This is a genomic window from Streptomyces sp. RLA123 (genome assembly GCF_056270165.1).
On sequence record NZ_JBWDOR010000003.1, the window covers coordinates 5,207,246 to 5,437,931 of the forward strand.

General features: G+C 72.1%; 195 protein-coding genes, 7 tRNA genes and 4 pseudogenes (2 of these 206 cut by a window edge). 123 read left to right on the forward strand and 83 right to left on the reverse strand.

Annotated features, from left to right (window positions below; all coding sequences use genetic code 11):
* The 13 genes from RV983_RS23770 to RV983_RS23830 all read right to left on the reverse strand — a co-directional run.
* Positions 1-406, reverse strand: partial view of a VWA domain-containing protein gene (locus RV983_RS23770; RefSeq protein WP_475987753.1) — the 5' portion only. 944 nt of this gene lie to the left of the window's left edge; 406 of the gene's 1,350 nt are visible here — the first part of the coding sequence; it begins with the start codon at positions 404-406; the stop codon falls past the left edge of the window.
* A gap of 67 nt (positions 407-473) precedes the next feature.
* Complete coding sequence (locus RV983_RS23775; protein WP_475987754.1) at positions 474-1,628, reverse strand: PP2C family protein-serine/threonine phosphatase; 1,155 nt, start codon at positions 1,626-1,628, stop codon at positions 474-476.
* A 4-nt stretch (positions 1,629-1,632) separates the two neighbouring features.
* Positions 1,633-4,278: a serine/threonine-protein kinase gene (locus RV983_RS23780; protein WP_475987755.1), complete on the reverse strand. Its 2,646-nt coding sequence runs from the start codon at positions 4,276-4,278 to the stop codon at positions 1,633-1,635.
* Positions 4,275-5,561, reverse strand: coding sequence for a hypothetical protein (locus RV983_RS23785; protein ID WP_475987756.1), 1,287 nt, complete (start codon positions 5,559-5,561; stop codon positions 4,275-4,277). Before RV983_RS23785 ends, RV983_RS23780 begins: the two co-directional genes overlap by 4 nt.
* A gap of 96 nt (positions 5,562-5,657) precedes the next feature.
* A complete protein-coding gene (locus tag RV983_RS23790) occupies positions 5,658-6,680 on the reverse strand; it encodes a glutamate ABC transporter substrate-binding protein (RefSeq protein ID WP_475987757.1) in 1,023 nt (340 codons plus the stop codon).
* Between the two features lie 20 nt (positions 6,681-6,700).
* Positions 6,701-8,122, reverse strand: a complete 1,422-nt coding sequence (locus RV983_RS23795; protein WP_475987758.1) for a hypothetical protein — start codon at positions 8,120-8,122, stop codon at positions 6,701-6,703.
* A gap of 239 nt (positions 8,123-8,361) precedes the next feature.
* The gene (locus RV983_RS23800; RefSeq protein ID WP_475987759.1) at positions 8,362-9,378 is read right to left on the reverse strand and encodes an N-acetylglucosamine kinase; all 1,017 of its coding nucleotides are present in this window, start codon (positions 9,376-9,378) and stop codon (positions 8,362-8,364) included.
* Complete coding sequence (locus tag RV983_RS23805; protein ID WP_475987760.1) at positions 9,369-10,631, reverse strand: 6-phospho-beta-glucosidase; 1,263 nt, start codon at positions 10,629-10,631, stop codon at positions 9,369-9,371. The genes RV983_RS23800 and RV983_RS23805 overlap by 10 nt, the downstream gene beginning before the upstream one ends.
* Positions 10,628-11,530 carry a carbohydrate ABC transporter permease gene (locus tag RV983_RS23810; RefSeq protein WP_475987761.1) on the reverse strand — a complete coding sequence of 301 codons (903 nt, stop codon included), beginning with the start codon at positions 11,528-11,530 and terminating at the stop codon, positions 10,628-10,630. Before RV983_RS23810 ends, RV983_RS23805 begins: the two co-directional genes overlap by 4 nt.
* Before the next feature lie 5 nt (positions 11,531-11,535).
* On the reverse strand, positions 11,536-12,486 hold the full coding sequence (locus tag RV983_RS23815; protein ID WP_475987762.1) for a carbohydrate ABC transporter permease: 951 nt from the start codon (positions 12,484-12,486) through the stop codon (positions 11,536-11,538).
* Positions 12,486-13,823, reverse strand: coding sequence for an ABC transporter substrate-binding protein (locus tag RV983_RS23820; RefSeq protein ID WP_475987763.1), 1,338 nt, complete (start codon positions 13,821-13,823; stop codon positions 12,486-12,488). Before RV983_RS23820 ends, RV983_RS23815 begins: the two co-directional genes overlap by 1 nt.
* Before the next feature lie 126 nt (positions 13,824-13,949).
* Complete coding sequence (locus tag RV983_RS23825; protein WP_475987764.1) at positions 13,950-15,149, reverse strand: ROK family transcriptional regulator; 1,200 nt, start codon at positions 15,147-15,149, stop codon at positions 13,950-13,952.
* A 331-nt stretch (positions 15,150-15,480) separates the two neighbouring features.
* Entirely contained in the window at positions 15,481-16,518 is a 1,038-nt protein-coding gene (locus RV983_RS23830) for a mechanosensitive ion channel family protein (RefSeq protein ID WP_475987765.1), read from the reverse strand.
* A 231-nt stretch (positions 16,519-16,749) separates the two neighbouring features.
* Between RV983_RS23830 and RV983_RS23835 the strand changes: the two genes are divergently transcribed.
* Complete coding sequence (locus RV983_RS23835) at positions 16,750-17,286, forward strand: HNH endonuclease (RefSeq protein WP_475987766.1); 537 nt, start codon at positions 16,750-16,752, stop codon at positions 17,284-17,286.
* Positions 17,287-17,380: 94 nt separating this feature from the next.
* Here the strand turns inward: RV983_RS23835 and RV983_RS23840 are convergent, their stop codons facing one another.
* From RV983_RS23840 to RV983_RS23855, 4 genes are all read right to left on the reverse strand, one after another.
* Positions 17,381-18,832, reverse strand: coding sequence for an FtsX-like permease family protein (locus RV983_RS23840; protein ID WP_475987767.1), 1,452 nt, complete (start codon positions 18,830-18,832; stop codon positions 17,381-17,383).
* Positions 18,829-19,515: an ABC transporter ATP-binding protein gene (locus RV983_RS23845; RefSeq protein ID WP_475987768.1), complete on the reverse strand. Its 687-nt coding sequence runs from the start codon at positions 19,513-19,515 to the stop codon at positions 18,829-18,831. The genes RV983_RS23840 and RV983_RS23845 overlap by 4 nt, the downstream gene beginning before the upstream one ends.
* A complete protein-coding gene (locus RV983_RS23850) occupies positions 19,512-20,051 on the reverse strand; it encodes a PadR family transcriptional regulator (RefSeq protein ID WP_475987769.1) in 540 nt (179 codons plus the stop codon). Before RV983_RS23850 ends, RV983_RS23845 begins: the two co-directional genes overlap by 4 nt.
* Positions 20,052-20,168: 117 nt before the next feature.
* Entirely contained in the window at positions 20,169-23,585 is a 3,417-nt protein-coding gene (locus RV983_RS23855; protein ID WP_475987770.1) for a beta-N-acetylglucosaminidase domain-containing protein, read from the reverse strand.
* Positions 23,586-23,792: 207 nt separating this feature from the next.
* Here RV983_RS23855 and pepN (RV983_RS23860) point away from each other — a divergent pair, with 207 nt between their 5' ends.
* The gene (gene pepN / locus RV983_RS23860; RefSeq protein WP_475987771.1) at positions 23,793-26,363 is read left to right on the forward strand and encodes an aminopeptidase N; all 2,571 of its coding nucleotides are present in this window, start codon (positions 23,793-23,795) and stop codon (positions 26,361-26,363) included.
* 165 nt (positions 26,364-26,528) lie between these two features.
* Here the strand turns inward: pepN (RV983_RS23860) and RV983_RS23865 are convergent, their stop codons facing one another.
* The 6 genes from RV983_RS23865 to pepN (RV983_RS23890) form a co-directional block, all read right to left on the reverse strand.
* Positions 26,529-26,765 carry a hypothetical protein gene (locus RV983_RS23865; RefSeq protein WP_475990589.1) on the reverse strand — a complete coding sequence of 79 codons (237 nt, stop codon included), beginning with the start codon at positions 26,763-26,765 and terminating at the stop codon, positions 26,529-26,531.
* A gap of 58 nt (positions 26,766-26,823) precedes the next feature.
* A complete protein-coding gene (gene malQ / locus RV983_RS23870) occupies positions 26,824-28,914 on the reverse strand; it encodes a 4-alpha-glucanotransferase (protein WP_475987772.1) in 2,091 nt (696 codons plus the stop codon).
* Between the two features lie 650 nt (positions 28,915-29,564).
* The gene (locus RV983_RS23875) at positions 29,565-31,010 is read right to left on the reverse strand and encodes an amidase (RefSeq protein WP_475987773.1); all 1,446 of its coding nucleotides are present in this window, start codon (positions 31,008-31,010) and stop codon (positions 29,565-29,567) included.
* Positions 31,011-31,088: 78 nt separating this feature from the next.
* Positions 31,089-34,382 carry a S8 family serine peptidase gene (locus RV983_RS23880; protein ID WP_475987774.1) on the reverse strand — a complete coding sequence of 1,098 codons (3,294 nt, stop codon included), beginning with the start codon at positions 34,380-34,382 and terminating at the stop codon, positions 31,089-31,091.
* 736 nt (positions 34,383-35,118) lie between these two features.
* Positions 35,119-36,093: a hypothetical protein gene (locus RV983_RS23885; protein WP_475987775.1), complete on the reverse strand. Its 975-nt coding sequence runs from the start codon at positions 36,091-36,093 to the stop codon at positions 35,119-35,121.
* Between the two features lie 309 nt (positions 36,094-36,402).
* Positions 36,403-38,985, reverse strand: coding sequence for an aminopeptidase N (gene pepN, locus RV983_RS23890; protein ID WP_475987776.1), 2,583 nt, complete (start codon positions 38,983-38,985; stop codon positions 36,403-36,405).
* Positions 38,986-39,145: 160 nt separating this feature from the next.
* On the opposite strand from pepN (RV983_RS23890), the gene RV983_RS23895 reads away from it, so the two are divergent.
* A complete protein-coding gene (locus RV983_RS23895) occupies positions 39,146-39,790 on the forward strand; it encodes a mycothiol-dependent nitroreductase Rv2466c family protein (protein ID WP_475987777.1) in 645 nt (214 codons plus the stop codon).
* 26 nt (positions 39,791-39,816) lie between these two features.
* Here the strand turns inward: RV983_RS23895 and RV983_RS23900 are convergent, their stop codons facing one another.
* Both RV983_RS23900 and RV983_RS23905 read right to left on the reverse strand, forming a co-directional pair.
* The gene (locus RV983_RS23900; protein ID WP_475987778.1) at positions 39,817-40,518 is read right to left on the reverse strand and encodes an HAD family hydrolase; all 702 of its coding nucleotides are present in this window, start codon (positions 40,516-40,518) and stop codon (positions 39,817-39,819) included.
* A gap of 40 nt (positions 40,519-40,558) precedes the next feature.
* Complete coding sequence (locus RV983_RS23905; RefSeq protein ID WP_475987779.1) at positions 40,559-41,500, reverse strand: carbohydrate kinase family protein; 942 nt, start codon at positions 41,498-41,500, stop codon at positions 40,559-40,561.
* A 327-nt stretch (positions 41,501-41,827) separates the two neighbouring features.
* On the opposite strand from RV983_RS23905, the gene RV983_RS23910 reads away from it, so the two are divergent.
* Positions 41,828-42,421 (forward strand): biotin transporter BioY, encoded by a 594-nt coding sequence (locus tag RV983_RS23910; protein ID WP_475987780.1) that lies wholly within the window; start codon positions 41,828-41,830, stop codon positions 42,419-42,421.
* 80 nt (positions 42,422-42,501) lie between these two features.
* Here RV983_RS23910 and RV983_RS23915 read toward each other — a convergent pair whose 3' ends face one another.
* Entirely contained in the window at positions 42,502-43,245 is a 744-nt protein-coding gene (locus RV983_RS23915; RefSeq protein WP_475987781.1) for an LPXTG cell wall anchor domain-containing protein, read from the reverse strand.
* A gap of 180 nt (positions 43,246-43,425) precedes the next feature.
* Between RV983_RS23915 and RV983_RS23920 the strand changes: the two genes are divergently transcribed.
* Positions 43,426-45,180, forward strand: coding sequence for a serine/threonine-protein kinase (locus tag RV983_RS23920; RefSeq protein ID WP_475987782.1), 1,755 nt, complete (start codon positions 43,426-43,428; stop codon positions 45,178-45,180).
* Positions 45,181-45,311: 131 nt separating this feature from the next.
* Here RV983_RS23920 and RV983_RS23925 read toward each other — a convergent pair.
* Positions 45,312-45,587, reverse strand: a pseudogene (locus tag RV983_RS23925) (hypothetical protein); the annotation flags it as partial.
* Between RV983_RS23925 and RV983_RS23930 the strand changes: the two are divergent.
* Together RV983_RS23930 and RV983_RS23935 are read left to right on the forward strand one after the other, a co-directional pair.
* Positions 45,561-46,046, forward strand: coding sequence for a ribose-5-phosphate isomerase (locus RV983_RS23930; protein ID WP_475987783.1), 486 nt, complete (start codon positions 45,561-45,563; stop codon positions 46,044-46,046). The pseudogene RV983_RS23925 and the gene RV983_RS23930 sit on opposite strands and share 27 nt — an antisense overlap.
* A 7-nt stretch (positions 46,047-46,053) precedes the next feature.
* A complete protein-coding gene (locus RV983_RS23935) occupies positions 46,054-46,872 on the forward strand; it encodes an Fpg/Nei family DNA glycosylase (protein ID WP_475987784.1) in 819 nt (272 codons plus the stop codon).
* Positions 46,873-46,960: 88 nt separating this feature from the next.
* On the opposite strand, the gene RV983_RS23940 is transcribed toward RV983_RS23935, so the two are convergent.
* Positions 46,961-48,190 (reverse strand): GNAT family N-acetyltransferase, encoded by a 1,230-nt coding sequence (locus RV983_RS23940; protein ID WP_475987785.1) that lies wholly within the window; start codon positions 48,188-48,190, stop codon positions 46,961-46,963.
* Between the two features lie 128 nt (positions 48,191-48,318).
* Here RV983_RS23940 and RV983_RS23945 point away from each other — a divergent pair, with 128 nt between their 5' ends.
* A complete protein-coding gene (locus RV983_RS23945) occupies positions 48,319-49,461 on the forward strand; it encodes a PP2C family protein-serine/threonine phosphatase (protein WP_475987786.1) in 1,143 nt (380 codons plus the stop codon).
* Here RV983_RS23945 and RV983_RS23950 read toward each other — a convergent pair.
* The gene (locus tag RV983_RS23950) at positions 49,442-50,623 is read right to left on the reverse strand and encodes an acyltransferase family protein (RefSeq protein WP_475987787.1); all 1,182 of its coding nucleotides are present in this window, start codon (positions 50,621-50,623) and stop codon (positions 49,442-49,444) included. The two genes, RV983_RS23945 and RV983_RS23950, sit on opposite strands and share 20 nt — an antisense overlap.
* A 460-nt stretch (positions 50,624-51,083) precedes the next feature.
* Here RV983_RS23950 and RV983_RS23955 point away from each other — a divergent pair, with 460 nt between their 5' ends.
* Positions 51,084-51,278 carry a hypothetical protein gene (locus tag RV983_RS23955; RefSeq protein WP_475987788.1) on the forward strand — a complete coding sequence of 65 codons (195 nt, stop codon included), beginning with the start codon at positions 51,084-51,086 and terminating at the stop codon, positions 51,276-51,278.
* A gap of 54 nt (positions 51,279-51,332) precedes the next feature.
* Here the strand turns inward: RV983_RS23955 and RV983_RS23960 are convergent, their stop codons facing one another.
* Positions 51,333-52,337, reverse strand: a complete 1,005-nt coding sequence (locus tag RV983_RS23960) for an asparaginase (protein ID WP_475987789.1) — start codon at positions 52,335-52,337, stop codon at positions 51,333-51,335.
* A 116-nt stretch (positions 52,338-52,453) separates the two neighbouring features.
* Between RV983_RS23960 and RV983_RS23965 the strand changes: the two genes are divergently transcribed.
* Positions 52,454-52,906 (forward strand): Lrp/AsnC family transcriptional regulator, encoded by a 453-nt coding sequence (locus RV983_RS23965; RefSeq protein WP_475987790.1) that lies wholly within the window; start codon positions 52,454-52,456, stop codon positions 52,904-52,906.
* 60 nt (positions 52,907-52,966) lie between these two features.
* On the opposite strand, the gene RV983_RS23970 is transcribed toward RV983_RS23965, so the two are convergent.
* On the reverse strand, positions 52,967-53,428 hold the full coding sequence (locus tag RV983_RS23970; protein ID WP_475987791.1) for an SseB family protein: 462 nt from the start codon (positions 53,426-53,428) through the stop codon (positions 52,967-52,969).
* A 729-nt stretch (positions 53,429-54,157) separates the two neighbouring features.
* Between RV983_RS23970 and RV983_RS23975 the strand changes: the two genes are divergently transcribed.
* Both RV983_RS23975 and RV983_RS23980 read left to right on the forward strand, forming a co-directional pair.
* Positions 54,158-55,027 carry an alpha/beta fold hydrolase gene (locus RV983_RS23975; RefSeq protein ID WP_475987792.1) on the forward strand — a complete coding sequence of 290 codons (870 nt, stop codon included), beginning with the start codon at positions 54,158-54,160 and terminating at the stop codon, positions 55,025-55,027.
* 198 nt (positions 55,028-55,225) lie between these two features.
* Entirely contained in the window at positions 55,226-55,609 is a 384-nt protein-coding gene (locus RV983_RS23980; protein ID WP_475987793.1) for a tyrosine-type recombinase/integrase, read from the forward strand.
* Positions 55,610-55,876: 267 nt separating this feature from the next.
* On the opposite strand, the gene RV983_RS23985 is transcribed toward RV983_RS23980, so the two are convergent.
* Complete coding sequence (locus RV983_RS23985) at positions 55,877-56,065, reverse strand: hypothetical protein (RefSeq protein ID WP_475987794.1); 189 nt, start codon at positions 56,063-56,065, stop codon at positions 55,877-55,879.
* A 297-nt stretch (positions 56,066-56,362) separates the two neighbouring features.
* Between RV983_RS23985 and RV983_RS23990 the strand changes: the two genes are divergently transcribed.
* Positions 56,363-56,881 carry an SMI1/KNR4 family protein gene (locus tag RV983_RS23990; protein ID WP_475987795.1) on the forward strand — a complete coding sequence of 173 codons (519 nt, stop codon included), beginning with the start codon at positions 56,363-56,365 and terminating at the stop codon, positions 56,879-56,881.
* Positions 56,882-57,355: 474 nt separating this feature from the next.
* Here RV983_RS23990 and RV983_RS23995 read toward each other — a convergent pair whose 3' ends face one another.
* Both RV983_RS23995 and RV983_RS24000 read right to left on the reverse strand, forming a co-directional pair.
* Positions 57,356-58,588, reverse strand: a complete 1,233-nt coding sequence (locus tag RV983_RS23995) for a helix-turn-helix domain-containing protein (RefSeq protein ID WP_475987796.1) — start codon at positions 58,586-58,588, stop codon at positions 57,356-57,358.
* A gap of 154 nt (positions 58,589-58,742) precedes the next feature.
* Entirely contained in the window at positions 58,743-59,105 is a 363-nt protein-coding gene (locus RV983_RS24000; RefSeq protein ID WP_475987797.1) for a winged helix-turn-helix domain-containing protein, read from the reverse strand.
* Positions 59,106-59,277: 172 nt separating this feature from the next.
* Here RV983_RS24000 and RV983_RS24005 point away from each other — a divergent pair, with 172 nt between their 5' ends.
* From RV983_RS24005 to RV983_RS24020, 4 genes and pseudogenes are all read left to right on the forward strand, one after another.
* Positions 59,278-59,826 carry a hypothetical protein gene (locus tag RV983_RS24005; RefSeq protein ID WP_475987798.1) on the forward strand — a complete coding sequence of 183 codons (549 nt, stop codon included), beginning with the start codon at positions 59,278-59,280 and terminating at the stop codon, positions 59,824-59,826.
* A 26-nt stretch (positions 59,827-59,852) separates the two neighbouring features.
* Positions 59,853-61,244, forward strand: a pseudogene (gene repSA / locus RV983_RS24010) (replication initiator protein RepSA).
* Entirely contained in the window at positions 61,238-61,447 is a 210-nt protein-coding gene (locus tag RV983_RS24015; RefSeq protein ID WP_475987799.1) for a helix-turn-helix domain-containing protein, read from the forward strand. The pseudogene repSA and the gene RV983_RS24015 overlap by 7 nt, the downstream one beginning before the upstream one ends.
* Entirely contained in the window at positions 61,447-62,589 is a 1,143-nt protein-coding gene (locus RV983_RS24020) for a tyrosine-type recombinase/integrase (RefSeq protein ID WP_475987800.1), read from the forward strand. Before RV983_RS24015 ends, RV983_RS24020 begins: the two co-directional genes overlap by 1 nt.
* A 69-nt stretch (positions 62,590-62,658) precedes the next feature.
* Here RV983_RS24020 and RV983_RS24025 read toward each other — a convergent pair.
* A tRNA-Gly gene (locus RV983_RS24025) sits at positions 62,659-62,729 on the reverse strand.
* Positions 62,730-62,841: 112 nt separating this feature from the next.
* Here RV983_RS24025 and RV983_RS24030 point away from each other — a divergent pair.
* From RV983_RS24030 to clpX, 5 genes are all read left to right on the forward strand, one after another.
* Positions 62,842-62,918, forward strand: a tRNA-Pro gene (locus RV983_RS24030).
* 152 nt (positions 62,919-63,070) lie between these two features.
* On the forward strand, positions 63,071-64,471 hold the full coding sequence (gene tig, locus RV983_RS24035) for a trigger factor (RefSeq protein ID WP_475987801.1): 1,401 nt from the start codon (positions 63,071-63,073) through the stop codon (positions 64,469-64,471).
* A gap of 244 nt (positions 64,472-64,715) precedes the next feature.
* A complete protein-coding gene (locus RV983_RS24040; RefSeq protein ID WP_475990438.1) occupies positions 64,716-65,318 on the forward strand; it encodes an ATP-dependent Clp protease proteolytic subunit in 603 nt (200 codons plus the stop codon).
* 97 nt (positions 65,319-65,415) lie between these two features.
* Positions 65,416-66,051 (forward strand): ATP-dependent Clp protease proteolytic subunit, encoded by a 636-nt coding sequence (locus tag RV983_RS24045; RefSeq protein WP_475990439.1) that lies wholly within the window; start codon positions 65,416-65,418, stop codon positions 66,049-66,051.
* A gap of 185 nt (positions 66,052-66,236) precedes the next feature.
* Positions 66,237-67,520, forward strand: a complete 1,284-nt coding sequence (gene clpX, locus RV983_RS24050; RefSeq protein ID WP_475987802.1) for an ATP-dependent Clp protease ATP-binding subunit ClpX — start codon at positions 66,237-66,239, stop codon at positions 67,518-67,520.
* A gap of 69 nt (positions 67,521-67,589) precedes the next feature.
* Here the strand turns inward: clpX and RV983_RS24055 are convergent, their stop codons facing one another.
* Complete coding sequence (locus RV983_RS24055; RefSeq protein ID WP_475987803.1) at positions 67,590-68,444, reverse strand: hypothetical protein; 855 nt, start codon at positions 68,442-68,444, stop codon at positions 67,590-67,592.
* Positions 68,445-68,784: 340 nt separating this feature from the next.
* On the opposite strand from RV983_RS24055, the gene RV983_RS24060 reads away from it, so the two are divergent.
* The 11 genes from RV983_RS24060 to RV983_RS24110 all read left to right on the forward strand — a co-directional run bounded on the left by RV983_RS24060 (position 68,785) and on the right by RV983_RS24110 (position 84,033).
* Positions 68,785-71,421 (forward strand): valine--tRNA ligase, encoded by a 2,637-nt coding sequence (locus RV983_RS24060; protein WP_475987804.1) that lies wholly within the window; start codon positions 68,785-68,787, stop codon positions 71,419-71,421.
* 71 nt (positions 71,422-71,492) lie between these two features.
* Complete coding sequence (gene folC / locus RV983_RS24065) at positions 71,493-73,082, forward strand: bifunctional tetrahydrofolate synthase/dihydrofolate synthase (RefSeq protein ID WP_475987805.1); 1,590 nt, start codon at positions 71,493-71,495, stop codon at positions 73,080-73,082.
* A gap of 24 nt (positions 73,083-73,106) precedes the next feature.
* Positions 73,107-73,442, forward strand: coding sequence for a DUF4233 domain-containing protein (locus tag RV983_RS24070; RefSeq protein ID WP_475987806.1), 336 nt, complete (start codon positions 73,107-73,109; stop codon positions 73,440-73,442).
* 84 nt (positions 73,443-73,526) lie between these two features.
* The gene (ndk, locus tag RV983_RS24075) at positions 73,527-73,940 is read left to right on the forward strand and encodes a nucleoside-diphosphate kinase (protein WP_319661334.1); all 414 of its coding nucleotides are present in this window, start codon (positions 73,527-73,529) and stop codon (positions 73,938-73,940) included.
* A 309-nt stretch (positions 73,941-74,249) separates the two neighbouring features.
* Positions 74,250-75,269, forward strand: a complete 1,020-nt coding sequence (locus RV983_RS24080; protein WP_319661577.1) for a rod shape-determining protein — start codon at positions 74,250-74,252, stop codon at positions 75,267-75,269.
* A gap of 121 nt (positions 75,270-75,390) precedes the next feature.
* Entirely contained in the window at positions 75,391-76,347 is a 957-nt protein-coding gene (gene mreC / locus RV983_RS24085) for a rod shape-determining protein MreC (protein ID WP_475987807.1), read from the forward strand.
* A complete protein-coding gene (gene mreD / locus RV983_RS24090) occupies positions 76,344-76,952 on the forward strand; it encodes a rod shape-determining protein MreD (RefSeq protein WP_475987808.1) in 609 nt (202 codons plus the stop codon). Before mreC ends, mreD begins: the two co-directional genes overlap by 4 nt.
* Complete coding sequence (mrdA, locus tag RV983_RS24095) at positions 76,949-79,156, forward strand: penicillin-binding protein 2 (protein WP_475987809.1); 2,208 nt, start codon at positions 76,949-76,951, stop codon at positions 79,154-79,156. Before mreD ends, mrdA begins: the two co-directional genes overlap by 4 nt.
* Positions 79,153-80,349, forward strand: a complete 1,197-nt coding sequence (gene rodA, locus RV983_RS24100) for a rod shape-determining protein RodA (RefSeq protein WP_475987810.1) — start codon at positions 79,153-79,155, stop codon at positions 80,347-80,349. The genes mrdA and rodA overlap by 4 nt, the downstream gene beginning before the upstream one ends.
* Positions 80,350-80,409: 60 nt before the next feature.
* Positions 80,410-81,951, forward strand: a complete 1,542-nt coding sequence (locus RV983_RS24105) for a CYTH and CHAD domain-containing protein (RefSeq protein WP_475987811.1) — start codon at positions 80,410-80,412, stop codon at positions 81,949-81,951.
* A 120-nt stretch (positions 81,952-82,071) separates the two neighbouring features.
* Entirely contained in the window at positions 82,072-84,033 is a 1,962-nt protein-coding gene (locus RV983_RS24110; protein ID WP_475987812.1) for a TIGR03960 family B12-binding radical SAM protein, read from the forward strand.
* Between the two features lie 15 nt (positions 84,034-84,048).
* Here RV983_RS24110 and RV983_RS24115 read toward each other — a convergent pair whose 3' ends face one another.
* From RV983_RS24115 to RV983_RS24125, 3 genes are read right to left on the reverse strand one after another with little or no spacing between them, the layout of a single operon-like run.
* Positions 84,049-85,251 (reverse strand): cytochrome P450, encoded by a 1,203-nt coding sequence (locus RV983_RS24115; RefSeq protein ID WP_475987813.1) that lies wholly within the window; start codon positions 85,249-85,251, stop codon positions 84,049-84,051.
* A gap of 39 nt (positions 85,252-85,290) precedes the next feature.
* Positions 85,291-86,685, reverse strand: a complete 1,395-nt coding sequence (locus RV983_RS24120; protein WP_475987814.1) for an NAD(P)/FAD-dependent oxidoreductase — start codon at positions 86,683-86,685, stop codon at positions 85,291-85,293.
* Positions 86,675-86,902, reverse strand: coding sequence for a ferredoxin (locus tag RV983_RS24125; protein ID WP_475987815.1), 228 nt, complete (start codon positions 86,900-86,902; stop codon positions 86,675-86,677). The genes RV983_RS24120 and RV983_RS24125 overlap by 11 nt, the downstream gene beginning before the upstream one ends.
* 431 nt (positions 86,903-87,333) lie before the next feature.
* Between RV983_RS24125 and RV983_RS24130 the strand changes: the two genes are divergently transcribed.
* From RV983_RS24130 to obgE, 6 genes are all read left to right on the forward strand, one after another.
* Positions 87,334-87,849 carry a GNAT family N-acetyltransferase gene (locus RV983_RS24130; RefSeq protein WP_475987816.1) on the forward strand — a complete coding sequence of 172 codons (516 nt, stop codon included), beginning with the start codon at positions 87,334-87,336 and terminating at the stop codon, positions 87,847-87,849.
* Positions 87,850-88,041: 192 nt separating this feature from the next.
* Positions 88,042-88,815, forward strand: coding sequence for a TIGR03936 family radical SAM-associated protein (locus RV983_RS24135; protein ID WP_475987817.1), 774 nt, complete (start codon positions 88,042-88,044; stop codon positions 88,813-88,815).
* Positions 88,816-89,032: 217 nt separating this feature from the next.
* Positions 89,033-93,244, forward strand: coding sequence for an Rne/Rng family ribonuclease (locus tag RV983_RS24140; protein ID WP_475987818.1), 4,212 nt, complete (start codon positions 89,033-89,035; stop codon positions 93,242-93,244).
* A gap of 233 nt (positions 93,245-93,477) precedes the next feature.
* The gene (gene rplU / locus RV983_RS24145; protein ID WP_360906893.1) at positions 93,478-93,798 is read left to right on the forward strand and encodes a 50S ribosomal protein L21; all 321 of its coding nucleotides are present in this window, start codon (positions 93,478-93,480) and stop codon (positions 93,796-93,798) included.
* Between the two features lie 14 nt (positions 93,799-93,812).
* Entirely contained in the window at positions 93,813-94,067 is a 255-nt protein-coding gene (rpmA, locus tag RV983_RS24150; protein WP_319664657.1) for a 50S ribosomal protein L27, read from the forward strand.
* 124 nt (positions 94,068-94,191) lie between these two features.
* Positions 94,192-95,631 (forward strand): GTPase ObgE, encoded by a 1,440-nt coding sequence (gene obgE / locus RV983_RS24155; protein WP_475987819.1) that lies wholly within the window; start codon positions 94,192-94,194, stop codon positions 95,629-95,631.
* A gap of 101 nt (positions 95,632-95,732) precedes the next feature.
* Here the strand turns inward: obgE and RV983_RS24160 are convergent, their stop codons facing one another.
* Positions 95,733-96,770 (reverse strand): CDP-alcohol phosphatidyltransferase family protein, encoded by a 1,038-nt coding sequence (locus tag RV983_RS24160; RefSeq protein ID WP_475987820.1) that lies wholly within the window; start codon positions 96,768-96,770, stop codon positions 95,733-95,735.
* Positions 96,771-97,249: 479 nt separating this feature from the next.
* On the opposite strand from RV983_RS24160, the gene RV983_RS24165 reads away from it, so the two are divergent.
* The 7 genes from RV983_RS24165 to RV983_RS24195 all read left to right on the forward strand — a co-directional run bounded on the left by RV983_RS24165 (position 97,250) and on the right by RV983_RS24195 (position 107,783).
* Positions 97,250-101,656 carry a bifunctional glycosyltransferase/CDP-glycerol:glycerophosphate glycerophosphotransferase gene (locus RV983_RS24165; RefSeq protein WP_475987821.1) on the forward strand — a complete coding sequence of 1,469 codons (4,407 nt, stop codon included), beginning with the start codon at positions 97,250-97,252 and terminating at the stop codon, positions 101,654-101,656.
* A gap of 42 nt (positions 101,657-101,698) precedes the next feature.
* The gene (gene galE / locus RV983_RS24170; protein WP_475987822.1) at positions 101,699-102,682 is read left to right on the forward strand and encodes a UDP-glucose 4-epimerase GalE; all 984 of its coding nucleotides are present in this window, start codon (positions 101,699-101,701) and stop codon (positions 102,680-102,682) included.
* 163 nt (positions 102,683-102,845) lie between these two features.
* The gene (proB, locus tag RV983_RS24175; protein ID WP_475987823.1) at positions 102,846-103,970 is read left to right on the forward strand and encodes a glutamate 5-kinase; all 1,125 of its coding nucleotides are present in this window, start codon (positions 102,846-102,848) and stop codon (positions 103,968-103,970) included.
* A gap of 147 nt (positions 103,971-104,117) precedes the next feature.
* Entirely contained in the window at positions 104,118-104,603 is a 486-nt protein-coding gene (locus RV983_RS24180; protein ID WP_475987824.1) for a hypothetical protein, read from the forward strand.
* Between the two features lie 67 nt (positions 104,604-104,670).
* Complete coding sequence (locus tag RV983_RS24185) at positions 104,671-105,996, forward strand: glutamate-5-semialdehyde dehydrogenase (RefSeq protein ID WP_475987825.1); 1,326 nt, start codon at positions 104,671-104,673, stop codon at positions 105,994-105,996.
* 87 nt (positions 105,997-106,083) lie between these two features.
* Positions 106,084-106,572, forward strand: a complete 489-nt coding sequence (locus RV983_RS24190) for an SCO2584 family spore wall biosynthesis protein (RefSeq protein WP_475987826.1) — start codon at positions 106,084-106,086, stop codon at positions 106,570-106,572.
* Positions 106,573-106,637: 65 nt separating this feature from the next.
* Complete coding sequence (locus RV983_RS24195) at positions 106,638-107,783, forward strand: SCO2583 family membrane protein (protein ID WP_475987827.1); 1,146 nt, start codon at positions 106,638-106,640, stop codon at positions 107,781-107,783.
* Here RV983_RS24195 and RV983_RS24200 read toward each other — a convergent pair.
* Complete coding sequence (locus tag RV983_RS24200) at positions 107,701-108,828, reverse strand: M48 family metallopeptidase (RefSeq protein WP_475987828.1); 1,128 nt, start codon at positions 108,826-108,828, stop codon at positions 107,701-107,703. The genes RV983_RS24195 and RV983_RS24200 overlap by 83 nt on opposite strands.
* Before the next feature lie 143 nt (positions 108,829-108,971).
* Between RV983_RS24200 and RV983_RS24205 the strand changes: the two genes are divergently transcribed.
* The 6 genes from RV983_RS24205 to RV983_RS24230 all read left to right on the forward strand — a co-directional run bounded on the left by RV983_RS24205 (position 108,972) and on the right by RV983_RS24230 (position 112,891).
* Positions 108,972-109,130, forward strand: a complete 159-nt coding sequence (locus RV983_RS24205; RefSeq protein ID WP_475987829.1) for a hypothetical protein — start codon at positions 108,972-108,974, stop codon at positions 109,128-109,130.
* A 35-nt stretch (positions 109,131-109,165) separates the two neighbouring features.
* Positions 109,166-109,747, forward strand: coding sequence for a nicotinate-nucleotide adenylyltransferase (gene nadD, locus RV983_RS24210; RefSeq protein ID WP_389242697.1), 582 nt, complete (start codon positions 109,166-109,168; stop codon positions 109,745-109,747).
* 37 nt (positions 109,748-109,784) lie between these two features.
* The gene (locus RV983_RS24215; RefSeq protein ID WP_475987830.1) at positions 109,785-111,542 is read left to right on the forward strand and encodes an LCP family protein; all 1,758 of its coding nucleotides are present in this window, start codon (positions 109,785-109,787) and stop codon (positions 111,540-111,542) included.
* 94 nt (positions 111,543-111,636) lie between these two features.
* Entirely contained in the window at positions 111,637-112,074 is a 438-nt protein-coding gene (gene rsfS / locus RV983_RS24220) for a ribosome silencing factor (protein WP_475987831.1), read from the forward strand.
* On the forward strand, positions 112,071-112,724 hold the full coding sequence (locus RV983_RS24225) for a histidine phosphatase family protein (protein ID WP_475990440.1): 654 nt from the start codon (positions 112,071-112,073) through the stop codon (positions 112,722-112,724). The genes rsfS and RV983_RS24225 overlap by 4 nt, the downstream gene beginning before the upstream one ends.
* A 94-nt stretch (positions 112,725-112,818) precedes the next feature.
* A tRNA-Ala gene (locus RV983_RS24230) sits at positions 112,819-112,891 on the forward strand.
* A gap of 523 nt (positions 112,892-113,414) precedes the next feature.
* On the opposite strand, the gene RV983_RS24235 is transcribed toward RV983_RS24230, so the two are convergent.
* Positions 113,415-114,641 carry a glycosyltransferase 87 family protein gene (locus RV983_RS24235; protein WP_475987832.1) on the reverse strand — a complete coding sequence of 409 codons (1,227 nt, stop codon included), beginning with the start codon at positions 114,639-114,641 and terminating at the stop codon, positions 113,415-113,417.
* 124 nt (positions 114,642-114,765) lie between these two features.
* Between RV983_RS24235 and RV983_RS24240 the strand changes: the two genes are divergently transcribed.
* A tRNA-Ala gene (locus RV983_RS24240) sits at positions 114,766-114,838 on the forward strand.
* 23 nt (positions 114,839-114,861) lie between these two features.
* Here the strand turns inward: RV983_RS24240 and RV983_RS24245 are convergent.
* Both RV983_RS24245 and RV983_RS24250 read right to left on the reverse strand, forming a co-directional pair.
* Positions 114,862-116,518: pseudogene (locus RV983_RS24245) on the reverse strand (NADH-ubiquinone oxidoreductase-F iron-sulfur binding region domain-containing protein).
* Positions 116,515-117,660, reverse strand: a complete 1,146-nt coding sequence (locus tag RV983_RS24250; RefSeq protein WP_475987833.1) for a cytochrome b/b6 domain-containing protein — start codon at positions 117,658-117,660, stop codon at positions 116,515-116,517. The pseudogene RV983_RS24245 and the gene RV983_RS24250 overlap by 4 nt, the downstream one beginning before the upstream one ends.
* A gap of 369 nt (positions 117,661-118,029) precedes the next feature.
* Here RV983_RS24250 and RV983_RS24255 point away from each other — a divergent pair, with 369 nt between their 5' ends.
* The 6 genes from RV983_RS24255 to RV983_RS24280 all read left to right on the forward strand — a co-directional run bounded on the left by RV983_RS24255 (position 118,030) and on the right by RV983_RS24280 (position 128,498).
* Complete coding sequence (locus RV983_RS24255) at positions 118,030-120,003, forward strand: S53 family peptidase (protein WP_475987834.1); 1,974 nt, start codon at positions 118,030-118,032, stop codon at positions 120,001-120,003.
* Between the two features lie 240 nt (positions 120,004-120,243).
* The gene (gene leuS / locus RV983_RS24260; RefSeq protein WP_475987835.1) at positions 120,244-123,102 is read left to right on the forward strand and encodes a leucine--tRNA ligase; all 2,859 of its coding nucleotides are present in this window, start codon (positions 120,244-120,246) and stop codon (positions 123,100-123,102) included.
* Positions 123,103-123,309: 207 nt separating this feature from the next.
* Positions 123,310-123,918, forward strand: coding sequence for a hypothetical protein (locus RV983_RS24265; RefSeq protein WP_475987836.1), 609 nt, complete (start codon positions 123,310-123,312; stop codon positions 123,916-123,918).
* Positions 123,919-124,032: 114 nt separating this feature from the next.
* Complete coding sequence (locus RV983_RS24270) at positions 124,033-124,878, forward strand: DegV family protein (protein ID WP_475987837.1); 846 nt, start codon at positions 124,033-124,035, stop codon at positions 124,876-124,878.
* A 522-nt stretch (positions 124,879-125,400) separates the two neighbouring features.
* Positions 125,401-126,018: a ComEA family DNA-binding protein gene (locus RV983_RS24275; RefSeq protein ID WP_475987838.1), complete on the forward strand. Its 618-nt coding sequence runs from the start codon at positions 125,401-125,403 to the stop codon at positions 126,016-126,018.
* Complete coding sequence (locus tag RV983_RS24280) at positions 126,015-128,498, forward strand: ComEC/Rec2 family competence protein (protein WP_475987839.1); 2,484 nt, start codon at positions 126,015-126,017, stop codon at positions 128,496-128,498. The genes RV983_RS24275 and RV983_RS24280 overlap by 4 nt, the downstream gene beginning before the upstream one ends.
* A 62-nt stretch (positions 128,499-128,560) precedes the next feature.
* On the opposite strand, the gene RV983_RS24285 is transcribed toward RV983_RS24280, so the two are convergent.
* Positions 128,561-128,758, reverse strand: a complete 198-nt coding sequence (locus RV983_RS24285; protein WP_475987840.1) for a hypothetical protein — start codon at positions 128,756-128,758, stop codon at positions 128,561-128,563.
* 158 nt (positions 128,759-128,916) lie between these two features.
* Here RV983_RS24285 and RV983_RS24290 point away from each other — a divergent pair, with 158 nt between their 5' ends.
* Positions 128,917-129,729: an arylamine N-acetyltransferase family protein gene (locus RV983_RS24290; protein ID WP_475987841.1), complete on the forward strand. Its 813-nt coding sequence runs from the start codon at positions 128,917-128,919 to the stop codon at positions 129,727-129,729.
* Here the strand turns inward: RV983_RS24290 and RV983_RS24295 are convergent.
* Both RV983_RS24295 and RV983_RS24300 read right to left on the reverse strand, forming a co-directional pair.
* A complete protein-coding gene (locus tag RV983_RS24295; protein ID WP_475987842.1) occupies positions 129,704-130,102 on the reverse strand; it encodes a RidA family protein in 399 nt (132 codons plus the stop codon). The genes RV983_RS24290 and RV983_RS24295 overlap by 26 nt on opposite strands.
* A 31-nt stretch (positions 130,103-130,133) precedes the next feature.
* Positions 130,134-130,382 (reverse strand): DUF2293 domain-containing protein, encoded by a 249-nt coding sequence (locus RV983_RS24300; protein ID WP_475987843.1) that lies wholly within the window; start codon positions 130,380-130,382, stop codon positions 130,134-130,136.
* A 576-nt stretch (positions 130,383-130,958) separates the two neighbouring features.
* Here RV983_RS24300 and RV983_RS24305 point away from each other — a divergent pair.
* Complete coding sequence (locus RV983_RS24305; protein ID WP_475987844.1) at positions 130,959-131,234, forward strand: GlsB/YeaQ/YmgE family stress response membrane protein; 276 nt, start codon at positions 130,959-130,961, stop codon at positions 131,232-131,234.
* A gap of 28 nt (positions 131,235-131,262) precedes the next feature.
* Here RV983_RS24305 and RV983_RS24310 read toward each other — a convergent pair whose 3' ends face one another.
* Positions 131,263-131,511 (reverse strand): hypothetical protein, encoded by a 249-nt coding sequence (locus RV983_RS24310; protein ID WP_475987845.1) that lies wholly within the window; start codon positions 131,509-131,511, stop codon positions 131,263-131,265.
* 40 nt (positions 131,512-131,551) lie between these two features.
* On the opposite strand from RV983_RS24310, the gene holA reads away from it, so the two are divergent.
* Positions 131,552-132,535: a DNA polymerase III subunit delta gene (gene holA / locus RV983_RS24315; RefSeq protein WP_475987846.1), complete on the forward strand. Its 984-nt coding sequence runs from the start codon at positions 131,552-131,554 to the stop codon at positions 132,533-132,535.
* A 216-nt stretch (positions 132,536-132,751) separates the two neighbouring features.
* Here the strand turns inward: holA and rpsT are convergent, their stop codons facing one another.
* Positions 132,752-133,018, reverse strand: a complete 267-nt coding sequence (rpsT, locus tag RV983_RS24320; protein WP_475987847.1) for a 30S ribosomal protein S20 — start codon at positions 133,016-133,018, stop codon at positions 132,752-132,754.
* 247 nt (positions 133,019-133,265) lie between these two features.
* Here rpsT and lepA point away from each other — a divergent pair, with 247 nt between their 5' ends.
* The 3 genes from lepA (at position 133,266) to RV983_RS24335 (ending at position 137,776) form a co-directional block, all read left to right on the forward strand.
* On the forward strand, positions 133,266-135,131 hold the full coding sequence (gene lepA / locus RV983_RS24325) for a translation elongation factor 4 (RefSeq protein WP_475987848.1): 1,866 nt from the start codon (positions 133,266-133,268) through the stop codon (positions 135,129-135,131).
* Between the two features lie 212 nt (positions 135,132-135,343).
* Positions 135,344-135,604: a hypothetical protein gene (locus RV983_RS24330; RefSeq protein WP_384290736.1), complete on the forward strand. Its 261-nt coding sequence runs from the start codon at positions 135,344-135,346 to the stop codon at positions 135,602-135,604.
* Between the two features lie 282 nt (positions 135,605-135,886).
* Positions 135,887-137,776, forward strand: a complete 1,890-nt coding sequence (locus tag RV983_RS24335; protein WP_475987849.1) for an AMP-dependent synthetase/ligase — start codon at positions 135,887-135,889, stop codon at positions 137,774-137,776.
* 22 nt (positions 137,777-137,798) lie between these two features.
* Here the strand turns inward: RV983_RS24335 and RV983_RS24340 are convergent, their stop codons facing one another.
* Entirely contained in the window at positions 137,799-139,289 is a 1,491-nt protein-coding gene (locus RV983_RS24340) for a response regulator (RefSeq protein ID WP_475987850.1), read from the reverse strand.
* 239 nt (positions 139,290-139,528) lie between these two features.
* Here RV983_RS24340 and RV983_RS24345 point away from each other — a divergent pair, with 239 nt between their 5' ends.
* Both RV983_RS24345 and hemW read left to right on the forward strand, forming a co-directional pair.
* Positions 139,529-141,307 carry a SpoIIE family protein phosphatase gene (locus RV983_RS24345; protein WP_475987851.1) on the forward strand — a complete coding sequence of 593 codons (1,779 nt, stop codon included), beginning with the start codon at positions 139,529-139,531 and terminating at the stop codon, positions 141,305-141,307.
* 482 nt (positions 141,308-141,789) lie between these two features.
* Positions 141,790-143,022: a radical SAM family heme chaperone HemW gene (gene hemW / locus RV983_RS24350; RefSeq protein ID WP_475987852.1), complete on the forward strand. Its 1,233-nt coding sequence runs from the start codon at positions 141,790-141,792 to the stop codon at positions 143,020-143,022.
* Here the strand turns inward: hemW and RV983_RS24355 are convergent, their stop codons facing one another.
* On the reverse strand, positions 143,023-143,853 hold the full coding sequence (locus tag RV983_RS24355) for a DUF3097 domain-containing protein (RefSeq protein WP_475987853.1): 831 nt from the start codon (positions 143,851-143,853) through the stop codon (positions 143,023-143,025). It lies immediately after the preceding gene.
* 30 nt (positions 143,854-143,883) lie between these two features.
* Positions 143,884-144,618, reverse strand: a complete 735-nt coding sequence (locus RV983_RS24360) for an MBL fold metallo-hydrolase (RefSeq protein WP_475987854.1) — start codon at positions 144,616-144,618, stop codon at positions 143,884-143,886.
* A gap of 202 nt (positions 144,619-144,820) precedes the next feature.
* On the opposite strand from RV983_RS24360, the gene hrcA reads away from it, so the two are divergent.
* The 9 genes from hrcA (at position 144,821) to RV983_RS24405 (ending at position 155,598) form a co-directional block, all read left to right on the forward strand.
* Positions 144,821-145,837, forward strand: a complete 1,017-nt coding sequence (gene hrcA / locus RV983_RS24365) for a heat-inducible transcriptional repressor HrcA (RefSeq protein WP_389242641.1) — start codon at positions 144,821-144,823, stop codon at positions 145,835-145,837.
* On the forward strand, positions 145,837-146,970 hold the full coding sequence (dnaJ, locus tag RV983_RS24370; RefSeq protein ID WP_475987855.1) for a molecular chaperone DnaJ: 1,134 nt from the start codon (positions 145,837-145,839) through the stop codon (positions 146,968-146,970). The genes hrcA and dnaJ overlap by 1 nt, the downstream gene beginning before the upstream one ends.
* Before the next feature lie 100 nt (positions 146,971-147,070).
* A complete protein-coding gene (locus RV983_RS24375) occupies positions 147,071-148,144 on the forward strand; it encodes a nitronate monooxygenase (protein WP_475987856.1) in 1,074 nt (357 codons plus the stop codon).
* Positions 148,141-148,878, forward strand: coding sequence for a 16S rRNA (uracil(1498)-N(3))-methyltransferase (locus tag RV983_RS24380; RefSeq protein WP_475987857.1), 738 nt, complete (start codon positions 148,141-148,143; stop codon positions 148,876-148,878). Before RV983_RS24375 ends, RV983_RS24380 begins: the two co-directional genes overlap by 4 nt.
* 441 nt (positions 148,879-149,319) lie before the next feature.
* Positions 149,320-152,595 (forward strand): S41 family peptidase, encoded by a 3,276-nt coding sequence (locus RV983_RS24385; RefSeq protein ID WP_475987858.1) that lies wholly within the window; start codon positions 149,320-149,322, stop codon positions 152,593-152,595.
* 111 nt (positions 152,596-152,706) lie between these two features.
* Positions 152,707-153,066 (forward strand): histidine triad nucleotide-binding protein, encoded by a 360-nt coding sequence (locus RV983_RS24390; RefSeq protein ID WP_475987859.1) that lies wholly within the window; start codon positions 152,707-152,709, stop codon positions 153,064-153,066.
* 6 nt (positions 153,067-153,072) lie between these two features.
* Positions 153,073-153,978 carry a ribonuclease Z gene (locus RV983_RS24395; protein WP_475987860.1) on the forward strand — a complete coding sequence of 302 codons (906 nt, stop codon included), beginning with the start codon at positions 153,073-153,075 and terminating at the stop codon, positions 153,976-153,978.
* 35 nt (positions 153,979-154,013) lie between these two features.
* Positions 154,014-155,003 carry an adenosine deaminase gene (locus RV983_RS24400; protein ID WP_475987861.1) on the forward strand — a complete coding sequence of 330 codons (990 nt, stop codon included), beginning with the start codon at positions 154,014-154,016 and terminating at the stop codon, positions 155,001-155,003.
* 79 nt (positions 155,004-155,082) lie between these two features.
* Positions 155,083-155,598, forward strand: coding sequence for a hypothetical protein (locus RV983_RS24405; RefSeq protein ID WP_475987862.1), 516 nt, complete (start codon positions 155,083-155,085; stop codon positions 155,596-155,598).
* 32 nt (positions 155,599-155,630) lie between these two features.
* On the opposite strand, the gene RV983_RS24410 is transcribed toward RV983_RS24405, so the two are convergent.
* The gene (locus tag RV983_RS24410) at positions 155,631-156,545 is read right to left on the reverse strand and encodes an FHA domain-containing protein (RefSeq protein ID WP_475987863.1); all 915 of its coding nucleotides are present in this window, start codon (positions 156,543-156,545) and stop codon (positions 155,631-155,633) included.
* A gap of 128 nt (positions 156,546-156,673) precedes the next feature.
* Here RV983_RS24410 and RV983_RS24415 point away from each other — a divergent pair, with 128 nt between their 5' ends.
* A complete protein-coding gene (locus RV983_RS24415) occupies positions 156,674-157,765 on the forward strand; it encodes a carbohydrate kinase family protein (RefSeq protein ID WP_475987864.1) in 1,092 nt (363 codons plus the stop codon).
* Between the two features lie 505 nt (positions 157,766-158,270).
* Here RV983_RS24415 and RV983_RS24420 read toward each other — a convergent pair.
* Positions 158,271-158,786 (reverse strand): GNAT family N-acetyltransferase, encoded by a 516-nt coding sequence (locus RV983_RS24420; RefSeq protein WP_475987865.1) that lies wholly within the window; start codon positions 158,784-158,786, stop codon positions 158,271-158,273.
* A 136-nt stretch (positions 158,787-158,922) separates the two neighbouring features.
* On the opposite strand from RV983_RS24420, the gene RV983_RS24425 reads away from it, so the two are divergent.
* The 5 genes from RV983_RS24425 to era all read left to right on the forward strand — a co-directional run bounded on the left by RV983_RS24425 (position 158,923) and on the right by era (position 163,220).
* Entirely contained in the window at positions 158,923-159,948 is a 1,026-nt protein-coding gene (locus RV983_RS24425; protein ID WP_475987866.1) for a PhoH family protein, read from the forward strand.
* Between the two features lie 13 nt (positions 159,949-159,961).
* The gene (gene ybeY / locus RV983_RS24430; RefSeq protein ID WP_475987867.1) at positions 159,962-160,459 is read left to right on the forward strand and encodes an rRNA maturation RNase YbeY; all 498 of its coding nucleotides are present in this window, start codon (positions 159,962-159,964) and stop codon (positions 160,457-160,459) included.
* A gap of 5 nt (positions 160,460-160,464) precedes the next feature.
* Positions 160,465-161,796, forward strand: a complete 1,332-nt coding sequence (locus RV983_RS24435; protein WP_475987868.1) for a hemolysin family protein — start codon at positions 160,465-160,467, stop codon at positions 161,794-161,796.
* 52 nt (positions 161,797-161,848) lie between these two features.
* Positions 161,849-162,205, forward strand: a complete 357-nt coding sequence (locus RV983_RS24440) for a cytidine deaminase (RefSeq protein ID WP_475987869.1) — start codon at positions 161,849-161,851, stop codon at positions 162,203-162,205.
* 64 nt (positions 162,206-162,269) lie between these two features.
* Positions 162,270-163,220 carry a GTPase Era gene (era, locus tag RV983_RS24445; protein WP_475987870.1) on the forward strand — a complete coding sequence of 317 codons (951 nt, stop codon included), beginning with the start codon at positions 162,270-162,272 and terminating at the stop codon, positions 163,218-163,220.
* Between the two features lie 25 nt (positions 163,221-163,245).
* On the opposite strand, the gene RV983_RS24450 is transcribed toward era, so the two are convergent.
* Together RV983_RS24450 and RV983_RS24455 are read right to left on the reverse strand one after the other, a co-directional pair.
* The gene (locus RV983_RS24450; RefSeq protein ID WP_475987871.1) at positions 163,246-163,512 is read right to left on the reverse strand and encodes a protealysin inhibitor emfourin; all 267 of its coding nucleotides are present in this window, start codon (positions 163,510-163,512) and stop codon (positions 163,246-163,248) included.
* Between the two features lie 9 nt (positions 163,513-163,521).
* The gene (locus tag RV983_RS24455) at positions 163,522-164,640 is read right to left on the reverse strand and encodes a M4 family metallopeptidase (RefSeq protein WP_475987872.1); all 1,119 of its coding nucleotides are present in this window, start codon (positions 164,638-164,640) and stop codon (positions 163,522-163,524) included.
* A 311-nt stretch (positions 164,641-164,951) separates the two neighbouring features.
* Here RV983_RS24455 and leuA point away from each other — a divergent pair, with 311 nt between their 5' ends.
* The 5 genes from leuA to RV983_RS24480 all read left to right on the forward strand — a co-directional run bounded on the left by leuA (position 164,952) and on the right by RV983_RS24480 (position 171,909).
* Positions 164,952-166,721, forward strand: a complete 1,770-nt coding sequence (gene leuA, locus RV983_RS24460) for a 2-isopropylmalate synthase (RefSeq protein WP_475987873.1) — start codon at positions 164,952-164,954, stop codon at positions 166,719-166,721.
* Positions 166,722-166,927: 206 nt separating this feature from the next.
* A complete protein-coding gene (locus RV983_RS24465) occupies positions 166,928-167,644 on the forward strand; it encodes a TerB family tellurite resistance protein (protein ID WP_475987874.1) in 717 nt (238 codons plus the stop codon).
* Positions 167,645-167,784: 140 nt separating this feature from the next.
* Positions 167,785-169,884, forward strand: a complete 2,100-nt coding sequence (locus tag RV983_RS24470; RefSeq protein WP_475987875.1) for an MMPL family transporter — start codon at positions 167,785-167,787, stop codon at positions 169,882-169,884.
* A 55-nt stretch (positions 169,885-169,939) separates the two neighbouring features.
* Positions 169,940-171,223, forward strand: a complete 1,284-nt coding sequence (locus RV983_RS24475; protein WP_475987876.1) for a sensor histidine kinase — start codon at positions 169,940-169,942, stop codon at positions 171,221-171,223.
* Positions 171,220-171,909 carry a response regulator transcription factor gene (locus RV983_RS24480; protein ID WP_475987877.1) on the forward strand — a complete coding sequence of 230 codons (690 nt, stop codon included), beginning with the start codon at positions 171,220-171,222 and terminating at the stop codon, positions 171,907-171,909. Before RV983_RS24475 ends, RV983_RS24480 begins: the two co-directional genes overlap by 4 nt.
* A 40-nt stretch (positions 171,910-171,949) precedes the next feature.
* Here the strand turns inward: RV983_RS24480 and RV983_RS24485 are convergent, their stop codons facing one another.
* The gene (locus RV983_RS24485; RefSeq protein WP_475987878.1) at positions 171,950-172,312 is read right to left on the reverse strand and encodes a DUF1304 domain-containing protein; all 363 of its coding nucleotides are present in this window, start codon (positions 172,310-172,312) and stop codon (positions 171,950-171,952) included.
* 57 nt (positions 172,313-172,369) lie between these two features.
* On the opposite strand from RV983_RS24485, the gene recO reads away from it, so the two are divergent.
* Together recO and RV983_RS24495 are read left to right on the forward strand one after the other, a co-directional pair.
* On the forward strand, positions 172,370-173,116 hold the full coding sequence (gene recO, locus RV983_RS24490) for a DNA repair protein RecO (RefSeq protein ID WP_475987879.1): 747 nt from the start codon (positions 172,370-172,372) through the stop codon (positions 173,114-173,116).
* Positions 173,117-173,143: 27 nt separating this feature from the next.
* The gene (locus RV983_RS24495; protein ID WP_475987880.1) at positions 173,144-173,986 is read left to right on the forward strand and encodes an isoprenyl transferase; all 843 of its coding nucleotides are present in this window, start codon (positions 173,144-173,146) and stop codon (positions 173,984-173,986) included.
* A gap of 417 nt (positions 173,987-174,403) precedes the next feature.
* Here RV983_RS24495 and RV983_RS24500 read toward each other — a convergent pair whose 3' ends face one another.
* The 4 genes from RV983_RS24500 to RV983_RS24515 are packed head-to-tail and all read right to left on the reverse strand — an operon-like array spanning position 174,404 to position 177,541.
* Positions 174,404-174,829: a Fur family transcriptional regulator gene (locus tag RV983_RS24500; RefSeq protein WP_475987881.1), complete on the reverse strand. Its 426-nt coding sequence runs from the start codon at positions 174,827-174,829 to the stop codon at positions 174,404-174,406.
* A 56-nt stretch (positions 174,830-174,885) separates the two neighbouring features.
* Entirely contained in the window at positions 174,886-175,779 is an 894-nt protein-coding gene (locus tag RV983_RS24505; protein WP_475987882.1) for a metal ABC transporter permease, read from the reverse strand.
* Positions 175,779-176,540, reverse strand: coding sequence for a metal ABC transporter ATP-binding protein (locus RV983_RS24510; RefSeq protein ID WP_475987883.1), 762 nt, complete (start codon positions 176,538-176,540; stop codon positions 175,779-175,781). Before RV983_RS24510 ends, RV983_RS24505 begins: the two co-directional genes overlap by 1 nt.
* Before the next feature lie 20 nt (positions 176,541-176,560).
* The gene (locus tag RV983_RS24515; protein ID WP_475987884.1) at positions 176,561-177,541 is read right to left on the reverse strand and encodes a metal ABC transporter substrate-binding protein; all 981 of its coding nucleotides are present in this window, start codon (positions 177,539-177,541) and stop codon (positions 176,561-176,563) included.
* A 185-nt stretch (positions 177,542-177,726) separates the two neighbouring features.
* Here RV983_RS24515 and RV983_RS24520 point away from each other — a divergent pair, with 185 nt between their 5' ends.
* Positions 177,727-179,109: a glycine--tRNA ligase gene (locus RV983_RS24520; RefSeq protein ID WP_475987885.1), complete on the forward strand. Its 1,383-nt coding sequence runs from the start codon at positions 177,727-177,729 to the stop codon at positions 179,107-179,109.
* Between the two features lie 86 nt (positions 179,110-179,195).
* Here RV983_RS24520 and RV983_RS24525 read toward each other — a convergent pair whose 3' ends face one another.
* The 3 genes from RV983_RS24525 to RV983_RS24535 form a co-directional block, all read right to left on the reverse strand.
* A complete protein-coding gene (locus RV983_RS24525; RefSeq protein ID WP_475987886.1) occupies positions 179,196-179,780 on the reverse strand; it encodes a TetR/AcrR family transcriptional regulator in 585 nt (194 codons plus the stop codon).
* A 34-nt stretch (positions 179,781-179,814) separates the two neighbouring features.
* On the reverse strand, positions 179,815-180,822 hold the full coding sequence (locus RV983_RS24530) for an aldo/keto reductase (protein WP_475987887.1): 1,008 nt from the start codon (positions 180,820-180,822) through the stop codon (positions 179,815-179,817).
* Between the two features lie 160 nt (positions 180,823-180,982).
* Complete coding sequence (locus RV983_RS24535) at positions 180,983-182,338, reverse strand: MFS transporter (protein WP_475990441.1); 1,356 nt, start codon at positions 182,336-182,338, stop codon at positions 180,983-180,985.
* 297 nt (positions 182,339-182,635) lie between these two features.
* Here RV983_RS24535 and RV983_RS24540 point away from each other — a divergent pair, with 297 nt between their 5' ends.
* The gene (locus RV983_RS24540; RefSeq protein ID WP_475987888.1) at positions 182,636-183,529 is read left to right on the forward strand and encodes a helix-turn-helix transcriptional regulator; all 894 of its coding nucleotides are present in this window, start codon (positions 182,636-182,638) and stop codon (positions 183,527-183,529) included.
* 1 nt (position 183,530) lies between these two features.
* On the opposite strand, the gene RV983_RS24545 is transcribed toward RV983_RS24540, so the two are convergent.
* The 3 genes from RV983_RS24545 to RV983_RS24555 are packed head-to-tail and all read right to left on the reverse strand — an operon-like array spanning position 183,531 to position 185,970.
* Positions 183,531-184,106 carry an NADAR family protein gene (locus tag RV983_RS24545; protein ID WP_475987889.1) on the reverse strand — a complete coding sequence of 192 codons (576 nt, stop codon included), beginning with the start codon at positions 184,104-184,106 and terminating at the stop codon, positions 183,531-183,533.
* Positions 184,107-184,147: 41 nt separating this feature from the next.
* Positions 184,148-184,561, reverse strand: coding sequence for a MarR family winged helix-turn-helix transcriptional regulator (locus RV983_RS24550; RefSeq protein WP_475987890.1), 414 nt, complete (start codon positions 184,559-184,561; stop codon positions 184,148-184,150).
* Entirely contained in the window at positions 184,558-185,970 is a 1,413-nt protein-coding gene (locus tag RV983_RS24555) for an MFS transporter (RefSeq protein WP_475987891.1), read from the reverse strand. The genes RV983_RS24550 and RV983_RS24555 overlap by 4 nt, the downstream gene beginning before the upstream one ends.
* Positions 185,971-186,088: 118 nt before the next feature.
* Between RV983_RS24555 and dusB the strand changes: the two genes are divergently transcribed.
* The 4 genes from dusB (at position 186,089) to RV983_RS24575 (ending at position 191,202) form a co-directional block, all read left to right on the forward strand.
* Positions 186,089-187,246, forward strand: a complete 1,158-nt coding sequence (gene dusB / locus RV983_RS24560) for a tRNA dihydrouridine synthase DusB (protein ID WP_475987892.1) — start codon at positions 186,089-186,091, stop codon at positions 187,244-187,246.
* Positions 187,247-187,663: 417 nt separating this feature from the next.
* On the forward strand, positions 187,664-190,360 hold the full coding sequence (gene ppdK / locus RV983_RS24565) for a pyruvate, phosphate dikinase (protein WP_475990442.1): 2,697 nt from the start codon (positions 187,664-187,666) through the stop codon (positions 190,358-190,360).
* A gap of 59 nt (positions 190,361-190,419) precedes the next feature.
* Positions 190,420-190,635, forward strand: a complete 216-nt coding sequence (locus RV983_RS24570; RefSeq protein WP_475987893.1) for a hypothetical protein — start codon at positions 190,420-190,422, stop codon at positions 190,633-190,635.
* A gap of 12 nt (positions 190,636-190,647) precedes the next feature.
* Positions 190,648-191,202 (forward strand): hypothetical protein, encoded by a 555-nt coding sequence (locus RV983_RS24575; protein ID WP_475987894.1) that lies wholly within the window; start codon positions 190,648-190,650, stop codon positions 191,200-191,202.
* A gap of 335 nt (positions 191,203-191,537) precedes the next feature.
* Here RV983_RS24575 and RV983_RS24580 read toward each other — a convergent pair whose 3' ends face one another.
* Positions 191,538-191,735, reverse strand: coding sequence for an antitoxin (locus RV983_RS24580; protein ID WP_389242559.1), 198 nt, complete (start codon positions 191,733-191,735; stop codon positions 191,538-191,540).
* 119 nt (positions 191,736-191,854) lie between these two features.
* Positions 191,855-192,523 (reverse strand): SanA/YdcF family protein, encoded by a 669-nt coding sequence (locus RV983_RS24585; protein ID WP_475987895.1) that lies wholly within the window; start codon positions 192,521-192,523, stop codon positions 191,855-191,857.
* Between the two features lie 71 nt (positions 192,524-192,594).
* On the opposite strand from RV983_RS24585, the gene RV983_RS24590 reads away from it, so the two are divergent.
* From RV983_RS24590 to RV983_RS24620, 7 genes are all read left to right on the forward strand, one after another.
* A complete protein-coding gene (locus RV983_RS24590) occupies positions 192,595-193,023 on the forward strand; it encodes a gamma-glutamylcyclotransferase family protein (protein ID WP_475990443.1) in 429 nt (142 codons plus the stop codon).
* A gap of 113 nt (positions 193,024-193,136) precedes the next feature.
* Entirely contained in the window at positions 193,137-194,027 is an 891-nt protein-coding gene (locus RV983_RS24595; protein ID WP_475987896.1) for a sirohydrochlorin chelatase, read from the forward strand.
* Positions 194,028-194,063: 36 nt separating this feature from the next.
* A complete protein-coding gene (locus RV983_RS24600; protein WP_475987897.1) occupies positions 194,064-195,371 on the forward strand; it encodes a deoxyguanosinetriphosphate triphosphohydrolase in 1,308 nt (435 codons plus the stop codon).
* 162 nt (positions 195,372-195,533) lie between these two features.
* Entirely contained in the window at positions 195,534-196,796 is a 1,263-nt protein-coding gene (locus RV983_RS24605) for an NAD(P)/FAD-dependent oxidoreductase (RefSeq protein ID WP_475987898.1), read from the forward strand.
* 30 nt (positions 196,797-196,826) lie between these two features.
* The gene (locus tag RV983_RS24610; protein WP_475987899.1) at positions 196,827-197,279 is read left to right on the forward strand and encodes a GNAT family N-acetyltransferase; all 453 of its coding nucleotides are present in this window, start codon (positions 196,827-196,829) and stop codon (positions 197,277-197,279) included.
* A 31-nt stretch (positions 197,280-197,310) separates the two neighbouring features.
* Complete coding sequence (gene dnaG / locus RV983_RS24615) at positions 197,311-199,224, forward strand: DNA primase (protein WP_475987900.1); 1,914 nt, start codon at positions 197,311-197,313, stop codon at positions 199,222-199,224.
* Between the two features lie 399 nt (positions 199,225-199,623).
* Positions 199,624-200,952 carry an RNA polymerase sigma factor gene (locus tag RV983_RS24620; protein WP_475987901.1) on the forward strand — a complete coding sequence of 443 codons (1,329 nt, stop codon included), beginning with the start codon at positions 199,624-199,626 and terminating at the stop codon, positions 200,950-200,952.
* A gap of 80 nt (positions 200,953-201,032) precedes the next feature.
* Here the strand turns inward: RV983_RS24620 and RV983_RS24625 are convergent, their stop codons facing one another.
* The 4 genes from RV983_RS24625 to RV983_RS24640 all read right to left on the reverse strand — a co-directional run bounded on the left by RV983_RS24625 (position 201,033) and on the right by RV983_RS24640 (position 206,647).
* Positions 201,033-202,958 carry an ABC transporter ATP-binding protein gene (locus RV983_RS24625; protein WP_475990444.1) on the reverse strand — a complete coding sequence of 642 codons (1,926 nt, stop codon included), beginning with the start codon at positions 202,956-202,958 and terminating at the stop codon, positions 201,033-201,035.
* 26 nt (positions 202,959-202,984) lie between these two features.
* Positions 202,985-204,727 carry an ABC transporter ATP-binding protein gene (locus tag RV983_RS24630; RefSeq protein ID WP_475987902.1) on the reverse strand — a complete coding sequence of 581 codons (1,743 nt, stop codon included), beginning with the start codon at positions 204,725-204,727 and terminating at the stop codon, positions 202,985-202,987.
* Positions 204,728-204,829: 102 nt separating this feature from the next.
* Positions 204,830-206,284 carry an FGGY family carbohydrate kinase gene (locus tag RV983_RS24635; protein ID WP_475987903.1) on the reverse strand — a complete coding sequence of 485 codons (1,455 nt, stop codon included), beginning with the start codon at positions 206,282-206,284 and terminating at the stop codon, positions 204,830-204,832.
* Positions 206,285-206,347: 63 nt separating this feature from the next.
* Positions 206,348-206,647: a YtxH domain-containing protein gene (locus RV983_RS24640; protein ID WP_475987904.1), complete on the reverse strand. Its 300-nt coding sequence runs from the start codon at positions 206,645-206,647 to the stop codon at positions 206,348-206,350.
* Positions 206,648-206,827: 180 nt separating this feature from the next.
* Here RV983_RS24640 and RV983_RS24645 point away from each other — a divergent pair.
* The 3 genes from RV983_RS24645 to RV983_RS24655 all read left to right on the forward strand — a co-directional run bounded on the left by RV983_RS24645 (position 206,828) and on the right by RV983_RS24655 (position 207,226).
* Positions 206,828-206,900 (forward strand) — tRNA-Asn (locus RV983_RS24645).
* 14 nt (positions 206,901-206,914) lie between these two features.
* Positions 206,915-206,987, forward strand: a tRNA-Asn gene (locus tag RV983_RS24650).
* A 165-nt stretch (positions 206,988-207,152) separates the two neighbouring features.
* Positions 207,153-207,226 (forward strand) — tRNA-Ile (locus tag RV983_RS24655).
* Between the two features lie 74 nt (positions 207,227-207,300).
* Here the strand turns inward: RV983_RS24655 and RV983_RS24660 are convergent.
* Positions 207,301-207,645, reverse strand: a pseudogene (locus RV983_RS24660) (site-specific integrase); the annotation flags it as partial.
* A 674-nt stretch (positions 207,646-208,319) separates the two neighbouring features.
* Between RV983_RS24660 and RV983_RS24665 the strand changes: the two are divergent.
* The 4 genes from RV983_RS24665 to RV983_RS24680 all read left to right on the forward strand — a co-directional run bounded on the left by RV983_RS24665 (position 208,320) and on the right by RV983_RS24680 (position 209,629).
* Positions 208,320-208,523, forward strand: a complete 204-nt coding sequence (locus tag RV983_RS24665; RefSeq protein ID WP_475987905.1) for a hypothetical protein — start codon at positions 208,320-208,322, stop codon at positions 208,521-208,523.
* Positions 208,524-208,644: 121 nt separating this feature from the next.
* The gene (locus RV983_RS24670) at positions 208,645-208,863 is read left to right on the forward strand and encodes a PLDc N-terminal domain-containing protein (RefSeq protein ID WP_475987906.1); all 219 of its coding nucleotides are present in this window, start codon (positions 208,645-208,647) and stop codon (positions 208,861-208,863) included.
* Positions 208,864-209,180: 317 nt separating this feature from the next.
* Positions 209,181-209,309: a hypothetical protein gene (locus RV983_RS24675; RefSeq protein WP_475987907.1), complete on the forward strand. Its 129-nt coding sequence runs from the start codon at positions 209,181-209,183 to the stop codon at positions 209,307-209,309.
* Positions 209,310-209,383: 74 nt separating this feature from the next.
* Positions 209,384-209,629 (forward strand): hypothetical protein, encoded by a 246-nt coding sequence (locus RV983_RS24680; protein ID WP_475987908.1) that lies wholly within the window; start codon positions 209,384-209,386, stop codon positions 209,627-209,629.
* Between the two features lie 91 nt (positions 209,630-209,720).
* On the opposite strand, the gene RV983_RS24685 is transcribed toward RV983_RS24680, so the two are convergent.
* Together RV983_RS24685 and RV983_RS24690 are read right to left on the reverse strand one after the other, a co-directional pair.
* On the reverse strand, positions 209,721-210,146 hold the full coding sequence (locus RV983_RS24685) for a hypothetical protein (RefSeq protein ID WP_475987909.1): 426 nt from the start codon (positions 210,144-210,146) through the stop codon (positions 209,721-209,723).
* A gap of 366 nt (positions 210,147-210,512) precedes the next feature.
* The gene (locus RV983_RS24690; protein ID WP_475987910.1) at positions 210,513-210,671 is read right to left on the reverse strand and encodes a hypothetical protein; all 159 of its coding nucleotides are present in this window, start codon (positions 210,669-210,671) and stop codon (positions 210,513-210,515) included.
* A gap of 208 nt (positions 210,672-210,879) precedes the next feature.
* Here RV983_RS24690 and RV983_RS24695 point away from each other — a divergent pair, with 208 nt between their 5' ends.
* Complete coding sequence (locus RV983_RS24695) at positions 210,880-211,794, forward strand: NmrA family NAD(P)-binding protein (RefSeq protein ID WP_475987911.1); 915 nt, start codon at positions 210,880-210,882, stop codon at positions 211,792-211,794.
* A gap of 43 nt (positions 211,795-211,837) precedes the next feature.
* On the opposite strand, the gene RV983_RS24700 is transcribed toward RV983_RS24695, so the two are convergent.
* The 3 genes from RV983_RS24700 to RV983_RS24710 all read right to left on the reverse strand — a co-directional run bounded on the left by RV983_RS24700 (position 211,838) and on the right by RV983_RS24710 (position 215,122).
* Positions 211,838-212,461 (reverse strand): hypothetical protein, encoded by a 624-nt coding sequence (locus RV983_RS24700; RefSeq protein ID WP_475987912.1) that lies wholly within the window; start codon positions 212,459-212,461, stop codon positions 211,838-211,840.
* On the reverse strand, positions 212,458-214,173 hold the full coding sequence (locus tag RV983_RS24705) for a PHP domain-containing protein (RefSeq protein ID WP_475987913.1): 1,716 nt from the start codon (positions 214,171-214,173) through the stop codon (positions 212,458-212,460). The genes RV983_RS24700 and RV983_RS24705 overlap by 4 nt, the downstream gene beginning before the upstream one ends.
* 292 nt (positions 214,174-214,465) lie before the next feature.
* A complete protein-coding gene (locus RV983_RS24710) occupies positions 214,466-215,122 on the reverse strand; it encodes a YoaK family protein (RefSeq protein ID WP_475987914.1) in 657 nt (218 codons plus the stop codon).
* A 144-nt stretch (positions 215,123-215,266) separates the two neighbouring features.
* Between RV983_RS24710 and RV983_RS24715 the strand changes: the two genes are divergently transcribed.
* The 7 genes from RV983_RS24715 (at position 215,267) to RV983_RS24745 (ending at position 221,512) form a co-directional block, all read left to right on the forward strand.
* Positions 215,267-216,298: a Dyp-type peroxidase gene (locus RV983_RS24715; RefSeq protein ID WP_475987915.1), complete on the forward strand. Its 1,032-nt coding sequence runs from the start codon at positions 215,267-215,269 to the stop codon at positions 216,296-216,298.
* Positions 216,295-217,101 (forward strand): family 1 encapsulin nanocompartment shell protein, encoded by an 807-nt coding sequence (locus RV983_RS24720; protein WP_475987916.1) that lies wholly within the window; start codon positions 216,295-216,297, stop codon positions 217,099-217,101. The genes RV983_RS24715 and RV983_RS24720 overlap by 4 nt, the downstream gene beginning before the upstream one ends.
* 28 nt (positions 217,102-217,129) lie before the next feature.
* Positions 217,130-217,312 carry a hypothetical protein gene (locus RV983_RS24725; RefSeq protein ID WP_475987917.1) on the forward strand — a complete coding sequence of 61 codons (183 nt, stop codon included), beginning with the start codon at positions 217,130-217,132 and terminating at the stop codon, positions 217,310-217,312.
* A 61-nt stretch (positions 217,313-217,373) separates the two neighbouring features.
* The gene (locus RV983_RS24730) at positions 217,374-217,832 is read left to right on the forward strand and encodes an SRPBCC family protein (RefSeq protein WP_475987918.1); all 459 of its coding nucleotides are present in this window, start codon (positions 217,374-217,376) and stop codon (positions 217,830-217,832) included.
* A 100-nt stretch (positions 217,833-217,932) separates the two neighbouring features.
* Positions 217,933-218,829 carry a cupin domain-containing protein gene (locus RV983_RS24735; protein WP_475987919.1) on the forward strand — a complete coding sequence of 299 codons (897 nt, stop codon included), beginning with the start codon at positions 217,933-217,935 and terminating at the stop codon, positions 218,827-218,829.
* On the forward strand, positions 218,826-220,277 hold the full coding sequence (locus tag RV983_RS24740; RefSeq protein ID WP_475987920.1) for a beta-ketoacyl-[acyl-carrier-protein] synthase family protein: 1,452 nt from the start codon (positions 218,826-218,828) through the stop codon (positions 220,275-220,277). Before RV983_RS24735 ends, RV983_RS24740 begins: the two co-directional genes overlap by 4 nt.
* A complete protein-coding gene (locus tag RV983_RS24745) occupies positions 220,274-221,512 on the forward strand; it encodes a beta-ketoacyl synthase N-terminal-like domain-containing protein (protein ID WP_475987921.1) in 1,239 nt (412 codons plus the stop codon). Before RV983_RS24740 ends, RV983_RS24745 begins: the two co-directional genes overlap by 4 nt.
* Positions 221,513-221,762: 250 nt before the next feature.
* Here the strand turns inward: RV983_RS24745 and RV983_RS24750 are convergent, their stop codons facing one another.
* The gene (locus RV983_RS24750) at positions 221,763-222,074 is read right to left on the reverse strand and encodes a chaplin (RefSeq protein WP_475987922.1); all 312 of its coding nucleotides are present in this window, start codon (positions 222,072-222,074) and stop codon (positions 221,763-221,765) included.
* A 170-nt stretch (positions 222,075-222,244) separates the two neighbouring features.
* Between RV983_RS24750 and RV983_RS24755 the strand changes: the two genes are divergently transcribed.
* Positions 222,245-223,627 carry a S8 family peptidase gene (locus tag RV983_RS24755; protein ID WP_475987923.1) on the forward strand — a complete coding sequence of 461 codons (1,383 nt, stop codon included), beginning with the start codon at positions 222,245-222,247 and terminating at the stop codon, positions 223,625-223,627.
* Between the two features lie 78 nt (positions 223,628-223,705).
* Here the strand turns inward: RV983_RS24755 and RV983_RS24760 are convergent, their stop codons facing one another.
* Entirely contained in the window at positions 223,706-224,077 is a 372-nt protein-coding gene (locus RV983_RS24760; RefSeq protein WP_475987924.1) for a chaplin, read from the reverse strand.
* 304 nt (positions 224,078-224,381) lie between these two features.
* Here RV983_RS24760 and RV983_RS24765 point away from each other — a divergent pair, with 304 nt between their 5' ends.
* The 3 genes from RV983_RS24765 to RV983_RS24775 all read left to right on the forward strand — a co-directional run bounded on the left by RV983_RS24765 (position 224,382) and on the right by RV983_RS24775 (position 226,886).
* Positions 224,382-225,158, forward strand: a complete 777-nt coding sequence (locus tag RV983_RS24765) for an IclR family transcriptional regulator (protein ID WP_475987925.1) — start codon at positions 224,382-224,384, stop codon at positions 225,156-225,158.
* Positions 225,155-226,018, forward strand: coding sequence for an SMP-30/gluconolactonase/LRE family protein (locus RV983_RS24770; protein ID WP_475987926.1), 864 nt, complete (start codon positions 225,155-225,157; stop codon positions 226,016-226,018). The genes RV983_RS24765 and RV983_RS24770 overlap by 4 nt, the downstream gene beginning before the upstream one ends.
* A gap of 127 nt (positions 226,019-226,145) precedes the next feature.
* Entirely contained in the window at positions 226,146-226,886 is a 741-nt protein-coding gene (locus tag RV983_RS24775) for an SCO2400 family protein (RefSeq protein ID WP_475987927.1), read from the forward strand.
* 41 nt (positions 226,887-226,927) lie between these two features.
* On the opposite strand, the gene RV983_RS24780 is transcribed toward RV983_RS24775, so the two are convergent.
* A complete protein-coding gene (locus tag RV983_RS24780; protein ID WP_475987928.1) occupies positions 226,928-227,353 on the reverse strand; it encodes a MarR family winged helix-turn-helix transcriptional regulator in 426 nt (141 codons plus the stop codon).
* A gap of 86 nt (positions 227,354-227,439) precedes the next feature.
* Between RV983_RS24780 and RV983_RS24785 the strand changes: the two genes are divergently transcribed.
* On the forward strand, positions 227,440-228,447 hold the full coding sequence (locus tag RV983_RS24785; protein ID WP_475987929.1) for an NADP-dependent oxidoreductase: 1,008 nt from the start codon (positions 227,440-227,442) through the stop codon (positions 228,445-228,447).
* Between the two features lie 399 nt (positions 228,448-228,846).
* Here RV983_RS24785 and RV983_RS24790 read toward each other — a convergent pair whose 3' ends face one another.
* Positions 228,847-229,473, reverse strand: coding sequence for a TetR/AcrR family transcriptional regulator (locus RV983_RS24790; protein WP_475987930.1), 627 nt, complete (start codon positions 229,471-229,473; stop codon positions 228,847-228,849).
* Between the two features lie 207 nt (positions 229,474-229,680).
* On the opposite strand from RV983_RS24790, the gene RV983_RS24795 reads away from it, so the two are divergent.
* A protein-coding gene (locus tag RV983_RS24795; protein WP_475987931.1) for a glycoside hydrolase family 3 protein crosses the window boundary here: on the forward strand, positions 229,681-230,686 show its 5' portion. It continues 1,484 nt past the right edge of the window; only the first 1,006 of its 2,490 coding nucleotides appear in the window; its start codon is at positions 229,681-229,683; the stop codon falls past the right edge of the window.

Sequence of the window (230,686 nt, forward strand, 5' to 3'; positions counted from 1 at the left end):
GCGCCTGCTTGGCCTGGTGGCGGGTGGTGGGATCGGCCGCCGCCAGGCCACCGTCGGCCGGGTAGACCTCCTTGGCCTGGTGGGTGCCGGCCACCACCGCGAAGGCGACCCCGTCGCGGATGGTGTCGATGGCCGCAGCCGTCGCGTCGCGGGCACTGCGCATCTTGGTCGGCGGGTAGTCCATGGAGCCCGAGCAGTCCACCATGATCACCACCGCGGCCGCGGGGCGGGCACCGGGCACATCGGCGGGGGACTGGCTGGCCAGCGGCAGCCCACCCGAGGTGCCACCGCCCGTCGAGGTCACGGTGACGATCCCGTTGACCTCGCGGCCGCCCTCCGGGAGGAACTCGTTCTGGTAGATGTCGACGGAGAACTGCGGCACGTTGGACTTGGAGAAGTTGGCCATCGGGTGCGCTCCTTGCGCTTGTCAACCAAGAAGAAGGATCAACGAGTTGAGGAGTGGAGGAGAGAGGTCAGGCCACCGGGAAGGGCAGTACGGCCACGGTGATGTTGTCGTGTCCTCCGCCGTCGATGGCGACGCCGACGAGAGTGCGGGCGCAGTGCAGCGGCCGGATGCGGGCGTCCGCGGGCATCACCGAGGCGAGTTCCGCTGCCGACTCCGCGTAGTTCCACAGTCCGTCGGTGCACACGACCACTACACCCGGTCCGTCCGGTTCGAAGGAAGCGGTGTGCGGGTCCAGTTCGACCGCGTCCGCCCCGAGCCACCCGGTGATGGCGTGGGCCCGTTCGTCCGCGTACGCCTCGGCCTGCGTCATCAGACCGAGCGAGACCATGCGCTCGGCCCAGGAGTCGTCCTCGGTCAGCCGGGCGGCGGGGACCGAGCGGTCGTCGGGGATCCAGTACGCGCGGCTGTCGCCGATCCAGCCGACCGTGAAGGTCTTGCCGGAGGTGACCGCGCTGACGCAGGTGCAGGCGGGCGCGTTCTGGTGCCGCCGGCTCTCCTCCTCCGGGGTCTCGGCGGCGAGGTCGGCGACGGCCTGCGCGGCCACCAGCAGGGCCTCGCGCATCGCCTCCTCGGGCCGCACGCCGCGCGACAGGGAGGGCACCAGGGCCTTCACCGCCGCATCCGCGGCGGTCTCCGAGGCGTCGTCGGGCCGGTAAGCGGACGAGACGCCGTCGCACACCACGGCGACGACCGACCCAGTGCCGTCCGGCAGCGTGGTCGTCGACAGCGCGAAGGCGTCCTCGTTGCGGTGATGCCGCAGGCCCCGGTCGGTGACCGCGGCCACTCCGCCGAGCTCCACCTCCTGGTGGTCACGCGGGCGCGGCTGGGCGTGGCCGCAGTGCTCGCAGTAGCCGTCGGCGTCGATGGTGCCGACCTCGCAGGCCACGCAGTACGGCCGGGGGGCCGGCGCGGCGCCGGGCTGCTCGACGCGCGGGTCGGCGATGCGGGCCTGGGTGAGCCCCGATGTGCCGAGGCCGAAGGCGAGGGTGTCGGACTCCCCGGCGGGCGGGGCGAGTTCGTACGCCTCCGGCTCCGCGGGCGGCGCGAGCGCATAGCCGTCCGGCCGCCGGGGGGCGGTCAGATCGGCGCCGCAGGCGTCGCAGAACTTGTCGGCGGGCTCCAGAGGCTCGGCGCACTCCGGGCATACGGTCGTCTGGGGCATGGCGTTACACCCACGTCCGGGGGCGGAAGCGGTTGGCCCGCTCCACCAGTTCGATCCTTGTCCTGCCCTGGTCGGCGAGGCGGGCCAGCACCCGGTAGGACTGCTCCAGGCCGAAGCGCAGGCCGCGTTCGTCGAGGTCCCGGCCCAGCAACGCCGGCGAGCCGGCTCCGCCGGGCACGCCGCCCTGCTGCCCGGCGAGCACCCAGTCCAAGGCCGTGCCCAGGACCTCCGTGGACAACTGCTCGCGCAGCCGCGTGTCGAGGCCCAGCTGTTGCAGATCCTCGACCTGCTGCGCGGCGGCCCGCAGGTCGCCGTGCAGCGCCTCCTGCGGCGGGCGGTCGCGCAACCGCGCCCGTACCGCCGCGACCCGCGCCGCGGTGTAGTGGATGGACGCCTCGGGCACCGACTCCAGCGCCGCGACGGCCCCCGCGCGGTCGCCCGCGGCCAGCTGGACCCGGGCGAGGCCGAAGGCGGCGCTGACGTAGCTGTGGTCCGTGGCCCACACCAGGCGGTAGTACTCGGCGGCGTTGTCCAGCTGACCCAGTACCTCGGCGCAGATGCCGAGCGCCAGCTTCGGTGCCGGCTCGCCGGGGAAGGCGTCGTAGACCGCGTCGAAGGCGAGGGCGGCGGTCTCGTAGTCGCCGGTGGCGAGCGCGGCCAGGCCGCGGTGCCACACCACCCGCCAGTCGTCGCCGTGCTCCTCCTGGAGCGCGGCCAGCGCCTCGGTGGCCGCACGCGCGTCCGCGGTGTCGAGCCGGGCGCGCACCAGGCGCAGCCTCAGCTCCGTGGACTCCGCGGGGGCCGCCTGCAGGGCCGCCACCAGCTCCGCGGGCGCGGCGGCCGCCATGCCCGCGAGGAAACCGGCGTTGGGATCGGCCGAGTCGACGTGCGGCACCGGCAGCGCCAGCGCGGCGGCCCGTACGTCGAGCCGGGTGACCGCCGGACCGGCGGGACCGGCCCCGGGCGCCGGAGTGGATCCGGTCCGCTGCGCCGGGACGGTGTACGGGGCGCCCGCCACCGTCTGGCCGTAGGTGCCGTTCGCAGGCGACACGGCGGGCAGGGCGGGTACGGGGGGCGCCGCGGCCAAAGCGGGGGCGGGCGCCGTGGCAATGTCGTTCGCCGTGCCGCCGGACCTGCCCTTCGTCCGGCCGCCGCCGAGCGAGGAGGCGTCGCCGTCCGCGGGCGCCAGCAACTCGGTGTCCACCACGCGCAGCTCGGGCCCGAACAGCGTCGACAGCGCGGGACGCGGCGTGCCGGTGCCCATGGCGACGACCTCGCGCAGCACGCCCAGCAGTTGGTCGCCCATCTCCTCCGCCGAGGCGAAGCGGCGGCCCGGGTCGGGGTCGGTGGCCCGCACCAGCAGCCGGTAGAAGGACTCGTAGCGCGAGAAGACCTCGATGTGGCCGGGGTCCGGGAGGCTGTCCACGAAGACGTTCGTGTAGCCCTGGAAGTCGAAGGTGAGCACCGCCAGGGTGCGCGCGACCGTGTAGAGGTCGGAGGCGACGGAGGGGCCGACCTCCGGCACCTCGGGGGCCTGGTAGCCGACGGTGCCGTAGATCGCGCTGTCGCTGTCGTCCATACGGCGGACCGCGCCCATGTCGATGAGTTCGAGCCGGTCCTCGGTCTGGATGGCGTTGTCGACCTTGAAGTCGCAGTAGAGCAGATTGCGGCTGTGCAGGTGGCCGAGCGCGTCCAGCGCCTCTATGGCGTAGGCGATCGCCTGGTCGACGGGCAGCGGCTCGCGCCTGCCGTCGGCGGAGCGGCGCTCGTTGGCGATCTCCTTGAGCGACTTGCCGCCCACGTACTCCATCACGATGTAGCCGTCGAGGCTGCCGCTGCGCGGGTCGAGGTGCTCGACGAAGTTGTAGATCCGCACGATGTTGGGGTGCTCGATCTCGGCGAGGAAGCGCCGTTCGGAGACCGCGGCCGCCAGCGCGTCCTCGTCACCGGTGTCCAGCAGGCCCTTGAGCACGACCCAGCGGTCGCTGACCGCCCGGTCCACCGCCAGGTAGATCCAGCCGAGCCCGCCGTGGGCGAGGCAGCCCACCACCTCGTACTGGCCGTGCACCACGTCGCCCGCCTGGAGCTTGGGCGTGAACGAGTACGGGTGGCCGCACTTGGTGCAGAAGCCGTCCGTGCGCCCCGGGCGGTCGCCGCGGCTGCGGCCGACCGGCGCGCCGCAGTCGCCCTTGCTGCAGAACCGCTTCCGCTCCGGCACTTGCGGGTCCTGCAGCACCGAAGCGGCCGGGTCGGGTCGCGGGATCGGCGGAACAGCCACCAGTCCCGCGCCGAGCTTGCTGCGGGTCGGGCCGCTGGAGCCGGAGCGCGAACTGCGCACCGACACCGGGTTTCCGCCGACCGTGCTGCCGCTCAGCGAGCGCGACAGCCGCCCGGACACCGAGCGCCGGGAGGAACGAGAGGTGCCCGACGAGCGGGAGGACCGCGAGGAAGGGGCGGACCCCGACGAGCCGTCCTGTGCGGCTCCCGTACTCGTGCTCGAGCCGGAACCCGATCCGGTACTCGCTCCCGGTGCGCCCTTGCCGGCCCCGCCCCCCGCCGTCAACGGCGCGAGGCCGCAGGTGTCACAGAACAGCTCTCCGCCGCCGACGTCTTCGATCGTCCCGTCGCAGCCCGGACGCTGGCACTTCATCGCCCATCCCCCTTGTGATCGGCAGGTCCCGCCTGCCCCGGTACCAGCATGTCGGACACCGCCCGCTGATAGCGCAGCACCGCGCTCTCGGCGGCGCGCAGATCGCACGGCGCACTCCACAAAAGACGCCGTGCGTGGTCGTACCGCTCCATCAGCAGCGGATCCTCCGCCAAACCGTGACGTGCCACCTTCGCCCGGTAGGCGTCCAGCCGCCCGCGCAGCTCCGCGCGGACCGCCAGCGGCGCGGTGACCGCCGTCAGCGACTCGCGGGCGCGCAGCAACTCGTCGTCGGCGCGCTGCTCCAGGCCGTCCAGCAGCGGGGACAGCCGGTGCCACTGCCCGGTCCTGCGGAACTCCACGGCGGCGGCCAATTGGTCGTGCAGCGCGACCGGCGCACCGCTCACAGCGGGGACCTCCGACGCGGCGATCTTGGAGAGCACCTCGACGCGGGCGCTGCGCGCCTCGGTGAGGGTCCGGTCGGCGCGCGACAGCACGTCCCGCAGCCGCATCATCCGGTGATCGGCGTCGTCCCGTACGTGCAGGACGGCCTCGACCTCGCGGCGTATGTCCTCCAGGGCGCGGCCCGCCCGGTCGTAGCGCCCGGTGTCGGCCCGCCCGGCGGTCCAGAACAGCAGCGGGTCGGAGACGACCTGGCCGCGCAGCACCCCCAGTGACGTCAGCAGTTCCTCCAGATCGTCACCGGAGGGGTGAGTGCCCGGGCGTACCCCGACCGACCCGGCGAGCGAACGGACCCGCTGGGCCTCGGCGGCGAGCAGGTCGATGCGGGCCGGCAGCGCCGACCACACCGCGTCGGCGGCCGAGACGACGTCCAGCACCTGCGCGTACCAGTCGTTCATCCGCGCCAGCAGCTGTTCCAGGCTGAGCCGTTCGCTCAGCCGGGCGGGGCCGGTGAGCCCGCGGGCGGCCTCCGGGACCACGCCGCCGGAGACCGTGACGCCGGAGCCGCGCAGCAGTTCCGTCAGCTCCCGCAGCTCGCTCTGCGTGGGCCAGCGGCGGCGCGAGCGCAGCGCACGGGCGCTGGTGAGCGCGTCGGTGTACGCGTCGAAGTGCGCCCACAGCAAGGAGATGGCCTGCTCGGTGGCGGCCCAGCGCTCCTTGGTGGCGCCGGTGAGCGCCGCCCCCTCCAGCAGCCTGCGGCCGGAGTGGTCCTGGAGCGCGAGCAGGGACGCCTCGATCGCCTCCCGCTCGTCACCGAGCCGCGCCAGGGCACGGTCGACGTCCTCGCGGCTCATCGCCGGTCCGGATGGTCCCGCGAGCGCCATCGCACCTACTTCCTTCTCCGCCGGTCCCCGTGTCTGCGTCAGATGTCGGCCAGTTCCCCGTCGGTCGTGGGACGCCCTCGCGGGCGCCGGTCCGCCTCAGTCCCGGTACAGCGGCTCCGGCGGGCCCTCGATGCCGGGGAGATCCGCCTCCAGCCAGGTACGGTACGCCTGCATCCACCGGCTGTCCGGGCCGCCACTGCGGTAGTCCTCCAGCGCTTTGTTGACCCGTCGCACCAGGTCGGTGTCCTTCTCGTTCATGGCCACGCCGTAGTACTCCGTCGTGACGGGCTTCCCGACCAGGCGCACCGCCGGGTCCTGGGCGGCCTGCCCCGCGGCGAGCGCGTTGTCGGTGAACACGGCGTCGACTTCGCCCAGTTGGAGCTCGACCAGACAGTCCAGCTGGTTGGGGACGAGGACGATCCGCGGCCGCAGCCGGTCGTTCTCCTCCTCCAGCCTCGCCTCGCCGGTGCTCCCCTGGGCGGTGCAGATCCGCTTGCCGGTGATGGAGCCGTCGAAGCCCTTGATTCCGGAACCCTGCCGGGGGGCGAGCAGTTGCTGCCCCGCCTCGAAGTAGGCCGTGGAGAAGGCGATGTGCTTCTCCTTGATCCGCTTGCAGGTGATGCTGACCGTACGCACCAGCACGTCCACGTCACCGTTGTTGACGGCCTCGAAACGCTTGGCGGTCGGCACCGTCTTGTACACGATCGCGTTCTCGTCGCCGAGGATGTCCCCGGCGAGCGCCTTGGCCAGGTCGATGTCGAAGCCGACGATCTTGCGGCTGACCGGGTCGCGGTAACTCCACCGGTAGCCGTTCTGGTCGACGCCGACGACGAGCTTGCCGCGTTCCTTGATCCGTTCGACCGCGGGCCCGCTCTCCCGGGACGGCCGCAGACTCGCCTCCGGGTGGCCGCCGCAGTCGTCGTCGGCGGCCTGCTGCACGAACTGCTCCGCGTCGGCCGGTTCCGCCGTGTGCGTGACCGCCGCCTCGCGCTGCGCCTCCGCCCGGTCGGCCGCCCTGAGGTGCGGCGGCAACGCCGTGCCGGCGACCGCCAGCACGCACAGCCCGGCCATCGCGGCCACGCCTCCCCAGCCCCGCATGCCCTGCCCCCCGCGTGTCATCCGCGGCCTCCTTCCGCCGCTCATCGGTACTCCGACAACCGGCGCCCGATGCCGAGCACCGCACCCGCCGCGCCGAGCACCGCAAGGAGCGCGGCGCCTGCGCCCAGTCCGTTCAGCGCGCCGCGTCCGTCCTCGGCGGCCTGCTCGAACTCGTCCTGCTCATGGGCGACGGCCTTGGCCAGACTGCTGTCGACCCCGTCGAAGCAGACGCCCGTGTACTCCTTGGCCTGCTCGCCGTTCTCGTAACTCCCGCCGATCGTCTGGGCCACCGCGTCCAGATAACTGCCCGCGTCGTCCTTCGCGCGGGCCTGGAGGTTCAGGCTCCACCAGGCCCTGGCGTCCTTCATCGCGATGGTGATGCTCTCGCGGCTCTCCGCGTCGTCCGCGAGGCGCAGCGCCCGGGCGAGCAGACCGGACTTCCCGTCGGCCCTGGTGCCGGCCATGTCCTGGATCTGCCGGAGATACGCGGTGTTGTACGCGTCACCGCTGCCGCGGGCCACCAGCGTCAGGTTCTCGTTGCTGCGGGCCTGGAGGGACTCGATGCGCGCCTCGTTGAGGACCTGCAGGGACCGCGCCCCGTGCGCGTACGAGTCGTCCAGCCGGGCGCGCGCCACGCCGTGCCCGGCGACCAGCCACAGCAGCACGGCGACGGTGGCGGCGGTCCCCGCCAGCAGGCCGATGTTGAAGACCCGGTGGGTGCGCCGGTACGAGCGCCGCTGCGCCCAGAGCAGGGCGACGAGCGCGACGGCGCCGAGCGCCCAGGCCCCCCACGGCAGTGCCTGGGCGTCGTCGTAGTCCCGGCCGAGCCGGGCCGTCTCGATCGTCCACAAATCCTTGGCGTCCGGCAGGATCTGCTCGTTCATCAGGTCGTTGGCGCGCCGCAGGTACGCCCCGCCGACCGGGAAGCCCTGCCGGTTGTTGGAGCGCGCGCGCTCGATGAGGCCGGTGTACTCGGAGAGCCGCTGGTTGAGCCGCTCCAGCCGGTCGCGCGAACCGGGCGAGCCCTCCGAACTCGCCGCCGCCTCCGTGATGCTCCGCGAGGCGACGTCGATGTCCTTGTCGTAGCGGTCGCTGACGCCCTTGGGCTCCACGCCCCCGGCGAGGAAGCCGCCGGAGGCGGTGGCCCCGGCGTCGGCGAGCGACCGGTAGATGTCCGCCGCGCGCGCACTGAGCGGCTCGCTGTGGTGGATCACGTCGTCGGCCGCGGCCGCGCGGTCGGTGATCTGCCAGGCAGTCACCCCGCCGAACGCCACGACCAGCACCACGAGCAGGGCCCCGATCACGCGCAGCCGGCCCGGCTCGGTGGTCGCGACCGTGCGCCACGCGCGCAGTTGGTCGACCCAGGCCCACGACCGCGCGTGCCCGGGCACGCCGGAGTCGCGCCCCGGTCCGTCGCCGGGCATCCGCACGGTCGGCGGTTCCGTGTTCGTCGGCGTCCGCATCCGCCAGCCCTCCCCCCGACTCGATCCCCGCGCACGCGCGCCGAGCCCATGACCAGCAGTATGGCCGCCGGCGCCGACATTCACCCGTGAATTGGGTGGATCTTGTCGCCGGTTCCGCCCGCCCCGCCCCGGTCGATGCCCCCCGGCCGGCCCGTTTCGCGCGTAACCTCTCGCAGCTCACCACGCACGCGGGTGCGTGTTCGGTTCCCGGCGTACGGGTGCGCGCGCGTGCGTGAGGGCTACGCCACGGGCGCCACCGGCTCGTAGTGCGCGCGGAGCCGGGCCTGCGCCGCCGGCCCGGCTCCGGAGCGGTCCAGACCGAGCAGGGCCGCACCGAGGACGGGCGGGGCGGTGACGACCCGCGGCACGGCCCGGGGCGCGCGGACGGCCAGCAGGGCGGTCACCGGGTCCATCAGCAACGGGTGGCGGGCGGCCAGGACACCGCCGCCGAGCACGACGTCGGCCTCCTCGTCCAGCAGACCGAGCCGGTCCAGCGCGACCGTGGCCATGACCACGATCTCCTCCGCCTGACGTTCCACGATGTCCCGTGCAACCGAATCGCCCGATTCTGCGGTTTTGAAGAGTACAGGGGTCAATTCGTGTTTCCGGGAGAAATCAATGTGTCCCAAGTGCAGTGCTGCGATCAGTGCGTACATCGAGGTCAGCCCGAAGTGCGCGGGCAGTGAGGCGGCCAGCGCGGTGGGGCCGCCGCGCCCGTCCTCGGCGCGCGCCGCCCACCACAACGCCTCGTCGGCCAGGCCCGATCCGCCGCCCCAGTCACCGGAGAGATGGCCGATGGCGGGGAAGCGGGCGGTGCGGCCGTCGGGCAGCATGCCGGCGCAGTTGATGCCGGCGCCACAGACGACGGCGACGCCACGCGGTTCGTCCACGCCGGCGCGCAGCAGTGCGAAGGTGTCGTTGGCGACGCGGGTGGTGACACCCCACCCCCGTGCGTGCACGGCGAGTTCGAGCTGCTGCTCCTCCACGGGCAGGTCGGCGTTGGCCAGACAGGCCGACACATGTCCTACCAGCGCCTCGCCGGGGCGCACGGCGGCACCGGCAGCGTCGGCCGCCCGCGCGACGATACGGGCGACCACCTCGACCGCCGCCTCCACACCGACGATCTGCGGCTGGAAGCCGCCGCCGCGGGCGGTGCCGAGCACCGACCCGTCGGCGGCCACGAGGGCGACGTCGGTCTTGCTGTTGCCCGCGTCGATCGCGAGGACCCCGCCGTCGAGGGCATGGTTCAGATCCACGCGAGGTGCTCCCGGTTGTGCGCGATCAGACGGTCGGTCAGGGCTTCCGCGTACTCGTGCTGGCCGATCAGGGGGTGGGAGAGCAGCGCCTTGAAGACGCGGTCCCGGCCACCGTGCACAGCGGCCGTCAAGGCCAGGTCCTCGTAGGCGGTGACGTTCGCGATCAGGCCGCCGTAGAGCGGATCCAGCGGCTCGACGGGCAGCGGGTGCGTGCCGCTCGCGTCGACGGTGGCGGGCACCTCGATGACGGCGTCGTCGGGGAGGAAGGGCAGGGTGCCGTTGTTGAGGGTGTTGACGACCTGGATGTCGCCGGTGTCCCGCAGCAGCGAGGAAGCGAGGGCCACGGCGGCCTCGGAGTAGTACGCGCCGCCGCGGTGGGACAGCAGCTCAGGCTTCTCGTCGAGGCTCTCGTTCCCGTACATCTCCAGCAGTTCCGCCTCGATCGCGGCCACCTCGGCGGCCCGGGACGGCTTCGACCGCAGTTCCCGCACAACCTCGTCGTGCGCGTAGAAGTAGCGCAGGTAGTAGGAGGGCACGACGCCGAGCCGGTCCAGCAGGGTCCTGGGCAGGTGCAGATCGTCGGCGATGGCGTCGCCGTGCGCGGCGAGCAGCTTGGGCAGCACGTCCTCGCCCGAGGGGCCGCCGATCCGGACCCCCCGCTCCCAGGTGAGGTGGTTCAGGCCCACATGGTCCAGGTGGATCTGCTCGGGGGTCACCCCCAGGAAGGAGGCGAACTTCCGCTGGAAGCCGATCGCCACGTTGCAGAGGCCGACAGCCTTGTGTCCGGCCTGGAGCAAGGCCCGGGTGACGATCCCGACGGGGTTGGTGAAGTCGATGATCCAGGCATCGGGTGCGGCCCTGCGGACCCGCTCGGCGATGTCCAGCACCACCGGAACGGTGCGCAGGGCCTTGGCCAGCCCGCCGGCGCCGGTGGTCTCCTGGCCGACACAACCGCACTCCAGCGGCCAGGTCTCGTCCTGCGCGCGGGCGGCCTGTCCGCCGATCCGCAGTTGCAGAAGCACGGCGTCGGCACCCGCCACGCCGGCGTCCAGATCGGAGGTGGTGGTGATGACGCCGGGGTGGCCCTGCTTGGCGAAGATCCGCCGGGCGAGGCCGCCGACCAGCCGCAGCCGGTCCTCGGCCGGATCGACGAGCACCAGCTCCTCGATCGGCAGGGTCTCGCGCAACCGCGCGAACCCGTCGATGAGTTCGGGGGTGTACGTGGACCCGCCGCCCACGACAGCCAGCTTCATCCCTTGACTCCCGTCAATGTCACGCCTTCGATGAAGGCCTTTTGTGCGAAGAAGAAGACGACGATCACCGGTGCCATGACCAGCACCGTTGCGGCCATCGTCAGGTTCCAGTTCGTGTGATGGGCGCCCTTGAAGGATTCCAGGCCGTAACTCAGCGTCCAGGCCGCCGGGTTCTCGCTCGCGTAGATCTGCGGTCCGAAGTAGTCGTTCCAGCAGTAGAAGAACTGGAACAGCGCCACGGCGGCGATGGCGGGCTTCGCCATGGGCAGCACGACGCGCAGCATCGTGCGCAGCTCGCCGCAGCCGTCGACCCTCGCCGCGTCCGTGTACTCCTTGGGGATGGTGAGCAGGAATTGCCGCAGCAGGAAGATGGTGAACGCGTCACCGAAGGCCATCGGGATGATCAGCGGCCACAGGGTGCCCGACAGGTGCAGCTGCTTGGCCCAGAAGAGATACATGGGGACGATGACGACCTGCGGGGGCAGCATCATCGTGGAGATCACGAGCATCATCGACAGATTCCGCCCGCGGAACCGGAACTTGGCCAGCGCGTAGGCGACGGGCGTGCTCGAGACGACCGTCAGCACGGTGCCGAGGCCGGCGTACAGCAGGGTGTTGCGCCACCAGGTGAGGAAGCCGGGGGTGTCCCAGACGGTGCCGAAGTTGCCCCATTCCCAGGTTCTGGGCCACAGGTCGCGGGTCAGGGCCTGGTTGTCGCTCATCACCGCGGTGAGGAAGACGAAGACGAACGGGAGGACGAAGAAGAGGGCGGCGGCTATGCCGAGGGCGTGGACCGCGATCCAGTGCAGCGCCGCCCGGCGGGTGGCGGCCCGCCGGGACCGGTCCGACAGGCTGGTCGCCGGGGTGGCGGTGGGCGGGGCGAGTGTCGCGTGGGTCATCGGTATCAGTCCTCCGCCGACAGGAAGCCGCTGCGGCGGCGCATCAGGAGTGCGGTGAAGGCCATGGCGAGCGCGAACAGCACCAGGGCGATCACGCAGGCCGCGCCGGTGTCGAAGCGCTGGAAGCCGAGGTTGTAGACCAGCTGCGGCAGCGTCAGCGTGGACTTCTCCGGATAGCCGGGCTCGAACTGCTGGCCGGAGCCGCCGATGATGCCGCTGGCGACCTTTCCGGCGACCAGGGGCTGTGTGTAGTACTGCATGGTCTGGATGACCCCGGTCACCACGGCGAACATCACGATGGGCGAGATGTTCGGCAAGGTGACGTAGCGGAACCGTGCCCAGGCGCCGGCGCCGTCCAGCTCGGCGGCCTCGTACTGCTCCTTGGGAACGTCCAGCAGCGCGGCCATGAAGATCACCATCAGGTCGCCGATGCCCCACAGCGCCAGCAGCGTCAGGGCCGGTTTGGACCAGGACGGGTCGTTGAACCAGCCGGGCTGCGGGAGGCCGATGCTGCCCAGCAGGTGGTTCACCGGGCCGGTTCCGGGGTTGAGCAGGAAGGCGAAGGCCATCGTCGCGGCGACCGGCGGGGCCAGGTACGGCAGGTAGAAGGCGGTCCGGAAGAGCCCCGCGCCCGTCTTGATCTTGGTGATCAGCAAGCCGATGCCCAGACCGAAGACGACCCGCAGGCTGACCATGACCACGACCAGCCACAGGGTGTTGCGCAGCGCGGGCCAGAAGAAGGGGTAGTCGTTGAAGACATACGACCAGTTCTTGACGCCGTTCCAGGTCGGCGGGGCGAAGCCGTCGTACTTCATGAAGGAGAAGTAGACGGTCGAGAGCAGCGGATAGGCGAAGAAGACGATGAAGCCGATCAGCCACGGGGAGAGGAAGGCGAGGGTGCGAAGCGCCTCGCGGCGGCGCTTCGCCCTCAGCAGGGGGTGGACGCTCGCACTCATCACTGGGCCTGCGCGATGTCCTTGTCGACCTGCGTGTCGACACCCTTGAGGCCGGCGGTCAGGTCGGACTGCTTGCCGGACTCGTAGGCGTAGCCGAAGTCCTGCAGCGTCAGCTGGTAGGTGCCGCCGTTGATGCTGGCGGGGGTGGTGGTGCTGTTGGGGTTCTGCGCGATGTCCACGAAGGTGCGGAAGAGGGGATCGGCGTCCAGCTTCGGAGACTTCAGCGCGGCGAGCGTGGAGGGCACGTTGTGGATGGCGTTGGAGAAGCTGACGACCGCGTCGGTGTCGGTGGCCATGAACTTCACCAGTTCCCAGGCGGCGTTCTTCTTGGCGCTGGTGTTGGCGACGCCGATGATCGTGCCGGACAGGTAGCCCTTGCCATAGGTGTCGGCCTGGTCGTCCGGCACCGGGAAGGGGGCGACGCCGATGTCGAACTTCGCGCCCGCTTCCTTGGCCATGCCGGCCCGCCACTCGCCGTCCATCGCCATGGCCACCTGGCCGGTGTGGAAGGGGTTCTTGGCGCCCCACTCGTCACCGAAGGTGGACCGGTACTTCTCCAGCTTCTGGAAGCCGCCGAGCGCCTTGACCATGTCCTGCTGCCAGGTGAACATGGCCGCGAAACCGGGGTCCTTGGCGACGTCGGACTTGCCGTCGGTGCCGAAGTACTTCGCGCCCCACTGGGCGGCCAGGTGCGTGGTGGTCGACTCGTAGCCGTGGAAGTTCGGCATGAAGCCCAGCTGGGAGTAGGAGTCGCCCTTGGCCTTGGTGAGCTTGACCGCGTCGGCCTTGAACTCCGACAGCGTCTTGGGCGGGGCGGAGATCCCGGCGGCCTTGAAGGCGTCCTTGTTGTAGTAGAGGCCGTAGGCGTCGCCGAGCAGCGGCAGCGTGCACCGCTTCCCGTCGAACTGGGTGTACTCCAGCATCGGCTTGGGGAAGGTCGTGGCCGTGTTGATGCCGGACTTCTTCAGGAAGGGGTCCAGATCGGCGAAGGCGTTGGACGAGCAGAACTTGCCGACGTTGTCGGTGGTGAAGGAGGAGACGACGTCCGGGGCGTTCGGGCCGCCGGCCCGCAGCGCCTGGTTGATCTTGTCGTCGGTGATGTTGCCCTGCACCTTGACATGGATGTTGGGGTGCGCCTTCTCGAAGGCCGAGACATTGGCGCTGATCGCCTTCACCTCGCTCGGCGCGGACCAGCCGTGCCAGAAGGTGATGGTGACGTCCTTGTTGGGGTCGTCGCTCGCCGTGTTGTTGCTGGAGCCCGTACACGCGCTCGTCAGCAGGGATATCGCGGCGGCGGCGGCGATGGCGGCCGCGGCCGTCTTGGTGGAACCGGACACTTCGCTTCCTCCGGGGGACTTCGGGGGCGGTTCGAGGGTGTGCGATGCCTGCGGAGGGGCCCGCCGGGTGGTGCCGGTGACGGGTGTCCCCCGCTGCGAGTGCGGGTGGTGGGTGGGTGGTTCGGTTCAGCGGGAGGTGTCGAACACCTCGTCGCGGGTGGTGGCGAGGGCGCTTTGCAGTGCCCCGCACAGGACGGGGTGCTCCGGCACCCCGCCGAGCACCAGCCGGGGCCGGGGCACGGCCAGTTCGGCCAGTTCCGCCTGGACGAGTGCGCGCAGGGGTTCCCCGCCGGCGGCGATCACTCCGCCGGCCAGGACGATCAGTTCGGGGTCGAGCACGGTCACCAGTGAGGCGAGTCCGATGGCGAGTCCGGTGGCGAAGCGCCGCAGCAGTTCCGCCTGCGGTCCGCCGTCGTCGGCGCCCGCGCCGATCCCGCCGTCGCTTCCGGTGACCGAGGCCGCCGAGGACAGCAGGGCCGAGGCCGCTCCGGCCTGGGTGCCCCGGGGCACGGTCAGCCCCAGCGCGCGGGCGATCCGCAACACGGCGTTGCAGCCCGCCAGTTCCTGGAAGCCACCGGCGTTGGCCTTGGCCACGTGCCGGACCAGGGGCGTGCCCGGCACCGGCATGAAGCCGACCTCGCCCGCGCCACCGGTCCGGCCGCGGTGCAGCCGGCCGCCGATGACGATCGCGGCGCCGATGCCCTCCTCGTTCCACAGCAGGACGAAGTCGTCGTGGCCGTGGGCCGCGCCGAGCCGCTGCTCGGCGACGGCGGCGAGGTTCACGTCGTTGTCGTACTCCAGGGGCACGGGCAGGGCCGCGGCCAGTTCCTCCAGCAGGGTGGGGGAGTGCCAGCCGGGCAGGTGGCTGGCGTAGCGCAGCCGCCCGGTGCTCGGGTCGAAGGCGCCCGGGGTGCCGACGACGATCCGGTGCAGGTCGGTCAGGTGCAGACCGGCGGCCTTCACCGCGCCGTCGACCGCCTGGGCCACCTGCTCGACGGCGCCGTGGGAGCGGCGGCTGCGGCCCGGGGTCGGCAGTTCGAACTCACCGGTGACCGTGCCGGTGATGTCGGCGACCGCGGCGCGGATCTGCTCGGCGGTCACGTCGAGCCCGGCGACGTGCGCGGCGGCGGGGTTGACCGAGTACAGCTGGGCATTGGGGCCCGGCCGGCCGGCGGTGGTGCCGGTGGCGACCACGAGCCCGGCGGACTCCAGCCGGGCCAGCAGTTGTGAGGCGGTCGGCTTCGACAGGCCGGTGAGCTTGCCGATCCGGGTGCGGGACAGGGTCCCGTGCTCGAGGAGCAGGTCGAGCGCGGCGCGGTCGTTCATGGCGCGCAGGACGCGCGGCGTGCCCGGTGTACCAGGGGCTCCGGGGGTACCGGCCACAGTCTCGTCCTTCCTCGTGTCGACGGTTACCGCCGCACGCTACGGCACGGGCGGACGGGCTGAATGGGGTTAGTGCGCGGGATGGGGCGCGTTGGTAGTTAGGAAACTTTCCTGTTGGTGAAAGGCAAGGTAGGCGCCCGGCGGCGGGAGCGTCAAGGGTGGATCAGAGACGGCGTCAAAGTGTTATCAGGGGCGCCAAGGCATGAAAAGGGGGCGCCGGGCAAGTGCCCGGCGCCCCCTTGCGATCCCGGGCGCGTGCGCCCGTCGCGTCAGCTCACTTCGTGGTGCCGGTCGGCAGCGGCTGCGCCGCGAGTGCCTGCGGTGACACGGGGTTGGCCAGTGCCGACGGCGCGGCGATGCCGGCCGACGGGTCCACCGCCCCCTCCTCGTCCACCGCCGCCGGCATGCCGCCGACGATCGCGATCCCCTCCTCGTCGAAGGTCCGCTTGATGCGCCAGCGCAGTTCGCGCGCGGCCGACAGCGCCTTGCCGGGCATCGTCCTGGCCTGCGCCTGCAGGACCATCGAGTAAGCGGTCACCGATTCCAGTCCCAGCACCTCGACCGGCTCCCAGAGCACCTCGTCCCACGGCTGGGTCTTGGCCATCTCCTCGGCCGCCTGCAGGATCAGGGCCCGCGCCCGGTCCAGATCCTCGTGGTAGCCGATCCGCACGTCCACCGTCGCCGTCGCCCAGCCCTGGCTGAGGTTGCCGATGCGCTTGACCTCGCCGTTGCGGATGTACCAGATCTCGCCGTTGTCGCCGCGCAGCTTCGTCACCCGCAGACCGACCTCGATCACCGTGCCGCCGGCCACGCCCGCGTCGATGACGTCGCCCACGCCGTACTGGTCCTCCAGGATCATGAAGACCCCGGAGAGGAAGTCGGTCACCAGGTTGCGCGCGCCGAAACCGATGGCCACACCGGCCACGCCGGCACTGGCCAGCAGCGGCGCCAGATTGATCTGGAGCACCGACAGCACGGTCAGCGCGGCCGTGCCCATGATCACGAACGAGGCCACGCTGCGCAGCACCGAGCCGATCGCCTCGCTGCGCTGCCGCCGCCGCTCGGCGTTGACCAGCAGCCCGCTCAACGCGCCGGACGTGGCGGCCTCGGCGCCGCGGTTCATGCGCTCGATCACCTTGGTCAGCATCCGGCGCACGATCACGCGCAGCACCAGCGCGATGACCAGGATCAGCACGATCCGCAGACCCGCGCCGAGCCAGTCCGCCCAGTTCTGGCCGATGTAGTCGGCCGCGCCGTTGGCGGACTTCTGGGCGTCGTCGATGGTCGAGGCGGCTGCGGACGGTGTGGACACAGGCGGAAACCTCCGGTTGGGCAGGCTTCCCACACTAACGGGGTAAACGATGTGTCTCGTTGCCCCGTTCGAGAGCGACGTGCGCTGATTCAGGGCATGTAAAGGGGTGTGGTCGAAAACACCCTCGGTCCGTTACCCGGTCATGGTGGCGCCGCGGCCAGGCTTCCGGAGAGACTGTGGGCAGATCGTCCCGGCGCGAGCCACGCGCCGCCGGCGTAAAAGGAGGCACCCGTGCCGCATGTCCTGGTCCTCAATGCGTCGTACGAGCCGCTCGGCGTCGTACCGCTTCGCCGCGCACTGATCCTCGTGCTGAACAAGAAGGCCGTGTGCCTCGAGGAATCCGGCGCTTATCTGCACAGCGCGACCTGTTCTGTCCCCGCACCCAGTGTTGTCAAGCTCACCAAATTCGTCCGAGTCCCCTTTCGCGGCCCTGTGCCCCTGACCCGGCGCGCGCTCTTCGCCCGGGACGGCGGCCGGTGCGCGTACTGCGGAGCCGTCGCAACCAGCGTCGACCACGTGATCCCGCGCAGCCGCGGAGGCCAGCACACGTGGGAGAACGTGGTCGCTGCCTGCCGCCGGTGCAACCATCTCAAGGCCGACCGGCATGTCGCCGAGCTCGGCTGGCGCATGCGCCATCAGCCCGCCCCGCCGTCCGGCCTCGCCTGGCGGATCATCGGGACGGGGCATAGGGACCCGCGCTGGCTGCCATACCTGCAGCCATTCGGCGCGGACGACGCCATGGCCCGGATCGACGGCATATCCGCCTGAGACCGGGCCTTTGTGTTGCCCGGCACGGCCCCACGGGCCCCGGGCCGCCCCCCGTGGCGGTCCGGGGCCCGTGGGGCCGCGTCGGCGTGTCGTCCTACTCGAACCGCAACTGCGCCGGGTGCACGGTGCGTCGCAGCAGCGGGAGCGAGGCGGCGGTGGCCAGGAGGGCGGCGGCCGGCAGGGCGACGGCGGCGAGCAGCGGTTCCAGCAGCGGGAACGCGTACGAGCTGTCGAGTCCCACCGCCTTCCACCAACTTCCGACGGCCAGCAGACCGCACCCCGTCGCCAGCACGACCGCCGGCACCAGTGGCAGGACGGTCTCCAGTAGTGCCGCCCGGTTCAGGACGCCCCGGGGCACCCCGCCGGCGGCCAGGGCGGCCAGTGTCCGGCGGCGGGTGACCACCGATTCGACCGCCCCGACCACCAGACCGCCGACGGCCACCGCGAAGGCGATCACGATGCCGGCGCCGACCAGACGCAGCCCGTCGAAGTAGTAGGCCAGGTCCTCCGCGCTGTACGGAAGCCGGTACGGCGCGGTCAGGTCCTCGATCATCAGGCGCCGTACACCCATGAAACCGACCCCCGCCAGCACGGCCAGCAGCACCGCTCCGTGCGAGCGGGTACCCGCCCAGGCATCGGCCTGAAGGCGTTCTCCCGCGATCAGCAGTGCCGGGCGTCCGGAGCGGGCCGCGAGGCGCCCCGTGAGGAGGGCGAGCCCGGCGCTGCCGTACAGCACGCCGACCAGGGACAGCACGACGGCGGCCAGACCGACCGGCGCGGAGACGCCGTAGACCGAGGACCGGCCGTCGAGCACGAACATGTTGGCCACCTGGAGGCCGGTCGCCGCGACGAGCGCCAGCGGAGCGAGGGCCCACAGCGCCAGCCGTCCGCGCCCCGGCCGGGGGTACGCCCGCCGCCCCCCCGAGGCGACCCCCAGCGGATCGGTCGCCGCGCGACGCAGCGTGAACCGGGCCTCCAGCGTCGCGAGGAGCGGCATCCCGAGCACCACGGCCGCGGCCGCGATCCAGGGGACGGGCACGTCCGCGGGCCAGGCCGTCAACCGCAATGCCCCGCCGTCGGCCACGGTGACGGGCTGCAGCGCGCCGAGCGCCGCCCGCAGCGCCAGGAAGGCCGCCAGTCCGGCGAGCGCGCCGATCCCGCAGGCCGTACCGGTCTCCAGCGCCTGGATGCGGCGCACCTGGCGCTGGGTCGCGCCGGCCAGCCTCAGCGCGGCGAGCCGCTGCCGCAACTGCACGGTGCCGATCCGGGTGCACTGGCCCAGGAACGCCAGCAGCGGAACGATCAGCAGCAGCAGTCCGATCACCAGCCCGGACCGGGCGGTACGGTCGTTGAACAGTTGATGGCTGTACCAGTGCGCCCCGCCGCCGAACCGGGTGCCGATCACCGCGACGACCACGGCCGCCAGCGCGAAGACCGTGCCCAGCGCCGTGCTCGCCGCCGTCAGGCCGAGCCGCCACCACTCGCCGTTCGGGGAGCCGCGCAGCAGGGACCAGGCCAGCCGGGCGTCGGCCCGCAGCGCGGTCACCGGAGCACCTGCGCGGGTGCGCCGTCCACGGCGCCGTCGCGGACGGTGATCTCGCGGTCGGCGTACGCGGCGACCTGGGCTTCGTGAGTGACGAGGAGCACGGCGGTGCCCGCCTCGCGGGCGGCCTGCACGAGGGCGGTCATGACCTGCTCGCCGGCGAGGGAGTCCAGGGCGCCGGTCGGCTCGTCGGCGAAGACGGCCTTGGGCCCGGTGACCATGGCGCGGGCCAGGGCGACGCGCTGGGCCTGGCCGCCGGACAGCTCGCCGGGACGAAGGGCGGCCCGGTCGGCGACGCCGAAGCGCTCCAGCCAGTCCCGGGCGCCGGCGTGGGCGGACGCCCGGGAGGTGCCGGCCAGCAGCAGCGGCAGCGCCACGTTGTCGAGCGCGGTCAGCTCGCCGACCAGCTGCCCGAACTGGAAGACGATGCCGAAGTCGGTGCGCCGCAGCGTCGTGCGTCGGGCCTCGCCCGCCTGGTCCAGGCGCTCGTCGCCGTACAGCACCTTGCCCTCGTCCGGCCGGACGATGCCCGACAGGCAGTGCAGCAGCGTGGACTTGCCGCTGCCGCTCGGACCGCTGACGGCCAGGATCTCGCCGGGGTACAGGCACAGCGACGCACCGCGCAGGGCGTCCGTCGTGCCGTAGCGCTTGACCAGGCCGTGGGCCTCGATCAGGGGTGGGGTCATGCGGAGGTGACCTCCTCGGCCAGGGCGCCGAGACGCTGCGCGGCGTTGTCCATCCAGCGCAGGTCGGCGTCGAGATGGGTGAGGGCGTAGTCGGCGGAGAGCACGGCCGACAGAGGGGCGCCGGGTGCCGTCTTCTCAGCGGTGAGTTCGCGCATCCGGGCGAGGTGGGCGGCGCGCTGGGCGCGCAGGAAGTCCGCCGGGTCGCCGTGGCCGGAGGCGATGATCGCCGTGACCTTGGCGAAGATCTCGTTCGCCGCGGTGACCGGCGCGGGTGGCACGGGCTCGGCGAGCCAGCGCAGCAACGCGCCGGTGCCCTGCTCGGTGAGCCGGTACGTGGTCCGCTCGGGGCCTCCTTCGCTCGACGTGGCGTCGACCTCCGCGAGGCCGTCGCGGACCAGGCGCTGCAGGGTCGTGTAGACCTGGCCGTAGGCGAGCGGACGTGCCTGCGGGAAGCGTTCGTCGTGCCGCCGCTTCAGGTCGTACCCGTGGCCGGGCCCCGCGGCGAGCAGTCCCAGCAGCGTATCGCCGGTACTCACCCGGTCCTCACCCCCTTGTCCGATGCTCTATTCGCTGAATACATGTATTGAGTGAATAGTGGCATGCGGTTGATCACCCTGGCAAGTGGTTCATGGGGATGCCGTTGGGGCGGGGGCTCAGCCCGTGACGGCGTAGGCCTGGAGCGAGTACAGCGAGTAGCCGTACTTCGTGCCGCGCTCCACGCCCTGCACGCGGATGAAGCGCGTGTCGGCGGGTGCGTCCAGGCGCACCGACTCGGTGCCGCCGCGGCCGTCGTCGACGACCGCCGCGGTGTGCCAGTTCTGTCCGTCGGCCGAGGTCAGGATCGTGTAGCGGGAGGCGTAGGCGTCCTGCCAGCGCAGCGTCACCCGGCCGATCCAGGCCGCCCGCGGCAGCTCCGCCTGCACCCACGCGTCATCCTGGGCGGGGGAGGACCAGCGGGTGACGGGGTCGCCGTCGGTGACCGCGGAGGCGGGGAAGTCCGCGGTCTCGTCCCCGGAGGAGGTGGCGGTGGCGCCCTGCGCGACGTCCGGGCCGCCGGTGCGCGCATAGGCGTGCACGGTCACGGTCTGCCGGACCGTGCGGCCCTCGGCGCGGAACTCCAGGGGCACCTCGTAGACGCCCGGCGCGCCGTCCTCGGGGAGCGACAGCTTCACCGGCACCACGACCCGCCCGCCGCGCGGCAGTTCTATGTCACCGGGGGCCGTCGCCCGCACGCCCGGCGGGGCTTTGGCCGTGAGGGTCACCCGGGCGGCCCCCGGGGAGGCGTCGGTGAGTTCGGCGGTGACCGTCGCCGGCGCGCCACCTGCCTCGACGTCGGCCTCGGTACGGTCCAAGGTCATCCGGGCGGCCGGCCGGTCCGCGTACCAGGGCACGATCTCGTGGACGACCGGAGCCTGCGTCCCGGGCGCCGGGGTGACCCGCACCGCGTCCACCCGCATCCCGTTCGCGGGGAGTTCGGTCCAGCCGCTGCCCAGCGCGCCGAGCCGGCGCCAGCCCTGCCCGGGCACGCGCGCCTCCACGGAGCCGCCCGCGCCGCCCTCGGGCCCGGTCAGCACGGTCAGTGCCTCCAGGGGCCGGGCCGTGCCGTACTCCAGGGTCAGCCCGTCCGCCGGCACGCGGTACGCCGTGGTCGCGTCGCCGTCGGCGGCGGCGCCGGCCGCCGGGTCGCCCGTGGAGACGGCGGGTTCGTGCCCGTCCCCGGTGGTCACGGTGAACTCCCGCACGGTGACGGCGTTCTCCTGCGCGGCGGTGGCGCGCAGCCGTACGTAGCGGGCCCGGGTGCCCTCCGGCAGGGTCGCGGTGACGGTGCGCTCGCCGGCGACGTCGGTGACGGGCCGCCAGCCGGCGGCGTCGCCCGCCGAGTACTCCAGCACCGCCCGGCGCAGGTAGTCGTCCTGCTCCGGGCCGGGCTGCGCGGAGCCCATGGCGATCCGCACCTCGCGGATCTCGTGGGCGCTGCCCAGGTCCACCCCGAAGGTGTCGCCCTGCTGCGGCGGGGCGTCGCTGGCCCAGGCGGTGGAGTCCTTGCCGTCGGTCATGAGGGACGGTTCCGTGGCACGCGCCGAGCCCAGGGTCGCGGTGGCGGTGCCGTCCTCGCCGCGCATCCCGGTCCAGGCGTCCGCCGTGGCCAGGGCCTTGGCCAGGAACGGGTCGAGCACCCCGTCGCCCACGGTCGCATCGCTGTGCGCGATCCGCTCCCGCTCCCGCTCCAGCGCCAGCCGGTCCTTCCACGCGCCGGTGCCGTCGCCCTCGCGCAGCCGCAGCAGCATGTCCACCGCGTGCTCCGCGGCAGAGCCGTAGCGCGCCAACTGGTCGAGCCAGGGTTGTACTTCGTCGGCGAAGGAACCGCCGGCCAGGCCGCCGAGCCGTCCCGGGGCGCCGCTCATCGTGGTGAAGGCCGCGCGCAGCCGGCCCGCCGCCGTCTCCAGCCGCGGGGCGCTCCCGTTCCCGTACGCGTCCAGGAACTCCTTGAGCAGCGGACGCAGATAGGCCGACTCGCTGTCGTCCAGCGCCGAGGACGCCTCGTTGCCCGCCAGCGCGCGCAGCGCGTCGCGCGCGGCCGGGTCGCTGCCCGCGAGGTCGTCGACGGCGGCCCGCCAGGAGGAGGCGCGATCGTAGCCGTGCGGGTTCCAGGCGTAGTCCGCGGCCGTGAACAGCGCGATCCGGGACGCCGTCGGCTGCCGCATCGCGGTCGCCAGCAGCCCGGCCGTCGCGGCCGCGACAGCCGGCTCGCGTCCGGTGCAGGGGCCGAGGAAGATGCGGTCGTCCGCCCAGTCGTTGACCGGGTAGTTGTCCATCGTCAGCAGCGGGTGGCGGAACACGTCCTGCGCGTCGGCGACCTGCGCGCCGGTGATCGTCTCCGGTACGACGCCGACGCCGGTCCAGGCCACCTGCACGGAGCTGTCCAGCGTCCGTGCCAGCTCATCGCGGAAGTCGGTGGCGCCGTCCTGGTAGTACTCCGTGGGCAGCAGCGAGAGCGGGACGCCGCCCTCGCCCCGCCGGCCCTCCAGGTGGCGGGCGACGGCGCTCGCGAGCTCCGCCTGGGCGCGGGCGGCCGCCCGCGGGCCGTCCCCGTAGCGGCCGGCGTCCGCCCTGCAGTGCCACTCGCTGTAGCTGACGTCCTGGAACTGGAGCTGGAAGCCGCGCACGCCCAGCGCCCACATCGCGTCGATCTTGCGCAGCAGCGCCTTGCGGTCCTCCTGCGAGGAGAAGCACAGCGCCTGGCCGGGAGCCATGGCCCAGATCAGGGTGACGTGGTTGGCCCGGGCGCGCTCCGCCAGGGCGCGGAAGTCCGCCCGGCGCGTGGCCGGATAGGGCTCCCGCCACAGCTCCTGGCGGTAGGGGTCGTCGCCGGGTGCGTAGAGGTAGCGGTTCTGCTTGGTGCGGCCCAGGAAGTCGATCTGCGACAGGCGCTGCTCACGCGTCCACGGCTCGCCGTAGAAGCTCTCGGCGATGCCGCGGGTCCCGGCCACCGGCCAGTCGCGCACGACGACGCCGGGCAGGCCCCGCGGCGTCACGAGCTGACGCAGCGTCTGCGCCGCGTGGAACAGCCCGTCCTCGCCCGTGCCGGCGAGTGCCACGGTGCCGTGGCCGAGTACGTGGCCCACGGCCAGCCGGTAGCCCCCGGAGGGCAGGTCGCCCACGGGCGCGGCGCCCAGCGCGCGGAGCGCGGTGTCCGCGCCGGCGCCGTCGGCGTACAGCGTCAGGCCGCCCCGCGGGACGTCCGTGCTGTCGCGTAGGTCCGTCACACCGGCGTCCCGCAGGATCCCGCGGAGCACGTCCAGCGCGTAGGGGTCGGCCCCCGGGCCGGCGACCAGCGTCACCGTGTGCGGGACGGCGGTGAAGCCGCCCCGTTCGCGCGTCACCTGGGGCGTGGGGTGGACCGCACGCAAGGCGCCTGCGGTGGGCGCCGCGTCCGGCAGGGTGACGGGAGTGCCGGGTGCGACGGGCGGCGCGGCCAGGGCGCCGGGCGACACGCCCAGCATGCCGCCGACCACGGCGGCGACGATCGCGGCCGTTCGCGCTGCGGCGGTTCTCCTGCCCCGGGTCATGTCCGCGCCAGCCCATCACCCGCCCGGAGGGCGTGTCAACGCACACGGGACCCCCTTCTTTCCCTCCCGTCCCGGTGACGTGCCGCCCGTACCGCGGGTAGCCGCCGCTCATAGGGGGAACGGTCCGCCCGTCGAGGGAAAACCCCTGGCCGCCCGGACACCCTCGCGTGCGAGGATGGCCGAAAAACCGACGAAGGAGACGGAAACGTGCCTGGCACGAACCTCACACGTGAGGAGGCGCGCCGGCGTGCGCGCCTGCTGACGGTGGACGCATACGAAATCGAGCTCGACCTGAGCGGGGCCCAGGAGGGCGGCACCTTCAGGTCGGTGACCACGGTGCGCTTCGAGTCCGCCGAGGCGGGTGCCTCGACCTTCATCGACCTGGTCGCGCCGGCCGTCCGCGAGGTGGTACTCAACGGCACGGCGCTCGACCCGGCCGAGGTCTTCGCGGACAGCCGCATCGCGCTGCCCTCGCTGGAGGCCGGCCCCAACGAACTGCGGGTCGTGGCCGACGCGGCGTACACCAACACCGGCGAGGGCCTGCACCGCTTCGTCGACCCGGTCGACAAGCAGGCCTACCTCTACACCCAGTTCGAGGTGCCCGACGCGCGCCGCGTCTTCGCCTGCTTCGAGCAGCCCGACCTCAAGGCGACCTTCGCCCTCACCGTGCGGGCCCCGGCGGGCTGGACGGTCGTCTCCAACTCGCCGACCCCCGAGCCGGCCGGCAACGTCTGGAACTTCGCGCCGACCCCGCGCATCTCCACGTACATCACCGCGCTGATCGTCGGCCCGTACCACGCCGTGCACAGCACCTGGGAGGGCGAGGGCGGCCGCACCGTGCCGCTCGGCCTGTACTGCCGTCCGTCGCTGGCCGAGTTCCTCGACGCGGACGCGATCTTCGCGGTCACCCGGCAGGGCTTCGACTGGTTCGAGGAGAAGTTCGACTTCGCGTACCCCTTCGCGAAGTACGACCAGCTCTTCGTGCCGGAGTTCAACGCGGGCGCCATGGAGAACGCGGGCGCGGTCACCATCCGCGACCAGTACGTCTTCCGCTCCAAGGTGACGGACGCGGCCTACGAGGTGCGCGCCGAGACCATCCTCCACGAGCTCGCCCACATGTGGTTCGGCGACCTGGTCACCATGGAGTGGTGGAACGACCTGTGGCTGAACGAGTCGTTCGCCACCTACACCTCCATCGCCTGCCAGGCCTACGCGCCCGGCAGCAAGTGGCCGCACTCCTGGACCACCTTCGCCAACTCCATGAAGACCTGGGCGTACCGGCAGGACCAGCTGCCGTCCACCCACCCGATCATGGCGGAGATCAACGACCTGCAGGACGTCCAGGTCAACTTCGACGGCATCACCTACGCCAAGGGCGCCTCCGTCCTGAAGCAGCTGGTGGCCTACGTCGGCACGGACGAGTTCTTCACCGGCGTCCAGGCGTACTTCAAGCGCCACGCCTGGAAGAACACCCGCCTGACCGACCTGCTGTCCGCCCTGGAGGAGACCTCCGGCCGCGACCTGAAGACCTGGTCGAAGAAGTGGCTGGAGACCGCCGGCATCAACATCCTCCGCCCGGAGATCGAGACCGACGCCGACGGCACCATCACCGCCTTCGCTGTGCGCCAGGAGGCCCCGGCGCTGCCGGCCGGCGCCAAGGGCGAGTCCATCCTGCGGCCGCACCGCATCGCCGTGGGCGCGTACGACCTGCGCGACGGCAAGCTGGTGCGCGTCCAGCGCGTGGAACTGGACATCGACGGCCCGCTGACGGCGGTGCCCGATCTGGTGGGCGCCCGGCGCCCGGCGGTCGTGCTGCTCAACGACGACGACCTGTCGTACGCCAAGGTGCGCCTCGACGAGGTCTCGCTGGCCACCGTGCGCGACCACCTCGGCGACTTCACCGAGTCGCTGCCGCGCGCGCTGGTGTGGGCCTCGGCCTGGGACATGACCCGCGACGGCGAACTGGCCACCCGGGACTACCTGGAGCTGGTGCTCTCCGGCATCGGCAAGGAGTCCGACATCGGCGTCGTGCAGTCGCTGCACCGGCAGGTGAAGACGGCACTGGAGCTGTACGCGGCCCCCGAGTGGCGCGAGACCGGGCTGGCCCGCTGGACGGAGGCCACGGTGGAGCACCTGCGCGCTGCCGCCCCGGGCAGCGACCACCAGCTGGCCTGGGCCCGTGCCTTCGCGGGCACCGCGCGGACCAAGGACCAGCTGGACCTGCTGGGCGCGCTGCTCGACGGCTCGGAGGTCATCGGGGGTCTGGTGGTCGACACCGAGCTGCGCTGGAGCCTGCTGCAGCGGCTGGCCGCCACCGGCCGTGCCGACGAGGCCGCCATCGCCGCGGAGCTGGAGCGGGACGCCACCGCCGCCGGCGAGCGCCACGCGGCGACCGCGCGCGCCGCCCGGCCGACCGCCGAGGCCAAGGCCGAGGCCTGGGCCGCGGTCGTCGAGGCCGAGACGCTGACCAACGCCGTTCAGGAAGCGGTCATCGGCGGCTTCTCCGAGCCGGACCAGCGCGAGCTGCTGGAGCCGTACACGGAGCGGTACTTCGCGGCGATCGCGGGCATCTTCGAGTCCCGCTCGCACGAGATGGGCCAGCAGATCATCGTCGGCCTGTACCCGGCGTTCCAGGTCTCGCAGGCCACGCTGGACGCCACCGACGCGTGGTTCGCGGCGGCCGACCCGGCGCCCGCGCTGCGCCGCATGGTCACCGAGTGCCGTGCGGGCGTGGATCGCGCCCTGAAGGCACAGGCCGCGGACGCCGCGGCGGCGTGACCGCGCCGGGGCCCGGGGAGGTCGCACCCCGGGCCCCGGCGACGCCCGCCGTCACGCTGCGCCGTACGGGGGGCCCTGTGCGCCCGAGCCGGTGTCCGGGAACGCCGGAACGGGCCGCGGCGGTGCCGCGGCCCGGACCGTGCGGTCGGTCGGGGAAGGAGCCCGTCAGGCCTGCGGCTTGCGCGACTTGTCGGTCACGCTCACCAGGCCCGCGATGACGAGGAAGGCCAGGACCGGGATGCCGAGGAACAGCCCCAGCGTCTCGATCACGCTCAGGCCCGGCCCCGGGTCGGAGCCGTCGTCCACGCTGTTGGCGAACGCGGGGGACGACACGAGCAGCATCAGCGCCGTGGTGGCCGAGACGGCACCGGCGCGCAGGGCGTTCTTGTTGGGCTTGTCCACGCTCTCAAAGTAGCGAACGCTCCCGTACCCCGCGCGCCCGGGGTGGCCTTCGCGGGGGCTACGGGACATCCGTCGCCTCCATCGCCGTGCGCACCTCGTGGGCGAGGGCGTGCAACCGCTGCGAGGCGGCCAGCTGTTCCAGGGTGAGGGGGCGGCCCTCCGCGTCGGCGATCGGCAGCCGCCAGTTGGGGTACTCGTCCCAGGTGCCGGGCAGATTCTGCGGACGGCGGTCGCCGACACCGTCGGGGAGCCACACCCCGACCATCCGCGCCGGTGTCGCGGCCAGGAAGCGGTGCACGGCCTTGACCACGGACTCCTCGTCCCGCGTGCCCTCCGGCAGCAGCCCGAGCCGCCCGAGCAGCGCCAGCCACTCCGCGACGTCGACCGCGTCGGCGGCCTGTTCCTCCTCCAGCGACCGCGTCAGCAGCCCCAGCCGGTGCCGCAGTCCGACGTGCTCGCCGGTCAGCCGCGCGGCCGTGGTCGGCAGGTCGTGCGTGGTCACGGTGGCCAGCACGTCCGCCCGCCACTCCCGCGGGGGCAGCGGCCGGGCATGCCCGTGCCCGTCGGCGGCGGCCCCCTCGTAGTCCCGCTCGAACCAGAGCACCGAGGTGCCGAGGATGCCGCGGTCCGCGAGCTCCTCCCGTACGCCGGGCTCCACCGTGCCGAGGTCCTCCCCTATGACGACCGCGCCCGCGCGGTGCGCCTCCAGGGCGAGGATGCCGAGCATGGCCCCGGCGTCGTAGCGCACGTACGCCCCCTCGGTCGGGGGCCTGCCCTCCGGAACCCACCACAGCCGGAACAGCCCCATCACATGGTCGATGCGCAGCCCGCCCGCATGCCGCAGCACACCGCGCAGCAGGTCGCGGTAGGGCGCGTACCCCGTGGCCGCGAGCGCGTCCGGGCGCCACGGCGGCAGCCCCCAGTCCTGCCCGCGGGCATTGAAGGCGTCCGGTGGGGCGCCCACCGACATGCCGCGGGCGAGGGCGTCCTGCAGTGCCCAGGCGTCGGAGCCCGAGGGGTGCACGCCCACCGCGAGGTCGTGCACGACGCCCACGGCCATTCCGGCGTCGCGCGCGGCCCGCTGGGCGGCCCCCAGCTGACCGTCGGTCAGCCAGGCCAGCCAGCAGTGGAAGTCCACCTGGTCCAGCCGCTGCCCGCGCTGCCTCGCCACCTGTCCCGACCGCGGGTCGCGCAGCCCTGCCGGCCAGGACCGCCAGTCGGGACCGTGCAGTTCGGCCAGCATCGACCACGTGGCGTGGTCGTCCAGCGCCTGCCCCTGCTCGGCCAGGAAGTCCCCGTACGCGGCCCGGCGGCCCGGCGACAGCGGCACCTTGCGGACCAGCGCCAGCGCCTCGCGCTTGAGCTCCCACACCGCGTCACGGTCGATGAGGGCGTCCTTGAACAGCACCGAGTCGCGCAGAACCGCCGCCCTGCGCAGCAGGTCCGCGGCGCGCTCGCGGTCTCCCGCGTCGAGATGGGCGTACTCCGGGATCTCCTCCACCCGCAGGTACACCGGGTCCGGGAAACGCCGCGAGGACGGCCGGTACGGTGACGGATCGGTCGGCCGCCCCGGCACCGCCACGTGCAACGGGTTGATCTGGAGGAAACCCGCGTGCAGCGCCCGCCCCGTCCACGCCGCGAGGTCGGCCAGGTCGCCGAGGTCCCCCATGCCCCACGAACGCGCCGACAGCACGGAGTACAGCTGCGCCATGAAGCCGAACACCCGCTCGGGCGGTCCCGGCAGCCGGTCCGGCGCCACGACCAGCATCGCGGACGCGGTTCGCCCGTCCGGGGTCCGTGCGCGCAGCGCGTGCCGGCCGACCGGCAGCGCCGCCTGACCGTCCCAAGCGCGCTCGACGCCGTCCTCCGTCTCCACCCGAAGGGCCGTGCCCTCCGGCAGCACCAGCCCCGCCGAGCGCCCGGCCCGCAGAACGACGTTCCGGGGCAGCAGCCGCTGCCCCGCCCGCTGCTCGTGCTCCGCCAGCGCGTCCCGCACGGCCGCCGGCGTCGAGGCGTCCACCCCGAGCGCGGCCAGCACCTCGATCACCGTCTGGTCCGGAACCCGCACCTCACGGTCGGCCGAGGGGCGGTACGTCGGGGCCACGCCGTGCAGCACGGCAAGTCTGTCCCGCTCGGCAGGATCGGTCATCGGGGTGCCCTCCCGGGCGTTGTCGAAACAGGGCGACGCCCTCAGCCATACCCACTGCGTGGCCGCGCAGTCGCCCTCCGTGTGGGTGTGCTTCGCTGCGCTCCGCCGTACCGGTGCTTTTCCCCGCCCGCCCTCCCTCCCCCAACCTTCGGCCGGAGGTGCCCCCACCACCCCCGCCCCCTCGGTGGTGTTTCGCGCCTGGTCCCCAGTGGGGGGTGCGGAGCCGGTCCGGGGTGGTTGCGCTCGCCTGGATGCCGCCCCGCAGCCGGCCGCGAGCCCCCGGGGTCGCCCAACGCCCCCTCCCACTGTGCGCGCGAGCCCGGCGCCCGACATCCCGTGGGGGGTGAGGGTGGTCGCGGCTCGCGTCATCGTGGCCCGGCGCAGGTGGCGGCCCCGCTGTACGGACTGCGGTCGGTGACCCCGGACTGGACGCCGTCCGATCTCTCGAGGGGCCCGGGGCGTTGGCGCTGCGTCAACGGGTGGGCCCGGGCTCGGTGCCGTCTCCAACCTCCCACCGGGGATCAGGCGCAGGACGAAACTTGAGGGGCGGGGGTGTTGGGGGCACAACCCGGAGTACGCAGCACAAGGCGCCCGAGGCACCTCTATGTGCTGTCCAGAATGGCCGGCCCCGGAGGCCCCGAATCAGGCCCTCAGACAACTTGCGCGGGGTCACCGACTTCACAGGGCACACGGGCGGGCGGGGAATGGTCGCGCCAGGGGGCCGCGGCCTCGAGCTGCGCCGCGAGGGCGAGGAGCGGCCCCTCCGCGCCGTGGGGCGCCGCGAGCATCATCCCGATCGGCAGGCCCGCCTCACTCCACTCCAGCGGGAGCGACACCGCCGGCAGTCCGGCGATGTTCCAGGGCGCGGTGAACGGGGTGAAGGCCAGTTGCGCGGCGAAGTCGGCCTCGGGGTCGGCGTCGTCGCGCAGGGCGCCGACGGGTGCGGGGAGCCGGGCCAGCGTCGGGGTGAGGACGGCGTCGTAGGGCTGCACGGCGCGGGCCAGTTTCCGGCCCACGGACTGCATCGCGCCGAGGGCGCGGGCGTAGTCGAGACCGCCGGCGTCCTGCCCCTGCGCGCGCAACCACCGGGTGAGCGGGAGTAGTTCGGCCTCGCGCTCCGCGGGGACGGGCGTGAGCGCCGCCAGTACCGCCCACACCGGGGTGAACGCGTCCCGGTCGCCCGGCGCCAGCGGCTGGGGCACGTCGACGACCTCGTGGCCCAGGTCCTCCAGCAGCGTCGAGGTCCGCTCGTACGCGGCCAGCACCTCCGGGTCGACGGTGACCCCGGCGACGTCCGGCCGGGCCCAGCGGGCGATGCGCAGCCGGCGCGGTTCGTGGTCGCACCACCGCAGGAACGTCCGCTCGGGCAGCGGCAGGGGGAAGGGATCGCCGGGGGCCGGTACGGACAGCACGTCCAGGAGCGCGGCGGCGTCGCGCACCGTGCGCGCGATCGGGCCGCTCACGGCCAGTCCGCTGACGTCGCCCCGGGGCGCGGGGCTCACGCGGCCGCGGCTGGGCTTGAGGCCGACGACGCCGCAGCAGCTCGCGGGGATGCGGATGGAGCCGCCGCCGTCGCTGCCGTGCGCGGCCGCCGCGAGGCCCGCGGCCACCGCGGCCGCGGCGCCGCCGCTGCTGCCGCCCGCGCCGCGCGCGAGGTCGTACGGGGTGCGGGCGGGCGGTCCCGCGCGGCCCTCGGTGTAGGCGGGCAGTCCGAACTCGGGGGTGTTGGTCTTGCCGGTCATCACCGTGCCCGCCTCCCGGAGGAGCGTCACGAGGTGGGCGTCCTGCCCGGCGACCCGGTCGGCGAAGACCGCGGAGCCGGAGGTGAAGCGGATCCCCGCCACGGGGGTGAGGTCCTTCACCGGGACCGGGACCCCGAGCAGGGGCGGTGGTTCCCCGCCGGCGAGCAGCAGCCGCTCGGCGCGCCGCGCGTCCTCCAGTGCCCGTTCCGGGGTGACCGTCAGATACGCCCCGAGCGCGGGGCCGATCCGCTCGATCCGCTCCAGGTGGTGGGTGGTCAGCTCGACCGGTGAGATCTCCCCGCGGCGTACCGCGGCGGCCTGCTCCAGCATCGTCAGCTCGTGAGGTGCGGTCACCCGGCCCAGCCTAGGCAAAAGGCCGGGGCGGGTGCTTGTTCCAGCACCCGCCCCGGATCGTGCGCAAGGTCGCGCGGACTAGCCCGCGTTCACCTTGCCGATGATGACGCTGCCGGTGCCCGCGGCGGTGCCGTTGGCGTTGAGCAGCTGGACCTCGCCGAAGAACTGGCGTCCCGCGGGAGCGGGGGCGGCCACCAGCACGTTCGCGGTGACGTCGGCCGAGGCGCCGTTGGCCAGCGGCACGTTCGCCGCCTCGTCGACGACGACCGAGCCGAGCGACGCCGAGTAGAAGACGTCACGGTAGTCGTACGCGGTGGTGCCGGACGGGACGGAGAAGCCGTCCACCTCGACGGTGTAGGTGCCGGCCGCCGGGTTGGCGATGCTGACGGCCTCCTCGGAGTCGCCGTCCGCGGAGCGGGCGACCTCGACGCCGTTGCGGTAGACGTACAGGTCCAGGTCGGCACCGGTGTCCGCGGTGCTGCCGATCGCCACGTCGAGACGGGTGGCGCCCGCCGGCACGGTGACCTGCGTTGTGGTGGTCTGGCCCTGGCTGATCGACGGACGGGACGCCTCGGCCGAGCCGAGCGCGCCGCCCTTCAGCTTGCCCTGCACGGCGGCGAAGCCGTTGGTGACCTTCCACGAGACCGGGGCGGGGGTGCCGACGGTGGCCTCGTCGATGGTCTGCACCTCGGGGTCGAAGGAGGCGCCGAGCGCGGTCGCTGTGAGGGTGTAGGGGTTGTCCAGCAGCGGCGAGGTGCGTCGCGCCTCGACCTCGAACTCCCAGACGCCCGGCAGCGGCTCCGCGTAGGAACGCAGGTCGGGGCGGCAGGTGTTGGCCGGGTTGTTGTAGTTGGGGTAGCAGGAGGGCGTGGAGGTGTCGTCCACCGGGACGCCCCACGGGTTGATGGCGATGAAGCGGGTCTGGCTGCCCGCCGCGAGACCGCTCATCTTGACCTCGAGCGACTTGGCGCCCTCGGGCACGGTCACGAAGTACGAGGTGGTGCTGTTGCGCTGGACCGTGTCGGACGCGGTGAACGCGTAGCCCGGCTTGGCCTGCGGGGTGGAGACCACGACCGTGTTGAGGATCTGCTGGTCGACACCGCGCGTCGACGGGTCGTCGACCTCGAGGATCGCGCTGTGCGCGCCGGCGGTGTGCGGCTTGGCGGTGATCTGCACGGTGACCGGCTTGTTCAGCGGCAGGTCGACGGTGTCGTCACCGGGGAACCGCCAGGTGCTGTCGTCGTTCAGCCAGTGCAGGTCGTGGCGGATCGTGCGGTCCGGACCGGAGGTGCGGGTGAGCGTGACGTCGTACGTCTTGCTCTGGTTCGCCTTCAGGCCGGTCTCACGGTCGTAGACGCCGGTGCCGTAGCCCGGGGTCGCCAGGAACTGCGACAGGCTGGTGGAGACCGGGGCCTTGACGGTGTAGGTGTTGGCGTCGGCACCGGTCTTGATCAGGTGCCAGGCGCGGTCCACGTCCAGCAGGCCGGAGCCCTGGGCGAAGGCCTGGACGTCCTTGATCTTCTTCGCGGTGCTGATCAGCGCCGTGCGCAGCTTCACCGGGGTGAGGTCGATGTGCGCGTGCTTGGCGGCGGACAGCAGCAGCGCGGAGGCGCCGGCGGCCTGCGGGGAGGCCATCGAGGTGCCCTGGAGCATTCCGTAGCCGGGCGGCAGGCTGTAGCCCGCATCGGCGACGGGGGCGCCGGGCTCCCAGGTCGGGATGGTGTTGATGGAGGCACCCGGGGCCGAGATCACCGGCGCGATGCCGCCGTCCTCACGCGGGCCGCGCGAGGAGAACGGCATCATGTCGTAGTCCTTGGTGACCTGCGAGCCGTAGTTGGCCGCCCAGGTCTCCTTGGAGATCGTCGCGCCGACGCTGATGACCTTGTCGGCCAGGCCGGGGTCCCCGATGGTGTTGAGCCCGGGACCGCTGTTGCCGGCCGAGATGACCAGCTGGACGCCGTAGTCGTCGATCAGGCGGGTGTACAGCTGGGCGCGGACGTTGTTGCCGTCGTTCAGCGCGGGCAGACCGCCGATGGACATGTTGACGATGTCCACACCGCGGTTGACCACCAGGTCGATCATGCCCTCGGTCAGCGCGATGTTGGTGCAGCCGCCGTCCCAGGAGCAGGCGCGCGAGGAGACGATCTTCGCACCCGGTGCCGCGCCGATCATCTTGCCGCCGAACAGGCCGTTGGCGGAGGTGATGCCGGCGACGTGCGTGCCGTGCTCGGACTGGATGACGCCGATGTTGACGAAGTCGGCCTTCCGTCCGATCCAGTCGCCGCCGTACGGGTCCGTCGGGACGTCCTTGCGGATCTCCACCACGAAGGGGATGCGCTCGGAGATGGCCGTGGCGGGGTTGTCGGTGCCGAAGTACCCGACCTGGAAGCCGTCCTTGTACGGCTTCATCGGGGTGTCGTCACCGAAGTTGCCGTTGTCGTTGAGGTCCACCCGGACGGTGCCGGCCGCCGGGTCGTAGAGCACGCCCCACAGGTCGGTGGTGTCGCCGTCCCGGTTGAGGTCGCCGGCCATGTCGCCGCCCACGGTGGCCGACTCGCGGAACACCGTGACCTGCTGCGAGGGATTGGGGGCCGTCCACGTCCTGGTGCCCACGGTGACGGTCGGCCCGTTGGTCATCCGGCGCCACGTGGCGTCGGCGTCCAGGATCGGGTCGGTCGCGGTGACCCAGTCGACGATCTTGCGCTCGCCGGTGGTGGTCTTCTGAAGGGCCGGGTGGCCGAGGTCGACACCCGAGTCGAGGATGCCGATGGTGACGCCGCGGCCGTCCGACTCGGGGTTCTTGCGGACGAAGTCGACCGCGCCGGTCTCCCAGGCGGGCTGGTACGGGTTGACCGCCGGGGTGTTGGCGTCCGGGCCCGGGTAGGTGGCAGCCGTGGACTTCTTCGCAGCGCTCTTGGCGGCGTCGCCCGACGGTGTCGGGTCGTCGAGCTTGATCTCCTGCTTCAGGTCGACGGCCTGTACGGAGGAGAGCTGCTGCGCCGCCGCGATCGCGGCGTCGGCCTTGCCGGTCGGGACCGTGGCGCGGACGTAGCCGAGCTTGTCGTACGTCCGGTCCACCGAGGCGCCCTTGAGGCCGTCGATCTCGTCCGAGATCTGTTCGGTGGAACCCGCCTTGGTGGCGATCATCATGGTGACGTTCTTGTCGCCTGCGGCCTTGGCCTTGGCGAGGAGTTCCGCGTCGGCGGATCCGAGCTTGTCGCCGGCGGTCTTCACCGCCGCGTCGGCGGGGTCGCCCCCCTGGTCGGCGAAAGCGGTGGAGGCGGATATTCCGGTCGCGGTCAACGCGGCGACGAGGCCCGCAGCGAGCGCGATGCGGACGCGTCTCTTCCCGCGTATGTGTTCAAGAGACATGGGCATCCTTGTTCAAGATTTGGGCGCCAGTTGACGGACACAGTGGTCCATGTGCCGGGTTGTTGGGGAGTGCCGGAGATGGCGCAGGTCGGCCATGACGCGAATGCGTCAAGCGTCGGACGCCCGTGAATGCCGCACAACGACCCAACCCTGCCCATGTCGCCGACCGCGCGCTCACGGGCCGGCCCGTGAGCGTGGCTGTCGTGCAAGGGGGTTGGTGAACAGCTGATGAGCGGTTCGCCGCGGTCTCTCCGGCCCCGGGTGACCAGCGCGAAGACAGCCGGTCGATGTCACGGGACCGGCATCGGCCGTTCCGCTTGTGTGGGACCGCCGGTCACTCCGGCCGTCCGTACCCCCGGGGCAGACGCCCCTGCCCTTCCCCTCGCGCACCCCCGGGAACCGGCCATGTCCGGCCCCGTGTCCTCCGGCCCCGTGCTGTCGCTCCGCTGACGCCCGCCAGCACGGCAATCATCGGCGGACCGCCCCGGTGGCTGGAACGGATGCCCACCGCCCACATCGGTGAGACCGTCCCGGTCTTCCGCCACGACCCCCGCCGGGCCATGACGGCACGGTCCGCGACCCCGCCCGGCCGGTCCAGAAGCGGCACACGGGCGAGGAACTCGTCGTACGTCCCCCAGGGTTCCTTCAGGGAGGTCCCCGATGCCTCCCACGTCGGATCCCCGCAGCCCCGCCCGGATCCCCGGCTCGTCGGGCCTGTGGGGCCTGTCGGGCCGGCTCAGCGGGGGAGCACCACCACGTACGAGGCCGGGTCGCGGTCCACCGAGGCCATCAACGCGGTGCGGACGACGGCCGCCTGCTGCTCCAGCGCCTCGCGCAGCTTCTTCGGCGTGATGTGCACCACCGTGATGCCGAGCCGCTCCAGGTGCTCGCGCTTGCGGGCGTACTCCGACCAGAGGGCGTCCTCGTCCTGGCGCGGCGCGCGTGCGTCGATCTCGACGGCGACCGCGAGCTCCGGCCAGTACGCGTCCACGCCGCCCAGGTGCGGGCCGCCCGGCAGGCGCAGGTCCACGTTCCACACCGGGTCGGGCAGGCCGAAGCAGCGCACCATGTCGTACAGCCGGCTCTCGGCGATCGCCCTGCCCTCGGCCAGCAGCGCGTCCACGGCCTCGACGACGTGCGGCCGCGACAGCAGCCGCGCGCGGCTCAGTTCCCGGACGATGGACGTGGCCTCGCAGTGCCCGCCGCGCACCGCCTCGGTCATGACCAGGCGCACCGTCTCCGCGTCTTCGAGTTCCGCCACCGCGTCGGCCAGCGCCCGCTGCACCGGGGCGCACGGGATGCCGCCCACCAGGTGCGGGCGCGGCGGGGTCTGCGTCCGTACGAAGCTCACGTCCCCCGCGGCGCGCACCTTGCGCTGACGGGCCACCAGCAGGTCGATCCGCGCCAGGCCGAGCAGCGGCGGCACGGAGGAGAAGCGGTGCAGGGCGAGCGCGGCCAGGCCGGTCACCATGGCGTCGCCGTCCGCGTAGAGCAGTGCCGCCTGCAGCCGCTCCTCGCTCGTGGGCGGTCCCGGGTGCAGCACATAGACCTTGGGCAGCACCTCCTGCCACGGGCCGTCCGGGCCGCAGCGCTCCGAGAGCGTGCCGGGGGTGACGCCGTGCTCGCGCAGCTGACGTGCGGTCAGTACCGCGGGGCGCTTGCGGGAGGGGTGGTCGAGGGGGCGGGGGCTGAGGGGGGTGTTGTGGTTCATGCCGGGTCAATTCCCGCTCACCAGGGGCGGGCTAACCGCTGTTACCGTTTCGTCGACAAATGCGGACATCCCCGCACTAAAGTTCAGACGTTCGGTTGCCGAAGGGTGGATTTCACCTATCCGGGTGTACCGATCCCGGCTGCCTGCGGATTCGTCACCGCGGTACCCGGGGCGCCAGGGGGCGCCCGGAGGGCGGACGGTACGCCGTTGGGGTGACCGGACGTCTGTTCGCGGGGGCGCGGGGGTGTACGGGCACGCGTGCGGGGGTGCGCCGCCCGCCGGGCGGCGCACCCCCGCACGCGCCGGGTATCAGGCGTCCGCGCCGGCCGCCGCGTCGCGTGCCTGGGCGCGCAGCGCCCGCGCGAGGTCGTCACGGCACTCGGCGACCAGTCGCCGCAGGGCGGGGGCGGCAGCGGAGTGCTCGTCCAGCCAGGCGGCCGCGGCGTCGACCGTCTCCGCGCGGTCCTGGAGATGCGGGAAGAGCCCCCGGACCACGGCCATGGCGATCTCGATCGACCGCTCCGCCCAGATCCGCTCGATGACGGCGAAGTACTTCCCGGCGTACGGCGCCAGCAGTTCGCGCTGCCCCGCCTGCTCGAACCCCGCGATGGTCGCCTCGACCAGGGCGTTGGACAGCGTGTCGGACTCCACGACCGCCGCCCAGGCCTGCGCCTTGACCGCCTCCGACGGACGTGCCGCCAGGCAGCGCACCTGGTGCCGGCGGCCGGAGGCGGTGTCGTCGCGGGAGAGCTCGGCGGCGAGGACGGACTCGTCCGCGGCGCCGCCGGCGGCCAGCGACTCCAGGAACGTCCAGCGCAGTTCCTGGTCCACCTCCAGCCCGTCGACCTTCTCCGTGCCGTCCAGGAGCGAGCGCAAGAACGCCGTCCCGGCCTCGCCCGAGGCGACCGAGGCGTGGAAGCGGGCCCAGGCCAACTGGTGCCCGCTGCCGGGCTCGGCCGCGCGCAGTTCGCGCAGGGCGCCCTGCTCCAGGGCGCGCAGCCCCTCCTCGCGCCACTGCGGCGCCGCGTAGTCGTGCAGGGCTGTACGGGCCTGCATGTGCAGGCCCTGGAGGACGCCGATGTCGGTCTCGGCGCCCGCGAAGCGCAGAACCAGGCCCAGGTAGTCACGGGCCGGCATGAGCCCGTCGCGCGTCATGTTCCACACCGCGGACCAGGCCAGCGCCCGCGCCATGGGGTCGGCCAGCTCGCCCAGGTGCTCCCGGACGGTGACCAGGGAGTCCTGGTCGAAGCGGATCTTGCAGTACGTCAGGTCCTCGTCGTTGACCAGGACGAGGTCCGGGCGCTCGGCCCCGGCCAGTTCCGCCACCACGCTGCGCGGTCCTGCGACGTCGGTCTCGGCGCGCGCGTACCGCTCCAGGGCGCCGCCGGGCGCGCGGCGGTAGAGCCCGACCGCGACGCGGTGCGGCCGCAGTTGCGGGTGCGAGGCCGCGGCCTCCTGCACCACGGCGAGCTCCGCGACGCGTCCATGGCCGTCGTACGTCACCTGCGGCGTCAGCGAGTTGACGCCCGCGGTCTGCAGCCAGGCCCGCGACCACTCGGCCATGTCGCGCCCGGAGGTCTCCGCCAGCACCGACAGCAGGTCGCCGAGCCCGGTGTTGCCGTACGCGTGCCGTTTGAAGTAGCGCCGCGCGCCCTCGAGGAACGCGTCCCGGCCCACGTAGGCGACCAGTTGCTTGAGCACCGAGGCGCCCTTGGCGTACGTGATGCCGTCGAAGTTGAGTTTGGCGTCCTCCAGGTCGCGGATGTCGGCCGTGACCGGGTGCGTGGACGGCAGCTGGTCGGCGCGGTAGGCCCACGCCTTGCGCCGGTTGGCGAAGGTGATCCAGCCGTCCTTGTAGCGGGTCGCCTCCACGAGCGAGAACGCGCCCATGAAGTCGGCGAACGACTCCTTGAGCCACAGGTCGTCCCACCACTTCATGGTGACCAGGTCGCCGAACCACATGTGCGCCATCTCGTGCAGGATGACGTTCGCCCGTGCCTCGTACGACGCCCGGGTGACCTTGCCGCGGAAGACGTACTCCTCGCGGAAGGTGACCAGACCCGGGTTCTCCATCGCGCCGATGTTGTACTCCGGCACGAAGGCCTGGTCGTACTTCCCGAAGGGGTACGGGTAGTCGAAGTGGTCGTGGAAGAAGTCCAGGCCCTGCCGGGTGACGGTGAAGATCTCCTCGGCCTCGAAGTGCCGGGCGAGGCCCTTGCGGCACAGCGCGCCCAGCGGGATCTCCAGCTCCGTGCCGTCCGCCAGGGTGCGCCGGTAGGTGTCGTGCACCATGTGGTACGGCCCGGCGACCACGGCCGTGATGTACGTCGAGATCGGCCGGGTCGCCGCGAAGTGCCGGGTCTCGCCGCCGTCCGAGACACCGGCGACCCGCTCGTTGCTCAGCACCACCCATGACTCCGGGGCGGTCACCGAGAAGGTGAAGGGCGCCTTCAGGTCGGGCTGCTCGAAGTTCGCGAAGACCCGGCGGGCGTCGGCCGGCTCGTACTGCGTGTAGAGGTAGACCTCGCCGTCCTCGGGGTCGGCGAAGCGGTGCAGGCCCTCGCCGGTACGGCTGTACGCGCACTGCGCGTCGACGACCAGCACGTTGTCGGCGGCCAGGTCGGGCAGCGCGATCCGTGCCCCGTCGAAGACCTCCGCAGGGTCCAGCTCCCGGCCGTTGAGCACCACCGACGTGACCGAGGGCGCCACCAGGTCGGCGAAGCTCGCCGTGCCCGGCTCGGCGCAGCGGAAGCGGATCGTGGTCACCGAACGGTAGGTCCGCTCCTCCGCCCGGACCGCCGACCGGAGGTCGAGCGCGACCTCGTAGCCGTCCACGGCGAGCAGCCGGGCCCGCTCATGGGCCTCGTCACGCGTGAGGTTCTCACCGGGCACGGGGTCTCCATCCTTCGCACGTCGTCGTGGCGTCCGTCTTGTGGACGCCAGGCATTTTCGCACGTGGCACCCGCGGGCACCGCACGGGAATGGCAGGGGGACCGGGGGCGTTCCCTGTTGCGCACGACGTGTCGATGTGTCATGCCCCGAGGAGACGACCGTGACCGAGACCACAACCGCCGCCACCCCCACCCCGGTGGACTTCTGGTTCGACCCCGCCTGCCCCTGGGCGTGGATGACCTCCCGCTGGATGCTGGAGGTGGAGAAGGTGCGCCCCGTCCAGGTGCGGTGGCACGTGATGAGCCTCGCGGTGCTCAATGACGGCCGCGAGCTTCCCGAGCAGTACCGCGAGTTCCTCACCACCGCCTGGGGCCCGGTCCGCGTGTGCATCGCTGCCGAGCAGAAGCACGGCAGCGAGGTGCTCGGAGCCCTCTACACCGCCCTGGGCAAGCGCATCCACAACCAGGGACTGGGCCACAAGGACAAGGACGTCATCGTCGCCGCCCTGGAGGAGGCGGGCCTGCCCGCGGACCTCGCCGACTTCGCCGGCAGTGACGTCTACGACGCCGAGCTGCGCGCCTCCCACCAGGAGGGCATCTCGAAGGTCGGCCAGGACGTCGGCACCCCGGTCATCGCGGTCCCCGGCGCCGACGGTGAGCAGATCGCCTTCTTCGGCCCGGTCGTCACCCCCGCCCCCAAGGGTGAGGCCGCGGCCCGTCTGTGGGACGGCACGCTGCTCGTCGCGTCCACCCCCGGCTTCTACGAGATCAAGCGGACCCGCGACCAGGGCCCGATCTTCGACTGATCTCCCGCTCGGGCACTTGGGGACGCCTAGAAGTGGCGGAGCAGTTCGGGGAAGGCCGTCAGCCGCAGCACGCGCCCGTCGGCCGGGTCGATCTCGGACTGCTCCAGCACCCAGGTGTTGTCGTTCGGGATGAAGACGGCGCTCATCCCCGCCTCTCGGGCGGGGATGATGTCGGACCTGGGGGAGTTGCCGATCATCCACGTCGCCTCCGGCGCGAAGCCGTAGTGCGCGATCAGCCCCCGGTAGGTGTCCACGGCCTTCTCCGGGACGATGTGCACGCCGCGGAACCGGTCGGCCAGCCCGGACGCCTCGACCTTGCGGGACTGCTCCTCGGCGTCGCCCTTGGTGAGCAGCAGCAGCTCGTGGCGGCCGCCCAGCTCGTCGAGGGTCCGTGCGACCCCGGGCATCAGCTCCACGCGGTGCTCGGTGAAGGCCCGCGCAAGATCGTCGATGCGCAGGGCCTCCTCCGCCGTCCTCGGCCGCTCCCGAAGTCGTTCCAGGCACTCGCCGAGGCTGCGCAGGAACACCTTGCTGCCGTATCCGTGGGCGACCGCGTTCGCCGCCTCGATCTCGTCGAGCAGCGCTCTGATCCGGTCCCGGTCCAGCACCGGGTGGTCGACCCAGTCGAGGAAGTCCTCTATCACCCGTTCGAAGACGGCGTTGTTCTCCCAGAGCGTGTCGTCGGCGTCGAAGATCAGTACCTGCCCGGTCAGCCTCGCGTCACCCATGGCGGGAGCCTAACCAGCGCACGGGCGCCAGGGCCCGCGATTATCCGGCGGGGCAGGCGGCGTCGAGTTCGGCCCGCGTCGGGGGATCGGCGCCCACCCGGGTGCAGTTGAGCGCGGCGGCGGTGACACAGCGGGTCAGCACCTCGGACAGGCGCTCCGGGGCGGTGGGCACGCCCGACGCGGCGACGCCGTCCAGCAGCGCGGCCTGGAAGGCGTCGCCGGCCCCGATGGTGTCCACCACCGTCACCCGTGGCGCCGCCACCCGCACGACCGCGTCCCGGGTGACCGCCGTCGCGCCCCCGGCACCCCGGGTGACGACGGCCAGCCGTGGCCCCTCGGCGAGCAGGACCCGGGCCGCCTCGGTGGGATCGAGGCGCGGGAAGAGCCAGGCCAGGTCGGCGTCACTGGCCTTGACCACGTCGGTGACCCCGGCCAGCCGCAGGCACGCCTTGCGGTAGGCGAGCCGGTCCGGCTGCACCGCCGGGCGCACGTTGAGATCGGCGACCACGGTGCGCCCGGGGAGCGCGTGCAGGTCCCGGCACAGTTCCAGCACCCGGCTCGCCCCCGGCTCGATGACGGTGGCCAGCGAACCGGTGTGCAGTACCGCGGTGTCGGGCGGTAGGGCCAGGTCCTCGGGGTCCCAGGAGGCCAGGAAGTCGTACGAGGCGGAGCCCTCCCGGTCCACGTACGCCATCGCCAGCGTCGTCCGCCCGGCCGGGCTCGCCGCGCGGAGGACGTCGATCCCGGCCGCCGCCAGATGGTCCTGGACGAGCTCGCCGGGCGGGTCCTCGCCCCAGGTCGTGACCAGCGTGGTGGGCCGGCCGAGCCGCCGCAGGCCGACCGCGACGTTGGCCGGGCTGCCGCCGGGCAGCGGGGTGACCCCGCGCTCCCCGGAGCGCCACAGCAGGTCGACGAGGACCTCGCCGACCACGGTGACCCGGGACGGGGAGGACGGGGACGGCGACGGCGACGGAGCACTCATCGGGTCGGGTACGCCTCCAGTTCGGTGCGATCGGGCGGCATCCGGAACGGGGCGCCGTCGCAGAAGGATAAGAGCGGTGTGCCGGGGCCGCCCCTGCGGGGCCGGGCACGCCGCCGTGGCGACCCGATCCCCTCGGCGTGAACGGTTGGAGGGATCCCACAGCGGCCGTTCCGGGTTCCCGTGACGAAGCTCACGTGTCGCATGGTTCCTTGTAGGGATGTCACCATCACGGTGATCAGGGCTTTGTGCTCGGCCGACGACGATCGGGACGAGGGAGCCGGGTTAACGTCGCGGTGACCGAACAGACCCTCACTCCGCGGAGTACCGATGGCCACCGCAGTTCCCGCCGTTTCCGCCGTACGCACCCACCCGGTCCTCGCCGACCTGATCCCCGCGTCGCGGCTGCGGGACGCCACCCTCGTGCTGGGCGGCGCCGTACTCACCGGCCTGGCCGCGCAGTTGTCGGTGCCGGTGCCCGGCTCGCCGGTGCCGGTGACGGGGCAGACCTTCGCGGCGCTGCTGGTCGGCACCGCTCTCGGCGCCCGCCGCGGCCTGCTGGCGCTCGCGCTGTACGCGGTGGCCGGCGTCGCCGGGATGCCGTGGTTCGCGGACGGCTCGTCCGGCGCGGGCGCGCCCAGCTTCGGCTACATCCTGGGCATGGCGCTGGCCGCCGCCGTCGTGGGCGCCTTGGCCCGCCGTGGCGCGGACCGCAATGTGTGGCGTACGGCCGGCACGATGGTGCTCGGCAGCGCCGTCGTCTACGCCGTCGGGGTGCCCTACCTCGCGCTGGCCGCGCACCTGTCCGTGGGCCAGGCGGTCTCCCTGGGCCTCACGCCCTACCTGATCGGCGACGCTCTCAAGGCCGCCCTGGCCATGGGCGCGCTGCCCGCCGCCTGGAAGCTCGTCGGCCGCCGCGGCTGACCGTCCGACCCGTACGGACCCGTACGCACGACCGAGGGGGCGGCCGCCGGCCGCCCCCTCGGTCGTGTCGTCCCGGCCGGTCAGTGCCGGGCCGACCGCGGACGCCGGGTCAGCCACAGCCCCGCGCCGCCCGCGGCCAGCAGCAGGCTGCCGCCCAGGGCGAGGACGGCCGTGCGGTCGGGAGCGCCGGTGCTCGGAAGGGTGCCCGAGGCGCCCGGGCTCGGACGGGCGGACGAGTCGGGGCCGAAGGGCACATTGTCGGTGCCCAGCAGCAGCGGGGTGTCGGGTGCGTTGGGCGTCGGCTTGCTGGTGCCGAAGGGCACGGGGCCCTGCTGCCACAGCAGCGTGCCGTCGCCGTCCATGACGGGCAGGCAGATCCTGCCCTTGCCCTGGAGATCGTAGGTCGCGGACACCGGGTAGCTCCGGCTCCTCCCGGCGGCCAGTGTGCCGACGTCGCAACTGAACCCGCTGTTGGAGCCCTTGGGCAGTTTGCCCTCGGGGATCGGGTCGCAGCCCTTCACCCCTGTGATCTTCATCGCGTCGAAACCGACGACCAGCAGGGTGAGTTGCGCGGTCCCCTTCTTCCCCTGGTTGACGACCGTCGCGGTGATCGAGGTCTTCTCCGTCTTGTTGTCGACGGAGATCCGGGACGGCAGTTGGGTGCTCACCTTCACACCCGCGGGAACGCTCGGCCCCGGGGTGCCGCCCTGGCCGCTCCCGGGTACGGGATCGGCCCCGTACGCGGGCCCGGCGAAGGCCAGTGCCAGCACGGCCGCCGCCGCAGCCGTCTCCCGAACGTGAATTCGCCGATCGAAAAGGCGCATTGCGCTTCCCCCTTCTTGCCTCCGCATCAGCGGTATCTGAAGAGGTACCACAAGATTCGGGGCATCTATGCTGTGATGGTGGCAAGTTCATACTTCTGTCCCGGAGCCGTCGTGAATGATGCGATACCGGACAGGAATTGAGGGGCAGGGGGAATTCCTCCCGCAGTGGGGAGTCCGGGCATGGTGGGAAACGCGAGCGGCGAAGTGCGGGGCCGGCTGGTGGTGGGCCGCTACCGGCTGACGGAGCCGATCGGCCAGGGCGGGATGGGCCGGGTGTGGAGGGCCGTCGACGAGGTGCTGGACCGCCAGGTCGCGGTCAAGGAGATGCGGCTGGACGACATGGCGGCCGAGGACGCGCGCGTCCGGCGCGAGCGCACCCTGCGCGAGGGGCGCGCCACCGCCCGCATCGACCATCCCAATGTGGTGCGCGTCTACGACGTGGTCCAGGAGGCGGACCGGCTCTGGATCGTCATGGAACTGGTCGACTGCCGGTCCCTGGAACAGGTGCTGGTGCAGGACGGCCCGGTCGGCCGCGCCGAGGCGGTGCGGATCGCGACGGGCCTGGCGCGGGCGCTGCGCGAGGTCCACGCGGTCGGCGTGCTGCACCGCGACATCAAACCCGGCAACGTCCTGATCGACACCCGCGGGCGGGTGGTCCTCACCGACTTCGGGATCGCCGCGATCCAGGACTCTGCCGCGCTCACCATGGCCGGGATGCTGATCGGCTCCCCGGACTACATGGCCCCGGAGCGCATCGAGGGCCGGCAGCAGGGTCCGCCGTCCGACCTGTGGTCGCTGGGCGCCACCCTGTGCGCCGCGCTGGCCGGGCAGTCGCCCTTCGCCCGCCCCACCACTCTGGCCACGCTGCATGCCGTGCTGTACGAGGAGCCCCAACTGCCCCCGGAGGCGGGCCCGCTGCGCGAGACGCTGGCGGCCCTGCTGCGCAAGGACCCGCAGGAGCGGCCGAGCCTCGACCGGCTCGACGAGGCGCTGGCCGCCCTCGCGGGTCCCCCTGGCGGACCCACCGTCGTGACCAGGCAGGCCCCGCCGCCCGCCGAGGAGGGGTACGTTCCCCCACGCGCGGTGGGCGGGGCCGCACCGTCCCCGCCGTCCGAGCCCGCGCCACCCGCAGCCGAGCCGGAGGACGCGGTCCCGCCCGGCTGGGAGGCCTACGCGGCCACGAAGACCGGGCAGGCCGCGCCCGAATCGGCACCCCAGCCCGTACCCGCCGCCGGGCCTGCGTCCGGACCCGCCGCCGCGACCACCGTGCCTGTCCCGGCGGTTCCTCCTGTCCCGGGCGTCCCTCCCGGGACGCCCGCCCCACCCCCCGCCCGCTCCCGGTTCCGCCGCGCCGCACTGCTCGCCGGCGCGGGTCTGACCGCCGCCGCCGTCGCCGCGACCGTGGTCGTGCTCACCGCGTCCCGTACCGGCCACCGTGAAGGCCCGGTCGTCGCCGGCACCAGCCGCCCCCCGGCGAGCGTCACCGCGCCGCCCACCACGTCACCCACCACCGCGTCCAGCCCCGGCCGCAACGAGACCGGCTTCGCCTGGCAGCCCCCGCCCGGCTGGACCCGTACGGCCAAGAGCCCGTCCAACGTCCACTACCACGCCCCGGACGGACGACAGGAGATCGCCGCCTCGTACGCGCTCGCACGGGGCGGCGATCTCCTCAAGCAGTGGCAGGACTTCGAGGCGGGCTCCCACGACGTGCCCGACTACCGGAAGATCCGGCTGGAGCGGACGACGTTCCGCGGCCGTCCCGCCGTGGTGTGGGACTACTCCTTCACCCAGGCCGGCGCGCCCTGGAAGGCGCGGCAGCTCGGCTTCACCGAGGGGGGCAAGTCGTACCAGGTCAACATCTGGTACGCGGCGGCCGTCGAGCCCGCCGCACTCTCCGGCTACGAGGAGGTGACCGCGTCCTTCCGGCCCCTGTGAACCAGCCGGCAGGACCGAGACGACCACTTGGTCGGGGCCTGCGCCGTCGGTGCCGTCGGTGAGCAGGCACCCCAGCACGCACACGATCATCGCGATCGTCGCCCAGGTCCCGTACGTACGTACGTACGTACGTACGGGACGAGGACGCCGGGACCCCTGGCGGCGATGCCGGAGCCGGAGCCCACGAACAGGCCCGCGCCGATGACACCACCGATCGCGATCATCGGCAGATGGCGGTTCTTGAGCCCGGCCTGCAGACCGCAGCCGGACTCCGGTGCCGCCTTACGGGCCTCCGCGGGGGTGTCGGCCGCGGACGCCACCCCCTCACTCGGAGCACCCAGGTCGGCACCGTCAGGGTCGGCCGTGCCACACTCGACGCCATGCGCGTGTACCTCGGCTCCGACCATGCCGGCTTTGAACTGAAGAACCACCTCGTCGAGTGGCTCAAGGCCAATGGCCACGAGCCCGTCGACTGCGGACCGCACGTCTACGACGCCCAGGACGACTACCCGCCGTTCTGCCTGCGCGCCGCCGAGGGCGCCGCCGGCGACCCCGACAGCCGCGGCATCGTCATCGGCGGCTCCGGCAACGGCGAGGCCATCGCGGCCAACAAGGTCAAGGGTGTGCGTGCCGTGCTCGCCTGGAGCGAGGAGATCGCCACGCTGGGCCGCGAGCACAACAACGCCAACGTCATCAGCGTCGGTGCCCGCATGCACTCCCGCGAGGACGCGACCCGCTTCGTCGAGGTCTTCCTGAGCACGCCGTACTCCGGCGAGGAGCGCCACTCCCGCCGCATCGCCATGCTCACCGCCTACGAGGCCACCGGCGAACTGCCGCCCGTCCCGGCCGACCCCCGGGAGGGCTGATCCGGGCATGCCCGAGGGGCATACGATCCACCGCCTCGCCGCGGACCACGAGGAGCGCTTCGGCGGCCGCGTGGTCCGCGCGAGCAGTCCGCAGGGCAAGTTCTCCGACGGCGCCGCGCTTGTGGACGGGCAGGTGCTGGAGGGCGCGGAGGCCCACGGCAAGCACCTGTTCCTGGGCTTCGGGCCCCTCGGCTGGGTCCACGTCCACCTCGGCCTCTACGGCAAGTGCGGCTTCGGCCCCGGCCCGGGAGACGCGCCCGTCGGGCAGGTCAGGCTCCGGCTGGCCACCGGCGACCACCACATGGACCTGCGCGGGCCCACCGCCTGCGAGCTGATCACGGACGGGGAGAAGCAGGCGATCCACGACCGCCTCGGCCCCGACCCCTTGCGCCCCGCGGACTCCGGCGACCGCGCCTGGGCCCGCGTCGCGCGCAGCCGGACCAGCGTCGCCGCCCTGCTCATGGACCAGAAGGTCGTCGCGGGCGTCGGCAACGTCTACCGCGCCGAGGTCCTGTTCCGGCACGGCATCGATCCGTACACGGCGGGCCGCGACCTCGGCCCCGCGCGATGGCGGGCGGTCTGGGACGACCTGGCGGCCCTCATGCGCGAGGGGGTGCGCAACAACCGGATCGACACCGTCCGCCCCGAGCACACCCCCGAGGCCATGGGCCGGCCGCCGCGCGTCGACGACCACGGCGGCGAGGTCTACGTCTACCGCCGCGCCGCCATGCCCTGCCTCGTCTGCGGCACCGAGGTCCGCACCACCACCCTCGTGGCGCGGAACCTCTTCTGGTGCCCGGGCTGTCAGCCCGCCGCGGAAGCGTGAGTCCGGGCCCTGCCTGGGCCCTGTTTCGAAGTCCCTCCCCCAGCGGTAGCCGGGGGAGGGACGGGACCCGTCCTCCGGGTCAATGCACCTAGAAGCCGTGGGGCAGCCACGGTACGACGTCGCTGCCGAAGGCGACCGCCGCCTCCTTCAGCGCGCCGCGGCGCAGCTCCCGCACCCGCCCCGCCCGCTCCAGCGCGGTGAGCGAGGTGCCGCCCAGGTAGGCCGCGCCCAGCTCCCGCGCCGACAGCGCGAGGTCCGCCGGGTCGGTCGTGCGCTCGCACGAGGCGCCCTTGGTGTCGCCGCAGAGCCGCCACCGGCCCTCGTTCCAGGCGCAGAAGGGGTCCGTGACCTCCAGCACAAGGTCCACCGGTGCGGCATACGTACGGGCCGCGAGGGCGGCGCCCACCTCGACCGGACGCAGCAGCATTCCCTCCCTGAAGCGCACGCCGCAGCGGCGCACGTCGTCCACCATGTGCAGGATCGCGTCGTCGGCCGGGAGGTTGCGGGCGGTCACCCGGCAGGTCAGGTCGATGCCGAACAGGTAGCGCCACAGGGCGCCGCGGGCGGCCGGGTCCAGTGCCCCCAGGTCGCGCAGCACGACCGTGCCGTCGGGGCCGTGGGTGTTCCAGGAGCTCTTGACCGCGTAGCGCACGTAACCGACCACCTCGCCGTCCCGCTCGGCGAGCACGCACTGCAGGTTCGACGCCCCGTCGCGGTACGCCTCCGGGTCCAGCACCCCCTTGCGCTCCCAGCCGGGCCGCCGCTCCAGCATGCCCGGGCGGCCCGGGACCAGCTGTGCGTAGACCGCCTCGCACGCCGGCACCGCCGCCTCGGGGTCCGCGAAGCGCAGCCGTACCTCATCGGCGCCGTCCGGCACCGTCAGGCCGGCGCGTACGGTGTCGATGTCCACGGTCATCTGGTCGGTGACCACCGCGTAGCCGAAGCGGCCGTAAATCGCCGGTTCCGAGGCGGTCAGCACCGCCAGCGGCTCGCCGAGCCCGCGCACCTCGTCCAACTGCCGCCGCATCATCGCGGTCAGCACACCGCGGCGCCGGTGCGTCGCGGCGACGCTCACCATCGTCACGCCGGCCGCGGGCACCACCGCCCCGCCCGGCACCGCGAGCCGGAAGGAGAAGGCCCCCGCCGTGCCGACGATCTCCTCGCCGTCCCAGGCGGCCAGCGACCGCCCGGTCTCCGTCACGGAGCGGTCGAAGTCCCGCTCCTCCGCCGGCATCGCCGCGCTGCCGAAGGCCCGCTCCAGGATGCCGAACCATGTGTCCCACTGCCCGGGTTCAAGAACCCGCAAGTCCACCGTCATGGTTCCTGCCTACCAGCGGTCTCCCGCACCGGCGAGCGATTTTCGCCGCCGGGCGCCGCGGGACGGCGAACCGCCGGGGGGACCTGCGCTGCGGAGAACGGGTGACAGTGGATAGGGTCGCCGGGAACATGGCACAGCGCCCGGTAGGAGACGGCTTGAGGGCCAGGTGGGGGAGGACGGCCCACCGGGCCCGCGTCGGCCTGCGCAAATCCGCGGTCGACTACTTCCGCGGCGACGCCGCCGACTGGCTGGCGCTGGTCGTCCTGCTGCTGTGCGTGCCCGTGATCGCCTGGGGCACCGTGCTGTCCCCGCAGTGGTGCCCGCCCACCACACTGGTGCTCCCCGTACTCCTCGGCGGGCTGCTGCTGCGGCCGTCGAGCCTGCTGCTGCTCTACGGCAGTTCGGCCGTGGCGCTGGTCGTGGAGTCGGCGGTGCTGGGCCCGTACCGGGACGGCGTGGGCCGGGTTACCCCGGGCACCGTGCTGGTCGTGGCGGCGGTCGCGCTCGCCGGGCTGGTCGTCGCCCAGTTCCGCGCCCGGGTCGGGGTGCCCTGGATGCGCGGCGGCACCATGCTCTTCGACCTGCGCGAGCGCATCCGGGTGCAGAGCAGGATCCCGCGGCTGCCGGACGGCTGGCACGCGGAGATGGCGCTGCGCCCGGCCGGCGGCCAGTCGTTCTCCGGCGACTTCGTGGTCGCCACCCGCACCACCGGGGGGCGGATCATGGAGGCCGTCCTCACCGACGTCTCCGGCAAGGGCATGGACGCCGGGTCACGGGCGCTGCTGCTGTCCGGTGCCTTCGGCGGGCTGCTGGGCTCGCTCCCGCCGCACGCCTTCCTCACCGCCGCCAACGGCTATCTGCTGCGGCAGAACTGGGACGAGGGCTTCGCCACCTCCGTCCACCTGGTGCTGGATCTGGAGACCGGGGACTACGAACTGCTCTCCGCGGGGCACCTGCCCGGCATGCAGCTCAGCGCCGGCACCGGCCGCTGGGAGGAGAAGGCGGCCGAGGGCCCGCTGCTGGGCGTCTACGACGGCGCGGAGTTCCACGGCGTGAAGGGCACGCTGCGCTCTGGCGACGTCCTGCTGCTGTTCACCGACGGCCTGGTGGAGGCCGCCGGCCGTGACATCGCCGAGGGCATCGACCGGCTGATCGGCGAAGCCGACCGTTATGTCGCGCACGGCTTCCGGGGCTCGGCCTGGCAGTTGATCGAGGCGGTCGCCAAAGACGTCAACGACGACCGGGCCCTGCTCATCGTGTGCCGGGACTGACCGCTTCGGCACGGCGGAACGCCCAGGCCATCCTCGGCTGCATCGCGAACCGGAACAGCCTCTGCACCGGCGGCGTGCACAGCACGGTGACCACGGCGGCCGCGACCAGAGTAAGAGCCGCCTTGCCCGGCACGGTGTTCACCCAGTGCTGGTCGTACAGGTTCCAGAACAGGACGCCCTTCACCAGGAAGCCGTGCAGCAGGTAGCCGTACAGCGTCCCGGCTCCCAGAACGGTGAACCACATGCGTCGGCGCGGCACCCATGCGAAGAAGCACCCGGTCAGCAGCAGCGAGCAGCCGAAGAGGGCGATGGTCGTCATGATGCCGGCCCACCAGGGGATTCCCAGCTCCCCGACGTCCGTCCGGTGGTAGAGCCACACCGACGTTGTCCGCGGCGCCGCCCAATAGGTGACCGTCAGCGCGGCGGCGAAGACCGGAACCGTCAGCAGGCGCATCCAGGGCCCGCGCATGATGTGGAACCACTCCGGCTTCGCGCACAGGCCCACCACGAAGAACGGCAGGAACTGCAGGACGCGTTGGAGGTCCAGGGTCTCCCCGATGCCGGCCGAGGTCGTGGCGACGGCGGCGATCACGAGGGCCACTGGGACGGGATACCGGACGATCCGCCAGATCGGGGTGGTCAGCCGCCAGATGAACAGGGCGATCAGGAACCAGGTCAGGTACCAGGGGTCGAAGATGCTGATCGGCTGCGACGGATCGTGGTCGGCCCAGCGCCTGAAGAGGGTGTACGCCGGCTCGAAGATCACGTACGGCACGACGACGCCGGTGATCAGGCGCTTGAGCCGGTCCGGGCGGGCGTCGAAGTTCCGGGAGAAGTAGCCGGATATGACGATGAAGGCCGGCATGTGGAAGGCGTACACGAGCATGTACAGCGCCTCGGTGGGGCGGCTGCGGCCGCTGAGCGGCTCCCAGGCGTGCGCCATCGCAACCAGGACGATGGTGAGGTACTTGGCGTTGTCGAAGAACGCGTCACGGCCGTCGCGGGAACCGGCCCGGCCGGGCCCTGCCGTTTCGTGCGGAGCGCGGGACGGGTCTCTCCGCGACGCGGGCGCGGGTGCCGGGCTCTGTGCCGTCCGTACCGACTGGGAGGTGCCTTCGATGCTCTGCGGGGGCAGGGTGTGCGTGCTTGCGGGCTGGAACATTTGAGGCACCATATCGAGCTGAACCTGTCGAGTAAATTCTTGCTGGAATGCGGATGACACCGCTGCTACCCCGGAGTTGGAATCCCACTCCCGCGTCCTATCCGTGGGGTTATGTCCAGCCAAATAACGGTTGAACAGGACGAAACGGCAAGCGTCCGGCAGCTGTGCCCATCTTTTGTGTGCCAACTGGGTGCGCATGGCAATGATTTCGGGAATGTCCCGTTCCGGCGCATCGAATAATTGCGAGATTTCTCACCGGAAGCGATCGGGAAGCGATCCCGCGGCGCCCTCCGGCGAACGCGGTGCCCCGCGTCACAGGTGTGCGTCCCCGGTCTGCGGGGAAGGTGAGCCCTGCGGTGTCTCGGTGTCGGTGGCAGGTGGCACGATGGACGTCGCGGGGGTGCGGCTGCCGCTGTTCTCCCGGAACGATGAGGCGTCAGACCGAGGATGTGATCCCCCAGTGGCCATTTCCCTGTCCGTGGTGGTCTTGTTGGCGATCATCATGGTCGTGCTCGTCAGGGGCAAATCACTCAAAGTCGGACCGGCGATCGTCGCCGCGCTGTTCGGCTTCTTCCTGGCTTCCACGGGCATGGCGCCCGCGATCAACAAGTTCCTCGACTCGCTGGCGGACACCATCAACCAGATCAACCTGTGATGGTGCGGGCCGAACGGCCCGCGACCGGCGGCGAGAAGAGGTACTGACGCGGGCTCAGACGGCCGCGGGCGTACGCTCCTGCGCGCTCCCGACGATGCGCCGCAGCGCCTCGGTGCGTTCCGTGCGGCCCGTCGCCGACAGCAGCGCGGCGAGCACGGCGATCCTGGCCTGCCCGGCGCGCAGCGTGCCGGCCAGCACGGCGCCGGCCGCCGCGAGGTCCACGGCGCCCCCGCCGGTGTAGATCGGCGCCACCGGGCCCGCCGCGACCCGGGTGCTCACGGCGACCAGCACGCCCGCGTCCACCGCCCGGCGCACGGCCTCGGTGAACTCGGGGGTCGCATTGCCCGCGCCGGTGCCCACCAGCACGATGCCCCCGGCGCCGGCGGCCAGCGCGGCGTCGAAGAGCACCGGGTCGGCGTCCACGTGATGCATCACCACATCGACGCGCGGCGCCACCGTCCCGGTCCCCGGGAGCGGCAGCGCGGCGTCCCGCGGATGCGGCCTGCCCCATGCGATCTCGCCGAACGTCACCCGGCCCAGCGGCCGCCCCGACGGGTCGGCGAAGGCCTGCACGTCCAGCGTGTGCGCCTTGACGGTGCCGCGGGCGGCGTGCACGTATCCGCCGAAGGCGATCACCACGCCGACGTCCTCGGCGTTCGCGGCGGTCAGCAGGGCGTCGTACAGATTGCCCGCGGCGTCGCCGTCGGCGGCGTCCAGGGGCAGTTGGGCGCCGGTGAACACCACCGGGCGCCGGTCGTCGTGGTGGAGGTCCAGGAGGAAGGCGGACTCCTCCATGGTGTCGGTGCCGTGCGTGATCACGATGCCGTCCACGGCCGGGTCGGCCAGGACCTCGTGCACCGTGTGCAGCAACCGCATCTGGTGCACGGTGGTCAGCCGGGAGCTGTTCACCGTGAACAGGTCGCGGACGGTCACCTCGACGCCCTCGGGGACGGCACCTGCCGCCAGCACCTCGCGGCCGGCGGCCTCGGCCGCGTAACCCACCCCCTGCCATCGGCTGGCGATGGTGCCGCCGGTGCCGATCACGACGATGTGCTTCACGTGTCCCTCGCTCGCGTGTGCGCCCAATCCTCCGCCGCAAGGATATGCGCAAGGATCTGGCATGCGATTGCGAATCAGCCCGCGTAGATCGCGTGATCGTGGTAGTTGTCACCGACATGGATGCCATTGACAGAAGTATCTTGCGCGAACTCCAGGCGGACGGCCGGCTCACCAACCAGGAACTCGCCGCCCGCGTCGGACTGACCCCCTCGCCCTGTCTGCGCCGGGTGCGGCAGCTGGAGGAGGACGGCGTGATCCAGAGCTACCGCGCGGTGGTCGACCCGGCCGCCGTGGGCCGCGGCTTCGAGGTCTTCGCCTCCGTGGAGGTGCGCCGGGACCGCGAGTCCGTCGAGGCGTTCGAGGCCCAGGTCCGGGCCACCCCGGACATCATCGAGGCGTACCGGCTGTACGGCGCGCCCGGCTGCCTGCTGCGCATCGCCGTGAAGGACAGCGACGCCTACGAGCGCTTCTGGACCGAGACGCTGATCTCACTGCCGGGAGTGAGCGAGGTCAACTCGCAGATGATCATGAAGCGCATCAAGGGACCGCAAGGCCTGCCCGTCGGGTAGAGGAGAAACGGCAGCGCGGTGGTGCAGCGCGGGCAGGCGCGGGCGCGCGGGGGTGCCCGCTCAGCCGAACGGTGTCTGCCCGGCCTCCCCGGCGTCATGTCCCCCGGCATCGGCGACCCCGGCGGACTCGGCGAAGACGGGCAGTGCCCGCACCAGGTCCGGCGGCAGGGCCAGGCCCTCCTCGGTGGACGGGTCGACCGCGAGCCACAGCTCGTCGGTCGGCCAGTTCGCGGCCAGGTCGACGACGGGGATGCGCACCGCGGTCGCCGGATCCCCGCCGGCGGCCACGAGGGTCTCCTCCGCCGTGAACACCGGGATGTACTGGGTGCCGTCCTGTTCGATCACCGGCAGCGAGATGGCCCCCTCGGGGCGCGCCTCCTCGCCTTCGGCCGGCGGCACCTGCGGCAGCAAGGCCGTCTTGCCCGCCAGGTCGGCCAGCACGGCCTCGGTGTCGGCCAGTTGCTCCGCGGACGGCGCGTCCTCGGGCAGACCGGCGTTCTCGCGCGATGTCGGGGCGTTCATGGAGTCTCCTCTTGCCTGGCGATTGCGTTCGGACGCCGGGAACCGCGGCCCTTCGCGTGCCGCCGCCTCGTCGGCGGGTCCTTTCGTACTCACGGGCGCCTGCCCGGAGGGCCGCCGCATAAGCGGCACATCCCGAACAATGTGGACGGCCGGCTGCCGTGCCCGGGGCGACGCACGAGGAATGGGCCCCGCGAGGTCTTCGGGTCCGACCGTGAATGGCGGGTGCCATGACCACCTACCGCTCCGCGGAGATTCCGGCGGCATTCATCGGCGCCCTGTCCCATGGGGCCGGCAGGTTCCTCCTCGCCGCCGGAGTGGCCGCGATCGTCCTCGGTGTCTGCGTCCCGGCGTGGCCCGGCGGGACGCTGCTCGTGATCGGTGTCCTCTTCGGCGTCCGCCTGCCGATCAGCGGCGTGTTCTACCCGGCCGGCGCCTTCTGCTCGCTTGTTCCGGGCGGCATGCGCGTACGGAACTTCGTCACGGGCTTCCTGAGCATGCGGCGCGGCGTCCTGCGAATCGCCGCGGTGGTCTTCGAGCATCGGCCGGATCGTCTCGCCCTTCGGCTCCCCGGCCGTCCTCACGCCGGTGTCCGGTGCGCGGTGATCGTCCTCGGCGCCGCCGAGACCGTCCACGCCTTCCCGATCCGCCTTCCGACGGCCCACCAGTCGGTCGGCCGAGCACCGCGGCGAACGCCGGACGGCTGTCAGTGGGGGTTCCTAGACTCGGCGCATGGTCACCGAAGCGGACACCGAACTGCGCGACGGACGAACCCTGCACTTCTACGACACCGGGCCGGCGGCGGACGGCGACGGCCTCGCCGTCGTCTGGCTGCACGGCACGCCCAACGTGGGGGAGCCGCCGGAACCCCTCTTCGAAGCCTCGCGGAAGCGCGGCATCCGCTGGTTCTCGTACGACCGGCCCGGGTACGGCGGCTCCACGCCGCACCCCGGCCGCGACATCGCGGCCGCCGCCGCGGACGTCGCCGCCGTCGCCGACGCCCTCGGGATCGGGCGGTTCGCCGTTCTCGGCCACTCCGGAGGGGGCCCGCACGCTCTCGCGTGCGCCGCGCTGCTCCCGGACCGCGTGGCCGCGACGGTCAGCGGGTCCGGGCTCGCCCCGTACGACGCCGAGGGGCTCGACTGGCTCGCCGGGATGTGCCCGACGAGCCTGGCCGAGTTGCGGGCGTCGGCAGCGGGCCGCGCCGCGCTGGAGGAGTACCTGGCCGCCAGTGACTTCGACCCGGAGATGTTCACCCCCGCCGATCACTCCGCGCTGGCCGGAGAGTGGGCCTGGCTCGCCTCGGTGGCCGGCAGGGCACTCCAGGGCGAACCCGACGGCATGATCGACGACGATCTCGCCTACGTCACCCCCTGGGGCTTCGATCCGGCCGGGGTCCGTACGCCCGTGCTCCTCCTCCACGGCGGGCAGGACCGCATGGTCCCGGCCGGTCATGCCGAATGGCTCGCCCGCCGCATGCCCGGTGCCGAACTCCGCGTCCTTTCGGACGAGGGCCATGTCTCGGTGCTCTCCGCCGCCCCCGAGGTCCTCGACTGGCTCGTCGCCCGGGCGCCGGGCGGCAGCCGCGGGACGGGCGGCTGATCCCGCCGCGGCCCGCCCGGCCCGGTCGGGCCCCCCGAACGCCCCGGTGACATCCCGCGGTTGACCGCCGGGGCACATGGCGGATTGTCGATCTCCCGTGGCGGGAAACATGCGTTCGGGGCTGCCATGGGGCGAGAGATCGGGGCCCGTACGCTGGCCGCGAATCGGGCTGGCTCCTTGCCTGACCGCAATAGCCCGATGTGGGCCCCGGACGGTGGGCATTCCCGCCGTGATCCATGCCGAGGTGGTCAGTCATCTGTGCGTCCATGCCGAGACCGGACCGGACGGGCGTGTCTGCCGAGGGCCCAAGGCGCTACGCCCCGGCGGAACCACTTCAACAGGCTGTGGCGCAAGGCGTGCGCGGCGGTGAACGTCAAGGGTCTGCACTTCCACGACCTCCGCCACACCGGCAACACCCTGGCGGCCTCGACGGGCGCGAGCACGAAGGAACTCATGACCCGGATGGGGCACAGCTCGCCCCGTGCCGCGTTGATCTATCAGCACGCCAGCGCCCAGCGAGAACGCGTGATCGCCGACGCCGTGAGTGCCCTTATCGAATCCGCACGCCAACGGCCGACGTGATCCGTGTGGCACGTGTGTGGCACGGCGGCCCGGATCGGACCGTGAACGACGAAGGCCCAGACCGGGGAAAAGCTTCCCTGACCTGGGCCTTCGTCGTGCAGAGCGGGCGACGGGAATCGAACCCGCGTAGCCAGTTTGGAAGACGCCGTACGCGGATGACGGCTGACCTGGCGACTTGCTGACCTGGGCCGGAGCGAGGTTGGCGCCCCTGTTCCCCGTGAGTCCCCGTAATGTCCCGCCGGAACGGGCATGCGGCGGGCACGGCCGTCAGACGAGCCGCCAACGCCAGCACCACGGAGCGAGGTCAGCAGCCGGGTACTCCTCATAGCCGCCGGCCCGCTGCACCAGAAGACGACCCCCATCCATGGAGACCCGATCTCCTGGCATGAGAAACAAAGGACGTTCGAGGCGGAAGATCCAATCCGGATCGAACCTCACCTCGTTGAGCAGCAGCATCCTGGGTGCCGTCGCTGGACTGCCGAAGACTCGCATGGCTCTATGGTGCACCGCGCCAGGATCCGCGATCACCTCTTTAGGAGCGAGGTTGGGCGACCGCACGTGTGACCTGCGGATTCCGTACCTCGGGCAGGGTTCGGCCGAAGGCACCCTGCACACCCTGGTTCCCCGTGAGTCCCCGCCCGTTCTGGCACGAGAGTGGCACGCCGGGACACGCCCCTTTCTGCTCGATAGGTAGGCTCCGCAACCGTGGCATAAGGGCTTGCATCCGGTGATCGCTGCACAGGGGGATAGGACATGACTGAAGACGAGCTCATCGAGGCGGTCCGTGTAGCTGTCTCTGACCGAGGCCTACCGCCACCGGCTTCACCCGCAGACGTTGCGAGGGCGGAGGCAGCCATCGGATATAGGCTCCCACACTTGTTGCGGCGCTTGTATCTTGAGGTCGCAGACGGCGGATTCGGCATCTGGCAGTGCGTGTCGCTGACTGACAACGGTGAGTGGTACAGCGACGAACAGGACATCATCGAGGTTCACCGCCGCTGGGCTTCATCCATCGATCCTGTCCTGCCACCGGGGGTTGTCCCGCTCATGGACCGTGGCTGCGCCATGTGGACGTTGGTCGACTTCGGAACTCCACAAGGACACATCTGGGATTGGGATCCCAACGGCTGTTGTGTTCTGGTCCCGACCACGCTGTCGCTCGCACGGTGGCTTACCGGATGGCTGGAAGGCTGGATCCAGCCCGGACCCTACTCCAAGTTCCGCATACACGAGGAGAACTGCCCGAGTAGGCATGTCCGTGATGGTCATTGACTACGCTGTGCCGATTGCCGCTGGCCTCAACCCACCACAGCCCCTAGCTTCCATCCCGTCCGCCGTCGACCCACACATCGTGGAGCGGGCGTGGTTCAGGGCGTCAAGGTGGAGCGCGCCACTGTACGAACGACCTTGACGCCCTGGGCCGCGTCTGCTCGGCTCTGCCTGGGGCGATGGTGGTCGGGATGGGAGCCTTCGACGCTCGCCACGACGTGCCGGCACTCGCGTACGGCGCCCCGTCCATCCCGGAGTCCGAGCGCCCCCGCCGGAGGCATGGCCTTGTCGTTGAGCGGCTGTGGCGTCCACGGGTCTCGGCTCATGCCCCGGCCTACCTCTGTGGGCGCGCGGTGGCGGACGGCGCGCCGAGCGGGGCGAAGACTGGAGCGTGGGCGCGGCCGGACGTCGGCCGCGCGCCCGGCGGAGCGTGAGCGACGCCGGGTGCCTTGATGAGGTAGAGAAACCTGTAACGGGCTACTTGGTCCGGCTCAGAGTGTCCAGGTGATCGAGGTAGCTTCGGCTGGTGGCTTCGCCTGGGAAATCGCGGCTGACGACGGAAGCGAGTTCACGGCTGACCAGCAACAGCGACGGCAGTGATTGCCGGTCGCCCTTGAGGGCCCACTCTCCGTAGTTCACGGCTTGCTCCAGGTCTCCACGCCGTGCGGCCACGACCCCCAGAGTGACCCTGGCCTCGGCCATCCGCATCGGCTGCTTCTCTGCTCCGTCGAAGTCCGTGCCAGCGCGGATCACCTCGTGGGCCAGCGTTTCCGCAATGGCGTTCTCACCCAGCAGCCGGTAGCAGTCCATGGCGTAGTAGTCGAACTTCGCCGGATCCACGACGAAGTGATGATCAAGGTTCTCGGGGTACGGCATTCCTTCCAACAGCTTCCGCCCCCGGTCCAACGCGACCTCGGTCTTCCGGCGGTCACCGAGCCTTGCCCACCCCTTGGCCTCATGCGCCGCGAGCTGGACGGCGACGCCGTGATGCGGAGCAACTTCGTTCCCGGCCTGGGACGCGGCCAAGATCCCGTGGTAGTCGCCCGTTGTGAGGGCGAACCATGCCCGCATCTCGTGGGCCCATCCGGCGGCTTCGGCGTTGTCAGCCTCGTTTGCCAGGGAGAGGACTGCGCGGCGGGTGGTCTCGGCCGCGGCTCGATCGCCCATGTCGTACTCGACGCAACCGACGAGCAAGGCGAGCCATGCGGAGATCGTCAGTACCTCGCGGTGTTGGGCCAAAGTGAGCCGTTGTGACTGGAGGCCGGCCACGCGCTTGAGCCATTGGCGTCCCTCAAGGGCAAGCTGAGCGCTCGGCATGAACGGGTACTCGGAGCAGAGCCGATCGGCAGTGATCCTTAACGCGTCCAGGGTCGCGTTGTCTACGTCGGATGCCTGCATGCGGCTGAGGATTTCCATTGTTTCCATGCCGCTTGCCGCGATGATTTCGGCGTTGCCGTCGCGCCGGGTGGCCACGGGGAAGATCGCATGTGTCACGGTGCCGAAGGTGGCCGCAATGATCGGCTGGTAGAACTCGCTCGGCGTGACTTCGCCGGACTCCCAACGCTTCCACTGCCGGATCATGCTCGACCCGTCCGGCAGCTTCTTGGGGGAGTGCGCTCGAAGCGCCGCCACGGCTTCTGCCTGCGTCCACTGGCGTGCTTCGCGCTCGGCTGCGATGCGCCGTGCCCACGCGGGTCGTTCCTCGCTCATGTGGTGCCCTCCCGTCGGGTCCGTGCTTTGAGTTTTGCACTTCACGGGCCCAAGACATGAGGGGTGACAGGGGGTTGTCCCTGTAGCTGTCCCCTGGTGACACCTCTTATGTCACTGGCTAAGCAATCACGCTGCGTACATGGTGGATCGCACGTCAGGCGCTGCCCGTGTGATCGGCTCGCTCTTCCAACTCGGCCACTCGGGCGGCAAGTTGTCGAATCTCGGAGTGGATAGCGTTGATCTCTTCTCGGCTGACCTCGACGGTGGGTGAGCTCCCGCCGTTACTGAGCGTTGAAGACTGTACGAAGTACCCGCGCGTAGGCACGGACGTGATCAGCCCTTCGTCCATCAAGAGCTGGAGCGCGTTGCCCACCGTCACGGTCGTCACGTCGAACCGCTCGGCCAGGGCCCGCAGCGATGCGAGCTTGCCCCCGGCCGGCATGGCCTTGATCTCAGGGCGCAGCGCATCAGCGATCTGGACCTTCTTGGGCCTGAGGTCGTCGTCGGCAACGGTCATGCTTCGAGCCTATCGACTATGGCGCACTAGTACATCCTATGGCGCAGAACCCCTTGTGCTCTAGCGTGCTATATAGCAAGCTATGACATGTGCCTGAACGGCCGTGTAACCCGGGGGCGACGCCCTACCGCCAAGCAAGCCGTCGCCCCCTTCGTCCCCGAAGGGAAGCTCCATGATGCCTGCGACATTGAACGCTTCGCACTTAGCTCCCGTGCTGCCCGCGGCGGAGTCGGTTTCCGTTTCTGACCTGTCGAATGGTGAGCGCGCCGTTGCGCTGTACGCCTCGGACATGCCGGGTGAGTACCGGTATCGCCGTGGCGATGACGGCAAGGTGTTTGCCTGGATCGTCCAGGGCGCAGGCCGGTTGGGTCTGTCGGAGCTGTACCGGTCGGCCGCGTTGCTCCGCGGCTTCCGGCTGCTGTGGCTGGCTCGCTCGGCCACGGGTGAGCAGAAGAGGGCTCACGCGCTCCGCTTCCCGAACGCCGCCCGCCTGCGTCGGGCTGAGCTGCTGGCCTCGCTCACCGTCGGCATGACCAAGATGAGCCAGGCTGCCATCGACCGGAGCGGACGTCCCCAGGTCGAGGGCGCTTGCCGGTGCGCCGGTACCGGCTGGTTCGAGGTCTGCTTCGAGCCCGGGGACCCGACGTCGGTCGCGTGGGAGAACTGCGCGGCGCACAACCCCAAGGGGCACCGGCCGAGCCCGGCGGCGGTGGTCGCGTGACCTTGACGCCTGTTGCCCCGGCGGCTGTGGCTGATGCTGCTGCCGCCTGCGGCACCGACCCCCACACGCTGGCCGACGCGCTGCGGCTGGCCGGTGACCCCGGCTTCGAGCGGTGGCGGGAACAGATCCAGCGCACCGGTGGCTGCGCCGATCCGATCCACCTGCAAGGGCTGACCGTCACCCGCGACGCCAAGTCCGGCCAGGTCCTCTACTCGTACTCGACCGAGGGGGAGCCGGGGGGACGGTTACGGGTGGCGTGTGGCAACCGCCGGGCCTCGCGCTGCCCTTCGTGCGCCTGGACCTACGCGGGCGACACCTTCCACCTGATCCGCGCTGGGCTCACGGGGGATGAGCGCAAGGACGTCCCGGTGGCGGTCCGGACTCATCCGAAGGTGTTCGCGACGCTGACTGCGCCGTCGTTCGGTCCGGTCCACAACCGCCCGGACACCGGCCGCTGCCGCTGCGGCTCCGCCCACGGCGAGCACGACCCCGAGATCGGCACACCGCTGGATCCGGAGCGGTACGACTACGCGGGCGCGGTGCTGTGGAACAACCACGCGGGCGATCTGTGGCGGCGCTTCACGATCTACCTGCGCCGGGAGATCGCCGCCCGCGCCTGACTCTCCCAGACAGTCATGCGGGAGGTGTGCCGGGTCTCGTTCGGGAAGGTCGCCGAGTACCAAAAGCGCGGCGCCGTGCACTTCCACGCGATCGTCCGCCTCGACGGCCCCGAAGGACCGCAAGACGTCCCGCCGTCGTGGGCGAGTGTGGCCCTGTTGGATGCCGCGATCCATGCCGCTGCTGCCCGGGTATCGGTTCCGGTCCCGGCCGCCGGCACCCTCCTGGCGCGGGAGCTGCGTTGGGGTTCGCAGGTCGATGTCCGCCCGATCGGCTCAGACGACGGCCAGGAGCTGACCGAACAGGCCGTCGCCGCGTACGTCGCCAAGTACGCCACCAAGGCAGCCGAGACCACCGGCACCGTAGACCGGCGGGTCGGCAACCGTGAAGCCCTCGACCTGTTCGACCTGCCCGCACACACCCGGCGCCTGATCGAAGCCTGCTTCGACCTCGACCCCCACTACCCCGAGCGCAAGCTCCGCGTCTGGGCTCACATGCTCGGGTTCCGCGGCCACTTCTCCACCAAGTCCCGCCGCTACTCAACCACCCTTGGCGCGCTGCGCCAGGTCCGCGCCGACTACCGCGCCCGCCAGGAACGCCAGCAGCGCGGGCTCCCCGACCCCGACGACACCCTGGAGGGCTCCACGCTCGTGCTCGCCCACTGGACGTATGCCGGACACGGCCACACTCCCGGTGAATCCTGGCTCGCCGCCACCATCGCCCAGGACATCCGCACCAACCGCGACACCGCCCGCGAAGCCCTCGCCGACCTACCCGACGACCAAGAGGGGGAGTGGTGACCGTGGATCGACTCCTCACCGTGGAGCAGGTCGCCGATCTGCTCGGGACGACCATCCGATTCCCCCGACGTCTTATCGAGGAACGCCGGATCGCATTCGTCAAGGTGGGACGACACGTGCGCATTCCAGAAGGGGCAGTTGCTGCCTTCATCGAGGCGAACACGGTCTCGCCCTCGCCTCGTCGGCTCCGGGCGGTGAGCTGATGCCTAGGCGTCGCTCCTTCGGCCGTGTCCGCAAGCTGCCCTCAGGCCGCTATCAGGTCCGTTATCCGGGGCCTGACGGCATTGACCGGCCGGCTCCGCAGACCTTCCGCACCAAGCGCGAGGCGGACGACTGGCTGGCCGACAAGCAGACCGAGCTTCGGCAGGGCGATTGGCGGGACCCGGACGCGGCCAAGGTGCCGTTCCGGACTTACGCCGCCGCCTGGATCCGGGAACGTCCTCTCGCTCCTCGCACAACCGAGCTGTACACGTCCTTGCTCCGGCTGCACCTGCTCCCAACCTTCGGCCGCATGGCCGTCGCCGACATCACCTCGGCCGCGGTCCGCTCTTGGCGTCGTGACTGCCTGGACGTCGGCACGGGGCCCAGCACGGTCGCGAAGGCGTACGCCTTGCTCCGCACCATCATGAGCACTGCCGTCGAGGACGACCTCATCCGCCGTAATCCGTGTCAGATCAAGAACGGCGGCACCGTCACCACTCCGGAGCGCCCCACGGCGACGATCGTGGAAGCGTTCGCCATCGCAGAGGCCGTACAGCCGCGGTACAAGGCACTCGTTCTGATGGCAGCGTTCTGCGGCCTCCGATGGGGTGAGCTGATCGGCCTGTGCCGTCAGGACGTCGACCTCGACTACGGCACGATTCGCGTACGTCGCTCGGTGGCCGAACTCACCAGCGGCCAGCGGGTCTACAAGGCGCCCAAGAGTGAGGCGGGCAAGCGCACGGTAGCCATTCCGGCGACCGTCCTACCCCTCGTGACGTCGCACATGAAGATCTACGCGGAACCGGGTCCGGCCGGGCGCGTCTTCGTCGGGGCCAAGGGTGCGACTCCGCGCAGGAACCACTTCAATCGCGTCTGGCATCAGGCATGCGCCGCCGCCGGCGTGAAGGGGCTGCGGTTTCACGACCTCCGCCACACGGGCAACACGCTCGCGTCGCACACGAGTGCCAGCACACGTGAGCTGATGACGCGCCTCGGCCACAGCTCGACCCGCGCGGCGCTGGTCTATCAGCACGGCAACCGCGAGCGGGAGCGTGAAATCGCCGACGCGATCGACGCCATGATCATAAAGGCCCTGAATCGCGGCTCCCGGCGGAACGGGCACGCGGCGGGCACGCAGCCCTGATCCGCCTCCGTGGACGACGAAGGCCCAGGCCGGGGAAAACTACCCCTGACCTGAGCCTTCGTCCTGCAGAGCGGGCGACGGGAATCGAACCCGCGTAGCCAGTTTGGAAGACTGGGGCTCTACCATTGAGCTACGCCCGCAACGGCCAGTCATTCTGGCACACCGCATCGTAGCCGATCGACCTGGTCTCCGCGTACCCGGATATATGGGCGCCAGGGTGTGCGGGGGCATGTACTCTACGTGTCGCACCGACGGGGTGTGGCGCAGCTTGGTAGCGCGTCCGCTTTGGGAGCGGAAGGTCGTCGGTTCGAATCCGGCCACCCCGACCAGTCCTCGGCGCCATGCGCCGGAGAGGCCCGGCTGCACGTTTGTGGTACCGGTAGGATGGGTTGCTGGCCACCCGGCATGCGGCCGTATTGCCGAATCCGCATGATCACCGAGCGGCCGCCCATCAACGTAAAGCCCCCAAGGAGACCCAACCGTGAAGAGCGCCGTCGAGACTCTGAACCCGACCCGGGTTCGACTCACTGTCGAGGTGCCCTTCGAGGAGCTCAAGCCCAGCCTCGACGCGGCGTACAAAAAGATCAACCAGCAGGTCACGGTGCCGGGCTTCCGTAAGGGCAAGATCCCCGCGCGCGTTATCGACCAGCGGTTCGGCCGTGGCGCGGTCCTCGAAGAGGCCATCAACGATGCCCTGCCGAAGTTCTACACGGAGGCTGTCAACGAGGGCGAGCTCAACGTCCTGGGCCAGCCCGAGGTCGACATCACCGAGTTCAACGACGGTGAGGAACTGAAGTTCACCGCCGAGGTGGACATCCGTCCGGTCATCGAGATCCCGGACTACTCCGGCATCGAGGTCACCGTCGACGTCATCGAGGTGTCGGACGAGGACATCGAGAAGTCCCTGGAGCAGCTGCGCGAGCGCTTCGCGTCCACCACGGTGGTCGAGCGCGCGGCGGCCGAGGGTGACGTCGTCGTCGTGGACCTGGAGGCCAAGGTCGACGGCGAGGTGCTCGAGGACGGCGTCGCCACGGGTGTCAGCTACACCATCGGCTCCGGCCAGCTGCTCGACGGCATCGACGAGGCCGTGACCGGCGTCGAGGCCGGCGGCTCCGTCACCTTCACCTCCGAGCTCAAGGGCGGCTCCGCGGCCGGCCAGGCGGCCGAGGTCAAGGTCGACGTGACCTCCGTGCAGGCTCGCGAGCTTCCCGAGCTGGACGACGACTTCGCCCAGCTGGCCAGCGAGTTCGACACGCTGGAGGAGCTGCGCGCCGACGCCGTCAAGCGCCAGGAGCGCATCAAGCAGTACGACCAGGCCACCCAGGCGCAGGAGAAGGTGCTCGACGCCCTCCTGGAGCTGGTGGACATCCCGCTGCCGGAGAAGCTCCTCACCGACGAGATCGAGACCCGCACGCACAACCTGGAGCACCACCAGTTCCCGTCCCTCGGCCTGGACTGGGACTCGTTCCTGGAGCGCGAGGGCAAGACCCGCGAGGAGTACGACGCGGAGATCGAGTCGCAGGCGAAGAAGGGCATCAAGACCCAGTTCGTGCTGGACGAGCTGGTCTCCAAGGAGAAGCTGTCGGTCAACCAGGAGGAGCTCACCGAGCACCTCATGCGCCGTGCCGCCTCCTCCGGCATGAGCCCCGACCAGTTCGCCCAGGCCGTCGTCGAGGGTGGCCAGGTGCCGCTGCTGGTGGGCGAGGTCGCCCGCGGCAAGGCGCTGGCCCTGGTGGTCGAGGCCGCGACGGTCAAGGACACCAACGGCGAGGTCGTCGACCTGGAGGACGAGGAGGACGAGACCGGCGAGACGGTCGAGGCTTCCTCCGAGGCCGGCGACGAGACCGGGGCCGAGGCGAAGAAGGACGACGCCGAGGCCTGAGCCTCGCGCCGCCCGATGCGTCGTACAACGGGCCCGGACGCCCCCCGCGTCCGGGCCCGTTCTGCTCGGGTTCGCTCACGGCGTAGGGCTGGCCTGCGCTCACAGCGAACAGTTTCGCGTGGGGGATTGCCGGGCCCCACCTGCGCGTTAGGGTCCGTAAGTACGAGGGCCCGTGCCCTACGAGAAGTCCCTGAGACGGCCCAGTGCCGTCCGACAACGAGCAGGTGGATACGTGACGACTCCGATGCCTTCCGCCGCCGGCGAGCCGACCATCGGTGGCCTCGGCGACCAGGTCTACAACCGGCTGCTCGGCGAGCGGATCATCTTCCTCGGCCAGCCTGTTGACGACGACATCGCCAACAAGATCACCGCGCAGCTGCTCCTCCTTGCCGCCGAGCCGGACAAGGACATCTACCTCTACATCAACAGCCCCGGCGGTTCCGTGACCGCGGGCATGGCGATCTACGACACCATGCAGTTCATCAAGAACGACGTGGTCACCATCGCCATGGGTCTGGCCGCTTCGATGGGCCAGTTCCTCCTGACGGCCGGTACGCCGGGCAAGCGCTTCGCGCTGCCGAACACCGACATCCTGATGCACCAGCCGTCCGCCGGCCTCGCCGGTTCGGCGTCCGACATCAAGATCCACGCCGAGCAGCTCCTGCGCACCAAGAGGCGCATGGCCGAGCTGATCGCGCAGCACTCCGGCCGTAGTGTCGAGGAGATCACCCGCGACTCCGACCGCGACCGCTGGTACTCCGCGGACGCGGCCAAGGAGTACGGCCTGATCGACGACGTCATCACGCATGCGGTGAACGTACCGGGCGGCGGCGGCACGGGCGCCTGACGGGCCTGAGCCCGATCAGCCCCGCAGGACCGACCCCAGCCCTCTGCTCATCATCAGGACGGTGAACGTGACCACCCAGAACTTCCCCGGCAGCGGTATGTACGACCGTATGAGCGCCGCCGAGGCCCGCTACGTCATCCCGCGTTTCATCGAGCGCACCTCCCAGGGCGTTCGCGAGTACGACCCGTACGCGAAGCTCTTCGAGGAGCGCGTGATCTTCCTGGGCGTGCAGATCGACGACGCGTCCGCCAACGACGTCATGGCGCAGCTGCTGTGCCTGGAGTCGATGGACCCGGACCGCGACATCTCGGTCTACATCAACAGCCCCGGCGGCTCCTTCACGGCGCTGACGGCCATCTACGACACCATGCAGTTCGTCAAGCCGGACATCCAGACGGTCTGCATGGGCCAGGCGGCCTCCGCCGCGGCCGTGCTGCTGGCCGCGGGCACGGCCGGCAAGCGTATGGCGCTGCCCAACGCGCGCATCCTGATCCACCAGCCGTACAGCGAGACCGGCCGCGGTCAGGTCTCCGACCTGGAGATCGCGGCGAACGAGATCCTGCGCATGCGTGCGCAGCTCGAGGACATGCTCGCCAAGCACTCCAGCACCCCGATCGAGAAGATCCGCGACGACATCGAGCGCGACAAGATCCTCACGGCCGAGGAGGCCCTCTCCTACGGTCTGGTCGACCAGATCGTCTCGACTCGCAAGAGCTCGAGCGTCGCGGTCTGAGGACCGCCAGAGGCCTTATGGGCCTCGTGAGGCACGAAAGTCCCCTCTTGGGGCGGCAGGGTTGTGCAGGTCACGGCCCAGTCGTTCCAAGGGGGGCCCGCACTGGGGGCGCGGCAAGGTACCGTCGATAGGCAAGCACCAGGACTCGTCGAACTGACGGGACCCAGGCGAAGGGGAAGCACCTCGTGGCACGCATCGGTGACGGCGGCGACCTGCTCAAGTGCTCGTTCTGCGGAAAGAGCCAGAAGCAGGTGAAGAAGCTCATCGCAGGGCCCGGTGTGTACATCTGCGACGAGTGCATCGATCTCTGCAACGAGATCATCGAGGAGGAGCTCGCCGAGTCCTCCGAGGTGCGCTGGGAGGATCTTCCCAAGCCGCGCGAGATCTACGAATTCCTGGAGAGCTACGTCGTCGGCCAGGAGCCGGCGAAGAAGGCGCTCTCCGTCGCGGTCTACAACCATTACAAGCGGGTGCAGGCCGGCGAGAACGGCGGACGCGGTCACGACGACGGCATCGAACTCGCCAAGTCCAACATCCTGCTGCTGGGCCCCACGGGCTCCGGCAAGACCCTGCTGGCGCAGACCCTGGCCCGGATGCTCAACGTGCCGTTCGCGATCGCGGACGCCACGGCGCTGACGGAGGCCGGCTACGTCGGTGAGGACGTCGAGAACATCCTGCTGAAGCTGATCCAGGCGGCCGACTACGACGTCAAGAAGGCCGAGACCGGGATCATCTACATCGACGAGATCGACAAGGTCGCCCGCAAGAGCGAGAACCCGTCGATCACCCGCGATGTCTCCGGTGAGGGCGTCCAGCAGGCGCTGCTGAAGATCCTGGAGGGCACCACCGCCTCGGTGCCGCCGCAGGGCGGGCGCAAGCACCCGCACCAGGAGTTCATCCAGATCGACACCACGAACGTGCTCTTCATCGTGGGCGGCGCGTTCGCCGGCCTGGAGAAGATCATCGAGTCCCGCGCGGGCGCCAAGGGCATCGGCTTCGGTGCGACCATCCGCTCCAAGCGCGAGAGGGACGAGGCCGACCAGTTCTCCGAGGTCATGCCCGAAGACCTGGTCAAGTTCGGCATGATCCCCGAGTTCATCGGCCGTCTGCCGGTCATCACCAGCGTCCACAACCTCGACCGCGAGGCCCTGCTGCAGATCCTCGTCGAGCCGCGCAACGCCCTGGTCAAGCAGTACCAGCGGCTGTTCGAGCTCGATGGCGTCGAGCTCGAGTTCGAGCGCGGTGCCCTGGAGGCCATCGCGGACCAGGCCATCCTCCGCCAGACCGGCGCGCGGGGCCTGCGCGCCATCATGGAGGAGGTGCTGATGTCGGTGATGTACGAAGTGCCGTCCCGCAAGGACGTCGCCCGCGTCGTCATCAGCGACGACGTCGTTCACTCCAACGTGAACCCCACTCTGGTGCCGCGCGAGCCGCGCATCATCGGCAAGGGCGAGCAGAAGAGCGCATAGCGCTCCGCCGTACATATGAAGGGGGCGCCCGGCGAAGGCCGGGCGCCCCCTTCATATGTGTGCGCGGTCCTACTTCTTGACGCGGACCTCGTCACGGATCTTCACGGTGCTGTCGGCCCACTCGGAGAGCGAGGGGGTCCGGGTGCTGCCGAGGATGTCCAGGTTCATGTTCATGGCCATGGCGACGGTGCTGTCGTCGGCCCAGGCGCAGTACGGGAAGCTGACACCGCCGGAACCGAAGGTCCCGCACTTCATGATGTCCCCGTCGAAGCCGGCCGGGTGCTGCTCGGTGGGGGCCTGCCCCGTCGAGGAGCCGGCGCTGTTCTTGAAGCCGGTCAGCATCGCGTCGAGAGCGGCGCTGGGATCGCTGATGTCGCCGTAGGCTCCGGAGACCACCAACTGGGAGTGCGAGGAGTTCTTGTACGCGCCCGAGACCGTCTTGGCGCTCTTGATGCCGGCGTCGTTCCCCGACTCGCCGTTGCTGAGACCGGAGTTGGCGCTGTTGGACTGGTCCTTGGCGTACTCGCCGCCCAGCAGTGTGGCGGGCATCGACAGCGTGTAGTCCCCGCCGCCCCCGCCGAGGCCGCCGTCCGTGCCGCCCAGGAGGAACATCAGGCCGCCGCCGATCAGCGCGATCGCGAGGACGACGCCGATGACGATGCCCACCACCTTGCCCTTGCCGCCGCCGGAGGGCGGGGGAGGGGTGCCCCAGGCCCCGGGCTGCTGTCCCCAGGCGCCGGGCTGCTGGGGGAAGCCGCCCTGCGGGGGCTGCGCGGGCTGCGGCGGGTAGCCGTAACCGGGCTGCGGCGCGGCTCCGTAGCCGGGCGGGACCTGCGGCTGGGGCGGCGTGGGCGGCTGCGGGGGATTGCCGTAGCCGGGCTGGCCGCCCCAACCCGGCTGGGGAGGCGGCTGGTTGAAGCTCATGCGGGGGTCCCCTCGTTGTTCCCTGCTGTCTCGTACTCATCCTGGCGGTTGTTTAACCCGTCTTTACCTCTGGGTCGTCAGGAATCGGTAACAAGACCGTACGGATGACCGGTTGGCATCATTCAGGGGCGAAGCGGCGTCGCTGTACGGCTGTTCGGGCGGCCGTCGCGCCGTTCGTCCCGGCGGCCGCCCTGCTGTCGCGGCGACCGGGCGGGCGTCTCCCGCCCTCCACCTACCCTTGTCTGTGTACGGTCATCCATCCGGGACATTCCGTCCCGCCCCTGCGCCGCGGTGGCACCGGATTCGTTGGCGGGGCGGCCGCGCCCGTAAACTGAGCGCCGTGACCGACAACACTCAGCAGGCCGCCGCGAGCGGGCCGAACAGCGTGACCCCCGAACTGCCGACCCAGTACGCGCCGGCCGAGGTAGAGGGACCCCTGTACGAGCGCTGGGTAGAGCGCGGTTACTTCGAGGCGGACGCCAAGAGCGACAAGCCGCCGTACACCGTCGTCATCCCGCCGCCCAACGTCACCGGCAGCCTCCACCTGGGCCACGCCTTCGAGCACACGCTGATCGACGCCCTCACCCGCCGCAAGCGGATGCAGGGTTTCGAGACGCTGTGGCAGCCCGGCATGGACCACGCCGGCATCGCCACCCAGAACGTCGTGGAGCGCGAGCTCGCCAAGGAGGGCAAGTCCCGCCACGACCTGGGCCGCGAGGCGTTCGTCGAGCGCGTGTGGCAGTGGAAGGCGGAGTCCGGCGGCCAGATCTCGGGCCAGATGCGCCGGCTCGGCGACGGCGTCGCCTGGTCGCGTGAGCGCTTCACCATGGACGAGGGGCTGTCCCAGGCCGTCCAGACGATCTTCAAGAAGCTCTACGACGACGAGCTGATCTACCGCGCCGAGCGCATCATCAACTGGTGCCCGCGCTGCCTGACCGCCATCTCGGACATCGAGGTGGAGTACCAGGACGACGAGGGCGAGCTGGTCTCCATCCGCTACGGCGAGGGCGACACGTCGATCGTCGTGGCGACCACCCGCGCCGAGACGATGCTCGGCGACACGGCGGTCGCCGTCCACCCCGAGGACCCGCGCTACCGGCACATGGTCGGCACCGAGATCGAGCTGCCGCTCACCGGCCGCCGCATCCCGATCGTCGCCGACGAGCACGTGGACCCCGAGTTCGGCACGGGCGCCGTCAAGGTGACCCCCGCGCACGACCCCAACGACTTCGAGATCGGCCGGCGCCACGGGCTGCCGAACCTCGCCGTCATGGACGAACACGCCGTCATCACCGTGCACGGTCCCTTCCAGGGCCTGGACCGGCTGGAGGCGCGCAGCGCCATCGTGGCCGCCCTGCGTGCCGACGGCCGCATCGTCGCCGAGAAGCGCCCCTACACCCACTCCGTCGGGCACTGCTCGCGCTGCAAGACCACGATCGAGCCGCGGCTTTCCATGCAGTGGTGGGTCAAGGTCGCCCCGCTGGCCAAGGCCGCGGGCGACGCGGTCCGCGACGGCCGGGTCGCCATCCACCCGCAGGAGATGGAGAAGCGCTACTTCGACTGGGTCGACAACCTCCACGACTGGTGCATCTCGCGCCAGCTGTGGTGGGGCCACCGCATCCCGGTCTGGTACGGGCCGAACGGCGAGGTCGTCTGCGTCGGCCCGGACGAGCAGCCCCCGTCCGGCGACGGCTGGACGCAGGACACCGACGTCCTGGACACCTGGTTCTCCTCCGGCTTGTGGCCGTTCTCCACCCTGGGCTGGCCGGAGCGGACCGAGAGCCTCGGGAAGTTCTATCCGAACTCCGTCCTGGTGACCGGCTACGACATCCTGTTCTTCTGGGTCGCCCGGATGATGATGTTCGGCCTGTACGCGATGGACGGCACCCCGCCGTTCCACACCATCGCCCTGCACGGCATGGTCCGTGACCAGAACGGCAAGAAGATGTCGAAGTCCTTCGGGAACGTCGTCAACCCGCTGGACTGGATGGACAAGTACGGCTCCGACGCGCTGCGGTTCACCCTCGCGCGCGGCGCCAACCCCGGCACCGACGTGCCCATCGGCGAGGACTGGGTCCAGGGCTCCCGCAACTTCACCAACAAGATCTGGAACGCCACGCGCTTCGCGCTGATGAACGGCGCCACGGTCGAGGGCGAACTGCCCGCGCCCGAGGAGATGTCGGCGACAGACCGCTGGATCCTGTCCCGGCTGGACGCCACGGTGGCCGAGGTCGACGCGCTCTACGACGACTACCAGTTCGCCAAGCTCAGCGATGTCCTCTTCCACTTCGCGTGGGACGAGGTCTTCGACTGGTACGTGGAGCTGTCCAAGACCACCTTCATGGCGGGCGGGCGGCCCGCCGAGGTCTCGGGGCGGGTGCTCGGCGAGGTGCTCGACAAGCTGCTGCGGGTGCTGCACCCCGTCGTCCCGTTCGTCACCGAGACGCTGTGGACGACCCTCACCGGCCGCGAGACGCTCGTGACCGCCGACTGGCCGGGGCACTCCGGATTCCGCGACGCGGCCGCGGAGAAGGAGATCGGCGCCGTGCAGTCGCTGGTCACCGAGGTCCGCCGGTTCCGCGCCGATCAGGGCCTGCAGCCGGGCCAGAAGGTCCCGGCCCGCCTGGACCTGGCCGGCACCGGTCTGGACGCCCACGAGGCCGCGGTGCGCCAGTTGCTGCGCCTCCAGCCGGAGGGCGAGGGCTTCGCGGCCACTGCCACGCTGCCGGTCGCGGGGGCCACGGTCGCCCTCGACCTGTCCGGCGTCATCGACGTCGAGGCCGAACGCAAGCGGCTCGCCAAGGACCTCGCGGCGGCCGAGAAGGAGAAGGCGCAGGCCACGGCGAAGCTCGGTAACGAGGCGTTCCTGGCCAAGGCCCCGGATCCGGTCGTCGCCAAGATCCGCACCCGGCTGGAGACGGCCGAGGCGGACATCGCCCGCATCACCGACCAGCTGGCGTCCCTGCCGCAGGCGTGACCGGCGGCCGTGGGCGGGCGGCACGCCCGCCCACGGCCATGACCGGTCCGCCCGGTTCGTAGACTGGTGGCGTGAGTACTTCGCGCCCCGGCAACGGCCACGACCCCGATCCCGACGAGTCGCCCCTCTCCGACCCGCTGACCGCGCTCGGCCTGAACGCCGACGACGGCGGCTTCGACGAGGATGAACAGGACGAGGGGGACGAGGGGACAGGGCGCGTCCGGGAGGCCGATCTCGCCATCATCGAGGCGGGCAGCCGCACCCTGCGGGCCGGCGGACCGGTACCCCCGGACGACGACGTCCCCGGCCGTCCCGCCGACCCGGAGCTGGACAAGGCGCTGCGCGAGGTCGAGGCGGAACTCGCCGGCCGCTGGCCGGAGACCAAGCTGGAGCCTTCGCTGGACCGCATGACGGCCCTGATGGACATCCTGGGCGAGCCGCAGCGCTCGTACCCCTCGATCCACATCACCGGCACCAACGGCAAGACCAGCACCGCGCGCATGATCGAGCGGCTGCTGCTCGCCTTCGACCTGCGCACCGGCCGGTACACCAGCCCGCACGTGCAGTCGGTGACCGAGCGCATCAGCCTGGACGGGCGGCCGATCGCGCCGGAGACGTTCATCGAGACCTACCGCGACATCCTGCCGTACGTGGAGATGGTCGACGGGTCGCAGCCGCACCGCATGTCGTTCTTCGAGGTGATGACGGGCATGGCCTACGCGGCCTTCGCGGACGCGCCGGTCGACGTCGCCGTCGTCGAGGTCGGCATGGGCGGCAGCTGGGACGCCACCAACGTCATCGACGCGACGGTCGCGGTCGTCACCCCGATCGCGCTGGACCACACCGACCGGCTGGGCTCCACCACGGGCGAGATCGCGGTGGAGAAGGCCGGGATCGTGAAGAAGGACGCCACCGTCGTGCTGGCGCAGCAGCCGGTCGAGGCAGCGCAGGTGGTGCTGCAGCGCGCGGTGGACGTGGGGGCGACGGTGGCCCGGGAGGGCATGGAGTTCGGCGTCGTGCACCGGGAGGTCGCGGTCGGCGGGCAGTTGCTGACGCTGCGCGGCCTGGGCGGCGAGTACGAGCAGGTGTTCCTGCCGCTGCACGGTGAGCACCAGGCGCACAACGCGGCGGTGGCCCTGGCCGCCGTGGAGGCGTTCTTCGGCATCGGCAGCGAGCACGACCGCACGCTGGCCATCGACACCGTCCGCACGGCCTTCGCGGGCGTCACCTCGCCGGGCCGGCTGGAGGTCGTCCGCCGCAGCCCGAGCGTGGTGCTGGACGCGGCGCACAATCCCGCGGGCGCGCGGGCGGCGGCGGGCTCGCTCACGGAGGCGTTCGGCTTCACCCATCTGGTGGGTGTCGTCGGCCCCAGCGGTGACAAGGACGTGCGCGGGTTGCTGGAGGCGTTCGAACCGGTCTTCGCGGAAGTCGTGGTGACCCGGAACTCCACGCCCCGCGGGATGGACGTGGACGAACTGGCCGCGCTCGCGGTCGAGATCTTCGGCGACGATCGGGTACAGGTCGAGCCGCGTCTGGACGACGCGATCGAGGCGGCGGTCACCCTGGCCGAGGACCAGGGGGAGTTCTCCGGCGCCGGGGTACTGATCACCGGTTCGGTGGTCACCGTGGGAGAGGCCCGGCTGCTGCTGGGCCGCAAGTGACGAGCGGGAAGCGGAACAAAGCGGATGCGGACCCTGTGCGCGAGCACTCTGATCGGTGAATTCTTCGTGATCGGCTTCGCGGGGCTGGTCGCCATGAAACAGCCGGACCTGTCGGCGGGCACCGTGTGGACGGTCTGCGGTGTCGCCATGGCACTGTGTGTGCTGCTCTGCGGAATGCTGGGCCGCCGCGGCGGCCTGGCGGTCGGCTGGGTGCTCCAGGCAGGGCTGATCCTGAGCGGCTTCGCCCTCCCGGTGATGTTCTTCCTCGGCCCGGTCTTCGCCGCGCTGTGGTGGGCCGCCGTCCACTACGGCCGCAAGGTCGACCAGGCCAAGGCGGTCCGGGCGGCGCAGACGGCCTGACCAGTGCCGAGGGGGCGGGCCGTGGCGCATTCCGGCGCCCGGTAATGTCGTCGTACCCGCTACCCCGCACATAGGAGTCACACCGTGTCGCAGCGCACCCTCGTCCTTCTCAAGCCGGACGCCGTACGTCGCGGCCTGGTCGGCGAGATCCTCGGCCGCATCGAGCGCAAGGCCGGCTGGAGCATCACGGCGCTGGAGCTGCGCACCCTCGAGCGGCAGGTCCTGGAGCAGCACTACGCCGAGCACGTGGGCCGGCCCTTCTACGAGCCTCTGATGGAGTTCATGGCGGCCGGCCCGTCCGTGGCCCTGGTGGTCGAGGGCGAGCGGGTGATCGAGGGTGTGCGCGCGCTGGCCGGCCCGACCGACCCGATCGCGGCCGCCCCCGGCTCGATCCGCGGCGACTTCGGCACCATCGTCCGGGAGAACCTGATCCACGCCTCCGACTCCGAGGAGTCGGCCGAACGGGAGATCAAGATCTTCTTCCCCGGTCTGGCCTGACCGCCCCGTCATTCGCCCCGGATTCCCCGCTGACGCCCGATCAGCGCAATGGGTGGCCGGAATTTTCCCGGCCACCTCGCGGCATATGCCCGTCGTACGGGGGAACCAATTCCGCCGACACGGCGTCACCATTGCCGGGGGCCGCTGTGTGTTCTGATGACAATGGCGGCGGATCCCTGACCCCGCGCCCCGTCAGGCGCGACTAGGATGGAATCTCCGCTCCTCAGGCTTCGCGCACAGCGCCCCGCCGTGCTCACCCCCACACTGCTCCAGCTCGGGAAGGCCAGACGTACCCTCATGGCGAACAACATGTCGTTCATCGGCCGTGACATGGCTGTCGACCTCGGCACCGCCAACACGCTGGTGTACGTCAGGGGTCGCGGGATCGTCCTCAACGAGCCGTCCGTCGTCGCCATCAACACGAATACGGGCGGCATCCTCGCGGTCGGCTCCGAGGCGAAGAAGATGATCGGCCGGACCCCCGGCAACATCGTTGCGGTCCGTCCTCTCAAGGACGGGGTGATCGCCGACTTCGAGATCACCGAGCGCATGCTGCGCTACTTCATCCTCAAAATCCACAAGCGGCGCTACCTGGCCCGTCCGCGGGTCGTCGTCTGCGTTCCCTCCGGCATCACCGGTGTCGAGCGCCGCGCGGTCATCGAGGCCGCCACTCAGGCCGGCGCGCGCCAGGTGCACATCATCGAGGAACCGATGGCGGCCGCGATCGGCGCCGGGCTCCCGGTCCACGAGGCGACCGGCAACATGGTCGTCGACATCGGCGGCGGCACCACCGAGGTCGCCGTCATCTCGCTCGGCGGCATCGTCACCGCGCAGTCCATCCGGGTCGCCGGCGACGAACTGGACAACGCGATCATCCAGCACATCAAGAAGGAGTACAGCCTTCTGCTGGGCGAGCGCACCTCGGAATCGATCAAGCTCACCATCGGCTCGGCCTTCTCGGTGGACGACGAGGAGCACACCGAGATCCGCGGTCGCGACCTGGTCTCCGGCCTGCCCAAGACGGTGGTCATCTCCGCCGCCGAGGTCCGCAAGGCCATCGAGGAGCCGGTCAACGCCATTGTCGACGCGGTGAAGACGACCCTCGACAAGTGCCCGCCGGAGCTGTCCGGCGACATCATGGACCGCGGCATCGTCCTGGCCGGCGGCGGCGCGCTGCTGCGCGGTCTCGACGAGCGCCTGCGCGCCGAGACGGGCATGCCCATCCACATCGCCGAGAACCCGCTCGACTGCGTGGCGCTGGGCGCCGGCAAGTGCGTCGAGGAGTTCGAGGCACTCCAGCAGGTCCTGGACGCGCAGCCGCGCAGGTGAGTTCACACGATCCTTCGTACGGGCGAACTCCCGCCCGTACGCCGGATCGTTCTCCTCTCCGGCACGGCACAACGGGCCCACGGCCCACACGCTCTGACGAGGAAGGCACGGACTGGCCCCCGTGAGGGACACACGAGAGAGCCGGCTTCTGCTGGTGCTGCTGGTGGCGATCGCGTTCGCGCTGATCACCGTCGACATCCGCGGTGGTGAGGACTCACCGCTGGACGGTGCCCGGTCCGCCGCGGCCGCCGTCTTCGGCCCCGTGGAGAACGGGGTCGCGGCGGCGGTCGATCCGGTGGACAACGCCGTGGACGCGGTACGCGACTCAGGCGACCGCAGCAGCCGGATCGGCGAACTGGAGCGGGAGAACGCCGAGCTGAAGCAGCAGCTCGGCAGCAAGGACGCCACGCGCGCCCGCGCCCGCGAACTCGACAAGCTGCTCAAGACCGCCGGGGCCGGCCAGTACCGCGTCAAGGGCGCCCAGGTCATCGCGATAGGAGCCGCGCAGGGCTTCTCATGGACGGTCACCATCGACGCCGGCGCCAACGACGGCATCGAGCGCGACATGACCGTCATCAACGGCGACGGCCTGGTCGGCCGGGTCACCACCGTCGGCCCGTCCACCTCCACCGTGCTGCTGGCCTGCGACCCGGACTTCACCGTCGGCACCCGTCTGGAGAAGTCCTCCGAACTCGGCTTCGCCTCCGGTCAGGGCAACCGCCCCATGCAGGTGCAGCTGCTCAACGGCAAGGCACATGTGAGGAACGGCTACCGGCTGGTCACCTTCGGCTCGCAGGCCGGCAAGCCGTTCGTGCCCGGCGTCCCGGTCGGCACCGTCTCCAAGGTCGACCGCGCGGGCGGCGGTCTCACCCGGACCGTCGAGGTCACCCCGTTCGTCGGCTTCACCAAGCTCGACATCGTCGGCGTCGTCATCAAGGGCCCGCGCAAGGACCCCCGCGACTCGGTGCTGCCCGCCGGCCCGAAGCCGGTCCCGACGGTCACCGTCACGGTGACGCCGAGCGGCAACCCCTCTCGGCCGCCGGAGTCGACGCTCGACGGACAGGAGGAGGTCCGATGAAGCGCGTGCTGCTCTCGACCGGCCTGGTGGTCGCCGCCATGGTGATCCAGGTCTGTGTCCTGGCCCGGCTCCACCTGCCCGGCGCGGTGCCCGACCTGCTGCTCCTGGTCGTCCTCGGCCTCGCACTGACGTACGGCCATGTCGCCGGTGCCCTCATCGGGTTCGGCGCCGGCCTGCTCGCCGACCTCGCGCCGCCCGCCGATCACGCCGCCGGGCGCTACGCGCTCGTGCTGTGCGTCATCGGCTACGCCGCGGGCCTGGCCAAGCCCGACAGCGGCCAACTGCGTTCGGCCACCCGGCCGATGCTCGTGGTCGTCGCCGCGGCCATCGGCTCCACCGTGCTGTACGCCCTCGTCGGCGCCCTCGTGGGCGACACCGCGGCGCAGCATGTGGGTCTGGGTAAGCTGCTGTTCACCGCGGCCCTGTACGACCTGCTGCTCGCGCCCTTCACGGTGCCCTGGATCATGGGCCTGGCCCGTCGCCTGGACAACGACCCCCTCGCGGACGACGCCTCGGCGACCGGCTTCGGCGCCCGTATCGGCGGCCAGCGCCCGAGCCTGCTCGGCAAGGTGGGCAGCGTCGCCAAGGGAGGGCGGCGGCTGTGAGCAACATTCCCGAGACCGGCCGCACGTCCCGGGTCACCATCCGGCTGGTGGTTCTCCAGATCCTCGTGCTGTCGCTGCTGTTCACCCTCGGCGGCCGCCTGTGGTTCCTCCAGATCCGCGACGGCGACGACTACACGGCGCAGGCCAACAGCAACAACGTCCAGGAAGTCGTCACCCCCGCCGTGCGCGGGGCGATACTGGACGCCAAGGGTGTGCCCCTGGCCGACAACGAGACGCGCCTCGTGGTCTCCGCCAGCCGTACCGACCTGCTCAAGCAGAAGGACGACGGCAGGGCGGTGCTGACCCGGCTGGCGTCCGTGCTGCACATGAAGCCGGACGAGGTCGTCAAGAAGGTGCGGCTCTGCGACTCGCAGACCCCCAAGCCGTGCTGGAACGGCTCCCCGTACCAGCCCATCCCCATCACCGACGAGGCCACCACCCAGCAGGCGCTCCAGATCATGGAGCGCCGGGAGGACTTCCCCGGTGTCACCGCGGAGCCCACCGCCGTGCGCCGCTACACCTCACCGTTCGGGGCCAACGCCTCCCAGGTGCTCGGCTACCTCTCGCCCGTCACCGACGACGAGATCACCGACGCGGAGAAGCAGGGCCGGTCGCTGCTGCGCTCGGACCAGATCGGCCGCTCCGGTCTGGAGCGCACGTACGACACGCAGCTGCGGGGCACGGCCGGTGTGACCCGCTACGAGGTGGACAACCTCGGCCGGGTCATCGGCACGGCCGGCGAGACCGCCGCCGTGCCCGGCAGCAACCTGGTCACCAGCATCGACGCCCACGTCCAGTCGGTCGCCGAGAAGGAACTGCTCCAGGCGATGAAGGTCGCCCGCAAGACCTTCGACTCCGTCACGGGCAGCTACTACAAGGCGGACTCCGGCGCGGTCGTCGTCATGGACGTGCACACCGGCCAGGTCATCGCCATGGCCAGCGCCCCGACCTACGACCCCAACGTCTGGGTCGGCGGCATCTCGGCCAAGGACTACGCCACGCTCACCGGCAAGAAGTCCAACTTCCCGCTGCTGAACAGGGCCATACAGGGTCAGTCCGCCCCCGGTTCGACGTTCAAGGCGATCTCCACCTCCGCCGCGGTGAAGGCCGGATACTCCATCAACGGGCACTACCCCTGCCCGTCGTCGATGACCATCGGCGGCCGGGTCTTCAACAACTTCGAGGGCGAGAGCGCCGGTGAGATCACCCTGGCGCACGCGCTGGAGATCTCCTGCGACACCGTCTTCTACCACCTGTCCTACGACCAGTGGCTGAAGGACGGCGGCACCAAGCCCAAGAAGCACCCCGCGGACTGGTTCTACAAGACCGCCAAGGCGTACGGCCTGGGTTCGCTCACCGGTATCGACCTGCCCGCCGAGGTCACCGGCCGCATCCCCGACCGGCAGTGGAAGCGCGACTACTACGAGGCCAACAAGACCTACTGGTGCAAGGTCGCCAAGAGCGACAAGCAGGACTACGCGAGCCAGATCGCGCGCGAGAACTGCGTCGACGGCTATGTGATGCGCGCCGGTGACTCGGTCAACTACGCCATCGGCCAGGGCGACACACTCGTCACCCCGATCCAGATGGCCCGCGTCTACTCGGCCATCTCCAACGGCGGCAAGCTGTACCAGCCGACCATCGGCAAGGCGATCATCAGCGCCGACGGCAAGACGATCACCAGGATCAAGCCGAAGGTCACCGGCCAGGCCCCGGCGAGCGCGAACACCCTGAAGTACATCAACCAGGCCCTGCAAGGCGTCGTCACCAGTGGTACCGCCGCCTGGCGCTTCGGCGGCTGGCCGCAGGACAAGATCACCCTGCACGCCAAGACCGGTACCGCGGAGGTCGCCGGCAAGCAGACCACCTCGTGGTTCACCACGTACTCCAAGGACTACGCGGTCATCATGACGATCTCCCAGGGTGGTACGGGTTCCGGTGGTTCCGGCCCGGCCGTCCGCGCCATCTACGAGGCCATGTACGGCGTTCAGAAGGACGGGTCGATCGACAACAAGAAGGCGCTGCTCCCGCACCCCGAGAGCGCGCTGCCCAAGATCACCGCGGACGGCACGATCCAGGCCCGCAAGGCGGCCTGGGACGTGCCCGCCCTCCCGTCCGCCCCGGTCGACGCCGTGTTCACCGCCGCCGCACTGCCCCCGGACCGCACCGAGAGGTTCCTGCTGGGCAGGAGGTACGGGGCATGAGCACCAGCGGTTACACGATGCGGCGCTTCACCCCCGAGCGGGGCGCCATCGGCAAGCTCATGGCGCGTGACTCGATAGTGCGCCGGATGGACTGGGTCCTGCTCGGCGCGGCACTCGCGCTGTCGATGATGGGCGCCGCCCTGGTGTACTCGGCGACCCGCAACCGCACCGAACTCACCCACGGCGACCCGCTCTACTTCCTGTTGCGGCACCTGCTCAACACCGCCATCGGCTTCGGCCTCGCGGCCGGCACGGTGGCGCTCGGCCACCGCCGGCTGCGCGGGGCGGTGCCGGTGCTGTACGCGATCTCGGTCCTGCTGGTGCTGGCCGTCCTGACCCCGGTCGGGTCGACGGTCAACGGCGCGCACGCCTGGATCGTGCTCGGCGGCGGCTTCTCCCTCCAGCCGTCCGAGTTCACCAAGCTCACCATCATCTTGAGCATGGCGATGATGCTCTCGGCCCGGGTCGACGCCGGCGACCGGCTCCACCCGGACCACCGCACGGTGGCCCAGGCGCTGGGCTTCGCCATCCTGCCGATGGCCATCGTCATGCTGATGCCCGACCTGGGCTCGGTCATGGTCATGGCGGTCATCGTGCTCGGCGTGCTCCTCGCCTCCGGCGCCTCCAACCGCTGGGTGCTCGGCCTCATCACGGCGGGCGCCGGCGGCGCCGTCGCGGTGTGGCAGCTCGGCGTCCTGGACCAGTACCAGATCGACCGCTTCGCCGCCTTCGCCAACCCCGCGCTCGACCCCGCGGGCGTCGGCTACAACACCAACCAGGCGCGCATCGCGATCGGCTCGGGCGGACTGCTCGGCAAGGGACTGTTCCACGGCAGCCAGACCACCGGTCAGTTCGTGCCGGAGCAGCAGACCGACTTCGTCTTCACCGTGGCGGGGGAGGAGCTCGGCTTCGTCGGCGCCATGCTCATCATCGTCCTGCTCGGCGTCGTCCTCTGGCGGGCCTGCAAGATCGCGCGCAACGCGACCGACCTGTACGGCACGATCATCGCCGCGGGCGTCGTGGCCTGGTTCGCCTTCCAGGCCTTCGAGAACATCGGCATGACGCTCGGCATCATGCCGGTCGCCGGTCTGCCCCTGCCGTTCGTCTCGTACGGCGGATCCTCGATGTTCGCGGTCTGGGTCGCGGTCGGGCTCCTCCAGGCAGTGAAGATGCAGCGCCCCATGTCCGCCTGATCGGGTCCGCTGGGTGAGCTCACCATTGCGGTGACCCCAACCCCCGATTACGGTCCAGTCATGGGAAAGCGTGTCGCGGAGACCGAGCGCAAGTACGAGACCGCCGGACGGAGCCGGGAACCGGATCTGGACGGGCTGCCCGGTGTGGCGTCCGTCCGGGCCATGGAACCGGCCGAGCTCGACGCGGTCTACTACGACACCGCCGACCTGCGCCTGGCGACCCGTCGCATCACGCTGCGGCGGCGCAGCGGGGGCGACGACGCGGGCTGGCACCTGAAACTGCCCACGACCCTCGCCGACACGCGCACCGAGGTCCACGCGCCGCTGGGCAGGCAGGGGCGCAAGGGCGGCCCGCGCGTCCCCCCGGCCCTCGCCGACGAGATCGCCGTCGTCGTCCGCGGCCGTGAACTCGTCCCCGTCGTGCGGCTGCGCACCGCCCGCAAGCGGGTCCGGCTGCTGGACGCCAAGGGCGAGGCGCTGCTCGAGATCGCCCGCGACCATGTCACCGCCGCCGTCCTCGACAGTGGCGGGCACTCCGTCTCGGAAACCACCTGGGACGAGGTGGAGGCCGAACTCGTCGAGGGCGGCAGAGCCCTGCTCGACGCCCTGGAGAAGCGGCTCGTCAAGGCCGGACTGCGACGCTCCGAGAGCCCCTCCAAACTCGCCCGCGCCCTCGGCGACCGCCTGGAGAACGCGCCCCGGCCGGCCGCGCCGCCCGCTACCGTCGACAGCGCCGGCGATGTGGCGATGACCTACGTGCACCAGCAGGTCGACGCCATCGCCGCCTGGGACCCCGCCGTCCGCCGCGACGAGGCGGACGCCGTCCACCAGATGCGGGTCTCCACCCGGCGGCTGCGCAGTGCGCTCAAGAGCTTCCGCCGCGAACTCGACCGCCGCGCCACCGACCCGATCGGCGACGAACTGAAGTGGCTGGCCGGCGTCCTCGGCCTGGAACGGGACCGCGAAGTGCTCGCCGAACGCCTCCGGGACCGCCTCGACGACCTTCCCGGCGACCTCGTCACGGACGATCTGACCGAGCGCGTCGGCGGCGACGCCCCCGTCCACGAGGGCGCTCGCGCCGACCTCCTGCGGGAACTCGGCGGTGCCCGCTACTTCCGCCTCCTCGACACGCTCGAGGCCCTGCTCGGCGCCCCCCCGTACCTCGACCGCGCCAAGGCGCCCGCCGCGCCCGCCGGCGGCAAGGTCGTCAGCCGCGACCACCGCCGCCTGCGCGAGCGCGTCGAGCCCGCGCTCGCCATGGAACGGGGCCACGAACGCGACCTCGCCCTCCACGAGGCCCGCAAGGCCGCCAAGCGCGCCCGCTACAGCAGTGAGGCCGCCCAGGCCGTCCCGGGCCTGCGCAAGCCCGCGAAGAAGCACACCAAGCGCATGAAGTCCGTCCAGCAGGTCCTCGGCGAGCACCAGGACAGCGTCATCTGCCGCGACGCCGTCGTCCGTCTCGCCGAGGGCGCCCGCACGGCCGGCGAGGACACCTTCCCCTACGGTGTGATGTTCCAGCTCGAACGGGACCTCGCCGACGCCGCGGAGGACGCCCTCCCCAAGACCTGGGGCAAGGCCGACCGCGGCAGCCTCGCGGGGTGAGCGGGCCCCTGCGGTCCCCGCACGGGGTGTGCCGCGGGGACCGGTGAGCGGCCGGGGAGCCGACCACGACGCGTTACGCTGAATGGTCACCACCCTGCCAGCTCACGAAAGACACCTCTCATGCCTGTCGAGTCGGTCTTCCCTCGCCTGGAAGCGCTTCTCCCCCACGTTCAGAAGCCCATCCAGTACGTCGGCGGAGAGCTGAACTCCACCGTGAAGGACTGGGACTCCTGCGACGTCCGCTGGTCTTTGATGTACCCGGACGCCTATGAGGTCGGGCTCCCCAACCAGGGCGTCATGATTCTCTACGAGGTGCTCAACGAGCGCGAGGGCGTGCTGGCCGAGCGCACCTACAGCGTCTGGCCGGACCTCGAGGCGCTGATGCGGGAGCACGGCGTCCCGCAGTTCACCGTCGACGCCCACCGCCCGGTGAAGGCCTTCGACGTGTTCGGCCTCAGCTTCTCCACGGAGCTCGGCTACACGAACATGCTCACCGCCCTGGACCTCGCGGGCATCCCGCTGGAGGCCAAGGACCGCACCGAGGACGACCCGGTCGTCCTCGCGGGCGGCCACGCGGCCTTCAACCCCGAGCCCATCGCCGACTTCCTGGACGCGGCCGTGGTCGGCGACGGCGAGCAGGCCGTCCTGGAGATCACCGACCTGATCCGCGCCTGGAAGGCCGAGGGCCGCCCCGGCGGCCGCGACGAGCTGCTCTTCCGGCTGGCCCGCACCGGCGGGGTGTACGTGCCGAAGTTCTACGACGTGGAGTACCTGGCCGACGGCCGGATCGCCCGCATGGTGCCCAACCGCTCCGGTGTGCCGTGGCGCGTGTCCAAGCACACGGTCATGGACCTCGACGAGTGGCCGTACCCCAAGCAGCCGCTCGTCCCGCTCGCCGAGACCGTCCACGAGCGCATGTCCGTGGAGATCTTCCGCGGCTGCACCCGCGGCTGCCGCTTCTGCCAGGCCGGCATGATCACCCGCCCGGTGCGCGAGCGCAGCATCACCGGCATCGGCGAGATGGTCGAGAAGGGCCTGAAGGCGACCGGCTTCGAGGAGGTCGGCCTGCTGTCGCTGTCCTCCGCGGACCACACCGAGATCGCCGAGGTCGCCAGGGGGCTCGCCGACCGGTACGAGGAGGACAAGATCGGCCTGTCCCTCCCCTCCACCCGCGTCGACGCCTTCAACATCGACCTGGCCAACGAGCTCGCCCGCAACGGCCGCCGTTCCGGCCTCACCTTCGCCCCCGAGGGCGGCTCCGAGCGTATCCGCAAGGTCATCAACAAGATGGTCTCGGAGGAGGACCTGATCCGCACGGTCGCCACCGCCTACGGCAACGGCTGGCGCCAGGTGAAGCTGTACTTCATGTGCGGTCTGCCCACCGAGACCGACGAGGACGTCCTGCAGATCGCCGACATGGCGAAGAACGTCATCGCCAAGGGCCGCGAGGTCACCGGGCAGAACGACATCCGCTGCACGGTCTCCATCGGCGGTTTCGTGCCCAAGCCGCACACCCCGTTCCAGTGGGCCCCGCAGCTCGGCGTCGAGGAGACCGACGCCCGCCTGGAGAAGCTCCGCGACTCCATCCGCGGCGACCGGAAGTACGGCCGCAACATCGGCTTCCGCTACCACGACGGCAAGCCCGGCATCATCGAGGGCCTGCTCTCCCGCGGCGACCGCCGCGTCGGCGCGGTCATCCGCGCCGTCTACGAGGACGGCGGCCGCTTCGACGGCTGGCGCGAGCACTTCTCCTACGACCGCTGGGTCCGCATGTGCGAGAAGGCGCTCCCGGAGCAGGGCGTCGACCTCGCCTGGTACACCACCCGCGAGCGCACCTACGAGGAGGTCCTGCCCTGGGACCACCTGGACTCCGGCCTGGACAAGGACTGGCTCTGGGAGGACTGGCAGGACGCCCTCGACGAGACCGAGGTCGACGACTGCCGGTGGACGCCGTGCTTCGACTGCGGCGTGTGCCCGCAGATGGACACCCACATCCAGATCGGCCCGACCGGCAAGAAGCTCCTGCCGCTGACGGTCAACAACGCCGCGCCTGCGGCGGCTGCCGGTGGTCACGCGCACTGAGGTGCGCCGCGGAGCTCAAGCCGTGAGGCCCTCGATCGCCACGGGAAGGTGACGGGGGCCCCGCAGCACCGCGTTGGCGCGGTACGGCGGCGGGTCCTGGAGCAGCCCGGAGAACGTGACCCGGCGGAACAACTCCGGCACGGCCAGATGCAGTTCTATCCGGGCGAGCGGGGCGCCGAAGCAGTAGTGGATCCCGGTGTAGAAACCCAGGTGCTCGTTGTCCTTGCGGTCGGGGTCGAACCGGTCGGGGTTCTCGAAGCGTTTGGGGTCGCGGTTGGCCGCGGCCAGCATGAGCCACACCGGCGAGCCCTTGGGAATCGTGGTGCCGGCGATGTCGATGTCGGCCAGCGCGGTGGTCCACGGCACGAACTGGACCGGGGGCTCGTACCGCAGCACTTCCTCGATGAGCGGGACGGCCAGTTCCGGCTCCTTCCGGAAGCGCTCGAGGACGTCGGGGTGGCGCAGCAGGGTGAGGGTCGTGTTCGTGATCGCGTTGACGGTGGTCTCGTGGCCGGCGACCAGGAGCAGCACCGCGGTGGCCTCCAGGTCCGCCGGTGTCATGTCGGGGGCGAGCGCGCTGAGCATCCCGGGGCCGGGGTGGCGGCGTTTGGCCTCGATCAGGCCGGCCAGGTAGTCGCCCAGCTCCTGGCGTGCCTGCTGTCCCTTTGCCAGGCCGGCCTCGCCGGCCTGGGGATCGAGTGACGACGCCAGGGCGTCGGCCCAGCCGTGGAAGCGCGATTCGTCCTCGCGCGGCACGCCCAGGACCTTGCAGATGGCGGTGACGGGAAGGGGGTAGGCGAAGTCCTCGACGATGTCGACCTGGTCCTTGCCCTCGAAGGCGTCGAGCAGTTCCGTGACGACCTTGGCCAGGTCCGCGCGCAGGCTGTCGAGGAACCTCGGGCTGTGCGGGGGACCGAACGGCCGGTTGATGGTGTCGCGCAGCCGGTCGTGCACCGGCGGGTCGGTGAAGATGAAGCTCGGCGGCAGGTTCGTGTCGCCCGCGTTCGCCCTGCGGGCGTAGCCGGCGGCCCGGTTGCGCGTGTCGTTGCTCAGCCGTGGGTCGTTGGCCAGACTCCGCACCTCGTGGTACGTGCTGACCACGTAGGTGCCGTCGTCCAGCAGCCTGACCGGCGTCCTGCGCAGCTCCTCGTAGAGCGGGTACGGATCGGCCCGATGAGCGTAGTCGGTGATCTGCTCGATGATGGTGCCGGTCGTCATGGCGTCTCCTGGGGGCTCCGGGCGGCACAGGGCCGGTGATCAGGCGTGCGAGGGGGTGAAGGCGACACGCCGTTCGCTCGGTGAGTGGCCCGTCAGCGTGACCGTGGCCCCGTGGCTGGGCAGATGCGGATCCGGGAAGGCCGGGTCGACCGGCTGCGAGGTCTCGAAGCGGCGGTCGACCGTGCGGTACTCGGGCGGGAAGGGCGCGCCGGCCGCGATCTGCTGCTCGTAGAAGCCGAGCCACTTGGCCCCGTCGAAGGACACCGCGGCGATGACGCGGCCGCGGTAGCCGTACACCGCGACGAACCGGTCCTCGGCGAGCGCCCCTTGGGTGACGACCAGGCGGTCGCCCAGCGGCGGCACGCCCACGGACTTGATGTTGACGCCGAACTGGGAGGACCAGAACATCGGCAGCCACAGGTGGGGACGGCGGTCGGGACCCGCGCAGACCATGTTGTGGGCGGCGATCTCGGCCTGCTCGACCGCGTTGCCCCAGTGCTCCAGCGACAGGAACTGGTAGTCGAACAGCGGGTGGGGGCTGCGTGCGACATCCCCGGCGGCGTAGATGTCGTCGGTGACGATGCCGTTGACGTCGAACACCCGGCACCCGGCGTCGCAGGCGATCCCCCGGGGACCCGCGGCCAGCCCCGAGCCGGCGAGCCAGTCCGTGTTCCGGACAGCGCCGAGCGAGACGACCGCCACCTCGACGTCGAGCACCGAGCCGTCCGACAGATGGGCGCGCCTGAGCCGTCCGACGTAGTCGCCCTCCAGCGCGGTGACGCTGATGCCGCAGCGGAGATCGACTCCCTTTCCGCGCTGCATGCGGTCCGCGACCGCGCCGATCACCCCGCCGAGCGCCCCCACCAGCGGGGCCGGGCCGCGCTCGGCCACCGTGACCTCGATGCCGAGCTCCCGGCAGGCGGAGGCGACCTCGGAGCCCGTGAAACCGGCGCCGATCACCAGCACCCGGGACACGCCCCCGGTCAGCTTCCGGCGCAGGCGTACGGAGTCGTCGCGGGTACGCAGCACGAACACCCCGTCCAGCGCGGCCTCTTCCGGATGGATCCAGGGCCGTGCCCTGGTCCCGGTGGTGATCAGCAGGCGGTCGTAGGGAACGGTGTCCCCGTTGGCCAGGCGTACGAGTTTGGCGTCCCGGTCCAGGCCCTCGGCGGCGACGCCCAGACGCCATTCGGCGTCGATGTCGCGCCGCCGCGGCAGCGCGGTGTCCTCGGGGCGCGCGCGTCCGAGCAGCGCCTGCTTGGACAGCGGCGGCCGGTCGTAGGGTTCGTACGGCTCGTCGCCGATCATGGTCAGCGAACCGGTGAAGCCCTGGTCGCGCAAGGTCTCCGCCGCGCGCAGACCGGCCAGCGAGGCACCGACGACGACAATGCGGCCCCGGCGCCGCAGGACCTCGACGTCCGTGTCAGCCGACATGGGGTTCCACCCCCTTGGTCGGCTCGTCGGACCAGTCGACAAGGATCGCCTGGACCGGGCAGGCGGCCGAGGCCTTCTCGACCCGGTCACGTTGCGCCTCGTCGAAGCGAGGCGAGAACAGCAGCGCTTCGTCCCCGTGGAGGGAGAAGACGTCCGGGGCGAGGAAGACGCACTGCGCGAATCCCTGGCACCGGTTGAGATCGACGACAAGCCTCATCTGGAATCCGCTCCCTGATCAGGCCGCGGTCCCCCCGGTGCGTCGGCGGTCCGCGCCGTGAGCTCCGCAACCGTTGCGCTCGGTCAACACGATCCGATGGCGTGCCTCCCCACAAGAATCGGCTCCCTCTCAGTGGCCCGCAATCCGGGAGCGCGGCATCCGAAACCCGTTCAGTCACGGCCGTCGAGGCAGGCGGGGGTGCCCCGCGAAGACGCCCTGCCCCGGCTCCCGGACTGCCGGCACCGCCTCCCGGGCGTCCCGGATCGGCCGCCCGGTGGCCGAACTTCTCGTGGCCGGGGAAGAGTTCCGACGGCTGGGGGCCCCACGGCGTGACCGGCGAACCGGGCCCTCGTCTGCCGCCGGACGCCGGCGCCCGACGAGGGGACGTGCCCGGCTGCGCCGTCGGCCCGGAGGTGACGCAGACTGGAGCCGTGCCGCCCTCACTCGTGCGTCCCACCACCGCCGTCCACGCGTCCTACATCGCCGCGATGGAGGAGTTCCGGGCGGAGGGGCGCGGTGCCCGGGGCGAGATCTCGGCGATAGGGAACGCGCTGCGCGCATACGGCGGCCGCTGGCGGGATCCGGCGGTCTTCGCCGAGTACGTGGCCGGTGTGCGGGGCCCGACACGCGACCCGGTCGACCTGTGCGTGACGTACTGGTACGTGGACGGGGACGTCTTTCTCGGCCGGCTCTCCGTCCGCCCGCAACTGACCCCGCCCTGGGGCGAACTGCTCGGCCACGTCGGCTACGACGTCCGGCCCACGGCCCGGCGCAGGGGACACGCGACCGCGATGCTCCGTGACGCCGTGCCGCTGGCCCGCCAACTCGGCCTCGATCCCGCCCTGGTCACCTGCGACGCCGGCAACGTGGGCTCGCGGAAGGTCATCGAGGCCAACGGCGGGGTCCTCGACGGCGCCGCCGGTGGCAAGATGCGCTTCCGGGTGTGACGCCGGGGGCCTGCGACACCTGGGGCACGAGGCCCCGTACGGGGCCCCTGGTGCACGGTGCGGATTCGGAAGTCCGGAACCCCCAGTAACCTGGAAGGTGACAAGCAGCCCCACTCGGGGCGACCAGACGCAACGAGGGACTGAACGACACTGGGCAAGCGACAGCCCGAAGGCCCGCCGCCCGCACCCGCGGTGCAGCGCATCCGACTGCGCTACACCAAGCGCGGCCGCCTCCGGTTCACCAGCCACCGCGACTTCCAGCGCGCATTCGAGCGGGCGCTGCGGCGTGCCGACGTGCCCATGGCGTACTCGGCCGGATTCACCCCGCATCCCAAGGTGTCGTACGCGAACGCCGCTCCCACCGGCGTCGGCAGCGAGGCCGAGTACCTGGAGATCGCGCTCGCCGAGACCCGCGAGCCGGAGAAGCTGCGCCTGCTGCTGGACGAGTCGCTGCCCGGCGGTCTCGACGTCGTCGACGCCGTGGAGGCCCGCACCTCGGGTCTCGCCGAGCGGCTGGAGGCGTCGGTGTGGCAGCTGCGGCTGGACGGTGTGGAGCAGGCCGACGCCGAACGAGCGGTGGCCGCGTTCCTCGCCGCCGGGACCGTCGAGGTCCAGCGGATGACGAAGAACGGCGTGCGCAGTTTCGACGCGCGCGGTGCCGTGACGCGGCTCGAAGTGGTGGACCCGCAGGTCGTCGGGGGCCATGGCGACGACTTCGAACAGGGTGCCGATAGGCCTGGGCCAGCACCTTGTGCGATACTGCGGCTGGTTGTTCGGCATTTGACACCTGCCGTGCGACCCGACGACGTCCTGTCCGGCCTCCGTGCGGTGGCCGACCTCGCGCCGCCGGTCCCCGCAGCGGTGACCAGGCTGGCGCAGGGGCCGCTCGACGAGGAGACCGGCACGGTGACCGATCCGCTCGCGCCTGACCGCGATGCTGCGACGGTACCGGAAGGCTCAGCGTAGGACTGCCGTCGTTGTGCCGCCGAGGCGTTCGGGGTGACCCGGAACCGGCAGTACGCATCAGACGAGACTTTCGTCGGCCCGTCAGGCGGTGCCGACGAGCGATACGACAGCTCCCGTGTGGCGCCCGCGCCCCCGGGCGGCGGCACCGCGAAGACGCGGGCCGCCGTGAACCGGATCAGGGCGCGGCGCCCGGGAGCGCGACGGGAGAAATGCCCGCATGCTCGAGAACAACGAGCCGAACGAGACGCCCGAGAACGGCGCCTCTGGAACTGCCACCGGTGGCACCGGCGGCACCGGCACAGAGGCGACAGCCGCTCCGCGCCGACGGCGCCGCGCGGCCTCACGGCCGGCGGGTCCGCCCGCCGGCGCCGTGAACGCCCCCGAGGCGGCCGACGCGCCCGACGGGACTCCGGCCATACCAGCCGAAGCGCCCGCCGAGGCCGAGGCCGCACCCGCGCGCACCCGCCGCCGGGCCACCCGCAAGGCCGTCGCTCCAGAGAGCCGGCCGGAAGAAGCCGCGCCAGGCGATACGACGCCGGGAGACGCGACGGAGGCCGCCCCGGCCCCGGCACGCCGTCGTGCCACGCGCAAGACGGCCGCCTCGGCGCAGAGCGCCGAGAGCGCCGAGACCCCCCAGGACACCGGGTCCGCGCCGACCGCGCCCGCGGCGGAGCAGGCCGAGCCGTCCGCCGCACCGCCCCGTGCGCGGCGTCGTGCGACGCGGAAGGTGGCCAGCCCCGAGCCGGCCGCCGCCGCCGGCACGCAGGCCGAGGAACTTCAGGCGGATCTGCCGCTGCACGCGGAGACCGCGGCCGAGACGCCCGCGGCGGAGCAGGCCGAGCCGTCCGCCGCACCGCCCCGTGCGCGGCGTCGTGCGACGCGGAAGGTGGCCAGCCCCGAGCCGGCCGCCGCCGCCGAGGCAATGGCTCCCGCCGAGGTCGCGGCCGCCGCGGACGCTCCCGCGAAGGCACTGCAGGAGCCTGCCGCGCGCCCGCGCGGCAGGGCCGCGAAGACGGAGAGGACCCAGGAGGCGGAGCAGCCCAAGGCGCGCCGCAGCCGCAAGCGTGCAGCACCGGCCGCTTCGTTCCTCGCGGCCGACGACGGCTCGCGCCGCCTCAAGCCGGGCGCGCTCGCGCCCCGTGAGGAGCGGGCGGCGGCCGTGCAAGCGGAGGCCCCCGAGGCGCCCGCCGCCGTGCCGCAGCGGCACACCTACACGGCCAAGGCCATCCAGGACGGGTCCGGCTGGGCCGTCGAGGTCGAGGACGCGTACGAGATCCGCGGCTACGGCGACACCGTCGAGGAGGCGCGTGCCAAGGCCGTCGAGGCCGTGGCGGAGGCCTTCGGCGTGCCCGTCGGCAGCGTGGTCGTCAAGGTCCAGGGCGAGGTCCAGCGCGAGGTGTCCGGCAGCGGGCGGCGCGCGGCCGAGGAGCCCGTGGCCGAGGAGCCCGTGACCGAGGCCGCCGCTGTCGAGGCCCCCGCTGTCGAGGCTGCCGAGGAGGAGCCCGCACGGTCGCGCGGCCGCCGTCGCGCGGCCCGCCCGCCGGTGGCCGTGTTCCAGGCGCCGGTGTTCCAGGCCCCCGGTGTGGCGCCGCTGGAGCGGCCGCAGGCCGAGCGGCCCGTCGAGCACGAGGACGACGCCGCCGCCGGACACGAGGTTGACGCCGCCGACGGACCCGAGGCCGACGAGTACCCGGCCGCCGAGAGCGTCGGCCGTCGTCGCCGCCGTCGTCGCCGGGGTGAGCCCGCCGAGGCGGTCGTGACCGAGGCCGACGACACGCACGGCGGCCGCATCGCCGAGGAGCACGACGCCGACGAGCACGAGCACGACGCCCACGACGACGCCGACGCGGAGACCGACGACCACGAGGCGGACGACGACCACGACGGCGACCGTCCGTCCCGCCGCCGCCGCCGGGGTGGCCGCCGCCGCCGTCGCGGCGAGGCCGCCGATGGCGACGAGGCCGCCGCCGGCGAGGAGGACGAGGGCGACGAGGACGCCGAGGACGACGAGGACCACGCGGGCGACAGCACGAGCAGCCGTCGCCGCCGTCGTCGTCGCCGTCGTGGCGGTGACGGCCCGGGCGAGGAGACGCTGGGCGAGGACGCCCCCGAGCGCACGGTCGTCAAGATCCGTGAGCCCCGCAAGGCGGCCGAGCCGGTCGACGAGGTGCAGTCCATCAAGGGCTCCACGCGTCTGGAGGCCAAGAAGCAGCGCCGCCGGGAGGGCCGCGAGCAGGGCCGCCGCCGGGTGCCGATCATCACCGAGGCCGAGTTCCTGGCCCGCCGCGAGGCGGTCGAGCGTGTCATGGTCGTGCGCGAGAACGGCGACCGGACGCAGATCGGCGTCCTGGAGGACGGCGTCCTCGTCGAGCACTACGTCAACAAGGAGCAGGCCACCTCCTACGTCGGCAACGTCTACCTGGGCAAGGTCCAGAACGTCCTGCCGTCCATGGAGGCCGCGTTCGTCGACATCGGCAAGGGCCGCAACGCGGTGCTCTACGCCGGTGAGGTCAACTTCGAGGCGCTGGGTATGTCAGGCGGCCCGCGCCGCATCGAGGCGGCCCTGAAGTCGGGCCAGCCGGTCCTGGTGCAGGTCACCAAGGACCCGATCGGCCACAAGGGCGCCCGCCTGACGAGTCAGGTCTCGCTGCCCGGCCGCTACCTGGTCTACGTGCCCGAGGGCTCGATGACCGGCATCAGCCGCAAGCTGCCCGACACCGAGCGCGCCCGGCTGAAGCAGATCCTCAAGAAGATCGTCCCCGAGGACGCGGGCGTCATCGTGCGCACCGCCGCCGAAGGCGCGAGCGAGGACGAGCTGCGCCGTGACGTCGAGCGGCTGCAGTCGCAGTGGGAGGACATCCAGAAGCGGGCCAAGACCGGCAACGCGCCGTCGCTGCTGTACGGCGAGCCGGACATGACCGTCCGGGTCGTCCGCGACATCTTCAACGAGGACTTCACCAAGGTCATCGTCAGCGGCGACACCGCGTGGGAGACCATCGACGACTACGTCACGAACGTCGCGCCGGACCTCGGCGACCGGCTGGGCCGCTGGAACTCCGAGGTCGACGTCTTCGCCACGTACCGGATCGACGAGCAGCTGCTGAAGGCGCTGGACCGCAAGGTCTGGCTGCCGAGCGGCGGTTCGCTGGTGATCGACCGGACCGAGGCCATGGTCGTCATCGACGTCAACACCGGCAAGTTCACCGGCCAGGGCGGCAATCTCGAGGAGACGGTCACCAGGAACAACCTGGAGGCGGCCGAGGAGATCGTGCGTCAGCTGCGGCTGCGCGACCTGGGCGGCATCATCGTGATCGACTTCATCGACATGGTGCTGGAGTCCAACCGCGACCTGGTCATGCGCCGCCTGCTGGAGTGCCTGGGCCGGGACCGCACCAAGCACCAGGTGGCGGAGGTCACTTCGCTGGGCCTGGTGCAGATGACCCGCAAGCGGGTCGGGCAGGGCCTGCTGGAGTCGTTCTCCGAGACCTGCGTGCACTGCAACGGGCGTGGCGTCATCGTCCACATGGACCAGGCCACGACGGTCGGGGGTGGCGGCAAGCGCAAGCGCCGCCGCGGTGGCGAGGAGCCGGCGGCCGAGGCGGCGGCCGGCGTCGCCGAAACCGAGGCCGACGAGACCGAGGACTTCCCCGAGTTGGAGCCGGCCGCGGTCGCCGAGGCCGAGCTGGTGCCCGCGGTCGGTGCGGACGAGGAGTGGTTCAGCAGCCCGGCGGAGGCCGAGGCGGCGGCCGGTCGGCGTTCCCGGCGGCGCGCGTCGCGGCGGGTCACCGCCCCGGTGAGCTCGCCCGACGCCACGGCGGAGGTCGTCATGGTCGTCCCGGCCGCGGTCCCGGCCACCGAGCCGCAGGAAGCGGAGGCCGCCGCGGTCGCCGAGCCCGTCCAGGCCGTCATGGCGGCGCAGCCGGGCCAGGAACCCGTCGCGGAGGCGGCGCCCCCGGCCCGTACCCGGCGCCGGGCGACCCGCAAGGTCAGCGCTCCCAGCGCCGCGGCCGGCGAGGCCGAGACGGTGGTCGTCCCGGCCGCGGCGGAGCCGGTCGCCGAGCAGGCTCCGGCCGCCGGGCCGGAGCCCGTCGCGGAGACCGCCGAGGTCGCGCCGCCCGCGCCGCGCCGTCGTGCCACGCGCAAGGTGTCCGCCCCCTCGGGCCCGCCCAGCGCCGACGCCGAGGCCGCCGTCCTGGTCATCCCGGCCGCCGACACGCAGCCGGCGGACACGACCGCGGAACCGGCGCAGGATGCGGAGGCCGAGGCGGAGCCCAAGAAGCGGGCCCCGCGCAAGACCGCGGCCAAGAAGGCCCCGGCCAAGAAGGCCGCCGCCAAGAAGACGGTCGCGAAGAAGACCGCGGCCAAGAAGACGGCGACGAAGAAGTCCGCCGCCAAGGCCACGGCCGAGGCGCCCACCGAGGCGTCCTGACCCAGGGTCACCGCACGCGGGCCGTCCCCCACCGGGGGGCGGCCCGTGGCGCGTCCCCCGGCATGCGCATCCCGGTTTGACCCCATCGGGGACGCCCCGTAACCTTGACCTTCGGCGTTTTAGCGCCCATTCCTGAGCACCTCCCTTCCGGCTCCGGCCGGGAGAGGCCCCCCACGCTCCGCAGGGACGGCTGGCGTCAGGAGTGACGATCCGAGCGAGAGAGTGAGTTCCGCGTGTACGCAATCGTGCGCAGCGGTGGCCGCCAGCACAAGGTGGCCGTCGGCGACATCGTTGAGGTTGACAAGATTTCCACGGGCAAGGTGGGCGACGCGGTCGAGCTCTCGACCCTGCTCGTGGTCGACGGCGAAGCCGTCACCAGCGACCCGTGGGTGCTGGCCGGGATCAAGGTCCAGGCCGAGATCGTGGACCACCACAAGGGCGTCAAGATCGACATCCTGCGGTACAAGAACAAGACCGGCTACCGCCGTCGTCAGGGTCACCGCCAGCAGTACACGGCGCTGAAGATCACCGGCATCCCCGCCGCTGCGAAGTAAGGGACTGAAGAGAGATGGCACACAAGAAGGGCGCATCGTCCACTCGGAACGGTCGCGACTCCAATGCCCAGCGGCTCGGCGTCAAGCGCTTCGGCGGCCAGGTCGTGAACGCCGGTGAGATCATCATCCGCCAGCGCGGTACCCACTTCCACCCCGGCGCGGGCGTCGGCCGTGGCAAGGACGACACGCTGTTCGCCCTCGCCGCCGGTGCGGTCGAGTTCGGCACCAGCCGTGGTCGCAAGGTCGTGAACGTCGTCCCGGTCGCCTGAACGATCGCAGACGTACGACGTCACCGAGGGCGGACGCTGCTTCCCGGTCGGGAAGCAGGTCCGCCCTCGGCGCGTTGCACCAACGGCATCAGCACGTAACAGCATGTTTTAGGAGGAAGACGGCATGACAACCTTCGTGGACCGCGTCGAGCTGCACGTCGCCGCGGGTAACGGGGGCCATGGCTGCGCCTCCGTGCACCGGGAGAAATTCAAACCGCTGGGCGGTCCCGACGGCGGCAACGGCGGACGGGGCGGCGACGTGATGCTGGTCGTCGACCAAGCGGTCACGACGCTCATCGACTACCACCACAGCCCCCACCGCAAGGCGACCAACGGCAAGCCCGGCGAGGGCGGCAACCGCTCCGGCAAGGACGGCACGGACCTGGTCCTGCCGGTGCCGAACGGCACCGTCGTCCTGGACAAGCAGGGCAATGTGCTCGCCGATCTCGTCGGCCACGGCACCACCTACATCGCCGGCCAGGGCGGCCGCGGCGGCCTCGGCAACGCGGCGCTGTCCTCCGCTCGCCGCAAGGCGCCCGGCTTCGCGCTGCTGGGCGAGCCGGGCAAGGACGAGGACATCGTCCTGGAGCTCAAGACCGTCGCCGACGTGGCGCTGGTCGGCTACCCGAGCGCGGGCAAGTCCTCGCTCATCTCCGTTCTGTCGGCCGCCAAGCCGAAGATCGCCGACTACCCGTTCACCACGCTCGTGCCCAACCTGGGCGTGGTCACCGCCGGGTCCACCGTGTACACCATCGCGGACGTCCCCGGGCTGATCCCGGGTGCGAGCCAGGGCCGCGGGCTGGGCCTGGAGTTCCTGCGGCACGTCGAGCGCTGCAGCGTCCTCGTCCACGTCCTGGACACCGCCACCCTGGAGTCCGAGCGCGACCCGGTCTCCGACCTCGACACCATCGAGGAGGAGCTGAAGGCGTACGGCGGTCTGGGCGACCGGCCGCGGATCGTCGTGCTCAACAAGGTGGACGTGCCTGACGGGCAGGAACTGGCCGACATGGTCCGTCCCGAACTGGAGTCCCGCGGCTACCAGGTCTTCGAGGTCTCCGCGGTCGCCCACAAGGGCCTGCGGGAGCTGTCGTACGCCCTCGCAGGCGTCGTCGCGGAGGCGCGGGCCGCCAAGCCCGTCGAGGAGGCCACGCGCATCGTCATCCGGCCCAAGGCCGTGGACGACGACGGCTTCACCATCGTCGCCGAGGACGGCTTCTACCGGGTCGTCGGCGAGAAGCCCGAGCGCTGGGTGCGCCAGACCGACTTCTCCAACGACGAGGCCGTCGGCTACCTCGCCGACCGGCTCGCCCGCCTCGGGGTCGAGGAGAAGCTCGTCAAGGCCGGTGCCCGCGAGGGCGACGAGGTCGTCATCGGCGCCAGGGAGGACGCTGTCGTCTTCGACTGGGAGCCGTCCATGGCCGCCGGCGCCGAGATGCTGGGCCGCCGCGGCGAGGACCACCGTTTCGACGAACCGCGGCCGGCCGCGCAGCGGCGCAAGGACCGGGACGCGGAATACAGCGATCCGGACCGGGAGTTCGAGGGCTTCGACCCGTTCGATTCCTGAGCCACGCCGTCAACGCCGAGGGCCGGTCCCCCCATCGTGGGGGACCGGCCCTCGGCGTCTGCTGGAGCGTGTACGGGGCCTGGGCCCCGGTGCGGCCTGTGTCAGCTCACTGAAGCCTGCAGAGGCGCGGTGTCGCTGTTCTGCTCCTGTGCCAGTGCGTGCGTCCGGGCTTCCTTCTCCATCCGCGCCATGAGGCGTTCGAAGTCGCGGGTCGACAGCAGCAGCTTGTAGATGATGGCGAGCTCGAAGATCAGCAGCAGGACGGCCGCGGCGATCGTGGTGCCCACGATGAACCCCGTCAGGGGGGCGATGATGAACACGGCCATCTGGAACTCGATGCCGCTGATGAGGTGCGGGCGGACCCGGTGCCGGATCAGGAAGTCCCGGAAGGCCGCGTAGGGGCCGAAACGGCTCTTGAAGCTCCGCTGGAGGTCGACGACCGGGGCGGCGGCCTCGGGCGCCGCGGTGGCGTCGTCGTTCGGCGTCAGCGGCTCCGTGACGCCGGCCGGAACGCCGGTGGTGGCGGCCGGGCGGGAGGGGGCGTTCTCCGCGGTTTCGGCGGCGGCGGCCTCCTCCTCGCGCAGCAGGTCCTCCATGAACTTCAGACCACCCTGGGAGTGCAGCTCCGCCTGGCGCTGTTGGAGCTTCACGCGCATGCCGTGGCGGACCTTGAAGATCTGCAGGGCGTCCAGGTAGCGCAGCGCGTCGAGGAACACCACCGCGACGGCCAGCCACATGTAGATGACGTCACCGGTGCGGTGGAACTGGCCGCCCATGAGGGCGACGGCGCAGGCCAGCACGCGGATGCGGTCGAAGATGTAGTCGAGCCAGCCGCCGAACTCCGAGCCCTTGCCCGTGAGCCGCGCCAGCTTCCCGTCCATGCAGTCCAGGACGAAGCTGAAGTGGTACACGACCGCGCCCACGACGAGCCACTTCCAGTCGCCCATGGCGAAGCACGCGGCCGCCCCGAGGCCGAGCACCAGCGCCGCCCAGGTGATCTGGTTCGGGGTGATGCGGGTCCGCATGGCCGTCCAGCGCACCAAGGGTGTCGCCACCGGGTCGACCAGGAACACGGTCCACCAGGCGTCCCGCTTTTTCTCGGTGAGGCGACGTACTTCCGCGAGGGGCGGTATTTCCATGAAAGCGGACCCTTTCGAGGCGAATTGGGCATCCAGGAATTCTGTGGTGCCCTGACCGGGTGACGGCCGATGCGGCTGCGTCGTGCCTGCCGCCGGCGGAGGGCCGGGCCCTCGGTTCCGGCGGATCCAAGGCATCCGCCTGAAAAACCATACAGCCTGCGGCCAATGTGGATCTCTCCGGATCCGGGTGCAATGCACTAACGCTGCGAGCGCCGCCCGGATCTCCCGATGTCAGCCCGCATGCGGGGGCCGACGGACGTGATGCAGGTCACAGTCCGTTTTGCCCTGGAGTGCGCATAAAGTGGAATGTCCCCGAAGGGTGGCAGGCTATTCTATGTGGCTCAGTGGCCTGCCGGCCCTCCCGTCACCCACTGTTCATGTGCCAGGCGTGAACTCGTCTCCAAAAGTTGGGATGTCACGAGCTTCCAATGCAGGGGCCAGCCGCGTCCCGGAGCGAAGTTCCTGATGATGGAGGCTTGATGTCCCCGCGTGTCGACGCTGATCCTTTGATCACGGTGATCGTGCCTGCCTACAACGCGGCGGAGACAGTGGGAAGGGCACTGGATTCACTGGCGGTCCAGACGTTCCGCGATTTCGAGGCAGTTGTTGTCGACGACGCTTCGGGAGACCCGACCTGTGATGTCGTCGAGGATTATGCGGAACGGGTTCCCGGATTGCGGCTGATCCGGCGGGAGAACAACAGCGGCGGTGTGGGCGCCCCGCGCAACGACGGCATCCGCGCCGCCCGCGGCACGTACGTCATGTTCCTCGACGCCGACGACGAACTCCCCGCCAACGCCTGCGAGGTGCTGGCCGCGGGTGCGGCACGGAGCGGCGCCGACATCACCGCCGGGCGGGCCGAGCGGGTGAACACCGGGCGGGGCACCACCACGACCTGGCAGCCCGCTCTGTACGCGGCTGAACGCCATGTGGCCAGTGTCGCGGAATGGCCGGACCTGTTGAAGGACCCCATTGCCGCGGCCAAGCTCTATCGCCGTGAATTCCTCGTCGAGAACGACGTCCTCTTCCCGGAGGGCGTTTTCTACGAGGACACGTATTTCTCGGTCAAGTCCTACCACCGGGCGCGCGGGATATCGGTGCTCACGGAACCGGTTTATCACTGGATCTGGGAGCAGCGGCAGGGCGAGACCGCGTCCATCACGAACCGGCGCAATGAAATCCGGAGCATCAGCGACCGGATCCGCGTGCACCGCCTCGCGGATTCCTACCTGCGGGAGAACGACGCCCGTGAACTGAAAGTGCACAAGGACGCCAAATTCATCACCCACGACGTCCGCCTTTACACGAGGGAACTGCGCCAGGGTGACGCCGAGTATCTTTCCGAGTTCGCACGACTGGTCTCGGGCTATCTTTCCGAGGTGGAGCCCGAGGCCTACGGACTGTGCGCTCCGTTGGACCGGGTCCGGGCCTTCTACCTGCGCCAGGGACTGATCCCGCAGGCACTCACCGTGGCCGACTTCGAGCAGCGCCGCGGTGTCATCTCCACCGACCTCCACGAGGAGGACGGGCACGTCTACTGGTCGGGCAGCGGCCTGTCCCTGCCGGACGCCCGTGCCTTCCTCGACGTGACCGAGCTGGGACTCCAGAACGAGAAGTTCGAGAGCTCCCGCATGTTCCACCAGGTCGTCACCTTGGACCTGGAGGGCCGCACGCTCAGCTTCGCCGGCGAGATCGTCAACCAGTTCGGGCGCATCGCCCCTGAGGACAAGCTGGAACTGGTCCTCAGCAGCCGGTCCAAGGAACTGGGGAAGAAGACGGTCGGCCGGATCTCCGGCGTCCGGGTGGCCTCCGGCACCATCCAGTACACGGCGGCCCTCGAACTGGACGCGCTGCTCACCGAGTTCCCCGCGGAGGGCGTGGTGAACGTGGTGATGCAGGTGGTCTGGAAGGACCGCAAGCACACCACCGCGCTCTGTGTGCGCGGCCGCGATCTGACCGCTCTCAACCAGGTGCTGCGCCAGGAGGGCGTGGAGGCGTACGAGAGCGGCAGCGGGAACCTGACGCTGCGCCGGTCCACCGGCCTGGACGGCGCCGAGGGCGCCGCGCTGCTGCGCGAGCACGTGGCGGACTGGGGCTGGTGGCGGGACCGGGCCCTGCCCCAGGGCGCCCCGGCCCCCGCGTCGCCGTCCGTCGCCGTCGTCGTCTCCCCGGGGGGCGACGCCGAGGCGCTCCGCGCGTGCCTGAGCTCCGTAATCCTGCAGGAGGAGTTCCCCCGCGCCCAGGTGCTTCTCGCCGGCGCCGGGACCGGCGCCACGTCGGCGGTGGTCGGCGAGTTCGTGACCTCCCACGGCAACGTCCGAGTCGTCGACGACGCCTCCTCGAGCCTGTTCGACGCGGTGGTGGGGGCCGTCACCGCCCCCTACGCCCTCTTCCTGGACGGCTCCGGCGTCCTTGCCGAAGGCGTGCTGGGCCGGCTCACCGCGGCTGCCGCACGGCACTCCGCGGACCTGGTGCTCGGCGACATGGACCGCGGCCCCCGGGCCGAGGACACCGCTCCGGAGGTGGCCTGGCGGCAGTACCTCGGCGCCGGTCAGGAAGTGTTCCAAGGTGCCGTGGCCGCTCCCGGCCTCGTGTTCGCGACCGAGCTGGGCAACAAGCTGTTCCGGGTGGACCGGCTGCGCGGCCTGACCACCGACCTCGGCCCCGAGGGCAGGCTGGACCGCGTCCGCTTCGGCCTTGCCGCGCTGTTGCGGGCGGAGCGGATCGCGCTCCTCGACGCCCATGTGTACGGTTCGGCGGAGGCGGTGTCCGGCACCGCGGCGGGCCCGGTCGTCCGCGACCGGCTCGCCGAGGCCCGGAGCATGCTGGCGTTCTGCTCCTCCCTGCTCTCCGATCCGCTGCCGGCCGACCCCGGAAGCCGCGCCCTGCTGCAGCGCTTCGTGGCGGGCGCCTTCGAGGAGTCCATGACCACGCTGCCCAAGATGCTCCACCGGGCCGGCCTGGCGGAGATCTACGCGGACGTCCGCGCGCTGTACAAGGACATCCCCGACGACGTGATCCTCGAATACGCGCTGACGGACCGGTCCCGGTTGCTGCACCACGCGGTCAAGTCCGGCAGCATGCCGGTCTTCTGCGCGCCCGGCGACCAGCCCGAGTACGTACCGCGGCTGTCCATCACCGGCGAGATCGTGCACCGCGGACTGCGCGGCGACATCGAGCCCACGACGATCCTCCAGGTCGAGCGGAGGGCCGCGCTGCTGGAGTCGGTCCGGCCGGTGGACGGCGCGCTCCAGGTCGAGGGTCTGCTGCAACTGAGCGGTGTGGACCTCACCGAACTCCTCGAGAACGAGCTGACGCTGGTGCTCGGGTCGCCCGCGCACAGCGTGTCCGTGCCGGTGCGCCAGGTCTACCGGCGCGACCGCTGGCACGCCCGCAAGCGACAGGACCTGCACGGCGGCTGGCGCGCGATTCTCACCGCCGAGGACCTGGCGGGGCTGGGGGGCGCGCCGTACACGCTCACTCTGCGGGCGCACGACGGCGACGCCTGCGTCGACATCCCGCTGACCGCGCGCCCGGTGGCGCACCGCACCAAGGGTGTCGAGCGGATCGGGCGCTTCCGGTACGAGGTCGGCATCGGCAAGGACAACGCGCCGAGCCTCAAGGTCTCCCGTACCCGGTCGCTGCGGGGGGCCGGCCACTCGGTGCGCCGCTTCTGGTCGGAGACGGCGGACATCGTCACCCGTCAGCCCGGGTGGCTGCTCCGGCTGCTGTACTGGCTCAGCCGGCCGGTGCTCGGGCGCCGCGACATCTGGGTGGTCGGTGAGCGCCATGACACCGCTCAGGACAACGGCTACCACTTCTTCCGGTGGATGCGGGAGAACCACCAACGCCGGCACGTCTACTACGTGATCGACGCCAAGGCCGCCGACCGCGCCAAGGTCGCGCCGTTCGGCAACGTCGTGGACCGCGGATCGCTGAAGCACCGCCTGTACTTGCTCAACGCCACCCGGCTGATCTCCCCGTACGACCTGGAGGCGTACCTCGCGCCGCCGAACATCTCCAAGCCGGAGTTCCTGCGGCGTTTCGGCGACCTGCTGCACTACCGCCGCGTCTTCCTCCAGCACGGTGTGACCTACAACGACGTGTCGCAGTCGGCGCACCGTCAGTTCACCAATGTGGACCTGTTCGTGACGGTGTCCGAGGACGAGGCCGCGTACATCTCCCAGGAGATGGGTTACAGCAAGGACGAGGCCGTCGCCCTGGGCTTCCCGCGGTTCGACAAGCTGCAGCCCACCGAGGCGGAGCGCCCCACCGTGCTGCTGATGCCGACCTGGCGGCGGGACATCGTGGTGCCGTCGTACAACCGCAGCCGGCGGCCGAAGGTGCAGTTCGCCGCCTCCGAGTACTTCCGGTTCTACTCGCGCCTGCTGGCGGACGAGCGGCTCCGGGAGGCGCTGGAGCGCTCGGGCGTGCGCCTGGAGTTCTACCCGCACTACGAGATCCGGCCGTACCTGAAGCACTTCCGGGTGGACCACCCGAACATCGAGGTGGCCGACCAGAACCGGCGCGGTGTGCAGGAGGCGATGAAGGACTGCTCGCTCCTCGTCACGGACTATTCGTCGGTCTTCTTCGACGTCGCCTACATGGGCAAGCCCGTGGTCTACGTCCCCTACGACGAGGACGAGTTCTACACCCAGCACTACCGTCGCGGGTACTACAGCCTCACCGACAACGGGTTCGGCCCCGTGTGCCGGACGGTGGACGACGCGGTCGACGAGATCGTCGCCGCCATCGACCGGCGGTTCGAGGTGAGCAGCCCCTACCGGGAACGAGTGGAGTCCTTCTTCGTCCACCGGGACGAGGACAACTGCGCCCGCGTCTACGAGGCGATCGACCGGCTCGGCGCGAGGGCGAGCCGTTCCTGACGGACGGGACCTGACGGGCCAGTGGAGAGGATGAGGGAAGAGATGACCTGGTTGATCACCGGCGGTGCCGGATACATCGGCTCGCACGTGGTGAAGGCGATGGTCGACGAAGGCGAGCGGGTCGTGGTGCTCGACGACCTGAGCACCGGAGACCCGCAGCGGCTGCCGGACGGCGTGCACCTGGAGAAGGGCTCCGTGCTCGACGCGGAACTGCTGGACCGGGTACTGCGCGAGCACTCCGTCGACGGCATCGTGCACATCGCCGGGAAGAAGCAGGTCGGCGAGTCGGTCGAACGCCCGCTGTACTACTACCGGGAGAACGTCCAGGGACTGCAGACGGTCCTGGAGGCCGCGGTACGCGCCGGCGTCCGCAGCTTCCTGTTCTCCTCGTCGGCGGCCGTCTACGGGATGCCCGACGTCGACCTCGTGACCGAGGAGACCCCCTGCGCCCCGATGAGCCCGTACGGCGAGACCAAGCTCGTCGGCGAGTGGATGGTGCGCGCGGCGGGTGCCGCGAACGGCATCGCCACCGCCTGCCTTCGCTACTTCAACGTGGCGGGTGCCGCCACGCCGGAACTCGGCGACGCCGGGATCTTCAACCTCGTGCCCATGGTCTTCGAGCGGCTTTCCGAGGACAAGCCCCCGCTGATCTTCGGTGACGACTACGAGACCGCCGACGGCACGTGCGTCCGTGACTTCATCCACGTCGAGGACATCGCCTCCGCCCACGTGGCGGCCGCCCGCCGGCTCGCCGAGGACAGCTCCGCCGCCCTGGTGCTGAACATCGGCCGCGGCGAGGGCGTCTCGGTCGCGGAGATGGTCGGCATCATCGCCTCCGTCACCGGGCGGACCGACGTGGCCCCGCAGACCATCGAGCGCCGGCCGGGCGACCCCGCGCGGGTCGTGGCCGCCGCGACGCGGATCGAGCGGGAACTGGGCTGGACGGCCCGCCACGAGGTGCGCGACATGGTGGCCTCCGCCTGGGCGGGTTGGTGCCTGCGCCACCCGGAGCCGGCCCAGGGCTGATCTCCCGGCGTGGACGCACGCGGCCCCCGGCGCAGCGACAGTGCTGCGCCGGGGGCCTCGTCCGTGCCCGCGGCAGGTCGGGTCCGGTCCGGTGGGTGAAAGGCAGGGGCGCCCGGTCGCGGCTCTGCCGTAGATTGCGAAGCCGGGAGAGGAAAGGACGCACGTGGCAGGCGCGAGGCAGGACGTGGTGGACGCCCGCAGGGTCGTGGTCAAGATCGGTTCGTCGTCGCTGACGACGGCGGCCGGCGGCCTGGACGCGGACCGCGTCGACGCACTGGTGGACGTGGTCGCCAAGGCACACGGCACAGAGCGGGAGATCGTGCTGGTCTCCTCCGGCGCGATCGCCGCCGGGCTGGCGCCCCTGGGCCTGGACCGGCGCCCGCGGGACCTCGCCCGGCAGCAGGCCGCCGCCAGCGTGGGCCAGGGCCTGCTGGTCGCCCGGTACACCGCCTCCTTCGCCCGCTACGGCGTCCGCGTCGGGCAGGTGCTGCTCACCTCCGACGACATGAGCCGCCGGGCCCACTACCGCAACGCGTACCGGACCCTGGACAAGCTGCTCGCCATGGGCGCCGTCCCGGTCGTCAACGAGAACGACACGGTGGCCACGGACGAGATCCGCTTCGGCGACAACGACCGCCTGGCAGCCCTGGTCGCCCACCTCGTACGGGCCGACCTGCTGGTACTGCTCTCCGACGTCGACGGGCTGTACGACGGCGACCCGAGCATCCCCGGCACCTCCCGCATCGCCGAGGTGCGCGGCCCGCAGGACCTGGACGGCGTGTCCATCGGCAGCGCGGGCAAGGCCGGCGTCGGCACCGGAGGCATGGTGACCAAGGTCGAGGCCGCGCGGATCGCCGCAGGGGCCGGGACGCCCGTGGTCCTGACGTCCGCCTCGCAGGCCGCGGACGCGCTCGCCGGGCGGCCGACCGGCACCCTCTTCCACCCCACCGGCAAGCGGTCCGCGGACCGCCTGCTGTGGCTGGCCCACGCCTCCACCCCGCTCGGTGCGCTCATCCTCGACGACGGCGCCGTCCAGGCCGTCGTCAAGCGCCGTACCTCGCTGCTGCCGGCCGGTATCGCGGGCATCGAGGGCGACTTCTCGGCCGGAGACCCGGTGGAGCTGCGCGACGCCTCGGGACACGCCGTGGCGCGCGGACTGGTGAACTTCGACGCCAGGGAACTGCCCCGGCTGCTCGGCCGCTCCACCCGGGAACTGGCCCGCGAACTCGGTCCCGCGTACGAGCGGGAGGTCGTGCACCGGGACGACCTCGTACTCCTGAACCCGTAGGCCGCCCCCTTCGTGGTTACTTCGTGAAAACGGTCCCGCGGCCGCCCGCCGACTGCTCAACTTTGATTGCGGGGAAGGAATGCGACGGGGACCGCTGAGAGCTACCGAGACCCACAGGGGCGACAGGTGACGACAGGGAGGCCGCCGGTGAGACGAGGGCGCCCAGGGGCATCGTCGTCCCGCGGGACGGCGGAGCACACGCTGGTGAGCGTGGCGGCCGACGAGAGCGCACCGCGGACCCGCGCCCCCTCGCAGCAGGCCCCGTCACCGTCGAAGCCACAGGAGCGCCCCGTGTCGCGGCTCTGGCACGTCACGCTCAGCGTCTGCGGCCCCGAGGCCCCGCTGGCGGAGGTGCGGCGCGCTCTGGAGCAGCTGGCGCACGACCACCCCTTCCTGCTCACCAGCCGGTACGCGGCCGACCACGCCGAGATCCGGTACTGGGAGGAGGCCCGCGACCTGCACGACGCCGCCGCCATCGCTCTGCGGCTGTGGGGCGAGCACCGTGCCTCCGCGAAGCTCCCGCCATGGGAGACGGTCGGCCTGGAGGTCATCGACCGCGACACCTACCACCAGCGCATCGCCGAGGGGTACGGGCCGCCGCCCGCCGCCCCCATCGGGGTGCACCCGTACTGAACCGTCCGGGTCTCGCCGGCTGGAAAGACACCCCCCAGGGGGGTGTCCACGCCGTACGCTGACGGCTATGAGCAGCCGCAGTCACAGCAACGACGACCTCGCCGCCTCCCTGCCCTCGCCGTGGCCGGCGTCGCCGGTCCTGCAGGCCGCCTACCGCGCCCGGTCCGCCGCCGCCGATATCGCGCCGCTGCCGCGCGCGGCCAAGGACGACGCGCTGCTGGCGATCGCCGACGCCCTCCTGGTGCGCACCAAGGAGATCATCGAGGCCAACACGCTCGACATCGAGCGCGCCCGTGCCGCCGGCACCGCCGAGGGCATCGTCGACCGGCTCACCCTCACCCCCGAGCGGGTCCGCGCCATCTCCTCCGACGTACGGGACGTGGCCGGGCTGCCCGACCCGGTGGGCGAGGTCGTCCGCGGTTCGACGCTGGCGAACGGGCTCGACCTGCGGCAGGTCCGGGTGCCGCTGGGGGTGGTCGGCATCATCTACGAGGCCCGTCCCAACGTCACCGTGGACGCCGCCGCCCTGTGCCTGAAATCGGGCAACGCGGTGCTGCTGCGCGGCTCCTCCTCGGCGTACCACTCCAACACCGCCCTGGTCACCGTGTTGCGCGACGCGATCGGCGGCGCCGGGCTGCCGGCCGACGCGATCCAGTTGGTGCCGGGCGAGAGCCGGGAGTCGGTGCGCGAGCTGATGCGCGCCCGCGGCATGGTCGACGTGCTCATCCCGCGCGGCGGCGCCTCGCTGATCCGCTCCGTGGTCGAGGAGTCCACCGTCCCGGTCATCGAGACCGGGACGGGCAACTGCCACGTGTACGTGGACGCGCAGGCCGACCTCGACATGGCGGTGCGCATTCTGGTGAACTCCAAGGCGCAGCGCCCCAGCGTCTGCAACGCCGCCGAGACCCTCCTGGTGCACCAGGACATCGCGGTCGAGTTCCTGCCGCGCGCCCTGGACGCGCTGGCCGCGGCCGGGGTCACCGTGCACGCCGACGAGCGCGTCCGCGACATCGCGGAGAAGTCCGGCACGAAGGCGACCGTCGTCCCGGCCACGGTGGAGGACTGGGAGACCGAGTACCTGAGCCTCGACATCGCCGCGGCCGTCGTGGACTCCCTGGACGCCGCGGTGGCGCACATCCGGCTGTGGTCCTCAGGACACACCGAGGCGATCGTCACCGCTTCGCAGCCCGCCGCCCGCAGATTCACCCAGTTGGTGGATTCCGCCGCGGTCGCCGTGAACGCCTCCACGCGCTTCACCGACGGGGGGCAGTTCGGCTTCGGCGCGGAGATCGGCATCTCCACGCAGAAGCTGCACGCCCGGGGCCCCATGGGCCTGCCGGAGCTGACCTCGACCAAATACGTCATCACCGGCGACGGCCAGACCCGCGGCTGAGGGCCCGGCCGGGAGGACAGGACCACTTCGGGGCGTACTTTCCCCGGCGGCCTGCCCAATCCGCGTCATCGGCCCTATTCTGGACGGGTGCCGGACGACCTGGGGGGCAAGCCGTTCCCGGACGGCGAGGACCACGGTGGCGCGGATGACGAATTCGCGTCCGTGGTGTTCGACGAGGCCTTCATACGTGCGGCAGCCTTCCACGAGCCCAGCGCCCACGAGCGCATGCTCGCCGCCGCCACCGCGCAGGCCGAGGCCGAGGCCTCCCGCGCCCGCCACGTCGGCGTCGAGGACGCCTCCGTCCCCTTCGACGGTGGCGCGGACCGCACCGCGGAGGACGACGAGTACGACGAGCTCTACGCCCAGCGCCGCCCCTACCGCGGACACGGCCGCTGGCACCGCATGGTGGCCTGGCTGCTGGCCGTCGTCATGGGCATCGGAGTGGTCGCACTGACCTTCGCCGCGGTCTACCGGGGAGCCGGGGGAGGCAGCCGCCAGCCGGCCGTCCCGCCCGCCCCGACGGGCCGTATCGGCGCGCCCTCGATGCCCCCCGTAGTGGTCAGCCCAACGCCCTGAGGGCCGAGAGAAGTTGTCTCGTACCAGGACGTTTTAAAGAGCCCGGACAGACCTACGCTTGTTGTATGACCGGGCCTGGTGACCCACCTGAGGGACTTCCCGAGGGCTCCCCGGGAAGCGGCGACGACGAGTACCGATCCGTCGTGTTCGACGAATCGTTCGTGCGGGCTGCCCGGATTCAGGAGTACTCGGCCCGCGAGCGCCTGGACGGCTCGACCCGTGCGGTCCGTACCCGGCGCTTCTGGGCCCGTGGCGGTGCCACGCGCCAGGCGCTCGTCCTGGTGGCCCTGATCGCCGTCGCCTTCGGCACCGCCGTCTATCTCGGCATCCGCAATCCCTACGAGCAGGCGCCCGAGCCCGTGGCCCAGCCGCTGCGGATCACCCTGGTCCCGCTCGCCCCGACCGGCGCGGTGCCCGCCGTGGACCGCGCGCGCCCCTTCGCGGGGAACGTTGCGGCCGGCTACCGGATTGGCCGCGACGGGCTCACCCTGCCGGGCGCCTTCAGCACCCCGCACTTCGGCGAGAGCCAGGTCACGCAGGCGCTGACCCTGGCCCAGGAGTACCTCCGCGCATCGGCCCTCGACCCCGCCACCCTGACCGGCGGTGATGTGAACACGGTCCGGCTCATGCTCGACCCCGGGCAGCGGGTGCAGTTCGACCGCAGCCTGACGGCCCCGGCCGACGACGGGCGGCACGCCGCCACGGGCTGGCTGGTGCGCCTGGACCCCGCCCGCATCGCCCTCGCGGACGGGCATGTGCGGGTCGAAGGGACGATGGCCGTCATGGAGGCCGCCGACGACGCCCTGGAGGTCCTCACGGACCACACCATGGTCTATGCCGTGCGAGCCGCCGGCCCCGGGAACGGCGAGCCCTCGCTGTTCACCGTGCGGCGCGCGCTGCGCATCCGTTTCGACCGCCAGGACCTGCGGGACGAGCACGTGGAACTGCTCCAGGCCGACATCGAGGCCGGGCCGCTGTCCTGCGGGTCGGAGCCGGCCGCGGACTTCGAGCCGTTGCTGGCAGGGGAGAAGGCCCAGGCGCAGTCCGGCGTCGACCCGTACGACCACCGCCACCAGATCACCTCGGTGTGCGGCGTGCTGGCCCCCGGGTCGCTCGCCGGACCCGGTGTCACTCCGCGGCAGGGGAGTCCGGCGGCGCGTCCTTCGGAGAGTTCTGGGACCCCTGGGAGCCTTGCGCCGCCGAGCCGGTGAACCGGTCCCGCAGTTTGCCGCCGAGGTCGCCGGCGCCGGAACCGATGTCGGTCAGCAGCTTCATCAGTGGGTCCTTGCTGGTCTTCACCGTGTCGGCGTAATGGTTCGCCGACTCCTTGAAGGAGTCGTACACCGAGGTGTCCTTGTCCTCGCTGCGCCGCGGGTAGTGGCCGTCCATGAGGCGCTGGTAGTCGCGGGACGCGGCCCACTTCTTCAGCTCCGCGGCACGCACCGTGGTGAAGGGGTGGCTGCGCGGCAGCACGTTCAGGATCTTCAGCACGGAGTCGCGCAGGTCGCCGGACTCCTCGTACTCCTCGGCCTGCTTCAAGAACGCGTCCACGTTCATCTCGTGCAGGTGGTTGCCGCCGGCGATCTTCATCAGACCGCGCATCGACGCCTGAAGGTCCTGGCCGACCAGCAGGCCGGCCCGGTCGGCGGACAGCTCCGACTTGCGGAACCACTCGCGCAGAGCCGTGATGATCGCCATGATCGCGATGTTGCCGAGCGGGATCCAGGCGATCCGCAGGGCCAGGCTCGTGAGGAAGAGCAGGATCGTGCGGTACACGGAGTGACCGGACAGCGCGTGGCCCGCCTCGTGGCCCACGACGGCCCGCATCTCCTCCTCGTCCAGCAGCTCCACCAGGCCGGTGGTGACGACGATGATCGGCGCGTCGAGTCCGATGCACATCGCGTTCGGCTGCGGGTCCTGCGTGACGTACATGGCCGGGACGTTCTCCAGGTCCAGGATGGAGCAGGCGTCCTTCAGCATGTCGTTCAGGTGGCTGAACTGCTCCTCGCCGACCCGCACCGAGTCCGACAGGAACAGCAGCCGCAGCGAGCGCTCCGGGAGCAGCCCGCTGAGCGCTTTGAAGACGGTGTCGAAGCCGCTGAGCTTGCGCAGCGCCACCAGGGCCGAGCGATCGGCCGGGTGCTCGTACGCCCGGGAGGAGATGCCCGGGAACCGGCGCCGGTTCCGTCCCGGCAGACGGTCGCCGTCGTCCCCTGTGCCGCCCCGCACGCCGTTCGGATCATTCGGACCGGACATGTCTCCGCGCTCCCCTGCTCGGCCGTCCATACACAGGGAGGACGCGCGGAGCCACCGCGAAGTTCCGTACCCACCGCCCGTACCATGTCCCCCAAGTCCTCAAGTCCGCCAAGAGCACGCACCGTCACCAAGGGAAACCGCGAATGACCTCTTACGCGACCGCCGCCGTCCTGACCACGCTCGCCGAGGGTGAGGGCGGTGGCAACCACGAGAGCCTGAGCCCGTACCTCACCGGTGGGGGCGCCCTGTTCGCGCTGCTGCTCCTGCTCTTCGTCACCACCCGTTTCAACCGCGACCGCTGAGGCCTCGGACACGGATGCGGGTAGGGTCTGTCCGCATGAAGAAGCGAATCGGTGTGATGGGTGGGACGTTTGATCCCATCCACCACGGTCACCTCGTTGCGGCCAGCGAGGTGGCACACCTTTTTCAGCTGGACGAGGTCGTCTTCGTGCCGACCGGCCAGCCCTGGCAGAAGAGCGACCAGAAGGTGTCGGCTGCCGAGGACCGCTACATCATGACGGTGATCGCCACCGCGTCGAATCCGCAGTTCTCGGTCAGCCGCAGCGACATCGAGCGCGCCGGCCGCACCTACACCATCGACACACTTCGCGACCTGCGGTCCGACCATCCCGAGGCGGAGCTGTTCTTCATCACGGGGGCCGACGCGCTGGCGCAGATCTTCTCCTGGCGCGAGGCCGAGGAGCTCTTCTCCCTGGCGCACTTCATCGGCGTCACCAGGCCCGGGCACGTCCTGTCCGACCCGGGCTTCCCGGCGGGCGGCGTCTCCCTGGTGGAGGTGCCCGCCCTCGCGATCTCCTCCACCGACTGCCGGCACCGGGTCGCCAAGGGGGAGCCCGTCTGGTACTTGGTGCCCGACGGTGTTGTGCGCTACATCGACAAACGCAGGCTCTACCGGTAATCGATCAGCGGCTCAGCGGCAACTGGAGGGGTCCCCAGTGAACGACTACCCCCGATGGCACTACGCCGAGGGAACACCCGAGCAGGAGGGACCGGACCCCTACCCCCAGGACCCTTACGCACAGCAGCAGGGTGACTACGGATACCAGCAGCAGGGCCAGGTGCAGGGCCAGGGCCAGGGCTACGACCCGTACGCTCAGGGGCCGGGCCAGCCGCAACAGCCGCAGCAGTACCAGGAGCAGGGCTACGCGCAGCAGGACTACGGCTACGACCAGCAGCAGGCGCCGTCCCAGGCGCAGCAGACCCAGCAGTACCAGGGCTGGATCCCGCAGCAGCCGCAGTACCAGGAGCCGTACTACGAGCCGCAGCAGCCGCAGCCTCAGTACCAGCAGCAGCACACGCAGCCGCAGCCCGTCTACCGCGACCCCGAGCCGCCGGCCCGCCCCGCGCAGGCCTCCGTCCAGGCGCCCGTACAGCCCGGTCCCTCCGGCCGCGGTCCTGCCGGTCCCCAGGCTCCTTCGGGCGGCGGGGACTACTCCACCGCGCAGTTCTCCTTCGTCGACGAGGAGACCGAGGAGTCCGAAGAGGTCATCGACTGGCTGAAGTTCACCGAGTCCCGCACCGAGCGGCGCGAGGAGGCCAAGCGCCGCGGCCGCAACCGCGTCGTCGCCCTCGTCGTGGTCGTGGCGCTGGCCGCGGTCGGCGGCGTCGGCTATCTGTGGAAGGCCGGCAAGATCCCCGGGCTCGGTGGCGACTCCGCCACCGCGCAGCAGGCCGCGGGCGGCCAGAAACGCGACGTGATCGTGCTGCACCTGCGTCCGGTGGACGGCAAGGAGACCTCCACCGCCCTGCTGGTCAGCAACTCGACCACGAAGAAGGGCACTACGGTTCTGCTGCCCAACTCCCTCGCCGTGAGCAGCGACGACGGAGGCAGCACCACCCTCGGCAAGTCGGTGGTCGACGGCGGCTCCGCCCCCACCCGCGAGGCCCTGGAGACCCTGCTCGGCACGAAGATCAGCGGCACCTGGCGGCTGGACACCCCCTATCTGGACAACCTTGTCGAGTCCCTCGGCGGGATCCTCGTCGACACCGACGTCACGGTGAAGGCCGACCAGAAGAAGGGTGGCAAGACCCTCGTCAAGCCCGGCAAGCAGCAGGAGCTGGGCGGTCAGGCGGCCGTCGCGTACGCCATCTACCGCGCGCCTGGCGAGGCGCAGGACAAGCAGCTGGCCCGGTTCGGCCAGGTGATCCAGGGCGTGCTCAAGAAGATGTACAGCGACCCGGACCTGGCCACCAAGACCGTCGAGGGGCTCAACCAGGTCATCGAGCCCCCGCTGACCGCCAAGGACCTCGGCACCAGCCTCGCGGCGCTGTCGGAGGAGGCCAAGACCGGCGCGTACCGGACCGACACCCTCCCGGTGCAGGCCGACGGGACCGTCAGCGAGAAGGACACCGACGGGGTCGTCAAGCAGGTCCTCGGCGGCACAGTGACCAACACCGCATCCGACGGCATCCCGCGGGTCGGCCTGAGGAACGGCTCGGGCGAGTCCTCCAACGCCGGCGAGGCCCAGGTGCAGATCGTCGGCGGCGGTTACACCTACGTCTCCGGCACCACCACCACCGCCCAGGCGGCCTCCCAGGTCGTGTACGGCGCCGCCGACCAGAAGGCGAACGCGCAGGAACTGGCGAAGACCCTGGGCCTGCCCGCCAAGGCTGTGGCCAAGGGCACCGTCCCACCGAACGCGGACATCGTGGTCGTACTCGGCCAGGACTACACCCCGCCGCCCAAGAAGTGAGCCGCCAGGTCCCCGGCCGGATAACCGGTCGGGGACTGTCCGCGGTCCGTGAGACCCTTGGGGGTACGACGTCCCCGACCGGAAAGCCGCACCTGTGACCGCCACGGACCGCTCCATCGAGCTCATCCAGACCGCCGCTCAGGCGGCCGCCGACAAGCTCGCGCACGACATCATCGCCTACGACGTCAGCGACGTCCTGGCCATCACCGACGCGTTCCTGCTTGCCTCCGCGCCGAACGCCCGCCAGGTGAAGGCCATCGTCGACGAGGTCGAGGAGCGGCTCGCCAAGGAGCTGGGCGCCAAGCCGGTGCGCCGCGAGGGTGAGCGCGAGGGCCGGTGGGTGCTGCTCGACTACGTGGACATCGTGGTGCACGTCCAGCACTCCGAGGAGCGAGTCTTCTACGCGCTGGAGCGGCTGTGGAAGGACTGCCCCGAGCTGGAGCTGCCCAAGGACGCCGTGGCGACCCGCGGCAAGGCCGAGGAGCACGCCCGCGCCATGTCGGTGGCCGACGAGGACGGAGAGCTGAGCTGAACGGACACCACCGCGGCCGCGGCCGGCGCATCGTCTTCTGGCGGCACGGCCAGACCGCCTGGAACCTGGAAGGCCGCTTTCAGGGCACCACGGACATCCCGCTGACCGCGACCGGCGTCGGCCAGGCCAAGCGGGCGGCACGCCTGCTGGCCGCGCTGGAGCCGGACCAGATCATCGCCTCGGACCTCCAGCGGGCCGCCGGCACGGCTGCCGAGCTGGCGGCCGTGACGGGCCTGGACGTCACGTACGACCAGGGCCTGCGGGAGACCTTCGCGGGCGTCTGGCAGGGCCTGACCCACGGGGAGATCACCGCACGCCACCCCGGGGAGTACGCGGCGTGGAAGCGCGGCGAACCCGTGCGGCGCGGTGGCGGCGAACTGGAGACCGAGGTCGCCGACCGGGCCGCTCCCGTGGTGCTCGCGGCCGCCGACAAGCTGCCCGACGGCGGCATCCTTGTCGTGGTCAGCCACGGCGGCGCGATCCGCACGACGATAGGCAGGCTGCTCGGCCTCGACCCGCGCAGTTGGGAGGCGCTCGGCGGCCTGTCCAACACGTGCTGGTCGGTGCTGGGCGAGGGCGCCCGCGGCTGGCGTCTGCTGGAGCACAACGCGGGCACGCTGCCCGAGCCGGTGCTCGGCGACGACGACTGATCCGCGGCGGCGGGGCCGCCGGGCCGATTTCGGAAATCCGGCCCTGACCGGCTAAGCTTCTTCTCGTTCGCCAGGCGGAAAGCCTGAGGACAGCGGGGCTATAGCTCAGTTGGTAGAGCGCTTGCATGGCATGCAAGAGGTCCGGGGTTCGAATCCCCGTAGCTCCACATTGATCAAGGAATCCCGCCGCCCCTCAGGGGAGGCGGGATTCTTCGCGTTCCAGGACGCGCACCGGGCTGACCCGCACCGCCGCGGCCGACGCCTTCGGCGGCGTCGGTCTCTACTGGCGCCGTCTCCCGGCGCGTACGCACCGCCTGCCGGCCCCGATCGGACTGCTGGTGGCAGCGGTCTCGTCCGGCGCCATGGTGCCACTGCTGCGTGGCGGGCACCAGCACCAGATGCCCTTCCTCGCCGTCCAGTTCGGCATCGGCCTGGGCCTCGGCAGGGTGGCGCCGCAGCACGCCGCGGACACCGGCGGGCTGTTCGCCACCGTCACACAGCTCGGGCAGCTGATCGGCGTCGCCACTTTGGGCACGCTCTTCCTCAGCCGCCTCGACTCCTCCGCCCACGCCATCACCCCTCACCTCCTGGGCACTCGCCCTGACGGCCGTTTTCGGTGCGCTCGCGGGGCTGTCGAGGGGGCGCGCCTGGTGTGCGTGAAAGCCGGTGCGGTGGGCGTGCGGGACCTGCCTAGGCCCGTTGCCGCCGCGACGCCACCGCCGCGACGCACAAGAAGGCGACGCCCACCGCCGGGTAGACCGCCGACAGCGCCATCTGTCCGGCGGACTGGTGGAGTTCGGGCCGGACGACGCCGTCACCGTGAGGGATGAGCCACAGCCCGTACGAGCAGAAGACGAGCCCCGCCGCGACGGCGCCGGCCCGCGAGACCCGGCTGAGCAGGACGACGAGCGGCACCGCCCACACCCAGTGGTGGGACCACGAGACGGGACTGACCAGGAGCGCGGTGACCGCGCAGGAGACGACCGCCCAGGCCCAGGTGCCGGCGGCCAGAGCGGCGACGCCGACCGCGAGACCGGCGCACGCCACCAGCCCGGCCGCCACGAGCCACCACGTCCCCGGGTCCGAAGTGTGCAGGGCCCGCGCGAGCACCCCCCGCAGGGACTGGTTGGCGGTGTCCTCGCCGTGCCCGGCCCGGTCCGCGGAGAAGATCACCCCGGTCCAGAAGCGCCGGGAGTCGTGCGGCAGGACCACCGCGGAGAGACCGGCCGTCGCGGCGACGACGCCCGCGGCGACGCAGGCGCGCCGCAGGTGGTCGTTCCACCGCTCCCGGCGCCGCCAGGCCAGTACGAGGCCGCCGACGGCGAGCAGGACCACGAAGAGCGCCGGTGTGAGCTTGATCCCGGCGGCAAGGCCGATCCCGACGCCGGCCGCCCGGGAACCGGCCCGCAGGGTCAGGTCCCACAGCACCAGCACGGCGAGCAGCAGGTTGATCTGCCCGTACCGCAGCGTCGTCCACACCGGTTCGGACCACACCGCGACCGCCGCGACGGCAAGGGCCGCCGCCGCCGGGGGCAGCCGGCGGGGCAGGCCGGCCAGCCGCAGCGACAGGGAGGCGAGCGCGACGAGCAGCCCGAGGTTGAGCAGGGTGACCGCGATGCGCGCCGCACCGGCCGGCAGGAGGGTGAGCGTCGTGAAGAGGAGGGCGGCGAAGGGCGGGTAGGTGTTGGGCAGTTGCGCGTGGGTGACGTGCATCGCGTACAGGTCGCCGCCTTGCCGCACCGTCCATCCCTCGGCCCGGTAGACCGTGAGGTCGATCATCGAGACGTGGGCGGCGCGTTGCGCCAGGCAGAACGCCGCGAAGGAGACGAGGCACATCACGGCCGCCGCGACGGTGGGGCGGCGGAGGAGGTGCGTCCGTTCCGCCGTTGCGACGAGGATGCGCTGCGTGGCGGTCACGGGGGCCGTCTCCAGTCCTGGGGGTCGGGGTCTGCCGACAGTACCGGAATGGATTTGGCGAACCGCCCCCGCGGCCGTGTAATGTATGCCGAGTCGCCGGGGGGACCCGGAGGAACGGCAACGCGGGGCTATAGCTCAGTTGGTAGAGCGCTTGCATGGCATGCAAGAGGTCCGGGGTTCGAATCCCCGTAGCTCCACTTCACATGAAGGGCCCGGTACCTCAGGTACCGGGCCCTTCGGCGTGAACAGACCGACCCGGCCCGGCGGCCGCCACCGCCGGGCCGGGCGGACGCTCAGCGGCGCCCGCCCTCTTCCATCCGCAGGGCCAGCGCGGGGCAGCGGGCCACCGCGCGCTGGGCGGCGGCGTCCAGGTGCGGCGGAACGGGGGTGCCGGCGATGTCGGGGTAGCCGTCGCGGTCCAGCCGGACGATCTCGGGCAGCACGCCGGCGCAGAGCCCGTGGCCCTTGCACAGCGTCCAGTCGACGACCAGCCGCTTGTTGCTGGCGGCCGTGGGCCCGCTGCCGCCGGAGGGGCCGCCGAGCAGCGGCGACGGCTCGGACTTCAGCAGGGGGAGCACGCCCACCGTGGGGCGGCCGCAGCCGCCGCCGAGCACATGTGCCGCGAGGTCGTCGGTGAAGGCGTTGATGGTGGACATCACGAAGCGCATGGAGCCGTCGGGGTGCTTACAGACCCCGCGCCCCTTGACCGCCACCGCGGTCTGCCGCAACTGCTCCAGCGCGGCCTGCCCGCCGCCGTTGAGCACGTCCTGCAGCAGCCCGGCCATCCGGGGCAGGCCGAGGCGGCACGGCCCGCACTGTCCCGCGGTCTCGGCGGCCAGCCACTGCGCGACCCGCAGCGACTCGCCGAGCGGGCACAGGCCCGGGTCCAGCGGCAGCAGCGCGCCGGCGCCGAGCGTGGCCTTGTGGGCCTCCAGGGACTCGCGTGCGATGGTCACCATCGACGCGACGCTGGGGTCGATCCAGTTGCCGTGGTAGCCGCCCACGAGCACGCCCTGGCCGGGATTCCCGCCGCACATCTGCAGGATGTACGACATGGGCACGCCGGTCGGGGTCTCCACGACCGTCTGCCGGGGCACCGAGCCCGACACGGTCAGCATGGCGGTGCCCGGCTCCCCGGGCGCTCCCGCGGAGCCGAAGCGGATGGCTCCCATGCGGGCGCCGACGGCGATTTGGGTGAAGGTCTCGGTGTTGGAGAAGAGCGTCGGCATCCCGCCGACGCCCGACTCGCTCGCGCTGACCTTCTTGCCGGGCGGCAGCGGCAGACCGCCGTTGGCCGCCGAGATGATGCCCGAGGACTCGCCGGACACGAAGCGTTCCGGCATGCGCACGATGCGGGCCCGCAGCTGGCGGCCGCGCTTGGTGCCGAGACCGCGCTCGGCCAGGGCGTCGCGCACGGACTGCTCGTTGGTGTCGCGGGTGACACTGATCACCAGTTCGCGCGCGCCCAGGATCTCGGCGCACAGCAGGGCGCCGTCCAGCATCAGATGGGGTGCCCGGCGCAGGATCACCGCGTCCTTGCGGCAGGCGGGCTCGCCCTCGCAGCCGTTGACGACGACCGCGGTGGGGCTGCCGCGCCGACGGGCGGCCTCTCCGACGGCCTTGAGCTTCTTGTAGAAGGGGAAGCCGGCGCCGCCGCGGCCGCGCAGGCCCATCAGCTCGGCGAGATCGAGGAGTTCGCCCTCGGTCATGGTCGGCATGGAGCCGTGCACGTTCAGATGCGTGACCCGGTCGAGCCGTTCCACCTCGTCGAACCCCGCGGTTATTCGGGGCAGCCCGACCGTACGGACGTCGGGCAGCACATCACCCGCCCCCGAGCGGAGGGCGGGTGAGCGGTCCGGCATGGCGGGCAGGTTCATCGCTGTCCTTCATAACGTCCGGGCGTCGACTGCTGCCAGGAGATCGGCTGGAGCCGGTCGGCTCCCAGCGGATCGGTGTCCTGGACGCCGCCGGGCGCTTCGGTCCCCCAAGGAGGGGTGCCGTCCCAGGCGCCGGGCTGGGGCTGTTGCGGATACGGCTGCTGGAACTGCTGGGGTTGCTGAGAATACGGCGCCTGCGGGTCCGCGGGAACCTGCGGCAGCTGCATGGTGGCGGCTGCGGGATCCATGCCGAGGATGCGGTCGGGTGCCCGGGGAGGGGTGGGCGTGTACTGGCCGGCGGTCGGGAAGCCGGGCAGCGGCGGCAGCGGGTCGGTGTAGGCGCTGGCCAGGGCCGGACCGCTCTCCTCGCGGACGGCACGCCGGCGGCTGCCCGAACCGCCGCCGCCCCGTGCGAGGTTGCGGAAGGAGGCGGAGCGTTCGCGGGTCTCGGGGAAGACGGATTCGCCGCGGAGCTTGCGCAGCCGGACCACCAGGCCGATGGCGACGCCCACCAGGCAGACCATGTAGGCGATGATCACCCAGGGCTTGGCGGCCCGGCCGGACTCCAGCCCGTGGATGAGGGCGGCGCACCACGAGGCGTACGCCATGCCGTGCAGGATGCGCCAGCGCACGGGGTGGCGCTTGGCGGCGAAGATGCTGCGCATCGCGCCCGTGGCGGCGGCGAGGATCATCAGGTAGGCGGCCAGCACGCCGAGCGATATCAGCCCGTCGCGGCCGGTGACGCCGAGGGGGAGGAAGGCGCCGGCGGTGGTGACGCGGACCTCGACGACCTTCGTCGTCACATGCAGGATCAGGAAGCCGATGGCGGCGACTCCCAGGCCGCGGTGGATGCCCTGGGTGACCAGTCGCTCGCGGGGGCCGAGGAAGACGGTGTCGGTGGACACCAGGCCCCAGATGACGGTGCAGCTGAGCGAGACGAGGGTGAGGACACCGGCGCCGAAGTCCAGGAACGCCCGCAGGGCCGGGCCCGCGGTGAAGGCCAGGACGAGCAGAGCAGCAGCGGTACCGGCGGTCGCCCAGACACGCGGCGACCGTGCGGTGCGGAGAGCCCCGGACAGTGTGGCGCTCGCCGGGAGCGGGGGGTTCCGGCGACTGTCGGAGGACTGACGGTTGGTGCGCATGCGCAGACGCTAGCCCGGACGGGTACCCAGTTCGATCGTCTTTCGACAACCGGAGTTGCGGATCATTACGAACTGCTAACGTCGGTTTGTTCGGCCCCTGTTCGGTAAGGATGTTGGGCCGTTCTCACCCGGTTCCGGGCGTCTCCCGGCCGGCGTGCGCCGGCCGCGTCCGGTCTCCGGTTCCATATGTCCGCATTCCGGATCTTGACACCTCCCCAATTGCTTTTTCGTGAAGCTTCCTTGGGTCCTTCTTGGTGAACGCATGTCCCTGACATGAGCGGTTCACCGCAAGAGTGGCCTGGCGGTTCACGTGCGTGGCCGGTCCTGGCACGCCGACGTACGTCAGAACTTCACACAGCAGGGGGTTGTATGAGCTCCACCCGCTCCAGAAAGCGGGCCGGCCTGGCCCTGGTGGCGGCGCTGCCGCTGGTCGCCGGTGCGCTGGCGATGGGCATACCCACAGCTTCGGCCGACGCTTCCCACGGGCGTCACACCCTCGCCGGCAGCAAGCCGGCCTGGGCGACGGCCAAGTCCGACAAGGGTGCCACCTCTGACGCGAACAAGGTCACCCTCCGGGTGTACCTGGCCGGCCGTGACGCCAAGGGCCTCGCCGCCTACGCCCAGGCCGTGTCCGACCCGGCGTCCGCCTCGTACGGCGCGTTCCTGTCGGCCGCGCAGGCCAAGTCCCGCTTCGGCGCGACCAAGCAGCAGGTATCCGAGACCACCGCGTGGCTGGAGTCCTCCGGCCTGAAGGTCACCGGTACGAGCGCGCACTACCTGACGGTCACCGGCGACGTCTCCGCCGCCGAGAAGGCCTTCGGCACCCAGCTGCACAACTACACCAAGGGTTCGAGGACCTACCGCGCCCCGGTCGGCACCGCCTCGGTCCCCGCGTCCCTGAACGGCGCGGTCCTCACGGTCACCGGCCTGGACAACTCCCCGCGGCGCGCCCGGCACCAGGACACGCTCCCGCCGCCCGGTGCCGTCTTCAAGAACGCCGGCCCCTTCTCCACGTACTTCGGGTCGAGCACCGACAAGCACCTGCCGGTCGCCTATGGCACGCACGCCCCGTACGCCATCAAGGGCTACACGGGCAAGCAGCTGCGCGCCGCCTACGGAGCGGGCTCGTACAACGGCAAGGGCGTCACGGTCGCCATCACCGACGCCTTCGCCTCGCCGACGATCGCCGCCGACGCCAAGAAGTACGCGGCGCGCAACGGCGACGCGTCCTACAAGCGCCGCCAGTTCTCCCAGGTCCTGCCGGCCGACTACCGCTTCACCGGCCCGGACGAGTGCGACGCGTCCGGCTGGTACGGCGAGGAGACCCTGGACGTCGAGGCGGTGCACGCGGTCGCCCCGGCGGCCGACATCACCTACGTCGGTGCCTCCTCCTGCACGGACGACGACCTGCTCGACGCGCTCGGCAAGGTCGTCGACCACCGGCTCGCCGACATCGTCTCCAACTCCTGGGGCGACCTGGAGAGCAACGAGACCCCGGACATCGCCGCCGCGTACGACCAGATCTTCCAGATCGGCGCGGTCGAGGGCATCGGCTTCTACTTCTCCTCCGGCGACGCGGGCGACAACGTCGCGAATCCCCTGGGGACCGGCGCGAAGCAGGTCGACACTCCGTCGAACTCCCCCTGGGTCACCTCCGTGGGCGGCACCGCGCTCGCCGTCGGCAAGGGCGACACGTACCAGTGGGAGACCGGCTGGGGCACGCTGAAGGCGACGCTGGCCGCCGACGGCTCCCGCTGGACCGCCTTCCCCGGCGCCTACACCTCCGGCGCGGGCGGCGGCACCAGCAAGCTCTACGCGCAGCCCTTCTACCAGCGCGGCGTCGTTCCCAACTCGCTCGCCCTGGCCAACGGCGGTGCGGTCAAGCAGCGCGTCGAGCCCGACATCTCGGCCGTGGCCGACCCCAACACCGGTTTCCTGGTCGGCCAGACCCAGGCGTTCCCGGACGGGTCCTTCCAGTACAGCGAGTACCGGATCGGCGGCACCTCGCTCGCCGCGCCGGTGATCGCGGGCGTCCAGGCGCTGGCGCAGCAGGCGCGGCACGGTGTGCCGATCGGCTTCGCCAACCCGCTGATCTACGACCGTTACGGCACCGGGGTGTACCACGACGTCACCGACCACCCGCTGGGCCGCGGCCAGGACCTCGCGGTGGTCCGCGTGGACTTCGCCAACGGCTTCGACGCGACGGACGGTCTGCTGACCTCGCTCCGCAGCCTCGGCAAGGACAGCTCGCTGTCCGCGGTCGCCGGCTACGACGACGTGACCGGTGTCGGCACACCGGCGCGCGGCTACCTCGACTCGTACAAGCCGGGCCACCACCGCTGAGCACGGCAGGAAACGGTACGGAAGGGCCCGCACCGGGGGGAACCTCGGTGCGGGCCCTTCCGCCTCTGCGGTAACCTGATCTCATGCATGCCGTACGCCTTCTGCTTAGCAAGCCGCGCTGACCAGGATCGATGTCAGTGTGGCGCCCCTCCTGTGCGAGGGGCTTTTTCGTTTCCGCAGGCAGAAACCTCGTACGGCCGGGCCGCAGGCCGTCATGACAGCGATGGAGTACGAAGGACGATGAGCGAGACCACCCCCGCCGCAGAGGCGGCCGCGCCCCACCGCTACACGGCCGCGCTGGCCGCCGACATCGAGAGCCGCTGGCAGGACTTCTGGGACGAGAACCAGACCTTCGCCGCGCCCAACCCCACCGGCGACCTGGCCGGGAACGGCGAGCTGGCCAAGCCCAAGAAGTTCATCATGGACATGTTCCCGTACCCCTCGGGTGCGGGACTGCACGTCGGCCACCCCCTGGGCTACATCGCCACCGACGTCTTCGCCCGCTTCCAGCGCATGACCGGCCACAACGTGCTGCACACCCTGGGCTTCGACGCCTTCGGCCTGCCCGCCGAGCAGCACGCCGTGGCGACCGGCGAGCACCCCCGGGTCACCACCGAGGCCGCCATGAACAACATGCGGTCGCAGCTGCGCCGGCTGGGCCTGGGCCACGACAAGCGCCGCTCGTTCGCGACGATCGACCCGGACTACTACCGCTGGACCCAGTGGATCTTCCTGCAGATCTTCAACTCCTGGTACGACGAGGAGGCCGACCGCGCCCGCCCGATCGCCGAGCTGATCGAGCAGTTCGAGAAGGGTGAGCGGGAGACGCCCGGGGGAGGGCCGGCTTGGGCCGAGCTGAGCCCCGTCGAGCGCGACGCCGTCCTGGGCGAGTACCGCCTGGCGTACGCCTCGGAGTCCCCGGTCAACTGGTGCCCCGGCCTGGGCACCGTGCTGGCCAACGAGGAGGTCACCGCCGACGGCCGCTCCGAGCGCGGCAACTTCCCCGTCTTCAAGGCCAAGCTGCGCCAGTGGATGATGCGCATCACCGCCTACGCGGACCGCCTGCTGGCCGACCTGGACGCGCTGGACTGGCCCGAGGCGATCAAGCTGCAGCAGCGGAACTGGATCGGCCGGTCCGAGGGCGCCAAGGTCGACTTCGCCGTCGAGGGCCACGGAGCCACGCCGATCACCGTCTTCACCACCCGGCCCGACACCCTGTTCGGCGCCACCTACATGGTGCTGGCCCCCGAGCACCCGCTGGTCGACATCGTGGTGCCCGCCGCGTGGCCCGAGGGCACGAAGGACGCCTGGACCGGTGGCGCGGACACCCCGGCGGAGGCCGTCGCGGCGTACCGCAAGCAGGCCCAGTCCAAGTCGGACGTCGAGCGGCAGACCGAGGGCAAGAACAAGACCGGCGTCTTCAGCGGCGCCTACGCCGTCAACCCGCTGACCGGTGCCCGCATCCCGGTCTTCGTCGCCGACTACGTCCTGATGGGCTACGGCACCGGCGCGATCATGGCCGTCCCCGGCCAGGACGAGCGCGACTGGGAGTTCGCCACCGTCTTCGACCTGCCCATCGTCCGCACGGTCCGGCCCCCGGAGGGCTGGGAGGGCGAGGCGTTCACCGGCCAGGGTCCGGCGATCAACTCCGCCAACGCGGAGATCGACCTGAACGGCCTGGAGGTCACCGAGGCCAAGCGCAAGGTCATCGACCACCTGGAGCAGCGCGGCATCGGCCAGGGCACCGTCAACTACCGGCTGCGCGACTGGCTGTTCAGCCGTCAGCGCTACTGGGGCGAGCCCTTCCCGATCGTCTACGACGAGGACGGCGTCGCCCACTCCCTGCCCGACTCGATGCTGCCGCTGGAGCTGCCCGAGGTCGAGGACTACTCGCCGCGCACCTTCGACGCGGACGACGCCGACACCGTGCCGGAGACCCCGCTGTCCCGCAACCAGGAATGGGTCGACGTCGACCTGGACCTGGGTGACGGCCGGGGTGTGCGCCGCTACCGCCGTGAGACCAACACCATGCCCAACTGGGCGGGTTCGTGCTGGTACGAGCTGCGCTACCTGGACCCGCACAACGCCGGGCAGCTGGTCGACCCCGAGATCGAGCAGTACTGGATGGGTCCGCGCGAGGGGCAGCCGCACGGCGGCGTCGACCTGTACGTCGGCGGCGCCGAGCACGCCGTGCTGCACCTGCTGTACGCGCGCTTCTGGTCCAAGGTGCTGTTCGACCTGGGCCACGTCTCGTCGGTGGAGCCGTTCCACAAGCTGTTCAACCAGGGCATGATCCAGGCGTACGTCTATCGTGACAGCCGCGGCTTCCCGGTCCCGGCCGCCGAGGTCGAGGAGGTCGACGGCGAGTACCGGTACGGCGGCGAGCAGGTCAAGCGCGAGCTGGGCAAGATGGGCAAGTCCCTGAAGAACGCCGTCACCCCGGACGAGATCGCCGCCGAGTACGGCGCCGACACCCTGCGCCTGTACGAGATGGCGATGGGCCCGCTGGACGTCTCCCGGCCGTGGGACACCCGCGCCGTCGTCGGCCAGTACCGGCTGCTGCAGCGCCTGTGGCGCAACGTCGTCGACGAGGCGACGGGCGAGGTGACGGTGACCGGCGCCGAGCCGGACGCGGACACCCTGCGCGCCCTGCACAAGGCGATCGACGGCGTCCGCCAGGACCTGGAGGGCCTGCGCTTCAACACCGCCATCGCCAAGATCACCGAGCTGAACAACCACCTGACCAAGGCGGGCGGCCCCCTGCCGCGCTCGATCGCCGAGCCCCTGGTGCTGCTGATCGCGCCGCTGGCCCCGCACATCGCCGAGGAGCTGTGGCGGCGGCTGGGGCACGACGGGTCCCTGGCGCACGAGGACCTGCCGGTCGCCGACCCGGCCTACGTGGTGGACGAGACCGTCACCTGCGTCGTCCAGGTCAAGGGCAAGATCAAGGCCCGGCTGGAGGTCCCGCCGGCGATCTCCGACGCCGACCTGGAGGTCCAGGCCCTGGCCGACCCGGCGGTCGTCGAGGCCCTGGGCGGCGCGGCCGTGCGCAAGGTGATCGTCCGGGCACCGAAGCTGGTCAACATCGTCACGGGCTGACGCGCGGGTCAGGGGCGGTGGCGCCGGGTCGCGGGATCCGGGGACCCGGTCCCGATCCCGGTCCCGGGCCCGCTCCCGGTCCTCCGGCTTCGCCGTGGATCTCAGGGGCGGATGAGGGTTTCCCCGGAACCCTCGTCCGCCCCCGGCCGTTTACGGTGGGCATACCGCCGATCGAGCAGATCGGGCCGACCGGGCAAAGGAGCCGCCGTGGATGTCGCCGTCGCCCTGATCCTGCTGCTCTTCGCCTCCTTCCTCGCCCTCGGCATCGTCGCCACGGTCAGGACGGCCCGGGCGGTACGTCGCGGTGTGGAGCGTACGAGCGTCGAGGCCCGGCGCGTCGTGGAGGAGACCGGACTCAAGGCCCGGCGCTACACCCAGCCCGGCCCCGCAGGGAAGCTCGCCGAACTCCGCCTCGCGCTGCGCACCTCGGTCACCAGCACCGGGCAGGCACTGGAGGCGCGGGCCGCGGACGACACCGGGCTCAGCGAGGCCGTGGCGCTCTTCCGGCGGCTGCGCGGACACGCCACCGAGCTCGACGCCGAACTGAAGCTCCTGGAGCGCGAGCCCGACCGCGCCCGCATCTCCGCGCGCCTGGGCGAACTGGAGGAGCGCACCCGCCGCATCACCCACTCCGCCGACTCGCTGCGCTGGGCCGCCCAGGACCGCGCCCGGCGTTTCGCCGACGACGACCTCGCTGCGCTGGGGCGCGACATCGACCTGGAGGCGGGTGCCCTGCGGCACTGGGCGCCCGCGAGCCTGCCCGAGCCGGGCCCCGGGGCCTCCGCGTCCGCGGAGCGTCCGCCGAAGGCGCTGTGAGCGCGGACGCGCCGGGCAGGGCGGCTCGGCCCGCGTGCGCCGGGATCCACACTCGCGTTCACCTCAGCGGGGCCGTACTGTTGCCGGGCCTTCGGCGCGGGTAACCTCCCGCACATGTCGTCCCATGTCGCTATCGTCACCGATTCCACGGCCTACCTGCCGCAGGAGGCCCTGACCCGGCACCGGATCACCGTGGTCCCACTGGCGGTGGTCATCGGCGACGAAGCGCTGGAAGAAGGTACCGAGGTCTCGGCCCCCGCCGTCGCCCGCGCCCTGCTGCGCCGCAAGCCCGTCACCACGTCCCGGCCCAGCCCTGAGGAGTTCGCCGCCGCCTATCGTGCGGCGGCGGAGGCCGGCGCCACCGAGATCGTCTCCCTCCATCTGTCCGCCGAGTTCTCCGGGACGTACGACGCCGCCCGCCTCGCGGCGGGGAGCGCGCCGGTGCCGGTGCGGGTGGTGGACACCGCGATGGTCGCGATGGCCCTCGGCTTCCCCGTCCTCAGCGCCGCCGAGGCCGCGGAGTCGGGCGGCAGCTCCGACGAGATCGTCGCCGCGGCGGAGAAGCGCGCGTCGGACACGTCGGCGTACTTCTACGTCGACACCCTGGACTACCTGCGGCGCGGTGGCCGCATCGGGGCCGCCCAGGCACTGCTGGGCTCGGCACTCGCGGTGAAGCCGCTGCTGCAACTGGACGAGGGCCGGATCCAGCTGATGGAGAAGGTGCGGACGGCGTCCAGGGCACTCACCCGCCTGGAGGAGATCGTCGTCGAACGCGCCGGCTCCCGGCCCGTCGACATCGCCGTGCACCATCTCGCTGCCGCCGACCGGGCCTCCGGGCTCGCGGAGCGCCTCCGCAACCGGCTCCCCGCCCTGCGCACCCTCGTCCTCAGCGAGGTCGGCGCGGTGATCGGGGCCCACACGGGTCCGGGGTTGCTGGGGGCGGTGGTCTCGCCCGTGTGAAGGGGTGAGGCCGGCGAGGGGGGCTGAAGGGGAGGCGCGCGGACGCTTCCTGGCGCCCCATGTCCCCGTGAGTGACACCTCCGGGTGACGGAGTTATCCACAACGGCGTGGTTGTCCACAGGAATTGAGCAAGATCATCTCTGGGGCGGCGCGGAAACTACCGTCGCGGACATGGGACCGATCACCGCAACCAGCCGCCGTCACCGGCACGTTCACGCAGCGTCCGCCCGCGACCGCGCAGCCTCCGTCCGCGACCGCGCCACCGCGCTCTTCGACCCGCCGCCAGGGCACCCGCCCGCCGTACTGAACGGACCCGCGTCGCGGGGTGCTTCCGCTGACGCTGACGCACATGTGGATACGGGTGGGGGGTCCCGTGCGCCCGATGCCGTCAGGGGAGGCGGTGCGCCACCGCGGGAGGCGGCTGCCCGGCACGGTCCGCCGGGAGCGGAGGGACGGCGCGGTGCGGCCTGGCGTCTCGCCCTGACCGATCGACTGCCTGTGTGGTTCTCCCTGCGGTGCGGGATGGAGCCGAAGACCGCGGCCGCGCTGGCCGTCGTGCTGGTCGTCTCGATCGGATTCGCGGCGCACCACTTCTGGACGGGCAGGCCGCGGACCGTCGCGGTGCCCCCGGCCGTCGCCACGTTCCCCGCGGCCGCGCCCGCTCCCGCGCCCACCGGCTCCCGCACCCCGCGCCCCGAGCCGGGCCCGCGGGCAGCCCTGGTCGTCGATGTCGCGGGCAAGGTGCGGCGCCCGGGCCTGCGGCGGCTGCCGACCGGGTCGCGGGTCGCGGACGCGCTGGAGGCGGCCGGGGGAGCGCTGCCCGGAGCGGACACCAGCGCCCTGAACCTCGCCCGCAGGCTGGCCGACGGTGAGCAGATCCTCGTCGGCCGCCCCGGCGCGCCCGGCATGCCCGCTCTCGCGGCACCGGGCGGCGCGCCCGCCCCGCCCGCCGCCGTGAGTCTGAACGGCGCCACCGCCGATCAGCTGGACACCCTCCCCGGTGTCGGCCCGGTGCTGGCACGGCACATCCTGGAGTACCGCGCCCAGCACGGCGGCTTCACCTCCGTCGACCAGCTCCGGGACGTCAACGGCATCGGGGACCGCCGCTTCGCCGACCTCAAACCGCTGGTCACGCCGTGAGCACCCGCCGTCCCGCGGTGCACGCGGACGCGGCCTCGCCCCGGGGCGCGTCCCATCCGCGCCAAGAGGGCCCGGCGGACCTGCGGTTGCTGGTCCCAGCACTCGCCGCGTGGCTCGCCGCGGGGGTCGCGCTCGCCGCACCCGGGGGAGTGATGACCGGGGTCTGTGCCGCCGGCGCCCTCGCGGGGTCGGGCATGCTCCTGGCGCCCCGCCTGCTGCGGCGGAGTCTGCCAGTGGCCACGGTCACGGCAGTGGCGGCCGCGCTGCTCTGCGCCACTGCCTCTGCCGCCGTCGCGGCCCTGCACGCCGCCGACCTCCACCGGGGCCCACTGCCCGGCCTGGCCGCCCAACACGCCCACGCCCGCGTCGAGATCGCCCTCACCGCGGACCCCCGCACGATCCGGCCCCATGTGCGCGGCGCGGCCCGCGCGCCGGCCGCCGTGCTGCTCGAGGCCGAGGCGGTACGCGTCACCGCGCGCGGCAGGACGACGGCCGTGCGCACGCCCGTCCTGCTCGTCGCCCGGCAACCGGTCGCCCCCTGGCTGTCGTTGCTCCCCTCGACACGGCTCGTCGTGGAAGCCCGGCTGGCCCCGCCGGCCCACCCGGGCGACCGAGTCGCCGCGGTGCTGTCCGTACGCGGTCCACCGCGCGCCGTCGGCCCGCCATCGGCCGTCCAGCGCTTCGCCGGCGGCCTCCGCGCGGGCCTGCGCGCCGCCTCCGAGGATCTCGCGCCGGACGCCCGCGCCCTGCTGCCCGGTCTCGTGGTGGGTGACACCACGCGGATCGGCCCGGAGCTGCACGACGCCTTCGAAGCCACCGACCTGACCCACCTCACCGCCGTGAGCGGGTCGAACCTCTCCCTCGTCCTGGTCCTGCTCATCGGGCCGCCCGGCATCGCGCTGCGCGCCGAACGCCGGGGCCTGGCCCCGCGACTGGCCCTCCCGCTGCACGCCACCGCGGTACTCGGCGGTCTGCTCACCATCGCGTTCGTCGTGGTGTGCCGCCCGGACCCCAGCGTGCTGCGCGCGGCGGTCTGCGGTCTGATCACCCTGCTGGCCATCGGCACCGGTCGGCGCCGCTCACTCCTGCCGGCCCTGTGCGCGGCCGTCCTGCTGCTCCTCCTCTACGACCCCTGGCTCGCCCGCTCGTACGGCTTCGCCCTGTCCGTACTGGCCACCGGTGCCCTGCTGACCCTCGCCCCGCGGTGGAGCGAGGCCCTGTGCCGGCGACGGGTCCCGCGCCGCCTTGCCGAGGTCCTGGCGGCCTCCGCAGCCGCCCAGGCCGTCTGTGCGCCGCTGATCGCCGTGCTCGCCGCCCATGTCAGCCTCGTCGCGGTCCCGTGCAACCTGCTGGCCGAACTCGCCGTCGGTCCCGCCACCGTGCTCGGCTTCGCCGCGCTCGCTGCCGCGCCGCAGGTCATGCCCGTCGCCAAGGCCCTGGCGTGGCTGGCCGGACTGCCCACCGGCTGGATCGCCGCCGTCGCCCGGCACGGTGCCGCCCTCCCCGGCGCCACTGTGGACTGGCCCGGCACCTGGTCGGGCGCTGTCCTGCTCGCGGCGGTTGTGGCGATCGTCGTCGCCGCGGGCCGCCGTCTGCTGCGCCGGCCCTGGCTGTGCGCGGCCGCCGTGCTGCTGATCGCGCTGGCCGTCGTCCGGCCCGTCCCGCTGCCCCGGGCCGTGACGGGATGGCCGCCGCCCGACTGGCGCATGGTCGCCTGCGACGTCGGTCAGGGCGACGCCTTGGTGCTCTCGGCGGGCGGACAGGGCACCGCAGTGGTCGTCGACACCGGCCCCGAACCCCGGCTCGTCGACCGCTGCCTGCGGTCGCTGCGCATCCGGGCCGTCCCGCTGCTCGTCCTGACCCACTTCCACGCCGACCACGTCGACGGCCTGCCCGGAGTCCTGCGCGGACGCGCCGTGGGCGCCGTCGAGACGACCACTCTCGACGAGCCCGCGGACCAGGCGGCCTTCGTGCGGGCCCAGGCGGCCGCGGCCCGCGTCCCCGTGATCCGCGCCGTCACGGGAGAGCACCGGCGCCTCGGCCCGCTCGACTGGCGTGTGCTGTGGCCCCCGCCCACGCCCGCCGCCCTCCCCGTCACCGACGACGCCAATCCGAACGACGCCAGCGTCACCCTCCTTGTACGCGTCGCCGGGCTCACCGTGCTCCTGCTCGGCGACCTCGAACCCGACGCCCAGCGGGCACTGCTCACCGCCGTGCCCGACCTGGGCCGCATCGACGTGCTGAAAGTCGCCCATCACGGCTCGGCCTACCAGGACCCCGCCCTGCTCGCGCGTCTGCGGCCCCGGCTCGCCCTCATCAGCTGCGGCAGCGACAACCCCTACGGCCACCCCTCACCGCGCACGATCAAAGCCCTGCGGGCCCAGGGCACCACCGTCCTGCGCACCGACACCGATGGCCCCATCGCCGTCCTCGGCGATACCGGCCACCTCCGCGCCGCCCCCATGGGACATTCGCCGTGACCGGTGGCGCACCGCCCGTCCCCTGGCCCGGAGCGCGTGGCGGACGGCGATGTACGGCGGCCTCAGGCCGTGTCGAGGCCCAGTTCCTCCTCCGGCACGGAGATCACCCAGCGGGTGCTCTGCCGCGGCCGCAGGTGGAACCACCAGTAGGCGAGCGAGGCCGCCACGATCGCGCCCGTGATCACCAGATCCTGCGTGGTCTGCTGGGCCAGCACGTAGGCCAGTACGGCCGTCTTCAGAGAGCGAAATCCGTAGCTCAACACCCCTCACTCCAACGTAAAACCACTGTGCCGCAGGCAATTGAATGCGTTTCCCGGCCCCGTCAGTGCGAAATCACCACGCTGCGCTTTCCGTTGACCCCAGACCGGCCGCCTCGCGGACTCTGGTGTTCGTGACGCTGTCTCGCCAAGCTGACGCCATGCACGCATCCCAGGCCGACGCCTACCTCCGCCGCATCGGCGCCTCGCGCCCCGCCCGCCCCGACGCCGAAGCGCTGCGCGAACTCCATCTGCGTCACCTGGTGGCCGTCCCGTTCGAGAACCTCTCCCTCCACCTCGGCGAGCCCGTCACCCTCGACCCCGACGCCCTGCACGACAAGATCGTCACAGCCCGGCGCGGCGGCTACTGCTACGAACTCAACGGCGCGTTCGCCGCGCTCCTGACCACCCTCGGCTACGAGGTCGACCTCCTTGCCTGCCGCTCCATCGGCCCCGACGGACTCGGCATCCCCTTCGACCACCTCGCCCTGCGCGTCCGCACCGCCGACGGGGCGGTCCTCCTCGCCGACGTCGGTTTCGGCCGCCACGCCCACCTCCCCCTCCTCCTCACCTTGGACACCGACCAGTCCGACCCCGGCGGCGTCTTCCGCATCAGCCCCGCCCCCCGCGGCGACCTCGACGTCTTCCACGACGGAACCCCGGCCTACCGCCTCGACCCGCGCCCCCGCGACCTCGCCGACTTCGAGGTCGGCTCCTGGTACCAGCAGACGTCCCCCCGCTCCCACTTCACCCGGTCCCTGGTCTGCTCACGCCTCACCGACGACGGCGGCCGCCTCAGCCTGGCCGGCCGTACCCTCATCACCACCGCCCCCGACGGCACGCGCCACGAGGTCCCCCTCGACACGGACACCGAGGTCCTGGAGGCCTACCGGGACGGCTTCGGCCTGGCGCTCGACCGCGTCCCGCGGCTGCGCGGCCCGCTCGGGCTCACGGAACCACTGCCGTCGCCGTGATCTCCACCAACTGCCCTGTGTAGCCGAGGCAGGCCACACCGAGCAGGGTGGAGGTGTGGGGGCCCTCGGTGAGGCCGCTGGCCCGGACGACGTCCCAGACGCGGGCGAGGTCGGCGGGGTCGTGGGCGACCACGTACACGGTGGTGGCGACGACGTGGGGGAGGCCGCTGCCGACCGCGTGGAGGGCCTCGCCGAGGTTCGCGAGGACCTGGTGGGTCTGCGCGACGGGGTCGCCGGGGCCGACGAGGCGGCCGTCGGCGTCGAGGGGTACGGAGCCGGCCATGAAGGCGAGGCGGGCGCCGGCCTCGACAACGGCGGCGTGGGCGTAGTCGGGCGGTGGGAAGAGGGACGGGACGATCGCGTGGTGGGTCATTCCGGCAGCCTGCGGGGGCTCGGGGTGCGTGTCACCCGGTTTTCGGCGTGCGCCGGGCCGCGAGCACCCCGTCCGCCTCGGCCGCGATCCGCTGCCGGGCCTCCCGGCGTAGGACGCCGGAGGCCCGCAGGGCGTCGTGGCCGCTGTCGCCGTGGCGTACGGACGCGCGGACGGCGGCGGTGACGGCCCCCTCGTCCAGCGTGGGGCCCGCGACTCGCGGCGGTACGGCCCATGCGGCCGCTGCCCCGCCGGGTGGCGTGCGTGGCGAGGGCGGCGGCACGCGAGGGCGGGCAGGACGGGGACAGGCGCAGGACCTCGGCGGTGAGGACGCCGGTGACGCGGGCGGCGTCGGCCTCGGGGCGACGCGCATCGCGGGACCGGCGGGCGGTTCGCGCGGCGGCGTCGGCGAGACACTGCCGCTCGGCTCGCGCGAGGGCGGCGGAGTCGACGAACAGCCCCTGGCGCTCCCAGCGGTTGCGGCGCCGGTTGAGCCGGATGGCGACGGCCGAGACCGGGACGGCTGCCTGGGCCCGCCGGGTCAACGCCGTGTCGCCGCGGGGGAGGAGGGCGAGGTGGCCGAGGAGGACGAGGTGGCCGAGATCGGCGCACGGCAGACACAACGGGCGCCCCGCCTCCAGGACGTGGTACGCGGGCGGTCCCTGCTGGCACGCCGAACACCGGCGCCGCCTGAGGGGTTTGCCGACCAGGATCTCGGCGGTGCCGCCGCGTCGCGCCGTGTCCACCGCACCAGTGCGCGAAGCCGGTCGGTCCGAGAAGTGCAACCGCCGTGTCACGGGATGCCCATGGGTGCGTATCAGCAGGCATGAGGGGCGCGGAGGCGTGGCAGGTTGACTCCATGACCATCATCGGCTGGATCGTGCTGGGCCTGCTGGCAGGCGCAATTGCCAAGATACTGCTGCCCGGCAGGGACCCGGGCGGCCTGATCGGAACGACGCTCATCGGCATCGCGGGCGCCGTCGTCGGCGGCTGGATCTCGGCGAAGTTCCTGCACCACCCCATTACCAAGGACTTCTACGACCTGCCCACCTGGGGAGCCGCGATCGGCGGCGCCCTGGTGCTGCTGATCATCTACCGCGTCCTGTTCGGCGACTCCCGCTCCCGGTCCCGCTGAGCGGGAGCCGCCGCGCACTGCTCCAGGACTACTCCTCTTCCTCCAGCCAGCCCTCGAACTCCTCCGCCAGCGTGTTCAGCGCGGCGGGATCCAGTTCACCGTCCTCGTCGTTGACGACGACGAGCCATTGGGCGTCCTCGGCGTCGTCCTCTCCTGCGAGGGCGTCGCGGACGATCTGGGGTCGGGCGGAAAGGTCGAAGCGCTCGGAGGCTTCGTCGGCGGCGTCCTCCGCGGAGTCGCGGTCGGGCAGTACGAGGACATGTCTGACGTCATTCACCGGGACATTGTGTCGGACCCGCGTGGGATGCTGGACGGCGATGCCCAGGAACAGTACGACAGACAGTCCGCTCGCCCCCGTCACGATCGCTGTGGGGCAGGAGGACCTGCTTCTCGACCGTGCGGTGCGGGAGGTCGTGCTCGCCGCGCGGGCGGCAGACGCCGACACCGATGTGCGCGATCTCACCCCCGACGCGGTGCAGCCGGGCACCCTCGCGGAGTTGACCAGCCCGTCGCTGTTCGCGGAGCGCAAGGTCGTGGTCGTCCGCAACGCGCAGGACCTGTCGGCGGACACGATCAAGGACGTGAAGGCCTACCTGGGGGCCCCCGTCGAGGAGATCACCCTCGTCCTGCTGCACGCGGGCGGCGCCAAGGGCAAGGGCCTGCTGGACGCGGCCCGCAAGGCGGGGGCCCGCGAGGTCGCGTGCCCGAAGATGACCAAGCCGGCCGACCGGCTGGCCTTCGTGCGCGGGGAGTTCCGCACACTGGGCCGGTCCGCGACTCCCGAGGCCTGTCAGGCGCTCGTGGACGCCCTGGGCAGCGATCTGCGTGAGCTGGCGAGCGCCTGCACCCAGCTCGCCGCCGACGTGGAGGGCGCGATCGACACGGCCGTCGTCGCCCGCTACTACACCGGTCGCGCCGAGGCCACCGGCTTTGAGGTCGCGGACCTGGCGGTCACCGGCCGTACGGCCGAGGCGCTGGAACGGCTGCGCTGGGCCATCGCGGTCGGCCAGCCACTGCCGGGTATCACCTTCGCGCTGGCGTCCGGCGTCCGGGCCATCGGCAAGCTCGCCTCCGCCCCGCGCAATGCCCGGCCGGCGGATCTCGCCCGTGAGCTGGGCATGCCGCCGTGGAAGATCGACCGGGTGCGCCAGCAGATGCGCGGCTGGTCCGGGGACGGCGTCTCCACGGCGCTGCGCGCGGTCGCCGAGGCCGACGCCGCGGTCAAGGGCGGCGGCGCCGACCCGGCCTACGCCCTGGAGAAGGCCGTCGTGTCCATCGGGCGCGCCTCACGCGCCCGCTGATCCACCTGCCGCCCCCGCGGGACACGCCGAAGGGCCCCGTACCGGGGAGGTACGAGGCCCTTCAAGGACCGCACCCGCGTGGCGAACGCAGGCCGCGTGCGGCCGGAAAACCAGGGTTGCCGGCGGTGGAGCGGGTGAGAGGGACCGCTGTGCCCGTCACCGGCGGGGTGCTGCTGGGTACTGCTGTGTACCGCTGGGTGCTGCTGACGAGAAGGCTCAGGCCTGGAGCGCGGCGACCTTGACGGCCATCGCGGACTTCTTGTTGGCGGCCTGGTTCTTGTGGATGACGCCCTTGCTCACGGCCTTGTCGAGCTTCTTGCCGGCGAGGCGCGCGGCCTCGGTGGCCTTCTCGACGTCACCGGCGGCCACGGCCTCACGGGTGCGGCGGATGGCGGTCTTGAGCTCGGACTTGACGGCCTTGTTGCGCAGGCGCGCCTTCTCGTTGGTCTTGTTGCGCTTGATCTGGGACTTGATGTTCGCCACGAAAGAGCCTTCTCAGGTGTGATCTGATGGGGTTCGCGCCTCGGGTAGAGGGCACGAAGCGCGACTGCCCAGGTTAGCAGTCGGCCGCTGCAGCGCCCAAACCGGCGCTCCGGGACCCGGTTCCGGCCCCGCGCACGGGTCCGTCCGGGCCGCCCGGCACGGTCCCGGGCCCTGCTCATGGGACTATGGGAGTCATACGTATCGATCCGACCAGAGGCGACAGGCGCCTCAAGAGACAGGACCCTGCGTGCCCGCGACCCCTTCGAACGTGCCGGCGCCGAGCCGTACCGACCCGGCGCTGATCCGCAATTTCTGCATCATCGCGCACATCGACCACGGCAAGTCGACGCTTGCCGACCGGATGCTCCAGCTCACCGGTGTGGTGGATCAGCGGCAGATGCGCGCCCAATATCTCGACCGGATGGACATCGAGCGCGAGCGCGGCATCACGATCAAGTCCCAGGCCGTCCGTCTGCCCTGGGCGCCCACCGCGGGCGCCGGTGAGGGGAAGACCCACATCCTGAACATGATCGACACCCCGGGGCACGTGGACTTCACCTACGAGGTCTCCCGGTCGCTCGCGGCCTGCGAGGGTACGGTCCTGCTGGTCGACGCCGCCCAGGGCATCGAGGCGCAGACACTGGCCAACCTCTACCTGGCGATGGAGAACGACCTCGCCATCGTCCCGGTGCTGAACAAGATCGACCTGCCGGCCGCGCAGCCCGAGAAGTTCTCCGAGGAACTGGCCAACCTCATCGGCTGCGACCCCTCCGACGTGCTGAGGGTCTCGGCCAAGACCGGCCTCGGCGTCGAGGCGCTGCTCGACCGCGTCGTGGAGAGGGTCCCGGCCCCGGTCGGCGACGCGGACGCGCCCGCCCGCGCGATGATCTTCGACTCGGTCTACGACTCCTATCGCGGTGTCGTCACCTATGTCAGGGTCGTCGACGGCCACCTCGGCAAGCGCGAGCGCATCAAGATGATGTCCACCGGCGCCACCCACGAGTTGCTGGAGATCGGCACCAACTCGCCCGAGATGCTGCCGGCCGACGGCCTCGGTGTCGGCGAGGTGGGCTATCTGATCACCGGTGTGAAGGACGTCCGCCAGTCCAAGGTCGGTGACACGATCACCCAGCAGTCCAAGGGTGCCACCGAGGCCCTGGGCGGCTACAAGGACCCCAAGCCCATGGTGTTCTCGGGCCTGTACCCGCTGGACGGCTCGGACTACCCGGAGCTGCGCGACGCGCTGGACAAGCTCCAGCTCAACGACGCCGCGCTGGTCTACGAGCCGGAGACCTCCGCCGCCCTCGGCTTCGGTTTCCGCGTCGGCTTCCTCGGCCTGCTCCACCTGGACGTGATCCGCGAGCGCCTGGAGCGCGAGTTCGGCCTCGACCTGATCGCCACCGCCCCCAACGTGGTCTACCGCGTGGTGATGGAGGACGGCGCCGAGCACATCGTCACCAACCCCAGCGAGTTCCCCGAGGGCAAGATCTCCGAGGTGTACGAGCCGGTGGTACGGGCCACGATTTTGGCGCCCACCGAGTTCATCGGCTCGATCATGGAGCTGTGCCAGACCCGGCGCGGCACGCTGCTCGGCATGGACTACCTCTCCGAGGACCGGGTGGAGATCCGCTACACCCTGCCGCTCGCCGAGATCGTCTTCGACTTCTTCGACCAGCTGAAGTCCAAGACCCGCGGGTACGCCTCCCTGGACTACGAGCCCACCGGCGAGCAGACGTCCAGCCTGGTCAAGGTCGACATCCTGCTGCACGGCGACAAGGTGGACGCCTTCTCGGCGATCACGCACAAGGACGCGGCGTACGCGTACGGGGTGCGGCTCGTCGCCAAGCTGCGCGAGCTCATCCCGCGGCAGGCCTTCGAGGTGCCCATCCAGGCCGCCATCGGCTCCCGGGTCATCGCTCGCGAGACCATCCGCGCCATCCGCAAGGACGTCCTCGCCAAGTGCTACGGCGGTGACATCTCCCGTAAGCGGAAGCTGCTGGAGAAGCAGAAGGAAGGCAAGAAGCGGATGAAGATGGTCGGTTCCGTGGAGGTGCCGCAGGATGCCTTCATCGCGGTGCTGTCCAGCGACGAGAGCGCGGCCAAGAAGAAGTAGCCGCCGGCGGGGGCGGGATGGGCGGTCCGCCGCCCGACTCACCGCATACGAGGGGCGTTTGTCCGATGACCGGACAGGCGCCCTTTCGTATGAGCGGTGCGGCATTCGGGTGATTGGGGAAAAAGCCGCTCACGTGCGGTTTCCGGGGGTGTTCGCGGGCGTTACCCATGGTGACGGAGGCGAAAGTCGTCGCCGTGGAAGGGGAATGTGTCGTGAAGTACTCGAAGGCCGCGGCCGTCGTCGCAGGTTCCGTGATCGCGCTGGGCGCCGCCGGTGCCGCCGCGTCCCCCGCCTTCGCCGGTGACGGCTCCCTCCCGCTCGGGAAGGGCCCGATGAAGATCCTGGACGCCAAGGACGAGGTCGCAAGGACCGGCCTGAAGGCAGTCACCGGGAAGACGGGCGAACTGCTGGGCGGGGTCGGCAAGTCGGGCGGCACCACCGGCATGATCGGCGGCCTGCCCATCGGCGGCTGATCACCCCTGTGCTCCGCGGTGTCGCCGGAGGGTGGCCGGCGTGACGGCGGGAGGCGGGCTCCCCGGATTCCGGGTGAGCCCGCCGTTTGCGTCCGCGGCCCGTGGGGTCCGCGCGGCGTACATGCGGGCAAAACTAGATGTATATGTCACCTATCTCACCCGTCACCGTTGCAACGCGGTGACCGCGGCCCCTTACAAACCGGGCGCGGATTGCCTACCCTGATCACCAATCGCGGGTTACTCGCGAGTCACCCAGCAATGTGGCGGGCCCCGGAGGTTGTCGTGACCGACACGCAGACTTTGATCGAGAACCGGCCGCCTTCGGTGGCGAACCTGTTCCTGGAGCGCGTCGAGGCCACGCCCGACGCCGAGGCGTACCGCTTCCCGGTGCTCTCGGCGGGCGGCGGCCCGGACTCCTGGCGGTCGCTCAGCTGGCAGGAGGCCGCGACCAGGGTCTTCGCCATCGCGGCCGGTCTCATGGACCTCGGTGTACGCCCTGAGGAGCGGGTGGCCATCGCCTCCGCCACCCGGGTCGAATGGATCCTGGCCGACCTGGGCGTGCTGTGCGCGGGCGCCGCGACCACCACGGTCTACCCCAGCACCAACGCCGACGAGACGGCCTTCATCCTCGCCGACTCCGGCAGTCGTGTGCTGATCGCCGAGAACGCCGCCCAGCTGGCCAAGGCCGCCGAGCGGCGCGCGGAGCTGCCCGAGCTGAGCCACGTCGTGGTCATCGACGCCGAGGGCATCAACACCGACGCCGTCGCCGATGACGACGGATGGGTGATCTCGCTGGCCGACCTGGAGAAGCGCGGCGCGCTCTACCTGGAGAAGCACCCCGAGGCGGTCCGCGAGGCCATGGGCGCGATCACCAAGGACCAGCTGGCCACCCTCATCTACACCTCCGGCACCACCGGCCGTCCCAAGGGCGTCCGCCTGCCGCACGACTGCTGGGCGTACATGGCCCGCGCCATCCAGGCCAACGGCCTGTTGGAGGCGTCGGACGTGCAGTACCTCTGGCTGCCGCTGGCGCACGTCTTCGGCAAGGTGCTCACCGCCGGTCACATCACCATCGGCCATGTGACCGCCGTGGACGGCCGGGTCGACAAGATCATCGAGAACCTGCCGGTGGTCCAGCCCACCTACATGGCCGCCGTCCCCCGGATCTTCGAGAAGGTTTACAACGGCGTGGCCGCCAAGGCCCGGGCCGGCGGCGGGGCTAAGTACAAGATCTTCCAGTGGGCCGCGGAGGTCGCCCGCGAGTACGCCAAGGTCACCCAGGACAACCGCCGCCGCACCGGCACGGCCAGTGCGCCCTTCGCGCTGTCCGCGCAGCACGCCGTCGCCGACCGCCTGGTGTACGGAAAGCTCCGCGAGGCCTTCGGCGGCAAGCTGCGCGCCTGCGTCTCCGGCTCCGCGGCCCTGGCCCCGGAGATCGGTTACTTCTTCGCCGGCGCCGGCATCCACATCCTGGAGGGCTACGGCCTGACCGAGTCCAGCGCGGCCAGCTTCGTCAACCCGGGCGAGGCCTACCGCACCGGCACCGTCGGCAAGCCGCTGCCCGGCACCGAGGTGCGGATCGCCGAGGACGGCGAGATCCTGCTCCGCGGCCCCGGCATCATGCAGGGCTACCACGGCCTGCCGGAGAAGACCGCCGAGGTGCTGGAGTCCGACGGCTGGTTCCACACCGGCGACATCGGCGAACTGTCCGCGGACGGCTTCCTCACCATCACCGACCGCAAAAAGGACATCATCAAGAACTCCAACGGCAAGTACATCGCGCCGGCCGCCGTGGAGGGCCAGTTCAAGGCCGCGTGCCCGTTCATCAGCAACGTCCTGGTGATCGGCGCGGCCCGCAACTTCTGCACCGCCCTCATCGCCCTCGACGAGCCCACCATCCTCGGCTGGGCCGCGGAGAACGGCCTGGAGGGCAGGCCGTACGCGGAGGTCGTCGCCTCGGACCAGGTGCGCGAGCTGATCGACGGCTATGTGCGGCGCGTCAACGACGACCTGCAGCGCTGGCAGCAGATCAAGTCCTTCCGCGTGCTGCCCCGCGACCTCGACGTGGAGCACGGCGACCTGACGCCGAGCCTGAAGCTCAAGCGGCCGGTCGTGGAGCGGGAGTTCAAGGACCTGATCGAGGACATGTACTCCGGCACCCGCGAGTCCTGAGTATCGCGCGGCCCGCGCCGGGTCAGTCGCCCCGGCGCGGGTCCGGCACATCCACCCCGTGGACGGCGCGCTCCAGCCCCGCCACGCGCAGCGCCAGTTCGGCCACGTCGGCACGGCCGTCGGCGGCGAGATGCCGCTCGACGGCCGCGAGGCGTTCCTCGATGGCGTCCAGCCGCTCCCGGTCGCGGGCCGGCAGATCCCGCAGTTCCCGCGTGGTGCGGTGGAGTTCGAGGAAGACGGAGACCTTGGCCCGCAGCACCCACGGGTCGAAGGGCTTGGTCAGGTAGTCCGCCGCGCCCGTGGCATAGCCGCGGAAGGCGAAGGTGGTGTCGAGGTCGTTCCCGGTCAGGAAGATGATCGGGATGTCCTTGGTCTGGTCGAGGCGCTTGATGTTCGCGGCGGTCTCGAAGCCGTCCATGCCCGGCATGAGGACGTCCAGCAGGACCACGGCGAACTCCTGGCGCAGCAGCGCCTTCATCGCCTCCTCCCCGGAACGGGCGCGGACCATCGGCCGGCTGAGCGAGCCGAGGACGGCCTCCAGCGCGAGCAGATTGTCCTCCATGTCGTCGACCAGGAGGATGCCGGCCTTGCCCGTGCTGGTGACCGTGCCGGCGGTGCCGCGCGTCACCGGCCGGGCCGCCGACAGGTCCCCGTCGGCGACCGCCGTCGTCACCTGGGCGATGTTGCGGACCTGCGAGGTCAGGTTGGACGCCATGAAGTTGACGTTGTCGGTGAGGTCCTTCCAGACGCCGGAGACGCCGCGGACCTGCGCCTGACCGCCGAGGTTCCCCTCGGTGCCGACCTCGCGGGCCACCCGTGTCACCTCGTCGGCGAACGCCGACAGCTGGTCCACCATCGTGTTGACGGTCAGCTTGAGTTCCAGCAGCTCGCCGGTGGCCTCGACCGTCACCTGACGCGTCAGGTCGCCGCGCGCCACCGCCGTCGTCACCAGTGCGATGTCACGGACCTGGGCGGTCAGCCGGGCGGCCATGGCATTGACCGCCTCGGTCACGTCCCGCCAACTGCCGGACAACCCCTGCACCTTGGCCCGTCCGCCGAGCCGCCCCTCGGTGCCGACCTCGCGGGCGACGCGCGTCACCTCGCCGGTGAACAGTGACAGTTGGTCCACCATGCGGTTGACCGCCCGGCCCAGCCGCCGCAGATCGCCCCGCAGCGGACGGCTGCCGTCGTGCAGGTCCACCCGCCGGGTCAGGTCGCCGCCCGCCACCGCGTCCAGTACCCGGGTCGCGTTCACCGCCGGGATGACCAGGGCGTCGATCAGGTCGTTCGCCGCCTGCACGCTCATCGCCCATGAGCCCTGGCCGGGACTGTCCGCGAGCCGCTCGTCCAGCCTGCCCTGACGGACCACCTCCCGCCGGACCCGGGCCAGTTCGGAGGAGAAGTGCCGCTCCCGGGAGACGATCCGGTTGAACGTTCCGGCGAGCTCGGCCTGCAGTCCGTCCCGCTGCTCGTCGACCCGTGCCCGGAGGTCCCCCTCGCACAGCGACCGCATCGCCGCCAGCAGCGGCCGGAGTTCAGCCGCCCGTATCCACTCCTCGCCCGGTGGCGGATCAGCGACACGCGGACGCGCAGGAGTAGCGGTATTCGGGGCGGGAACAGCCGATTTAAGAGCCACGACGGCCTACTTCGGTGACTCGGCGCTTATGAGCGTGCTCAGTCTGTCACGCTGGCCCTGCCCTCAAGGGCGCAATGCCGGATCTGCTCGGGAGCCGCACAGTGGGGCCAGATTCCATGCCACGGGATTTCGTTTCCCGTACCAGCCTGCCCGGCAACCAGCTCGCCGCCTCCGCCGCCCGCAAGTTCGTCCGCGCCGCCCTGGGCGCCTGGACGACGGGGGAACCCGGCCCCGACGAGCGCCTGACCGCCGACGCGGTCCTGGTGGTCAGCGAACTCGTCACGAACGCGGTCATCCACGCCGGGACGACGGTCGAACTGCTCTGCCGGCTCGAGCAGGACGGGCTCGTGGTGGAGGTGTCCGACCACCACCCCGCGCGCGTCGTGCGCGACCGGGCCGAACTGGAACGCGAGGGCCGCGACGGCGGACGCGGCCTCCAGCTCGTCGCGGCGCTCTCCGAGGCGTGGGGCATCACCTACCGGCGCGACCTCAAGACCATCTGGTGCCGGCTCGACGCCGCGCACGACGCCGAGGAGCACCACGCCCCGCCTGTCGAGGGCGAGCGAGCGGTGCCGTGCGGGCTGCGCGCCGCCGAGATCCTGGCACCGCTGCCGCGCCAGGCCGCCCGCCGGTCCGACGGCGACTGGATCAGCCGCGGTTCCCTGTCCTTCCTCGCCGAGGCGTCCGACCTCCTCGCCGGGCAGCTCGACGAGGACATGGTCGCCGCGCTGGCCGGACAGCTGCTGGTGCCCCGGCTCGCCGACTGGTGCGCGGTCTGGCTCGGCGCCGACGGCCCCGGGACCTACGGACCGCGGCTCGCCCGCGTCTGGCACGCCGCCGAGAACCGCATCGACGGGCTGCGCATGGTCCTGGAGAAGGACCCGCCCCCGCAGCCGCCCCACGGCCGCTCCGGCGCCGTCCCCTGGCCCTGGCCGGCCGGCGCCGACGGGAGCGAGGCGATGGGCGCCGCCCTCGCCTGTCCGCTCGTCGCCGGCGGACGCTGCCACGGCACGCTGCTGCTCGGCAGGACCGGCCTTATGCGCATGCCCGACGAGGTCATCGGGCTCATCGAGGACTTCGCCCGCCGCGTGGCCCTCGCGATCGGCACGGCCCGGCAGTACGCCCGGCAGGCCATGATCAGCCGCGTCCTGCAGCGCGGGCTGCTGCCCGCCGGGCTCGGCACGGTCCCGGGCGTCGAGACGGCCGTCGTCTACGAGCCCACCCGCGCCGACGTCGTCGGCGGCGACTTCTACGACATCTTCCCCGCCGGCGGCGGCCGCTGGTGCTTCGCCCTCGGCGACGTCCAGGGCAACGGACCCGAGGCCGCGGCCGTCACCGGGCTCGCCCGGCCCGTGATGCGGCTCCTCGCCCGGGAGGGCCACGGCGTCGCCGAAGTCCTCGACCGCCTCAACCGCGCCCTCGCCGACGAGGCCGCCGCGGCCACCCTCGGCGACGGCCTCGGCCCCGGCTGGGAGGCAGGCCCGCGCTTTCTGTCCCTGCTGTACGGCGAGATCGTGCCCGGCGATGGCGGCGGCGTCCTGTGCACCCTCGCCAGCGCCGGCCACCCGCTGCCGCTCGTCCTGACCGGGGCGGGCACGGTCCGCGCCGCGGCCGCCCCGCAGATACTGCTGGGCATCACGGACGACGCGCACTACCGCAGCGAATCGTTCCGTCTCGCCCCCGGGGACACGCTCCTGTGCGTCACCGACGGCGTCACGGAGCGGCGCAGCGGCAACCGGCAGTTCGACGACGACGACGGCCTCGCGGCGGTCCTCGCGGGGTGCGCGGGGCTCGGGGCGGCGGGGGTCGCGGAACGAATCCGCAAAGCGGTGCACGTCTACGACGCGGCTCCACCGGATGACGATCTCGCGCTGCTCGTCCTTCGGGCCCAGTAGTCGTCCGAGGCGCCGTTGTGGTTGCGGTGGGTTTTTTCCCCGCCCTCCCTCCCGGGGTGCCTCCTCGGCGCTCGCGGTCTGCGCCTGCGTCATTCGGCATCGATACCGCGGTCGCCGCTCGCCGCTCCCCCAGCTACCGCTGGGAGGTGCCCCCAGCGGGGGCACCCCGCCACACCCCCTCCGGGCTGGCGCCCTGACGGCCGGTGGGGGTTCGGTCGGGCACTTTCGGCAACCCCGGACCGCCTTCTTACGGGGGTGCGGCGGGGGAGTCGGGGGCACCCCGGCCGGAGGCTGGGAGAGGGTGGATGTTCCGCATATGTGTGTGCGGTATCCGTGCTGGAGACGCACGCGAATATCCAGTCCGGGACGTGCAGCCCCGGAGGCCCCGAACCCGCCCGCCCCACACGCGCTTCGGGGTGCCCGGACTTCCTGGGTGACCCGGGCGGGTGGGCGGGGGAGAACAACCCGGCACAATGGGTGGCATGCCATCCGTACTGCCCGACGGCGAGCCCATGCCCCAGAACGGTGCGCTGCCCCCCGCAGCCCTTACCGGGGCGGAGGACCGCCCGCTCGGGTTCTACCTGCACGTCCCGTACTGCGCGACCCGCTGCGGTTACTGCGACTTCAACACCTACACCGCCGCCGAGCTGCGCGGCACCGGCGGCGTTCTCGCCTCCCGCGAGAACTACGCGGACACGCTGATCGACGAGATCCGGCTGGCCCGCAAGGTGCTGGGCGACGACGCGCGCCGCGTCGAGACGGTGTTCGTCGGCGGCGGTACGCCGACGCTGCTGCCTGCGGCGGACCTGACGCGCATGCTGGGCGCGATCCGCGACGAGTTCGGCCTGGCGGAAGGGGCCGAGGTCACGACGGAGGCGAATCCGGAGTCGGTGGACCCCGCGTACCTGGCGGAGCTGCGGGCCGGGGGCTTCAACCGGATGTCCTTCGGCATGCAGAGCGCCCGGCAGCACGTGCTGCGGGTGCTGGACCGCAGGCACACGCCGGGCCGGCCCGAGGCCTGCGTGGCGGAGGCGAGGGCGGCCGGCTTCGAGCACGTCAACCTGGACCTGATCTACGGCACGCCGGGGGAGTCGGACGACGACTGGCGGGCATCCCTGGACGCGGCGATCGACGCGGGCCCCGACCATGTGTCGGCGTACGCGCTGATCGTGGAGGAGGGCACGCAATTGGCCCGCCGGATCCGGCGCGGCGAGGTGCCGATGACCGACGACGACGTCCACGCGGACCGTTACCTGATCGCGGAGGAGCGTCTGTCGGAGGCCGGTCTCGACTGGTACGAGGTGTCGAACTGGGCGACCTCGACGTCGGCCCGGTGCCGCCACAACGAGCTCTACTGGACCGGAGCCGACTGGTGGGGCGCCGGACCGGGCGCGCATTCCCACGTGGGCGGCGTGCGCTGGTGGAACGTGAAGCACCCCGCGGCGTACGCGGCGGCGCTCGCGGAGGGCCGCAGCCCCGGCGCCGGCCGTGAGGTGCTGGCCGCGGAGGACCGCCGGGTGGAGCGGATCCTGCTGGAGCTCCGGCTCGCGGACGGCTGCCCGCTGGACATCCTGGCCCCGGCCGGGGCGCGGGCCGCCGCGCGCGCGGTGGGCGACGGCCTGCTGGAGCCGGGCGCGTACGAGGCAGGGCGGGCGGTGCTCACGCTGCGCGGGCGGCTGCTCGCGGACGCGGTGGTCAGGGACCTGGTCGACTGATCACGTGCCAGGGGCCGTGACGAAGTCGATCAGCTCCTCCACGCGGCCCAGCAGTTCCGGCTGGAGGTCCCTGTAGGAGCGGACGGAGCCCAGGATGCGCTGCCAGGCGGCACCGGTGTTCTCCGGCCAGCCGAGCGCGCGGCACACCCCGGTCTTCCAGTCCTGGCCGCGCGGCACGGCCGGCCAGGCGGCGATGCCGAGGGAGGAGGGCTTCACGGCCTCCCAGACGTCGATGTAGGGGTGGCCGGCGACCAGCACGTGCGCGCCGGTGACCCCGGCGGCGATCCGGGACTCCTTGGAGCCGGGGACGAGGTGGTCGACGAGCACGCCGAGCCGGGCGCCGGGTCCCGGGGCGAAGGCGGAGACGATGGCGGGCAGGTCGTCGACCCCCTCCAGGTACTCCACGACGACGCCCTCGACCCGCAGGTCGTCGCCCCAGACCCGCTCGACGAGCTCCGCGTCGTGGCGTCCCTCGACGTAGATGCGCCCGGCGCGGGCGACCCGGGCGCGGGCACCGGGGACGGCGAGGGAGCCGGAGGCGGTCAGCCGCGGGCCGGTGGGGGCGGCGGCAGAGGGGCGTACGAGGGTGACGACCTTGCCCTCCAGGAGGAAGCCGCGCGGCACGAGCGGGAAGACCCGGTGCTTGCCGAAGCGGTCCTCCAGGGTGACGGTGCGGCCCTCGGCGGTCTTCTCGCAGCGGATCACCGCGCCGCAGAAGCCCGTGGAGACCTCCTCCACCACCAGGTCCCGTTCGGCCGCGACCTCGGGCGCGGGCACGGAGGGCCGCTTCCAGGGCGGTGTGAGATCGGCGTCGTAGTTCCGGCTGCGCATGCCAGGGATCGTATCCGCGCGGAGGGCCGCTCAAGCGGATCCGAACCGGGCGGCCAGTGCGTCCCGTTGGGCGCGGACGAAGCGCGCGTCGACCACCGCGCCGTGTCCGGGGACGTAGAGCGCGGTCTCGCCGCCCAGTTCCAGCAGGCGGTCCAGGGTGCCCGGCCATGCGCCCGGGGCGGCGTCCGGGCCGGCCTGCGGCTCGCCGGACTCCTCGACGAGGTCGCCGCAGAAGACCACGGCGGGCGTCCCGGGCACGACCACCACCAGGTCGTGCGTGGTGTGTCCCTCACCGGGGTGGACCAGCAGGACCTCGCGGTCACCGCCGAGGTCGAGCGCCCAGCGGCCGTCCACGAGGTGACCGGGAGGCACCAGGACCTCCGCGGCCTCCGTCGCCTCCTCCTCCGCGACGCCGTGCTCGATCGCGTCCAGGCGCAGCGCGAGGCGCGCGCGGCCGAGGTGGGGGCCGAGGGTCGTCCCGCCGTAGACCGGGGTGCCGGGGAAGGCCGCCGTGCCGAAGACATGGTCGAAGTGACCGTGGGTCAGTGCGATGTGCGTCACGTCGCGCCCGGTCAGTTCCCGGACCCGCCGGCGCAGCCCGGCCCCCTCGGCGACCGAGGATCCGGTGTCGACCAGCAGTACGCCCTCGCCTCCGGTGACGACCCCGATCGTGACGTCCAGGAACGGCATCCGGCACCGCGCGACCCCGGGTGCCAGGTGCTCCCAGCCGTCGAAGGGCTCCGGCGGCGTCGGTGTCGTCTCCACACCGCGACGGTATCCGCCGGGGCGGGCCGTGCGCGCTACGGTGACCGGTCGAGGGGGTCTGGGTGCGGACCGCCCTTGCCGAGGTCTTGCCTCCCCGCCGTACACTGACTTGGGGAAAGCTGGCACTCGCTTGTCGGGAGTGCCAGGGCAGGGAAAACGACCGACGCAACCGGTGACCGGACGACTGGAGGTGGACGCCGCAATGCTCAGCGAACGACGGCTCGAAGTGCTGCGCGCCATCGTCCAGGACTACGTGGGCACCGAGGAACCGGTCGGCTCCAAGGCGCTCACCGAGCGCCACCGGCTGGGCGTGTCCCCGGCCACGGTGCGCAACGACATGGCCGTGCTGGAGGAGGAGGGCTACATCCAGCAGCCCCACACCAGTGCCGGCCGGGTGCCGACCGACAAGGGCTACCGGCTCTTCGTCGACCGGCTCACCAACGTCAAGCCGCTGTCGGGCGCCGAGCGCCGGGCCATCGGGAACTTCCTGGACGGCGCCGTGGACCTCGACGACGTGGTGGCCCGCACCGTGCGGCTGCTGGCGCAGCTGACCCGGCAGGTCGCCGTCGTCCAGTACCCGTCGCTGACCCGCTCGACCGTGCGCCACGTCGAACTGCTGGCCCTGGCCCCGGCCCGGCTGATGCTGGTGCTGATCACGGACACCGGCCGGGTCGAGCAGCGGCTGGTCGACGCCCCCGCGCCGGTGGGCGAGACCGTGCTGGCCGACCTGCGGGCCCGGCTCAACAGCCGGGTGGTGGGCCGCCGCTTCGCCGACGTCCCGCAACTGGTGCAGGACCTCGCTGACGGCTTCGAGCCCGACGACCGGCCGTCGGTGCAGGTCGTGCTGGCGACCTTGCTGGAGACACTGGTCGAGGAGACCGAGGAACGGATCATGCTGGGCGGCACCGCCAACCTGACCCGTTTCGGCCATGACTTCCCCCTCACGATCCGCCCGGTGCTGGAGGCGCTGGAGGAGCAGGTCGTGCTCCTCAAGCTGCTCGGCGAGGCCGGGGATTCGGGCGTGACCGTACGAATCGGTCACGAGAATTTCCACGAGGGCCTGAACTCCACATCGGTCGTCTCCGTCGGCTACGGTTCGGGCGACGAGGCGGTCGCGAAACTTGGCGTGGTCGGCCCGACCCGCATGGACTACCCCGGAACGATGGGAGCGGTACGCGCAGTGGCACGTTACGTCGGACAGATCCTGGCGGAGTCGTAGTGGCCACCGACTACTACGCCGTGCTCGGCGTGCGCCGCGACGCGAGTCCGGACGAAATCAAGAAGGCCTTCCGCCGTCTCGCGCGCGAGCTGCACCCGGACGTCAATCCGGACCCGAAGACGCAGGAGCGGTTCAAGGAGATCAACGCCGCTTACGAGGTGCTCTCGGACCCGCAGAAGAAGCAGGTCTACGACCTCGGCGGCGACCCGCTGTCCGCGAACGGCGGCGGTGCGGGCGCGGGCTTCGGCCAGGGCTTCGGCAACTTCAGCGACATCATGGACGCCTTCTTCGGCACGGCGTCCCAGCGCGGTCCGCGCTCGCGGACCCGGCGCGGCCAGGACGCGATGATCCGGCTGGAGATCGAGCTCGACGAGGCCGCCTTCGGTACGACCAAGGACATCCAGGTCGACACGGCGATCGTCTGCAACACCTGCCACGGCGAGGGCGCCGCTCCCGGCACCTCCGCGCAGACCTGTGACATGTGCCGCGGTCGCGGTGAGGTCTCCCAGGTCACGCGGTCCTTCCTGGGCCAGGTCATGACCTCCCGGCCCTGCCCCCAGTGCCAGGGCTTCGGCACCGTCGTGCCGAACCCGTGCCCGGAGTGCGCGGGCGACGGCCGGGTCCGCTCGCGGCGCACGCTGACGGTGAAGATCCCCGCCGGCGTCGACAACGGCACCCGCATCCAGCTCGCGGGCGAGGGTGAGGTCGGCCCCGGCGGCGGCCCCGCCGGCGACCTGTACGTGGAGATCCGCGAGCTGCCGCACGCGGCCTTCCAGCGCCGCGGCGACGACCTGCACTGCACCGTCACCCTTCCGATGACGGCGGCGGCGCTGGGCACGAAGGTGCCGCTGGAGACCCTGGACGGGCTGGAGGAGATCGACATCCGGCCGGGCACGCAGTCCGGCCAGTCGATCCCGCTGCACCAGCGCGGCATCACGCATCTGCGGGGCGGCGGCCGGGGCGACCTGGTCGTGCACGTCGAGGTGCAGACCCCGGGCAAGCTCGACCCGGACCAGGAGGACCTCCTGCGGCGCCTGGCCAAGCTGCGCGGCGAGGAGCGGCCCGTGGGCCAGTTCCAGCCGGGCCAGCAGGGTCTGTTCTCGCGGCTGAAGGACGCCTTCAACGGCCGCTGAGCGCGGTTCTTCGCAGCCTGACGCGGCACGACGCGCGGGGCGTGGGCATCCGCCCGCGCCCCGCGCGGCTGTGCGCCCCGGGTCGTGAAACGATGGACGCATGGCCGCGCTGACCGATCTCTCGACCCTCGCCGCGCATCCGGTGGTACAGGCGCCGATGGCCGGCGGGACGTCCACTCCGGCCCTGGCGGCGGCCGTGGCCGAGGGCGGCGGAATCGGCTTCCTGGCGGCCGGCTTCCGGACCGCGGAGGCCCTGCGCGAGGAGATCGCGCAGGTGAGAAGGCTCACCTCACGGCCCTTCGGCGTGAACGTGTTCATGCCGCAGCGCGAGACCGCCGACCCCGCGCGCGTCGAGGAGTTCGCCGCGCGGCTGGCCGGCGAGGCCACCCGCTACTCCACGTTCCTGGGCGACCCCGGCACCGGCGGGGACGCCGTGCTGGAGGACGCGTACGGGGCGAAGATCGCGGCCCTCCTGGAGGACCCCGTCCCCCTGGTGAGCTTCACCTTCGGCTGCCCGGAGCCCCCGGTCCTGCGGGCCTTCGCCGACGCCGGCACGGTTACCGTCGTCACTGTGACCTCCGTCGCCGAGGCACGGGCCGCCGAGGCGGCGGGCGCCGCTGCGGTGTGCGTGCAGGGCGCCGAGGCTGGCGGCCACCAGTCCACGCACCGCGACGACCCGGAGCGGGACGGTACGGAGACCGGGCTGCTCGCCCTGCTGCCGCAGGTACGGGCGGCCGTGTCGCTGCCCCTCGTCGCGGCGGGCGGCATCATGCGCGGCGCTCAGATCGCCGCGGCGCTCGCGGCGGGCGCGGACGCGGCGCAGATGGGCACGGCCTTCCTGGCCTGTCCCGAGTCGGGGGCGCACCCGGTGCACAAGCGGGCCCTGACCGATCCGGACTTCGCGTGGACCGGGCTGACCCGCTCGTTCACCGGCCGCCCCGCGCGGGCGCTGGTCAACCGGTTCCTGCGCGAGCACGGCCCGTACGGCCCGCCCGGCTACCCGCGGATCCACTTCCTGACCGCCCCGGTGCGCGCGGCGGCCGCCGCGGCCGGAGACCCCGGGGCGATGGCCCTGTGGGCCGGCCAGGGACACGCCATGGCCCGGGACCTGCCCGCCATCGACCTCGTCCGGCTGCTCGCGGCCGAACTCGACTCCGCCCGGAGCGCTTTGTGACCGCCCCCGTCTTCGTCGTCGAGCCCGGTGCCCTGGGCCCGGACCGCATCACGCTCTCCGGCCCCGAGGGCCGGCACGCCGTCTCCGTGCGACGGCTGCGGGTCGGCGAGGAGATCGTGCTGACCGACGGTCAGGGGCGCGGCGCGCAGGGCGTCGTGGCCGCCGTCGACGGCAAGGACACCCTCGAGGTCGACGTCACCGGCGTCCGGGAGGAGCCCGCCCCCCGCCCGCGGATCACCGTCGTGCAGGCGCTCCCCAAGGGCGACCGCGGCGAACTGGCCGTGGAGACCATGACGGAGGTCGGGGTCGACGCGATCGTGCCGTGGGCCGCGGCCCGCTGCATCACGCAGTGGAAGGGCGACCGCGGCGCCAAGTCCCTCGCCAAGTGGCGCTCCACCGCCCGCGAGGCCGCCAAGCAGGCCCGCCGGCTGCGCTTCCCCGACGTCGGCGAGATGCTGACGACCCGCCAACTCGTCCCGCTGCTCGCCGGGGCCGCCTTCGCCGCCGTCCTCCACGAGGAGGGATCCGAGCCGCTGGCGTCCGCGGTCCTTCCCGCGGACGGCGACATCGTCCTGGTCGTCGGGCCCGAGGGCGGTGTCTCCCCCGAGGAACTGGACGCCCTGGCCGCGGCCGGTGCCAAGCCGTACCGGCTCGGCTCCAGTGTCCTGCGCACCTCGACGGCCGGTGTCGCGGCGACCGCGCTGCTGCTGGGACGCACGGGCCGCTGGGGCTGACGTCTTTTTGTGTTCGCTCGCCTCCGGGCGCTTGAACCCGGTGCCGACGCTCCTCGACGCTGCGCTTCCTCGTTCCTCGGTCGCTTGGTCTGGCCCCCTTTGTGTTCGCTTGCCTCCGGGCGCTTGAACCCGGTGCCGACGCTCCTCGACGCTGCGCTTCCTCGTTCCTCGGTCGCTTGGTCTCGTCGCTTTCGGTACCGGCGCGCCCTTCGGCTCGCTCACGGGCTGTGCGGGCCGGCCCCTGGGCGGTGAGTGCTCCGCCGGATGCGGACGTCCTGGGTACCGGCGCGCCCTTCGGCTGGCTCGCGGGCGGTCGGTGTGGGCCCTCGGGCGCTTGGGGCGTCCGCCGGGCCCGCTTCCGAGGAGGCAACCGTGCTCACGAGCGGCAAATGAGATCCAAAATCCCTGACCCACAGGCCACCGGGTGGTTAATGTGACGGCGTGACGCAGCCTTCGCACCCCTCGTACCTCCGCTTTCCGCACCTGCACGGCGATCTGATCACCTTCACCGCCGAGGACGACGTCTGGGCCGCCCCGCTCGACGGCGTCGGCCGGGCGTGGCGCGTGAGCGCGGACAACATGCCGGTCGCCCACCCGCGGTTCTCGCCGGACGGGGAACACGTGGCGTGGAGCTCGACCCGCGACGGGGCGCCGGAGGTCCATGTGGCGCCGGTCGACGGCGGCCCGTCGAAGCGCCTGACGTACTGGGGCGCCGGGCGCGCCCTGGTGCGCGGCTGGACCGCCGACGGCGAGGTGCTGGCCATCAGCCCCAACGGGCAGGCGTCGTCGCGCCGCAGCTGGGCCTGGGCGATCCCGCTCGACGCCGGGCCGGCCCGCCGCCTGCCGTACGGGCCGGTCGGGGACGTCGCGTACGGCCCGGACGGCGCCGTGCTGCTGCTGTCCGCGACGATGGGCCGTGAGGCGGCGGCGTGGAAGCGCTACCGCGGCGGCACGGCGGGCAAGCTGTGGATCGACCGCACGGGGGACGGGGAGTTCGAGCGGGTCCACGCGGACCTGGACGGCAACCTGGAGTCCGCGATGTGGGTGGGGGAACGGTTGGCGTTCCTCTCCGACCACGAGGGCGTCGGCGCGCTCTGGTCCAGCCTTCCCGACGGAAGCGACCTGCGGCGGCACACCGCCGTGGACGACGGCGGCTTCTACGCCCGGCAGGCCACGACCGACGGCACCCGCGTCGTGTACACCAGCACCGGCCGGCTGTTCCTGCTGGACGACCTCGACGGCGCGGAGGCCCGCCCGCTGGAGGTACGCCTCGGCGGCCAGCGCACCGACATGCAGCCGCACCCCGTCCACGCCGCCCACCACCTCGGCGACGCGCGCCCGGACCACACCGGCCGCGGCAGCGCCGTCGAGGTCCGCGGCTCCACGCACTGGGTCACCCACCGCGGCGGCCCCGCGCGGGCGCTGGCCGCGGAGCCGGGGGTGCGCACCCGGCTGCCGCGGGTGTTCGGCGGCGAGGGCGACCAGCAAGTCGTGTGGGTGACCGACGCTGAGGGGGAGGACGCGCTGGAGATCGCCCCCGCCACGGGCGGTGTCCCCGCGCCGCGCCGGCTGGCCGCGGGACGGCTCGGCCGCGTCCTGGCGATGACCGTCTCCCCTGACGGCCACCGGATCGCGGTCGCCTCGCACGACGGCCGGGTCCTGCTGGTCGAGGCGCAGACCGGTGAGGTGCGCACGGTCGTGGAGAGCGAGTACGGCCACGCCCGCGGCCTGGCCTTCTCGCCGGACTCCGCGTGGCTGGCCTGGTCCCAGCCCGGCCGGGAGCCGCTGAGCCAGCTCAAACTGGCGTCCACCGCGGACCTGACCGTCGTCGACGCCACGCCCCTGCGCTTCAACGACTTCTCGCCCGCGTTCACCGCCGACGGCAAGCACCTGGCCTTCCTCTCCGAGCGGTCCTTCGACCCGGTCTACGACGAGCACGTCTTCGACATGGCCTTCCTCGCCTCCTGCCGCCCGCACCTGATCACGCTCGCCGCCACCACCCCCTCGCCCTTCGGCCCGCAGCTCCACGGCCGGCCCGTCGACTCCTCGGCGGAGGACAAGGACGGCGACGAACGCGGCCAGGACGACGCCAAGAACGCCAAGAGCGAGTCCCGCACGGAGGACGGCGAGGAGCGCCCCCGCATCCCGGTCACCCGCGTCGACGTGGAGGGCCTGGCCGACCGCATCGTGCCCTTCCCGGTCGAGGCCGCCCGGTATTCCACGCTGCGTGCCGCCAAGGACGGCGTCCTGTGGCTGCGCCACCCCGTGCGCGGCGTGCTCGGCGCCAGCCTGGCCTCCCCGGAGTCGGAGCCGCCGTCCAGCGTGCTGGAGCGGTACGACCTCAAGCAGCTGCGCATCGAGGAGATCGCCGACGACGCGGACGGCTACGCGGTCAGCGGTGACGGCAACAAGGTGCTGGTCACCTCCGGCCACCGGCTGCGGGTCGCCGCCGCCGACCACAAGTCCACCCCCTCCGAGGACGATTCGGACAGCAATGTGACGGTGGACCTCTCCCGGGTCCGCGTCACCGTCGACCCGCACGCCGAGTGGCGGCAGATGTACGACGAGGCGCACCGCCTCATGCGCGACAACTTCTGGCGCGCCGACATGGGCGGCGTCGACTGGGACGGCGTGCGCGACCGCTACCGGCCGGTGCTGGACCGCGTCGCCACCCACGACGACCTGGTCGACCTGCTCTGGGAGGTGGCCGGCGAACTCGGCACCTCGCACGCGTACGTCAGCCCGCCCGGCGGGCGCGTCGAATCCCTCTACCGGCAGGGCCTGCTCGGCGCCGATCTCGTGCGCGACGAGGACGGTGTCTGGCGGATCGGCCGCGTGCTGCCCTCCGAGACCTCCGACCCGCGCGCCCGCGCCCCGCTGGCCGCACCCGGGGTCGCGGTGCGCGCCGGGGACGCGATCCTCGCGGTCGACGGCCGTCCCGTCGACCCGGTGGCGGGGCCCGGCCCGCTGCTGATCGGGACCGTGCGCAAGCCCGTCGAGCTGACCGTGGCGCCGGCCGACGGGAGCGCCCCGCGCCATGTGGTCGTCGTGCCCCTCTCCGACGAGGAGCCGCTGCGCTACCACGACTGGGTCGCCGGGCGGCGCGCCCACGTCCGCGAGGCTTCCGGGGGCCGGCTGGGGTATGTGCACGTGCCCGACATGGTGGGCTCGGGCTGGGCGCAGCTCCACCGCGACCTGCGCGTCGAGGTGGCCCGCGAGGGGCTGATCGTGGACGTCCGGGAGAACCGCGGCGGCCACACCTCGCAGCTCGTGGTCGAGAAGCTCGCCCGCCGCGTCGTCGGCTGGGACCTGCCCCGCGGGCTGCCCGCGTTCACCTATCCGCTGGACGCCCCGCGCGGCCCGGTCGTCGCGGTCGCCAACGAGTTCTCCGGCTCCGACGGCGACATCGTCAACGCGGCCATCAAGGCGCTCGGGATCGGGCCCGTGGTGGGCACCCGGACCTGGGGCGGGGTCATCGGCATCGACTCCCGCTACCACCTGGTGGACGGCACGCTCGTGACCCAGCCTAAGTACGCGACCTGGTTGGAGGGCGTCGGCTGGGACGTGGAGAACCACGGTGTCGACCCGGATGTCGAGGTCCCGCAGACCCCGCAGGACTGGGCGGCCGACCGCGACCCCCAGCTCGACACCGCGATCCGGCTCGCCCTCGACGCGCTCGCGGAGAATCCGGCACGGACGGCGCCGCCGCTGCCGTGACCCGGGCTCCGCTCAGTGCCGCCGGGGCACCGGTAGCATGCCCGTACCGATCAACGACGTGACCAGCGCCGTGATCGACGAAGCGACCAACGACGTGCCGGAGGCGCCACGGTGGCGGGAGAACCGCAGGCGGACTGCCTGTTCTGCAAGATCGTCGCGGGGAACGTGCCCGCGACCGTCGTCCGCGAGTCGGGGACGACGGTCGCGTTCCGCGACATAAACCCCCAGGCGCCGACGCATGTGCTGGTGATCCCCAAGGCGCACTACCCCGACGCGGCCTCCCTCGCCGCGGCGGAGCCGCAGCTCGCCGCCGACGTGCTGCGCGAGGCGGGCGAGGTGGCGGCCGCGGACAAGGTGGACGGCACCGGCTACCGGATCGTCTTCAACACCGGGGCGGGCGCGGGCCAGACCGTCTTCCACGCCCACGCGCACGTGCTCGGCGGGCGCGGCCTGGACTGGCCCCCGGGATAGCGGCCGGTGTCCGCACGCGAACTCGTCGTCCTCGGTACGGCCAGCCAGGTCCCGACACGGCACCGCAACCACAACGGCTACTTCCTGCGCTGGGACGGCGAGGGCATCCTCTTCGACCCCGGCGAGGGCACCCAGCGCCAGATGCTGCGCGCCGGGGTGGCCGCGCACGACCTGACCCGGCTGTGCGTCACGCACTTCCACGGCGACCACAGCCTGGGCCTGGCCGGGGTGATCCAGCGGATCAACCTCGACCGGGTGCCGCACCCCGTGACCGCCCACTATCCCGAGTCCGGGCGGCACTTCTTCGACCGGCTCCGCTACGCGACGGCCTACCGCGAGACGGTGATGCTGCGCGAGGAGCCGGTCTCCGGCGAGAGTGTCGTCCTTGCCGACGGCGCCTTCCGGCTGGAGGCCCGCCGGCTCTCCCACCCCGTGGAGGCGTACGGCTACCGCCTCGTCGAGCCGGACGGCCGCCGCATGCTGCCGGACCGGCTGGCGGCCCTCGGCGTCACCGGACCGGCGGTCGGCCGTCTCCAGCGCGACGGCGAGGCCGACGGCGTGACCCTCGCCGAGGTCAGCGAGGTGCGGCCGGGCCAGCGCTTCGGCTTCGTCATGGACACCCGGCTGTGCGACGCGGTGTACGCGCTCGCCGACGGTTGCGACCTGCTGGTCATCGAGTCCACCTTCCTCGACGAGGAGGCCTCCCTCGCCCGGGAGCACGGGCACCTGACGGCGGGCCAGGCGGCACGCGTCGCCGCCGAGTCCGGGGTCCGGCATCTGGTCCTCACGCATTTCTCCCAGCGCTACACCGATCCCGACGCCTTCGAGCGGCAGGCCCGCGCCGCCGGTTTCACAGCGGAACTGACCGTCGCCCAGGACCTCGGACGCGTCTCCGTGCCGCGCCGCCGCTGACCGGTCCGCACCGCTGTGACCTGTACCGTTGCCAGGTGGCGATCCCGAAGGCCGAACTCCATCTGCACATCGAAGGCACCCTCGAACCGGAATTGGCCTTCGCCCTCGCCGAGCGCAACGGGGTCACCCTGCCGTTCGCGTCGGCGGACGAACTGCGGCGGGCGTACGCGTTCGACCACCTCCAGTCGTTCCTGGACCTCTACTACGCGCTGATGGCCGTGCTCCGCACCGAGCAGGACTTCGCCGACCTCGCGGACGCCTACCTGGCGCGGGCCGCCGCGCAGGGGGTGCGGCACGCGGAGATCTTCTTCGACCCGCAGGCGCACACCGCCCGGGGCGTGCCGATCGGGACCGTCGTGGAGGGCCTGGCGCGGGCGCTGGACGGCGGCCGGGAGCGGCACGGCGTCAGCACCAGGCTGATCATGTGCTTCCTGCGCGACGAGTCCGCCGCGTCCGCGATGGAGACCTTCGAGGCCGCCCGGCCCCACCTGCACCGTATCGCGGCGGTCGGGCTGGACTCGGCCGAGGTGGGCCATCCGCCGGTGAAGTTCCGCGAGGTCTACCAGGCGGCCGCGGCGGCAGGGCTCCGCCGCGTGGCGCACGCGGGGGAGGAGGGTCCGCCCGCGTATGTGCGGGAGGCCCTGGACGTGCTCGGCGTGGACCGGATCGACCACGGCATCCGCAGCATGGAGGACCCCGGGCTCGTCGCCCGACTGGTGCGCGACCAGGTCCCGCTGACCGTCTGCCCGCTGTCCAATGTCCGCCTGCGCTGCGTCCCCGCCCTGGCGGAGCACCCGCTGCCCGCCATGCTCGAAGCCGGGCTGCTGGTCACCGTCAACTCCGACGACCCCGCCTACTTCGGCGGCTACGCCGGTGACAACTTCGACGCCGTGCGCGAGGCGCTCGCCCTCGACGAGGACACCCTGCGGCGTCTGGCCCGCAACTCCTTCCGGGCCGCGTTCCTGGACGACGAGGAGGAACTGCGCGCCCGCTATCTCGCCGAAGTGGACGCGTACGTGTTCTGAGTTCCTTTCCCGTCCCGGGGCAGGCGTTCTGAGTACGCGCACTCATGCGGACCGCATCCCGTGGACGGAGCATGGACCCATGCGAAAGCACCCGATACGGCCCGTGGCGGCCGTCACCCTGATCGCTTCGGTACCGGTCGCCGTCTGGGGCCTGCTGGGCCGGCAGGAGGCCGCCGGCTTCCGGCCCTCGGAACTCGACTACCTGGTGCGGCCCTTCGCCGTCCCGGCCGGCGTGGAGACCGGGGTGGGCGTTGCGGCGGCGGTGCTGGCCGCGGCTGCCGCGACCGTGCTGGGGATCGCGTCGCGGCCCGGGCCGGAGCGGTTCGACGGGCGGTGGTGGCAGGTGCTCGGCCCGCTCGTCGCGGCCGGTGTGCTGGCCGGCGCGGGCTGGCGGGTCGTGACCGCCGGCGTCATCGGCGCCAACATCGGCGCCGGACTGGTGATCCTCTTCGGCGGTCCGCTCGTCGCCGCGCTGCTGGCCTGGTCGGCGGGGCGCGGTCTGTGGCTGGCCCGCGGACTGCGCCGCGGCCCCCGTCCCCCGCGCGGGGGCACGGGCGGCGCGGGCTGGCGTCCGGTGCCCCGTGAGGGCGTGTAGCACGGCGGCCCCACCGCGGATATGACGGATCATCAGCGGCCGCTTCCGCCACCGCGGATGCGGTGGTGGCTCCCGTGCCGCCCGGCCTCGTGCCCCCGTCGGCGCGCCGCCTTCGACAGGGCCGCGCCGGCGCCGAACAGCACCGCCCCGGCGCCGAACGCGGCGAACCCCAGCGGAGCCTTCGGTGCCCCCCACAACCGCTCGGCGAAGGGGTCGGGCGGCACCGCGGCGCTGCCCGTGCCGCCCAGGAGGCCGAGGATCAGGGACACCCAGATGGCGAACCCGGCGAGCGCGACGAGCACGCCCAGCACCATCAGCGCGCGGCCCGGCCCCTGCCCCGGGGAGAGGACAGCGCCGTCCGGATCGGCGTACGGACCGTCGTACGGCTCCTCCGGGCCGTCCGCCGAGGCCGCCGCGGGCGCCGGCGGATCGTCGCGGTAGAGATCGCGGCCCACCAGGAACTGCTCGTGCGCCGAGATGTACCGCCGCGTGCGGCCGCGCGGCGCCGGGCCGCGGGTGTCGCCGAGGTCGACGGTCACCGGCGGCGCGGCGGGCGGCGGAGGGTCCTCGGAAGCGGGCTCGTGCGGGTCCTGTGCGGCAGGCTCGCGTTCCGGCTCGGCGTCCCGGTCGCCGCCCGAGGCCACGGACAGCCGCAGTTCGACATGCCCGATCCGCACCAGGTCGCCGTCCCGCAGCGGCCGGGGCGCCATGAGGCGCTCCCCGTTGAGGAAGGTGCCGTTGGTGGAGCCCAGGTCGGTGAGGACGACATGGCTCCCGGCACGGTTCATCGCCGCGTGCCGCCTGCTGATCCCCTCGCCGTCGAGCCGGATACCGCTCCCGGGCAGTCTGCCGATCTCGCAGTACCCGGGAGGGACATCGAGGACGGCGCCCTCGTCCGGCCCGGAGGTCACGATCAGCCGCGGTGGTGAAGCCGAAGGTCCGGGCATGTTCAGCCCCCGCGATTCATCCGCTTTCCTCTGATGATCCGCCCGAGTGTGAGAACGGACAAACGCATACCGGCGGGGCCGCCGAGCGTACGATCGTCCGAACGACACCAGGTCGGGAGGAACCCCGGGTGGCAGACCAGCCCGTCCTCGATCCGTTGGCCGCCGTGCGCGCCGCGGACGACCCGGAGACCGATGTGTACCTGACCGGCACGGTCTTCCTGGACATCATCTTCACCGGTCTGGACAGCGCGCCCGTACGCGGCACCGAGTCCTGGGCCCGCGGCATGGGCTCCAGCCCCGGCGGGGTCGCCAACATGGCCACCGCGCTGGCCCGGCTGGGCCTGCGCACCTGCCTGGCCGCCGCGTTCGGCGACGACATGTACGGCGACTACTGCTGGGACTCCCTCACCGAGGGGGAGGACATCGACCTGGCGCCCTCCCGGAGGATTCCCGGCTGGCACTCGCCGGTCACCGTCTCCATGGCCTACGAGGGCGAGCGGACCATGGTCAGCCACGGCCACGAGGCCCCGCCGCCGGAGGAGGCGGCCCCGGTGTGCCCGCCGCCGAGCCGGGCCTGTGTGGCCTCGCTGGTGCCCGGCCGGCCGCGGCAGGAGTGGATCGGGCACGCCGCCCGGCACGGCAGCCGGGTCTTCGCCGATGTCGGCTGGGACGAGTCCGGCCGCTGGGACCCCTCCGACCTGAGCGATCTGGAGCACTGCGAGGCGTTCCTGCCCAATGCCGCGGAGGCGATGGCCTACACCCGCACCGACTGCCCCCGGGCCGCCGCCCGCAAGCTGGCCGAGCTGGTGCCGCTCGCGGTGGTGACGCTCGGCCCCGAGGGCGCCTACGCGGTGGACTCCGGCTCCGGGCAGTGCGCCGAGGTGCCCGCGCTCGACGTGGAGGCGCTCGACCCGACCGGGGCGGGTGACGTCTTCGTCGCGGCCTTCGTGACCGGCACGCTCGCCGGGTGGCCGCTGGCCGACCGGCTGGCCTTCGCCTGTCTGACCGCCGCGCTGTCGGTGCAGGAGTTCGGCGGCTCGCTGTCGGCTCCCGGCTGGATCGAGGTCGCCGCCTGGTGGCAGCACGCCAAGGCCTACGACGACCAGGACCGCACGGCGCTGCGCCGCTACGCCTTCCTGGACGACCTGCTGCCGACCGGCACGCGGCGCTGGCCGCTGCGCCGGGCGGTGCCGACGATCGGCTTCCGGCCGTACCGCTGAGGCGGTCGCCGCACGCGACCACGCCGACGGGACCGCGCGGGGCCCCCGCCCGCGCGATCCGGGCGTCACCCGTGACCAGGGCGCATCCCACGTGCTCCGCGAGCGCGACGTACGTCGCGCTCGCCCGGCAGGGCAGCCCCCGAACCGTACGGGCCGTTTCGAACCCGGCGACGGCCGGACAGGCGTGTGCGTGCCAGGTCGCCCAGCGGGCCGCCGTGGGCGAGGGCGACGACGATCACCGGCGCCGCCGCTCGTCGTTGTGGCCCAGCAGATCATCGAGAATGCAGTCGGCAGTCGGCAGTCGGCAGTCGGCAGTCGGCAGTCGGCAGTCGGCAGTCGGCCGGCGCCGGCTTCCGGGCACTGGCCAGGATGTCGACGACCGTCGGTGTCCTCGCCCGTTCGATCAGCCGTAGGCGCAGATACTCGCTTGCCGTGCACGTCGTCGTGGACGTCCCCGATCCGGCGTTCGCCACGGCAGCGGTCGGCATGCGTTGCGCATGCGCGCTCACACCCGCCGCTGGAGCACCTGCCCCGGCCAGGGGTCGCCCTCGTCCTGCGGCACGGTGAACGGCTCGGCCCGGGCGAAGCCGAGGGCCTCGTACTGCCGCACCAGCCGCCCCTCGCTGCCCGCGTAGCAGTCGACCCGCAGCAGGCCCACCCCCCGGCGGCGGGCCTCGGCGACCGCGTCGGCGACCAGCGCGGCGCCGATGCCGCTCCCGGAACGCGACCGGTCGGTGACCAGCAGGCGGATGTACAGCTCGGGCTCGCCGGCCGGCGGCGCGTACTGCGGCGGCTCCTCGGCGAGCACGCACACCCCGGCCACCTCGCCGTCGACCTCGGCGGCGCGCAGCAGGTATTCGTGGGTGTAGCGGCGGGTCCTGTCGACGGCGGCCGGACGGGACGACCACGGCCGGGTGCCCCACTGCCCGGTGTGGCCGCGCGCGGTGAGCCAGACGATGGCGCCGTCGAGCAGGGCGAGTGTGGCGGGGAGGTCGCCGGGGCCCCCGGTGCGGATCTGCATGGCGCTGTTCTACCCGTCGCGTGACACAGCGTAAAACCCCTCGGCACCTCCGCCCCACCGACGTACCCTTGAACCCCAAGCCCAGTGGTATGTCGAAGAGCAGAAGGCGGGATGAGCAGGCCCAAGTGCCTGGCCCATGACACAGACACCGACAACGCAGCAACCGCAGGCGAGTGCCCACTTCGTCGTACCGGCCAAGCACCCCATGGTGACTGTCCTGGGGTCCGGCGACTCGCTCCTGCGCGTGATCGAGAAGGCGTTCCCGGCCGTCGACATCCATGTACGAGGCAACGAGATCAGCGCGACGGGCCAAGCGGCCGACGTCGCCCTGGTCCAGCGCCTTTTCGACGAGATGATGCTGGTGCTGCGCACCGGACAGCCGATGACGGAGGACGCCGTGGAGCGGTCGATCGCCATGCTCCGCCAGGACAGCGGAACCGACGGCCTGGAGGAGACTCCCTCCCAGGTCCTGACCCAGAACATCCTCTCCAGCCGGGGCCGCACGATCCGCCCCAAGACGCTGAACCAGAAGCGCTATGTCGACGCCATCGACAAGCACACCATCGTCTTCGGCATCGGCCCGGCGGGCACGGGCAAGACCTACCTGGCGATGGCCAAGGCCGTGCAGGCCCTGCAGTCCAAGCAGGTCAACCGGATCATCCTGACCCGTCCCGCCGTCGAGGCCGGCGAGCGGCTCGGCTTCCTGCCGGGCACGCTCTACGAGAAGATCGACCCGTACCTGCGCCCGCTGTACGACGCGCTGCACGACATGGTCGACCCCGACTCCATCCCGCGCCTCATGGCGAGCGGGACGATCGAGGTCGCCCCGCTGGCGTACATGCGCGGCCGCACGCTCAACGACGCGTTCATCATCCTCGACGAGGCGCAGAACACCAGCGCCGAGCAGATGAAGATGTTCCTCACCCGGCTGGGCTTCGACTCCAAGATCGTCATCACCGGTGACGTCACTCAGGTCGACCTCCCCGGTGGCACGAAGAGCGGGCTGCGCCAGGTCGTGGACATCCTGGACGGCGTCGACGACGTGCACTTCTCGCGCCTGACGAGCACCGATGTCGTACGCCATAAGCTGGTCGGGCGCATCGTGGACGCCTACGAGCGCTACGACGAACTCAACGGCAACCGATACGGCAACGGAAAGTAGCCACCGAAGCACTATGGCGATCGACGTCAACAACGAATCCGGCTGGGATTTCGACGAGGCGGCTGTGCTCGACATCAGCCGTTACGCCCTGCAGCACATGCGCATCCATCCGCTGTCCGAGCTCTCGGTCATCGCGATCGACGCCGACGCCATGGAGCAGCTGCACATCCAGTGGATGGACGAACCGGGCCCCACCGACGTCATGTCCTTCCCGATGGACGAACTGCGTCCCGGGAAGGACGACGAGGAGCCCCCGCAGGGCCTGCTCGGGGACATCGTGCTCTGCCCCGAGGTGGCCAAGCAGCAGGGCGAGGCGGCCACGACCAAGCACTCCATGGACGAGGAGCTCCAGCTGCTCACCGTCCACGGGGTGCTGCACCTGCTCGGCTACGACCACGACGAGGCCGACGAGAAGGCCGAGATGTTCGGTCTGCAGAAGGGCATCCTCGACGGCTGGCGCGCCGAGCGCGGCATCCAGGGCCCCTCGCCGGCCCCGACCACCACCCACTGATCACGATGGTGGTCTACGCCGTCCTGCTGGTCGTCGTCGCATGGCTCGCCGCCTGCGCCGAGGCCGGCATCGCCCGCATCTCCCGCTTCCGCGCCGAGGCGGCGATGCGGGCGGGCCGCCGGGGCGCGGACAAGCTCCTCGCGGTCGCCTCCGACCCCACGCGCTATCTCAACGTGGCCCTGCTGGTGCGCGTGGCCTGCGAGATGGCGGCGGCGGTGCTCGTCACGGTGCTGTGCGTACGGCACTTCGAGGCGACGTGGCAGGCGCTGCTCGTCGCCATCGGCGTCATGATCGTCGTCTCGTACGTGGCCGTGGGCGTCTCCCCGCGCACCATCGGCCGCCAGCACCCGCTGAACACGGCCACCGCGGCGGCATACGTCCTGCTGCCGCTGGCCAGGGTGATGGGCCCGATCCCCGCGCTGCTGATCCTCCTCGGCAACGCGTTCACCCCCGGCAAGGGCTTCCGGCAGGGCCCGTTCGCCTCCGAGGCCGAACTGCGGGCCCTGGTCGACCTCGCCGAGAGTGAGTCCCTGATCGAGGACGATGAGCGCCGCATGGTGCACTCCGTCTTCGAGCTCGGCGACACCCTGGTGCGCGAGGTGATGGTGCCGCGCACCGAACTGGTCGCCATCGAGCGCTTCAAGACGATCCGGCAGGCCATGACCCTCGCCCTGCGCAGCGGTTTCTCCCGCATCCCCGTCACGGGCGAGAGCGAGGACGACATCGTCGGCATCGTCTACCTCAAGGACCTCGCCCGGCGGGTGCACATCAACCGGGACGCCGAGACCGACCCCGTCTCCTCGGTGATGCGCCCGGCCGCGTTCGTGCCCGACACCAAGAACGCCGGCGACCTGCTGCGCGAGATGCAGCGCGAGCGCAACCACGTCGCCGTCGTCATCGACGAGTACGGCGGCACGGCCGGCATCGTCACCATCGAGGACATCCTGGAGGAGATCGTCGGTGAGATCACCGACGAGTACGACCGCGAGCTGCCGCCCGTGGTGGCACTGGGCGACGGCCGCTACCGCGTGACCGCCCGCCTCGACCTGGGCGACCTCGGAGAGCTGTACGGGGTCGACCTGGACGACGAGGACGTGGAGACTGTCGGCGGCCTGCTCGCCAAGATCCTCGGCCGGGTGCCCATCCCGGGCGCCTCCGCGGTCGTCGAACTGCCCGAGACCGCCTCGGCCCCCAACGCCCCGGCCGCGCTCCGTCTCACCGCCGAGGCCCCGTCCGGGCGCCGCAACCGCATCGGCGCGGTGCTGGTCGACCCGCTGCCCGTCCCCGTGCCGGACGCCGGCACGGGCTCGGCCCCGGACGGCGCCGTGCGCGGCTAGGCCTCCGGGAACCCGTCCCCGGTGGGCGGTTCGCGGCGGATACGCTGACCGCATGAGCGACGAGCAGCCCGTGCCGGACCCCGAGGACCGCAAGATCATCACGCTGGCCCGCTCGGCGCGGGCCCGCAACGGTGTGCCCGAGGGCGCGGCCGTGCGGGACGGGACGGGACGCACCTACGTCGCGGGCACGGTGGCACTGCCGTCGCTGTCGCTCAGTGCCCTGCGGACCGCCGTCGCCATGGCGGTCGCGAGCGGTGCCACGTCCCTGGAGGCCGCGGCGGTCGTCTCGGCCGCCGGGGCGGTGCCCGCGGAGGACCTGGCCGCCGTGCGCGACCTCGGCGGCCCGGACACCCCGGTGCTCCTCGCGGGCCCGGACGGCGCGGTGCGCGCCACCGTCCACGCGCAGTGATCCGCGGGGGCTCCGCGGCGCTTTCCGGGCGCACGCGTCGGACGGGCCCGGAGGATCAGGGACAATGGTCGCCATGAGCGTTCGTACCGAGAACACTGCCCCCGCCCACCGGGCCGGCTTCGCCTGCTTCGTGGGCCGCCCCAACGCGGGCAAGTCGACCCTGACCAACGCTCTGGTCGGGACGAAGGTGGCGATCACTTCCAACCGTCCGCAGACCACCCGGCACAGCGTGCGCGGCATCGTGCACCGGCCGGACGCGCAGCTCGTGCTGGTCGACACCCCGGGGCTGCACAAGCCCCGCACCCTGCTCGGCGAGCGGCTGAACGACGTCGTCCGCACCACCTGGGCCGAGGTCGACGTGATCGGCTTCTGCCTGCCCGCGAACGAGAAGCTGGGCCCCGGCGACCGCTACATCGCCAAGGAGCTGGGGGAGGTCCGCAAGACCCCCAAGGTCGCGATCGTCACCAAGACCGACCTGGTGGACTCCAAGCGCCTCGCCGAGCAACTCCTCGCCATCCACCAGCTCGGCGCCGAACTCGGCATCGAATGGGCCGAGATCATCCCCGTCTCCGCCGTCGGCGACACACAGGTCGGCCTCCTCGCCGACCTGCTGGTCCCGCTCCTCCCCGAGGGCCCGGCCCTCTACCCGGAGGGCGACCTCACCGACGAGCCCGAGCAGGTCATGGTCGCCGAGCTGATCCGCGAGGCCGCGCTGGAGGGCGTACGCGACGAGCTGCCGCACTCCATCGCCGTCGTGGTCGAGGAGATGCTGCCCCGCGAGGACCGCCCGGCGGACAGGCCGCTGCTCGACATCCACGCCAACATCTACATCGAGCGCCCCAGCCAGAAGGGCATCATCATCGGCCCGAAGGGCGCCCGCCTGAAGGAGGTCGGCACCACCTCCCGCCGCCACATCGAGGCCCTGCTGGGCACGCCGGTCTTCCTCGACCTGCACGTGAAGGTGGCCAAGGACTGGCAGCGCGACCCCAAGCAGCTGCGCAAGCTGGGGTTCTAGGGCGTGTGACCCCCGCGGGCGGGGGTCACACGCCCTCCTTCAGGACGATCCGGATCAGCTCGTGCTGGGCCTCGGTGAGGTGCGGGTCGGCGCAGTGCACCGTGCGCGCGTCGACCGTGATCTCGTAGTGGAAGCCGTCCGGGACCCCGGGCAGGGGCGCCGCCCCGCCCGCGGCGAGCACGTCGCGGGCCAGGGCGTGCAGTTGGAAGGCCTCGGGCCGGCCGCTCGTGTCCAGCGCGGCCCGGCGCTCGATCCCCGCGAAGCCGCCGGAGCGGATCACCTGTATGCGCATGGGGTGCGCCTACCCCTGAACGGGGGGCTGTGCACCTTCCGGTGCCGGCGCCTGACGCGGGAGTTCGGAGCCGCCCGCCGGTGTCCTGATGCCGACCTCGCTCCAGGCGCCGGCGACGGCCGCGTGCTCCTCGGCCTCGCCGTAGCGGGCGGCGGCCGCGGCCACCGTGGCGCGGGCGAACTCCGCGAAGTCGGCGCGCGGTGAGAGCCCGCCGCCGTTCAGCACGTCGTACCAGATCCGGCCTGCGCGCTCCCAGGCGTGGCCGCCCAGCGCGGTGGCGGCCAGGTAGAACGCCCGGTTCGGGATACCTGAGTTGATGTGGACGCCGCCGTTGTCGCGGGAGGTGTGCACGTAGCCGTCCATGTGACCGGGCTGCGGGTCCTTGCCGAGCACGTCGTCGTCGTACGCCGTGCCGGGGGCCTTCATGGAACGCAGGGCGGCGCCGGTGACGCGGGGGGCGAGCAGCCCCGCGCCGATCAGCCAGTCGGCCCGGTCGGCGGTCTGCCCCAGCGTGTACTGCTTGATCAGCGACCCGAAGACGTCGGACACCGACTCGTTGAGCGCGCCCGACTGGCCGAAGTAGTCCAGGTTGGCGGTGTACTGCGTGACGCCGTGGGTGAGTTCGTGGCCGATGACGTCGACCGGCAGCGTGAAGTCGAGGAAGAGCTCGCCGTCGCCGTCGCCGAAGACCATCTGCTCGCCGTTCCAGAAGGCGTTGTTGTAGTCGCGGCCGTAGTGGACGGTCGCGTCCAGCGGCAGGCCGGCGTCGTCGATGGAGTGCCGTCCGTACGCGGTCAGGTACAGCTCGAAGGTCGCGCCGAGCCCGTCGTACGCCCGGTTGACCGTCGCGTCGGCGAGCGGCGCGTCACCCTCGCCGCGGACCTTCACGCCCGGCAGGTCCTCACCGTGCCGGGCGTCGCCGATGGTGCGCCGCGGCTGCTCCGACGGCTCCGCCCCGGCCACCGGGAAGGTCCCGATGACGGTTGTCAGACGCCGGCGGGTGCGCTGCGCGGCATCCTGCTCCAAGGTGCGTCGGGAGGGGCCGGCCAGCGCGCCGTCCTCGTTGCGGGCGATCCGGTCCAGGACGTGCGGCGGCACGATTGTGCAGAAAACGGGTGTGTGCTCCATGGACGGCAATGTGGCACGCCGCGTCTCCCGTGTCACCAGCTGTGACGGCGATTGCCGTAAAGAGAGGAGAATTACGTTTTTCATGTCATCGCGGGCGGTCTTGCATACTGAGAAGAACGCCGCAGCGGCTGCGGGGCGACCCGGGGCTCGGTTAGGGTCGGACGCATCATGCACTTCGGGATGCTTCTCCTTAGCTGCCGCGGCGAGGGCCTGTAGTCCAGGTCGACTCCCTCCCCGCGGAGTGTGGCGTTGTCGGAGAACCAGCGCCGGTCGGCCGCTTCTGAAGCCGGAACCGAGGAGCACCCCCGCACATGTCCATCCCGAACGCCGTCGGCCGTCCCACGCCGATCACCGCCGCGACCGTGCGCCAGCGCCCCACGTCGATGCCGGTGCACAAGTACCGGCCGTACGAGGCCGTGGAGATCCCGGACCGCACCTGGCCGGGCAACCGGATCACCAAGGCGCCGCGCTGGCTGTCGACCGACCTGCGCGACGGCAACCAGGCACTGATCGACCCGATGTCGCCGGCGCGCAAGCGCGCGATGTTCGACCTGCTGGTCTCGATGGGGTACAAGGAGATCGAGGTCGGCTTCCCCGCCTCCGGCGAGACCGACTTCGCCTTTGTGCGCTCCATCATCGAAGAGGGCGCGATCCCCGAGGACGTCACGATCTCGGTGCTGACGCAGGCCCGCGAGGAGCTCATCGAGCGCACCGTGGAGTCCCTGCGCGGCGCGGCCCGCGCCACCGTCCACCTGTACAACGCGACCGCCCCGACCTTCCGCCGGGTGGTCTTCCGCGGCTCCAAGGAGCAGATCCGGCAGATCGCCGTGGACGGCACGCGGCTGGTCATGGAGTACGCGGACAAGATCCTGGGCGACGAGACCGTCTTCGGCTACCAGTACAGCCCGGAGATCTTCACCGACACCGAGCTGGACTTCGCCCTGGAGGTCTGCGAGTCGGTCATGGACGTCTGGCAGCCCGAGGAGGGCCGCGAGATCATCCTGAACCTGCCGGCGACCGTGGAGCGCTCCACCCCCTCCACCCACGCCGACCGCTTCGAGTGGATGTCGCGCAACCTGTCGCGCCGCCCGTACGTGTGCCTGTCGGTACACCCGCACAACGACCGCGGCACGGCCGTCGCCGCCGCCGAACTGGCGCTGATGGCGGGCGCGGACCGCATCGAGGGCTGCCTGTTCGGCCAGGGCGAGCGCACCGGCAACGTGGACCTGGTCACCTTGGGGATGAATCTGTTCAGCCAGGGCGTGGACCCGCAGATCGACTTCTCGCAGATCGACGAGATCCGCCGCACCGCCGAGTACTGCAACCAGATGGAGGTCCACCCGCGCCACCCGTACGTGGGCGACCTGGTCTACACGTCCTTCTCCGGCTCCCACCAGGACGCCATCAAGAAGGGCTTCGACGCCATGGAGGCCGACGCGGCCGCCCAGGGCCCGGGTGTGACGGTCGACGACCTCGAGTGGGCGGTGCCGTACCTGCCGATCGACCCCAAGGACGTCGGCCGCTCCTACGAGGCCGTGATCCGCGTGAACTCGCAGTCCGGCAAGGGCGGCGTCGCGTACGTTCTGAAGAACGACCACAAGCTGGACCTGCCGCGCCGGATGCAGATCGACTTCTCGAAGATCATCCAGGCCAAGACCGACGCCGAGGGCGGCGAGGTCACCCCGAAGGAGATCTGGGGGATCTTCGAGGACGAGTACCTGCCCACCCCGGACAACGCCTGGGGCCGCATCACGCTGCGCTCCGCCCAGACCTCGACCAGCAGCGACGGGGCCGACACCCTCACCGTCGAGGCGGCCGTGGACGGCGTGGAGACGGTTCTGACCGGGACCGGCAACGGCCCGATCTCGGCGTTCTTCGACGCGCTGGCCGCCGTGGGCGTCGACGCCCGCCTGCTGGACTACACCGAGCACACCATGAGCGAGGGCGCCAGCGCCCAGGCCGCCTCCTACATCGAGTGCGCGATCGACGGAAAGGTCCTGTGGGGCATCGGCATCGACGCCAACACCACCCGCGCCTCGCTGAAGGCGGTCGTCTCCGCCGTCAACCGCGCGACCCGCTGAATCACCGCGGACGGTGAACCGGCCACGGCACCCGCCCGGGTGCCGTGGCCGATTCTTTTAATCGGCCCTCTCGTGGTACTGACTCCACGTTGCTCATGTGGCTAACATCACGTCATTACGGCGCCGTTGCCGGAGCGTTACCCACGCCTACGGCCCGTAACGGGACGAACCGGGAATTATCCGGATGAGCGGCCGGAGGGTGCGAAGTGCTCCACATCAAGGGCTGGTGCATCTTGGGCGTGCGGACGGTCTGGCACACCGAGGGTGACGGGGAGTTCTTCTGCGCGGGCTGCGGCGGCGACCGCGGCTACCGGCGGCGCACCGGCACCAGGCGGCTGACCGTCCTCGGCCTGCCGCTGCTGCCGCGCGGCTCGGCCGGCACCGTCGTGGAGTGCGTCGTGTGCCATGTCCGCTACGGCCCCGAGGCCCTGGAGCAGCCGACGACCACCGTCTTCTCCGCCATGCTCCGCGACGCCGTCCACACCGTCGCCCTCGCCGTCCTCACCGCCGGCGGCTCCACCGGACGGGCCGCCCGCGAGACGGCCGTGGAGGCGGTCCGCACGGCCGGCTTCACCGACTGCACTGAGGACCAGCTGCTCGGCCTGCTCGCCGCCATCGTCGCCGACGAGGGTCGCTTCCCCGGTGCCGCCGGCTCCTTCTCGACGGAGGGCCTCGCCGACTCCCTCGACGGCTGCGGCAGTTGGCTCTCCATCGAGCTGCACGAGGCCCTGGAACCGCTCTCCCGCCACCTCGCCCCCCACGGGCGCGAACGCGTCCTCCTCCAGGGCGCCCGCATCGCCCTGGCCGACGGTCCGTACCTGCCCGCGGAGCGCGAGGTGCTGGGCGCCGTCGGCCGCTGTCTCGGCCTGGTCGGCGAGGACACGGCCCGGGTCCTGGAGGCCGCGGCCCGCACGCCCTCCTGAGGCGTACTCCCCAGGGAGTAACCGGGCCCGCCCCGCACCCGGGGCAGTAACGCGCGGCTCGCTCTTGGGCCCGACGCAAGAGCGCCCCCGTGCCGGAAGTCTGGAAGGGACCAGACCACCGGCCCGGAGGGAGGCCCGAGATGGGGGCCCCGACCACTGAGACCACACCGGCCGCCGTGCCGCCGCCCACGCGAGGACGGGAGAGGAGCCGGGGCGCCCGCGCGATCCCCTGGGCGGTGCTCGCGCTGTGGATCGCCGTGCTGGCGCTGGCCGGCCCCCTGGCCGGCAAGCTCGCCGACGCCCAGCAGAACCGGGCGGTGGACTACCTCCCGGTGAGCGCCGACTCCACGCAGGTCGCCCGGCTCCAGGAAGGGCTGCCCGGCGGCGAGGCCACCGAACTCGTGGTCGTCTACCACCGCGACGGCGGGCTGACCGCCGCCGACCGCGAGAAGGCCGCCGCCCAGATCGCCGGTGTCGCGCGGGCGCACCGGCTCACCGGCGGCACGCCGCACGCCGTCCTGTCGCACGGCGACACGCTGATGTACCCCGTGGCCAGCACCGGTCCGGGCCAGGACGACGAGGCCAGGAACGCCTTCGTCACCGACATCCGCGACCGGGCCGAGGGCGGCGGCGGGCTGACCGCCCAAGTGGGCGGCCCCGGCGCGCTCAACACCGACATGAAGGAGGTCTACTCCTCCCTCGACGGGCCGTTGCTCTACACCACCGTCGCCGTGGTCGCCGTGCTGCTGATCCTCATCTACCGCAGCCCCCTGCTGTGGCTGCTGCCGCTGGTCGTCGCGGGCGTCGCCGACGCCGCCGCGATGGCCGGGGTCTACGGACTCCACCAGGCATTCGGCATCACCGTCACCGGCCAGAGCCAGGGCGTGATGACCATCCTCGTCTTCGGCGCCGGCACCGACTACGCCCTGCTGCTCGTCTCCCGCTACCGCGAGGAACTCCGCCGGATCCAGCGCCCGTACGAGGCCATGCGCGCCGCGCTGCGCGGCTGCGGCCCCGCGGTCCTGGCCTCCTCCGGCACCGTCGCCGCGGGGCTGCTCTGCCTGCTCGCCGCGGACCTCAACAGCAGCCGGGGCATGGGCCCGATCGCCGCGGTCGGGGTGCTGTGCGCGCTCGTGGCGATGACGACCCTGCTGCCCGCGCTGCTGGTGCTGATGGGGCGGCGGGTGTTCTGGCCGCTGGTGCCCGCGTACGGCAGCGAAATGCCGCGCCCACGCGGTCTGTTCGCGGCGATGGGCAGCTCGGCGGCACGCCGTCCGCTTGCCGTGCTCGCGGGCGGCGCGGTGCTGCTCGGGGCGCTCGCGCTCGGCGCCCTCGGCCTGCCCGGCAGCCTGCGGAACGACGACACCTTCACCAGCGCGCCGGAGTCGGTCGCCGCCATGCGGACCCTCGCCGAGGCCGATCCCGGCCGCTCCGCCCAGCCGATCACCGTCATGGCGCCCACCGGCCGGGCCGCCGAGGTGCTGGCCGCGGTCCGGGGCGCCGAAGGCGTCGCGTCCGCCGAGCGCGGGCGCAGCGGCGGCGGCTGGACGGAGGTGTCGGTGACCGCGCAGGCGCCGCCGGAGTCGCCCGGTGAGACCGCGACCATCCACGCCCTGCGGGCGGAACTGGACGGAGCGTACGGCGCCCACGTCGGCGGGCCCAGTGCCCAGCAGGCCGACCTGGCCGGCACCAGCGCCCGCGACCGGTGGGTCGTCGTGCCGCTCGTCCTGGCAGCCGTGCTGCTGATCCTCGTCGCACTGCTGCGCAGCCTGGTCGCGCCGCTGCTGCTCGTGGTGGCCGTCATCGCCGTGTGGGGCGCCTCGCTGGGCATCGGCGGGCTGGTCTTCGGGCCGCTGTTCGGCTTCGCGGGCACGGACCCGGGTCTGCCGCTGCTGTCGTTCGTCTTCCTCGTCGCCCTCGGGGTCGACTACGGCATCTTCCTGATGCACCGGATGCGCGAGGAGTCGCTGGCGGGGGCCGCGCCGGCCGCCGCGGCCGTCACCGCGCTGCGCACCACGGGCGGGGTGATCGCCTCGGCCGGGCTGGTGCTGGCGGCCACGTTCTCGGTGCTGATCAACATGCCGCTGGTGTCGCTGGTCGAGCTGGGCTTCGTCATCGCCGTGGGCGTCCTGCTGGACACCTTCCTCGTCCGCACCTACCTGGTCACCTCCGCGAGCGTGGCGCTGCGCGAGCGGGTCTGGTGGCCGGGCCGGCTCAGCCGACCGCGTACGGCCCCGTGAACCGGCCCGTGAACCGGTCTGTCCCCTCGCCGACCCCGTAACGGAAGATGGAGCCGTGCCGAAGCCGCCGCCCCTCCCGCCCGCCGTCCGCGCGCACAAGGATGCCGTCCTCGCTGTGGGCCTGCTCGTGTTCCAGTGCGCCATGGGCGCCCTTCTGCCGCCCGGGCAGGGGCACCGCCCGGACGCGGTGGGCTGGGCGCTGCTGGTGGTCACCGCGCTCGTGCCGGCGGCTCGGCGGCGGTGGCCGATGACCGTGATGCTCGTCATGGTCGCGGCCGTCGCCCCCTACCACGCCATGAACAACCTGCACCTGGCCGTGGTCCCGGCGAGCATGGTGGCGGTCTACTCGCTGGCGGTCGCCGGGCCGCCGCCGCGGACGTACCTCACCGTGGCGGCGGTCGTCGCGATCATGGTCGGGGTGATGTCGGCGACCCCGGACCAGCACGCGGCGACCGACATGCTGCGCAGCGGCGGCTGGGTGGTGGCGGTGGCACTGACCGGAGAGGCGGTCCGCATCCAGCGCAAGTACGTGGCCGCCGTCGTCGGCCGCGCCGAACGCGCGGAGCGCACCCGCGAGGAGGAGGCGGCCCGGCGCGTCGCCGAGGAGCGGCTGCGGATCGCCCGCGACCTGCACGATCTGCTCGCCCACAGCATCACCCTCATCGGTGTGCAGACCTCGGTCGCCGCGCACGTCCTGGTCGCCGACCCCGACCGGCTGGACCGCACGGCCGTCGCCGGAGCCCTCGACAGCATCGCCGGCACCTGCCGCGACGCCCGGGCGGAACTGCGCGCCACCCTTCAGGTACTGCGCGGCGACGACGAGCGCGGCCCGCTGCCGGGCCTGGCGGCCGTGGCCGACCTGGCCCGTTCCGCCGAGGCCGCCGGCGCCCGGGTGGAGGTGGCCGTCGCGGAGGGCGCGGACGGGGTCCCCCCGGCGATCGGCGCGGCCGCCTACCGGATCGTGCAGGAGGCACTGACCAACGTTGTACGGCACGCCGGCGGCACCTCGGTGCGGGTCGGGGTGGAGCTCCGCTCCGACCCGGACCGCGGCACCGCCCTGCGGATCGCGGTCACCGACGACGGCCCCTGCCCGGGCACCGGGCCCGGGAACGACGAACCGGGCCGCCCCGACGCCCGCTGGCGCCCCTGGCGTGCCGTGGCGCCCCCCAGGACGCCCGTGGACGCCGCTCCGGCGGGTCCCGGGCCCGCCGCCGGGTACGGACTCATCGGCATGCGGGAGCGGGCCCGCAGCGTGGGCGGCACGCTCACCGCCGGGCCGCGTCCCGAGGGCGGATTCCAGGTCGCCGCCGTCCTGCCGTTCGCCGGGGGTGCCGCGTGATCCGCGTCCTGCTCGCCGACGACCAGACGCTGGTCCGCGAGGCCTTCGCGATGCTGGTCGGGTCCGCCCCCGACATGGCGGTCGTCGGCCACGCGGCCACCGGCCGGGAGGCCGTCGCCGCCGCCCGGGCCTGCCGTGCGGACGTCGTCGTCATGGACATCCGCATGCCCGACCTCGACGGCATCGAGGCGACCCGGCTCATCGCGGCCGACGACGACCTCGCGGGGGTGCGCGTACTGGTGCTCACGACCTACGACACCGACGACCACGTCGTTCCGGCGCTGCGCGCCGGCGCCAGCGGCTTCCTGGTAAAGGACACCCGCCCCGCGGAACTCCTCGACGCCATCCGCACGGTCGCCGCGGGCGAGGCGCTGCTGTCGCCCGGGCCCACCGCCCGCCTCATCGCCCGGGTGCTGCGCCTGCCGGACAGTCCGGGGCCCGGCGGCCCGGCTCCGGGGCGGACGGCCGCGCTGTCCGGACGCGAACGCCAGGTGCTCACCCTCGTGGCACGCGGTCTGAACAACACCGAGGTCGCCGAGGCGCTGGGCCTCAGCCCGCTCACGGCCAAGACCCACGTCAGCCGGATCATGGGCAAGCTGGGCGCCCGCGACCGCGCGCAGCTGGTGATCGCCGCCTACGAGTCGGGGCTGGTCAGTCCCGGCGGCCCGGCGGGCGTCGGCGGCTGATCGTCCGGGCCCGTGGTGCCGCGGTGGGTGACGGCCTCCCTCAGTGCGCGGCCACGACCAGCGCCAGCGCGACGAGGGCCGGGACGGTCTGCACGAGGAGGATGCGGCGGCTCGCGGTCGCCGCGCCGTACACGCCGGCCACCGCCACGCAGATCAGGAAGAACAGTTTCGCCTGGAAGCCGGCCGGGTCCGGCGCCACGGCGCCCCACACCAGCCCGGCGGCCAGAAAGCCGTTGTAGAGCCCCTGGTTGGCCGCCAGGGCCTTGCTCTCCCGCGCGAACTCCTCGGTGGTGCCGAAGGAGGCGCGGGCGCGCGGCGTGGTCCACAGGAACATCTCCAGGACCAGGATGTAGACGTGCAGGGCCGCTATGAGCAGCACGGCGACGGTAGCGGTGATCGACATGGGCCATAGCGTACGTCCCGTGCCGGGAGCCCCGCGCCGTGCGGGAGAATGGGCGGCATGAGTCTGTTCCGCGACGACGGCATCGTGCTGCGCACCCAGAAGCTGGGCGAGGCGGACCGGATCATCACGCTGCTCACCCGCCGCCACGGCCGCGTGCGCGCGGTGGCCCGCGGAGTGCGGCGCACCAAGTCGAAGTTCGGGGCCCGGCTGGAGCCCTTCTCCCATGTGGACGTGCAGTTCTTCGCCCGCGGGGGAGAACTCGTCGGTCGCGGGCTGCCGCTGTGCACGCAGGGCGAGACGATCACCCCGTACGGCAGCCGGATCGTCACCGACTACGCCCGGTACACCGCGGGCACCGCGATGCTGGAGACCGCCGAGCGATTCACCGACCACGAGGGCGAACCGGCGGTGCAGCAGTACCTGCTGCTCGTCGGGGGCCTGCGCACCCTCGCGGCCGACGACCACGACCCGCGCCTGGTGCTCGACGCCTTCCTGCTGCGTTCCCTGGCGGTCAACGGCTACGCGCCCAGCTTCGGCGACTGCGCGAAGTGCGGGATGCCCGGACCGAATCGGTTCTTTTCGGTCGCGGCGGGAGGAGTCGTGTGCGGCGAGTGCCGCCCGGCCGGAAGCGTCGTACCCTCACTGGAGTCCCTGGTGCTCCTCGGGGCGCTGCTCGGCGGCGACTGGGAGACCGCGGACGCGTGCGAGCCACGCCATTGCCGTGAGGGCAGCGGGCTGGTCGCCGCCTATCTGCAGTGGCATCTGGAGCGCGGGCTGCGCTCGCTGCGTTTCATCGACAAGTAGATACACATGGAAGTGGAGAGCAGGCGCATGGCTGTACGCGGGATTCTGAGCCGCCCCCGACACGAGTACCGGGCTCCCGACCCTCACCCGTCCGGCGCCCGGCCACCCAAGATCCCGGGCGAGCTCGTCCCGCAGCACGTCGCCATCGTCATGGACGGCAACGGCCGCTGGGCCAAGGAGCGCGGCCTGCCCCGCACCGAGGGCCACAAGATCGGCGAATCCGTCGTGCTCGACGTCCTCAAGGGATGCCTGGACATCGGCGTCAAGAACCTCTCGCTGTACGCCTTCTCCACCGAGAACTGGAAGCGCTCCCCCGAGGAGGTCCGCTTCCTGATGAACTTCAACCGCGACGTCATCCACCGCCGCCGCGACGAGATGCACGAGATGGGCATCCGCATCCGCTGGTCCGGGCGCATGCCGCGGCTGTGGAAGTCCGTGGTCAAGGAGCTCCAGGTGGCGGAGGAGATGACCCGCGACAACGACGCGATGACGCTGTACATGTGCGTCAACTACGGCGGCCGCGCGGAGATCGCCGACGCCGCGGCCGCGCTCGCGCAGGACATAAAGGCGGGTCGACTCGACCCCTCCAAGGTCACCGAGAAGACCCTCGCGAAGTACATGTACCACCCGGACATGCCCGACGTGGACCTCTTCGTCCGCCCCTCCGGCGAGCAGCGCACCTCCAACTTCCTCATCTGGCAGTCCGCCTACGCCGAGATGGTCTTCCAGGACGTGCTGTGGCCCGACTTCGACCGCCGCGACCTGTGGCGCGCCTGCCTCGAGTACGCCTCCCGCGACCGCCGCTTCGGCGGCGCGATCCCCAATGAGCAGATGTCCGCAGACGGTGGGGCGGCAGCCCCGCAGGCGTAACCGATCCCGCCGGGGACCGCGCCGCACGGGGGTGCGGCGCGGTCGCGCTCTTCGCGTCCGCCCGGCTGCTGGTGGCGTTCGCCGTCGCGAGCAGGGCGGAGACGGAGTCCTTTTTGTCTGCGCGAGAACAGGCTGTGGATCGCCGTGTGCACATGCGGCATGGCCGTCGTGGCGGCCGCGGGCCTGTTCGCCGTCCTGGGCCGCGCTTCCCGGGCCACCGCCGTCATGGCCGTGTGCGGCGTGGCACCCGCGTCTGCCGGCTGTACGGTCCCGGCCCCGTCCTGCACCGCTGGTCGTACGGCACCGCTGGTCGTACGGCACGGTCGGCAGGAACGACGACGGGTCCCCCCACTGCCTCGACCGCGGAGCCGGCTGAGTTGGGGGTGAAGAAGGCGGCGCCGGTGACGGGATCCCCGCTCAGGCCTCCGCGGCCACGCCGCAGCCCGCACACTCCGCGCACGTGCCGAAGATCTCGACGGTGTGCGCGACATCGACGAAGCCGTACTCGACGGCGATGGCGTCGGCCCACTTCTCGACCGCGGGACCCTCGACCTCGACGGCCTTGCCGCAGACACGGCAGACGAGATGGTGGTGGTGACCGCTGCTGCAGCGCCGGTAGACGGACTCCCCGTCGCCGGTGCGCAGGACGTCGATCTCGCCGGCGTCGGCGAGGGACTGGAGGGTGCGGTAGACCGTGGTGAGGCCCACCGAGTCACCCCGGTGCTTCAGGAGGTCGTGCAGTTCCTGTGCGCTGCGGAACTCGTCGGCCTCGGCGAGGGCCGCGGCCACGGCGGCGCGTTGCCGCGTCGAACGGCCCCGTACGGGGGGCTTGGCGGTCGTCACCAGTGGCCTCCTTCTCGGTCGTTGTCCCGGTCGGTCATTGTGCCAGCCCTGGGCTCTCAGACTCGAACGTCGTCTTCGGCCGGGCGCGCGCCGGGTACTTCCAGGGTGCATCGTTCCGTGTCCTGAGCGGTCCTGCGAGCCCTCTTTTTCGCCAGTGGCGCGGATGCCACGGTCAGGGCGACGAAGACACCGATGGCGAGCAGCACGATCGTCGCCCCGGAGGGCACGTCGACGTAGTACGAGGTGACCGTGCCGGAGAAGGCCACGGTCACGCCGATGCCCACGGACAGGGCGAAGGTCGTCGCGAAACTGCGGGTGATCGCTTGCGAGGCCGCGACCGGGATCACCATGAGCGCGCTCACCAGCAGCAGGCCGACGACCCGCATCGCCACGGTGACGGTGACCGCCGCGGTGACCGCGACCAACAGGTTGAGCAGCCGCACCGGCAGCCCGGAGACGCGGGCGAACTCCTCGTCCTGGGAGACCGCGAACAGCTGCCGCCGCAGGCCCAGGGTGACCAGCACGACGAAGCCGGCCAGCACGCATACGGCGGTGATGTCCTGCGGCGAGACGGTGGTGATCGAACCGAAGAGATACGTGGTCAGGTTGGCGTTGGAGCCGTTGGGCGCGAGCGAGGTGAACATGACGCCTGCCGCCATGCCGCCGTAGAAGAGCATGGCCAGCGCGATGTCGCCGCGTGTACGGCCGTACCAGCGGATGAGCTCCATCACGATCGCGCCGGCGATCGACACGGCCGTCGCCATCCACACCGGGCTGGTGTTCAGCAGGAAGCCCAGGCCCACGCCGGTCAGCGCCACATGGCCGATGCCGTCGCCCATCAGCGCCTGGCGGCGCTGGACGAGGAAGATGCCGATGGCGGGGGCGGTGATGCCGACCAGGACGGCCGCGATCAGGGCCCGCTGCATGAAGGCGAAGGAGAACAGCTCCATCAGAACAGCCCCGTCCGGATCGGTTCGGCCGCACGGTCGGCGTGCGGGTGGACATGGTCGTGGCCGGGCAGCGCGTGCTGGCCGCGCGCCTGCGGTGGCGGCCCGTCGTGGACGACGCAGCCGTCGCGCAGCACGACCGCGCGGTCGATGAGCGGCTCCAGCGGGCCGAGTTCGTGCAGCACGACCAGCACCGTGGTGCCGAGGCCGACCTGTTCGCGCAGGGTGCCCGCGAGCACCTCCTGGCTGGCGAGGTCGACACCGGCCATCGGCTCGTCCATGATCAGCACTTCGGGTTCCACGGACAGCGCGCGGGCGATCAGCACGCGCTGGTGCTGGCCGCCGGACAGGGCGTTCACCGAGTCACCGGCCCGGTCGGCCAGGCCGACCAGCTCCAGGGCGCGGTCCACGGCGGCCCGGTCGGCCTTGCGGGAGAACCCCATCCGGGTACGGGCCAGCCGCCCCGCGGTGACGACCTCGCGCACGGTCGCGGGGACCCCGGAGGCGGCCGTGGTGCGCTGCGGCACGTAGCCGATCCGCGCCCACTCCCGGAAGCGGCGGTGCGGGATGCCGAAGAGTTCCAGCTCGCCGCCGGTGAGCGGCACCTGGCCGACCACGGCGCGCACCGCGGTCGACTTCCCGGAGCCGTTGGCGCCGAGCAGCGCGACGACCTCGCCCCGCCGCACGGTCAGGTCGATGCCGCGCAGTACCGGGCGCGAGCCGAGCGAGGCGGTCGCGCCCCGCAGTGAGACGACTGTGTCCATTCCAGCCTCCGTCATCGCGGTCACTCGGCGCCCAGCGCCGTCTGCAGGGCCTTGAGATTGGCGCGCTGGACCCCGAAGTAGTCGGAGCCCCGCGAGCGGTCGGTGATCCCCTCGATCGGGTCGAGTACGTCGGTCCGCACGTCCAGGTCACCTGCCAGGGTCTTCGCGGTCCGGTCGCTGACGAGCGTCTCGAAGAACACCGTGCTCACGTGCTTGTCCTTGGCGAGGTTCTGGAGCGCCCGCATCCGGGCGGCGCTCGGTTCCGCCTCCGGGTCGATGCCGTTGACGGCCTCCTCCACCAGGCCGTAGCGCTCGGCGAGGTAGCCGAAGGCGGCGTGGGTGGTGAGGAAGGTGTCCGAGGCGCGGTTGCGCAGTCCGTCGGCGAACGCGGTGTTCAGCGCGTCCAGCTTCTTCACGAGCGCGTCGGTGTTCTTGGCGTAGAGCGCCGCGTGGTCCGGGTCGGCCGCGGCCAGCGTGCGGCCGACGCCCTCGGCGACCTGCGCGTACTTCAGCGGGTCGAGCCAGATGTGGGGGTCGGCTCCGGCGTCCTCGTCGGGGTGCGGACCGTCCTCGTCGGGGCCGGAGTCGCTGTGGTTGTCGCCGGTGGTGCGGTGGTGGCCGTCGACCTCCGTGCCGTGGTCCTCCAGCGCGGTGAGCGAGGCGGCGTCCACGACGCGCCGCACCCCGGACTGGGCTATGGCCTCGTCCACCGCGGGCTGCAGGCCCTTGAGGTAGACGACCACCCCCGACTGGCCGAGTCTGCCGATCTGCCGGGGGGTGAGTTCCAGGTCGTGCGGCTCGGTGCCGGGCTTGGTGAGGCCGGTGACGCTGACGTGGCTGCCGCCGATCCGCTCCGCCAGGAACTGCATCGGGTAGAAGGACGCGGTCACCTTGAGCCGGCCGTCCGCGGTCCGGGTGTCGCCCGCCGCGGTGGTGCACGCGGAGAGGGCGACCAGCCCGGCGACGGCTGCCATCGGGAGCAGCGCACGACCTATGTTCATGACTCCCATTTTCAACAAAAATGGAAACGATTGTCAATTGGGCACAGTGTGGTCACGATCGTGCCCCCACGGCGCGGAACCGATTTGATACCGCCCCCGTCGACGCCGGTAATCTGAGGTATTCGCCGGACCGAGCTCGCCCCCGGCGGACCCCACCGACCGCTTCGTCGTCTGAAGAGAGCACCGTGGCCGCCGACAAGATCGACACCATCGTCAGCCTGAGCAAGCGCCGTGGCTTCGTTTTCCCCTGCAGCGAGATCTACGGCGGTCAGAAGGCCGCCTGGGACTACGGACCGCTGGGCGTGGAGCTCAAGGAGAACATCAAGCGCCAGTGGTGGCGTGCGATGGTCACCTCGCGGGAGGACGTGGTCGGCATTGACTCCTCGGTGATTCTGGCCCGCGAGGTCTGGGAGGCCTCGGGCCACGTCGCCACGTTCACCGACCCGCTCACCGAGTGCACCTCCTGCCACAAGCGTTATCGCGCGGACCACCTGGAGGAGGCGTACGAGGCCAAGCACGGCCACCTGCCTGCCAACGGCCTCTCCGACGTCAACTGCCCGAACTGCGGCAACAAGGGCGCTTTCACCGAGCCCAAGCAGTTCTCCGGACTGCTCTCCACCCACCTGGGCCCGACCCAGGACTCGGGCTCGGTCGCCTACCTGCGCCCCGAGACCGCCCAGGGCATCTTCACCAACTTCGCCCTGGTCCAGCAGACCTCGCGCCGCAAGCCGCCGTTCGGCATCGCCCAGACCGGCAAGTCCTTCCGCAACGAGATCACGCCGGGCAACTTCATCTTCCGGACCCGTGAGTTCGAGCAGATGGAGATGGAGTTCTTCGTCAAGCCGGGCGAGGACGAGCAGTGGCAGGAGTACTGGATGCAGCAGCGCTGGGACTGGTACCTCGGTCTCGGCCTGCGCGAGGAGAACATCCGCTGGTACGAGCACGCCAAGGAGAAGCTCTCCCACTACTCCAAGCGCACCGCCGACATCGAGTACCGCTTCAACTTCGGCGGCACCGAGTTCTCCGAGCTGGAGGGCATCGCCAACCGCACGGACTACGACCTCAAGGCGCACAGCCAGGCCAGCGGCCAGGACCTGTCGTACTTCGACCAGGAGGCCGGTGAGCGCTACTTCCCGTACGTCATCGAGCCCGCGGCCGGTCTCAACCGCGCCATGCTCGCCTTCATGCTCGACGCCTACAACGAGGACGAGGCGCCGAACGCGAAGGGCGTGATGGAGAAGCGCACCGTCATGCGGCTCGACCCGCGCCTGGCCCCGGTCAAGGTCGCGGTGCTCCCGCTGTCCCGCAACCCGCAGCTCTCCCCGAAGGCCAAGGGGCTCGCCGCGGACCTGCGCCGGCACTGGAACATCGAGTTCGACGACGCCGGCGCCATCGGCCGCCGCTACCGCCGCCAGGACGAGATCGGCACGCCGTTCTGCGTCACCGTCGACTTCGACACCCTCGAGGACAACGCGGTGACGGTGCGCGAGCGCGACACCATGAAGCAGGAGCGCGTCTCGCTCGACCAGGTCGAGTCCTTCCTCGGCGGCCGCCTGCTCGGCTGCTAGGTCCCGGCCCGCACGGACGCCACGGACGAAGGCGCCCGGTCACCCCTGTGGGGGAGACCGGGCGCCTTTTGCGCGGTGTGCCCGCTTCAGGACGCCAGGCCGCGCAGGATCAGGTCGCTGACCGCGGTGAACGCGGCGTCGATACCGGGCGCGCACCACTCGGCCGCGTAGGCGGGGTCGTGGAAGCGTCCCGCGGCGTCGAAGACGGCCCGTGCCGCGACCTCGGGGTCCCCTGCCGTGAAGTCGCCCGCCCCTGCGCCCTCCCGGATGATCATGGACAACTGTCCGACCAGGTCGCCGACATGACGCTCGATGACGAGGCTCTGCTCCGCCGCCAGCACCATGTACGTCGCGAACAGCTCCGGGTCGCCGCCCGCCTTGCGCCGCTTCGCCGCGAAGAGCGCCGCGAGCCAGGCCCGCAGCCGCTCCGGCGCGGGGCGGCCCGCGTCCCGCGCTATCGCGGAGAGCTCCGCGTGCGACTGGTCCAGCCAGCGCTGGGTGACCGCCTCCCGCAGCGCGGCCTTGGTGCGGAAGTGCCGGTACACGCTGCCGTGGCTGACACCGAGCGCGCGGGCCACGTCGACCACGGTGGCCTTCGCGGGGCCGTAGCGCCGCAGCACGTCCTCCGTGGTCTCCAGGATGCGTTCTGCGGTCAGCGTCTCGGGTGGCATGGTGGACATTCTCCCAGGGCCGGGGCGGTGCCCGTCAGTGCTGCCGCTCGCTGTCCAGGTGTCGCATCTGCGCCGCCGGATAGCGGTCGCCCGCCGCCGCGCCGACCGGGACGGCCCTCTCGATGGCGGCGAGGTCGGCCGCCTCGAAACGGACGTCCAGCGCGCCCAGAGCCTCGCCCAGCCGCTCGCGGGTGCGGGCGCCGACCAGCGGCACGATGTCCTCGCCCTGGGCCAGCACCCACGCGATGGCGGTCTGCGCGACGGAGACGCCCTTCTGCTCGGCGATCTTCCGCAGCGCGTCCACCAGCGCCAGGTTGTGGTCCAGGTTCTCGCCCTGGAAGCGCGGGCTCATCGCCCGGAAGTCGTTCGCGGCGAGCTGCCGGTCGCGGGTGAAGTGGCCGCTGATCAGGCCGCGGGAGAGCACGCCGTAGGCCGTCACGCCGATGCCCAGCTCGCGGGCGGCCGGCAGGATCTCGTCCTCGATGCCGCGGGATATCAGTGAGTACTCGATCTGCAGATCGCTGATGGGGGCCGTGGCGGCCGCGCGGCGCAGGGTGCCGGCGCTCACCTCGGACAGGCCGATGTGGCGTACGTGGCCGGCCTGCACGAGTTCGGCGATGGCGCCCACGGTCTCCTCGATCGGCACGGCGGGGTCGACCCGGGCGATGCGGTAGACGTCGATGTGGTCGGTGCCCAGGCGCTGCAGCGAGTAGGAGGCGAAGTTCCTCACCGAAGCGGGGCGGCCGTCGTAGCCGAGCCACTCGCCGCCGGGGCCGCGCAGGGCTCCGAACTTGACGCTGATCACGGCCTTTTCGCGGTCGGCGCCCGCGGATCGCAGGGCCTCGCCGATGAGTGCCTCGTTGTGGCCCATGCCGTAGAAGTCGCCGGTGTCGATCAGTGTGATGTCCGCGTCCAGGGCCGCGTGGATCGTGGCGATGGACTCGGCGCGGTCGGCTTCGCCGTAGAGGGCGGACATGCCCATGGCGCCGAGACCGAGCGCGGAGACGGCCGGGCCGGTGGTGCCGAGGGTGCGGTCGCGCATGGGGGCGCTCCTTGGATCGGATCAGGGGATCGCGTGGTCAGGGGGTGTGTTCACCACCATGGCACATGCGCTGACAGATTTCAATATCTGTCAGCGCATGTGCCATACCGCTCCATGTGTCGATCGGTGGTACGCCCGTCAGGACCGCCGGGCCGGTGCCTCACCCCACGTGCCGCGGCAGCCGCAGACTGAACAGCGCCGTGCCCAGGACGGCGGCGAGCTGGACGACCAGCACGATGACCAGGGCGTCCCGCATTCCGTGCCCGGGCGCGAGGGAAAGGAAGAGGGTGCCGAGCGTGGCCACACCCAGGGCGAGCGCCGACTGCTGCGCGGTCACCATGACGCCGCTGCCCACACCGGCCCGGGAGGCCGGTACATCGGCCAGCACCAGCCGGAACAGCACGGGCAGTTGCAGCCCCTGTCCGAAGCCGGCCAGCGCCAGCCCCGGCAGCAGCGCCCAGCCGCTCATCCCCCCTGCGTTCCACTCGCGGGCCACCGACACCGCCAGCACGGCGACACCCGCCGCCTGGATCAGGCCGCCCGCGGTGACCACGCGCCCCCCGTAACGGATGACCAGGCGCGGCCCGGCCAGCGAGGCGATGAAGAAGGCCACCGCCATCGGCACCAGCGCGGCGCCGGCCTCGACGGGGCCGAACGCCAGGCCCTCCTGCAGCGCGACGGCGATCACGAACATGAAGCCACCGAAGCCGATGGAGAACGGCAGCACCAGAGGCAGTGCCCTGCGCATCCCGGCCGAGTGGAACAGGCTCGGCGGCACGAGCGGGACCCGCCCCGCGCGGTCCGCCCGGCGCTCGACCAGGTAGAAGGCGACCGAGGCGAAGGGGAAGAGCACCAGCGACACCCAGGTCCACACCGGCCACCCGGCGGCGCGGCCCTCGGTCAGCGGCGCGAGCAGAGTGATCAGGGACACCGCCAGCAGGAACGTGCCGGGACGGTCCACGGGCGCCGGGTGCTCGGAACGGGTCTCCGGCACAGTGCGCGCGGCGAGGAACAGGCCGATCACCGCGACCGGCACGTTCACCAGGAAGACCGCGCGCCAGCCGGTGCCCGCGATGTCCGCGGCGACCAGGATGCCGCCGAGGATCTGGCCGGCGACCATCGACAGGCCGGCGGTGGCACCGTACAGGCTCAGCGCCTTGGCCCGGCGGTGGCCGGAGGTGGCGGAGTGGATGGTGGCCAGCACCTGCGGCAGCATCAGCGCCGCCGACGCGCCCTGCGCGACGCGCGCCGCCACGAGGGTCCAGGCGTCCGGCGCGAGGCCGCAGGCGAGCGAGGTGAGGCCGAAGGCCGCCATGCCGGCGAGGAAGAGCCGCCGGCGGCCGAAGGTGTCCCCGAGCCGGCCGCCGAGCACCAGCAGCACGGCGTAGGCCACGCCGTAGCCGGCGACGACCAGCTCCAGCAGGGCCGGTCCGGCGTGCAGGTCGGACTCGATGGCGGGCAGGGCGACGTTGACGATGAAGAAGTCGATCAGCGGCAGCGCGGCGCCCAGCAGCACGGTGAACAGGCCCAGGGGACTGAGCGCGGGGGAGGCGGGCGAGGTGGGCGATGCTGCGGAAGTGGTGGAGGAGGCCTCGGGAGCGGGAGGGGCGGACGAGACGGCGGTGTCACTGCAGACGTGGATCACCCGGGGCTTGACCTGAGCCCGGGAGGGCAGGCCGGAGGAGACGGAGAGGTCGTTTCGATCGGTCACATATGCCACGATGGGCCCCTCTCCAGAGTGGTACCAGAGAGCGTTTATCCAGGTATCACGACCACCTGGCAATGGGCTGGGCCATGGGGCACCCTTGGAGTCATGACGACGACCGCAGCAGCCCGGCTGGAGCTCGCCTCCTTCCTCCGCAGCCGCCGGGAGCGGATCGCCCCCGAGCAGGTCGGCCTGCCGCCCGGGCGCCGCCGCCGCACCCCGGGTCTGCGCCGCGAGGAGGTCGCGCAGCTCGCCTCGGTCGGCGTCACCTGGTACACGTGGCTCGAACAGGCCAGGGAGATCCAGATCTCGGACCAGGTGGCCGACGCCGTCGCCCGCGCACTGATGCTCGACCCGAACGAGCGCACCCATCTGTTCCTGCTCGCCGGCGTCACCGACCCCAATCCGCGCGCCCGGTGCCCCGGCATGTCGGACCAGATCCGCGAGATGCTCGCCAAGCTGGAGCCGCTGCCGGCCGCCGTGCTCAACAGCCGCACCGACGTCATCGCGCACAACCGCACCTACGGGCGGCTGGTGGCCGACCTCGACGCGCTGCCCTTCGAGGACCGCAACATCATGTGGCTGGTCTTCACCGATCCCGCCTGGCGGGTCGGCATGCCGGACTGGAAGGAGACCAGCCGGCTGATGGTCGCCAAGTACCGTGCCGCCATGGCCGAGCACCTCGCCGAGCCCGCATGGAAGTCGCTGGTGAAGCGGCTGGAGCAGGCGTCGCCGGAGTTCCGCGAGTTCTGGGAGCGCCATGAGGTCCAGGAGCCGGAGAACCGCACCAAGCGTTTCCTCAACCCCCGGGTCGGCCTGCTGACCTTCGACTTCACGCACCTGTGGCTCGGCCCCCGGCAGGGCCCCCGGCTGGTGACCTACACCCCGGCGGACGACGTCACCCGCGAGCGGGTGCAGGCTCTGTACGAGCTGGCCACGGCCCCCGGCGCGACCGCGGCCGCGCCGCTTCCCGCATCCGCGCCCCAGGTCGTGCCGGCCTGACTCAGCCGAGCCGTGCCCGGGCCTCCATGAGTGCGAAGCCCAGCAGGTTCGGCCCGCGCCACTGTGCCGGGTCGGCCGCGCGCTCGTCGTCGGCGGCCAGGCCGATGCCCCATATGCGGTCCACCGGGCTGGCCTCCACGAGCACCCGCCGGCCCGTGCCCAGCAGATAGGCGCGCAGCGCCTCGTCCTGGCCGAACTTGGCCACGTTGCCCGCCACGACGAGTTCCGAGCGCCGCCGTTCCCATGCCTGGCCGTCGAAGCCGCGCACCAGCCGGCCCAGTCGCTTCGCGGCGTGCGGATGCGGCGCGGCGAGGATCTTCGCCAGTGTCTCCTCGTCACCGAAGAGCCGGGCCTTGCCGGACATCATCCAGTGTTCGGCGGTGGGGTACACGACGCCGTCGACGGAGAACTCCGAGGGCCACCACTGGCTCAGGCATCCCGCGCCCACGCTGCCGTCCTGCTGCGGCCGGTGCCCCCAGAAGAACAGGTACTTCGGCCGTGTGCCCTGCGCCGTCAGCGCCACGAGGGCGTCGTGGTCGCGCACGTCGCCCGGCTCGGTGATCCGCGTCTGCGTCATGCCGCGACGGTAGCGCGGGGGTCCGACAGCGGGCACCGGGATCACCCGTCGAGCAGCCGGCCCAGCACGCGGTCCAGCAGGACGAGTTCGTCCTGCGGCAGGGCCACCAGCGCCGGCGGCGGGGTGCCGAGGATGCGCTCCGCCTCGGCGGCGGCCGCGGCACCGGCCGCGGTGACCGCCACGACCTTGCGGCGGCGGTCGTCGGGGTGCGGGGTGCGGTCCACCAGGCCGCGCCGGGCCAGGTCGTCCACGACGAGCGTGATGTACGGGCGGTCCGACATGAGGTCGGACGCGAGTTCGCCCGGGGTGACGGGCGCGGCGGCGATCCGGCGCAGCGCCTTGACGCGGAAGAAGCTCATGCCGAGGGCGTCGGCCACCTCCCGGCGGCGCTCGTTGCGCTCCAGGACGAGGGTGCGCAGGTTGCGCCACACACGGGCCGGCGTCGCGTCGTTCATCTTGCCGCCGCCATCTCCCGGGGCTCCTCGGCCTCCAGGCGCTGCGCGGCCCGGGCCGCCGTGCCCGCGGCCCAGGAGCCCGTCGTCAGCCAGCCCAGCACCAGGACGACCACGCCGCAGCCGGTGATGATCCACCACGCCGTGATGTCGAGTCCGGCCGCCAGGGCCGCGCCGACGACGGCGACGCCCAGCGACTGGCCGACCTGACGGCTGGTGGAGGCCACGGCGGCGGCGACCCCCGCCTGGGAGCGCGGCATGCCGGAGACGGCGGTGTTGGTGATGGGGGCGTTGACGAAGCCGAAGCCGATGCCGAACAGGACGTACCCGGTGAAGAGCAGGATGTCCGAGGACTGGCCGTGCAGGGCGGCGAAGACCACGCCGCTCGCCGTCGTCGCGGTGCCCGCGAGCAGCAGCGGCAGCCGCGGCCCGCGGCTGCCGACCATGCGGCCGGACAGCGGGGCGAAGACGAGCGCCATGGCGGCCATCGGCAGCAGGTGCAGTCCGGCGTCCAGGGCGGACAGCTTGCGCACGTCCTGGAGGTACAGGGTGTTGAGGAAGAGGAAGCCGGCGAGCGCGGCGAAGGCGCTCACCGCTATCACCGTGGCCCCGCTGAACGGCGCGCTGCGGAAGAAGCGCGGGTCGATCAGCGGTTCCTTGCGCCGCCGTTCATAGCCGATCAGGGCCGCCGCCGAGCTCGCTGCGACGACCAGGCAGCCGATGATGAGGGGCGAGCCCCAGCCCGCTCCCGGCGCCTCGATGATCGCGTACGTCAGCGAGCCGAGCAGCGCGATGATCAGCAGCTGGCCGACGAGGTCGATGCGGCGGGGCCTGGGCGCCCGGGACTCGGGGACGAAGCGGGCGGTCAGCACCAGGGCGAGGAGCCCGATGGGCAGGTTGATCCAGAACACCGAGCGCCAGCCGATGGACTCCACCAGCGCGCCCCCGACGATCGGGCCGGCCGCCATGCTGATGCCGACGACGCCGCCCCACACACCGATGGCCCGCGCCCGCTCCCGCGGGTCGGTGAAGACGTTGGTGATGATCGACATCGCGACGGGGTTGAGCATCGAGCCGCCGACCGCCTGGAGCATCCGGAAGACCACCAGCCACTCCAGGCTGGGCGCGATGCTGCACAGGCCCGAGGCCACCGTGAAGATCACCAGACCGAGGCGGAAGATCCGGCGCCGTCCGATCCGGTCCGCGGTCGATCCGGAGAGCATCAGGAGCGAGGCCAGCACCAGGGTGTAGGCGTCGATGGTCCACTGCAGTCCGGAGATCGAGGCGTGCAGATCGGCGCGCATGGACGGCAGGGCCACGTTGAGGATCGTGTTGTCGAGGCTGACGATGAGCAGACTCATGCAGCAAATGGCCAGCACCAGCAGACGCCTGCGGTGGCTGAGCTCCGGCATCGGTACCCCGTCCGCTCCGCCGGGACCGCCGTCCCGGACTTTGGTTCTACTTGTGTAATCATTTCAATCTACACCCACCCCGCTCCCCGGTCTCCCGCGCATACGCGAGAATGGGCGCATGACTGCAGACGCCATCACCGCCCCACCGCTCGCGATCGGCCCGCACACCGTGTGGCCGCCTGTGGTGCTGGCACCGATGGCCGGGATCACCAACGCCCCCTTCCGCACGCTGTGCCGGGAGTTCTCCGGGGGCAAGGGGCTCTTCGTCTCCGAGATGATCACGACCCGCGCGCTGGTCGAGCGGAACGAGAAGACGATGCAGCTCATCCACTTCGACGCTGCCGAGAAGCCGCGCTCGATCCAGCTGTACGGCGTCGATCCGGTCACCGTCGGCAAGGCCGTCCGCATGATCGTCGACGAGGACCTGGCCGATCACATCGACCTCAACTTCGGCTGCCCGGTCCCCAAGGTGACCCGCAAGGGCGGCGGCGCGGCCCTGCCGTACAAGCGCAACCTGCTGCGCAACCTGCTGCGCGAGGCGGTCGGCAACGCCGGTTCGCTGCCCGTCACGATCAAGATGCGCAAGGGCATCGACGACGACCACCTCACCTACCTCGACGCCGGCCGCATCGCGGTCGAGGAGGGCGTCGCGGCCGTCGCCCTGCACGGCCGCTCCGCCGCGGAGCACTACGGCGGCACCGCCGACTGGGAGTCGATCGCCCGCCTCAAGGAGCACGTCCCGGAGATCCCCGTGCTCGGCAACGGTGACATCTGGAGCGCCGAGGACGCGGTGCGCATGATGCGCGAGACCGGCTGCGACGGAGTTGTCGTCGGCCGCGGCTGCCTCGGCCGGCCCTGGATCTTCGGCGACCTCGTGGCGGCGTTCGAGGGTGACGGCGGCGGGGCCCCGGCGGCCCCCGCGCTACGTGAGGTCGCGGCGGTGATGCGCCGCCACGCGGAGCTGCTGGGGGAGTGGCTGGGTGACGAGGCGCGCGGTGTCATCGACTTCCGCAAACACGTCCCCTGGTACACCAAGGGCTTCTCGGTGGGCTCGGAGATGCGCCGCAGGCTCGCCATGGCCTCCTCCCTGGCGGAGCTCGACGAGCACCTGAACGCTCTCGAACTCGACCAGGATTGGCCGGATGGCGCCGAGGGCCCGCGTGGCCGTACCGCCGGCGGCAAGCGCGTCGTGCTCCCGGACGGCTGGCTTGAGGACCCGTACGACTGCTCGGTGGTCGTCGGCGCCGACGCGGAACTGGACACTTCCGGCGGCTGAGGGCATTCCGTCCGGCGGCAGAGGTGTCCGCGGGGCCTGACGCGGTGTCGGCGGGGCGAGTGATTCTCGCCACGTCTGATAGGGGCATTGCTCAGATGAGCATGTCGAGTGTCACGTCATCTCTCTTAGGGGTGGCACTGAGTGCCGTCGTTGTCGTCGCCATCCGGTCAAGGCATCCCTCGCATGGAGTAACAGATTCCGCCTGTGGTGATCACGTGGCGGCATCATGTGTTCGAGGATTGAATGCATCCGTGGCCCACCCGAATCGGTCCGGCGCTTTCGATCTATCGGCCGATGGGTGGTTACAGCCGTGTGACCTGGTGATGGACGTACTGCAGTGCCTTAGGGATGGGTACGCTCCCCGCCGTCAGGGCATCCCGGCCGCGAGGAGCGAGTCCCGTGTCGGAAGAACAAGAAATCCAGAAGTTCGTCTACGACTTCACTGAGGGCAACAAAGACCTCAAGGACCTTCTCGGCGGCAAGGGCGCCAACCTCGCCGAGATGACCAACCTCGGCCTGCCCGTCCCTCCGGGCTTCACGATCACCACCGAGGCCTGCAAGGTCTACCTGGGATCCGGCGCCGAGCCCGCGGCCCTGCGCGACGAGGTGAGTGCGCACCTCGACGCGCTGGAACAGCGGATGGGCAAGAAGCTCGGCCGGCCGGACAACCCTCTTCTGGTCTCCGTGCGTTCCGGGGCGAAGTTCAGCATGCCCGGCATGATGGACACCGTCCTCAACATCGGCCTGTCCGACGAATCCGTGGCCGGGCTCGCGGCGCAGGCCGGCGACGAGCGCTTCGCCTGGGACTCCTACCGCCGCCTGATCCAGATGTTCGGCAAGACCGTGCTGGGCGTGGACGGCGACCTCTTCGAGGAGGCCCTGGAGGACGCCAAGCGCGCCAAGGCCACCCACAACGACCTGGACCTCGACACCGCCGACCTCCGGGGCCTGGTCGAGCAGTTCAAGGCCGTGGTGGCCAAGGAGACCGGCCGGGACTTCCCGCAGGACCCGCGCGAGCAGATGGACATGGCCGTGAGGGCCGTCTTCGAATCGTGGAACGGCGAGCGCGCCATTCTCTACCGCCGCCAGGAGCGCATCCCCGGCGACCTCGGTACGGCGGTCAACATCTGCTCCATGGTCTTCGGCAACCTGGGCCCCGACTCCGGCACCGGCGTCGCCTTCACCCGTGACCCCGCGACCGGCCACCAGGGCGTGTACGGCGACTACCTGTGCAACGCGCAGGGCGAGGACGTCGTCGCGGGCATCCGCAACACCGTCCCGCTCGCCGAGCTGGAGCAGCTCGACAAGGCCTCCTACGACCAGCTCATGAAGATCATGGAGACCCTCGAGACGCACTACAGGGACCTGTGCGACATCGAGTTCACCATCGAGCGCGGCAAGCTGTGGATGCTGCAGACCCGCGTCGGCAAGCGCACCGCGGCCGCGGCCTTCCGCATCGCCACCCAGTTGGTCGACCAGGGGCTCATCGACGAGGCCGAGGCCCTGCAGCGGGTCAACGGCGCCCAGCTGGCGCAGCTGATGTTCCCGCGCTTCGACGAGAAGGCGAAGTCCGAGCGGATCGGCTGGGGCATCGCCGCCTCGCCGGGCGCGGCGGTCGGCAAGGCCGTCTTCGACTCGTACACCGCGGTGAAGTGGTCGCGCTCCGGCGAGAAGGTCATCCTCATCCGCCGTGAGACCAACCCCGACGACCTCAACGGCATGATCGCCGCCGAGGGCATCCTCACCTCGCGCGGCGGCAAGACCTCGCACGCGGCCGTCGTCGCCCGCGGCATGGGCAAGACCTGCGTCTGCGGAGCCGAGGAGCTGGAGGTCGACACGAAGCGGCGGCGGATGACGGCGCCGGGCGGGATCGTCGTCGAGGAAGGCGACGTCGTCTCCATCGACGGCTCCTCCGGCAAGGTCTACCTCGGCACCGTCCCCGTCGTGCCGTCCCCGGTCGTGGAGTACTTCGAGGGCCGCATGCACGCGGGCGCCGACGACGCCGACGAACTCGTGCAGGCGGTGCACCGGATCATGGCGTACGCCGACCGCGTCCGCCGGCTGCGGGTGCGCGCCAACGCCGACAACGCCGAGGACGCCTTGCGCGCCCGCCGTTTCGGCGCCCAGGGCATCGGCCTGTGCCGTACCGAGCACATGTTCCTCGGCGAGCGCCGCGAGCTCGTCGAGCGGCTGATCCTGGCCGACACCGACACCGAGCGCGATCAGGCACTGGACGCCCTGCTGCCGCTTCAGCGGTCCGACTTCGTCGAGCTCTTCGAGGCGATGGACGGCCTGCCGGTGACCGTGCGCCTGCTCGATCCGCCGCTGCACGAGTTCCTGCCCGACATCACCGAGCTGTCGGTGCGCGTCGCCCTCGCCGAGTCCCGCAAGGACGCCAACGAGAACGACCTGCGGCTGCTCCAGGCCGTCCACAAGCTCCACGAGCAGAATCCGATGCTGGGTCTGCGCGGCGTACGCCTCGGCCTGGTCATTCCGGGCCTGTTCGCGATGCAGGTGCAGGCGATCGCCGAGGCCGCGGCCGAGCGCAAGAACGCCAAGGGCGACCCGCGGGTCGAGATCATGATCCCGCTGGTGGGCACCGTCCAGGAGCTGGAGATCGTCCGCGACGAGGCCGAGGGCGTCATCGCCGAGGTCGAGGCCGCCACCGGTACCGAGCTCAAACTCGCGCTCGGCACGATGATCGAGCTGCCCCGGGCCGCCCTGACCGCCGCGCAGATCGCCGAGGCCGCGGAGTTCTTCTCCTTCGGCACCAACGACCTGACCCAGACCGTCTGGGGCTTCTCCCGCGACGACGTGGAGGCCAGCTTCTTCACGGCCTACCTGGAGAAGGGCATCTTCGGGGTCTCCCCGTTCGAGACCATCGACCGCGACGGCGTCGGCTCGCTGGTGAAGTCCGCCGCCGAGGCCGGTCGGGCCACCCGGCCCGGTCTCAAGCTGGGCGTCTGCGGAGAGCACGGCGGCGACCCCGAGTCCGTCCACTTCTTCCACGAGGTGGGCCTGGACTACGTCTCCTGCTCCCCGTTCCGCATCCCCGTCGCCCGCCTGGAGGCGGGCCGTGCCGCCGCCCAGAACAGGGGCAATGGCAGCCGGTGAGCACCCCGGCGCCGTAGGACCATCTCCCACCCTCACCGGGGGCGGCACCTTGTGCGAAGGTGCCGCCCCCGCTCCCCCTGGCCGCCGCCGCGGGCGTACTGCTCCTGCGGGGGGCGGGAGCGGGGATCTGGTCGGCGTCCCGGGCCGGCGACGCGCTCGGTGTCCGCGGGGAAGCCTGGGAGGCGGCACCGCGGATCGCGTCCCACGACCCGCTGGGCGTCGGGCTCGACCGTGCCGGCGCGGTCGAGCCCGCTGACGTCCCCGGCAACCTGTAGCTGAACCGACTGGTGGAGACCGGCCCCGCCGGACTGCTGGGCGTGCTCGGCATCACGGTGGTCGCTTTGTTGTGCGCGGCCCGGGCCGCGCGCGAGAAGTCGGTGATCGGGACCGCGGGACGGGCCGCCCTCACCGGGTTCTCCCTGAGCGGGGTGATGGACCACCCCGCTCACCAGGACCGGATCGCCACCCTGCTCCGGCTCGTCCTGGGTCTCGTCATGGCCGAGGCGCCCGCCGGCCCGCGCCGTTTCGCCGCACCCCTGCCCGCGCCCCGGCACGGTGTACGGCCCGGTCCCGGCCGCCCGGCGGCACCGCTGCCGGTCCTCGCACGACGGGCGGAAGCGGGTATGCGACGCCCGTCAGCTGCTCGGAGACCGCCCCACGCATCCCGCCCGGCCCGCCAGGACGGATCGGGCGCAGCGCACCGGCAGCGTGCCCTCCTCCGCGGCCCGGGCGACGACGCGGTTGCCGATACCGGCCAGGCGCTCGGCGACCTCGCGGTTCCTCGCTCCGGGGTACGCCTGGAACACGCCCGGCGATCGCGTGCGTTCGGCTGGGGACGCTGACCCCACGCCCGCCCGGGGTGTCCGCCAAGCGCAGGTGGTCGACACACCGCCGTTCATGCCCGCATTGTCGACTAGCAGGTCCAGCCGGTCGGCGTCGTACTCCCTCGCGAAGGCGCCTACCGAGGACGAGTCGCCGAGGTCCAGGTGGCCCGCGCGGGCCGGTTCACGTGGGGGGGGGGGGCACAAGACCGGTGCCGCTGTTCGCGCCCGTGACGGCGGCGATGCGGCCGCCCGGATCGGGTCTGCCGTTCGCGGTCCTGGCCATGGCAGCCGGCGCGGGGCCGGCGCGGGGCCGCCGCGCGCCGCCGGAAGCGGGCGCGGCGGCCCTCCGGCTGTCAGGAGTGGGGAGGCCGGTTCTCGCCCGAGTCGCCCGTGCCGTACTCGTCGCTCAGCTTGTCCTGGGCGGTGTCGACCTGGCGCTGGTACTTGCCGCCGGTCCTCTCGTCGAGCGTGTCGCCACCCTTGTCGATGCCCTTCTGGGCCTGACTCTCGTGGCCCTTCAGCTTGGCCTTGATCTTGTCCAACATGGACATCGCTGTCCTCCTTGCCGTGAGCTGGCACTCCTCCCAGCATCACCGCCCCGCCGAAGATCCGCATCCGGAGCCGCACCCAATGCCGCAGGTGGGGAGCGGTTCAGCGGGCCCCGCGGCACTCATCGCAGTGCCCGTGCGACGCCCTGCTCCCGGGGTCCGAGGAACCGCGGGTCCGGGGTGAGGACGGCGTCGACGGCGGCCTTGGCGGCGCCGGCGATCTCGCGGGCCCCGCCGTAGTACCAGGTGACGTCGCGGGGTTCGTCGACGCCGATCCCGTACGCGTCGATGCCCGCGGCGCCGCACAGCGCGAGCGCCCGGCGGATGTGGAAGCCCTGGCTGACCAGGAGCGCGTGGTCGACGCCGAAGATGCGCTTGGCGCGGGTGCAGGAGTCCCAGGTGTCGAAGCCGGCGTAGTCCAGCACGACCTTCGCGCGGGGGACGCCGTGCGCGGCGAGGTAGGCGCGCATGGCGGTCGGCTCGTCGTAGTCGGTACGGCTGTTGTCGCCGGTGACGAGGACCGCCCGCACCCTCCCGGCGGCGTACAGGGCCGAGGCCGCGTCGAGCCGGTGGGCCAGATACGGCGAAGGCTCGCCGTTCCACAGCCCGGCGCCGAAGACGACCGCGACCGGCTCGGCGGGAGCGTCGGCCAGGGTGCGGACCCGTGGGTCCGAGTCGAGTTGGAGCCATGTGGCGGGCAGCAGCGCCAGCACGCACACCGCCACCGCAGCGCGCAGCAACCGCCGCTTGCCCCGTCTGGACCTGGGCAGCCGTGCCGCCAGGGCCCTCACTCCCGTCCGTGCTTTCTTGCGCAAACGCTTCACGCCCGAGTCGACGCCGCCCACGTCCCTGCGGTTCCATGATGATCGTGCGAGACGACCACTCCCGCCTCCCGTTCTTCGTGTACGGGACCTTGCGGCCCGGCGAGATCAACCACTCCTGGCTGCTGCGCGGCCGCATCGTCACCGAGACCCCGGCCGTGCTCCACGGCGCCCTGCTGTTCGACGGCCCGGGCTACCCCTACGCCGTGCCCGACGCGCGCGGCCACATCCAGGGCGATGTCGTGCAGCCCGTCGACGACCTCTACGAGGACGTACTCGCCGACCTCGACCGGCTGGAGGAGTACACGCCCGGCGCGGCCGGCAATCTCTACGAACGCGTCGTCCGCGATGTCCGCACCTACGCCGGCCAGACGCTCCCCGTCTGGGTGTACCTCGCCGCGCCCGCCCACGAACGCGACCTGCGCGCCTCCGGCCGCCCCATCCACGGCGGCGACTGGAAACACCGCTGACCCCGCTGAACCGGAGGTCCGGAGGCGGGCGGTGGCGGGCGGAAAACCCGCCGCACACGCCGCCGTCATGTCCGTGCAACGGCACCGCAACCCCGCGTGGGCACACTCGCCGCATGACGGCACTGGAACCCCCGCTCCACGGCGTTGACGGACCGGACCGTTTCGACAGCACGCAACAGCTCCTGGCCCTGATCACCGCGCAGCTCAGCAGCCAGTTGTCGCGGGTGACGCTGAACGGGTCCGGCCGGCCCCCGGCGCTGGTGGTCGTCGCGCACGGCAGCCGCGACCCCGGGTCGCCGCGGACGGCGCACGCGCTGGTGGACGCGGTCAGGGCGCTGCGGCCCGGTCTGACGGTGCGTCTCGGCCATCTGGAACTCGACGAGCCGCTGCTCGACGACACCCTTGCCGCGCTGCGCGGGGCTGCCGTGCTGGTCCCGCTCATGCCGGCGCACGGCCACCACGTCACCGCCGGCATCCCGCGGGTCCTGGCCCGCGCCGCGCACCTCGGTGGCCGGATCGCCGCGCCGCTGGGGCCGCACGCGCTGCTGGCGGAGGCGCTGCACGACCGGCTGACCGAGGCCGGCTGGCGCGTCCCGCGGCCGCAGGCCGCGCACCGAGCGGCGGTCGTGCTGGCCGCCGCCGGATCGAGCGACCCGCGGTCGGCGCGGGACACGGCGCGCACCGCGGCCCTGTTGCAGGCGCGGCTGGGCGGCGGGGTCCCGGTGGTCCCGGCGTACGCGACCGCCGGGCCCGGTGTCGCCGACGCCGTGCGCGAGCTGGCCGCGGCAGGCCGCCGCGACGTCGCCGTGGCCTCGTGCTTCGCCGCGCCCGGCCGTTTCGCCGCCGCCGCGGCGGCCGCCGCGCCCGGCATCGCCGCCGCGCCGCTGGGCGCCCACCCGTCGGTGGCGGCGCTGGTGCTGCACCGCTACGACCAGGCACTGTCCGTCCTCGACGGTCGCGCCGGAGACCACGTCACCGCCTCGACCCGGCTGGCCACGGCGTAGGCACCGGCGCGGTGCCCCGCCGGATACTGTCGCCGTATGGACCCGAACCACCAGGCAGCGGACGAGTACGCCCCCTACAGCGAGGCCGACACCGAGCGCTTTGTGTCCGAGCCCGACAAGCGGCCCGGCCGCACCTCGTTCCAGCGGGACCGCGCGCGCATGCTGCACTCGGCCGGGCTGCGCAAGCTCGCCGGCAAGACCCAGGTGGTGGACCCGGTCGACGACGAACGGGCGATCAACAGCAGCCCGCGCACCCGGCTCACCCACAGCCTGGAGTGCGCCCAGGTCGGCCGGGAGCTCGGTGCCGCGCTCGGCTGCGACCCGGACCTGGTGGAGACCGCCTGCCTGGCGCACGACATCGGCCACCCGCCCTTCGGCCACAACGGCGAGATGGTGCTCGCCGAGGTGGCCCAGGACTGCGGGGGCTTCGAGGGGAACGCGCAGAGCCTGCGCATCATCACCCGCCTGGAGCCCAAGCGCTTCGCGCACGCCGACGACGGCACCCTGGTCAGCGTCGGCCTCAACCTCACCCGAGCGGCCCTGGACGCCGCCACCAAGTACCCCTGGCCCCGCGGCGGCCATCCCACGCAGCAGGGCAGTCCCAAGTTCGGGGTGTACGAGGACGACCTGCCGGTCTTCGCGTGGCTGCGCAGTACCGCCCCGGCGGACCGCCCGTACGGGCAGTGCTTCGAGGCCCAGGTCATGGACTGGGCGGACGACGTGGCGTACTCCGTCCACGACGTCGAGGACAGCCTGCACGCCGGTCACCTGGACCCGGCCGTGCTGCTCGCCGAGCCCGAGCGGCGCGAGATCTTCGCCGTGGCCGCCGGGCGCTACGCGCCGGGCGCCGCCGAGGACGAACTCGCCGAGGCCCTGGACCGGTTGCTGGACATGGAATGGTGGCCGCACGGCTTCGACGGCTCGGCCATCGCGCAGGCCCGGTTGAAGGACGCCACCTCGCAGCTCATCGGCCGGTTCTGCCTCGCCGCCGAGCGCGCCACCCGGGACGCCTACGGCACCGGCCGGCTCACCCGCTACCGCGCCCAGCTGGTCGTCCCGCGCGAGCAGCGGCTGGAGTGCGCGGTGCTCAAGGCGGTCGCGGACCGCTACGTGATGCAGCGCGAGGCGCAGGAGCGGCGGCGCGCCCAGCAGCGGGTGGTGATCGGCGAGCTGGCAGAGGCGCTGCTCGCGCGGGCGCCCGAGGGGCTGGACCCGCAGTTCCGCGGGATGTTCGACGCGGCCAAGGACGACCGGGCCCGCAAGCGGGCGGTCGTCGACCAGATCGCCTCCCTCACCGACTCCGCGGCGACCGCCTTGCACGCCCGGCTCACCGCCACGCGGTGAGCCCCTGGCGGGCCCCCGGCCGCCCCCTGGAGTGCGTCCGGGATATGCCCGCCCCGGCGCGGCACTCTTCCCGTGGGCCGTGCCGTGCGGGACGCTCACATGACTGGCAATTGCCAGAGGGAGGGCACCCGGGCACCCGAGGGACTTTCAGGGAGGCGCACAGTGGTGGACGCAGACCAGACATTCGTCATCGTCGGGGCGGGACTCGCGGGGGCGAAAGCGGCCGAGACGCTTCGCTCCGAGGGGTTCACCGGCCGCGTGATACTGATCGGGGACGAGCGCGACCACCCGTACGAGCGCCCGCCGCTGTCCAAGGGGTTCCTCCTGGGCAACGAGGAGCGCGACTCGGTCTTCGTCCATCCCGCGGCCTGGTACGCCGAGCACGACGTGGAGCTCCACCTCGGCCAGCCGGTCACCGGCCTGGACCGGGCCGCCAAGCGCATCGCGCTCGGTGACGGCACCTCCATCCCGTACGACAAGCTGCTGCTGGCCACCGGGGCCGAGCCGCGCCGGCTGGACATCCCCGGCACCGATCTCGCGGGCGTGCACCACCTGCGCAGGCTCGCGCACGCCGAGCGGCTGAAGAACGTGCTGACCACCCTCGGCCGGGAGAACGGTCACCTGGTCATCGCCGGGGCGGGCTGGATCGGGCTCGAGGTCGCGGCGGCCGCCCGGGGCTACGGCGTCGAGGTCACCGTGGTGGAGGCACAGCCGTGCCCGCTGCACTCGGTGCTCGGCCCCGAGCTGGGCGAGGTCTTCGCGGACCTGCACCGCGAGCACGGCGTGCGGTTCCACTTCGGCGCCCGGCTCACCGAGATCATCGGCCAGGACGGCATGGTGCTGTCCGCCCTCACCGACGACGGCGAGGAGCATCCCGCCCACGACGTGCTCGCCGCCATCGGCGCCGCGCCGCGCACCGCCCTCGCCGAGGCCGCAGGGCTCACCCTCGCCGACCGCGCGGCCGGCGGCGGCATCGCGGTCGACGCGTCACTGCGCACCTCCGACCCCGACATCTTCGCGGCGGGTGACGTCGCCAACGCCGAACACCCGTTGCTGGGAGGCCGGTTGCGGGTAGAGCACTGGGCGAACGCGCTGAACAGCGGGCCGGTGGCGGCGCGCGCGATGCTGGGGAAGGAGGTGAGCTACGACCGCGTCCCGTACTTCTTCACCGACCAGTACGACCTGGGCATGGAGTTCTCCGGGCACGCCGCCCCGGGCACGTACGACCAGGTGCTGGCCCGCGGCGACGTCGGCAAGCGGCAGTTCATCGCCTTCTGGCTGCGCGAGGGCCAGGTGCTGGCCGGGATGAACGTCAATGTGTGGGACGTCACCGACAGCATCCAGAAACTCATCCGCTCCGGCCGCCGGGTCGACGCCGAGGCGCTGGCCGACCCCACGGTGCCGCTGAACTCCCTCCTGGAATGAGCGCGGGCACGGTCGCCTAGCATGGTCTCCATGGAGTTCCGTACCGCTGTCGTGCCCGTCGAGGAGATCTTCGATCTTCGCTGGACCGTGCTGAGGCCGGGACTCCCGCGTGAATCCGCGATCTTCATCGAGGACGGCCACCCGGCCGCGTTCCACATGGCGGGCTACGACGGCGACGGGGCCCTCGCCCCGATCGTGACATGTGTCACGCTCTTCCCCGAGCGGCTGCCGGGGCACCACGAGGCCGCGTACCGCATCCGCGGCATGGCCACCGCCGCCGAGGCGCGAGGCCGCGGTCTGGGCTCCGCCCTGCTGGGCGCGGCCCTGGCGGAGGCCCGGGAGCGCGGTGCGGAGCTGGTCTGGTGCAACGGCCGCACCTCGGCCCGCGGCTTCTGGGAGGGCCAGGGTTTCACGGCGGTGGGTGACGAGTTCGTCCTGCAGCCCGCGGGCCCGCACTACCTGTTCGTCGCCAAGCTGGTCTGACCGCGCGCGGGTGGCGCCGTAGAATCTCCGTGTGGCAGGGCGGATCAGGGACGAGGACGTCAAGGCGGTGCGGGACGCGGTCCCGATCGACGCCGTCGTCTCGGAGTACCTGCAGCTCAGGAACGCCGGCGGAGGCAATCTCAAGGGCCTGTGCCCCTTCCACGACGAGAAGTCCCCCTCCTTCCAGGTGAGCCCCAGCAAGGGGCTGTACCACTGCTTCGGCTGCCAGGAGGGCGGCGACACCCTCGACTTCGTGATGAAGGTCGACCACCTGTCCTTCTCCGAGGCCGTCGAGCGGCTGGCCGCCGTCGCCGGGATCACCCTGCGGTACGAGGACGGCGGCTACACGCCCGGCCGCCAGCAGGGCGAGCGCATCCGCCTCATCGAGGCGCACAAGGCCGCCGCGCAGTTCTACGTGGAGCAGCTCGGCGGCGCCGAGGCCGAGATCGGCCGGAAATTCCTCGCCGAGCGCGGCTTCGACCAGGCGGCGGCCGAGCACTTCGGCGTCGGCTACGCCCCGGCCGGCTGGGACCACCTGGTGCGCTTCCTGCGCGGCAAGGGCTTCAGCGACCGTGAGCTGATCGTCTCCGGCCTGGCCAGCGAGAGCCGTCGCGGCGGGGCGATCGACCGCTTCCGCGGCCGGCTGATCTGGCCGATCCGCGACATCACCGGCGAGGTCATCGGCTTCGGTGCGCGCAGGCTCCGCGAGGACGACACGGGGCCGAAGTATCTCAACACGCCCGAGACGCCGATCTACAAGAAGTCGCAGGTCCTGTACGGCATCGACCTGGCCAAGAAGGAGATCGCCCGCACCAGCCGGGCCGTCGTCGTCGAGGGCTACACCGACGTCATGGCCTGCCACCTCGCCGGCGTCACCACCGCCATCGCGACCTGCGGCACCTCCTTCGGCGGCGACCACATCAAGATCCTGCGCCGGCTGCTGATGGACAACGCCAACGCCGAGGTGGTCTTCACCTTCGACGGCGACGACGCCGGCCAGAAGGCCGCCCTGCGCGCCTTCGAGGACGACCAGAAGTTCGCCGCCGAGACCTCCATCGCGATCACGCCCGGCGGCATGGACCCGTGCGACCTGCGCCTGGCCGAGGGCGACGCGGCCGTGGAGCGGCTGGTCGACTCCCGTACGCCGCTGTTCGCGTTCGCCCTGCGCTCGGCGGTGGCCCGCTACAACCTGGAGACCGCCGAGGGCCGCGCCTCCGCGCTGGAGGCGGGCGCGCCCATCGTCGCCGGCATCAAGAACTCCGCCATCCAGCACGAGTACGCCGTCCAGCTCGCCGGCATGCTGGGCATCCTGGACACCCAGTTCGTCGTGCGCCGGGTGAGTCAACTCGCCCGCTGGCAGCGCGAACGCCGCCAGTCCGGGGCGGGACCCGCGGGGCCCCGCACGGCACGGCCCTCGGCGGCCCAGGCCGGCCCCGCCGCGCCCGCGGGCCCCCGCGGCCCGCGGCTTGACATGCGCAGCCCCGCCCAGCGCGTCGAGCGTGAGCTGCTGAAACTCGCCCTCCAATACCCGGAGTTGGTCTCGCCCGCGTTCGACGCGTACGGCGAGGACGAGTTCACCGCCCCGCCCTACGTCGCCGTGCGCCGAGCCATCATCGAGGCGGGCGGCGCCGAGTCCGCCGACGCGCAGTTCCTGACCCGGGTCCGCGACGTCGCCCCGGACGACACCGTGCGCTCGCTGGTCACCGAGCTCGCCGTGGAGCCCGTCCAGCACAAGACCCCCGAGGTCTACGCCGGCAAGATCCTCGTCGACGTACGCCGCCAGGCCGTCGCCCGCCGCCTCGCCCAGCTCAACGCCGACCACACCCGGCTCACCGCCCAGGGCCCGCGCGCCGACCAGGACCAGCTCACGGCGATCGGCGGCGAGCTGTGGGCCCTCCAGCAGTACGACCACCGCCTGCGCGAACAGGGCGCCGCCGCGCTGTAGCCGCCGCGGGCGTCCGGAGGGACGCACGCAGCACCACTGGCGGGGAGACGCGCCTGCCCCTCGCGCCGAGGGGGCCAAGTGCAGCCGACCGGGGTGCGGAGGCTCTTGGCGGCCGCGCCCGGAGCGCAGGGCCACGGCGACCCGTCGGCACGCGGCTGCCCCGGGCGGCCCCTCGGGCGGCCCGCAGCGATGCCGCATCGGCGCGGGCCGGCAGGTCCCGGCGGTGCTTCCCGGCGACATCCCGCAGGCCGTCCGCCTCACCGGGGCACGTCCGGCCCGGGAAGGTCCCGCCGCGCCGCGCTGCGGTGTGATCGCCGCGTCGCCCTCGGTCACATCCGCCCGGAAAAAGCGGCGCACGACCCTCGTGGGCTCGGTGTGCCGTACGCCACACTGGGGGCGGTGCAAGAGTCCTCGGAGCGCGGAATTCCGGGAGGCGCCGACGCCGGCGCCCAGGGAGTACCGCTGACGGCGAACTCCCGGACGGGCCGCGGCGAGGGCGCCGCAACCGTTCCGCTGTCGCGCGCCTCCGAGCCCGTGGTTGCGCTCACCGTGGAGGTCGCTCCCGTGCAGATCCAGGCCCTTACATCCCCGGCCCGTGTGACGGACGACCTGCTGGAACGGGTCCCGGAGCAGCATCACGCCGCCCTGCACCCGGAAGGCGCCGCCGCGCCCGGTACGGACCCCGGGGCGTCGCTGGAGCAGGACCCGGAGGCCGGCCCGGAGGCGGACCCGGACCCCGAATCGGACCAGGACCCGGACCCCGACTCGGAGCCCGACGACCCGGGCCCGGTACGGCCGTTCAGGGAGGAAGTGGCGGGGCCGTCCGCCGACCTGTTCCGGCAGTACCTGCGGGAGATCGGCCGCATACCCCTGCTCACCGCCGTCGAGGAGGTCGAACTCGCCCGCCGGGTCGAGGCGGGCCTGTTCGCCGAGGAGAAACTGAGCAGCACCCCGGATCTCGACTCGCGGCTCGCCGTCGATCTGGACCGCCTGGTCGTCCTCGGCCGGATGGCCAAGCGCCGGCTCATCGAGGCCAATCTCCGCCTCGTCGTCTCCGTCGCCAAGCGCTACATCGGCCGCGGCCTGACCATGCTCGACCTGGTGCAGGAGGGCAATCTCGGCCTGATCCGCGCCGTGGAGAAGTTCGACTACGCCCGCGGCTACAAGTTCTCCACCTACGCGACCTGGTGGATCCGCCAGGCCATGAGCCGCGCCCTGGCCGACCAGGCCCGCACCATCCGCGTCCCGGTGCACGTGGTGGAGCTCATCAACCGCGTCGTCCGTGTCCAGCGCCGGCTGCTCCAGGAACGCGGCTACGAGCCCGGCAACGAAGAGGTCGCCGCCCACCTCGACATCCCGCCCGAGCGCGTCGCCGAGGTCCTGCGTCTCGCCCAGGAGCCCGTCTCCCTGCACGCCCCCGTGGGCGAGGAGGACGACGTCGCCCTCGGGGACCTCATCGAGGACGGCGACGCCGCCTCGCCCGTGGAGTCCGCCGCCTTCCTGCTCCTGCGCGAGCACCTGGAGGCCGTTCTGTCCACCCTCGGCGAGCGCGAACGCAAGGTCGTCCAGCTGCGCTACGGCCTCGACGACGGCCGTCCGCGCACCCTGGAGGAGATCGGCCGCATCTTCGGCGTCACGCGCGAGCGCATCCGCCAGATCGAGTCCAAGACCCTCAACAAGCTCCGCGACCACGCCTTCGCCGACCAGCTCCGCGGCTACCTGGACTGATCGCCACCCCGCCCTGACACAACGGAAGGACCCCCGGCGAGCGCTCCGCCGGGGGTCCTTGTGCGCTCGCCGTGCCGCGGTCAGTCGACCTCCGCGACCGCCTGGGCGAACTGCGCCGCGTACAGCCGCGCGTAGGCGCCGTTCTTGAGCAACAGCTCCTCGTGGGTGCCCTGTTCGACGATGTCGCCGCTCTCCATGACGAGGATGACGTCCGCGTCGCGGATCGTGGAGAGCCGGTGGGCGATCACGAAGCTGGTACGGCCGTGGCTGAGCCGGGCCATCGCCCGCTGGATCAGCACCTCGGTGCGGGTGTCGACCGAGCTGGTCGCCTCGTCGAGGACGAGGATGACCGGATCGGACAGGAACGCCCGCGCGATGGTGATCAGCTGCTTCTCGCCGGCGCTGACGCCCGTGCCCTCGTCGTCGATGACGGTGTCGTAGCCGTCCGGGAGGGTGCGGATGAAGCGGTCGGCGTGCGCGGCGCGCGCGGCCTCCTCGACCTCCTCGCGGCTGCTGCCGTCGGTGCCGTACGCGATGTTCTCCGCGATCGTGCCGCCGAACAGCCAGGTGTCCTGGAGCACCATGCCGATACCGGACCGCAGTTCCGCCCGGGACATGGTCGCGATGTCGGTGCCGTCCAGCGTGATCCGGCCGCCGGTGACCTCGTAGAACCGCATCAGCAGATTGACCAGGGTGGTCTTGCCCGCGCCGGTCGGGCCGACGATGGCCACGGTGTGACCGGGCTCGACGGCCAGTGACAGGTCGTCAATGAGGGGCTTGTCGGGCTCGTAGCGGAAGGCGACGTCCTCGAAGCGGACCTCGCCGCGCAGTTCCTTGCGCAGGCTCAGCGTCTTCGGGTCGGCGCTCTGCTCCGGCGCGTCGAGGAGTTCGAAGACCCGCTCGGCGGACGCCACGCCGGACTGCACCAGGTTGGACATGCTCGCCACCTGGGTCAGCGGCTGGCTGAACTGCCGGGAGTACTGGATGAACGCCTGCACGTCGCCGATGGACAGCGCGCCGCTGGCCACCCGCAGACCGCCGACGACCGCCACCAGGATGTAGTTGATGTTGCCGATGAACATCATCGCGGGCTGGATGATGCCGGAGATGAACTGCGCCCGGAATCCCGACTCGTAGAGCGCATCGTTCTGCTCGCGGAAGGCCTGCGCCGACTCCTCCTGGCGGCCGAAGACCTTCACCAGGGTGTGCCCGGTGTACATCTCCTCGATATGGGCGTTGAGCTTGCCCGTGATCCGCCACTGCGCGACGAACTGCGGCTGCGCGCGCTTGCCGACGGCGGTGGCGACCACCACCGACAGCGGCACCGTGACCAGGGCCACCAGCGCCAGCAGCCACGAGATGGAGAACATCATCGCCAGCACGCCCACGATCGACAGCAGCGCGAAGATGATCTGGCCCAGCGTCTGCTGCATCGTCTGGCCGATGTTGTCGATGTCGTTGGTGGCCCGGCTCAGCACCTCGCCGCGCGGCTGCTGGTCGAAGTACGACAGCGGCAGCCGGGCCAGCTTCTCCTCGACGTCGCGGCGCAGCCGGTAGATCGAGCGCTGGATGATCCGGGTGGCCAGCCGGCCCTGGACGATCGCGAAGACCGCGGCGGCCGCGTAGACCGCGACGGCGATCAGCAGCACATGGCCCACCGCGCCGAAGTCGATGCCGTGGCCCGGGGTGAAGTCGATGGACCGGAGCAGGTCGGCGACGGTGTCGTTGCCCTGCTGCCGCAGGTGCGCGATCGCCGTGGCCTTGTCGCTTCCGGCGGGTATGGACCGGCCGATCACGCCCGCGAAGATCAGGTCGGTGGCACGGCCCAGGATGCGCGGGCCGACGACGTTGAGGCCGACGCCCAGCGTCGTGCAGGCCAGCATCGCGTACAGCAGGGTGCGTTCGGGGCGCATCAGCCCGAGCAGGCGCTTGCCCGAGCCCTTGAAGTCCATGGAGCGCTCGGTGGGCTGTCCGCCCATGAAGCGCATCGGTCCCGCCGCCGGCATCGGCCCGCGGCGGGGTGTGGGGACGCTCACGCGGCCTCCTTCTCGGTGAGCTGGGAGAGCACGATCTCCCGGTACGTCGGATTGCCGTCCATCAGCTCGTGATGGGTGCCGGTGCCCACGACCCGGCCCTCGTCGAGGACGACGATGCGGTCGGCGTCGCGGATCGTGCTGACCCGCTGGGCGACGATCACGACCGTGGTCTGCGCCGTCTGCCGGGTCAGCGCGCGCCGCAGGGCGGCGTCGGTCGCGTAGTCCAGCGCCGAGAAGGAGTCGTCGAACAGATAGATCAGCGGTTTGCGGACCAGGGCCCGGGCGATCGCCAGGCGCTGGCGCTGACCGCCGGAGACGTTGGTGCCGCCCTGGGCGATGGGGGCGTCGAGCCCGGAGCCGTCCTCGGCCAGCCGCTCCACGAAGTCTCGTGCCTGCGCGGTCTCCAGGGCCTGCCACAGCTCCTCGTCGGTCGCCTCCGGGTTGCCGTAGCGGAGGTTGGAGGCGACGGTGCCGGAGAAGAGGTACGGCTTCTGCGGGACGAGGGCGACGGTCTCGGCGAGCTCCACCGGATCCAGTTCGCGGACGTCGACCCCGTCGATCAGCACGCGGCCGCCCGTGGCGTCGAACAGCCGCGGCACCAGCCCCAGCAGGGTGCTCTTGCCGCTGCCGGTGGAGCCGATCACCGCAGTGGTCTCACCGGGCCGGGCGATCAGGCCGACGGCGTGCAGCACCTCGGCCTCGGCTCCCGGGTACTTGAAGTCGGCGGCGCGCAGCTCCAGCTCGCCGCGGCGCACCGGCAGCCGTACGGGCTGCGCGGGCGGCACGACGCTGGTCTCGGTGCCCAGCACGTCCTCGATGCGCTCGGCGCAGACCTCCGCGCGGGGCACCATCATCACCATGAAGGTCGCCATCATGATCGACATCAGGATCTGCATGAGATAGCTGATGAACGCGGTGAGCGCGCCGATCTGCATGCCCCCGCTGTCGATGCGGTGTGCGCCGAACCACAGGACGGCGACGCTCGTGAGGTTCACCACGGCCATCGCGACGGGGAACATCAGCGTCATCGTCCGGCCCGCGCGCAGCGAGACATCGGTCAGTTCGTCGTTGGCCTTGCCGAAGCGCTGCTGCTCGAAGTCGTCCTTCACGAAGGCCCGGATGACCCGGATGCCGGTGATCTGCTCGCGCAGGACCCGGTTGACCGTGTCCAGCCGCTGCTGCATCGAGCGGAACAGGGGGCGCAGCGTCCGTACGAGCAGCACGATCAGCACCGCCAGTACGGGCACGACCGCGAGCAGCAGGGAGGACAGCGGCACGTCCTGGCCGAGCGCCATGATGATGCCGCCGAAGCACATGATCGGGGCCGTGACCATCAGCGTGAAGGTCATCAGCACCAGCATCTGGACCTGCTGCACGTCATTGGTCGAGCGGGTGATCAGCGACGGGGCGCCGAACTGCCCGACCTCGCGCGCGGAGAAGAGCTGCACCCGGTCGAAGACCGCGGCGCGGATGTCCCGGCCGACGGCCATGGACGTACGGGCGCCGAAGAAGGTGGCGCCGACGGAGCAGGCGAGCTGCACGAGGGTGACGGCGAACATGATGCCGCCGAGCTTCAGGATGTAGCCCGTGTCCCCCTTCACGACACCGTTGTCGATGATGTCGGCGTTGAGGGTGGGCAGGTAGAGCATGGCGATGGTCGCCACGAGCTGGAGGACCACGAGCACGGCTATGGGGCGCCGGTACGGGCCCAGGTGGGAGCGGAGGAGTCGGATCAGCACGACCGCTGACCCTATAGTCCGAAGGTTGCCACGGGCACCCGGTTTACCGGGGTATTCCTCACACCCGGACAAACCCTGACGCACCCGCGTGCGCCCGGGGGATCAGCCCCCGAACGCCCCCGGATGCGTCTGCTCACGCACCGCGACGAACTGCTGCCGCACCGAGTGCCCGATCGCCCCGTCATCCGGCCCGGCGTCGACGACCGTGTACTCCGTCTGCTGCCAGTACGGGGGCTGCTCGCGCGAGCCCTTCCCCTCCGCCACCGCCAGCGCCCAGGCCGCCTGCCGGGCCGCGCCCAGCGCCGCGTACTCCGCAGGCGGCGGGATCACGATCTGCGCGCCCAGCAGCGCAGGGGCCATGGACCGCACCGCCGGCAGATCGCCCGCGGGGCCCAGCAGGAAGATCCGGCGCACCTCAACCCCCCGGCCGCGCAGCACGTCGAGCGCGTCCGCGAGCCCGCACAGCATGCCCTCGAAGGCCGCCCGCGCCAGGTGTTCGGGCTTCATGCTCTCGCGCCGGAGCCCGGTGAGGGTGCCCGCGGTGTGCGGCAGGTCGGGGGTGCGCTCGCCCTCCAGATAGGGGAGCAGCACCATTCCGTACGACCCCGGCGTGGAGCGCAGCGCCAGTTCCGACAGGCCCGCGAGGTCGGTGCCCAGCAGATCGGCGGTGCCACGCAGCACCCGTACGGCGTTGCGGGTGTGCAGCATCGGAAGATGGCGCCCGGTCGCGTCCGCGAAGGAGGTGATCGTGCCGGACGGGTCGTTCAGCGCCTGGTGGTGCACCGCGAAGACGGTGCTCGAGGCGCCCAGCGACACCACCGCGTCGCCCGGCCCGACACCCAGCCCGAGCGCCGCCGCCATGTTGTCCCCGGTGCCGGCCGAGATCAGCAGCCCCTCGGGGGTGCGCCCGGCGGGCTGGGCGGGTGCCAGCACCTCGGGCAGCGCCACCTGGTGGCCGAGCGCCCGCTCCACGATGTCGGTGCGGTACCGGCCGGTCGCCGCCGACCAGTAGCCGGTGCCGGAGGCCTCGCCGCGGTCGGTGGTCCGCCGCTGCGGCCGGCCCATCAACTGCCAGACGAGCCAGTCGTGGGGGAGCAGCACCTCGGCGGTGCGCTGGGCCGCGGCCGGCTCGTGCTGCGCCATCCAGCGCAGCTTGACCACCGGGTACGCCGCCTGCGGCACCGCCCCGACCGCCTCCGCCCAGCCGCCCTGGCCGCCCAGTTCCTCAGTGAGGTCGGCGGCCTGTATCTGCGCCCGTTTGTCGTTCCGCAGCAGCGCGGGCCGCACCAGGGCGCCGCCGGCGTCCAGCGCCAGCATGCCGTGCTGCTGCCCCGACACGCCGATCGCCTGGACGCCTTCCAGCATCCCGCTCTTGGCCGCCTCGCCGAGCGACAGCAGCCACGCCTCCGGATCGATCTCCGTCAGCGCCCCGGCGCCCTCCGCCCCCTGCACCGGATGCGGGGCATGGCTCTGCCGGAGCACGGCCCCGCTGTCCGCGTCGCATACGACCACGGTCGTGCCGACGCTCGAGCTGTCGATCCCCGCCACAATCCCCATGCGTCGCATCATGCCGTACGTGCCCCGGCCGCGGCACAACCGGGCGGAGCCGGTTCCGTGCCGTCAGGTGTTGCTGGTGCCCCAGTCGTCCTGGGCCTTGCCGTTGCCCCCGCGCAGCCGGCGCACCCGGTCGGCCACCGCGGGCGGCAGCCGGTCGCCGACCTTCGCCGACACCGCGTCCACGGCCTTCACGGCCGCCTCGCGCCCGGTCTGCCCGGCGGTCTCCACGGTGTTGCGCACCGCGGGGTTCTGGGCGAGCCGTTGCGCGCCCTTGCGCAACTGCTCGTAGCGCTCGCGGCCGGCCCGCGCCCCGAGCACGTACCCGACGGCGACCCCGCTGATGAACGTCAGTCGGTAGCGCATGGCTCCACCCTCTCGTGGGTCCTCAGGGGCTGTGTTCCGCGCCTACCCGCTGTGGCCTGCGGACAACCGCGGCGTTACCGGTTGGCGGAGCACCCCCCACCTTGCGCTAATGTATGTGTCGCAGCGAGCGCACGCCGTCCGGGATGCCGGAAACGGGTACATTCGGTGCAAGCGGAGCAATCCCCTGTAGCTCAATTGGCAGAGCAGCCGGCTGTTAACCGGCAGGTTACTGGTTCGAGTCCAGTCGGGGGAGCTCGCGCAAGTCTTTCCCCTGTAGCTCAATTGGCAGAGCAGCCGACTGTTAATCGGCAGGTTACTGGTTCGAGTCCAGTCGGGGGAGCGGTGATCAAGGACTCCTTCGGGGGTCCTTTTTCGTATGCGGGAACCGATCGCCAGGTGATCGAGGTCTCCCAGGTGGTGCGTCTGTGACCCGCGAGGGCGACAGATCGTATGAGCAGCTATGCTGCGGCAGACGGCGTGCACGACACGTGAAGGCGCGCCGTACGGGGCGGTAGCTCAGCCGGTTAGAGCAGCGGACTCATAATCCGCCGGTCGTGGGTTCGAGTCCCACCCGCCCCACCCTGGGCGGCAGGTCGGCAATCCAGCCGGCCTGCGCCAAGCCCCTCAAACTGGTTGAGGCCAGGGCCGGATGCTCACTCGCCCGGGATCTCCTGCGTGAGCGATGCGTGAGCGGGCGTCCCAACGGCCGCCTCACGGCGCGCCCGAGGAGCCGGCGCAGCCGCCTTCTCCGCGATCTCCCCGTCCAACTGGGGCAGATGGCTCGTCCAGGTCTCGGACGTCAGCTGGATCGTCGTGTGCCGCAGCGCCTCCTTCACCGCGTGGATGTCATCGCCACCCGCGTGCACCAGAGTTGCCGCCACATGGCGCAAGTCCCGCAGATCGATCGGCAACAAGTCCGCGTCCCGGCACAGCCGGCGGAACACGTCCGACACCTCCTCCGGGTGAAGCCAACCCCCGAGCTCCGTCACGAAGACCCTCGACAGCAAGGTCCTCGCCGACGAACACGCCGACCACGCCGAGCACGAAGTCCGGCTGCGCCGCCCAGAGGGAACCCGCTGGCCCCTCCCGACGCCGGCGCCCTCGCGGGTATCGCCGGTGCCGCGGCCGGCCTCGGCCGAGCGGGCACGCTCCAAATCACCTGCTTGCAGCCGGATTTGGGGGAGGGGGCCCACGTGATGAAGGACCTCGTTCGGCCATGAGGGATGCCATTCGCGCATCATTGCCCGTTCATGACGAAAGCGCCCCGCTGTCCACGGGCGGCGGGGCGCTTTCGTGCGTTCCGGGTCCTGCGTGGCTACTGCGGGTATCTCTGCTCGGTCAACGACGGCCTCGTGCGCATGTCCGAGTCCCCCTCGGGACCAGGCGGCCGCGTCGTGTACTGCGCCGACCGGAAGATCTGCGACAAGCGCAAGCGCTGCCGAGAGTGCCCCCCCGCCTCCGACGCAGACCGTCACGGGGGGCGGACGGCAACGAGCCCCCGCCAGGTGCCACGCGGCGGGGGCTTCGTCATGCCTGCATGACGGAAGGCTTCGCCCAGGGGGGGTGGGGCGAAGCCTTCCTGCATCCAACACTAGCGCGCAACCGATCTTGGTGACGGCAGGCTCCGCGGCACCAGGATGCGCCTCCATCCGACGCGGGTCATCCTGGGCAAATGGATCACCGCGTGATCGTCATGCCGGTCTCGCCCGGCGGCGGCCGGCAGGTACGCGTGGAGGAAGAGATCCTCGGCGTGGCCTTCAATGCGAGGGACCTCCTGGAGTTCCTCCGGCGCGCCGGCCTCGACCCTGACACCGTCGACGTCACCGACCCCGAGCTCATCGACTGGCGCGACGACGGACCAGCCGCCTGGACGTGACCGCCGTCGGGCATGCCAGAGGGTCCTGTCCGCTCTTTCGCAAGCCAGCTACCATGTCGGGCAGTGAGGCCAGGCCGTGCCGCACACAGGCGGGCAAGCGCCGTTGCATACGAGGTATCCCATGTCGTCACTGCTGGTCACAGTGATTTACCTGATCATCGCGGCGCTGTATGTCTACGCCCTGGTCGACTGCATCAGGACCCCCGAAGCGCACATGCGATTCCTGCCGAAGGTGGGCTGGCTGATCGTCTTGATCATGTTCCCGGTGCTGGGCGCCATCGGCTGGCGAAACCTGGGCAAGCGGTCCACCCGCGTTGAGGACCAGCCGTCCGCGGCCTGAGGCCGGTCACTCGCGGCGAAGGCCGGCCCCGCCACAGGACCGGCCTTCTGCTCTCACCACCCGAGCTGCCACCCCGACTGCCGTGGCCGCCAGGCGCGGAAGCTGCTCCCACCCGCCTGGTGGCGCCCTGCGTGCGGGTGTCCCGGCCTTCGGGCAGGCTCGGTTGCGGCGGGCTTCGCGCCTCCCCCTCAGCGAAGTCCGCGGCCCGAGTCGGCCCCCACCACAACGGCGTGGCGGGGGCCCGCTTCGTCCCCGCCCCCTTCGCGGCCCGGGCGCTGTCGCCGGGGCTGGGGTGAGGCACTGCCGTCATGCCGTCCGTGCCCATCACGATCGCCCTGGCGGTCGCGCTCGGTTTCGGCGCGCGTGCCGCCTGGCGAAGAGCCCTGGGCCGGGAGGGCGCTCTGCCCCTCGTCGACCGGCGCGCCTGGCGGGCCCGGCAGAAGTAGAGCCGGACGCTGGGGTGTTGACGAGCCGCATCCTCGTGATCGACGCCGCCGGCGGGCTGGCTAGGGTGCGCAGCATGAAATCCGTTCCCTGGACCCTTGCCGCCACCGTGCTCAGTGTCATGGCACTGTCGACCATCACGGGCATCGTCGTCACCCTGAGCAGGGGACTGTCGATCCAGACCGTCTGGGCGCTGCCCTTCTCGCTTGCCTGGCTGGTCGGGCTCGGCTTCGCGTCCCGGACCGTGTGGCGCAAGGCCCTGGGCCGCGACAAGGAACTGCCCGCCGGCACTTCGGAGGACTGGGAGGCCGGCGACCGCTGACCGGGGTGCGTGCGGCGGGTGTTGCGGCGGGCGGCTCCCCGGGTGAGCAGGGGAAGCCGCCGACCGGGCCGGTGCGCGGGCCGTGCGTGGGTCAGGACGTGCAGAGCGTTGTGCGCAGCGCCTCGTTGACGGCCTCGGCCTGCGCCTCGGTGACCTGGTGGTCGGCGGTGCCGAAGCGGGACTGGGCCGTGGACACCGCGTCGCCGCCGCCGCTGATGGTCGAGCACTGGTTGCGCGCGTTGGCGATCGCCTTGCCCGCGTCCTTGGTGAACGCCGGGTCGATCGCCTTCAACGCGGCCAGCAGGGCCGTGCGCTTGGTGCCGGTGGGCTCGTCCGGCAGCAGGTCGGCGATGTCGGGCACGGGGGAGCCGGCGGCCGTGGGGGAGGACGTCGGGACGGCGGTGGGTGCGGGGCTGTCCGCCGGCGTGCCGCTGTCGCCGCCGCCGGAGGTGCACGCGGTGAGCGCGAGCAGGAGGGCGGCGCCGGTGAGGACGGCGGCCGTGAGGTGAATTCGCATGCCCGGCATTGTGGCGGGACCGGGGCCTGCCCGGGCCGAGTCGGCGCATTCGTGCTGGGGCGGGGGCGCCGGGGCGTCCCCGGCGGCCGTCGCACCGGCGAGAGCTCGATCGCGTGGCCGATGTCGTCAGGGCGCAGGACGCGGAGGATGCCCCCAGGAGGTAGGAGTCGCCGTAGGGGACGGAGACCGTGGGGGGACGGATCACGCGGAGGCGAGGCAAGGGTTGCACGGGCGTTCATCGCGAAGTACATGTACGTGGCGTGGGTTTGCGTATGTGAACGGATGGGGCGACTGGCGTGCCGGTCGACGGCCGGACGTGGAACCGCCGGTGGCCGCGGCGCGCAACGGCGGGCGGCCACCGGCGGTTCACTCCGTTCTCGACGCCTTGTCAGCGGCCTCGGCCGCGCCGTCCTCGCGGCCGGTGGCGTAGACGCGCTGCACGAACTCGGCGGCGGTCGCCTGGTCGAGGTCGTCGGTGAGGCGCATCAGTTCGGTGGTGAAACGGATGATCGGGTTCTGGGCCATGCGTACAGGAGACCGCGTCGAGGGGCCCGCTGCCAATCGGCGATTCGCACTAATGTGCGGGACCTCGTCTGTGGGACCCCGCCGGACCGGGACACTCCCGCGTACGCCGTTGCCGGTCGTCGCGGGGTGCGACTGCGATCCTGTGGGTTCCGCACACCCGGGGAACATCCAGGGGACCCAGGGAACACCCACCGAAGAGGAGCAGGCGATGCCCGGAGAGCCGAGGATTCTCGTGACCGGCGCCGCGGGGAACGTGGGGGGCGTCGGCCGCACCGCGGTCGAGGTCCTGCGGGACCGCGGGTTCCCCGTGCGCGCGTTCGTCCGCCGCGAGGACGACCGTGCCGAGGCGCTGCGGGCCATCGGCGCCGAGGTGTTCGTCGGGGACCTGACCAGCACCGCGGATGTGGCCGAGGCGGTGCGCGACTGCACGCGGATGTACTTCGGGATGAGCGTGTCGGAGCAGTATCTCCAGGCCGCGCTGGTCGCGGCCGCCGTCGCCCGCGACTACGGCAGGCTCGACGTGCTGGTCAACATGTCGCAGATGACGGTCTCCCAGATGGATCTCACCGGCGGTTCCGACTCCCGCCAGCACCGGCAGCAGTGGCTGGTGGAGCAGGTCATGGACTGGTCCGGAGTTCCCGTCACGCAGGTCCGGCCGACCGCCTTCATGGAGAACCCGCTTCTCCTGGCGGCCGGTTTCGGCTCGATCACCCGGGACGGCACCATCCGCCTGCCCTTCGGCTCCGGCCGTACCTCGCCCGTCCTGGGGCGCGATGTCGGGGAGGCGGTCGCGGCGATCCTGGCGGACCCGGCGCCGCACATCGGGCAGGTCCGCGAGCTGACGGGGGCGGCCTCCCGCGACATGAACGCGATCGCGGCGGAGTTCTCCGAGGTGCTGGGACGGCCCGTCAGGTACGTCGACGTCCCCTACGAGGAGTGGGTGCAGAAGGATCTGGGCGCACTCGGGCTGCCGGAGCACGTCCTGCAGCATCTGTCCGTCATGGCACGGCTGCACGCGGAGAACCGCTACGACCGGGTGACCGGAGACCTGGAGCAGCTCATCGGCCGGCCGGCGTCCGGCGTCCGTGAGCTCGTCGGGGCCCACCCGGGGGTCTTCGCCTGACGTGTGCCCCGTCCCGGCCGGGGGCGGGACGGGGCACACGTACTCAGTGGTCGGCGCAGCAGGGCGTCGGGTTGGGCACCTCGAAGGGGGCGAGGCGCCCGCCGACCGCAGGGACCAGCGGCAGGACGAGCCGGCCGGCCCGCCACTCCGGTCGGACGTGGTCCCTGGTGAGGACCTCCACACCGGGCGCGGGCCGCTCGTCCGCCGGGGAGCCGAGGACCGTGAGCCCGGTGATGGGGGTGTGCGCGAGCACGTCGGCCACCGTGACCACCCCGGTGAGGTGTTCCACACCGGGGTAGACCACGGCGCGGCCGCCGGTACGGGCGGCGGCCTCCTCCGTGGCCTGGGTGGCCGCGGCGGCGAGCGGGGCCGGGCCGTGGGTGCGGCCGGCCAGATGCACGCCCCACGGCCTCGGTCCCGCCGGGTCCTCTTCCGCCGTGTCCGGCGCGGTCAGGGCTCGCCAGGCCGCCTCGGCGGCATGGTCCCCCGCCTCGTCCGGCAGGGTGAACGACACCGCCGTGTGCGGGGTGCCGGCGCGGATGAGGTGGGTGCAGGCGACCGTGCCCGCGGGAAGGCCGAGCCGGTCCACCAGATGCTGGATCAGGTGATCGGCCTCCCGCAGGCCGGCGGTTCCGGTGTCGACGCCGAGGACCGTGCGGTGTGTCACGCGGGCAGCACCCAGATCGGGTTGCTGTAGAACCACAGGTCACGCCACGGGTCGGCGTCGCCCACGACGTCGATCGCCGGACCGTGCGCGTCCACCGCGGCACCGTTCAGGCCGACGGCGCTGCGGTTGCCGTCCGTACCGCGCAGGCGGACGTACAGCGGGCGGTCGACGCGGCCGAGCGAGTGGCGCAGACGCACCGAGCCCATGGACTGGTTGACCTCGAAGGACGTCACGACCTTGGTGTTGGGCGCGGCGAGCGTGTCCTTGTCCGAGGCGCGGCCGGTGACGTCGCCCTGGATGACGTCGACGCGGGCGAGGGCGGGCACGAACTGCGCCCAGTTGGGGCCGTTCGCCAGGTCGATCTCGAGGATCAGGTCGACCTTGTCGCCGCGGCGGATGCGCAGCATGCCGCCGAGGGTCTGCTCGTCGCCGCCGGCCTTCAGACGGGCGTTGAGACCGCTGATCAGACCGCCGTGGTCGACCCAGACGCGGCCGTCGCGGATGCCGTCCATCACCGCGCGGTAGGAGAAGCTGACGGCGCCGACGTGGGTGCGGCTGTACTGGCCGGGCCAGAAGTCGCCGTCGGTGAGGCTGAGCGCGCCGCCGTAGACCGGGTCGTTGTACTTGCCGTTGGCGTTGAAGTCGCTGCCCGGGCCGCGCACCGCGTTGTCCGCGTACACGTTGTGCGAGTCGGAGTTGGCGGTGATCCACCACGGCTTGCCCTCGGCGAGCAGGCTGTCCCACAGACCGCCGACCGTGGCGGTCATCCAGTCGAAGCCGCCCCAGGTGCGGTAGCTCTCCAGGGGGTAGCCGAGCCAGGACTGGGCGCTCGGGCTGTTGTCGTAGCCACCGCGGCCGGAGCCGGGGCCCTGCGGGGCGCGGATGCCGGTGGCCTGGTGGCCGGGGGCACCCTCCATGCCGACCGCGATGGACGGCTGGGCGTCGCGCCAGGCGCGGATCTCGTGCGGGGAGTCCAGGCCCTTGCGGGCCGGGTGGTTGGCCAGGAACAGCGCGTCGCGGACCCTGCGCTGGTCGACGGCGTCGGCGAGGAAGTCCAGGCCCGCGATGGCCAGCGCCTCGTTGGCCGGGGTGTTGTCCGTGGCGCCCTTGACCGCGCCGTCGAAGGAGTTCTCGAACTCCTTCAGCACCGCGACCTCGTTCGCGCCGGGGTGCACGAAGACGGTGCCGTGCTCGGCCGCCGGGATGTTCCACTCCAGGCCCTGGAAGACCAGGGTGTCCTCGATCGCGTCACGGGCGGCGACGATGTCGGGGTTGACCTTCTCCACACCGATCTTGGCGTGCTGCTCGCTGCCGTGGTCGGTGATGACCATCCAGTCCAGGCCGTTGCCGTTGGCGTGCCGGACGTGGTCGACGACGCGGTACTTCCCGTCGGAGCTGTACTGGGTGTGGATGTGGTGGTCACCGGCCAGCCACAGGAAGTCGCCGTTCCAGGTGCCGCTGCGGCCCGTCTTCTCGTCCGCGAAGGCGGGCGTCGCGCCCGCGGCCGCGCCGGCGAGCACGCTGCTCGCGGCCAGGCCCGCGCCGAGCAGGCCGGTGCGCCGCAGCATCCCGCGGCGGGACAGCTGGTTCGGCGTCAGTTCTTGGTCGGGTACGGACATGTCCAGCGCGGGCGGCAGCGACTGCGTGGCGTCGCCGTGCTCGTGGTGGTGTCCGTGGCTGTGGTCGTGTCCGTGGTGGTGGCCGTGGCCCATGTTTTCGCCCCTTGCTCTGAGCGCCGGTCCGCGCTGGTAGGAGACGTGCAGGAAGAGAGCCTGCGGAGGCCGGATGAATTCTTCGGACCGGCAAGGTGGAGGAGAGAGTTACGCCGCATGTGATCCGGGTCGCTTGTTCCGGAACGCGTCAGTTCGTCGTGGAGTCGACGACTGAGGAGCGGTCAGTTCTGGGTACGGCCCTTGCGCGAACGCGCGTTGGAGGTGTGCACCGCGCCTGCGTCCATTGCGTCCATGGGCGTCCCGCCGTGCGGGGGGACGCCGGGGCCCGGCGTCAGGACTCGGCGACCGCGGCCGCCCCGGCGACCACCAGCGCGCAGCCCGCCGCCGCCGCGATCGCTGCGGCCGCGCTCACGTGGAGCACGACGAGGGCGCCGATCGCGGCCCCGGCGATCAGCGCGACGACGCTCAGCGCCTGGCGCGCGGCCAGTGTCCGGGGATGCCGCGGGGCGCCTGTGTCGCTGACCAGGGAGACCAGGGTGCGGGTCATCACGCTCGTCGTCAGACCGCTGATGCCCAGCCGCCCCGCCATCGCGTTCTGCATGCCCAGCGCGACCGCGCAGATCGCGACCAGGGCGTCGTGCGGCGCGCCCGCCGCCGACAGTGCCGCCGCCGTGCCGAGCAGTACGGTCTCGCAGCCCGCCCCGGCCCGCACCAGCGCCGTCGGCGGGTGCAGCCGGCCCACCGTCGCCCGGCAGAACAGGATGCCGGCGACGAATCCGCCCAGGGCCACCACGGAGGTGACGACGGAGAAGCCGGAGACGCCGGCCATGCCGAGGCTGACGAAGACGAGGTTGCCGGTCATGTTGGCCACGAACACATGGCCCAGGCCGATGATGCTCACCGCGTCGATCAGCCCGCTCAGTACGGTGAGAAGGAGCAGCAGTGCGGGGAGCAGACGTCCCGTCCCGGCGGCCGCTCCACCGCTCATGTCCGCCGCCCTTCGCCGATGTCGTGCCCCTTCCCGGTCAGGATGCACCGTGCAAGCGGTGGGAGCAGACTGGTGCGTGGCCGATCAGGGGTACGGGTCCGGAGCGGACCGAACCGGACCGGGCCGGACCGAAGGAGCGTGGTGATGGCGGAACCCTCCCCGGAGGCGCTGTCGCAGCCGGTGCTCAGCCCTCTGACGACCTCCGCCATCTTTCTTGTCGCCACCGTCGACGACGGGGGTGAGGACACCGTCCGCGATCTGCTGGAGGACCTCTCGGGCCTCCGGCGCTCGATCGGCTTCGGCTCGCCGGGCGGCAGGCTCAGTGTCGTGGCGGGCATCGGTTCACAGGTCTGGGGCCGCCTCTTCGACGGGCCTCGGCCGGCCGGCCTGCACCCCTTCGAGGAGCTGACCGGGCCTCTCCACCGCGCCCCCGCCACCCCCGGTGACCTGCTCTTCCACATCCGGGCGACCCGGCAGGACCTGTGCTTCGGGCTGGCAGTGCAGATCATGGAGCGCCTGCGCGGCTCCGTGACGGTCCGCGACGAGGTGCACGGCTTCACCTACCTCGACGTCCGTGATCTGCTCGGCTTCGTCGACGGCACCGAGAACCCGGTCGGCGTGGAGGCGACCGCGGCCGTCCTGATCGGCGACGAGGAGCCCGGCTTCGCCGGCGGCAGCTATGTGGTCGTGCAGAAGTACCTGCACGACATGGACGCCTGGAACGCCCTCACGGTCGAGCAGCAGGAGCTGGTCATCGGCCGGAGCAAGATGGGCAACATCGAGATGGACGACGACGCCAAGCCCGCCGACTCCCACGTCGCCCGCACCACGGTCGTCGACCCGGACGGCACCGAGCGGCAGATCCTCCGCGACAACATGCCCTTCGGGGCCGTCGGGAGCGGCGAGTTCGGGACGTACTTCATCGGCTACGCGCGGACCCCGGAGGTCACCGAGACGATGCTGCGCAGGATGTTCCTCGGCGACGACGAGGCGTCCCACGACCGCATCCTGGACTTCTCCACCGCCGTGACCGGCACCCTCTTCTTCGCCCCGCCCGCCGCCTTCCTCGACGACCTGCCCGGCCCGCCCGCACCGGCGGGCACCGCGGTGCCCGCGGCCGTACCGGCCCCGCAGTCGCTGGGGATCGGGGACCTCAGGAAGACCGTCACGCCATGAACAACCTGCACCGAGAGCTCGCCCCGATCTCCGACGCGGCCTGGGCGGACCTGGAGGACGAGGCGCGGCGCACCTTCGAGCGCCATGTCGCGGGCCGCCGGATCGTGGACGTCCCCGAGGCGGCGGGCCCCGAACTGGCAGCGGTGACGACCGGTCACCTGGACGATGTGGAACCGCCCGCGCCGGACGTCCTCGCGCACACGCGCCGCTCGCAGCCGGTCGTCGAGCTGCGCGTGCCCTTCACGGTGAACCGCCGTCAGGTGGACGACGTGGAGCGCGGCGCCAAGGACGCCGACTGGCAGCCGGTCAAGGACGCCGCCCGGCGGCTGGCCTTCACCGAGGACCGGGCGATCTTCGAGGGCTACGCGGCCGCCGGTATCGACGGTATCCGCGCGAGCGCGTCGAACCCGCCGCTCACCTTGCCGGTCGACGTGCGCGACTACCCCAACGCCGTCAGCCAGGCCGTCTCCGCGCTCCGCCTCGCCGGTGTCGGCGGCCCTTACACGCTCGCACTCAGCGCGGAGGCGTACACCGCCGTCAACGAGACGTCCCACTACGGTTATCCCGTCCAGACCCATCTGGCCCGCGTCCTGGACGGCGAGATCGTCTGGGCCCCCGCGATCGACGGGGCCTTCCTGCTCTCGACGCGCGGCGGCGACTTCGAGCTGCGCATCGGCTCGGACGTCTCCATCGGCTACCTGTCGCACGACGACACGAGCGTACGGCTGTACTTCCAGGAGACGCTGGCCTTCCTGGTGCACACCGCCGAGGCCGCGGTCGCGCTCGCCCCGGCCACCGCGTAGCCCGGCGCGTTCCGGGTATCGGACCGATATGACCGGAAAGCACAGGAAAGCGTCGCTCTGGCCGCACCGCCACCCCGAGCGCCACGAGGAGCACACCCGTCACGCGGCCACCCGCGAGGGCCCGCCCCTGGACACGGGCCCCGGCGGACCGCCGCCCCTCGTCCCCGGCACGCATGTCGACGGCAGCCAGGCACCGCACCACCGGGCCTGAAACGACCCCCTTCTGAGAGGATCGCGCGTGCCGACGCGCCGCGCGTCCAAGGGGGTTGAAGGTGCCGTCCACCGAACTGACGCATGTCTTCCGGATCGCCGCGCCGCCGCGGGAGGTTTACGACCACCTGGCGGAGCCGGAGCATTACATCGGCCTGTCACCGCTGGTGGTCGCCGTCCGCGACGTGCGCCGCGCCGACGACGGCACGGTGCGCTACACCGCCGTCGAGCGCTTTCGCTTCCTCGGCCTGCGCCACGACAACGCCATCGAGGTCACGCTCAGCGCCGACCCGGCGGGCCTGCCGGACGCCGCCGCGGTCAGCGGCGAGGTACGCAGCCCCGGCCGGGTCCGCATGGACTACCGCTTCGCCATCGCGGCCGACGCCTCGGGCAGCGTCGTCACCGACGTGCTGCGTCTGCGCACCCCTCCCGGCCTGCTGCGCTTCGCCGCATCCCAGGCGGGCGCCGTGCAGGCGTCGCGGGCCGCGGTACTGGGCGAACGCCTGGCGCGGCGCGGCTGACGGCCGTACGGGTGGACCGGGCCGGGAGCGCGTGACACGTTCCGTCACTGGGGGGACCGTTTGTGTGATCATTCGCCGTCCTTCTGGAGGAATCCCCACGATGAGCGCGCACACGGAGAACGAGATCGTCATCGACGCGCCGCTGCAGTACGTCTGGCTGCGCACAAACGACGTCGCCGCCTGGCCCTCGCTCTTCAGCGAGTACGCGTCGGCCGATGTCATCGCGCAGGACGGCGACACCGTGCGCTTCCGGCTCACGATGCACCCGGACGAGAAGGGCCGCGTCTGGTCGTGGGTCTCGGAGCGCACCGCGGACCCGGTGACGCGCACCGTGCGGGCGCGGCGGGTGGAGACCGGCCCGTTCGAGTTCATGAACATCTTCTGGCAGTACGAGGAACTGGGCCCGGAGAGCACTCGGTTGCGCTGGGTGCAGGACTTCCGGATGAAGGCGGACGCGCCCGTCGACGACGAGGGCATGCGGCAGCGCATCAACGGCAACTCCAAGGTGCAGATGCAGCTCATCAAGGAGCGCCTGGAGGCCCGCCGCACCCGGCCGGTCGGCACCTTGGACGTACCGGCAGACACCCGCCGCGGCGGGGACATCCGCACCCTGCTCGCGACCGGTTCCGTCGGGACGACGGACGGCTTCTGCGGCATGGTGACGGTCGGCCCCGGCGAGGCGGTGGCCGAGCACTACCACCCCTACTCGCAGGAGTACCTGGTCGTCGTGGAGGGCGAGTTGCGGGTCGACCTCGACGGCGTGCCGCGCAGCGTCGCGGCCAACGAGGCGCTGCTCATCCCGCGCGAGGTGCGGCACCGCGTGGTGAACACCTCCGGCACGGTGGGACGCGCGGTGTTCTTCCTGAGCCCGCTGGCGCCCCGCCCCGACCTCGGCCATGTGAACACCGAGAGCCGGGAGGACGCGGCCGCGGTGGCGCAGGCTGCCACCGAGGCGGGCGGTCCGTCGGCGCCGGGCCGCGAACTGGTCGACCGGTGACCGGACGCCCGGCCGCGCGCCGCGTCGTGGTCACCGGCGTCGGCGCCGTCGCACCCGGCGGCGCCGGGCGGGAGGCGTTCTGGCAGCGGATCGTCGGGGGGCAGCCGGCGGTCCGCCGGATCAGCCGCTTCGACGCCTCCGGCTACCGTTCGCAGATCGCCGCCGAAGCCGACTTCGACCCGGTGGCGGCCGGGCTCACCCCGCAGGAGGTGCGCCGCAACGCCCGCTACGCGCAGTTCGCCCTGGTGGCCGCCGCGGAGGCGCTCGCCGACAGCGGGATCACGCCGGAGCACGAGGACACCGACCGGATCGGGGTCTGCCTCGGCACCGCCGCGGGCGCGACCGCCACCCTGGAGGAAGAGTACGCCGTCGCCAGCGACGGCGGCCGCGACTGGGAGGTGCACGCCGAGTACGGCGTGCCCTTCCTCCACCGGGCGATGCACCCCTCCTCCGCGGCGGCCGAACTGTCCCTGCGGTACGGGCTGCACGGCCCCTCCGTCGTGGTCTCCACCGGCTGCACCTCGGGCATCGACGCGATCGGCCACGCGTTCCAGACGCTGCGCGACGGCGAGGCCGACGTGGTGCTCGCGGGCGCCGGCGACGCGCCCATCTCGCCGGTCACGGTGGCCTGCTTCGACGCGGTCCGCGCCACGACCGACTTCGACGGCGACCCCGAGCGGGCATCCACCGCCTTCGACGCGCGCCGCAGCGGTTTCGTCCTCGGCGAGGGCGGCGCCGTGCTCGTCCTGGAGGAGTTGGAGCGTGCCGTCGCCCGCGGCGCCGCCGTCTACTGCGAGGTGCGGGGCTACGACAACCGGGCCAACGCCTACCACATGACCGGGCTGCGTCCCGACGGCTACGAGCTGAGCGAGGCCATCATCACCGCCATGTCCGAGGCCGGTATCTCCCCCGAGGAACTGGACTACATCAGCGCCCACGGCTCCGGCACCGCGCAGAACGACCGCCACGAGACCGCCGCCTACAAGCGGGCCCTCGGCGACCACGCGCGGAAGGTGGCGATCAGCTCCATCAAGTCGGTCATCGGCCACTCCCTCGGCGCGATCGGCGCCCTGGAGACGGCCGCCTGTGCCCTGGCCATCAGCCGCGGCAAGATCCCGCCGACGGCGAACCTGGTCCACCCCGACCCGCTCTGCGACCTGGACTACACCCCCGTCTTCGCCCGCGAACAGCGGGTGCGGCACGCACTCTCGGTCGGCAGCGGCTTCGGCGGCTTCCAGTCGGCGATGGTCTTCTCCGCCCTGGACGCGGACTCGGACGAGGACCGGCGCGCCACGGGCGCGCGCGGCGCGGAGCGGGCGGAACAGGGGGAACGAGGGGAACGCGGGGAACAGGGGGAACGGGGGGAACCGGCAGAGGGAGCGGAAGGGGCGGACCGGAGAGAGCCCGGAGCACCGGGAGAACGGCGCGCGCGGGACGAGGCGGCATGACCACCCGCGCGGTCCTCAGCGGCGTCGGCGTGATCGCCCCCACCGGCATCGGCACCGGCCCGTACTGGCGGGCCGCCCTCGCCGGGCGCAACGGCCTGCGCTCACTGGGCCGGCCGGACGCCGGCCGTTCCCCGGTCGCGGTGGCCGGCGAGATCACCGGCTTCGACGCGGGGGAGTGGATCGGCGACCGGCTGCGGGCGCAGACCGACCGGTGGACCTGGTTCGCGCTGGCCGCCGCGGAGATGGCCCTGACCGACGCCGCCCTCAAGCCGGCCGACCACCCCCCGTTCCATCTGTCGGTGGTCACCGCTGGCGGCTCGGGCGGCAACGAGTACAGGCAGCGCGAACTGCACCACCTGCTGGCCGGGCGGGCCGGCAGGACGGGCACCCGTCAGCCGGCGGCGTCCTTCTACGCGGCCAGCACCGGGCAGATCTCCATCCGGCACGGGTTCACCGGCGGCTGCGGGGTCGTCGCCTCGGACGGGGCGGGCGGGCTCGACGCGCTCAAGCAGGCGTGGCGGCTGCTGCGCCGCGGCAGCAAGGCGGTGCTCGTCGGCGGTACCGAGGCGCCGCTGTCCCCGTACGCGCTGGCCTGCCAGGCGACCCTGCCGACCGTGCACCGGGGCGCCGACCCCGAGCGCGCCTATCTGCCGTTCAGCCCGGACGCCTCCGGTTTCGTGCCCGGCGAGGGCGGCGCGCTGATGGTGCTGGAGGAGAAGGCGTACGCCGCGGAACGCGGCCGGCTCGCCTATGCCGAGCTGCTGGGGCACGCCGCTACGCACGACGCGTACCACCACACCCTGCCCGCCCCCGACGGCGAGCAGCTGGCGCGGGCGATGACCACCGCCCTGGAGCAGGCCGGCCGTGAGCCGCAGGACGTGGACGTGGTCTTCGCCGACGGCGCGGGCGACCTGGAAGGCGACGCCGCCGAGGCCGCCGCCCTGCGCCTGGTCTTCGGCGACCGGCTGGCCGCGCTGCCGGTGACCGTACCCAAGGCGGCGGTCGGCCGGCTCGTCTCCGGCGCCGGCGCGCTGGACGCCGCCACCGCCGCGCTCTCCCTGCGCACGGGCCTGGTACCGCCCACCCGCGGCGGGGACGAGCGGAGCTGCCGGGAGCGGTACGGGCTGCGCCTGGTCACCCGCTGGCACCGGCCGGAGCGGCTGCGCACGGCGCTGGTGGTGGCCCGGGGAACCGGTGGCTTCAACAGCGCGGTCGTGCTGGGGGCGCTCCAGTGACTCCCGCGGTGACCGCCCGGCACGACGACGGCCGCCCCACGCATGCGGGGCGGCCGTAGCCAGGGGATCGCCGACGTCGGTTCCGGAACGCTCCCGGGCCGCCGGGGCCACGGCGAGGGGCGCGAGGGCCGCGGCACTGCCGGTGGCGGGGACGAACGGGGTCGCGCGGAAGAGTGTCTCGTCCACCCTGGGGTGAACGCCGCGGACGTCGTGCGGACGGACGGCGGGCGCCCCGGCGAGGGCGCTGCCGTCAGGAGTTGAGGCAGACGTTCCCGGCGGTCGGGTTGACCAGCGAGAGGAGGAGGTTGACGCCGTTGCCGCACACGTTGACCGGGATGTTGACCGGGACCTGGATCACGTTGCCGCTGACCACGCCGGGGGAGCCGATGGCCGCACCGTCGGCGTGCGCGCCGCCACGGCCGTAGCCGCCGTAACCGCCACCGCCGTAGCCGCCGCCGTAACCGCCGCCGTAGCCGCCGTCGGCGAGGGCGCCGCCCGCGCTGCCGAGGACCGCGGCGCCCGCCGCGACGGTCAGGACGGCTGCCTTCGAGAAACGCTTCACGAGCTGTTCCTTTCATTGATCACTGCATGCCGACTGGTCAACGAAGCCCCGTGTCGTCGGATGCGGAGCGTCACCCGGATAGCCGTCCGGCCGGGCGGGCGGCAATATCAGCTGATAACCAGGGGTCTGGGGGGTCGTCAGATGCAGCGAACCGTCAAGGAGCCCCGCACATGCGCCTGTCCTTGCGGCGGACCTCATCCGCCGCCCTCATAGCAGCCCTGCCGGTCCTCGCCCTCGCCCTGCCCGCGACAGCCGGCACCGCCGAGCCCCGGCCCGGCCCACCCGGCGGGATACCCGGGCGGTACATCGTGACGCTGACGCCGGGCACCTCGCCCGCCACGGTGCTCGAAGGACTCCGGGTCACGCCGCTCCTCACCTACCGGCACGCCCTGACCGGCTTCGCCGCGCGGCTGACGGAGGCCCAGGCGGAGAAGGTGCGGGCCGCTCCCGGGGTGGACGAGGTGGAGCAGGACGCGATGGTGAACATACCGCTCGGCGAGGACGCCCCCGCCGACAGCGACCTCGAACCGCCCGACGCCGGCGCCTCGGACGGCGGGCCCGCGGACATCCCGGAGGAGACGGCGGACGAGCCTCCGGCGGCCCCCGGCGCGTCGGCCGCACCCGAGGGGACCGCACCGCAGGCGACAGCACCGCGGGAGACCGCGGCGCCCGCCCCGAGGCCCACGACCAAGCCGGTCCCCCTGCCGTCCACCGCCGCGCAGCGCATGGGCGGCTTCACACCCTGGGGGCTGACCCGCATCAACAACCGGGCGCTCGGTGGCAGCGGGTTCTCCGTGAAGGCGACGGGTGCCAAGGTGACGGCGTACATCGTCGACAGCGGCATCGAGTTCTCGCACCCGGACTTCGGCGGGCGCGCGGTGCCGGGTTACGACGCGATCGGCGACGGCCTGGACGGCGGGGACTGCAACGGCCACGGCACGCATGTGGCGGGCACGGTCGGCGGCAGCTACACCGGGGTGGCGCGCAAGGTGTCGCTGGTGTCGGTGCGGGTCTTCCCCTGCGTCGGGCGGACGGCGAACTCGCTGATCCTCGCGGGCATCGACTGGGTCGCAGGGCACGCCGAGCGGCCCGCCGTGGCGAACCTGTCGTTCGCCGGCCGGTGGTCCCTGGCGGTGAACCGCGCGGTGGAGGGGCTGTCCAGGACGGGGGTCTTCCCCGTGGTGGCGTCCGGCAACGACAACATCAACGCCTGCTTCGTCTCACCCGCGAGTTCCCCGGGTGCCTTCACGGTCGGCGCCATCGACCAGGAGGACCGCCGGGCCTGGTTCAGCGACTGGGGTACGTGCGTGGACATCCACGCACCCGGCACGGGCATCCTGTCGGCGTACCTCAACGGCAGCTTCCGCGACATGGACGGCACCTCGATGGCCGCCCCGCACGTCACCGGGATCGCCGCGCTGTACAAGGACACCCATGGTGACGCGTCCTTCGCGACGCTGTCCGCGTGGCTGAGCGACCACGCGATCCGCAACGTCCCGCTGGACGGAGGGTTCGGTACGGCCCGGCTCGCCGCGTTCACCAACGGCCTGTGACACGGCGGCAGCGGCGGGCGACAGCGCCGAGGCCGCCGGAGGAGTCCTCCGGCGGCCTCGGGTAAGGGGGGGACGACGTCAGCTGTTGATGCAGACGTTGCCGGCCGTCGGGTTGAGCAGCGCGATGATGCCGATGCCGTTGCCGCAGACGTTGATCGGGATGTTGATCGGCACCTGGACGACATTGCCGCTCAGGATGCCGGGCGAGCCGATGGCGGCGCCCTGCGCGTGGGCACCGCCGCCGCGGCCGAAGCCGCCGAAGCCGTTGCCGTAGCCACCGCCGTAGCCACCGCCGTGGCCGTAGCCACCGCCGTGGCCGAAGTTGCGGCCGCCGCCGCCGAAACCGCCGCCGCGGTTGTCGTTGCCACCGGCGACAGCCGCCGTGCTGGCGCCGAAAACGGTGACCCCGGCGATGATGGTCGAGATGGCGACCTTGGTGAAGCGGTTCACTTTTATTCCCTTCGGATCGGTCCGACTCCAAACGTCGTGACCGAATCAACGCCTGCTGATGTCCGGAGATGTGAACGATCACCCATATAGTCCTATGAGACAAGCACACTGGGTGATGGATCGTCAGGTGCGGCAGTCGTTCGGACGCGCCCCGGGTGTCACGTGTGCGCGATGCGCGGCCATTGCCCGGTGCGCCCCGGCGCGGATACGCTGCGTTCGCGATACCGATCGCTTTTCGGAATTTCGAACAGCCGAGAACTGCCGAGAACGGCCGTGAACGACCGCTCGGAGAGAGCGAGCAGAGATGGGACGTCTCGTACCCGCGGTGACCAGAGCGCTGGACATCCTGGAACTCTTCCTCGAGGGTGACGGCACGATGTCGGCGCCGGAGATCACCCGCAGGCTGGGGCTCCCGCGCACCACCGTGCACGAGCTGGTGACCACGCTGGCCGCGCGCAACTACCTCGTCCCGCAGTCGGGGCACACCGGCCGCTACCGGCTCGGCGTGCGCACGTACCAGCTGGGCAGCCGCTACGCGGAGCAGCTGGACCTGGCCGCGGAGGGGCAGCAGGTGGCCCGGTCCGTCGCCGAGACCTGTGACGAGACGGTGCACGTGGCGGTGCTCGAGGGCACCGACGTCATCTACATCGCCAAGGTCGACAGCACCCACGCGGTGCGGATGGTCTCCGCGGCGGGCCGGCGGCTGCCCGCCCACTGCACCTCGGTCGGCAAGATGCTGCTCGCCGCGCTGCCCGCGGCCGCGATCGACGACCGCTTCCCCGACGACCGCCCGCTGACGGCGATGACCCCGCACAGCGTCACCTCGCCGCACGAACTCCGGCGCCAGCTCGACCTGGTGCGCGAGCGCGGCGTCGCCGTCGAGCAGCGCGAGTCCAACCCCGACGTCTCCTGCGTGGCCGCCCCGGTGCGGGACTCCGCGGGGCACGTGGTGGCGGCGCTCAGCATCTCCGTGCCGATGGTCCGGTGGAGCGAGGAGCGCCGCACGGAGCTGGAGGGGCTGGCGGCCAAGGGCGCCGCCGAGCTCTCCGAACGCCTCGGCCACCGCGGCGGCCTGCGGTGAACGGGGTCGAACTCGCCCTGCCCGCACGGGCGTCGCTCGGCGAGGGCCCCACCTGGGACCCGGCAGGCGCCCGGCTCGTCTGGGTGGACATCCTCGCCTCCCGCGTGCACTGGTACGACCCGCTGGGCGGCCGCACCTCGGTCATGGCGACCGGGCAGCACGTCGGCGCCGCCAAACCGCGCGCGGGCGGCGGCATCGTGGTCAACCTCCGTGACGGCGTCGGGGTGTACGACGCCGACGGCGCCTTCCGCTGGCTGCACCGCGAGCCCGTCCCCGGGCGGCGGGGCAACGACGCCGCGGTCGACGCGTCCGGCGCCCTGTGGGCCGGCACCATGCGCTACGACGAGGCGGCCGGCGGCGGGTCACTGCGCCGGGTGGCCCCGGACGGCACGGTCGAACCGGTCCTGGACGACGTGGCCGTCAGCAACGGGACCGACTGGAGCCCCGACGGCTCGCTCATGTACTACGTCGACAGCCCCACCCGCCGGATCGACGTCTTCGACGTGGACCGCGAGACCGGACTGGTCCGCAAGCGGCGCCCGTTCGCGATGGTCGAGGAGGGTGCCGGCTTCCCCGACGGGCTCACCGTGGACGCCGACGGCTGTGTGTGGGTGGCGCTGTGGGACGGGGCCGCGGTGCGCCGCTACACCCCGCGCGGCGCCCTGGACCGGGTGGTCGAGGTGCCCGTGCGGCGCCCGACGGCCTGCGCCTTCGGCGGTCCGCACCTCACCGACCTCTACATCACCTCGGCCCGGACCGGCCTGGGGGAGCGGGAGTTGTCCGCCCGGCCGCTGGCGGGGGCGCTGCTGGTGCTGCCCGGAGCCGGGCAGGGCATGCCCGAAGTGCCGTATGCGGGCTGATTGGGGAGGTATTCGGGGCTGATCGGGTTCCTAAACCCGCATGTCCCGGCTTTCACAGAGGTTTCACTCGTTCGACGAACGGCTCATATGTACGTCGTACCTTTGCCTCACATACGCTGCCCGGACGATGGACTACTGCGCAGCCTGCCGACGGCACATCAACGGCGCCCTGTCATGCCCGGGGTGCGGAACGCCCGCTCACCAACTCGGTGAGAAGGGTTCCGGCGACGTCTCCGCGTCGCAGGGCGCGTCCGCGGACACCGAGGCCATGGAGAGCGTCTCGCCGGGCAGGGCCGAGCGCCGCCGCGCGGCAGCCCGCAAGGGTGGTGACGCGGCCACGCGCCGCTCCGGCAGCCGCAGCCGCACGCGCAGCATCCGTACCCGGCGCAAGTCCCGTCTGCTCGTGGGCACCCTGGTCGGCGCCGCGATCGTGCTGGTCGGCTGGAGTGTCGCCGAACTGCCGCTGGCCGGCTACGTCACCGGTGACCGGACCCAGTCCGCCGGCTCCGACGAGGTGCCCAGCCCGAGCGCCTCACCGGGCGCGACGACCTCGGCGCACGCCTCCTCGGTGGCGAGCGTCACCGCCAAGCCGGCGTCCGACGCCTCCTCGGCCTCGGCCTCGGCCTCGGCTTCGTCCTCGGCCGGCGACTCGACGTCGCCGAGCCCTACGGCGAGTGGCAAGCATTCGGCCACCGCGACCGCTTCCGGTGCGGTGAGCCAGGCCCCGGCCACCTCCGGCCCGCCGACCGCCCCCGGCGGTGACGGCGGTTCGGGTGCCTCCAGTCCGGCCTCGGACCCGACCACCGCGCCGCCGCCACCCCCGCCGCCGTCGCCCACGTGCACGCGTTTCCTGTGGTGGTGCAGCTGACGGGTCGCCGCCCGTCGTCCCGGGCGGCCGGCTCCGGCCGGTCAGTCCCGCCCGACCATCCGCTGGAGCAGGTCGCGCAGCGTCGCCCGCTCGTCCGCCGAGAGCGCGGCCAGCGGTTCCCGCGCGAAGTCCAGTGAGCCGCGCAGCCGTCCGGCGGTGACCTCGCCCGCGTCGGTGGGGGCCGCGAGCTTGACCCGCCGGTCGGCCGGGTCCGCGCGCCGCTCCACCAGGCCCTGCGCCTCCAGGCGGTCCACGATGCCGGTCACGTTCGACGGCTCGCACTTCAGCCGTGCCGCTATGCCGCGCATCGGCAGCGGCTCGCGGGCGAGCAGCGTCAGCACGCGGGCCTGGGCGCCGGTCAGCCGGTGGGCCGCGGCGGCTTCCTCGTACTCCTCGTGATAGCGCGCCACGACGGTGGCGATGAGGTCGACGACCTCCACAGTCAGCGGATCGGTGCGGCGTGGCATGGTCCCAGGCTACCTGTTGCTTGACATCATCAAAGATTCAGGTCCATGGTTGATTGAGAACCTAAAGCTTTTGGAGGCGTTTCCCCATGCCGCAGAGTCGTGAATGGCACCTGGTCTCCCGCCCGCACGGGTGGCCGAAGCCGGAGGACTTCGCGCTGCGCGAGACCGAGGTCGGTGAGCCCGGCCCCGGGCAGGTCCTGGTCCGCAACCTGTACGTGTCCGTCGACCCCTACATGCGCGGCCGGATGAACGACGCCAAGTCGTACGCGGAGCCGTACCGGCTGGACAAGCCGATGCAGGGCGCCGCGGTCGGCAGGATCGTCGCCTCCGACGCCGAGGGCTTCGCCGTCGGCGACCATGTGCTGCACTTCCTCGGCTGGCGTGAGTACGCCCTGGTCGACGTCAAGTCCGCGGTCAAGGTCGACCCGGACCTCGCGCCGCTGAGCACCTACCTCGGTGTTCTCGGCATGACCGGCCTCACCGCGTACGCGGGACTGCTGCGGGTCGCGGAGCTCAAGGAGGGGGACGTCGTCTTCGTCTCCGGCGCGGCCGGCGCGGTCGGCAGCCAGGTGGGCCAGATCGCCAGGCTCAAGGGCGCCTCGCGGGTCATCGGCAGCGCCGGCTCGGACGAGAAGGTCAAGCTCCTCACCGAGGAGTACGGCTTCGACGCGGCCTTCAACTACAAGAACGGCCCGGTGGCCGAGCAATTGGCCGCCGCCGCCCCCGACGGCATCGACGTCTACTTCGACAACGTCGGCGGTGAGCACCTGGAGGCCGCCATCGGCGCCCTCAACCTGCGCGGACGCGTGGCCGTCTGCGGCATGATCGCGATCTACAACGCCACCGAGCCCGCCCCCGGCCCGCGCAACCTGGCCCGCCTCATCCAGAACCGGCTGCGCATCGAGGGCTTCCTCGTCGGCGACCACTACGACCTGCAGCCGCAGTTCGTCCAGGAGGTCGGCGGCTGGATCCGCGAGGGCAGGCTGCGCTACCGCGAGACCGTCATGGACGGCATCGAGAACAACCTGGAGGCCTTCCTCGGCGTCCTGCGCGGCGACAACACCGGCAAGATGCTGGTCCGCCTGCCCGAGTAGGCGCGGCCCCGGCCGCTGTTCAGGGGCGCGCTCCCGCGGGGGCGCGCCCCTGACCCGTGCCCGGCCCGGCCGTGTCCGGTCCGAGCGACAGCGCGGTGAACACCCGCTTCCAGGTGCCGTGGACGAAACGGCCGAGCCGACGCGCCCGCGACGGACCACTGCCCTGTGGCCCGGGGCCGGTGGTTCGGATTCGCCTGGTGGCCGCCGGAGAGCTTCCCGCGTGCATCCACCTGCCAAGCCCCGATGAGGGCCTCAGGGGACACACTCCCGTCCGGCTCGCCGCCCCTGTCCGCGTCGATCTCGTGCACCCAGCCCGCTGGATCGGCCTCGGCCTCTTCGGCCGACGGGCGGAGGCACCCGCCGCGCCAGGCACCGCCGCGGGACTCGAACGGAACGGGCCTAGGCGCCCTCGGGCGTCCCGTCCGCCGTGCGCGGCGCGGTCAGCAGGGCGACGAAGTCGCGGAAGGCGGCGGGCATGTCCACCGCCTCCGGGTCGTGCAGCCACTGCGTCTGGAGGCCGTCCATCACAGCGACGAGCAGCGGTGCGGCCTGTTCGGGGGTGAGGCCGCCGGGCAGGACGTCGCCGTACTCGCTGCGCAGCGACTGCGCCCCCCACTCGCGCACCCGCGCGTAGCGCTCCTTGAAGTACCCGCTCGCCGGGTGGTCCTCGGTGACGCTGTCGCCCGCCAGGACCGTGAAGACCTGGACGACGCCCGGCCGGGTCGCGTTGTACTCGACCAGGCCGGCGACCATCTCCAGCGGCCATGCCGTGCCGTGCAGTGCCGCCGAGGCCATGTCCCACTGGTCGCGCGCGTCCAGCACCGCGATCAGCAGCGCCTCCTTGGTCGGGAAGTAGTGCAGCAGGCCCTGCTGGGTCAGGCCGACCCGCTCGGCCACGGCCGCCAGCGAGGCACCCCGGTAGCCGCGCTCCGCGATCACTTCGAGAGCGGCCTGGATGATCCCGGCCTTGCGGTCCGCGCCGCGGATCGCGCGTCCGAGCCCCCGCCCGTGGTCGTCGGCTGTCACGACCGCGAGCCTAACCGGGCCACGGTGAGTCCGAGTAACGAGCGGGTGACGACACCTACCGATCATCAGGTCGGAGGGCCAGGATGTGGCTGGCACGCGGCAGGAGGAGGGGCCGCCTCGTACCGGTCGGCGCGGTGCCGCGGCCGGAGCAGGCGGGCCCCGTGGGCAAGGCGACGACAACCCGTCCCCGACATGGGAGTTGACCCGATGACCGACACCGAGCGCGCGGCCGCCGTGGAGCAGGCCCTCGGCAAGCTCGACCTCGACACCAAGGCACGTCTGCTGGCCGGGCAGGACATGTGGTCGCTGCCCCCGGTACCCGAGATCGGACTGGGCTCCCTGGTCATGTCGGACGGGCCGGTCGGCGTCCGGGGGGTGCGCTCCACCGCCGACGACCCGTCCGTCGCCCTGCCCAGCCCCACCGCGCTCGCCGCCGCCTGGGACCCCGATCTCGCCCGCCGCACCGGGCGGTTGCTCGCCCAGGAGGCCCGCCGCAAGGGCGTGCACGTGCTGCTCGCGCCGACGGTCAACCTGCACCGTTCGCCGCTGGGCGGGCGGCACTTCGAGACGTACTCCGAGGACCCGTACCTGACCGGCGAGATCGGTGCCGGCTATGTCGCCGGGGTCCAGGACGGCGGTGTCGGCGCCACCGTCAAGCACTTCGTGGCCAACGACGCCGAGACCGACCGCTTCACCGTCGACAACGTCATCGGCGAACGCGCCCTGCGCGAGCTCTACCTCGCCCCCTTCGAGGCCATCGTGAGGAACGCCCGCCCCTGGGGCGTCATGGCCGCCTACAACGGGGTCAACGGCTTCACCATGACCGAGCACCGCCGGCTCCAGAACGAGGTCCTGCGCGAGGAATGGGGCTTCGACGGCTTCGTCGTCTCCGACTGGATGGCCGCCCGCGACACCGTCGCCGCCATCAACGGCGGCCTCGACGTGGCCATGCCGGGCCCGCGCACCGTGTACGGCGAGGCGCTCGCCCAGGCGGTACGGGACGGGCGGGTGGAGGAGTCCGTCGTCGATGACGCCGTGCGCAACGTCCTCCTGCTCGCCGCCCGCGCCGGGCTCCTGGAGGGCGTGCCCGCCGTGGTCCCCGCCGGGGCGCTGCCCGCCGCGGTCGACGGGGACGCCCTGGCCCGGGAGATCGCGCGGCGCTCGTTCGTCCTGCTGCGCAACGAGCCGCGCGAGGGGCGGCCGGTGCTGCCGC

Excerpts from the sequence above, each read along its gene's own strand:
- RV983_RS23775 (WP_475987754.1), bottom strand. The coding sequence starts at position 1,628 with ATGCCCCAGACGACCGTATGCCCGGAGTGCGCCGAGCCTCTGGAGCCC.
- RV983_RS23780 (WP_475987755.1), bottom strand. The coding sequence starts at position 4,278 with ATGAAGTGCCAGCGTCCGGGCTGCGACGGGACGATCGAAGACGTCGGC.
- RV983_RS23785 (WP_475987756.1), bottom strand. The coding sequence starts at position 5,561 with ATGGCGCTCGCGGGACCATCCGGACCGGCGATGAGCCGCGAGGACGTC.
- RV983_RS23790 (WP_475987757.1), bottom strand. The coding sequence starts at position 6,680 with ATGACACGCGGGGGGCAGGGCATGCGGGGCTGGGGAGGCGTGGCCGCG.
- RV983_RS23795 (WP_475987758.1), bottom strand. The coding sequence starts at position 8,122 with ATGCGGACGCCGACGAACACGGAACCGCCGACCGTGCGGATGCCCGGC.
- RV983_RS23805 (WP_475987760.1), bottom strand. The coding sequence starts at position 10,631 with ATGAAGCTGGCTGTCGTGGGCGGCGGGTCCACGTACACCCCCGAACTC.
- RV983_RS23810 (WP_475987761.1), bottom strand. The coding sequence starts at position 11,530 with ATGACCCACGCGACACTCGCCCCGCCCACCGCCACCCCGGCGACCAGC.
- RV983_RS23815 (WP_475987762.1), bottom strand. The coding sequence starts at position 12,486 with ATGAGTGCGAGCGTCCACCCCCTGCTGAGGGCGAAGCGCCGCCGCGAG.
- RV983_RS23825 (WP_475987764.1), bottom strand. The coding sequence starts at position 15,149 with ATGAACGACCGCGCCGCGCTCGACCTGCTCCTCGAGCACGGGACCCTG.
- RV983_RS23845 (WP_475987768.1), bottom strand. The coding sequence starts at position 19,515 with ATGACCCCACCCCTGATCGAGGCCCACGGCCTGGTCAAGCGCTACGGC.
- RV983_RS23855 (WP_475987770.1), bottom strand. The coding sequence starts at position 23,585 with ATGACCCGGGGCAGGAGAACCGCCGCAGCGCGAACGGCCGCGATCGTC.
- malQ (WP_475987772.1), bottom strand. The coding sequence starts at position 28,914 with ATGACCGATCCTGCCGAGCGGGACAGACTTGCCGTGCTGCACGGCGTG.
- RV983_RS23880 (WP_475987774.1), bottom strand. The coding sequence starts at position 34,382 with ATGTCTCTTGAACACATACGCGGGAAGAGACGCGTCCGCATCGCGCTC.
- RV983_RS23885 (WP_475987775.1), bottom strand. The coding sequence starts at position 36,093 with ATGAACCACAACACCCCCCTCAGCCCCCGCCCCCTCGACCACCCCTCC.
- RV983_RS23900 (WP_475987778.1), bottom strand. The coding sequence starts at position 40,518 with ATGGGTGACGCGAGGCTGACCGGGCAGGTACTGATCTTCGACGCCGAC.
- RV983_RS23905 (WP_475987779.1), bottom strand. The coding sequence starts at position 41,500 with ATGAGTGCTCCGTCGCCGTCGCCGTCCCCGTCCTCCCCGTCCCGGGTC.
- RV983_RS23910 (WP_475987780.1), top strand. The coding sequence starts at position 41,828 with ATGGCCACCGCAGTTCCCGCCGTTTCCGCCGTACGCACCCACCCGGTC.
- RV983_RS23915 (WP_475987781.1), bottom strand. The coding sequence starts at position 43,245 with ATGCGCCTTTTCGATCGGCGAATTCACGTTCGGGAGACGGCTGCGGCG.
- RV983_RS23920 (WP_475987782.1), top strand. The coding sequence starts at position 43,426 with ATGGTGGGAAACGCGAGCGGCGAAGTGCGGGGCCGGCTGGTGGTGGGC.
- RV983_RS23930 (WP_475987783.1), top strand. The coding sequence starts at position 45,561 with ATGCGCGTGTACCTCGGCTCCGACCATGCCGGCTTTGAACTGAAGAAC.
- RV983_RS23935 (WP_475987784.1), top strand. The coding sequence starts at position 46,054 with ATGCCCGAGGGGCATACGATCCACCGCCTCGCCGCGGACCACGAGGAG.
- RV983_RS23940 (WP_475987785.1), bottom strand. The coding sequence starts at position 48,190 with ATGACGGTGGACTTGCGGGTTCTTGAACCCGGGCAGTGGGACACATGG.
- RV983_RS23945 (WP_475987786.1), top strand. The coding sequence starts at position 48,319 with ATGGCACAGCGCCCGGTAGGAGACGGCTTGAGGGCCAGGTGGGGGAGG.
- RV983_RS23950 (WP_475987787.1), bottom strand. The coding sequence starts at position 50,623 with ATGTTCCAGCCCGCAAGCACGCACACCCTGCCCCCGCAGAGCATCGAA.
- RV983_RS23965 (WP_475987790.1), top strand. The coding sequence starts at position 52,454 with ATGGATGCCATTGACAGAAGTATCTTGCGCGAACTCCAGGCGGACGGC.
- RV983_RS23970 (WP_475987791.1), bottom strand. The coding sequence starts at position 53,428 with ATGAACGCCCCGACATCGCGCGAGAACGCCGGTCTGCCCGAGGACGCG.
- RV983_RS23975 (WP_475987792.1), top strand. The coding sequence starts at position 54,158 with ATGGTCACCGAAGCGGACACCGAACTGCGCGACGGACGAACCCTGCAC.
- RV983_RS23980 (WP_475987793.1), top strand. The coding sequence starts at position 55,226 with ATGTGGGCCCCGGACGGTGGGCATTCCCGCCGTGATCCATGCCGAGGT.
- RV983_RS23985 (WP_475987794.1), bottom strand. The coding sequence starts at position 56,065 with ATGCTGCTGCTCAACGAGGTGAGGTTCGATCCGGATTGGATCTTCCGC.
- RV983_RS23990 (WP_475987795.1), top strand. The coding sequence starts at position 56,363 with ATGACTGAAGACGAGCTCATCGAGGCGGTCCGTGTAGCTGTCTCTGAC.
- RV983_RS23995 (WP_475987796.1), bottom strand. The coding sequence starts at position 58,588 with ATGAGCGAGGAACGACCCGCGTGGGCACGGCGCATCGCAGCCGAGCGC.
- RV983_RS24000 (WP_475987797.1), bottom strand. The coding sequence starts at position 59,105 with ATGACCGTTGCCGACGACGACCTCAGGCCCAAGAAGGTCCAGATCGCT.
- RV983_RS24005 (WP_475987798.1), top strand. The coding sequence starts at position 59,278 with ATGATGCCTGCGACATTGAACGCTTCGCACTTAGCTCCCGTGCTGCCC.
- RV983_RS24020 (WP_475987800.1), top strand. The coding sequence starts at position 61,447 with ATGCCTAGGCGTCGCTCCTTCGGCCGTGTCCGCAAGCTGCCCTCAGGC.
- RV983_RS24040 (WP_475990438.1), top strand. The coding sequence starts at position 64,716 with ATGCCTTCCGCCGCCGGCGAGCCGACCATCGGTGGCCTCGGCGACCAG.
- RV983_RS24045 (WP_475990439.1), top strand. The coding sequence starts at position 65,416 with ATGTACGACCGTATGAGCGCCGCCGAGGCCCGCTACGTCATCCCGCGT.
- RV983_RS24055 (WP_475987803.1), bottom strand. The coding sequence starts at position 68,444 with ATGAGCTTCAACCAGCCGCCTCCCCAGCCGGGTTGGGGCGGCCAGCCC.
- RV983_RS24070 (WP_475987806.1), top strand. The coding sequence starts at position 73,107 with ATGCGGACCCTGTGCGCGAGCACTCTGATCGGTGAATTCTTCGTGATC.
- RV983_RS24080 (WP_319661577.1), top strand. The coding sequence starts at position 74,250 with ATGTCGTTCATCGGCCGTGACATGGCTGTCGACCTCGGCACCGCCAAC.
- mreD (WP_475987808.1), top strand. The coding sequence starts at position 76,344 with ATGAAGCGCGTGCTGCTCTCGACCGGCCTGGTGGTCGCCGCCATGGTG.
- rodA (WP_475987810.1), top strand. The coding sequence starts at position 79,153 with ATGAGCACCAGCGGTTACACGATGCGGCGCTTCACCCCCGAGCGGGGC.
- RV983_RS24105 (WP_475987811.1), top strand. The coding sequence starts at position 80,410 with ATGGGAAAGCGTGTCGCGGAGACCGAGCGCAAGTACGAGACCGCCGGA.
- RV983_RS24110 (WP_475987812.1), top strand. The coding sequence starts at position 82,072 with ATGCCTGTCGAGTCGGTCTTCCCTCGCCTGGAAGCGCTTCTCCCCCAC.
- RV983_RS24115 (WP_475987813.1), bottom strand. The coding sequence starts at position 85,251 with ATGACGACCGGCACCATCATCGAGCAGATCACCGACTACGCTCATCGG.
- RV983_RS24120 (WP_475987814.1), bottom strand. The coding sequence starts at position 86,685 with ATGTCGGCTGACACGGACGTCGAGGTCCTGCGGCGCCGGGGCCGCATT.
- RV983_RS24125 (WP_475987815.1), bottom strand. The coding sequence starts at position 86,902 with ATGAGGCTTGTCGTCGATCTCAACCGGTGCCAGGGATTCGCGCAGTGC.
- RV983_RS24140 (WP_475987818.1), top strand. The coding sequence starts at position 89,033 with ATGCTCGAGAACAACGAGCCGAACGAGACGCCCGAGAACGGCGCCTCT.
- rpmA (WP_319664657.1), top strand. The coding sequence starts at position 93,813 with ATGGCACACAAGAAGGGCGCATCGTCCACTCGGAACGGTCGCGACTCC.
- obgE (WP_475987819.1), top strand. The coding sequence starts at position 94,192 with ATGACAACCTTCGTGGACCGCGTCGAGCTGCACGTCGCCGCGGGTAAC.
- RV983_RS24160 (WP_475987820.1), bottom strand. The coding sequence starts at position 96,770 with ATGGAAATACCGCCCCTCGCGGAAGTACGTCGCCTCACCGAGAAAAAG.
- RV983_RS24165 (WP_475987821.1), top strand. The coding sequence starts at position 97,250 with ATGTCCCCGCGTGTCGACGCTGATCCTTTGATCACGGTGATCGTGCCT.
- galE (WP_475987822.1), top strand. The coding sequence starts at position 101,699 with ATGACCTGGTTGATCACCGGCGGTGCCGGATACATCGGCTCGCACGTG.
- RV983_RS24185 (WP_475987825.1), top strand. The coding sequence starts at position 104,671 with ATGAGCAGCCGCAGTCACAGCAACGACGACCTCGCCGCCTCCCTGCCC.
- RV983_RS24195 (WP_475987827.1), top strand. The coding sequence starts at position 106,638 with ATGACCGGGCCTGGTGACCCACCTGAGGGACTTCCCGAGGGCTCCCCG.
- RV983_RS24200 (WP_475987828.1), bottom strand. The coding sequence starts at position 108,828 with ATGTCCGGTCCGAATGATCCGAACGGCGTGCGGGGCGGCACAGGGGAC.
- RV983_RS24205 (WP_475987829.1), top strand. The coding sequence starts at position 108,972 with ATGACCTCTTACGCGACCGCCGCCGTCCTGACCACGCTCGCCGAGGGT.
- nadD (WP_389242697.1), top strand. The coding sequence starts at position 109,166 with ATGAAGAAGCGAATCGGTGTGATGGGTGGGACGTTTGATCCCATCCAC.
- RV983_RS24250 (WP_475987833.1), bottom strand. The coding sequence starts at position 117,660 with ATGCGCACCAACCGTCAGTCCTCCGACAGTCGCCGGAACCCCCCGCTC.
- RV983_RS24255 (WP_475987834.1), top strand. The coding sequence starts at position 118,030 with ATGAGCTCCACCCGCTCCAGAAAGCGGGCCGGCCTGGCCCTGGTGGCG.
- leuS (WP_475987835.1), top strand. The coding sequence starts at position 120,244 with ATGAGCGAGACCACCCCCGCCGCAGAGGCGGCCGCGCCCCACCGCTAC.
- RV983_RS24270 (WP_475987837.1), top strand. The coding sequence starts at position 124,033 with ATGTCGTCCCATGTCGCTATCGTCACCGATTCCACGGCCTACCTGCCG.
- RV983_RS24275 (WP_475987838.1), top strand. The coding sequence starts at position 125,401 with ATGGAGCCGAAGACCGCGGCCGCGCTGGCCGTCGTGCTGGTCGTCTCG.
- RV983_RS24290 (WP_475987841.1), top strand. The coding sequence starts at position 128,917 with ATGCACGCATCCCAGGCCGACGCCTACCTCCGCCGCATCGGCGCCTCG.
- RV983_RS24295 (WP_475987842.1), bottom strand. The coding sequence starts at position 130,102 with ATGACCCACCACGCGATCGTCCCGTCCCTCTTCCCACCGCCCGACTAC.
- RV983_RS24305 (WP_475987844.1), top strand. The coding sequence starts at position 130,959 with ATGACCATCATCGGCTGGATCGTGCTGGGCCTGCTGGCAGGCGCAATT.
- holA (WP_475987846.1), top strand. The coding sequence starts at position 131,552 with ATGCCCAGGAACAGTACGACAGACAGTCCGCTCGCCCCCGTCACGATC.
- RV983_RS24340 (WP_475987850.1), bottom strand. The coding sequence starts at position 139,289 with ATGCGGTCGCTGTGCGAGGGGGACCTCCGGGCACGGGTCGACGAGCAG.
- RV983_RS24345 (WP_475987851.1), top strand. The coding sequence starts at position 139,529 with ATGCCACGGGATTTCGTTTCCCGTACCAGCCTGCCCGGCAACCAGCTC.
- hemW (WP_475987852.1), top strand. The coding sequence starts at position 141,790 with ATGCCATCCGTACTGCCCGACGGCGAGCCCATGCCCCAGAACGGTGCG.
- RV983_RS24355 (WP_475987853.1), bottom strand. The coding sequence starts at position 143,853 with ATGCGCAGCCGGAACTACGACGCCGATCTCACACCGCCCTGGAAGCGG.
- hrcA (WP_389242641.1), top strand. The coding sequence starts at position 144,821 with ATGCTCAGCGAACGACGGCTCGAAGTGCTGCGCGCCATCGTCCAGGAC.
- RV983_RS24375 (WP_475987856.1), top strand. The coding sequence starts at position 147,071 with ATGGCCGCGCTGACCGATCTCTCGACCCTCGCCGCGCATCCGGTGGTA.
- RV983_RS24405 (WP_475987862.1), top strand. The coding sequence starts at position 155,083 with ATGCGAAAGCACCCGATACGGCCCGTGGCGGCCGTCACCCTGATCGCT.
- RV983_RS24410 (WP_475987863.1), bottom strand. The coding sequence starts at position 156,545 with ATGCCCGGACCTTCGGCTTCACCACCGCGGCTGATCGTGACCTCCGGG.
- RV983_RS24420 (WP_475987865.1), bottom strand. The coding sequence starts at position 158,786 with ATGCAGATCCGCACCGGGGGCCCCGGCGACCTCCCCGCCACACTCGCC.
- RV983_RS24425 (WP_475987866.1), top strand. The coding sequence starts at position 158,923 with ATGACACAGACACCGACAACGCAGCAACCGCAGGCGAGTGCCCACTTC.
- ybeY (WP_475987867.1), top strand. The coding sequence starts at position 159,962 with ATGGCGATCGACGTCAACAACGAATCCGGCTGGGATTTCGACGAGGCG.
- RV983_RS24435 (WP_475987868.1), top strand. The coding sequence starts at position 160,465 with ATGGTGGTCTACGCCGTCCTGCTGGTCGTCGTCGCATGGCTCGCCGCC.
- RV983_RS24440 (WP_475987869.1), top strand. The coding sequence starts at position 161,849 with ATGAGCGACGAGCAGCCCGTGCCGGACCCCGAGGACCGCAAGATCATC.
- era (WP_475987870.1), top strand. The coding sequence starts at position 162,270 with ATGGTCGCCATGAGCGTTCGTACCGAGAACACTGCCCCCGCCCACCGG.
- RV983_RS24450 (WP_475987871.1), bottom strand. The coding sequence starts at position 163,512 with ATGCGCATACAGGTGATCCGCTCCGGCGGCTTCGCGGGGATCGAGCGC.
- RV983_RS24455 (WP_475987872.1), bottom strand. The coding sequence starts at position 164,640 with ATGGAGCACACACCCGTTTTCTGCACAATCGTGCCGCCGCACGTCCTG.
- leuA (WP_475987873.1), top strand. The coding sequence starts at position 164,952 with ATGTCCATCCCGAACGCCGTCGGCCGTCCCACGCCGATCACCGCCGCG.
- RV983_RS24470 (WP_475987875.1), top strand. The coding sequence starts at position 167,785 with ATGGGGGCCCCGACCACTGAGACCACACCGGCCGCCGTGCCGCCGCCC.
- RV983_RS24485 (WP_475987878.1), bottom strand. The coding sequence starts at position 172,312 with ATGTCGATCACCGCTACCGTCGCCGTGCTGCTCATAGCGGCCCTGCAC.
- recO (WP_475987879.1), top strand. The coding sequence starts at position 172,370 with ATGAGTCTGTTCCGCGACGACGGCATCGTGCTGCGCACCCAGAAGCTG.
- RV983_RS24495 (WP_475987880.1), top strand. The coding sequence starts at position 173,144 with ATGGCTGTACGCGGGATTCTGAGCCGCCCCCGACACGAGTACCGGGCT.
- RV983_RS24505 (WP_475987882.1), bottom strand. The coding sequence starts at position 175,779 with ATGGAGCTGTTCTCCTTCGCCTTCATGCAGCGGGCCCTGATCGCGGCC.
- RV983_RS24510 (WP_475987883.1), bottom strand. The coding sequence starts at position 176,540 with ATGGACACAGTCGTCTCACTGCGGGGCGCGACCGCCTCGCTCGGCTCG.
- RV983_RS24515 (WP_475987884.1), bottom strand. The coding sequence starts at position 177,541 with ATGAACATAGGTCGTGCGCTGCTCCCGATGGCAGCCGTCGCCGGGCTG.
- RV983_RS24525 (WP_475987886.1), bottom strand. The coding sequence starts at position 179,780 with ATGCCACCCGAGACGCTGACCGCAGAACGCATCCTGGAGACCACGGAG.
- RV983_RS24530 (WP_475987887.1), bottom strand. The coding sequence starts at position 180,822 with ATGCGCGACCGCACCCTCGGCACCACCGGCCCGGCCGTCTCCGCGCTC.
- RV983_RS24540 (WP_475987888.1), top strand. The coding sequence starts at position 182,636 with ATGACGACGACCGCAGCAGCCCGGCTGGAGCTCGCCTCCTTCCTCCGC.
- RV983_RS24545 (WP_475987889.1), bottom strand. The coding sequence starts at position 184,106 with ATGACGCAGACGCGGATCACCGAGCCGGGCGACGTGCGCGACCACGAC.
- RV983_RS24550 (WP_475987890.1), bottom strand. The coding sequence starts at position 184,561 with ATGAACGACGCGACGCCGGCCCGTGTGTGGCGCAACCTGCGCACCCTC.
- RV983_RS24555 (WP_475987891.1), bottom strand. The coding sequence starts at position 185,970 with ATGCCGGAGCTCAGCCACCGCAGGCGTCTGCTGGTGCTGGCCATTTGC.
- dusB (WP_475987892.1), top strand. The coding sequence starts at position 186,089 with ATGACTGCAGACGCCATCACCGCCCCACCGCTCGCGATCGGCCCGCAC.
- RV983_RS24580 (WP_389242559.1), bottom strand. The coding sequence starts at position 191,735 with ATGTCCATGTTGGACAAGATCAAGGCCAAGCTGAAGGGCCACGAGAGT.
- RV983_RS24590 (WP_475990443.1), top strand. The coding sequence starts at position 192,595 with ATGATCGTGCGAGACGACCACTCCCGCCTCCCGTTCTTCGTGTACGGG.
- RV983_RS24595 (WP_475987896.1), top strand. The coding sequence starts at position 193,137 with ATGACGGCACTGGAACCCCCGCTCCACGGCGTTGACGGACCGGACCGT.
- RV983_RS24600 (WP_475987897.1), top strand. The coding sequence starts at position 194,064 with ATGGACCCGAACCACCAGGCAGCGGACGAGTACGCCCCCTACAGCGAG.
- RV983_RS24610 (WP_475987899.1), top strand. The coding sequence starts at position 196,827 with ATGGAGTTCCGTACCGCTGTCGTGCCCGTCGAGGAGATCTTCGATCTT.
- RV983_RS24625 (WP_475990444.1), bottom strand. The coding sequence starts at position 202,958 with ATGCCGGCGGCGGGACCGATGCGCTTCATGGGCGGACAGCCCACCGAG.
- RV983_RS24635 (WP_475987903.1), bottom strand. The coding sequence starts at position 206,284 with ATGGGGATTGTGGCGGGGATCGACAGCTCGAGCGTCGGCACGACCGTG.
- RV983_RS24640 (WP_475987904.1), bottom strand. The coding sequence starts at position 206,647 with ATGCGCTACCGACTGACGTTCATCAGCGGGGTCGCCGTCGGGTACGTG.
- RV983_RS24665 (WP_475987905.1), top strand. The coding sequence starts at position 208,320 with ATGGATCACCGCGTGATCGTCATGCCGGTCTCGCCCGGCGGCGGCCGG.
- RV983_RS24670 (WP_475987906.1), top strand. The coding sequence starts at position 208,645 with ATGTCGTCACTGCTGGTCACAGTGATTTACCTGATCATCGCGGCGCTG.
- RV983_RS24680 (WP_475987908.1), top strand. The coding sequence starts at position 209,384 with ATGAAATCCGTTCCCTGGACCCTTGCCGCCACCGTGCTCAGTGTCATG.
- RV983_RS24685 (WP_475987909.1), bottom strand. The coding sequence starts at position 210,146 with ATGCGAATTCACCTCACGGCCGCCGTCCTCACCGGCGCCGCCCTCCTG.
- RV983_RS24690 (WP_475987910.1), bottom strand. The coding sequence starts at position 210,671 with ATGGCCCAGAACCCGATCATCCGTTTCACCACCGAACTGATGCGCCTC.
- RV983_RS24695 (WP_475987911.1), top strand. The coding sequence starts at position 210,880 with ATGCCCGGAGAGCCGAGGATTCTCGTGACCGGCGCCGCGGGGAACGTG.
- RV983_RS24705 (WP_475987913.1), bottom strand. The coding sequence starts at position 214,173 with ATGGGCCACGGCCACCACCACGGACACGACCACAGCCACGGACACCAC.
- RV983_RS24710 (WP_475987914.1), bottom strand. The coding sequence starts at position 215,122 with ATGAGCGGTGGAGCGGCCGCCGGGACGGGACGTCTGCTCCCCGCACTG.
- RV983_RS24715 (WP_475987915.1), top strand. The coding sequence starts at position 215,267 with ATGGCGGAACCCTCCCCGGAGGCGCTGTCGCAGCCGGTGCTCAGCCCT.
- RV983_RS24720 (WP_475987916.1), top strand. The coding sequence starts at position 216,295 with ATGAACAACCTGCACCGAGAGCTCGCCCCGATCTCCGACGCGGCCTGG.
- RV983_RS24725 (WP_475987917.1), top strand. The coding sequence starts at position 217,130 with ATGACCGGAAAGCACAGGAAAGCGTCGCTCTGGCCGCACCGCCACCCC.
- RV983_RS24735 (WP_475987919.1), top strand. The coding sequence starts at position 217,933 with ATGAGCGCGCACACGGAGAACGAGATCGTCATCGACGCGCCGCTGCAG.
- RV983_RS24745 (WP_475987921.1), top strand. The coding sequence starts at position 220,274 with ATGACCACCCGCGCGGTCCTCAGCGGCGTCGGCGTGATCGCCCCCACC.
- RV983_RS24755 (WP_475987923.1), top strand. The coding sequence starts at position 222,245 with ATGCGCCTGTCCTTGCGGCGGACCTCATCCGCCGCCCTCATAGCAGCC.
- RV983_RS24765 (WP_475987925.1), top strand. The coding sequence starts at position 224,382 with ATGGGACGTCTCGTACCCGCGGTGACCAGAGCGCTGGACATCCTGGAA.
- RV983_RS24775 (WP_475987927.1), top strand. The coding sequence starts at position 226,146 with ATGGACTACTGCGCAGCCTGCCGACGGCACATCAACGGCGCCCTGTCA.
- RV983_RS24780 (WP_475987928.1), bottom strand. The coding sequence starts at position 227,353 with ATGCCACGCCGCACCGATCCGCTGACTGTGGAGGTCGTCGACCTCATC.
- RV983_RS24785 (WP_475987929.1), top strand. The coding sequence starts at position 227,440 with ATGCCGCAGAGTCGTGAATGGCACCTGGTCTCCCGCCCGCACGGGTGG.